At 58.7% G+C, this 225,733-nt stretch carries 216 protein-coding genes, 1 other RNA gene and 7 pseudogenes (2 of these 224 running past the window's edge); 140 read left to right on the forward strand and 84 right to left on the reverse strand.

Features of this window, described 5'->3' with window-relative positions:
• On the reverse strand, window positions 1–88 hold the 5' end (the start) of the coding sequence (locus V8689_RS00740; RefSeq protein WP_056790932.1) for a phospholipase D family protein. Its footprint begins 1,481 nt before the window's first position; only the first 88 of its 1,569 coding nucleotides appear in the window; it begins with the start codon at window positions 86–88; its stop codon lies off the left edge, out of view.
• 61 nt (window positions 89–149) lie between these two features.
• Window positions 150–1,574, reverse strand: coding sequence for a PLP-dependent aminotransferase family protein (locus V8689_RS00745; RefSeq protein ID WP_056790935.1), 1,425 nt, complete (start codon window positions 1,572–1,574; stop codon window positions 150–152).
• 166 nt (window positions 1,575–1,740) lie between these two features.
• Between V8689_RS00745 and V8689_RS00750 the strand changes: the two genes are divergently transcribed.
• The gene (locus V8689_RS00750) at window positions 1,741–1,965 is read left to right on the forward strand and encodes a DUF1127 domain-containing protein (protein WP_056790938.1); all 225 of its coding nucleotides are present in this window, start codon (window positions 1,741–1,743) and stop codon (window positions 1,963–1,965) included.
• Here the strand turns inward: V8689_RS00750 and V8689_RS00755 are convergent, their stop codons facing one another.
• Window positions 1,966–3,258, reverse strand: coding sequence for an NAD(P)/FAD-dependent oxidoreductase (locus V8689_RS00755; RefSeq protein ID WP_056790941.1), 1,293 nt, complete (start codon window positions 3,256–3,258; stop codon window positions 1,966–1,968).
• A 115-nt stretch (window positions 3,259–3,373) separates the two neighbouring features.
• On the opposite strand from V8689_RS00755, the gene V8689_RS00760 reads away from it, so the two are divergent.
• Window positions 3,374–3,727 (forward strand): YkgJ family cysteine cluster protein, encoded by a 354-nt coding sequence (locus V8689_RS00760; RefSeq protein WP_003195461.1) that lies wholly within the window; start codon window positions 3,374–3,376, stop codon window positions 3,725–3,727.
• 121 nt (window positions 3,728–3,848) lie between these two features.
• On the opposite strand, the gene V8689_RS00765 is transcribed toward V8689_RS00760, so the two are convergent.
• On the reverse strand, window positions 3,849–4,337 hold the full coding sequence (locus V8689_RS00765; protein WP_003176896.1) for an Lrp/AsnC ligand binding domain-containing protein: 489 nt from the start codon (window positions 4,335–4,337) through the stop codon (window positions 3,849–3,851).
• 156 nt (window positions 4,338–4,493) lie between these two features.
• Here V8689_RS00765 and dadA point away from each other — a divergent pair, with 156 nt between their 5' ends.
• The 6 genes from dadA (at window position 4,494) to V8689_RS00795 (ending at window position 10,593) form a co-directional block, all read left to right on the forward strand.
• Window positions 4,494–5,795, forward strand: a complete 1,302-nt coding sequence (gene dadA, locus V8689_RS00770; protein WP_056790946.1) for a D-amino acid dehydrogenase — start codon at window positions 4,494–4,496, stop codon at window positions 5,793–5,795.
• Window positions 5,767–6,120 (forward strand): RidA family protein, encoded by a 354-nt coding sequence (locus V8689_RS00775; protein WP_056790950.1) that lies wholly within the window; start codon window positions 5,767–5,769, stop codon window positions 6,118–6,120. The genes dadA and V8689_RS00775 overlap by 29 nt, the downstream gene beginning before the upstream one ends.
• A gap of 80 nt (window positions 6,121–6,200) precedes the next feature.
• Window positions 6,201–7,274: an alanine racemase gene (gene alr, locus V8689_RS00780; protein ID WP_032894547.1), complete on the forward strand. Its 1,074-nt coding sequence runs from the start codon at window positions 6,201–6,203 to the stop codon at window positions 7,272–7,274.
• A gap of 116 nt (window positions 7,275–7,390) precedes the next feature.
• Window positions 7,391–7,939 carry a cupin domain-containing protein gene (locus tag V8689_RS00785; RefSeq protein ID WP_032894548.1) on the forward strand — a complete coding sequence of 183 codons (549 nt, stop codon included), beginning with the start codon at window positions 7,391–7,393 and terminating at the stop codon, window positions 7,937–7,939.
• Window positions 7,940–8,121: 182 nt separating this feature from the next.
• Window positions 8,122–8,532 carry a c-type cytochrome gene (locus V8689_RS00790; protein ID WP_056790954.1) on the forward strand — a complete coding sequence of 137 codons (411 nt, stop codon included), beginning with the start codon at window positions 8,122–8,124 and terminating at the stop codon, window positions 8,530–8,532.
• A gap of 138 nt (window positions 8,533–8,670) precedes the next feature.
• Window positions 8,671–10,593 (forward strand): acetyl-CoA hydrolase/transferase C-terminal domain-containing protein, encoded by a 1,923-nt coding sequence (locus V8689_RS00795; protein WP_056790958.1) that lies wholly within the window; start codon window positions 8,671–8,673, stop codon window positions 10,591–10,593.
• A 122-nt stretch (window positions 10,594–10,715) separates the two neighbouring features.
• On the opposite strand, the gene V8689_RS00800 is transcribed toward V8689_RS00795, so the two are convergent.
• Window positions 10,716–11,288, reverse strand: a complete 573-nt coding sequence (locus V8689_RS00800) for a xanthine phosphoribosyltransferase (protein ID WP_003195447.1) — start codon at window positions 11,286–11,288, stop codon at window positions 10,716–10,718.
• 58 nt (window positions 11,289–11,346) lie between these two features.
• Window positions 11,347–13,356, reverse strand: coding sequence for a DNA helicase Rep (gene rep / locus V8689_RS00805; RefSeq protein ID WP_003195444.1), 2,010 nt, complete (start codon window positions 13,354–13,356; stop codon window positions 11,347–11,349).
• 266 nt (window positions 13,357–13,622) lie between these two features.
• Between rep and V8689_RS00810 the strand changes: the two genes are divergently transcribed.
• A complete protein-coding gene (locus V8689_RS00810) occupies window positions 13,623–15,287 on the forward strand; it encodes a putative bifunctional diguanylate cyclase/phosphodiesterase (RefSeq protein WP_056790961.1) in 1,665 nt (554 codons plus the stop codon).
• A 125-nt stretch (window positions 15,288–15,412) separates the two neighbouring features.
• Here the strand turns inward: V8689_RS00810 and V8689_RS00815 are convergent, their stop codons facing one another.
• The gene (locus V8689_RS00815; RefSeq protein ID WP_056790964.1) at window positions 15,413–16,816 is read right to left on the reverse strand and encodes a NorM family multidrug efflux MATE transporter; all 1,404 of its coding nucleotides are present in this window, start codon (window positions 16,814–16,816) and stop codon (window positions 15,413–15,415) included.
• Window positions 16,817–16,968: 152 nt separating this feature from the next.
• On the opposite strand from V8689_RS00815, the gene V8689_RS00820 reads away from it, so the two are divergent.
• The 3 genes and pseudogenes from V8689_RS00820 to V8689_RS00830 all read left to right on the forward strand — a co-directional run bounded on the left by V8689_RS00820 (window position 16,969) and on the right by V8689_RS00830 (window position 20,042).
• Window positions 16,969–17,889 carry a LysR substrate-binding domain-containing protein gene (locus V8689_RS00820; protein ID WP_003195439.1) on the forward strand — a complete coding sequence of 307 codons (921 nt, stop codon included), beginning with the start codon at window positions 16,969–16,971 and terminating at the stop codon, window positions 17,887–17,889.
• A gap of 176 nt (window positions 17,890–18,065) precedes the next feature.
• Window positions 18,066–19,139 (forward strand): annotated as a pseudogene (locus V8689_RS00825) (Cache 3/Cache 2 fusion domain-containing protein); the annotation flags it as partial.
• A gap of 180 nt (window positions 19,140–19,319) precedes the next feature.
• Window positions 19,320–20,042 (forward strand): methyl-accepting chemotaxis protein, encoded by a 723-nt coding sequence (locus V8689_RS00830; RefSeq protein ID WP_434520735.1) that lies wholly within the window; start codon window positions 19,320–19,322, stop codon window positions 20,040–20,042.
• Between the two features lie 58 nt (window positions 20,043–20,100).
• On the opposite strand, the pseudogene V8689_RS00835 reads toward V8689_RS00830, so the two are convergent.
• Window positions 20,101–20,649 (reverse strand): annotated as a pseudogene (locus V8689_RS00835) (ATP-binding protein); the annotation flags it as partial.
• Window positions 20,650–20,739: 90 nt separating this feature from the next.
• Here V8689_RS00835 and V8689_RS00840 point away from each other — a divergent pair.
• The 4 genes from V8689_RS00840 to V8689_RS00855 all read left to right on the forward strand — a co-directional run bounded on the left by V8689_RS00840 (window position 20,740) and on the right by V8689_RS00855 (window position 25,250).
• On the forward strand, window positions 20,740–22,299 hold the full coding sequence (locus V8689_RS00840; protein WP_103452094.1) for an SIR2 family protein: 1,560 nt from the start codon (window positions 20,740–20,742) through the stop codon (window positions 22,297–22,299).
• Between the two features lie 126 nt (window positions 22,300–22,425).
• Entirely contained in the window at window positions 22,426–22,839 is a 414-nt protein-coding gene (locus V8689_RS00845; RefSeq protein WP_146051499.1) for a hypothetical protein, read from the forward strand.
• A 47-nt stretch (window positions 22,840–22,886) separates the two neighbouring features.
• A complete protein-coding gene (locus tag V8689_RS00850) occupies window positions 22,887–23,273 on the forward strand; it encodes a hypothetical protein (protein WP_146051500.1) in 387 nt (128 codons plus the stop codon).
• Window positions 23,274–23,498: 225 nt separating this feature from the next.
• Window positions 23,499–25,250 (forward strand): replication endonuclease, encoded by a 1,752-nt coding sequence (locus V8689_RS00855; protein ID WP_103452095.1) that lies wholly within the window; start codon window positions 23,499–23,501, stop codon window positions 25,248–25,250.
• A 3-nt stretch (window positions 25,251–25,253) separates the two neighbouring features.
• Here the strand turns inward: V8689_RS00855 and V8689_RS00860 are convergent, their stop codons facing one another.
• The 6 genes and pseudogenes from V8689_RS00860 to V8689_RS00885 all read right to left on the reverse strand — a co-directional run bounded on the left by V8689_RS00860 (window position 25,254) and on the right by V8689_RS00885 (window position 31,704).
• Window positions 25,254–26,774, reverse strand: coding sequence for a relaxase/mobilization nuclease domain-containing protein (locus tag V8689_RS00860; RefSeq protein ID WP_146051501.1), 1,521 nt, complete (start codon window positions 26,772–26,774; stop codon window positions 25,254–25,256).
• Window positions 26,775–26,779: 5 nt separating this feature from the next.
• A complete protein-coding gene (locus V8689_RS00865; protein ID WP_103452097.1) occupies window positions 26,780–27,532 on the reverse strand; it encodes a hypothetical protein in 753 nt (250 codons plus the stop codon).
• Between the two features lie 214 nt (window positions 27,533–27,746).
• Complete coding sequence (locus V8689_RS00870) at window positions 27,747–27,971, reverse strand: hypothetical protein (protein WP_103452098.1); 225 nt, start codon at window positions 27,969–27,971, stop codon at window positions 27,747–27,749.
• A gap of 41 nt (window positions 27,972–28,012) precedes the next feature.
• Window positions 28,013–29,752: a recombinase family protein gene (locus V8689_RS00875; protein WP_103452099.1), complete on the reverse strand. Its 1,740-nt coding sequence runs from the start codon at window positions 29,750–29,752 to the stop codon at window positions 28,013–28,015.
• 45 nt (window positions 29,753–29,797) lie between these two features.
• Window positions 29,798–30,760, reverse strand: a pseudogene (locus V8689_RS00880) (YifB family Mg chelatase-like AAA ATPase); the annotation flags it as partial.
• Window positions 30,761–31,440: 680 nt separating this feature from the next.
• Window positions 31,441–31,704 (reverse strand): accessory factor UbiK family protein, encoded by a 264-nt coding sequence (locus V8689_RS00885; protein WP_003195432.1) that lies wholly within the window; start codon window positions 31,702–31,704, stop codon window positions 31,441–31,443.
• A 423-nt stretch (window positions 31,705–32,127) separates the two neighbouring features.
• Between V8689_RS00885 and glnK the strand changes: the two genes are divergently transcribed.
• The 4 genes from glnK to sutA all read left to right on the forward strand — a co-directional run bounded on the left by glnK (window position 32,128) and on the right by sutA (window position 34,908).
• Window positions 32,128–32,466 carry a P-II family nitrogen regulator gene (glnK, locus tag V8689_RS00890; RefSeq protein WP_002555808.1) on the forward strand — a complete coding sequence of 113 codons (339 nt, stop codon included), beginning with the start codon at window positions 32,128–32,130 and terminating at the stop codon, window positions 32,464–32,466.
• Between the two features lie 34 nt (window positions 32,467–32,500).
• Window positions 32,501–33,838: an ammonium transporter gene (locus V8689_RS00895; protein WP_020302863.1), complete on the forward strand. Its 1,338-nt coding sequence runs from the start codon at window positions 32,501–32,503 to the stop codon at window positions 33,836–33,838.
• A gap of 209 nt (window positions 33,839–34,047) precedes the next feature.
• The gene (locus tag V8689_RS00900) at window positions 34,048–34,473 is read left to right on the forward strand and encodes a secondary thiamine-phosphate synthase enzyme YjbQ (RefSeq protein WP_056790972.1); all 426 of its coding nucleotides are present in this window, start codon (window positions 34,048–34,050) and stop codon (window positions 34,471–34,473) included.
• Window positions 34,474–34,575: 102 nt separating this feature from the next.
• Window positions 34,576–34,908 carry a transcriptional regulator SutA gene (gene sutA, locus V8689_RS00905; protein ID WP_056790974.1) on the forward strand — a complete coding sequence of 111 codons (333 nt, stop codon included), beginning with the start codon at window positions 34,576–34,578 and terminating at the stop codon, window positions 34,906–34,908.
• A gap of 189 nt (window positions 34,909–35,097) precedes the next feature.
• Here the strand turns inward: sutA and V8689_RS00910 are convergent, their stop codons facing one another.
• The 6 genes from V8689_RS00910 to lptM are packed head-to-tail and all read right to left on the reverse strand — an operon-like array spanning window position 35,098 to window position 39,684.
• Window positions 35,098–35,793, reverse strand: a complete 696-nt coding sequence (locus V8689_RS00910) for an HAD family hydrolase (protein ID WP_056790977.1) — start codon at window positions 35,791–35,793, stop codon at window positions 35,098–35,100.
• Window positions 35,790–36,689 (reverse strand): tyrosine recombinase XerC, encoded by a 900-nt coding sequence (gene xerC, locus V8689_RS00915; protein ID WP_056790979.1) that lies wholly within the window; start codon window positions 36,687–36,689, stop codon window positions 35,790–35,792. The genes V8689_RS00910 and xerC overlap by 4 nt, the downstream gene beginning before the upstream one ends.
• A 2-nt stretch (window positions 36,690–36,691) precedes the next feature.
• Entirely contained in the window at window positions 36,692–37,408 is a 717-nt protein-coding gene (locus V8689_RS00920) for a DUF484 family protein (protein WP_056790982.1), read from the reverse strand.
• Between the two features lie 13 nt (window positions 37,409–37,421).
• Window positions 37,422–38,252 (reverse strand): diaminopimelate epimerase, encoded by an 831-nt coding sequence (gene dapF, locus V8689_RS00925; protein ID WP_056790985.1) that lies wholly within the window; start codon window positions 38,250–38,252, stop codon window positions 37,422–37,424.
• Between the two features lie 3 nt (window positions 38,253–38,255).
• Window positions 38,256–39,503: a diaminopimelate decarboxylase gene (gene lysA, locus V8689_RS00930; protein WP_056790987.1), complete on the reverse strand. Its 1,248-nt coding sequence runs from the start codon at window positions 39,501–39,503 to the stop codon at window positions 38,256–38,258.
• 13 nt (window positions 39,504–39,516) lie between these two features.
• Window positions 39,517–39,684 (reverse strand): LPS translocon maturation chaperone LptM, encoded by a 168-nt coding sequence (lptM, locus tag V8689_RS00935; protein WP_003195417.1) that lies wholly within the window; start codon window positions 39,682–39,684, stop codon window positions 39,517–39,519.
• A 238-nt stretch (window positions 39,685–39,922) separates the two neighbouring features.
• On the opposite strand from lptM, the gene cyaY reads away from it, so the two are divergent.
• The 3 genes from cyaY (at window position 39,923) to rnk (ending at window position 41,021) form a co-directional block, all read left to right on the forward strand.
• Window positions 39,923–40,255 (forward strand): iron donor protein CyaY, encoded by a 333-nt coding sequence (gene cyaY / locus V8689_RS00940; protein WP_056790990.1) that lies wholly within the window; start codon window positions 39,923–39,925, stop codon window positions 40,253–40,255.
• A complete protein-coding gene (locus V8689_RS00945) occupies window positions 40,255–40,476 on the forward strand; it encodes a DUF1289 domain-containing protein (RefSeq protein WP_189661136.1) in 222 nt (73 codons plus the stop codon). Before cyaY ends, V8689_RS00945 begins: the two co-directional genes overlap by 1 nt.
• A 131-nt stretch (window positions 40,477–40,607) precedes the next feature.
• Window positions 40,608–41,021: a nucleoside diphosphate kinase regulator gene (gene rnk, locus V8689_RS00950; protein ID WP_056790992.1), complete on the forward strand. Its 414-nt coding sequence runs from the start codon at window positions 40,608–40,610 to the stop codon at window positions 41,019–41,021.
• On the opposite strand, the gene V8689_RS00955 is transcribed toward rnk, so the two are convergent.
• The 3 genes from V8689_RS00955 to V8689_RS00965 all read right to left on the reverse strand — a co-directional run bounded on the left by V8689_RS00955 (window position 41,018) and on the right by V8689_RS00965 (window position 44,662).
• The gene (locus V8689_RS00955) at window positions 41,018–43,858 is read right to left on the reverse strand and encodes a class I adenylate cyclase (RefSeq protein WP_056790995.1); all 2,841 of its coding nucleotides are present in this window, start codon (window positions 43,856–43,858) and stop codon (window positions 41,018–41,020) included. The genes rnk and V8689_RS00955 overlap by 4 nt on opposite strands.
• Window positions 43,859–44,027: 169 nt before the next feature.
• Entirely contained in the window at window positions 44,028–44,282 is a 255-nt protein-coding gene (locus V8689_RS00960; RefSeq protein ID WP_056790998.1) for a TIGR02647 family protein, read from the reverse strand.
• Window positions 44,283–44,377: 95 nt separating this feature from the next.
• Window positions 44,378–44,662 carry a hypothetical protein gene (locus tag V8689_RS00965; protein WP_056791001.1) on the reverse strand — a complete coding sequence of 95 codons (285 nt, stop codon included), beginning with the start codon at window positions 44,660–44,662 and terminating at the stop codon, window positions 44,378–44,380.
• A 125-nt stretch (window positions 44,663–44,787) separates the two neighbouring features.
• On the opposite strand from V8689_RS00965, the gene V8689_RS00970 reads away from it, so the two are divergent.
• On the forward strand, window positions 44,788–45,447 hold the full coding sequence (locus V8689_RS00970; RefSeq protein WP_056791004.1) for a glutathione S-transferase family protein: 660 nt from the start codon (window positions 44,788–44,790) through the stop codon (window positions 45,445–45,447).
• A gap of 100 nt (window positions 45,448–45,547) precedes the next feature.
• Here the strand turns inward: V8689_RS00970 and argH are convergent, their stop codons facing one another.
• Window positions 45,548–46,942 carry an argininosuccinate lyase gene (gene argH / locus V8689_RS00975; protein WP_056791007.1) on the reverse strand — a complete coding sequence of 465 codons (1,395 nt, stop codon included), beginning with the start codon at window positions 46,940–46,942 and terminating at the stop codon, window positions 45,548–45,550.
• 501 nt (window positions 46,943–47,443) lie between these two features.
• On the opposite strand from argH, the gene V8689_RS00980 reads away from it, so the two are divergent.
• From V8689_RS00980 to V8689_RS01010, 7 genes are all read left to right on the forward strand, one after another.
• On the forward strand, window positions 47,444–48,190 hold the full coding sequence (locus V8689_RS00980) for a LytR/AlgR family response regulator transcription factor (protein WP_056791010.1): 747 nt from the start codon (window positions 47,444–47,446) through the stop codon (window positions 48,188–48,190).
• Between the two features lie 138 nt (window positions 48,191–48,328).
• Window positions 48,329–49,270 carry a hydroxymethylbilane synthase gene (gene hemC / locus V8689_RS00985; RefSeq protein ID WP_060766321.1) on the forward strand — a complete coding sequence of 314 codons (942 nt, stop codon included), beginning with the start codon at window positions 48,329–48,331 and terminating at the stop codon, window positions 49,268–49,270.
• A complete protein-coding gene (locus tag V8689_RS00990) occupies window positions 49,267–50,025 on the forward strand; it encodes a uroporphyrinogen-III synthase (RefSeq protein ID WP_056791014.1) in 759 nt (252 codons plus the stop codon). Before hemC ends, V8689_RS00990 begins: the two co-directional genes overlap by 4 nt.
• A gap of 18 nt (window positions 50,026–50,043) precedes the next feature.
• The gene (locus V8689_RS00995; protein ID WP_056791017.1) at window positions 50,044–51,159 is read left to right on the forward strand and encodes a uroporphyrinogen-III C-methyltransferase; all 1,116 of its coding nucleotides are present in this window, start codon (window positions 50,044–50,046) and stop codon (window positions 51,157–51,159) included.
• A gap of 5 nt (window positions 51,160–51,164) precedes the next feature.
• Window positions 51,165–52,406, forward strand: a complete 1,242-nt coding sequence (locus tag V8689_RS01000; protein WP_032894573.1) for a heme biosynthesis protein HemY — start codon at window positions 51,165–51,167, stop codon at window positions 52,404–52,406.
• 236 nt (window positions 52,407–52,642) lie between these two features.
• Window positions 52,643–53,164, forward strand: coding sequence for a disulfide bond formation protein B (locus V8689_RS01005; RefSeq protein ID WP_056791020.1), 522 nt, complete (start codon window positions 52,643–52,645; stop codon window positions 53,162–53,164).
• A 209-nt stretch (window positions 53,165–53,373) separates the two neighbouring features.
• Window positions 53,374–53,832: an Rsd/AlgQ family anti-sigma factor gene (locus V8689_RS01010; RefSeq protein ID WP_032894575.1), complete on the forward strand. Its 459-nt coding sequence runs from the start codon at window positions 53,374–53,376 to the stop codon at window positions 53,830–53,832.
• A 52-nt stretch (window positions 53,833–53,884) separates the two neighbouring features.
• On the opposite strand, the gene V8689_RS01015 is transcribed toward V8689_RS01010, so the two are convergent.
• A complete protein-coding gene (locus V8689_RS01015; RefSeq protein WP_056791023.1) occupies window positions 53,885–54,562 on the reverse strand; it encodes an FKBP-type peptidyl-prolyl cis-trans isomerase in 678 nt (225 codons plus the stop codon).
• Window positions 54,563–54,754: 192 nt separating this feature from the next.
• On the opposite strand from V8689_RS01015, the gene V8689_RS01020 reads away from it, so the two are divergent.
• A complete protein-coding gene (locus tag V8689_RS01020; protein ID WP_082587752.1) occupies window positions 54,755–55,894 on the forward strand; it encodes an AlgP family protein in 1,140 nt (379 codons plus the stop codon).
• On the opposite strand, the gene V8689_RS01025 is transcribed toward V8689_RS01020, so the two are convergent.
• Window positions 55,891–56,355: a TIGR02444 family protein gene (locus tag V8689_RS01025; RefSeq protein ID WP_056791029.1), complete on the reverse strand. Its 465-nt coding sequence runs from the start codon at window positions 56,353–56,355 to the stop codon at window positions 55,891–55,893. The two genes, V8689_RS01020 and V8689_RS01025, sit on opposite strands and share 4 nt — an antisense overlap.
• A 50-nt stretch (window positions 56,356–56,405) precedes the next feature.
• Here V8689_RS01025 and V8689_RS01030 point away from each other — a divergent pair, with 50 nt between their 5' ends.
• The 5 genes from V8689_RS01030 (at window position 56,406) to V8689_RS01050 (ending at window position 62,238) form a co-directional block, all read left to right on the forward strand.
• Complete coding sequence (locus tag V8689_RS01030; protein WP_056791032.1) at window positions 56,406–58,316, forward strand: ATP-binding cassette domain-containing protein; 1,911 nt, start codon at window positions 56,406–56,408, stop codon at window positions 58,314–58,316.
• Window positions 58,316–58,882 carry a mechanosensitive ion channel family protein gene (locus V8689_RS01035; RefSeq protein WP_003195372.1) on the forward strand — a complete coding sequence of 189 codons (567 nt, stop codon included), beginning with the start codon at window positions 58,316–58,318 and terminating at the stop codon, window positions 58,880–58,882. The genes V8689_RS01030 and V8689_RS01035 overlap by 1 nt, the downstream gene beginning before the upstream one ends.
• A gap of 168 nt (window positions 58,883–59,050) precedes the next feature.
• Window positions 59,051–59,683 carry a LysE family transporter gene (locus V8689_RS01040; RefSeq protein ID WP_003195369.1) on the forward strand — a complete coding sequence of 211 codons (633 nt, stop codon included), beginning with the start codon at window positions 59,051–59,053 and terminating at the stop codon, window positions 59,681–59,683.
• Between the two features lie 202 nt (window positions 59,684–59,885).
• Entirely contained in the window at window positions 59,886–61,781 is a 1,896-nt protein-coding gene (locus V8689_RS01045; protein ID WP_056791035.1) for an FTR1 family protein, read from the forward strand.
• A 1-nt stretch (window position 61,782) separates the two neighbouring features.
• A complete protein-coding gene (locus V8689_RS01050; protein ID WP_032894581.1) occupies window positions 61,783–62,238 on the forward strand; it encodes a YaiI/YqxD family protein in 456 nt (151 codons plus the stop codon).
• 103 nt (window positions 62,239–62,341) lie between these two features.
• Here V8689_RS01050 and elbB read toward each other — a convergent pair whose 3' ends face one another.
• Window positions 62,342–63,007: an isoprenoid biosynthesis glyoxalase ElbB gene (gene elbB, locus V8689_RS01055; RefSeq protein ID WP_044269766.1), complete on the reverse strand. Its 666-nt coding sequence runs from the start codon at window positions 63,005–63,007 to the stop codon at window positions 62,342–62,344.
• A gap of 115 nt (window positions 63,008–63,122) precedes the next feature.
• Here elbB and V8689_RS01060 point away from each other — a divergent pair, with 115 nt between their 5' ends.
• The gene (locus V8689_RS01060) at window positions 63,123–64,358 is read left to right on the forward strand and encodes a sterol desaturase family protein (protein ID WP_056791038.1); all 1,236 of its coding nucleotides are present in this window, start codon (window positions 63,123–63,125) and stop codon (window positions 64,356–64,358) included.
• On the opposite strand, the gene V8689_RS01065 is transcribed toward V8689_RS01060, so the two are convergent.
• Window positions 64,339–64,974 (reverse strand): DedA family protein, encoded by a 636-nt coding sequence (locus V8689_RS01065; protein WP_056791079.1) that lies wholly within the window; start codon window positions 64,972–64,974, stop codon window positions 64,339–64,341. The two genes, V8689_RS01060 and V8689_RS01065, sit on opposite strands and share 20 nt — an antisense overlap.
• Before the next feature lie 208 nt (window positions 64,975–65,182).
• On the opposite strand from V8689_RS01065, the gene hemB reads away from it, so the two are divergent.
• The gene (hemB, locus tag V8689_RS01070; RefSeq protein ID WP_056791040.1) at window positions 65,183–66,196 is read left to right on the forward strand and encodes a porphobilinogen synthase; all 1,014 of its coding nucleotides are present in this window, start codon (window positions 65,183–65,185) and stop codon (window positions 66,194–66,196) included.
• A gap of 18 nt (window positions 66,197–66,214) precedes the next feature.
• Window positions 66,215–68,437, forward strand: coding sequence for a polyphosphate kinase 1 (gene ppk1, locus V8689_RS01075; RefSeq protein WP_056791043.1), 2,223 nt, complete (start codon window positions 66,215–66,217; stop codon window positions 68,435–68,437).
• A gap of 137 nt (window positions 68,438–68,574) precedes the next feature.
• Here ppk1 and ppx read toward each other — a convergent pair whose 3' ends face one another.
• Window positions 68,575–70,077, reverse strand: coding sequence for an exopolyphosphatase (gene ppx, locus V8689_RS01080; RefSeq protein WP_003195352.1), 1,503 nt, complete (start codon window positions 70,075–70,077; stop codon window positions 68,575–68,577).
• 478 nt (window positions 70,078–70,555) lie between these two features.
• On the opposite strand from ppx, the gene V8689_RS01085 reads away from it, so the two are divergent.
• From V8689_RS01085 to V8689_RS01100, 4 genes are all read left to right on the forward strand, one after another.
• Window positions 70,556–71,203: a DUF1120 domain-containing protein gene (locus V8689_RS01085; protein WP_056791046.1), complete on the forward strand. Its 648-nt coding sequence runs from the start codon at window positions 70,556–70,558 to the stop codon at window positions 71,201–71,203.
• Window positions 71,204–71,380: 177 nt separating this feature from the next.
• Window positions 71,381–72,010 (forward strand): fimbria/pilus chaperone family protein, encoded by a 630-nt coding sequence (locus V8689_RS01090; RefSeq protein ID WP_056791049.1) that lies wholly within the window; start codon window positions 71,381–71,383, stop codon window positions 72,008–72,010.
• A 7-nt stretch (window positions 72,011–72,017) separates the two neighbouring features.
• A complete protein-coding gene (locus V8689_RS01095; protein WP_177343032.1) occupies window positions 72,018–74,519 on the forward strand; it encodes a fimbria/pilus outer membrane usher protein in 2,502 nt (833 codons plus the stop codon).
• 31 nt (window positions 74,520–74,550) lie between these two features.
• Window positions 74,551–75,060 (forward strand): hypothetical protein, encoded by a 510-nt coding sequence (locus V8689_RS01100; RefSeq protein ID WP_056791051.1) that lies wholly within the window; start codon window positions 74,551–74,553, stop codon window positions 75,058–75,060.
• On the opposite strand, the gene V8689_RS01105 is transcribed toward V8689_RS01100, so the two are convergent.
• The 4 genes and pseudogenes from V8689_RS01105 to V8689_RS01120 all read right to left on the reverse strand — a co-directional run bounded on the left by V8689_RS01105 (window position 75,032) and on the right by V8689_RS01120 (window position 77,871).
• Window positions 75,032–75,769, reverse strand: coding sequence for an amino acid ABC transporter ATP-binding protein (locus tag V8689_RS01105; RefSeq protein WP_034134034.1), 738 nt, complete (start codon window positions 75,767–75,769; stop codon window positions 75,032–75,034). The two genes, V8689_RS01100 and V8689_RS01105, sit on opposite strands and share 29 nt — an antisense overlap.
• Complete coding sequence (locus V8689_RS01110) at window positions 75,756–76,406, reverse strand: amino acid ABC transporter permease (protein WP_003195341.1); 651 nt, start codon at window positions 76,404–76,406, stop codon at window positions 75,756–75,758. The genes V8689_RS01105 and V8689_RS01110 overlap by 14 nt, the downstream gene beginning before the upstream one ends.
• Window positions 76,403–77,071, reverse strand: a complete 669-nt coding sequence (locus V8689_RS01115; protein ID WP_056791054.1) for an amino acid ABC transporter permease — start codon at window positions 77,069–77,071, stop codon at window positions 76,403–76,405. The genes V8689_RS01110 and V8689_RS01115 overlap by 4 nt, the downstream gene beginning before the upstream one ends.
• 14 nt (window positions 77,072–77,085) lie before the next feature.
• Window positions 77,086–77,871 (reverse strand): annotated as a pseudogene (locus tag V8689_RS01120) (transporter substrate-binding domain-containing protein).
• A 255-nt stretch (window positions 77,872–78,126) separates the two neighbouring features.
• On the opposite strand from V8689_RS01120, the gene V8689_RS01125 reads away from it, so the two are divergent.
• The 6 genes from V8689_RS01125 to V8689_RS01150 all read left to right on the forward strand — a co-directional run bounded on the left by V8689_RS01125 (window position 78,127) and on the right by V8689_RS01150 (window position 85,402).
• The gene (locus V8689_RS01125; protein ID WP_056791056.1) at window positions 78,127–78,822 is read left to right on the forward strand and encodes a FadR/GntR family transcriptional regulator; all 696 of its coding nucleotides are present in this window, start codon (window positions 78,127–78,129) and stop codon (window positions 78,820–78,822) included.
• 121 nt (window positions 78,823–78,943) lie between these two features.
• Window positions 78,944–79,273, forward strand: a complete 330-nt coding sequence (trxA, locus tag V8689_RS01130; protein ID WP_056791059.1) for a thioredoxin TrxA — start codon at window positions 78,944–78,946, stop codon at window positions 79,271–79,273.
• Window positions 79,274–79,507: 234 nt separating this feature from the next.
• Window positions 79,508–80,767: a transcription termination factor Rho gene (gene rho / locus V8689_RS01135; RefSeq protein WP_003176825.1), complete on the forward strand. Its 1,260-nt coding sequence runs from the start codon at window positions 79,508–79,510 to the stop codon at window positions 80,765–80,767.
• 158 nt (window positions 80,768–80,925) lie between these two features.
• Window positions 80,926–82,908: an acyltransferase family protein gene (locus V8689_RS01140; protein WP_056791063.1), complete on the forward strand. Its 1,983-nt coding sequence runs from the start codon at window positions 80,926–80,928 to the stop codon at window positions 82,906–82,908.
• Between the two features lie 59 nt (window positions 82,909–82,967).
• Complete coding sequence (gene ubiD, locus V8689_RS01145; RefSeq protein ID WP_003195329.1) at window positions 82,968–84,434, forward strand: 4-hydroxy-3-polyprenylbenzoate decarboxylase; 1,467 nt, start codon at window positions 82,968–82,970, stop codon at window positions 84,432–84,434.
• Complete coding sequence (locus tag V8689_RS01150; protein ID WP_056791067.1) at window positions 84,434–85,402, forward strand: CDP-6-deoxy-delta-3,4-glucoseen reductase; 969 nt, start codon at window positions 84,434–84,436, stop codon at window positions 85,400–85,402. The genes ubiD and V8689_RS01150 overlap by 1 nt, the downstream gene beginning before the upstream one ends.
• A gap of 598 nt (window positions 85,403–86,000) precedes the next feature.
• On the opposite strand, the gene V8689_RS01155 is transcribed toward V8689_RS01150, so the two are convergent.
• Window positions 86,001–86,483, reverse strand: coding sequence for a hypothetical protein (locus V8689_RS01155; RefSeq protein ID WP_056791070.1), 483 nt, complete (start codon window positions 86,481–86,483; stop codon window positions 86,001–86,003).
• A gap of 250 nt (window positions 86,484–86,733) precedes the next feature.
• On the opposite strand from V8689_RS01155, the gene V8689_RS01160 reads away from it, so the two are divergent.
• On the forward strand, window positions 86,734–87,387 hold the full coding sequence (locus V8689_RS01160; protein ID WP_003195322.1) for a gamma-glutamylcyclotransferase: 654 nt from the start codon (window positions 86,734–86,736) through the stop codon (window positions 87,385–87,387).
• Here the strand turns inward: V8689_RS01160 and glpT are convergent.
• Window positions 87,384–88,721 (reverse strand): glycerol-3-phosphate transporter, encoded by a 1,338-nt coding sequence (glpT, locus tag V8689_RS01165; protein WP_032878817.1) that lies wholly within the window; start codon window positions 88,719–88,721, stop codon window positions 87,384–87,386. The two genes, V8689_RS01160 and glpT, sit on opposite strands and share 4 nt — an antisense overlap.
• A gap of 283 nt (window positions 88,722–89,004) precedes the next feature.
• Window positions 89,005–89,982 (reverse strand): NADPH:quinone oxidoreductase family protein, encoded by a 978-nt coding sequence (locus V8689_RS01170; RefSeq protein ID WP_056783176.1) that lies wholly within the window; start codon window positions 89,980–89,982, stop codon window positions 89,005–89,007.
• Between the two features lie 150 nt (window positions 89,983–90,132).
• Between V8689_RS01170 and V8689_RS01175 the strand changes: the two genes are divergently transcribed.
• Window positions 90,133–90,540 carry a flagellar basal body-associated protein FliL gene (locus V8689_RS01175; protein WP_056783173.1) on the forward strand — a complete coding sequence of 136 codons (408 nt, stop codon included), beginning with the start codon at window positions 90,133–90,135 and terminating at the stop codon, window positions 90,538–90,540.
• Window positions 90,541–90,650: 110 nt separating this feature from the next.
• Here the strand turns inward: V8689_RS01175 and V8689_RS01180 are convergent, their stop codons facing one another.
• Complete coding sequence (locus tag V8689_RS01180) at window positions 90,651–91,100, reverse strand: EVE domain-containing protein (protein ID WP_056783170.1); 450 nt, start codon at window positions 91,098–91,100, stop codon at window positions 90,651–90,653.
• Between the two features lie 195 nt (window positions 91,101–91,295).
• On the opposite strand from V8689_RS01180, the gene V8689_RS01185 reads away from it, so the two are divergent.
• The gene (locus V8689_RS01185; protein ID WP_010207387.1) at window positions 91,296–91,445 is read left to right on the forward strand and encodes a hypothetical protein; all 150 of its coding nucleotides are present in this window, start codon (window positions 91,296–91,298) and stop codon (window positions 91,443–91,445) included.
• A gap of 12 nt (window positions 91,446–91,457) precedes the next feature.
• Here V8689_RS01185 and V8689_RS01190 read toward each other — a convergent pair whose 3' ends face one another.
• From V8689_RS01190 to V8689_RS01205, 4 genes are all read right to left on the reverse strand, one after another.
• Complete coding sequence (locus V8689_RS01190) at window positions 91,458–92,087, reverse strand: 5-formyltetrahydrofolate cyclo-ligase (RefSeq protein WP_056783169.1); 630 nt, start codon at window positions 92,085–92,087, stop codon at window positions 91,458–91,460.
• Window positions 92,088–92,145: 58 nt separating this feature from the next.
• Window positions 92,146–92,324, reverse strand: a non-coding RNA gene (gene ssrS / locus V8689_RS01195) — 6S RNA.
• A 30-nt stretch (window positions 92,325–92,354) separates the two neighbouring features.
• On the reverse strand, window positions 92,355–92,672 hold the full coding sequence (locus V8689_RS01200; protein ID WP_014720410.1) for a cell division protein ZapA: 318 nt from the start codon (window positions 92,670–92,672) through the stop codon (window positions 92,355–92,357).
• On the reverse strand, window positions 92,669–92,878 hold the full coding sequence (locus V8689_RS01205) for a TIGR02449 family protein (RefSeq protein ID WP_003177365.1): 210 nt from the start codon (window positions 92,876–92,878) through the stop codon (window positions 92,669–92,671). Before V8689_RS01205 ends, V8689_RS01200 begins: the two co-directional genes overlap by 4 nt.
• Window positions 92,879–93,016: 138 nt before the next feature.
• On the opposite strand from V8689_RS01205, the gene V8689_RS01210 reads away from it, so the two are divergent.
• The 8 genes from V8689_RS01210 (at window position 93,017) to gcvH (ending at window position 101,988) form a co-directional block, all read left to right on the forward strand.
• Window positions 93,017–93,574, forward strand: a complete 558-nt coding sequence (locus V8689_RS01210) for a YecA family protein (protein WP_056783168.1) — start codon at window positions 93,017–93,019, stop codon at window positions 93,572–93,574.
• A gap of 20 nt (window positions 93,575–93,594) precedes the next feature.
• Entirely contained in the window at window positions 93,595–94,917 is a 1,323-nt protein-coding gene (gene pepP / locus V8689_RS01215) for a Xaa-Pro aminopeptidase (protein ID WP_003195303.1), read from the forward strand.
• Complete coding sequence (gene ubiH, locus V8689_RS01220; RefSeq protein WP_056783166.1) at window positions 94,914–96,101, forward strand: 2-octaprenyl-6-methoxyphenyl hydroxylase; 1,188 nt, start codon at window positions 94,914–94,916, stop codon at window positions 96,099–96,101. Before pepP ends, ubiH begins: the two co-directional genes overlap by 4 nt.
• Before the next feature lie 60 nt (window positions 96,102–96,161).
• The gene (locus V8689_RS01225; protein ID WP_168220205.1) at window positions 96,162–97,379 is read left to right on the forward strand and encodes a 2-octaprenyl-3-methyl-6-methoxy-1,4-benzoquinol hydroxylase; all 1,218 of its coding nucleotides are present in this window, start codon (window positions 96,162–96,164) and stop codon (window positions 97,377–97,379) included.
• Between the two features lie 162 nt (window positions 97,380–97,541).
• A complete protein-coding gene (locus V8689_RS01230; protein WP_056783163.1) occupies window positions 97,542–98,546 on the forward strand; it encodes an extracellular solute-binding protein in 1,005 nt (334 codons plus the stop codon).
• A 150-nt stretch (window positions 98,547–98,696) separates the two neighbouring features.
• A complete protein-coding gene (locus V8689_RS01235; protein WP_020301817.1) occupies window positions 98,697–100,313 on the forward strand; it encodes an ABC transporter permease in 1,617 nt (538 codons plus the stop codon).
• A gap of 156 nt (window positions 100,314–100,469) precedes the next feature.
• A complete protein-coding gene (gcvT, locus tag V8689_RS01240; RefSeq protein ID WP_056783162.1) occupies window positions 100,470–101,552 on the forward strand; it encodes a glycine cleavage system aminomethyltransferase GcvT in 1,083 nt (360 codons plus the stop codon).
• Window positions 101,553–101,604: 52 nt separating this feature from the next.
• On the forward strand, window positions 101,605–101,988 hold the full coding sequence (gene gcvH, locus V8689_RS01245; protein ID WP_003195293.1) for a glycine cleavage system protein GcvH: 384 nt from the start codon (window positions 101,605–101,607) through the stop codon (window positions 101,986–101,988).
• 130 nt (window positions 101,989–102,118) lie between these two features.
• Here gcvH and V8689_RS01250 read toward each other — a convergent pair whose 3' ends face one another.
• The 6 genes from V8689_RS01250 to V8689_RS01275 all read right to left on the reverse strand — a co-directional run bounded on the left by V8689_RS01250 (window position 102,119) and on the right by V8689_RS01275 (window position 107,376).
• Complete coding sequence (locus tag V8689_RS01250) at window positions 102,119–103,261, reverse strand: DegT/DnrJ/EryC1/StrS family aminotransferase (protein ID WP_056783160.1); 1,143 nt, start codon at window positions 103,259–103,261, stop codon at window positions 102,119–102,121.
• A 163-nt stretch (window positions 103,262–103,424) separates the two neighbouring features.
• Window positions 103,425–103,739 (reverse strand): DUF2388 domain-containing protein, encoded by a 315-nt coding sequence (locus V8689_RS01255; protein ID WP_003176799.1) that lies wholly within the window; start codon window positions 103,737–103,739, stop codon window positions 103,425–103,427.
• Between the two features lie 68 nt (window positions 103,740–103,807).
• A complete protein-coding gene (locus tag V8689_RS01260; RefSeq protein ID WP_044269716.1) occupies window positions 103,808–104,254 on the reverse strand; it encodes an NfeD family protein in 447 nt (148 codons plus the stop codon).
• A gap of 10 nt (window positions 104,255–104,264) precedes the next feature.
• Entirely contained in the window at window positions 104,265–105,185 is a 921-nt protein-coding gene (locus V8689_RS01265) for an SPFH domain-containing protein (protein WP_003195285.1), read from the reverse strand.
• A 76-nt stretch (window positions 105,186–105,261) separates the two neighbouring features.
• Window positions 105,262–106,956, reverse strand: coding sequence for a GspE/PulE family protein (locus V8689_RS01270; RefSeq protein WP_056783158.1), 1,695 nt, complete (start codon window positions 106,954–106,956; stop codon window positions 105,262–105,264).
• Between the two features lie 81 nt (window positions 106,957–107,037).
• Window positions 107,038–107,376 carry a hypothetical protein gene (locus tag V8689_RS01275; protein ID WP_032894623.1) on the reverse strand — a complete coding sequence of 113 codons (339 nt, stop codon included), beginning with the start codon at window positions 107,374–107,376 and terminating at the stop codon, window positions 107,038–107,040.
• A gap of 127 nt (window positions 107,377–107,503) precedes the next feature.
• Between V8689_RS01275 and V8689_RS01280 the strand changes: the two genes are divergently transcribed.
• Entirely contained in the window at window positions 107,504–107,977 is a 474-nt protein-coding gene (locus tag V8689_RS01280) for an Lrp/AsnC family transcriptional regulator (protein WP_056783155.1), read from the forward strand.
• Between the two features lie 106 nt (window positions 107,978–108,083).
• Here V8689_RS01280 and V8689_RS01285 read toward each other — a convergent pair whose 3' ends face one another.
• Window positions 108,084–109,451, reverse strand: a complete 1,368-nt coding sequence (locus V8689_RS01285) for an inorganic triphosphatase (RefSeq protein ID WP_056783153.1) — start codon at window positions 109,449–109,451, stop codon at window positions 108,084–108,086.
• Window positions 109,452–109,609: 158 nt separating this feature from the next.
• Here V8689_RS01285 and argE point away from each other — a divergent pair, with 158 nt between their 5' ends.
• Both argE and argA read left to right on the forward strand, forming a co-directional pair.
• Window positions 109,610–110,758, forward strand: coding sequence for an acetylornithine deacetylase (gene argE / locus V8689_RS01290; protein ID WP_032894625.1), 1,149 nt, complete (start codon window positions 109,610–109,612; stop codon window positions 110,756–110,758).
• A gap of 133 nt (window positions 110,759–110,891) precedes the next feature.
• Window positions 110,892–112,190: an amino-acid N-acetyltransferase gene (gene argA / locus V8689_RS01295; RefSeq protein WP_003195273.1), complete on the forward strand. Its 1,299-nt coding sequence runs from the start codon at window positions 110,892–110,894 to the stop codon at window positions 112,188–112,190.
• A gap of 113 nt (window positions 112,191–112,303) precedes the next feature.
• Here argA and tauA read toward each other — a convergent pair whose 3' ends face one another.
• Window positions 112,304–113,290, reverse strand: a complete 987-nt coding sequence (gene tauA, locus V8689_RS01300) for a taurine ABC transporter substrate-binding protein (protein WP_056783151.1) — start codon at window positions 113,288–113,290, stop codon at window positions 112,304–112,306.
• Between the two features lie 370 nt (window positions 113,291–113,660).
• On the opposite strand from tauA, the gene V8689_RS01305 reads away from it, so the two are divergent.
• The 8 genes from V8689_RS01305 to V8689_RS01340 all read left to right on the forward strand — a co-directional run bounded on the left by V8689_RS01305 (window position 113,661) and on the right by V8689_RS01340 (window position 120,896).
• Complete coding sequence (locus V8689_RS01305; protein WP_056783149.1) at window positions 113,661–115,004, forward strand: OprD family porin; 1,344 nt, start codon at window positions 113,661–113,663, stop codon at window positions 115,002–115,004.
• A 273-nt stretch (window positions 115,005–115,277) separates the two neighbouring features.
• Window positions 115,278–115,916: a peroxiredoxin gene (locus V8689_RS01310; protein ID WP_003195267.1), complete on the forward strand. Its 639-nt coding sequence runs from the start codon at window positions 115,278–115,280 to the stop codon at window positions 115,914–115,916.
• 312 nt (window positions 115,917–116,228) lie between these two features.
• Window positions 116,229–116,822, forward strand: coding sequence for an NADPH-dependent FMN reductase (gene ssuE, locus V8689_RS01315; RefSeq protein WP_056783147.1), 594 nt, complete (start codon window positions 116,229–116,231; stop codon window positions 116,820–116,822).
• A gap of 97 nt (window positions 116,823–116,919) precedes the next feature.
• A complete protein-coding gene (locus V8689_RS01320; RefSeq protein ID WP_056783145.1) occupies window positions 116,920–117,888 on the forward strand; it encodes a sulfonate ABC transporter substrate-binding protein in 969 nt (322 codons plus the stop codon).
• A gap of 26 nt (window positions 117,889–117,914) precedes the next feature.
• Window positions 117,915–119,063 (forward strand): FMNH2-dependent alkanesulfonate monooxygenase, encoded by a 1,149-nt coding sequence (gene ssuD / locus V8689_RS01325; RefSeq protein WP_003195260.1) that lies wholly within the window; start codon window positions 117,915–117,917, stop codon window positions 119,061–119,063.
• A gap of 9 nt (window positions 119,064–119,072) precedes the next feature.
• Window positions 119,073–119,858, forward strand: coding sequence for an aliphatic sulfonate ABC transporter permease SsuC (gene ssuC / locus V8689_RS01330; RefSeq protein WP_003195258.1), 786 nt, complete (start codon window positions 119,073–119,075; stop codon window positions 119,856–119,858).
• A complete protein-coding gene (gene ssuB, locus V8689_RS01335) occupies window positions 119,855–120,661 on the forward strand; it encodes an aliphatic sulfonates ABC transporter ATP-binding protein (protein WP_003195256.1) in 807 nt (268 codons plus the stop codon). The genes ssuC and ssuB overlap by 4 nt, the downstream gene beginning before the upstream one ends.
• A gap of 19 nt (window positions 120,662–120,680) precedes the next feature.
• Complete coding sequence (locus V8689_RS01340; RefSeq protein WP_003176783.1) at window positions 120,681–120,896, forward strand: TOBE domain-containing protein; 216 nt, start codon at window positions 120,681–120,683, stop codon at window positions 120,894–120,896.
• Between the two features lie 122 nt (window positions 120,897–121,018).
• On the opposite strand, the gene V8689_RS01345 is transcribed toward V8689_RS01340, so the two are convergent.
• Together V8689_RS01345 and V8689_RS01350 are read right to left on the reverse strand one after the other, a co-directional pair.
• Window positions 121,019–121,648, reverse strand: a complete 630-nt coding sequence (locus V8689_RS01345) for a TetR/AcrR family transcriptional regulator (protein WP_056783143.1) — start codon at window positions 121,646–121,648, stop codon at window positions 121,019–121,021.
• Window positions 121,649–121,880: 232 nt separating this feature from the next.
• Window positions 121,881–123,257: a glutamine synthetase family protein gene (locus V8689_RS01350; protein WP_003195252.1), complete on the reverse strand. Its 1,377-nt coding sequence runs from the start codon at window positions 123,255–123,257 to the stop codon at window positions 121,881–121,883.
• 278 nt (window positions 123,258–123,535) lie between these two features.
• Here V8689_RS01350 and V8689_RS01355 point away from each other — a divergent pair, with 278 nt between their 5' ends.
• The 8 genes from V8689_RS01355 to V8689_RS01390 all read left to right on the forward strand — a co-directional run bounded on the left by V8689_RS01355 (window position 123,536) and on the right by V8689_RS01390 (window position 132,256).
• Entirely contained in the window at window positions 123,536–123,775 is a 240-nt protein-coding gene (locus V8689_RS01355; RefSeq protein WP_081089483.1) for a hypothetical protein, read from the forward strand.
• A gap of 79 nt (window positions 123,776–123,854) precedes the next feature.
• Window positions 123,855–125,213, forward strand: a complete 1,359-nt coding sequence (locus V8689_RS01360) for a glutamine synthetase family protein (protein WP_003195249.1) — start codon at window positions 123,855–123,857, stop codon at window positions 125,211–125,213.
• A gap of 58 nt (window positions 125,214–125,271) precedes the next feature.
• A complete protein-coding gene (locus tag V8689_RS01365; protein WP_056783141.1) occupies window positions 125,272–126,636 on the forward strand; it encodes an aspartate aminotransferase family protein in 1,365 nt (454 codons plus the stop codon).
• 183 nt (window positions 126,637–126,819) lie between these two features.
• Entirely contained in the window at window positions 126,820–127,914 is a 1,095-nt protein-coding gene (locus V8689_RS01370; protein WP_034129075.1) for a polyamine ABC transporter substrate-binding protein, read from the forward strand.
• A gap of 240 nt (window positions 127,915–128,154) precedes the next feature.
• The gene (locus tag V8689_RS01375; RefSeq protein WP_056783138.1) at window positions 128,155–129,249 is read left to right on the forward strand and encodes a polyamine ABC transporter substrate-binding protein; all 1,095 of its coding nucleotides are present in this window, start codon (window positions 128,155–128,157) and stop codon (window positions 129,247–129,249) included.
• 66 nt (window positions 129,250–129,315) lie between these two features.
• On the forward strand, window positions 129,316–130,458 hold the full coding sequence (locus V8689_RS01380; RefSeq protein ID WP_003195240.1) for an ABC transporter ATP-binding protein: 1,143 nt from the start codon (window positions 129,316–129,318) through the stop codon (window positions 130,456–130,458).
• Window positions 130,455–131,375 (forward strand): ABC transporter permease subunit, encoded by a 921-nt coding sequence (locus V8689_RS01385; RefSeq protein ID WP_003195238.1) that lies wholly within the window; start codon window positions 130,455–130,457, stop codon window positions 131,373–131,375. The genes V8689_RS01380 and V8689_RS01385 overlap by 4 nt, the downstream gene beginning before the upstream one ends.
• The gene (locus V8689_RS01390; RefSeq protein WP_003195236.1) at window positions 131,372–132,256 is read left to right on the forward strand and encodes an ABC transporter permease subunit; all 885 of its coding nucleotides are present in this window, start codon (window positions 131,372–131,374) and stop codon (window positions 132,254–132,256) included. The genes V8689_RS01385 and V8689_RS01390 overlap by 4 nt, the downstream gene beginning before the upstream one ends.
• 128 nt (window positions 132,257–132,384) lie before the next feature.
• Here V8689_RS01390 and V8689_RS01395 read toward each other — a convergent pair whose 3' ends face one another.
• Window positions 132,385–133,026: an HD domain-containing protein gene (locus tag V8689_RS01395; protein ID WP_047712031.1), complete on the reverse strand. Its 642-nt coding sequence runs from the start codon at window positions 133,024–133,026 to the stop codon at window positions 132,385–132,387.
• A gap of 248 nt (window positions 133,027–133,274) precedes the next feature.
• Here V8689_RS01395 and V8689_RS01400 point away from each other — a divergent pair, with 248 nt between their 5' ends.
• Window positions 133,275–134,240 (forward strand): GlxA family transcriptional regulator, encoded by a 966-nt coding sequence (locus tag V8689_RS01400; protein ID WP_047712030.1) that lies wholly within the window; start codon window positions 133,275–133,277, stop codon window positions 134,238–134,240.
• A 62-nt stretch (window positions 134,241–134,302) separates the two neighbouring features.
• Here V8689_RS01400 and V8689_RS01405 read toward each other — a convergent pair whose 3' ends face one another.
• Together V8689_RS01405 and V8689_RS01410 are read right to left on the reverse strand one after the other, a co-directional pair.
• Window positions 134,303–136,657, reverse strand: coding sequence for a penicillin acylase family protein (locus V8689_RS01405; protein ID WP_056783136.1), 2,355 nt, complete (start codon window positions 136,655–136,657; stop codon window positions 134,303–134,305).
• A 26-nt stretch (window positions 136,658–136,683) separates the two neighbouring features.
• Window positions 136,684–137,259, reverse strand: coding sequence for a DUF6436 domain-containing protein (locus tag V8689_RS01410; RefSeq protein WP_056783134.1), 576 nt, complete (start codon window positions 137,257–137,259; stop codon window positions 136,684–136,686).
• 98 nt (window positions 137,260–137,357) lie between these two features.
• Between V8689_RS01410 and V8689_RS01415 the strand changes: the two genes are divergently transcribed.
• Window positions 137,358–138,299 (forward strand): alpha/beta hydrolase, encoded by a 942-nt coding sequence (locus tag V8689_RS01415; protein WP_056783132.1) that lies wholly within the window; start codon window positions 137,358–137,360, stop codon window positions 138,297–138,299.
• Window positions 138,300–138,385: 86 nt separating this feature from the next.
• On the opposite strand, the gene V8689_RS01420 is transcribed toward V8689_RS01415, so the two are convergent.
• Window positions 138,386–139,138: a DUF2059 domain-containing protein gene (locus V8689_RS01420; protein ID WP_056783130.1), complete on the reverse strand. Its 753-nt coding sequence runs from the start codon at window positions 139,136–139,138 to the stop codon at window positions 138,386–138,388.
• Window positions 139,139–139,269: 131 nt separating this feature from the next.
• Here V8689_RS01420 and V8689_RS01425 point away from each other — a divergent pair, with 131 nt between their 5' ends.
• Together V8689_RS01425 and V8689_RS01430 are read left to right on the forward strand one after the other, a co-directional pair.
• Entirely contained in the window at window positions 139,270–139,902 is a 633-nt protein-coding gene (locus V8689_RS01425; RefSeq protein WP_003195222.1) for a 2OG-Fe(II) oxygenase, read from the forward strand.
• Window positions 139,903–139,904: 2 nt separating this feature from the next.
• Window positions 139,905–140,387 carry a DUF523 domain-containing protein gene (locus V8689_RS01430; RefSeq protein WP_056783128.1) on the forward strand — a complete coding sequence of 161 codons (483 nt, stop codon included), beginning with the start codon at window positions 139,905–139,907 and terminating at the stop codon, window positions 140,385–140,387.
• Window positions 140,388–140,955: 568 nt separating this feature from the next.
• Here V8689_RS01430 and V8689_RS01435 read toward each other — a convergent pair.
• Window positions 140,956–141,429: a transporter substrate-binding domain-containing protein gene (locus V8689_RS01435; RefSeq protein WP_056783126.1), complete on the reverse strand. Its 474-nt coding sequence runs from the start codon at window positions 141,427–141,429 to the stop codon at window positions 140,956–140,958.
• Window positions 141,430–141,563: 134 nt separating this feature from the next.
• Between V8689_RS01435 and V8689_RS01440 the strand changes: the two genes are divergently transcribed.
• On the forward strand, window positions 141,564–142,004 hold the full coding sequence (locus tag V8689_RS01440) for a DUF4399 domain-containing protein (protein WP_056783124.1): 441 nt from the start codon (window positions 141,564–141,566) through the stop codon (window positions 142,002–142,004).
• Between the two features lie 136 nt (window positions 142,005–142,140).
• On the opposite strand, the gene serA is transcribed toward V8689_RS01440, so the two are convergent.
• Window positions 142,141–143,370, reverse strand: coding sequence for a phosphoglycerate dehydrogenase (gene serA / locus V8689_RS01445; protein ID WP_003195214.1), 1,230 nt, complete (start codon window positions 143,368–143,370; stop codon window positions 142,141–142,143).
• Between the two features lie 366 nt (window positions 143,371–143,736).
• On the opposite strand from serA, the gene V8689_RS01450 reads away from it, so the two are divergent.
• The 4 genes from V8689_RS01450 to V8689_RS01465 all read left to right on the forward strand — a co-directional run bounded on the left by V8689_RS01450 (window position 143,737) and on the right by V8689_RS01465 (window position 148,020).
• Window positions 143,737–145,131 (forward strand): FAD-binding oxidoreductase, encoded by a 1,395-nt coding sequence (locus V8689_RS01450; protein WP_003195210.1) that lies wholly within the window; start codon window positions 143,737–143,739, stop codon window positions 145,129–145,131.
• Window positions 145,132–145,153: 22 nt separating this feature from the next.
• Entirely contained in the window at window positions 145,154–145,819 is a 666-nt protein-coding gene (locus tag V8689_RS01455) for a fumarylacetoacetate hydrolase family protein (protein ID WP_034128983.1), read from the forward strand.
• A 247-nt stretch (window positions 145,820–146,066) separates the two neighbouring features.
• The gene (locus V8689_RS01460) at window positions 146,067–146,990 is read left to right on the forward strand and encodes an SdiA-regulated domain-containing protein (protein WP_056783121.1); all 924 of its coding nucleotides are present in this window, start codon (window positions 146,067–146,069) and stop codon (window positions 146,988–146,990) included.
• 121 nt (window positions 146,991–147,111) lie between these two features.
• On the forward strand, window positions 147,112–148,020 hold the full coding sequence (locus tag V8689_RS01465; protein WP_056783119.1) for an SdiA-regulated domain-containing protein: 909 nt from the start codon (window positions 147,112–147,114) through the stop codon (window positions 148,018–148,020).
• On the opposite strand, the gene V8689_RS01470 is transcribed toward V8689_RS01465, so the two are convergent.
• On the reverse strand, window positions 148,021–149,967 hold the full coding sequence (locus tag V8689_RS01470) for an autotransporter domain-containing protein (protein ID WP_056783117.1): 1,947 nt from the start codon (window positions 149,965–149,967) through the stop codon (window positions 148,021–148,023).
• A gap of 334 nt (window positions 149,968–150,301) precedes the next feature.
• On the reverse strand, window positions 150,302–150,973 hold the full coding sequence (gene rpiA, locus V8689_RS01475; protein WP_056783115.1) for a ribose-5-phosphate isomerase RpiA: 672 nt from the start codon (window positions 150,971–150,973) through the stop codon (window positions 150,302–150,304).
• A 138-nt stretch (window positions 150,974–151,111) separates the two neighbouring features.
• Here rpiA and ilvA point away from each other — a divergent pair, with 138 nt between their 5' ends.
• Window positions 151,112–152,626, forward strand: coding sequence for a threonine ammonia-lyase, biosynthetic (ilvA, locus tag V8689_RS01480; RefSeq protein WP_032894657.1), 1,515 nt, complete (start codon window positions 151,112–151,114; stop codon window positions 152,624–152,626).
• Between the two features lie 40 nt (window positions 152,627–152,666).
• Complete coding sequence (locus V8689_RS01485) at window positions 152,667–153,080, forward strand: DUF2269 family protein (protein ID WP_014720366.1); 414 nt, start codon at window positions 152,667–152,669, stop codon at window positions 153,078–153,080.
• A gap of 105 nt (window positions 153,081–153,185) precedes the next feature.
• On the opposite strand, the gene V8689_RS01490 is transcribed toward V8689_RS01485, so the two are convergent.
• Window positions 153,186–153,842 (reverse strand): HAD family hydrolase, encoded by a 657-nt coding sequence (locus tag V8689_RS01490; RefSeq protein ID WP_056783112.1) that lies wholly within the window; start codon window positions 153,840–153,842, stop codon window positions 153,186–153,188.
• A 143-nt stretch (window positions 153,843–153,985) separates the two neighbouring features.
• Here V8689_RS01490 and V8689_RS01495 point away from each other — a divergent pair, with 143 nt between their 5' ends.
• Complete coding sequence (locus V8689_RS01495; RefSeq protein WP_003176750.1) at window positions 153,986–154,465, forward strand: RNA pyrophosphohydrolase; 480 nt, start codon at window positions 153,986–153,988, stop codon at window positions 154,463–154,465.
• A gap of 22 nt (window positions 154,466–154,487) precedes the next feature.
• Entirely contained in the window at window positions 154,488–156,767 is a 2,280-nt protein-coding gene (gene ptsP / locus V8689_RS01500; RefSeq protein ID WP_003195193.1) for a phosphoenolpyruvate--protein phosphotransferase, read from the forward strand.
• Between the two features lie 112 nt (window positions 156,768–156,879).
• On the opposite strand, the gene V8689_RS01505 is transcribed toward ptsP, so the two are convergent.
• The gene (locus V8689_RS01505; protein WP_056783109.1) at window positions 156,880–157,626 is read right to left on the reverse strand and encodes an NRDE family protein; all 747 of its coding nucleotides are present in this window, start codon (window positions 157,624–157,626) and stop codon (window positions 156,880–156,882) included.
• A gap of 216 nt (window positions 157,627–157,842) precedes the next feature.
• On the opposite strand from V8689_RS01505, the gene lgt reads away from it, so the two are divergent.
• From lgt to V8689_RS01560, 11 genes and pseudogenes are all read left to right on the forward strand, one after another.
• The gene (lgt, locus tag V8689_RS01510; protein ID WP_003195189.1) at window positions 157,843–158,655 is read left to right on the forward strand and encodes a prolipoprotein diacylglyceryl transferase; all 813 of its coding nucleotides are present in this window, start codon (window positions 157,843–157,845) and stop codon (window positions 158,653–158,655) included.
• 51 nt (window positions 158,656–158,706) lie between these two features.
• Window positions 158,707–159,300, forward strand: a pseudogene (thyA, locus tag V8689_RS01515) (thymidylate synthase); the annotation flags it as partial.
• Window positions 159,301–159,395: 95 nt separating this feature from the next.
• Window positions 159,396–160,643, forward strand: coding sequence for a tyrosine-type recombinase/integrase (locus tag V8689_RS01520; protein ID WP_054895970.1), 1,248 nt, complete (start codon window positions 159,396–159,398; stop codon window positions 160,641–160,643).
• On the forward strand, window positions 160,640–162,997 hold the full coding sequence (locus V8689_RS01525; RefSeq protein ID WP_054895969.1) for a site-specific integrase: 2,358 nt from the start codon (window positions 160,640–160,642) through the stop codon (window positions 162,995–162,997). Before V8689_RS01520 ends, V8689_RS01525 begins: the two co-directional genes overlap by 4 nt.
• The gene (locus V8689_RS01530) at window positions 162,994–165,066 is read left to right on the forward strand and encodes a tyrosine-type recombinase/integrase (protein WP_054895968.1); all 2,073 of its coding nucleotides are present in this window, start codon (window positions 162,994–162,996) and stop codon (window positions 165,064–165,066) included. Before V8689_RS01525 ends, V8689_RS01530 begins: the two co-directional genes overlap by 4 nt.
• Complete coding sequence (locus V8689_RS01535) at window positions 165,063–165,569, forward strand: hypothetical protein (protein WP_054895967.1); 507 nt, start codon at window positions 165,063–165,065, stop codon at window positions 165,567–165,569. The genes V8689_RS01530 and V8689_RS01535 overlap by 4 nt, the downstream gene beginning before the upstream one ends.
• Window positions 165,566–166,399 (forward strand): thymidylate synthase, encoded by an 834-nt coding sequence (locus V8689_RS01540; protein WP_054895966.1) that lies wholly within the window; start codon window positions 165,566–165,568, stop codon window positions 166,397–166,399. Before V8689_RS01535 ends, V8689_RS01540 begins: the two co-directional genes overlap by 4 nt.
• A 132-nt stretch (window positions 166,400–166,531) precedes the next feature.
• Window positions 166,532–167,119 (forward strand): hypothetical protein, encoded by a 588-nt coding sequence (locus V8689_RS01545; protein WP_434520675.1) that lies wholly within the window; start codon window positions 166,532–166,534, stop codon window positions 167,117–167,119.
• A gap of 103 nt (window positions 167,120–167,222) precedes the next feature.
• Window positions 167,223–168,722 (forward strand): IS21 family transposase, encoded by a 1,500-nt coding sequence (istA, locus tag V8689_RS01550; protein ID WP_236310237.1) that lies wholly within the window; start codon window positions 167,223–167,225, stop codon window positions 168,720–168,722.
• A complete protein-coding gene (gene istB / locus V8689_RS01555) occupies window positions 168,715–169,518 on the forward strand; it encodes an IS21-like element ISPsy20 family helper ATPase IstB (protein ID WP_029241171.1) in 804 nt (267 codons plus the stop codon). Before istA ends, istB begins: the two co-directional genes overlap by 8 nt.
• Before the next feature lie 80 nt (window positions 169,519–169,598).
• The gene (locus V8689_RS01560; RefSeq protein ID WP_434520676.1) at window positions 169,599–170,309 is read left to right on the forward strand and encodes a hypothetical protein; all 711 of its coding nucleotides are present in this window, start codon (window positions 169,599–169,601) and stop codon (window positions 170,307–170,309) included.
• 52 nt (window positions 170,310–170,361) lie between these two features.
• Here the strand turns inward: V8689_RS01560 and V8689_RS01565 are convergent, their stop codons facing one another.
• A complete protein-coding gene (locus V8689_RS01565) occupies window positions 170,362–170,838 on the reverse strand; it encodes a helix-turn-helix domain-containing protein (protein WP_093466079.1) in 477 nt (158 codons plus the stop codon).
• A 176-nt stretch (window positions 170,839–171,014) separates the two neighbouring features.
• On the opposite strand from V8689_RS01565, the gene V8689_RS01570 reads away from it, so the two are divergent.
• From V8689_RS01570 to V8689_RS01590, 5 genes are all read left to right on the forward strand, one after another.
• Entirely contained in the window at window positions 171,015–171,749 is a 735-nt protein-coding gene (locus tag V8689_RS01570; protein ID WP_060548093.1) for a metallophosphoesterase, read from the forward strand.
• Window positions 171,750–171,825: 76 nt separating this feature from the next.
• The gene (locus V8689_RS01575) at window positions 171,826–172,143 is read left to right on the forward strand and encodes a hypothetical protein (protein WP_033901845.1); all 318 of its coding nucleotides are present in this window, start codon (window positions 171,826–171,828) and stop codon (window positions 172,141–172,143) included.
• 98 nt (window positions 172,144–172,241) lie between these two features.
• Window positions 172,242–172,739 carry a hypothetical protein gene (locus V8689_RS01580; RefSeq protein WP_033901917.1) on the forward strand — a complete coding sequence of 166 codons (498 nt, stop codon included), beginning with the start codon at window positions 172,242–172,244 and terminating at the stop codon, window positions 172,737–172,739.
• Window positions 172,740–172,820: 81 nt separating this feature from the next.
• Window positions 172,821–173,450, forward strand: coding sequence for an HAD family hydrolase (locus tag V8689_RS01585; protein ID WP_169871359.1), 630 nt, complete (start codon window positions 172,821–172,823; stop codon window positions 173,448–173,450).
• 134 nt (window positions 173,451–173,584) lie between these two features.
• Window positions 173,585–173,851 carry an antitoxin Xre/MbcA/ParS toxin-binding domain-containing protein gene (locus tag V8689_RS01590; RefSeq protein ID WP_082445504.1) on the forward strand — a complete coding sequence of 89 codons (267 nt, stop codon included), beginning with the start codon at window positions 173,585–173,587 and terminating at the stop codon, window positions 173,849–173,851.
• Window positions 173,852–173,865: 14 nt separating this feature from the next.
• Here V8689_RS01590 and V8689_RS01595 read toward each other — a convergent pair whose 3' ends face one another.
• The 4 genes from V8689_RS01595 to arsN2 form a co-directional block, all read right to left on the reverse strand.
• Window positions 173,866–175,056: an MFS transporter gene (locus V8689_RS01595; protein WP_082445503.1), complete on the reverse strand. Its 1,191-nt coding sequence runs from the start codon at window positions 175,054–175,056 to the stop codon at window positions 173,866–173,868.
• Between the two features lie 37 nt (window positions 175,057–175,093).
• A complete protein-coding gene (locus tag V8689_RS01600; protein ID WP_032856866.1) occupies window positions 175,094–176,179 on the reverse strand; it encodes a flavin-containing monooxygenase in 1,086 nt (361 codons plus the stop codon).
• 38 nt (window positions 176,180–176,217) lie between these two features.
• On the reverse strand, window positions 176,218–176,565 hold the full coding sequence (locus V8689_RS01605; RefSeq protein WP_032856864.1) for an ArsR/SmtB family transcription factor: 348 nt from the start codon (window positions 176,563–176,565) through the stop codon (window positions 176,218–176,220).
• A gap of 180 nt (window positions 176,566–176,745) precedes the next feature.
• Window positions 176,746–177,207 carry an arsenic resistance N-acetyltransferase ArsN2 gene (gene arsN2, locus V8689_RS01610; protein ID WP_032856862.1) on the reverse strand — a complete coding sequence of 154 codons (462 nt, stop codon included), beginning with the start codon at window positions 177,205–177,207 and terminating at the stop codon, window positions 176,746–176,748.
• Between the two features lie 129 nt (window positions 177,208–177,336).
• Here arsN2 and V8689_RS01615 point away from each other — a divergent pair, with 129 nt between their 5' ends.
• The 7 genes from V8689_RS01615 to V8689_RS01645 are packed head-to-tail and all read left to right on the forward strand — an operon-like array spanning window position 177,337 to window position 182,213.
• Window positions 177,337–177,759 carry an arsenate reductase ArsC gene (locus tag V8689_RS01615; RefSeq protein WP_032856861.1) on the forward strand — a complete coding sequence of 141 codons (423 nt, stop codon included), beginning with the start codon at window positions 177,337–177,339 and terminating at the stop codon, window positions 177,757–177,759.
• Window positions 177,756–178,112, forward strand: coding sequence for a metalloregulator ArsR/SmtB family transcription factor (locus V8689_RS01620; RefSeq protein WP_032856860.1), 357 nt, complete (start codon window positions 177,756–177,758; stop codon window positions 178,110–178,112). The genes V8689_RS01615 and V8689_RS01620 overlap by 4 nt, the downstream gene beginning before the upstream one ends.
• A 24-nt stretch (window positions 178,113–178,136) precedes the next feature.
• A complete protein-coding gene (locus tag V8689_RS01625) occupies window positions 178,137–179,420 on the forward strand; it encodes an arsenic transporter (RefSeq protein ID WP_054895962.1) in 1,284 nt (427 codons plus the stop codon).
• Between the two features lie 16 nt (window positions 179,421–179,436).
• Entirely contained in the window at window positions 179,437–179,907 is a 471-nt protein-coding gene (locus V8689_RS01630) for an arsenate reductase ArsC (RefSeq protein ID WP_032856857.1), read from the forward strand.
• 46 nt (window positions 179,908–179,953) lie between these two features.
• Window positions 179,954–180,667: an arsenical resistance protein ArsH gene (arsH, locus tag V8689_RS01635; protein WP_434520677.1), complete on the forward strand. Its 714-nt coding sequence runs from the start codon at window positions 179,954–179,956 to the stop codon at window positions 180,665–180,667.
• Between the two features lie 20 nt (window positions 180,668–180,687).
• Window positions 180,688–181,110, forward strand: coding sequence for an arsenate reductase (glutaredoxin) (gene arsC, locus V8689_RS01640; RefSeq protein WP_032856855.1), 423 nt, complete (start codon window positions 180,688–180,690; stop codon window positions 181,108–181,110).
• Window positions 181,111–181,139: 29 nt separating this feature from the next.
• Window positions 181,140–182,213 (forward strand): ArsO family NAD(P)H-dependent flavin-containing monooxygenase, encoded by a 1,074-nt coding sequence (locus tag V8689_RS01645; RefSeq protein WP_054895961.1) that lies wholly within the window; start codon window positions 181,140–181,142, stop codon window positions 182,211–182,213.
• A 26-nt stretch (window positions 182,214–182,239) separates the two neighbouring features.
• On the opposite strand, the gene V8689_RS01650 is transcribed toward V8689_RS01645, so the two are convergent.
• Entirely contained in the window at window positions 182,240–182,800 is a 561-nt protein-coding gene (locus V8689_RS01650) for an arsinothricin resistance N-acetyltransferase ArsN1 family B (protein ID WP_054895960.1), read from the reverse strand.
• Window positions 182,801–183,645: 845 nt separating this feature from the next.
• On the opposite strand from V8689_RS01650, the gene V8689_RS01655 reads away from it, so the two are divergent.
• Window positions 183,646–183,993, forward strand: coding sequence for a hypothetical protein (locus V8689_RS01655; protein WP_143129414.1), 348 nt, complete (start codon window positions 183,646–183,648; stop codon window positions 183,991–183,993).
• A gap of 87 nt (window positions 183,994–184,080) precedes the next feature.
• Here V8689_RS01655 and V8689_RS01660 read toward each other — a convergent pair whose 3' ends face one another.
• The gene (locus V8689_RS01660) at window positions 184,081–185,055 is read right to left on the reverse strand and encodes a TauD/TfdA family dioxygenase (protein ID WP_235378434.1); all 975 of its coding nucleotides are present in this window, start codon (window positions 185,053–185,055) and stop codon (window positions 184,081–184,083) included.
• Between the two features lie 261 nt (window positions 185,056–185,316).
• Here V8689_RS01660 and V8689_RS01665 point away from each other — a divergent pair, with 261 nt between their 5' ends.
• The 3 genes from V8689_RS01665 to V8689_RS01675 all read left to right on the forward strand — a co-directional run bounded on the left by V8689_RS01665 (window position 185,317) and on the right by V8689_RS01675 (window position 190,421).
• Window positions 185,317–186,282: a hypothetical protein gene (locus tag V8689_RS01665; RefSeq protein ID WP_096144210.1), complete on the forward strand. Its 966-nt coding sequence runs from the start codon at window positions 185,317–185,319 to the stop codon at window positions 186,280–186,282.
• A gap of 2 nt (window positions 186,283–186,284) precedes the next feature.
• Window positions 186,285–189,590 carry a UvrD-helicase domain-containing protein gene (locus V8689_RS01670; RefSeq protein WP_042561606.1) on the forward strand — a complete coding sequence of 1,102 codons (3,306 nt, stop codon included), beginning with the start codon at window positions 186,285–186,287 and terminating at the stop codon, window positions 189,588–189,590.
• 117 nt (window positions 189,591–189,707) lie between these two features.
• Window positions 189,708–190,421, forward strand: coding sequence for a hypothetical protein (locus tag V8689_RS01675; protein ID WP_042561605.1), 714 nt, complete (start codon window positions 189,708–189,710; stop codon window positions 190,419–190,421).
• Window positions 190,422–190,764: 343 nt separating this feature from the next.
• On the opposite strand, the gene V8689_RS01680 is transcribed toward V8689_RS01675, so the two are convergent.
• The 3 genes from V8689_RS01680 to V8689_RS01690 all read right to left on the reverse strand — a co-directional run bounded on the left by V8689_RS01680 (window position 190,765) and on the right by V8689_RS01690 (window position 192,023).
• The gene (locus V8689_RS01680) at window positions 190,765–191,346 is read right to left on the reverse strand and encodes a hypothetical protein (protein ID WP_052491577.1); all 582 of its coding nucleotides are present in this window, start codon (window positions 191,344–191,346) and stop codon (window positions 190,765–190,767) included.
• 234 nt (window positions 191,347–191,580) lie between these two features.
• Window positions 191,581–191,760, reverse strand: a complete 180-nt coding sequence (locus tag V8689_RS01685) for a hypothetical protein (RefSeq protein ID WP_042561604.1) — start codon at window positions 191,758–191,760, stop codon at window positions 191,581–191,583.
• Complete coding sequence (locus V8689_RS01690) at window positions 191,757–192,023, reverse strand: hypothetical protein (RefSeq protein ID WP_042561603.1); 267 nt, start codon at window positions 192,021–192,023, stop codon at window positions 191,757–191,759. The genes V8689_RS01685 and V8689_RS01690 overlap by 4 nt, the downstream gene beginning before the upstream one ends.
• 199 nt (window positions 192,024–192,222) lie before the next feature.
• Between V8689_RS01690 and V8689_RS01695 the strand changes: the two genes are divergently transcribed.
• From V8689_RS01695 to chrA, 3 genes are all read left to right on the forward strand, one after another.
• On the forward strand, window positions 192,223–192,888 hold the full coding sequence (locus V8689_RS01695) for a hypothetical protein (RefSeq protein ID WP_052491576.1): 666 nt from the start codon (window positions 192,223–192,225) through the stop codon (window positions 192,886–192,888).
• A gap of 704 nt (window positions 192,889–193,592) precedes the next feature.
• Window positions 193,593–194,537, forward strand: a complete 945-nt coding sequence (locus V8689_RS01700) for a chromate resistance protein ChrB domain-containing protein (RefSeq protein ID WP_042561601.1) — start codon at window positions 193,593–193,595, stop codon at window positions 194,535–194,537.
• A complete protein-coding gene (chrA, locus tag V8689_RS01705) occupies window positions 194,530–195,888 on the forward strand; it encodes a chromate efflux transporter (RefSeq protein ID WP_042561600.1) in 1,359 nt (452 codons plus the stop codon). The genes V8689_RS01700 and chrA overlap by 8 nt, the downstream gene beginning before the upstream one ends.
• 104 nt (window positions 195,889–195,992) lie before the next feature.
• Here chrA and V8689_RS01710 read toward each other — a convergent pair whose 3' ends face one another.
• Window positions 195,993–196,124, reverse strand: coding sequence for a YHYH domain-containing protein (locus V8689_RS01710; protein ID WP_096144211.1), 132 nt, complete (start codon window positions 196,122–196,124; stop codon window positions 195,993–195,995).
• Window positions 196,125–196,398: 274 nt separating this feature from the next.
• Between V8689_RS01710 and V8689_RS01715 the strand changes: the two genes are divergently transcribed.
• The gene (locus V8689_RS01715) at window positions 196,399–197,709 is read left to right on the forward strand and encodes an MFS transporter (RefSeq protein WP_042561599.1); all 1,311 of its coding nucleotides are present in this window, start codon (window positions 196,399–196,401) and stop codon (window positions 197,707–197,709) included.
• Window positions 197,710–197,749: 40 nt separating this feature from the next.
• On the opposite strand, the gene V8689_RS01720 is transcribed toward V8689_RS01715, so the two are convergent.
• Genes V8689_RS01720 through V8689_RS01735 form a run of 4 tightly spaced genes read right to left on the reverse strand, consistent with a single transcriptional unit; the run spans window position 197,750 to window position 200,380 of the window.
• On the reverse strand, window positions 197,750–198,490 hold the full coding sequence (locus V8689_RS01720) for a TraX family protein (RefSeq protein ID WP_080896070.1): 741 nt from the start codon (window positions 198,488–198,490) through the stop codon (window positions 197,750–197,752).
• Window positions 198,487–198,924: a YqaA family protein gene (locus tag V8689_RS01725; protein WP_042561598.1), complete on the reverse strand. Its 438-nt coding sequence runs from the start codon at window positions 198,922–198,924 to the stop codon at window positions 198,487–198,489. Before V8689_RS01725 ends, V8689_RS01720 begins: the two co-directional genes overlap by 4 nt.
• Before the next feature lie 12 nt (window positions 198,925–198,936).
• Window positions 198,937–200,073, reverse strand: coding sequence for a nickel/cobalt efflux protein RcnA (locus V8689_RS01730; protein ID WP_042561597.1), 1,137 nt, complete (start codon window positions 200,071–200,073; stop codon window positions 198,937–198,939).
• Window positions 200,074–200,080: 7 nt separating this feature from the next.
• On the reverse strand, window positions 200,081–200,380 hold the full coding sequence (locus tag V8689_RS01735; protein WP_032894820.1) for a metal-sensing transcriptional repressor: 300 nt from the start codon (window positions 200,378–200,380) through the stop codon (window positions 200,081–200,083).
• 513 nt (window positions 200,381–200,893) lie between these two features.
• Here V8689_RS01735 and V8689_RS01740 point away from each other — a divergent pair.
• From V8689_RS01740 to V8689_RS01750, 3 genes are all read left to right on the forward strand, one after another.
• Window positions 200,894–201,631, forward strand: coding sequence for a HupE/UreJ family protein (locus tag V8689_RS01740; RefSeq protein WP_042561596.1), 738 nt, complete (start codon window positions 200,894–200,896; stop codon window positions 201,629–201,631).
• Window positions 201,632–201,643: 12 nt separating this feature from the next.
• On the forward strand, window positions 201,644–202,291 hold the full coding sequence (locus V8689_RS01745) for a hypothetical protein (RefSeq protein WP_042561595.1): 648 nt from the start codon (window positions 201,644–201,646) through the stop codon (window positions 202,289–202,291).
• An 87-nt stretch (window positions 202,292–202,378) separates the two neighbouring features.
• Complete coding sequence (locus tag V8689_RS01750) at window positions 202,379–202,507, forward strand: hypothetical protein (RefSeq protein ID WP_256244056.1); 129 nt, start codon at window positions 202,379–202,381, stop codon at window positions 202,505–202,507.
• Between the two features lie 213 nt (window positions 202,508–202,720).
• On the opposite strand, the gene V8689_RS01755 is transcribed toward V8689_RS01750, so the two are convergent.
• From V8689_RS01755 to V8689_RS01765, 3 genes are read right to left on the reverse strand one after another with little or no spacing between them, the layout of a single operon-like run.
• Window positions 202,721–203,809, reverse strand: a complete 1,089-nt coding sequence (locus V8689_RS01755) for a UvrD-helicase domain-containing protein (protein WP_042561594.1) — start codon at window positions 203,807–203,809, stop codon at window positions 202,721–202,723.
• Window positions 203,802–205,400, reverse strand: a complete 1,599-nt coding sequence (locus tag V8689_RS01760) for an ATP-dependent nuclease (protein WP_042561593.1) — start codon at window positions 205,398–205,400, stop codon at window positions 203,802–203,804. The genes V8689_RS01755 and V8689_RS01760 overlap by 8 nt, the downstream gene beginning before the upstream one ends.
• 42 nt (window positions 205,401–205,442) lie before the next feature.
• On the reverse strand, window positions 205,443–206,501 hold the full coding sequence (locus V8689_RS01765; RefSeq protein WP_042561592.1) for a hypothetical protein: 1,059 nt from the start codon (window positions 206,499–206,501) through the stop codon (window positions 205,443–205,445).
• A gap of 302 nt (window positions 206,502–206,803) precedes the next feature.
• Here V8689_RS01765 and thyA (V8689_RS01770) point away from each other — a divergent pair.
• Window positions 206,804–207,088 (forward strand): annotated as a pseudogene (thyA, locus tag V8689_RS01770) (thymidylate synthase); the annotation flags it as partial.
• A 130-nt stretch (window positions 207,089–207,218) separates the two neighbouring features.
• On the opposite strand, the gene cadR reads toward thyA (V8689_RS01770), so the two are convergent.
• Window positions 207,219–207,659: a Cd(II)/Pb(II)-responsive transcriptional regulator gene (cadR, locus tag V8689_RS01775; RefSeq protein WP_056783108.1), complete on the reverse strand. Its 441-nt coding sequence runs from the start codon at window positions 207,657–207,659 to the stop codon at window positions 207,219–207,221.
• 85 nt (window positions 207,660–207,744) lie between these two features.
• Here cadR and V8689_RS01780 point away from each other — a divergent pair, with 85 nt between their 5' ends.
• The 9 genes from V8689_RS01780 to V8689_RS01820 all read left to right on the forward strand — a co-directional run bounded on the left by V8689_RS01780 (window position 207,745) and on the right by V8689_RS01820 (window position 217,993).
• On the forward strand, window positions 207,745–210,045 hold the full coding sequence (locus V8689_RS01780; protein WP_056783105.1) for a heavy metal translocating P-type ATPase: 2,301 nt from the start codon (window positions 207,745–207,747) through the stop codon (window positions 210,043–210,045).
• Between the two features lie 16 nt (window positions 210,046–210,061).
• Complete coding sequence (locus V8689_RS01785) at window positions 210,062–210,925, forward strand: LysR family transcriptional regulator (protein WP_056783104.1); 864 nt, start codon at window positions 210,062–210,064, stop codon at window positions 210,923–210,925.
• Window positions 210,926–211,137: 212 nt separating this feature from the next.
• Window positions 211,138–212,202, forward strand: coding sequence for a putative 2-aminoethylphosphonate ABC transporter ATP-binding protein (locus V8689_RS01790; RefSeq protein ID WP_032894664.1), 1,065 nt, complete (start codon window positions 211,138–211,140; stop codon window positions 212,200–212,202).
• A gap of 1 nt (window position 212,203) precedes the next feature.
• On the forward strand, window positions 212,204–213,916 hold the full coding sequence (locus V8689_RS01795) for a putative 2-aminoethylphosphonate ABC transporter permease subunit (protein ID WP_014720359.1): 1,713 nt from the start codon (window positions 212,204–212,206) through the stop codon (window positions 213,914–213,916).
• Between the two features lie 22 nt (window positions 213,917–213,938).
• Window positions 213,939–214,952, forward strand: a complete 1,014-nt coding sequence (locus V8689_RS01800; protein ID WP_056783102.1) for a putative 2-aminoethylphosphonate ABC transporter substrate-binding protein — start codon at window positions 213,939–213,941, stop codon at window positions 214,950–214,952.
• Window positions 214,953–215,075: 123 nt separating this feature from the next.
• Window positions 215,076–216,206: a TIGR03364 family FAD-dependent oxidoreductase gene (locus tag V8689_RS01805; RefSeq protein WP_056783100.1), complete on the forward strand. Its 1,131-nt coding sequence runs from the start codon at window positions 215,076–215,078 to the stop codon at window positions 216,204–216,206.
• Complete coding sequence (locus V8689_RS01810) at window positions 216,203–216,757, forward strand: phosphonate degradation HD-domain oxygenase (protein WP_056783099.1); 555 nt, start codon at window positions 216,203–216,205, stop codon at window positions 216,755–216,757. The genes V8689_RS01805 and V8689_RS01810 overlap by 4 nt, the downstream gene beginning before the upstream one ends.
• Before the next feature lie 91 nt (window positions 216,758–216,848).
• Window positions 216,849–217,424 carry a hypothetical protein gene (locus V8689_RS01815; protein WP_056783097.1) on the forward strand — a complete coding sequence of 192 codons (576 nt, stop codon included), beginning with the start codon at window positions 216,849–216,851 and terminating at the stop codon, window positions 217,422–217,424.
• A 20-nt stretch (window positions 217,425–217,444) separates the two neighbouring features.
• Window positions 217,445–217,993 carry a hypothetical protein gene (locus V8689_RS01820; protein WP_056783096.1) on the forward strand — a complete coding sequence of 183 codons (549 nt, stop codon included), beginning with the start codon at window positions 217,445–217,447 and terminating at the stop codon, window positions 217,991–217,993.
• Window positions 217,994–218,010: 17 nt separating this feature from the next.
• On the opposite strand, the gene V8689_RS01825 is transcribed toward V8689_RS01820, so the two are convergent.
• The gene (locus V8689_RS01825; protein WP_056783093.1) at window positions 218,011–219,390 is read right to left on the reverse strand and encodes a DUF3482 domain-containing protein; all 1,380 of its coding nucleotides are present in this window, start codon (window positions 219,388–219,390) and stop codon (window positions 218,011–218,013) included.
• On the reverse strand, window positions 219,383–220,762 hold the full coding sequence (locus V8689_RS01830; RefSeq protein WP_056783091.1) for a DUF2868 domain-containing protein: 1,380 nt from the start codon (window positions 220,760–220,762) through the stop codon (window positions 219,383–219,385). Before V8689_RS01830 ends, V8689_RS01825 begins: the two co-directional genes overlap by 8 nt.
• A 69-nt stretch (window positions 220,763–220,831) precedes the next feature.
• Here V8689_RS01830 and V8689_RS01835 point away from each other — a divergent pair, with 69 nt between their 5' ends.
• Together V8689_RS01835 and V8689_RS01840 are read left to right on the forward strand one after the other, a co-directional pair.
• Window positions 220,832–221,344: a dihydrofolate reductase gene (locus V8689_RS01835; RefSeq protein ID WP_056783089.1), complete on the forward strand. Its 513-nt coding sequence runs from the start codon at window positions 220,832–220,834 to the stop codon at window positions 221,342–221,344.
• A gap of 13 nt (window positions 221,345–221,357) precedes the next feature.
• Window positions 221,358–221,444 (forward strand): annotated as a pseudogene (locus V8689_RS01840) (outer membrane lipoprotein carrier protein LolA); the annotation flags it as partial.
• A gap of 12 nt (window positions 221,445–221,456) precedes the next feature.
• Here the strand turns inward: V8689_RS01840 and V8689_RS01845 are convergent.
• A complete protein-coding gene (locus V8689_RS01845; RefSeq protein ID WP_054917031.1) occupies window positions 221,457–222,848 on the reverse strand; it encodes an L-cystine transporter in 1,392 nt (463 codons plus the stop codon).
• Between the two features lie 242 nt (window positions 222,849–223,090).
• Here V8689_RS01845 and V8689_RS01850 point away from each other — a divergent pair, with 242 nt between their 5' ends.
• Window positions 223,091–224,152: a hypothetical protein gene (locus tag V8689_RS01850; protein ID WP_056783086.1), complete on the forward strand. Its 1,062-nt coding sequence runs from the start codon at window positions 223,091–223,093 to the stop codon at window positions 224,150–224,152.
• 199 nt (window positions 224,153–224,351) lie between these two features.
• Here the strand turns inward: V8689_RS01850 and ilvD are convergent, their stop codons facing one another.
• Window positions 224,352–225,733, reverse strand: the 3' portion of a protein-coding gene (gene ilvD, locus V8689_RS01855; protein ID WP_003195159.1) for a dihydroxy-acid dehydratase. The gene runs 460 nt beyond the window's last position; only the last 1,382 of its 1,842 coding nucleotides appear in the window; its start codon lies off the right edge, out of view; the stop codon is at window positions 224,352–224,354.

Here is a 225,733-nt window from a genome sequence, read left to right on the forward strand (position 1 = left end):
CGCTGGGGAGGCGCGGGGTGTCGACCGTGGCGCAGCCGCCCAGGGCCAGGGCGCCTAGCAGGCAAAACGGTAAAAGCCGTCGAATCATCAAGGAAACTGCTTCCGGGTCAGGGCGGTTGTGGCATATGACGGCATTTGCTCGGGAAAGGTCAGTCCGCCGTCTCTTCCAGCATCTTGCCAGCGGCTGCACCCACCTTGCGCACGGCCTCTTCAATCTGCGCCGTTGGCTTGGCAGCGTAGTTCATGCGCAAGCAATTACGGTATTTGCCGGAGGCAGAAAAAATACTGCCTACCGCCACCTGTACGCCTTGTTCCACCAGCACGCGGTTGAGCTTCAAGGTATCGAACCCTTCAGGCAGTTCGATCCACAGCATAAAACTGCCCTGGGGCCGGCTGGCGCGCGTGCCAGCGGGGAAATAACGGCTGACCCAATCAAGCATCAGGTCGCGATTACGTTGGTATTGGGCGCGCATCCTGCGTAAATGCGGCTCGAAATGGCCGCCTTTGAGGAATTCGGCAATGGCGATCTGCGGCTGCGTGGCCGTAGAACCGGTGCTGATGTATTTCATGTGCAGCACCCGTTCCAGGTAGCGTCCCGGTGCGACCCAACCAATGCGCAGGCCGGGCGCCAGAGTCTTGGAGAACGAGCTGCACAGCAGCACACGGCCGTCTTCATCGAAGGATTTGATGGTGCGCGGGCGTGGGTAGCTGTAGGCCAGTTCGCCATACACGTCGTCTTCGATAATCGCCACGTCAAAGCGCTGGGCCAGGGTCAGCAAGGCGCGTTTACGCGCTTCCGGCATGATGTAGCCCAAGGGGTTGTTGCAGTTTGGGGTGAGCTGGATGACTTTGATCGGCCACTGTTCCAGCGCCAGTTCCAGGGCTTCGAGGCTGATGCCGGTGAGCGGGTCGGTGGGGATTTCCAGGGCTTTCATGCCCAGGCCCTTGAGGGTCTGCATGGCGCCGTGGAAGCTGGGCGAATCCACCGCAACGATATCGCCGGGCTCACAAATGGCGTGAATGCTGGCGGAGAGGGCTTCGTGGCAACCGGTGGTGATCACGATGTCTTCGGCGCTCAGTTGGCAGCCAGAATCTAATGACAGCCGGGCGATTTGCTCACGCAGTTCCATACAGCCGAGGATGTTGTCGTAATACAGCCCCGGCAGGTCCTGGCGCCGGCTGACACGGGCCAGGCTACGCAGCAGAGGCTTCAAGGTGGGCGACAGTACATCTGGCATGCCCCGGCCCATCTGTATGACGTCTTTGCGCGGCACCGCACGAATCAGTTCCAGCACCAGGTCCCACTGGGATATTTCCACTGGGCGTTGGGCCGGGCGGCCTATCTCGGGCAGCGCCGGCAGTTCACGGCCCACCGGCACAAAATAGCCCGACTTGGGCTTGGGCATCGCCAGACCGTTGTCTTCGAGCAACCGATACGCCTGCTGCACGGTGCTCAGGCTCACCCCGTGTTCCACACTTAAGGCCCGCACTGAAGGCAGCCGATCGCCCGGACGATAGAAGCCCTGCTCAATGCGGGTGCCGAGCAATTCGGCGAGGTTGACGTAAAGGGTCATGGTGCTCACTCCCGAGAGACCAGTACAGATAGGGGCAAAATACAGGATTCAGCCACGCAGCGGCAGTATCTGTATGGGTTTAATAAAAGTTGGCTGAATCTGTCATGGTTCTGGCCGCCCCGCGCATGCTGGTCACTCAAGGCAACAGGCCAATGAGGGCAGTCAAATGAGCGGCATGAGCGATGTACGGCTGGCGTTACGCAGTCAGGAACTGGAAGCGGGGCAGGAGCAGGTGATCACTGCCTCGGCGCCTGGCCGCTGGAGTCTGTTCTGGCGCCGTCGCCATACGCGCAAGGCTCTGCTGGACCTGAGCCGCGAGCAGTTACGCGACATCGGGCTGACCGCCGAGCAGGCGCGCCGTGAGGGTTTGAAACCCTTCTGGCGCGATTGATCAGAGCAGTTCTTTGAGGCGGTGCCAGAGCATTCCCAGGGCCAGCAACGGCGAACGCAGGTGTTTGCCGCCGGGGAAGGTGATGTGTGGCACCTGGGCGAACAGATCGAAGCGCCCCTGTTGCTCGCCGCTGATGGCCTCGGCCAGCAGCTTGCCCGCCAGGTGCGTGGCGTTGAGGCCATGGCCGGCATAGGCCTGGGCGTAATACACGTTGGGCTGATCGGCCAGGCGGCCAATCTGCGGCAGGCGGTTGGCGCCGATGCCGATCATGCCGCCCCATTGGTAGTCGATTTTCACGTCAGCCAATTGGGGGAATACCTGCAGCATTTTGGGCCGCATGTAGGCGCCGATATCCTTGGGGTCTCGACCGGAGTAGTGGCAAGCGCCGCCGAACAACAGGCGACGGTCGGCGGACAGGCGGAAGTAATCCACCGTCACCCGCTGGTCACACACGGCCATGTTCTGCGGCAACAGGCTGGTGGCTTGCGCTTGGCTCAAGGGCTCGGTGGCAATGATGTAGCTGCCGGCGGGCAGCACCTTGCCGCTCAGTTGCGGGTTGAGGCCGTTCAGGTAGGCGTTGCACGCCAGTACCAGGGTTTTGGCGCGCACAGTGCCTTGGGCGGTATGCACCTTGACCTCAGGGCCATAGTCGATGCGGGTCACTTGGGACTGCTCGTACAGCGCCACGCCCAACTGCTGGGCAACGGCGGCCTCACCCAGTGCCAGGTTCAGCGGGTGCAGGTGTCCGGAACCCATGTCGATCATGCCGCCTACATAGCGATCGGAGCCGATGACCGTGCCCATCTCGCTGGCTTGCAACAGGCGCACTTCGTGGCGGTAACCCAGGCTGTGCAGCTCTTCGGCATCTTCGGCCAGGCCTTGCAGGTCGCGGGATTTGTTGGCCAGGTCGCAGTAGCCCCAGGTCAGGTCACAGGGGATCTGGAAGCGCTCCACACGCTCGCGCACGATCTCCACGGCTTCCAGGCCCATCAGCTTCATCTGGCGCACGCCGTCGCTGCCGATCACCTGGGTGAACTGATTCAGCCCGTGGCCGACACCGCGAATCAACTGGCCGCCATTGCGCCCGCTGGCACCCCAGCCGATCTTGCGCGCTTCCAGCAACACCACGCGAAAGCCGCGCTCGGCCAATTCCAGGGCGGTGTTGAGACCGGAGAAACCCCCGCCGATCACACAGACATCGGCGTTTACCTCACCCATCAACGTCGGGTAATCCGGTTGCGGCACGCTGCTGGCAGCATAGTAGGAAGCGGTGTGCCGGGCGCTGGCGGTCATGGGGAACCTCCCTGTCTGGAAAATTTGACGCAGGATACAGTGGTCGCACGACGCTGTCTGCGCGGGGCGTTTTGCGTCAGAATCCACGTCTATTCGCCGTTCGGTATGGGTTTCGATGAGTTGCAACAGTCAGAAAATCAGCGCGCTGCGTCGCCAGATTCCTTCGTTCGAGTGCGTCCCGGGTTGCCACGACTGCTGTGGACCGGTGACCACCTCGCCCGAGGAAATGTCGCGCCTGCCGCGCAAGACCGCCGCCGAGCAAGAGGCGGCGATGGACGAGCTGAACTGCGTGCACCTGGGGCCCAAGGGTTGCACGGTGTATGACGAGCGGCCGCTGATCTGTCGCCTGTTCGGCACCACCAAGACCTTGCCGTGCCCCAATGGCCGGCGGCCGGTGGAGCTGATTCATCCGCGGGTGGAGAAGCAGATTCACGAGTACATGGCGAGCACCCGGCAGGTGCTGGTCTGACGCGATCATCCTGTAGGAGCGAGCTTGCTCGCGAAGACCGTCAACGATAACGCAGCGCATCTGGTTTAACGTGGCGCCCTCGGGTTTTTCGCGAGCAAGCTCGCTCCTACAGGGGTTGAATTCAGTCAGGAATCGGCAGGTTCAGGCTCTCTTTCACCTCTTCCATCACGATATAGCTCTTGGATTCGCGCACATGGGGAAGTTTGAGCAGGATATCGCCCAGCAATTTGCGGTACGACGCCATCTCGGAAATCCGCGCTTTCACCAGGTAGTCGAAATCCCCTGACACCAGATGACACTCCAGCACATGGGGTAGTTTCAGCACCGCACGACGAAATTCTTCAAAGGTGTCACCCGACTTGTAATCCAGGCTGATCTCGACAAATACCAGCAAACTCCCCTTCAAATGCTGGGGATTGAGCCGTGCGTTGTAGCCCATGATGATCCCTTCGCGCTCCAGGCGCCGCACGCGCTCGGTACAGGGCGTGGTGGACAGCCCGACCTTTTCCCCCAGCTCCGTGAACGAGATGCGCCCGTCGGTTTGCAGGATGCGCAGGATATTGCGGTCGATCTTGTCCAGCTCCCGCTTGGTCTGGGTGTTGGTACGCATAGGGGATACGCCTCTGTCAAAAGGGTTTTTGCCAAGAATTGTCGCCAAATATAGGCATTTATATAGTGAAATGCACTGCCGATTGTTTTTTACACTGCGCCCATCATTGCTCGAATAACACACGTCAGCGGCCAAGCCCGCGATGAGGATATAAAAATGCGTGTTCTGGTCTTGGGTAGCGGCGTCATTGGGGTGACCAGTGCCTACTATTTGGCGCGGGCCGGCTTCGACGTTGTGGTGGTTGATCGTCAGCCTGCCGCTGCCATGGAAACCAGTTTCGCCAACGCCGGCCAGGTGTCCCCTGGCTACGCCTCGCCATGGGCCGCACCGGGTGTGCCACTCAAGGCCATCAAATGGCTGCTTCAGCGCCACGCGCCGCTGGCGATCAAGGCCACCGCCGATATCGACCAATACCTGTGGATGGCGCAGATGCTGCGCAACTGCACGGCCAGCCGCTATGCCGTGAACAAGGAGCGCATGGTGCGCCTGTCCGAGTACAGCCGCGACTGCCTCGACGAATTGCGCGCCGAGACCGGCATTGCCTACGAAGGCCGCAGCCTCGGTACCACCCAGCTGTTCCGCACCCAGGCCCAGCTCGATGGCGCCGCCAAGGACATCGCCGTGCTGAAAGAGTCCGGTGTGCCGTTCGAATTGCTCGACCGTGCCGGCATTGCCCGGGTTGAGCCGGCGCTGGCCAGCGTCACCGATATCCTCGCCGGGGCCCTGCGCCTGCCCAACGACCAGACGGGCGATTGCCAGATGTTCACCACGCGCCTGGTCGACATGTGCAAACAATTGGGCGTGGAATTCCGCTTCGAACAAGACATCCAGCGCCTGGACTACGCAGGCGACCGCATCAACGGCGTGTTGATCGACGGCAAGCTGGAAACCGCCGACCGCTATGTCCTGGCCCTCGGCAGTTACTCGCCCCAGCTGCTCAAACCGTTGGGAATCAAGGCGCCGGTGTACCCGCTCAAGGGTTATTCGCTGACTGTGCCGATCACCAACCCGGCAATGGCGCCGACCTCGACCATTCTCGATGAGACCTACAAAGTCGCGATCACCCGTTTCGACAACCGCATTCGCGTCGGTGGCATGGCTGAAATAGCCGGTTTTGACCTGTCGCTGAACCCGCGGCGACGTGAAACCCTGGAGATGATCGTCAACGACCTTTATCCTCAGGGCGGCGATCTGACCCAAGCCAGTTTCTGGACCGGCCTGCGCCCGACCACCCCAGACGGCACACCGATTGTGGGTGCCACGCCGTTCAAGAACCTGTTCCTGAACACCGGCCACGGTACCCTCGGTTGGACCATGGCCTGTGGTTCGGGTCGCTTGCTGGCCGATCTGATGGCGAAAAAAACGCCACAGATCAGCGCCGCAGGTCTCGATATTTCCCGTTATGGCAACCACCAGGAGTCCGCACAACATGTCAATCCAGCGCCAGCTCACCAATGAGCGCATGAGCCAGATCGTTGTCCACAGCGGTACCGTGTACCTGGCAGGGCAAGTCGGCGACGACATGAGCGCCGGGATTGAACAGCAGACCCGTGAAACCCTGGTCAATATCGAGCGCTTGCTGGACCTGGCCGGTACCGACAAGACCAAGTTGCTGTCGGTGACGATCTATCTGAAGGATATCGACGCCGACTTCGCCCTGATGAACGCGGTATGGGACAAGTGGCTGCCCAAAGGTGTCGCCCCAGCCCGCGCCACGGTGCAAGCCAAGCTGTGCGAACCCGAGATTCTGGTAGAGCTGTCTGTCGTGGCTGCGCTGCCTTAACAAGCATCCCTCTCCCGGTGCCGAGGTTGTTGGTCGGCACCGGTTTTTTATTTACTTTTGCTGCCTAGAAGCCTGCCGCCATGCGTCCAGCCCGTGCCCTGATCGACCTCCAAGCCCTGCGCCATAACTACCAACTGGCCCGAGAAGTCACCGGGGCCAAGGCCCTTGCCGTGATCAAGGCCGATGCCTACGGCCATGGTGCGGTGCCCGTGGCCCAGGCGCTGGAAGCCGAAGCTGACGGGTTTGCCGTGGCGTGCATTGAGGAAGCGCTGGAACTGCGCGCCGCCGGCATTCGTGCGCCGGTGTTGCTGCTGGAAGGTTTTTTCGAAGCCGACGAGTTGCCGCTGATCATCGAGCAGGATTTGTGGTGCGTGGTGCATTCGTTGTGGCAGTTGGAAGCCATCGAACAGGCGCGCCTGAGCAAACCGCTGACGGTGTGGCTCAAGCTGGACTCGGGCATGCACCGTGTGGGCCTGCATCCCAAGGATTACCAGGAGGCGTATCAGCGCCTGCTGGCCAGCGGCAAAGTGGCGAAGATCGTATTGATGAGCCATTTTGCCCGCGCCGATGAGCTCGATTGCGTCAGCAGCAACGAACAAGTAACGGTCTTCGAGGCGGCGCGCCAAGGGCTGGCGGCTGAAGTCAGCCTGCGCAACTCACCCTCGGTATTGGGCTGGCCAAGCGTGTCCAGTGACTGGGTGCGCCCTGGCATCATGCTGTACGGCGCAACGCCCTTTGGCGAGGACCAGGCCCTCGCTGCGCGCTTGCAGCCGGTGATGACGCTGGAGTCCAAAGTGATCTGCGTGCGCGAATTGCCAGCCGGTGAGCCGGTGGGCTACGGCGCCAGGTTCGTTACGCCCAAGCCGATGCGCGTCGGTGTGGTTGCCATGGGCTATGCCGACGGTTACCCGCGCCATGCGCCGACCGGCACACCGGTGCTGGTGGCTGGCCAGCGCAGCCGGTTGCTGGGACGCGTGTCCATGGACATGCTGTGTGTCGACCTCACCGACTTGCCCCAAGCGGGCCTTGGTTCCACGGTGGAACTGTGGGGCAAGCACATCCTCGCCAGTGACGTTGCCGTCGCCGCCGAGACCATCCCCTATCAGATTTTTTGCAACCTGCGCCGAGTGCCAAGGCTCTATTGCGGCGCTTAGCCGCCGGCAACGAACCGAGCAGGCCGGGATTTAGGCCCAAGTGTTGTAAATACTGAACGCTGTCGCCATGATAACGCTCAATTACAACAAAGCCTGAATCCTAGGAGGCTCCTGCATTGGACGTCGGCGAACGACTGCAATCCATCCGTAAACTCAAAGGTCTTTCCCAGCGTGAGCTCGCCAAGCGTGCGGGCGTCACCAACAGCACCATTTCGATGATCGAGAAAAACAGCGTCAGCCCCTCGATCAGCTCCCTGCGCAAGGTGCTGGGCGGTATCCCCATGTCCATGGTCGAGTTCTTCTCCGAGGAAGTCCTCCAGGAAATACCGACGCAGATCGTCTATAAAGCCAATGAGCTGATCGACATCTCCGACGGTGCCGTCACCATGAAACTGGTGGGGCGGGCGCGCCCGAGCCGGGCCATCGCGTTTCTCACCGAGATCTACCCGCCAGGTGCCGACACGGGCGAAGAAATGCTCACCCACGAAGGCGAGGAAACCGGGATTCTGGTGGAAGGTCGCCTGGAGTTGGTGGTCGGTCTTGAAACTTTTGTGCTCGAGGCGGGCGATAGCTACTACTTTGAAAGTACCAGGCCCCATCGTTTTCGCAATCCGTTCGACGTGCCGGCGCGACTAATCAGCGCAGCCACCCCCGCGAACTTTTAAGAATAGAGGCGCCCTGCCAGCGTTGCAGAGGTTCCCGCAGCTGTACACCGTGAGGCCGAATCTCCCTTTATTTAATAGGGTTGTTTCGGCCAGGCGGGCTAACCGTTATACTTTCGCCGCCTGCGAAACCGTGGCCGCAGGCGTGAATAGCCACCATTGAGGGTGAACGCGTGAACCTAATTATGAAAATGCTGGCTGCACCAGCAACCGTACTGGCCCTATGGGCTGTCAGCGCTCAAGCTGCGACCAATGATGACATTGCCAAGCGCCTGGAGCCTGTGGGCCAGGTTTGCGTCCAGGGCCAGGAATGCAAGGGCATGGAAGTGGCTGTGGCAGCGAGCGGCGGCGGTGCGAGAACTGCGGACGAGATCATCGCCAAGCACTGTAACGCTTGCCACGGCAGCGGCCTTTTGGGTGCGCCGAAAATTGGCGACACCGCCGCATGGAAAGAACGCGCCGACCATCAAGGTGGCCTCGATGGCATCCTGGCCAAGGCCATCACCGGTATCAACGCCATGCCGCCCAAGGGCACCTGCGCTGATTGCTCGGACGACGACCTCAAGGGTGCGATCAAGAAGATGTCCGGGCTGTAATCGGTCGATCTTCGCCAAAAATGCCGCTTACGAGCGGCTTTTTTGTGTCCGCAATTTCTGTATTGAGGCTGTTCATTGCAGCAAAGACCCGGCAAGCTCGGTCCAACTCCAATTCATGGAATGTTCGGGAGCAGTCGGATGGTGCAGTTGTGTTCAATCGAGCAAGCAGTTGACGACGTACTGGCGCGGTTGCCGGCGCATATCCACATGGGCATGCCGCTGGGGCTGGGCAAGCCCAACCTGTTCGTCAACGCGCTGTACCGGCGCATCGCCAAGTTGCCGGAGCGGGCGCTGACTATCTACACCGCGTTGAGCCTGGGTCGCCCGACGATGGGGGATGGCTTGCAGAAACGCTTTCTCGAACCCTTTATCGAACGGGTGTTTGGCGACTACCCCGAACTAGACTTTCTCGCCAACCTGCACAAGGGCAGCCTGCCGAAGAATATCCGGGTGCAGCAGTTTTTCATGCAACCCGGTAGCCTGCTGCACAGCACGTCGGCGCAGCAGGATTACGTCAGCAGCAACTACAGCCATGCGGCCCGCGACATCAACGCCGCCGGCCTGAACCTGGTGGCGCAGTTGGTGGCCAGTAGCAGCGAGCATCCCGACCGTCTGAGCCTGAGCTGCAACCCGGATATCACCCTCGACCTGATGCCCATGATCGCCAAGCGGCGCGCGGCCGGGGAGACCATCCTGGTCGTTGGCCAGGTCCATAGCGACTTGCCCTACATGCCCGGCGATGCCGAGTTGGGCATGGATGAGTTTGACTACCTGCTGGATGAAAAAGACAGCACCACGTTGTTCTCCACGCCGAACATGCCAGTGGGCTTTCAGGACCATTTTATCGGCCTGCATGCCAGCACCCTGGTGCGTGACGGCGGTACGTTGCAGATTGGTATCGGCTCCATGGGCGATGCGCTGACCGCTGCCTTGCTGGCGCGCCAGGCCGACAACGAGGCCTATCGCCTGTTGCTCACTGACCTGGATGTGTACCAGTGGGCGCCGTTGATCAGCCGCGAAGGCGGCGTTGAGCCGTTTGCTCGTGGGCTTTACGGTTGCAGCGAGATGTTCGTCAACGGCCTGCTGGTATTGGCCGATGCCGGGATTGTGCGGCGCAAGGTCTACCCGGATGTGGCGACCCAGACGCAGGCCAACGCGGGCACCCTGGACGACGCGGCGCAACCCGACGGCGTGGCGATCCATGGCGGTTTCTTCCTGGGGCCGCGCAGTTTTTACCAGCGCTTGCAGGAAATGCCCCACGCCAAGCGCCAGGCATTCAACATGACCCGCATCAGCTACATCAACGAGCTGTACGGTCAGGAAGAACTCAAACGCCTGCAGCGCCTGGATGCGCGGTTTATCAACAGCGCGATCATGGTCACCTTGCTCGGCGCTGGCGTGGCCGATCAGCTGGAAGACGGTCGCGTGCTCAGTGGCGTGGGCGGGCAATACAATTTCGTGGCCCAGGGGCATGCGCTGGAAGGCGCACGCTCAATCCTGATTTTGCGCAGCTGGCGTGAGTCGGCGGGGGAGGTCAGTTCCAATATCGTCTGGGAATATGGCCACTGCACCATTCCCCGGCACCTGCGGGATATTGTCATTACCGAATACGGCATTGCCGACTTGCGCGGTCAGACGGATGCCAAGGTGATCGAAGCGCTGCTGAACATCACCGACTCCAGGTTCCAGCACGACTTAATTGAACAGGCGCAAAAGGCCGGCAAATTGCCCAAGGATTTCCAACTGGATCCGCGTTTCGCCGACAACACACCAGAGCGGCTCCAAGCCATTCAGGCCAAGCATCGTCGCCTGTTCCCGGAATACCCCCTGGGCAGCGACTTCACGGATGAGGAGCGGGATTTGTTGCGGGCGCTGAACTGGCTCAAGAGCAAATTCAAGCTCACCGAGATTCTGGAATTGGGTAAGGCGGCACTCGACGCGCCGGAGCCTGAGGCATTTCCCAAGCATTTGCAGCGCATGCGCTTGGATAAGCCGGAGGGCATCAAGGAGGACCTGTATCAACGCTTACTGCTGGCGGGCCTGCAGGCCACCACCCACTGACAGCGCAACGCAAAACCTAATGTGGGAGCTGGCTTGCCTGCGATGAGGGTCTTTCAGTCGACACCTCTGTCGCCTGATACACCGCTATCGCAGGCAAGCCAGCTCCCACATTTGGTTAGTGATTACTCGATAAAAGTCACGACACCACCGGCCAGCGACTTCACCCGCGCCAGCGACTCAACCCGATAACCTTGGGCGTCCAGCTCCGCCCGCCCGCCCTGGAACGACTTCTCGATCACGATCCCCAGGCCGGCCACGGTCGCGCCGGCCTGCTTGATGATCGAGATCAGCGCCTGGGACGCCTTGCCGTTGGCCAAAAAGTCGTCGATCACCAGCACGCGGTCGCTGCTGGTCAGGTGGCGCGGGGAGATCGCCACGGTGCTTTCGGTTTTCTTGGTGAAGGAATACACCGTGGCCGACAGCAGGTTTTCCGTGAGGGTCAAGGATTGCTGCTTGCGGGCGAAGATTACCGGCACGCCCAGGTTCAGCCCGGTCATGATGGCCGGGGCAATGCCCGAGGCTTCGATGGTGACGATCTTGGTGATGCCCGAATCCTTGAACAGTGCGGCGAACTCGTCGCCGATCAGTTTCATCAGCGCCGGATCGATCTGGTGGTTCAAAAAGGCGTCAACCTTGAGGACCTGATCGGAAAGCACGATGCCTTCTTCGCGAATTTTCTTGTGCAGTGCTTCCACGGAAAGCTTCCTCTAATGGCGCGTTGTGCGCCGAAAGTAGATTAAAAAGTAGTCGATTCTAGCGCTTTAGCATCGCGCGTATATCCGCCAAGGCGGTGTTGCCGCGAACGGCCTTCACCTCGGTGGGGGTGTCGTCATTGCCTTCCCAGGCCAGGTCGTCCGGCGGTAGTTCATCCAGAAACCGGCTGGGGGCACAATCGATGATTTCACCGTATTGCTTGCGCTTGGCAGCAAAGGTGAAGGCCAGGGTCTGACGTGCGCGGGTAATGCCCACGTAGGCCAGGCGGCGTTCTTCCTCGATGGTGTCGGCTTCGATGCTGGAGCGGTGCGGGAGGATTTCCTCTTCCATGCCCATGATGAATACGTAGGGAAATTCCAGGCCCTTGGACGCATGCAAGGTCATCATCTGCACGCCTTCGGCGCCGTCTTCCTCTTCTTGCTGACGCTCGAGCATGTCGCGCAACACCAGCTTGCCGATGGCGTCCTCGACGGTCATTTCGCCGTCTTCGTCTTTTTCCAGGGTGTTCTTCAGCGCTTCGATCAGGAACCAGACGTTGCCCATGCGGTAATCCGCGGCCTTGTCGCTGGAACTGTTGGTGCGCAGCCAGTTTTCATAGTCGATGTCCATGACCATGCTGCGCAGGGCGCTGATCGGGTCTTCGCCGGCGCACTGCTCGCGCACCTTGTCCATGAAGCGCTTGAAGCGTGACAGGCGATCAGTGAAGCGCGTGTCCAGGTGTTCGCCCAGGCCGATTTCGTCGGTGGCGGCGTACATCGAGATCTTGCGTTCGGTGGCGTAGTTACCGAGCTTTTCCAGGGTCGTGGAGCCGATTTCCCGGCGCGGCACGTTGATCACGCGCAGGAAGGCGTTGTCGTCGTCCGGGTTCACGATCAGCCGGAAGTAGGCCATCAGGTCTTTGACTTCCTGGCGTCCGAAAAAGCTGTTGCCGCCTGAAAGGCGATACGGCACCTGGTGGTGCTGCAATTTCAGCTCGATCAGCTTGGCCTGGTAGTTGCCGCGATACAGGATCGCAAAGTCGCTGTAGGGCCGGTCGGTGCGCAAGTGCAGGCTGAGGATTTCCACGGCCACGCGCTCAGCTTCGGCGTCTTCGTTGCGGCAGCGGATCACACGGATCTCGTCGCCATGGCCCATCTCGCTCCACAGTTGTTTTTCAAACTCGTGGGGGTTATTGGAGATCAGCACGTTGGCGCAGCGCAGGATGCGGCTGGTGGAGCGGTAGTTCTGCTCCAGCATCACCACTTTCAAGGAGGGGTAATCTTCCTTGAGCAGCATCAGGTTTTCCGGGCGGGCACCGCGCCAGGCGTAGATCGACTGGTCGTCGTCGCCTACCACGGTGAACTGGTTGCGCGTGCCGATCAGCAACTTCACCAGCAGGTATTGGCTGGCGTTGGTGTCTTGATATTCGTCCACCAACAGGTAGCGCACCTTGTTTTGCCATTTCTCCAGGATGTCCTTGTGCTCCTGGAACAGCTTGACCGGCAGCAGGATCAGGTCGTCGAAGTCCACCGCGTTGAACGCCTTGAGCGTGCGCTGGTAGTGGGTGTAGACGATGGCGGCGGTCTGTTCCTTGGGGTTGCGCGCGGCTTCCAGGGCTTCGGCGGGCAGGATCAGGTCGTTTTTCCAGGCGCCGATCATGTTCTTGATCTCGTCGACGCCGTCGTCGCCCGCGTATTCCTTCTGCATGATGTCGGTCATCAAGGCCTTGACGTCGGTCTCGTCGAAGATCGAGAAGCCCGGCTTATAGCCCAGCCGCACATGCTCCTTGCGGATGATGTTCAGGCCCAGGTTGTGGAAGGTACACACGGTGAGGCCACGGCCTTCGCCACCCTTGAGCAGGGTGCCGACGCGTTCTTTCATTTCCCGCGCCGCCTTGTTGGTAAAGGTCATGGCGACGATGTACTGGGCGCGGATGCCGCAGTTCTGGATCAAGTGCGCGATCTTGCGGGTGATCACGCTGGTCTTGCCGGAGCCTGCACCGGCGAGCACCAATAGAGGGCCGCCGACGTAGTTCACGGCTTCTTGCTGCCGGGGATTGAGTCGGGACATACGGAATTTTAGGGGTCGTTGTTCAAAAGGGCGGGCATTTTAACAGGCTGGAAAGATTCTGCTGCCATAGAACGACGGTGTGACGTACCACTCGATCTAAATTTGCCGGTTTTGCTACTTTGCCGCAGGATGTGGAGGAATATCCGAGACGATTATTTACAGTCTGCGCATTTGATAACAACTATCATTTGTCATCCTTTGTCATTGTCAGGCCGCACGTCATAATGGCACCGCTAATGAAATTTTGCAGAGTCTAGGGAGTTAGCGTGTCTACGCCTGTCGAACCCTTGCGTTTGCTGCTGCTGGCCGATGAGCCCGAGTGGGCAGCGTTGTTGCGCGAGTGCCTGGCGCCGATGGGCGAAGGGGCTGTGCTGATCAGTGCGCCCAACTGGGACTCGGTGAGCCGCCTGTTCGATGACGACCAGGGTGCTGTGTTATTGACCACGCCCAGCCTGCAGCCCGGCCCTGGCCGGTGCAGTTTGCCGTGTGTATTGCTGCTGGAGCAGGAGCCGCTGGTGTCGCCGCTGGGTGTCAGCGATTGGTTGGTGCTGGAGGCATTGGACGCCGACACATTGCGACGCTGCCTGCGCCATGTGCGCGAGCGCGGCGTGCTGGAGAACACCTTGCAGCGCCTGGCCGAGCAAGACCCGCTCACCGGTATTGCCAACCGCCAGGGTTTCCAGACCTTGCTGGCCGCGCGCTTGGCGGAAAACGACGGCCGTGGCCTGGCCCTCGGTCACCTGGACCTGGACAACTTTCGTCACGCCAACGATGCCCTCGGCCATCAGGCGGGCGACCGGTTGATCCTGCAAGTGGTGTCACGGCTCAAGAGCCAGCTCGAAGCCGGAGACCAACTGGCGCGCCTGGGCAGCGATGAGTTTGCCTTGTTGATTGATACCCGCCGGGCGCCCCAGCGCGCCGAATGGATGGCCGAGCGCATCACTGAAGTGATGGCCGAACCCTATTGGGTAGATGGCGAAAGCCTGTTGATCGGTTGCAGCCTGGGCATGGCCCATGCCCGAGCCCGTGCGGGCGCCGACCCGTTGATGTGGCACGCCCATATCGCCATGCAGCAGGCCAAAAGCACCCAGGGCTGCACCTTTCATATCTTCAATGAACGTATCAACCGCAACGCCCGCAGCCTGGCCGACCTGGAAAGTGAACTGCGCCGGGCCTTGCGCCGCGATGAGTTGGAGCTGCATTACCAACCGCGCCTGGACCTGGACGACGGCCATATCGTTGGCCTCGAAGCCCTGGTGCGCTGGCGTCACGGCGAGCGCGGCTTGTTGCCGCCCAGCGAATTCGTGCCGCTGGCCGAACAGAGTGGCCTGATCGTGCCATTGGGCTACTGGGTGATCTCCCGCGCCCTGCGCGACATGCAAGACCTGCGCGAACGCGGCCTGCCGCCGCTACACATGGCGGTCAACCTGTCGTTTCGCCAGTTTCAGGACAGCCAGTTGCTGTCCACCCTCAGCCGCCTGATTGCCGAGCGCGCCGTGGAAGCGCAATGGCTGGAATTCGAACTGACCGAAACCGCCGTGATGCGCCGCAGCGACCTGGTCAAACAGACCATGGATGCCCTTGGCCGGTTGGGTGTGCGGTTTTCCCTGGATGACTTCGGCACCGGTTTTTCATCGTTTGTGCACCTCAACAGCCTGCCGATTGCCTTGTTGAAGATCGACAAGAGCTTTGTCGGCGGCATGGAAGAGCGCGAAGAAAACCGCAAGCTGGTGCACGCCATGATCAACCTGGCCCATAACCTCAACCTGGAAGTGGTCGCCGAAGGCGTGGAAACCCCCGAGCAGCTTGAGCTTTTGCGCTTGTTTGGGTGCGATCAGGTCCAGGGTTACCTGATCAGCAAGCCGTTGCCGCTGCCAGAACTGGTGGAATACCTGATGTTCGGGCAAAGCCAGCAGGCGCTGTTGGGCTAAGCCTTCAAAGTGGTTCAAATGTGGGAGCTGGCTTGCCTGCGATAGCGGTCGTTCAGCTAAAAATGATTAGCCTGACACACTGCTATCGCAGGCAAGCCAGCTCCCACATGAACCGCGTGCACTCGCTAGTCAGGCAGTGCCGCTTTGAAACCAACAGGAGCATCCGGCTCCTGGCGAATCATCCGCTTCATCTTCGCCTCAAACGCCCAGGTCAGGCTCACCGCCGCACACGCCAGGCCCAGTGCCAGGCCCCACCAGACGCCGGTTGGCCCCCAGCCCAGGGTGAACGCCATCAACCAGGCCGACGGTGCACCAATCAGCCAATAGCAACCCAGCCCCACCAGGAAGGTGGTCTTGGCGTCCTTCAGGCCCCGGATACAACCCATGGCGATGGTCTGTACGCCGTCGAACAATTCGAACCAGGCGGCGACGGCCAGCAGGCTCACTGCCAGCACGATAACGTCATGGAATGCCGGGTCGTCATGGTCGAGGAACAGTCCTATCAGCGGGTCGGAAAACAGCCACAGCACTGCGGCGAATCCCAACATCACCATGGCGCCGAATCCTATGCCGACTCGCCCGGCCAGGCGTGCCATCAGCAACTGCCCGGCGCCGTAGTGCTGGCCGATGCGCATGGTCACCGCGTAGGACATCCCCGCCGGTACCATGAACGCCACCGACACAATCTGCAGGGCGATCTGGTGTGCCGCCAACTGCGTGCTGCCCATGGTGCCCATGCACAACGCCGCAAAGGCAAACAACCCGACCTCTACCGCATAGGTGCCGCCAATCGGCAGGCCCAGGCGCCATAGCTCGCGCAGGTAGTGGGTATTCAGGCGCAGCAGGCCGGTGCCCAGCGGGTAGGCGGCGTAGGCGCGGTTGCTGCGGATGTACCACATCAAGGCCAGCGCCATGCCATTGGCGACGATGGCGGTCACCAGGCCGATGCCCATCAGGCCCAGTTTCGGCAGGCCGAACATGCCTTCGATCAGCGCATGGTTGAGCAGGTAGTTGACCACGGTGCCGCACAGGCTGATCACCATCACCGGAGTGGCCTTGCCGATGGCGCTGGTAAAGCCGCGCAGGGCCATGAAGCTCAGGTAGCCGGGCAGGGCAAAGGGCAGGATCGTCAGGAATTGCCCGGCCGCCTGCACGTTGGTTTCGGTCTGGCCGAACATCAGCAGTACTGGCTTCAAGTTCCACAACAGCAGCGCCGCCGCCAGGGCCATCAACCACGCCAGCCACAGCCCGGCCTGGGTGAGGCGGGTGGCGCCGTCGATATCGCCCGCGCCGTGGCGAATGGCGACCAGGGTGCCCACGGCCGCGATCACGCCGATGCAGAAGATCGCCACGAACGAATAGCTCGCCGCGCCCAGGCCACCGCCGGCCAGGGCCTCGGGGCTCAAGCGCGCCATCATCAGGGTGTCGGTCAGCACCATCAGCATGTGCGCCAACTGTGAGGCAATCAACGGCCCCGACAGCCGCAGAATGGCCCAGAGTTCGGTACGTGCCGGATGTTGCATGATCATCACACTCGAATGGTCAGGAAGATGGGGAAGGGTTGATTCTCGGCGCATTCAGCGCATTGCACAAAAGGATAAAAGCGATCGTTGGCATGATTAAAACTCATGCTTGAGCGATTCTGGTAGGGTTTCCAGATTGCGCAGTCGGAGCTTTCAGCATGTCCCGTCGTCTTCCTCCTCTTTACGCCTTGCGGGCCTTTGAAGCCGCCTCCCGCCACCACTCCTTTACCCGCGCGGCTGAGGAATTGTCGATTACCCAAAGTGCTATCAGCCGGCATATCCGCACGCTCGAAGATTATTTTGCCTGCCGATTGTTCCAGCGCAGCGGTCGCACATTGCAGCTCACGGAAGCGGCGCGTTTGTTGCTGCCTGGCGTACGGGAAGGCTTCGCTGCCCTGGAGCGTGCGTGCCATACCTTGAATGCCGAAGATGACATCCTGCGTATGAAGGCGCCGTCCACCTTGACCATGCGCTGGCTGCTGGCGCGGTTGAGTCGCTTCCGCGCCTTGCAGCCAGGCAATGAGGTGCAACTCACCAGTGCGTGGATGAGCATCGATGAAGTGGACTTCAACCAAGAGCCGTTCGACTGCGCGGTGTTGCTCAGCAACGGACACTTTCCGGCGGACTGGGAGGCCAGTTATCTGTTTGCTGAAATGCTGATCCCGGTGGGAGCGCCCAATCTGCTGGACGACGGTCCCTGGGACGTGACGCGGTTGGCAACCGCCGAACTGCTGCACCCAACCCCGGACCGTCGCGACTGGCGTTACTGGCTGCAGCGCATGGGGCTGTCGTCTCAGGTTTCACTCAAGGGCGGGCAAGTGTTCGACACGCTTGAGCTGGGCATGATCGCCGCCGCCCGAGGCTATGGCGTCTCCATGGGTGATTTACTGATGGTGGCCGAAGACGTGGCACAGGGGCGCTTGAGCCTGCCATGGCCGACGGCGGTCGCCAGTGGGGAAAGTTATTACCTGGTGTGGCCGAAAACCCGCCCCGGTGGTGAGCGCTTGCGACGGCTGGCGGAATTTCTTCAGGGTGAAGTCAAGGCGATGGAATTGCCCCAGGTCGAACGCCTCGATTGAGTGGCGGCGAGTTGTTAGTGCAATCGTTTGCGGGATACCCCTGTGATTCGCTCAAGTATTGCCAAATGCCGCCGAAGAAGGGGGTTGGAACCATCGTGCATCAACGTTTCCCACTAGATAATTTGCCGAGCAGCGCTATGAGATCAGGATGATCCTGGCCTCGGCCAGGAGCTGTCATGTCTCAACCCCGTGCCCGGATTGCCTCCCAGTTAGGCCTCGCACTCGCCGTGATTCTCGCTGTCGTCATCAGCGGCAGTACGGTCTTTGCCTTGCGTACCCTCGACTCCGCCAACCTCGCCACCCGCGAGGAGCACTTGGCCAGCGAGGCGCGTTTGCTCGCCGACCAACTCAACACCTTCCACAGCACCTTGCGCGAAAGCACCCAGCGTTTGAGCGGGCTGTTTGAAAAGCGCTTCGGCGCCGGCTTGAGTGTGCGTGCGGACCAACCCGTGGCCGTGGCCGGCGTGCAGACGCCGAGCCTCTATCTGGGCAACGAGGTGCTGAACAACAACTTCGAAGAAGTGGATGAGTTCAAGCAGATGTCCGGTGGCGTGGCCACGGTGTTCGTGCGCAGCGGCGAGGACTTTATCCGCGTCAGTACCTCCCTGGCCAAGCAGGATGGCAATCGCGCCATTGGCACCGTGCTTGACCGTCAGGGCGCGGCCTACCGGCGCGTTGTGAGCGGCCAGACCTACATCGGCCGTGCCGTGTTGTTCGACCGTTCCTACATGACCCAATACAGCCCCGTACGTGACAGCAGTGGCCAGGTCATTGCCGTGCTGTTCATCGGTTTCGATTACACCGATGCCCAGAACGCCCAGTTTGAAAACCTCAAGCGCTTCCGCATCGGCCAGACCGGCTCCCTCGCGTTGCTGGATGAGCAAAAGCACTGGCTGGTGCCGCCGGCGGGCGTGCAAGCGCCGGATCAGGCGATTGCCGTGATGCTCGACCTGGCGAAAAAGCCGGGTGCAGGCCGTTTCTGGAGCGACAAGAACGAAGATTTCTATAGCGTCTCGGTGCCGTTCGAAGGCGGCCCTTGGGCGGTGGTAGCGAGCATGCCCAAGGCTGAGATTCGCGCCGTGACCTGGGAAGTCGGCATCCGCCTGGTGATCGGCAGCGTGCTGGCGATGTTGCTGGCAGTGGGCGCCACGGTGTGGCTGTTGCGCAGCAAGCTGGCGCCATTGAGCGAGCTGGTACGCCAGGCTCAGGCCCTGGGCGCGGGCGATTTGGGTGCGCGTCTCAATGTGTCCAGCCATGACGAAATCGGCCAGTTGGCGCGCAGTTTCAACCAGATGGGCGAAGCGCTGTCGACCATGGTGTCGCATATTCGTACGGCCGCTGAACAGGTCAACAGCCGCGCCCAGGCGTTGTCGGGCTTGTCTGGTGGTGCCTACGAAGGCATGGAGCAACAGTCCGGCGAGATCACCAGCATGGCCGGTGCGGTGGAAGAGTTCAGTGCTACCTCGCTGAATATCGCCGACAACATGGGCAACACCGAGCGCCTGGCTCAAGAGAATGCCCAGCAAACCCGTATTGGCCGCACATCGATGCAAGAAGCGTCATCGTCCCTGGAGCATATCGCCACCGCGCTGAACAGCACTGCTGCCGTGATCAACACCCTGGGCCAGCGGTCCCAGGAAATCGGCGGGATCGTCGGGGTGATTACCGCCATCGCTGAACAGACCAACCTGCTGGCGCTCAACGCCGCCATCGAAGCCGCCCGTGCCGGTGAGCAAGGTCGTGGTTTTGCCGTGGTCGCCGACGAAGTGCGCAACCTGGCTTCGCGCACCCGCCAGGCCACCGATGAAATCTCCGGCATGATCCAGAGCATCCAGCAGGAAACCGGTAACGCCATCAGCACCATGGAGCAAGGCAATGCGCTGATGCAGGAAGGCCTGTCGCGCAACGCCGACGTGGCCTCGGCCCTGGCGCGTATCGACGAGCAAAGCCGCTCGGCCGGCCAGCAGTTCGCGGCGATCACCACCGCCACCCAGGAACAGAGCAGCACCGCGACCTTGCTCAGCAGCAACCTGCAGAGCATTGCGCTGGCCAACAGCGAGCAGCGTGAAGTGGTGTCGAACCTGGCGGTTACCGCCAAGGAACTGGAGACCTTGGCGGCAGGCTTGCGCCATGAGGTGGATCGGTTTCGCTGAGGCACCGCCAATAAAATTGTGAGAGCGAGCAAGCCCGCACATTGATATTGCGTACGGCTCAAGTCACGGATGTGGGGCGGTACTGCAGGGCCTCCTTCAGATGGTCGCGGGTGATGGCTTCCATCTGGTCCAGGTCCGCCAAGGTGCGCGCCACCTTCAGCAGCCGATGGGCCGCCCGCAGTGACAGTGTCAGTCGCTCGCAGGCGGTCTCCAGCCAACCCTCGTCGACCTTTGGCAGCTTGCAGTGCTGGCGCAGCCCCGGCAGGTCCAGAAAAGCATTGGCACACCCCTGGCGTCGCTGCTGACGCTCGCGTGCTTGCGCTACCCGCACCGAGGCATCGGCCGTGGTATCGCCCGCCTGTTGTGTGGGGCTCAGGGCAGTGGCCTCCCGCGCGACAGTCAGGTGCAAATCAATCCGGTCCAGCAACGGCCCGGACAGTTTATTGCGATAGCGCTGGATCTGCTCCGGTGTACACCGGCAACGCCCGCTGGGCTCGCCCATGTAGCCGCAAGGGCAGGGGTTCATCGCCGCGACCAGTTGAAAGCGCGCCGGGAAACTCACACGGTCTCGGGCCCGGGAGATCACGATATGCCCCGATTCGAACGGTAGGGCTATATAACACATTTTTCTGGACTAGCTAGCGGCATCACCATGTGCTAATGATGGCGTATCGCTCAATAGTACTGGGTAAACCGTATGACTTCGCATGTTACAGACCAGCTTACGAAACTTTTGAAGGCGAACACCGCCGCCCCGTTTCTGTTCATTGGGTCTGGTTTTTCCCGTCGTTACATTGGGCTAGAGAACTGGGAGGAGTTATTAAGTAGGTTTTGCGAAAAGATTAAAAACTTTGGCTTCTATAGTTCTCAAAATAATAGGGATATGCCTAAAACTGCCAGCGATATGGCTAAAGATTTTAATCCCGTATGGTGGGAAAGTGATGAGTTTTCCGAGTCCCGTAAAAACCATCAAGGCGAAATGCACCATGTGTCATCAGCGCTGAAATTTGAAATATCCAACTATTTAACTGGTATAAGTAGTAATAAACCGACCGATGAGAAGTATGTAAAAGAGCTAGAAGTGCTCTCCCGCATAAATGTTGATGGCATTATAACTACAAATTGGGACCTCTTTCTTGAAGAGCTTTTTCCAGACTATCAAGTATATATTGGTCAAGAAGAACTGCTTTTTTCAAATCCTCAATCAATAGCCGAAATATACAAAATCCATGGCTGCTCTTCACGACCCAATAGTTTGGTTTTAACATCGGAAGATTATGAAGCTTTTGAAGCAAAAAATCCCTACCTTGCAGCAAAGCTAATAACACTGTTCATCGAGCACCCTATTATTTTTATCGGCTACTCAATAAGTGATAAAAATATTCAAAAAATCATAGAGTCAATTGTCAACTGTCTTGGGCAAGACAAATTAGATACATTTGGTAAAAATTTGGTTTTCGTGCAACGACCAAGGGGCGAAGAGGAAGCTTCGTTTCAAGAATCTATAATGTCGATTGGAGAAACGAGGTTATCTATAACAGTTATCAAAACACACGATTATTTAGATATTTACGAAGCAATTGAAAGTACGAAGCGGAAAATACCAGCGCGCATACTACGTTACTGTAAAGAACAAATGTATGATTTGGTAAGAGATAACGACCCGGAAGGCAAACTCGCTGTAATGGACTTGGACCAAATCGAAAATAAAGATGATGTCGAGTTTGTCATGGGTGTGGGCGTGGCTAAAGATGCCATCTCAAAACTGGGCTACATTGCGATTACGGTTGATGATATTTTAATTGATATGATAGTAGATGGCGCGAAATTTAACTCGGCCCATCTACTTCGTGATGTTTATCCAGCATTGCTAAAACGGTCCAATAAGTATATCCCAATTTACAAGCACTTACGGGCTATCGGAATTAATAGCTTGGCCGAGCTTCATGCTTCAGATTACGCAAATGTTGAAGGTGTATTGCGTAAAGCTTCCAGAGATGACTTCCGTACAAAGCAATATCGTAAGCAGTACGCCACACACTATAGCAATATGTCAACATCTGAAATGATTGCCTCGCTTACAAGTGAGAAAGCGGCGATTTTTATACCACATCAACAGGACACTGATATTGATATTGGGGCAGTTAAAAAACTGTTATTAGCGCATCAGGGGAGTTTGGGAGCTGGTAACTATGCCAGTTATTATAGAAGACTAGGGTGCTTGGTAGACTTAATTGAATACGGATTCCCCATTTAGGTGATTTATTAGGCCTACCTTTGACACAAGATTGCATCAGAAGCTTACAAAGTTTGACGTAAGCGGCGAGGCTACAACAATGAATGAAAGTTATATATTGAAGTTAAGATGAGGGAACCTAGAATTATGAAGCTTCCAACGGACCTTCAAGTTTTGGACGCGATATACAAAGAGTATTATGAAGCGTATAGCAACTATCGGGAAGGAGAAGAAAACGGGCGTGGTGGAAAAGCCTATATGCCAATCGATATAAAGCTCATCGCGTCACGATTAAATGTAGATGCCGGTATAGTTTTCGGGCGGCTGTATAATCATTTAAATAGACTTCACTCTTATGTGAATGATGACGAACAAAAATCGAAAGTGCCACTCTTTGCTTTACAGGTTGGCAGTGATGTTCACTGCATACACTTCCCACTAATGTCTTCGATTTTAGCAGGGCTAGAATCAGAGAAAAGTAAATTTCTTACAACTACTTGGATTTCAGGAGTTGCCATTATAGTTTCAGTAGCTGCTTTGGGTGTTAGCATATTTAAGTGAAGCTGGATAGAAGTGCTACAATTGAGAGATAATAATCTCTAATTGATATGGAAGATGTCTTTAAATTCTTTGTGGTTCTCGGTGCGCTTTGCATTGCAGTAAACACTGGTTATTTTAAAAATAACGATGTTCAGCAAGGCACTGTTATCGAAGCTAAAATCTCGGCAAAGGATAGGCTGACTGACAAAGAGAGAAAAGAGTCTGTAAGAGCTTTCCAAAAGGCCGCTAACGACTGTAAAAGCAAAGACTCACTTGATGAGCGTGGTAGTACATTATTACAGACAAGTCACTCATTTAATTTTGAGACTGGGACCTGTGAGGAAGCAAAAACATTATGGACTTTAAAGGATGAAGATTTCTGGAGAGAACCTGAATATATTAGTAAGGGTATTACTGTAAAAGGCTACTCCCTCCCAACAAATCCTTATTTCTAATAATTAGTCGAGGGGGCTGTACTTCTTGACTGGTGATAACCTAATGCAATGTATAGCTGAGCCGCCAGGCTAATGCTTTTGATTTTCTGCTGTTGATTTTGCTCTTCTTGGATAATTCTAAAACAACTCTCACAAAATAGGTAAAAGCTATATAACAAAAGGGTGGGGATGCCTAATTCAAACAATTGTTTAATTTTAGGATAGAAAAAAAGAGCCGAAGCTCTTGTGTTTTTCTTGCAAATGTTAAGATGTAGTTACTACACAAACAACTTAACAATGATTTACAATAACAGCATACCATTTTATTTCCAGCGCGCAATATCAAAAGAACAAAATAAAGAAACTTTCCTCAATAAATTGCACGCCCATATTGAGGCTAAAAAGCTAACTGACAAAATATCGACCTTCAACCAAGCTGGTTTCGATTACAAAAAAACCTTAGAAAAACTTCAGTCGGATTCAAAGCCGGTCCATGCAAGTAGCAAACTTGTATCTAACCTGCAAGAAGTGTGTACGTCTTTCTATGAAATGGAAGTGCTTGTAAGCACCCAAGAGTTAAGCACAGCAAATCAAAGAAGTCTTTTACGATACTCCGAGCGTATGCCATCATTCAGGCAATGGGATAGAGACGCAGTTTGTCTTGCCATTGTAATTAACAAGCTATTTTTGCATATAACAAAAAGCACGAAAATGACTAGCCAGGTTATTGAGCTTTCAAAGTGTAAAATCACTCGTCAAGAGCTACTAAATATTGAGTTAATCAAAGGTATTAAAATTCGAGACTTGAAAGCCAGCGGAACCATATTGGATAAGCTTGATAAATATTATGAAGATGAAGATTTGATTTATGAGTTTGATTTGAACTTGTGCAGTAACGACGAAAAAAGACGTTTCAACGGCTTTCAGAAACACAAAAGAATAATAAGAAAAATCAGAGTTAGAGAGAATGAACTCATACAGCTTTCTGAAAAAGCTATTGGTTCGCATAATAGTTATTGCAGTAGAATAGCGCTGGACTATCGTAATTATGTAGATGAATGTCAGAAAGATTATCTACTCAATTCCTACATTCAGTATGGCGATGACGTTTCGACTCAAAAGCCATTAAATGATGTTGCAATGACTCCTGAAAGACGTGTTGCAGAACTATACTCATGTGTTAAAAATATGGAGCTGGTTGCAGAACAAAGAAAATATGTATGTTTATTTTTAACTGCGACTTGCCCGGCTTCATTTCACGCAAACCCAAAGTTTGGAAAAAATACGTGGGATGGTTCAACTCCACGCCAAGCGTCAGATTATTTGAGTAAAAAGATAGACCAATTGAGTAAGGCTCGCAATCGTTACGAGCTTAATGATTTTGGGCTTTGGACGAAAGAATTACACAAAGACCAGTGTCCGCACTTGCACGCACTATTATTTGTTTGCCCCACAAAAGTCGATGATTTAATACTTCATATAAATAGAATCTTCAAGCATTCAGAAAAGTCTACGACTATCGAAATAATATCTGCCGAACAAGCTCAAAAGCACGGTAAGAAAAGAGCATCTGCATCTACTTATGTAATGAAATATCTAATCAAAGCAATACAGAACCCTGACAGCGAATCGTTGAAAGTAAAGGCTGGATGCATGGTTTGGGGGATAAGGCGCTATGGATTTTTCGGAGTCGAACGAGCAATATCAGTTTGGCGAAAATTTAATCGTTTCGTAAAAATGGAAGAGTGGCAAATAAAGCTCGAACTTAAACATCCCGTTTTTAGAAAATTAGCATCCCTGAGAAAAGATTTAAAATTTTTAGATTTTTGTAAGGTCGCAAAAGAGCGGCTGGAATGGATTACAGAGCTTAAAATTGTTGAGCGTCTATACAATTTTGAAGAAATGGTTGTTTCTAATGTTGGGTTGAGGGTCGTAGGGTCTAATATAGAATTAGCGACGAAGATAGATTGTTCAATAATTTACAAAGACAAACCCTAAAATTTAGGGTTTATGTACTTTTAATGGTTGCAGTGGGTCAAGTCCCATTTCCCCTTGCCGGGTTAATTTTTCTAATAGTTTTTTATCAGTCTCTTGATTGTCGAATATTTTTTCTGCGCTTGTTTTTTTAACCGTGTTAATTTTCTTTGTCTCGATTTCTCCATATGGTTGAGTCTTGTCGTGTTTCTTTTGGGCCACCTGTAATGTTGAATTATCGGGAAATAATTCAGAAAAAGGAACATCAGACTTTATTAATTCATCAATCTCATAACTTTCTTTTTTTAGAGCGTTAATGTGGCTCTCCAGAAGCTTGATTTTTGCTTTTGGGTATTTTTCTCGATTGGTTTTTACACGCTCGAAAAGCGCAGATAAATCCGATTGAGTTGGTTGATAATTGGACACTTCTAAACCCATCATTGCGGAGACAAGCCAAGTTTTACGTTTAAAATCTTGCGAGCCGGTTAGGTAGAATGGTCCTCTATTACCTTGTTCAAGCAACGCTTGAAGCCCAGCCTTAATGCTTATCTCGTTAGGGTTTGTAAAAGAAACACTACTGTCATTGACTGTAAAACTGGTTTTGTACTTCTCATTCTTGCTTGTGTAGTTCACTCCATCCGAAGTCTGAAATTTTGTATAAAGGCTTTCACGGCGGTTAGGTTGTGGTTTTGGGTCTGGTCCGGGACTCGAAGAAATCTCGCCTAATTCGTCGGGAGGTAAGGGGCACTCAAAGCGTAGGATTAACTCGGCAATGCCATTTTCATCAACCTTGTATTTTTCAATCAGTTTGCTCATTTGAAAACCGATTGAGCTTGGCTTTATAGATGTTGAACCTTTTGTGATGTAATAGCCTGATAGCTTGCTAGGGTCAGTTTTGCTCTTATTGGCACGAATAGTAAACCCATCGGCAATCATCGCCTTGAACAACGCCTGCGGCGTCTGGGCGCTGGAAAGGAGACCTTTCAATTCGCTCTTATATTTCTTCTCATCAGACTCTTGCCCGGTACGACTCTCGTACTGTTTAGAAGCATAATTTAGCCTCGTTGGGTTGGATGTGTTCCGGCTTTCAGATATTTGCTCATTTTTGAGCGAATATTTATTTTCGAGTTTTTTGGCTAGGTCTTCTAAACCACGATAATTATCTTTTTTGTAAAATGGCTTGTTATCGAAATCCCTATTTTCCATAACCAAATGCAAGTGAGGATTGGCTGTGTCTCTATGAACAGCAAGCAAGAAATTACGATTATCACCGAAGTGACGTTTAATTAATTCATTGCCGATGAGTAGCAATTTGTCGTCTGAAATATCTTTGTGTTGTTCCTCAAACGAAACTATATAATGCATTTCATTGCTTTTCTGTTTTGCCGTTAACCGGCTATTAAAATCGGATTCGATAAACTTCGCTGATTCATTAATATTGCCCATATTGACTGGAATATTGCCACCGATGCGTTTAGCTTTATTTAAAACATACTGGGCAAGATTTTTGGTATTAGGCCGAATGCGTGGAACTTCTTTAATTAACATTTTTTTCAACCCAATATCATTTCAATTAGGTCACTGCTACCGTCCATGAGTTTGTCATTAATCATATCAATTCTTGGGATGAAATATTCTAGCGTCTCTTTTAGTTGGGATTCTTTTTTTGAGCCTTCAAGAACATACCTGTTGATATAATCGCAGATTTTAATTAGCCCATCATTATGAGCAAACGAAATATTAGGGTTTGAAAATATGGCTTGATAAACGGAGAACTCACTCAAGAACTTATAAAGTTGACTGGAAAAGGATTTATCTTTTTCATCAAGAGTTAATAGCTTTCTTTGGTAAAGCGAAAATTCTTCTTGTGAAAAACTAATCGTATATTGCTTTTCTCGTTTTGAAAGCTGGTCAATAAATAAAGGGTGATTTATCGTTGCTTCGACGTCTGGTTTTTTTGAGGTTTGAACTGCAAATGACTCAAAAAGCAGCGGCTTTATATTTACTCTGGCTTCCATTATCTTGTTAATAGCATTGCTGATTAGCTTTTTTAACGCTGGGTCTTCTGTTTCAATCCTGTTTAAATTTGTATGAAGATTTACAATCAGCTGATTATATTTTCTAAAATCCACAGCATTTGTGTTCTTTGAAATTACGACGTAGCTGCGGTCACTTAAAAAATGCTGCTTGAATGCATTTGATAGAGAGAATTTTGTGGATGATATTTGATTGTATTCTTTTCTCAACTGCTCAATAACGATTGAGTTTATCTCGGTTAGGCGCGTGCTTAATTTATATTTACTCATAATGAATTTATTGGTTATGAATATATAATAGCATTTTATATTTCATTGCTGGTTTGTTAGATGTTGGTTTTGCTTTGCTTTTAGATACGACCCTTGTGGGAGTAGATTTGCCCCCGTAATGACCAATAGGGAATGAGTGGGGCAAGCATAAACAACCGAACGACGATAGTCGTGATGGTTTTTTATTCTGCTTGCTTCTTTTGATTACGCTCTTTCAGTACTTTGATTTTGTGATTGCGAATTTATAGCCAATAGCATTTACTGCCAGACTGACGGATTGAAAGCTATCAATAGGCGAGAGATCGATTTTTTTAAGCTTCGCAATTTCCTGAATACAGCGTATCAAAACAGACTCGTCATGGTGTTCGATGGCGCTTTCGAGCAACCCTGCAATATCAGCCTCACATGTCAGATAATCGCCTACACTGAATTCTTTCATTGAACAGTTCCCTTTGTTGAAGTCCTCAAAAAGGCAGAATTTTAATTCTGGCTTTGGGAGGGCTCGATAGCTTTACTGGTTTCCGACATTTTGTTTATGTTCTGAATTCCATACTCTTCGACAAGTGGATTATGTAGAGAAAATTTCTTCTCGACCCACTGAATAAAAACACCTTTGTGCAAAACCTTACCTACCAATGTGCGATTTTCTTTCGAATATTCGAAAATAAAACTTATTTCGTTCACAGTGAAGAAGTTGTTTAGTTCTAACCGACCTTTTTCAGTTTCGTACAAGCGCAAAATATCCTTTGTTGAGTAGATTCTTAAATCGGTCTTGTTAGTGTTTAAACTCGCTTTCAGTTTTGTGATTTCGGTTCGAAGTTCTGTTATTGATTTTTTAACTTTGATAACGCGGTTAATAAAAAGGTCGGGTATCACACCATCGCTATAGGCCTCGAATGACTTATTGAGGTTTTGCTCAATGACTAGGTTTTTTGAAAGCTCCGCTTCAAGCGTTGAAAGTTTTTGCTGATTAGCAATTGCTCCACCCTTGTCATTCATAATGTCGGCAAGCAGTTCTTTAAAATTGTTATGCCGAGCTTCCCAAATGTCAGGGTCAAGAACATCAATATAGTCAGGGTCAACGTAACCTTCTCCAATATAGTTTGGATTTTCCGTGGCATTTTTTACAAGCTCTAACAGTATGCCAAGCGCATATTCAAATCGAAACCGTGGCTGGTTGCACTTGCCTTTTATTTCTTTTCGAGTATGACAATGAAAGTAGGAGTATTGTATCCCTTTGGGGTTTTTGTTCATCTCAAATAGTAATGATGCTTTACATTCTCCGCACTTAATAACGTGTCGAAAAATGTTCAGATTGCCCAATGAATGCGACCCGTAGTTTCTACGATGTTTACGACCTTCCATTGCGTTACGAACTTCTTGCCAAAGCTCAAACGAGATTATTTGAGGGTAATAGTTTTCTATATACGATTCAAAGACTTTCTTTTTGTGCTCGTCTCTACGTTGAGCCATATAATAGCCGAGGGGGTATTTAGTGCTAAATAAATGGCTTACGTTTTTGTTAGTCCATTTTCGTTTGGACGTTGTATTTATCTCTTTTATTGTTTGGCTAACTCCAACGAACTTTAATGACTCAAAGATTTGACGAATTTCTTTGGCTTCATCTTCGTTGATTTTGAAGCTATTAGTTTTTTTGTCGAAAAATATGCCGTAAGGAGGATTGTGGGCGTTAAATATTTTCTGGTCCGTCTCTGCGTTAGCCTTTGCCCGATTCCAAGCAGATTTGCGACGAATTGACTTTGTTCGGCTTTCTTCGTGGGCACGTTTCGAAATGACTGAAAGTAGAATATCCTGTTGTAAATCATCAATGCCATTTACATCGTTAGGTTTTTCATATCTTTGACCGTCGATAGTGGTTATTAGGACAATACCCTTTTCAAGAATATTGTTTACCAGCTCTTTGGCTTGTAAAAGCCGTTGACGTGAAAGTCGGTCAATCGACTCAACGAAAACATAATCGCCTGTTCTAATTTCGAGGCTGTTAATCCTATCAATCAGTTCTTTAAGCTTGCCCGTTCGACTGTTCGAACCGTCATAGCCAGATACACCAGTATCGGAGAAAATATTTTCAGGTAATAGCTCTATGTTCTGGTGCTTGGTGATTGCTTCGATGGACGACATTTGACGGTCCACAGAGTCCCTATCAGCACCACCTTGAGCCTTGGATGAGTACCGGATGTATGCATAGGCTGTTGGCATTAGTCAGTCTCACAGACGGTTATGCGATGTGTGAGGATACCACCTACCATTCTCCAATGGCTCACGCAGTACCTCCAGCACCTTGCGATCGAACTCTGGCAGCTCATCCAGGAACAACACCCCGTGATGGGCCAAAGTGATTTCCCCCGGTTGTGGCTTTGAGCCGCCACCCACCAGCGCCGGCCCGGATGCCGAGTGGTGTGGCTGACGGAACGGGCGGTTAGGCCAATGACTCAGCGGGGCCAGGCTGACCACGGATTGGATAGCGGCCACTTCCAGTGCTTCCTGCTCGCTCAATGGCGGCAGCAAACCCGGCAGCCGGCTGGCCAATAAAGTCTTGCCGGTGCCTGGTGGCCCGCTGAACAACAGGTTATGCGCGCCCGCCGCCGCGATCAGCAATGCGCGCTTGGCCGCGAGTTGGCCCTGTACTTCACTCAGGTCCGGGTAAGGCTTGTTCAAGTACAACAAACCGTCGGACCTATAGGGCTCAATCGGCACGTGCCCATTCAAGTGCGCCACCACTTGCAGCAAGTGATCCACCGCAATCACCTTCAACCCCGACGCCAGGCACGCCTCCTCGGCATTGGCGCGCGGCACTATCACGGTGCGCCCGGCCTTGCGCGCTGCCAGCGCGGCCGGCAACACGCCCTTCACTGCGCGCACCTCGCCGGACAGTGCCAATTCCCCAAGGCATTCCACGTCATCGAGCATCAAGGCCGGCACCTGCACACTGGCCGCCAGAATGCCCAGGGCAATCGCCAGATCAAAACGCCCGCCGTCCTTGGGCAGGTCGGCGGGCGCGAGGTTGAGCGTGATGCGGCGGGCCGGGTATTGCAGCGCCGAGTTGAGGATGGCACTGCGCACGCGGTCTTTGCTTTCCTTCACTGCGGTTTCGGGCAAACCCACCAAGGTGAGCGACGGCAGGCCATTGGCCATATGCACTTCGACGGTGACGGCGGGGGCTTCTACACCGACCTGGGCGCGGCTGTGGACGATGGCGAGGGACATGCTCGTTCCTTGAATGGGAGGGCCGCTTCCTGCGGTTTTTTCAAGGGTAGACGAGGGGAGATGGAGCGGGGCGGGGGAGGTTTTACAGAACGTATCCGGGCGGCAATGCAAAACAAATGTGGGAGCTGGCTTGCCTGCGATGGCTGTGTGTCAGCAAAGAATCATCCGCTGATGCACCGCCATCGCGGCATAGGTATCTACTCAACTTTGTAGGCTGTCGCAGCAAACGGTAACCACGATGCGAAGCGAGTCGCTCTTGATCTGCTTTTGATCTTAGGCGCCCCGTTAAACCACGCTGGCGGATTACGGGCACACCGAGCCTAAGCGAGGTGCCGAGTGGTGGGGCAAGAGCGTTTTGCTTACTTTTGCGCTTTTTGTACGGACCGGACACATGGTTGACGGGTGTGCGGGGACATGGTGGACACTTTGCGGCGAACCAACTTCGCCGGGAAGTCATCATGCCTTGGACTACGAGAGACACCATGAGCCTGAAAGAAGAGTTCGTTGCCTTAGCGCGGCAAGCCAGCTCCCACATTTGGATCTCGGTGCGTCAGTTAGAACAGCGTCGGCTATCCGGTCGTCACGGGAGCAAGCTCCCTCGCCGCAGGTCCAGCGTCACACCAAAATTGTGTAGATACCTATGGCCATCGCAGGCAAGCCAGCTCTCACACACACCGTGTTTATTCAGCAGAGGGCGGCGTCAACCGTGCTTCAAGTTCCGCCACCTTCGCCTCCAGGCTCTCCAGTCGCGCACGTGTGCGGGCCAGCACTACCATCTGGCTGTCAAACTCTTCCCGGCTGACCAGGTCGAGCTTGCTGAAACCACTCTGCAGCAAAGCCTTGAACTGGCTTTCGATTTCATTGCGGGGCAGCGGGGTGTCGCCGCTGAACAGGCGAGAGGCGTGGCCGCTCAGGGCGTCGAGGAAGTCTTTGGGCGCGAGCATTGGACATATTCCGGAAAACAGTTGGCCGGCAGTGTATCACGCAGCGTCTATAGTCATTTTTACGCCCTGTTGCGCACGGTTTTCGCGCATTGGGGCGGGCGGCTGCGCACTGTTTTGATGCGCATTGCGGCCACGCAGGCGCCCCGTAGGTGGGCACAAGCGGGCAAAGGATTGATTTCGGTGGTTTTTACGGAGCTGGCAAGGTTTCTGCTTAGACGATCATGACCCATGCACTGATGCAGTCGCTGTGACGAATGCAGTGCGCCGACGGATCCGGGGTACAGGGCTCGTCACCAGTGGTTCGCTGGCGTCGCGACGGCAAATGCCGAGGCGACGATGCGTTACAAAGCCAGGCACTGCGCTTAGACTTGAGACGGGTTTGTTTTCCTGGGGCAAGTCCACCAAATTCGGGAGAGAGTTTTCATGAAGCTAGTCACTGCCATCATCAAGCCGTTCAAGTTGGACGATGTTCGCGAGTCACTGTCCGAGATCGGCGTGCAGGGCATTACCGTTACTGAGGTCAAGGGCTTCGGTCGGCAGAAGGGTCATACCGAGCTGTATCGCGGCGCGGAATACGTGGTCGATTTCCTGCCGAAGGTGAAGATCGATGTCGCCATTGACGACAAGGATCTTGACCGGGTTATCGAGGCGATAACCAAGGCGGCCAACACCGGCAAGATCGGTGACGGCAAGATCTTCGTGGTCAATCTGGAACAGGCTATTCGCATCCGTACCGGCGAAACCGATACCGACGCAATCTAAGCCGCCAAACCCCAACGCCCCAGGAGAAAACAATATGACTCTGCGTAAATTCGCAGGGCTCGGAGCCCTGCTGTCCATCGTAATGCCAAGCCTGGCCATGGCGGCAGACGAAGTGGCTGCTCCAGTCCTCAATTCCGGCGACACCGCCTGGATGCTCACTGCCACCGCGCTGGTGCTGTTCATGACCATCCCTGGCCTGGCGCTGTTCTACGGCGGCATGGTCCGCTCCAAGAACATTCTGTCGGTGATGATGCAGTGCTTTGCCATCACTGGCCTGATCAGCATCCTGTGGGTCGTCTACGGCTACAGCATCGCGTTCGATACCACCGGTATGGAACAAGGTGTGGTCAACTTCAATTCCTTCTTCGGCGGCATGGGCAAGGCGTTCCTGGCGGGTGTCACCCCGGCCAGCATCACCGGGCCGGCGGCGCTGTTTCCGGAAGCCGTGTTCATCACCTTCCAGATGACCTTCGCCATCATTACCCCGGCGCTGATCGTCGGTGCTTTCGCTGAGCGTATGAAGTTCTCCGCGATGCTGATCTTCATGGCGATCTGGTTCACCCTGGTCTATGCGCCAATTGCGCATATGGTCTGGAGCGGCAACGGCGGCCTGATGTGGGACTGGGGCGTGCTGGACTTCGCTGGCGGCACCGTGGTGCACATCAACGCGGGTGTGGCTGGCCTGGTGGCGTGCATCGTGCTCGGCAAGCGTAAAGGCTTCCCGACCACCCCGATGGCCCCGCATAACCTGGGCTATACCCTGGTGGGTGCGGCCATGCTGTGGATCGGCTGGTTCGGCTTCAACGCCGGTTCCGCTGCGGCGGCCAACGGCACCGCCGGCATGGCGATGCTGGTGACTCAGATCGCCACCGCCGCCGCGGCCTTGGGCTGGATGTTTGCCGAGTGGATCACCCACGGCAAGCCAAGCGCGTTGGGCATCGCCTCCGGCGTGGTCGCCGGCCTCGTCGCCGTAACGCCAGCCGCCGGCACCGTGGGCCCGATGGGCGCCCTGGTGATTGGCCTGGTCGCCGGTGTGGTGTGCTTCTTCTGCGCGACCAGCCTCAAGCGCAAACTGGGTTATGACGACTCCCTGGACGCTTTCGGCGTGCACGGTATCGGCGGTATCGTCGGTGCGATCCTTACCGGTGTGTTCGCAGCTCCTGCACTGGGCGGCTTCGGCACCGTGACCGACATCGCGGCCCAAGTGTGGATCCAGTGCAAAGGCGTGGGCTTCACCGTGATCTACACGGCGATCGTGACCTACGTCATCCTCAAGGTGCTCGACATGGTCATGGGCCTGCGTGTCACCGAAGAAGAAGAGGCGGTTGGCCTCGACCTGGCGCAGCACAACGAGCGCGGCTACAACTTGTAACTACATGAAAAAAACATGCCCGGCTTGCCGGGCATTTTTTTGCCTGGCGTTTGTCTGTGGCTAAAGGTGCATGGGTTTTTTATCGACTTTGTGATGGGATCCACACAGCACTTTTAAGGGTGCAAATGTCTTACAGGCATGAAGGCGTATTCGGCCCTTTGTTTTTTCTCAGAGCGCGCTAGAATGCGCGCCGATGGGCGGAGAACTGTATGTGGCAACAGACCCTGATTACCCTGCGGGCCAAGCCCCGGGGCTTTCACTTGGTAACGGACGAGTTGCTTGCCGGCTTGCCTGAATTGAAGGCGTGCCGTGTGGGCCTGTTGCATCTGTGGCTGCAGCACACCTCGGCCTCGTTGACTGTCAACGAGAATGCCGATCCGGCGGTTCGCCGTGACTTCGAACGGTTTTTCAACCTGCTGGTGCCGCAAGGCCGCACGGGGTTTGAACACAACGACGAAGGTCCGGATGATCTGCCGGCGCACTTCAAGGCCAGTCTGCTGGGCTGCCAGCTGAGTTTGCCGGTCAAGGCCGGCCGCTTGGCGATAGGGACCTGGCAAGGTGTTTATCTGGGCGAGCACCGTGATCATGGCGGTGCTCGTAAAGTCCTCGCCACCTTGCACGGTGATGGGGCATAAGCCACTGGCTATTCAGTGGATGTTGATTTTTTTCCAGCGGCCTCGACAGAGGGTGAAGCTGGGCTATAACTAATCTGCTTTTCGCAAGTCATGAGGTAGAACATGAGCGACGATGATCTGGAACAAGACGACCTCGAAGTAGGTGATGAAGACGACACCGAAGAAGGTCTTGAAGTAGCGGCCGAAGACGTTGCTGACGACGCCGATGACAGTGTGGGCGATGACGTGGCCCCCAAAGCCAAAGGCAAAGCCAAGGCAGCTGTTTCGGTAGACGAGTTGCCGAGCGTTGAAGCCAAGAACAAAGAGCGCGATGCCCTGGCCCGTGCGATGGAAGAGTTCCTCGCTAAAGGCGGCAAAGTGCAGGAAGTCGAGGCCAACGTGGTGGCTGATCCACCGAAGAAGCCGGATAACAAGTACGGCAGCCGACCTATCTGAGGTCTGCCTCCTGCTTGTAAGAAAAAGCCCGCCGTCGCTGCGGGCTTTTTCATGCCTGGAGCAATTTACCCGTTCGCTGCAATACCCTGTGGGAGCTGGCTTGCCTGCGATAGCGGTGTATCTGCGAGCCCTGTGTTGATTGGCCCACCACTATCGCAGGCAAGCCAGCTCCCACATTTTGGGTCAGTGTTAGCTCCAGCGACTCAGCAAGGGCGGCAACTCCGTCAGGCTGCGAATCTGCGCATCCGGACGCTTGTCACCCTCCCAGGCCTTGCCCGTGGGGTTGAACCACACCGCCCGCAGTCCCGCCTGCTGCGCGCCGGCAATGTCGTCCCCAGGATGATCGCCCACATGCACAGCCGCGCTGGCGTCCACACCGCCACGTTGCAGCGCCTCCTGAAACAGCCGTGCATCCGGCTTGGCGATGCCGATATCTTCAGCGCGCAGGGCGAAGTGAAAGTAGTCCGCCAAGCCCACGCGCTGCACATCGGCATTGCCATTGGTGATCACGCCGAGCAGGAAGTGCTGGCGCAGCGCCTTGAGCATTGGCTCGGCTTCCGGGAATACGGTGAGTTGGTGGCGTGCGTGGATGAACGCTTCGAAGCAGACATCCGCCATCTGTGTGGCCTCAGGCTGGGGATAACCGGCCTCCTCGAACGCATGCATCAACACGCGATGACGCAGCAGACTGATACGGTGTTTGAGTTCGGGATGACGCTGCAGCACCTGCTGGCGCAGGCTGGCGAAATGCTCAAGGGGCAGGTCGCCGACCTTGGACGCATGGACTGCCAGCCATTCGCGCATCGACGCTTCGGCGCTGATGATGACGGGTACGTTGTCCCAGAGGGTGTCGTCCAGGTCGAAGGTGATCAGCTTGATACTCATGAGTCGCCGCCCTTGATGCGTTTGGCCCGTGGATGGGCGCTGTCGTACACCGTTGCAAGGTGCTGGAAGTCGAGGTGGGTGTAGATTTGCGTGGTCTTGATATCCGAGTGCCCGAGCAGCTCCTGCACGGCGCGCAGGTCCTGGGAGGATTCGAGCAGGTGGCTGGCAAAGGAATGACGCAACATGTGCGGGTGCAGATTCTGCCCCAGCTCCCGCTCGCCAGCGGCCTTGACCCGCAGCTGGATCGCCCGTGGCCCCAGGCGCCGGCCTTGCTGGCTGACAAATACGGCATCGTCTGCCGGGTTGGTCAGCAGGCGTAGCGGCAGCCACAGCTGCAAGGCTTCGCGGGCTTTCCTGCCCACGGGCAGTACGCGGGTCTTGCTGCCTTTGCCGAGCACTTGCACCAGGCCATCGGCGAGGTCCAGTTGATCGAGGTTCAGGCCTGTGAGCTCCGACAGGCGCAGGCCCGAGGAATAGAACAGCTCAAGGATTGCCTGGTCGCGATGGGCCAGGAAATCATCCTCGACGGCACCGTCGAGCAGTTGCAGGGCGCGGTCGGTGTCCAGGGTCTTGGGCAGGCGCCGCTCGCCTTTGGGCGGCGACAGGCCATTGGCCGGGTCGTGGTCGCACAGGCCTTCGCGATTGAGGTAGTGATAGAGGCCGCGCACCGCCGACAGCAGGCGAGACAGGCTGCGGGAGGATTGGCCCTGCTGGTGCAACCGGGCGATCAGGCTGCGCAGGGCCTGGATATCCAGGGCCTTCCAACTGCTGACGTGCTGTTTTTCGCAATAGGCCAGGACCTTGTTCAAGTCCCGCCGGTAGGCTTCCAGCGTATGGGGCGACACCTGGCGCTCATTGCGCAGGTGAGCGCAGTAAGCGTCCAGTTGCCGCTCCATGATCAGCGCACCGCGCGCAGGGTGGTGGTGTGGCGTGGCAGGACGCGGCCCAGCACTTCGGCGATATAGGTGAGGAACAGCGTGCCCACCGAGCTTTTGTAGTGCGCCGGGTCGCGGCTGGCGATGGCCAGTACCCCGTGCAAGCCTTGATGGCTGAGGGCGATGACGGCCGTAGAGCCGATCTGCTTGCGCTGTTCGGCGCCAAACAGGAAGTCCAGTTCATGCTCGCGCAAGGTGCCGCTGACAGTCTTGCCTTCGGACAACAGGCCGCCGATGGCCGTCTGCGCCTCGCCACCTGTGACCCAGCGACCCACCGGCATCGGGTTGTCGCTGAACAGGATCAGGCTGACGAAGGGCACCTGGAAATCCTCACGCAGGCTGTCTTCCACGGCGATCACCGTTTCTTCCAGGCTGGTGGCATCCATCAGGGTCAGAATCAGGCGCCGGGTCTTGTCGAACAAGCGGTCGTTGTCGCGGGCCACGTCCATCAGATGAGAGAGCCGGTGGCGCATTTCAATATTGCGCTCGCGCAGGATCTTCATCTGCCGCTCCACCAGCGACACGGTATCGCCGCGTTGGTGGGGGATGCGCAGGGCTGGCAGCAGTTCTTCGTGCTCGACGAAGAAGTCCGGATTAGCCTCAAGGTACGCCGCAACAGCAGCGGCCTCCAGGCTGTCACTCGGGGTTGCGTGTGCGGGTACTTGAGGCTTATCGGTCATTAGCTTGGCTCACTCATAGACGGACCTGTCCTTCGTATACACGCGTGGCCGGCCCGGTCATCATCACCGGGTGGCCAGGGCCTGCCCATTCGATGGATAAACGTCCACCGGGCAGGTCGATCAACAGCGGCGAATCCATCCACCCCTGGCTGATCGCGGCCACGGCAGCGGCGCAAGCGCCGGTGCCGCAAGCCTGGGTTTCGCCGACGCCGCGTTCCCATACGCGCAATTGCGCACGGTTACGGTCGATCACCTGCAAAAAGCCCACATTAGCCCGTGCCGGAAAGCGCGGGTGATGTTCGATCTTCGGCCCCAGTTCGTGCACGGGGGCGTTATTGATGTCGGTGACCCGCAGCACTGCATGGGGGTTGCCCATGGACACGGCGGCGATTTCTACGGTTTTGCCATCCACGTCCAACGAGTAACTGAGGGCCTGCTCGGTGGCCTGGAACGGAATATCCGCCGGCACCAGGCGCGGCGCGCCCATGTTGACGCTGATCTGGCCGTCGTTGCGGATGTCCAGTTCGATCACGCCACCTTTGGTTTCGACGCGAATCTGGCGTTTGGCAGTCAGGCGTTTGTCGAGCACAAAGCGCGCAAAGCAGCGCGCGCCGTTGCCGCACTGTTCCACTTCGGAACCGTCGGAGTTGAAGATCCGGTAGCGGAAATCTACCTCCGGGTTGCTCGGCGCTTCGACCAGCAGCAACTGGTCGAAACCGATCCCCGTGTGGCGATCGCCCCACTGTTTGGCGTGCTTGGGCAGGATGTGCGCGTGCTGGCTGACCAGGTCGAGGACCATGAAATCATTACCCAGCCCGTGCATCTTGGTAAAACGCAGCAGCATGGCTTACTCCGGCAGCAGGCTTTCGCCAGCATACAACTCGGCTACCGTCTCGCGGCGACGCACTTCAAATGCTTGATCACCGTCCACCAGCACCTCGGCGGTACGCCCGCGGGTGTTGTAGTTGGAACTCATGACAAACCCGTAGGCACCGGCCGAATGCACGGCCAGCAGATCACCTTCCTCAAGCGTCAACTCACGATCCTTGGCCAGGAAGTCGCCGGTCTCGCAGATCGGCCCGACGATGTCATAGGCGCGGGCTTTGCTTGCGCGCGGCGTCACGGCGGTGACATCCATCCAGGCCTGGTACAGCGCCGGGCGGATCAGGTCGTTCATCGCCGCATCGACGATGGCGAAATCCTTGTGTTCGGTGTGCTTGAGGTACTCGACCTGGGTCAGCAGCACGCCAGCGTTGGCGACGATGTAGCGGCCTGGCTCGAACATCAGCGTGAGGTCGCGGCCTTCGATGCGCTCGCGCACGGCCTGGATATAGTCGGCAATCAGTGGCGGCTCTTCATCGCGATAACGCACACCCACGCCACCACCGAGGTCGATGTGGTGCAGGTAGATGCCGCACTCGCCCAGGCGGTCGATCAACCCCAGCAGGCGGTCGAGGGCATCCAGGAACGGTGGCAATGTAGTCAGCTGCGAGCCGATATGGCAGTCGACACCCAGCACTTCCAGGTTCGGCAGTTGGGCGGCGCGGATGTACACGTCCTCGGCGTCGGCGATGGCAATGCCGAACTTGTTCTCTTTGAGACCGGTGGAGATGTACGGGTGGGTGCCGGCGTCGACGTCCGGGTTGACGCGCAGGGATATCGGCGCACGCACGCCCATCTCGGCGGCGACCACTTGCAGGCGCTCCAGCTCGTCGGTGGATTCGACGTTGAAGCAATGCACGCCGACTTCCAGGGCGCGGCGCATGTCTTCGCGGCTCTTGCCGACGCCGGAGAAGACGATTTTGTCCGCCTGGCCGCCGGCGGCCAGTACGCGTTCCAGCTCGCCACGGGACACGATGTCAAAACCAGCGCCAAGACGCGCCAGGACATTGAGTACACCCAGGTTGGAGTTGGCCTTGACTGCGTAGCACACCAGGTGCGGCACGCCGTTGAGTGCGTCGGTGAACGAGCGGTATTGGGCTTCGATATGCGCACGCGAGTACACATAGGTCGGGGTGCCGAAGCGCTGGGCAATCGCGGACAAGGCCACGCCTTCCGCGAACAGCTCGCCGTCCCGGTAGTTAAAAGCGTCCATAAGATTCCCTTGCTTAGTAGGTGTCGTGCTTATGGGCTTTTGACGGCTTTTGCGACGATTGCGCCTGTTCGTTTGGATCTTTGCTGTCATCGGGCAGGTACAACGGGCCTTTCTGGCCACAGGCACTAACGAGGCAAGCGACCGCGACGAGCGCAGCAAGGGAAGAGATCAGGCGCTTCATGGCGAAATCCTTGAATATGCATTAATTGCGCCCGAGTATACCGACCACCCGCCAGCTTGCCTATGCGCCGCAACACCCGTCCGGCGGGGGTTTGCCGAGACAGTAGGGAAGCAGGCTACGATGCCTGGGGATATTTCGTACCGTCATCCGTGATGAAATCAGTATCCTTTGCAATCGGCGAAGCTCGCCCGTATCGTGCGGCGCTTGAGCAAAACCAGACACTTTTGAGGTTGCCACAATGAGTTTGACCGAAGCCCGTTTTCACGACCTGGTGGATACCACCCAGCAGGGGCTGGAAGATATTTTCGACGACAGCGGCCTGGACGTGGACCTGGAAAACTCGGCCGGTGTGCTGACCGTCAAGTTCGAGAGCGGCCAGCAACTGATCTTCAGCCGCCAGGAGCCGCTGCGTCAGCTGTGGCTGGCGGCGCGTTCCGGTGGCGTTCACTTCGATTACGACGAAGAAAGCGGCAAATGGCAGTGCGACAAGAGTGAAGAGTTGCTGGGTGAGATGCTCACCCGCCTGGTTCAGGAATACACCGGCGCGGAACTGGATTTCGACGAGATCTGATGGTGAGTGAACCCGTAGCCGTACGCCCGCCCAAGCCGCTGTTCAGCAATGTCAGCCCGGCGGTGCCGTCACCTTGTATCAGTTTGTGTCGCCTGGATGAGCAGAAAGTCTGCCTTGGCTGCTTCCGCCACGTGGAAGACATCCGGGAATGGCGCTCTGCCGACGATGCGCGGCGCCGGGTGATCTGCGCAGAGGCCGAGCAGCGCAAGGCGAGCACCTGACGGCGTCTTGTTTATTTGTGTCGCTGTGGTAGTGTCCCGATACACCTCCATTCATCGAGGTCCGTGAGAACCCCGCCTTTTCCTGGCGGGGTTTTGCTTTTTTGTGCAGAAAAAAGGAGTCTGCCTGAATCATGACCACCGCACCGTCCATCATTCTTACCCGTCTTGACGTGCAGCGTCTGGAGCAACTGATCGACCGCTTGGGCGACGACTCTCCCGGCGCCGAAGCATTGCAAGCCGAACTCGACCGCGCCGAAGACGTGGTTGGTCACGATGAAGTGCCTGCGGGTGTCGTGACCATGAACTCCAGTGTGCATTGCCGTGAGCAAAGCAGCGGCAAGGACTATCACCTGACGCTGGTCTACCCAAAGCACGCAAACGCCGACGAAGGCAAGATTTCGATCATGGCGCCGGTAGGCAGCGCGTTGCTCGGCCTGCAAGTGGGCCAGCACATCGACTGGCCGGCGCCAGGCGGCAAGACCCTGAAGCTGGAATTGCTCAGCGTCGAAGGCCAGCCCAAAGATGGCGGCGCCTTCCCGCTCTAAACCTGATTCAAGGCCGCATTGAGTGACTGTTCCAGTTCGGCTTTATAGCGCAGGTACAAATTGCTTGGGCTTTGCACATCACCGAGCAGCCCCGACAGATCCAGATCAGTGATATAGCAGCGGTAACGCTCGGTTTCCCGACGTTGCCCGACGATCTCCCGGGCGACCACCGCAAACAGCTGGTCGCCAAATTCCAGCTCGGAAAACTCCCGCTGATTGCAGTACAGGGTGATCCCCACGTGGCCTGGCGCGCCTTTGCCGATAATCGCCTGCACGTCATAAAACGCTTTGTTGGCAGGGTCTTGCGGGGCCGGCCGTGGCTCCACGCCCCGCGCACGGCCGCTGCCCGATGGCAACAGTTGGTAGTACAGGATCTGTACCTCGCCGGCGGGCTGCTGGGCGTCCAGGGACGATAGCGCTTCGCGGCGATACAGGATCGATTGCAAAAAACGCTGCAGCGGCGCCAGCAGGCTTTGCTCATCATGAAACGGCGAGCGCTGTTGCCAGAGCGCGTTGAATTCGTCGAGCACGTACACGTCGGCGAAGCCTTCATTGACCCGGTAGAACACCTGCACACACTCGGCCTGGCCCATGGGCAGCAGCAGCGCCAGGTCGTGGTCTTCCAAAGCCATGGCGTCCAGGTGCCACGGGCTGTAGCTGGCCAGCTCCTCGCTGAGGTAAGCGATCAGCGCGTCCTGGGTCGGCAGCGATACATGGGTGGCTTGGCCCGGTACCAGTTCCATGACGTGATAATGCTGCTGCACCTGAAGCAGGTAGCGATGGTTGCCCTGGCCGAGCAGCAGATGCTGCGCGGTGTCGAATACCTCTTCCACCCGCTGGGCAATGAACTGTGCCCGGTTGTGGCAGAAGCAACGCACTCGCAGGCGTGGCAGATGGTTCGATGGCAGTTGGTTGAGGTAGTCGCGCAGGCAGTCGAGCAGGGCGTGGGGGCCGTCATAGCGGCTGACCATCACCTCGTTCCAGCTGTTGAGCGTGACCTGGTCCAGGGTCAGCACCAGGTTGTCGCGCACGCCGGCATAACTCAGGGAGTCGGTGCGCTCGGTGGTCATCAGGATATTCAGGTCGCGATGATGCTTGAGCGGGTCAACCCCAACGTTGATCAGCAGCAGCACTTCTTCTGGCACTGCCGGGCGCAGCAAACGGCTCTCATCGACGCTGGCCAGGGGCAAGGCGATGGTCTGTTGCAGGCTGCCCAACAGGTTGAACAGCTCGAACTCGGTCATGTCGCTGGTGCCGGGGTGCAGCGCCAGGCGGGTGCTGCTGTCGATCACGCCGTTGCGATGGCACCAGGTGAGCATTTCCAGCAGGTCGCGGCTGCGTTTGATCGGCGCGAAGTGTTCCCATTCCAGGGCGGTAAGGTTGCCGTTATACAGGCCCCAATGGTGTTGGCCCGGCTCTTTGCGGTTGGGCGACTGCACCAGGGTCAGGGTGTCTTCGGCCAGGTCGGGGGCGATGCCGGGGTTGATGAACTCGACCTTGCCGGCCTTGCGCTCGAACGCCGCGTACAAGCGGCGGCCGAGTACATTGAGGTCGCGTTTATTGATCGGGCTGGCGGACTGTTCGCTGCGGGTGAACTGGGTGAGGAAGCGGTAGCTGTAGTTCAACTCATTGACCAGGGCGCGGCGCTCGGAGGCGACCTGGCGCACCTTCCATTGGCTGCGGCTGTCCAGCAGGGCCAGTTGCCGCGTGTCCCAACCCCATTCATGCGCCAGGCGCTCCAGCAACTGCCGTTGCCAACCGGCGGTGCGCTGGCCGGCGCTGAGCTTGCGGTTGACCTTCAGGTACAGGCTGCGGCGCACCAGTTCCAGGCGCTCCAGCTCGTTGCGGGCCTTGAGGTATTCCTCGATGCGGCGGTAGACCATGATGTACGGGTCCAGCTCATCCAGGTCTGCCTGATGGCTGAACACCGCCTGTTTGAAGCGCAGGCTCAGGCACTGCACCTTCGGGTGTTCGCTGGCGTAGACCTCGGTCAGCAGCAGCTTGAGCACCGACTTGTAGGGCGACTCGATGCCCTTGAACAGTTGCCACAGCCCGGCGCCAATAAACTCCCCCGGAGGAATATGAGCCAGATGGCCGAGGTCGAGGGTTTCATCGGCGCGGATAAAGCGCTTGGAAATCAGGGCGTGAGTAAACTCGGCGTAGCGGTTTTCTTCGTAGACCGGCACCAGCCACCAGATGGGCGTGCGCCCGGCCAGCCAGATCGCGGTGCGATAGAACTCATCCAACAGCAGGTAGTGCTGGGTGGTGCCGCAGTCGTCGGAGCTCAATTGTGTATCGCGATCACCCAACACAAAGCGCGTCGGGTCGATCAGGAAGAAATGCGCCTCGGCGCCCATGCCCAAGGCCCAGGTCTCCAGCAGTTGGCACTTTTTGCGCAGCTCGGCCAGCTCGGTCTCGCTCAAGTCGGGAGCGTGGCACACCCACACGTCCATATCGCTTTGATCGGCCTGGGCCAGCGTGCCCAGGCTGCCCATCAGGAACAAACCGTGGATCGGCGTAGGCGGATTGCCGTGGCGCGGTTTATAGGAGAACGAGCGGGTCAGACGCTGGGCATCGGCCAGGGCCTGGGCGTCCGGTTCAAAATTCGACAGCCCGGCCGGCGTGCTGCCGGAGACGTAACCTGGCAACAGCGGGTGATTGACGTGGAAAAACAGCGGCAACAAAGCCAGCACGCTTTGCTGGCGTGGCGTCAGCCCCTCGACGGCCCGGGCCATGCGGCCTTGATTGAGGCTCATGAAACGCGCGCGCAATTGGGTCAGCACCTTGCGGTCGATGCCTTCGTCCAGATCAGGGCGGATTTCATGGGTGCGGGTCATGTCGAACTCGTTGGCTCGCAGGGCCCGACGCGGGCGGCCATGCAGGAGTTTACAGACAGTAGCGTAGGAGTTTTAGAGGGAAGTGGCTTTTTGGCGTCAGAATTTTGTATGCCGCGCAGCAATGCCCGCGGAATCCGCAGGCGGCGGACTCCATGGGCGGTATCAGGTATCAGGCGGCTTCTTTGGTGTTGGCAGTGGTGAGGATGGTCAGCAGGGTTTGGGCTTGCTCGGCAGCGTCCCGGCCAAGGCTCGTCAGATAGCCCCCGTCCGGTTGGTCGATCAGCCCTTTGGCATGGAGGCGCTTTGCAGCGGCGACGGCAGTAGGGGCGGCAGTCTGATGGACTTTCAAGCCTTCCTTGGTGCTGTCCAAGGGGAAGAGTACAAGGATTTCCAGTTCGGCAACCAACTCAGGGGTATACGACATAAGGACTCCAGACTTTCTAAAATTTATTAGAGGCTAGCAGGCCATAAGGTGAACGCACTTTGCCGAACTGTCCAGCGTGTTACTACGTACCGGGGTTATTGCTTTTCCGGCGGCAGCTCGGGCAGTGCCCGCAATGCCGTTTCATACCACTCGGTATTGAAGGCGCGGTCCTCGTCCAGCATGGCGTCGATCTCGAAGGCCAGCACGTGGGCCATCAGATTCAGGATCTCTTCGCGCTCGTAACCCACCAGGGTCAGTTTATTGAACGTAGCCTTGGCCGCTGGCGGGTTATCGCTCTCGATCTGGTTCTCGATGGCTTCGATCAGCGTGTTTTCGGTGAATTCTTCTTCGTCGTTGTCGATATCGGTCGGCTCGCTCATGGCAGGCTCCTCAAGGAAAGGGCGCCAGTCTACCCCCATTCAGGTAAATGATGCTGCTGGTCAGGGTGGCCTTGAGGATCTATAACTCTTGCAGCCAACCCCGCACCCGGCCTGGAGGCTTTGCGATGCTCAAGCTTTACGGATTTTCGGTCAGCAACTACTACAACATGGTCAAGCTGGCGCTGTTGGAGAAAGGACTGCCCTTCGAAGAAGTGCCTTTTTACGCCGGGCAAACCCCCGAAGTCTTGGCGGTCAGCCCCCGCGGCAAAGTGCCGGTGCTGGGTGTGAAGCAGGGGTTCATCAACGAAACCAGCGTCATCCTCGAATACCTCGAGCAGACCCAGGAAGGCCCTGCGCTGCTGCCCGCCGACCCGTTTGCGCGGGCTCAGGTGCTGGCGCTGTGCCGTGAGATCGAGCTGTACATCGAACTGCCTGCGCGGGCGTGTTACGCCGAGGCTTTTTTCGGCATGACGGTGCCGGAGGCGATCAAGGAAAAGTCCAGGGCCGAGTTGCTGCTTGGGATCGGTACGTTAGGCCGGCACGGTCAGTTTGCGCCTTACGTGGCGGGGGAGAGCTTCACCCTCGCGGACCTGTATTTCATGTACAGCCTGAACCTGGCCTGCGGTGTGGGCGAGAAGGTGTTTGGGCTGGACCTGCTGGAGCCGATGCCGAAGGCGAAGGCGTTGTTGGCGCGCCTGAATGAGATGCCCAACGCGCAGAAGGTAGAGGCGGACAGGCAGGCGGCGATGCCGGCATTCATGGCGATGATTGCGGCCAAGAAATAAATCTTTGGCATCTGTAAGGACGCCATCGCGGGCAAGCCCGCTCCCACATTTTGATGTGTGAACCCAATCAAGTGTGGGAGCTGGCTTGCCTGCGATGCTTTTAGCGGCTGGCGAGCAATTGCTGGCCGCGCACGACCGCTGCCTTGACCTGTGCCGGCGCAGTGCCGCCCACATGGTTACGGGCGTTCACCGAGCCTTCCAGGGTCAGCACGGCAAACACATCCTGCTCGATCTGGTCGCTGAACTGGCGCAGTTCTTCCAGGCTCATTTCCGCCAGGTCCTTGCCGGTGTCCACACCGTACTTCACGGCGTGGCCAACGATTTCGTGGCAGTCGCGGAATGGCAGGCCACGGCGCACCAGGTAATCCGCGAGGTCGGTGGCGGTGGAAAAGCCACGCAGGGCCGCTTCACGCATGATCGCGTGCTTGGGCTTGATCGCCGGGATCATGTCGGCAAAGGCACGCAGCGAGTCGCGCAGGGTGTCGGCGGCGTCGAACAGCGGCTCTTTGTCTTCCTGGTTGTCCTTGTTGTAGGCCAGTGGTTGGCCTTTCATCAGGGTCAGCAGGCCCATCAGTGCGCCGAATACACGGCCACTCTTGCCACGCACCAGCTCTGGCACGTCGGGGTTTTTCTTTTGCGGCATGATCGAGCTGCCGGTGCAGAAGCGGTCCGGCAGGTCGATGAACTGGAATTGCGCGCTGGTCCAGAGCACCAGCTCTTCGGAGAAGCGCGACAGGTGCATCATCGCGATGCTGGCGGCGGCGCAGAATTCGATGGCGAAGTCACGGTCCGACACGCCGTCCAGTGAGTTGCCGCCCACGGCGTCAAAACCCAGCAGTTGTGCGGTGTACTCACGGTCGATCGGGTAGGTGGTGCCGGCCAGTGCCGCGCTGCCCAGCGGCATGCGGTTGGCGCGCTTGCGGCAATCGACCAGGCGCTCGTAGTCGCGGCTGAGCATTTCGAACCAGGCCAGCAGGTGGTGGCCGAAGGTCACGGGCTGTGCGGTCTGCAGGTGAGTGAAGCCGGGCATGATGGTGTCCGATTCGCGCTCGGCCTGCTCCAGCAAACCTTTTTGCAGGCGGGTGATTTCGCCCAGGATCAGGTCGATCTCATCGCGCAGCCACAGGCGGATATCGGTGGCGATCTGGTCGTTACGGCTACGGCCGGTGTGCAGTTTTTTGCCGGTCACGCCGATGCGATCGGTCAGGCGTGCCTCGATGTTCATGTGCACGTCTTCCAGGTCGACGCGCCAGTCGAACGTCCCTGCCTCGATCTCACCGCGGATGGTGGTCAGGCCGTCGATGATGCTGTCACGCTCGGCGTCGGTCAGCACGCCGACCTTGGCCAGCATCGTGGCGTGGGCGATGGAGCCCATGATGTCGTGGCGGTACAGGCGTTGATCGAAGGTGACGGAGGCGGTGAAGCGCGCGACGAAGGCGTCGACGGGTTCACTGAAGCGGCCGCCCCAGGACTGGTTGGTCTTGTCGGTGCTCATGGATTCGCTCGTGATCTGCTTAAAAGAGGCATGAAGGTGTGCCGGCGATCATAACAGGGTTGCCCGTGGAGGCGGTGCTGCGGGTGGTCGGCAATTTTATTTATGCGGGAGATGGCTAAGTGCCTTGCCGCCGACCGCATCCAGGACGAGACTGGAGGCAGGTACTTATTGAAACGATATTTGACGATTGAGCAATGTCGCCTCAGTGAGCGTCTACAGTTGGACTGATAGTGTGTGAATGCACCAAAGTCGGGTGATGCGGTCATAACCAGACTATCCATTAAACAGGGGGGTATTCGGATTGTTTATCAGTGAACCCTACGACGATGCCCGAAGGCAGCGGGTCTTGGGCGCTATTGAACAGGTCCGGGTAAATTTGGGTGCCACTCTCAGGGCACTTTTTGCCGCTCGCGCTAGTCTTAGCGTGGATCGCTGTGACGTCAGTCACCGCACCTGTCTACGCTATCCTTGTGCGAGACTCACGCAGGAATCCAGCGCAATATGAATGTCCTGATCGTTGATGACGAACCCCAAGCCCGCGAGCGACTGAGCCGTCTGGTCAGTGAACTCGAGGGTTATACAGTCCTTGAACCGAGTGCCACCAACGGCGAAGAGGCGTTGACGCTGATCGACAGCCACAAGCCGGATGTAGTGCTGCTCGATATCCGCATGCCGGGCTTCGACGGCCTGCAAGTCGCCGCCCGCTTGAGCGAACGCGAATCGCCGCCCGCCGTGGTGTTGTGTGCGGCGCAGGATGAGTTTTCTGCACAGACGCTGGAAGACAGCGGTGTCAGTTTTCTCGTCAAGCCGGCCACTGCCGAAGCCTTGCTCAAGGCCCTGAAAAAAGCTGAGCGCCCCAGCCGCGCCCAACTGGCAGCCTTGACGCAACCGGCTGCGCAAAGTGGTAATGGGCCACGCAGCCATATCAGCGCGCGTACCCGCAAGGGCATCGAGCTGATCCCACTTAGCCAGGTGGTCTACTTTATTGCCGATCACAAATACGTGACCTTGCGCCACGAGAGCGGTGAAGTATTGCTCGACGAGCCGCTCAAGGCCCTTGAAGACGAATTTGGCGAACGTTTCGTGCGCATTCATCGCAATGCGCTGGTCGCCCGTGAACGCATCGAGCGCCTGCAGCGCACGCCCCTGGGGCACTTTCAGCTATTCCTGAAGGGCCTCAATGGCGATGCCTTGATCGTCAGCCGACGCCATGTCGCCGGCGTGCGCAAGATGATGCAGCAGCTTTAGCCCAAGGGCTGCGGCGCGGTCTGCATTCCTTATCCCGGTGCGACGTGGCCAGGGAGGCCCCGCACTTGCTGATTCAAATCAAAGCGTATTTGCCTGAGCTGTTATTATCCGCCGTATCTATTCAGTACGGATTGATCCATGTCCTCTCGCGAAATCCGCATCGCCACCCGTAAAAGCGCCCTGGCCTTGTGGCAGGCCGAATACGTCAAAGCACGCCTTGAGCAGGCCCATCCCGGCCTCAAGGTATCCCTGGTGCCCATGGTCAGTCGCGGCGACAAGCTGCTGGACTCGCCGCTGTCGAAAATCGGCGGCAAGGGCCTGTTCGTCAAGGAGCTGGAAACCGCGCTGCTGGACAACGAAGCCGACATTGCCGTGCATTCGATGAAAGATGTGCCCATGGACTTCCCTGAAGGCCTGGGCCTTTTTTGTATCTGCGAGCGCGAAGACCCGCGCGACGCCTTTGTTTCCAACACCTTCGCATCCCTGGACGAATTGCCGCTGGGCAGTATCGTCGGCACCTCCAGCCTGCGTCGCCAGGCCCAGTTGCTGACGCGGCGTCCTGACCTGCAGATCCGCTTTTTGCGTGGCAACGTCAACACGCGCCTGGCCAAGCTGGATGCCGGCGAATACGACGCGATCATCCTCGCCGCTGCCGGCCTGATCCGCCTGGGTTTTGAAGACCGCATCACCTCGGCCATCAGCGTTGAGGACAGCTTGCCCGCTGGCGGGCAGGGCGCAGTCGGCATCGAATGTCGCACCGCCGACAGCGAAATTCACGCACTGCTAAAACCTCTCGATCACGCAGACACCGAAGTGCGTGTCACCGCCGAGCGTGCCTTGAACAAACACCTCAACGGTGGCTGCCAAGTGCCCATCGCCTGCTATGCCGTACTTGAGGGTGAGAACCTGTGGCTGCGTGGCCTGGTCGGTGATCCGGACGGCGGTAACCTGCTGACCGCCGAGGTGCGTGGGCCGCAACGTGATGCCACGGCCCTGGGGATTCAGGTCGCCGAGGAACTGTTGGAAAAAGGCGCGGGTGCCATTTTGCAGAAAGTCTATGGCGAGGCCGGCCCACAGTGACCGACTGGCGAGTGCTGCTGACGCGGCCTGCCGAGGAGTCGACGGCGCTGGCGGCAGTATTGGCCCAGGGCGGTATTCACAGCAGTTGCCTGCCTTTGCTGGAGACCGAAGCGTTGCCGGTGACCGCGGAGCAACGCGCGGTGTTCGCCGCGCTGCCACGCTATTGCGCTGTCATCGTGGTGAGCAAGCCGGCCGCGCGCTTGGCGTTGCAGCAGTTGGGGAGCAGTGTGCCGCCCATGCCCTGGTTCAGTGTCGGCGCGGCCACGGCCCAGATACTGGCTGATCATGGCCTCCAGGTTCACTATCCCCTCACGGGCGATAACAGCGAGGCCTTGCTTGAACTGCCTGCCTTGCGCGAGGCTATTGCACTGCCGGGCGCCCGGGTGTTGATCCTGCGTGGCGAAGGCGGGCGTGAGCTGCTGGCTGAGCGTTTGCGCGAGCAAGGTGCTAGTGTCGACTACTTGGAATTGTATCGGCGTTTTCTTCCGGTGTATGAGAAGGGCGCGTTGATGCAACGCATCCAGTTGGAACGCTTGAACGGCCTGGTGGTCAGCAGTGGGCAGGGTTTTTTACACTTGCACGCGTTGGCCGGCCCCGATTGGCCAGAGGTGGCACAGCTACCGTTGTTCGTGCCCAGCCCGCGTGTATATGAAGTGGCGCGGGCCGCGGGTGCAGAAAAAGTTGTGGATTGTCGCGGCGCGAGTGCCGCGGCTTTGTTAGTGGCGTTAGGGAGCTATCCCGTTCCCACTCTCTGATACGCAAAGGACGGATACGTGAGCGAAACAGCCTTGCCTAAAGATGAAGCTCAGCCCGCGCTTGATGCGCCGGTCGAGACACCGGTCAGCGCGCCACGCCGTGGCAATGGCCTGGCCATCGTCGCCTTGTTGCTGGGTGCTGCGGGCGTAGCCGCCGGCGGTTGGGGAATCTGGCAGGTCCGTGCCCTGCAAGCCAGCAGCCAGCACCAGTTGGGCCAGGTGCTGACCCTGGATGACCAGTCCCAGAGCCTCAAGCAAGGCCAGCAACAGTTGGCCGCCCGCCTGGCGCAGTTGCCGGGTGCGGATGAGCTGGAAGAACGCCGCCGCCTGGTCACTCAGTTGCAGGGTGATCAGCAGCGCCTCAACCAGCGTCTGGAAACCGTGCTGGGTGCCAGCCGCAAGGATTGGCGCCTGGCCGAAGCCGAGCATCTGATCCGTCTGGCCAGCTTGCGTTTGTCCGCCTTGCAAGATATCAACAGCGCTCAGTCGCTGGTCCAGGGTGCCGACGAAATTCTTCGCGAGCAGAGCGACCCAGGGTCTTTCGCCGCACGCGAGCAACTGGCCAAGAGCCTGGCCGCGCTGCGCAGCACCGAGCAGCCGGACCGTACCGGCCTGTACCTGCAACTGGCCGCCTTGCGTGACCAAGTGGTGCAGCTTGCAGCGATTGCCCCGGAGTATCAGCTCACCGAGCCTGCCTCCCAGGGGCGCCCCACCAGCGATACCCAGAACCAGTTGAGCCAATGGTGGGAGCAGATTTCCCGTTACTTCCGCATCGACTTCAACCCGGATGACAACATCCGCCCATTGTTGGCAGGCCAAGGTCTGAACCAAGTGCGGCTGGCCTTGAGCCTGGCGCTGGAGCAAGCCCAGTGGGCTGCGCTTAACGGCGAGGCGGCGGTGTACAGCCGCTCGCTGGGAGAAGCGCGCAGCGTGTTGCAGGACAACTTCAACCAGGACAACCCGCAGAGCAAGGCGATGCTGGCGCGTATTGCTGAGCTCGAGCCCAAGGCCGTGTCGGTGGTCACGCCTGACCTGGCCGCGAGCCTGGCCGCTGTGCAGGCGTACCTTGAACGTCGTCATCAGTCTGCCGACGAAGCCAAGGCCTCGGCTGGCAAGCCGGCGACCCAGGAGTAGAGCTGATGAAGCGTTTCTATGTGATCCTGGTGCTCGCCATTGCGGTTGCCCTGGCCTTGGGTGTGGGCATTTCGAAGCACACCGGCTACGTGCTGATTACCTATCCTCACCTGCTGCATTACGAATCAAGCCTGTGGGCGACATTGGTGGCGCTGTTCGCCATTGGCCTGGCGATTTACCTGATCCGTGTGTTGTGGAGCCTGGTCACCACATCCGGTGGCGTGGTCAACCCTTGGTCACGACGCAATCGCAGCCGTCGTGTGCAGATCGCTATCGAGCAAGGCCAGATGGACCTCGCCGAGGGCCGCTGGGCCAGCGCCGAACGCCACCTGCACCGCGCCGCTGAAGCAGAGCGTCAACCCCTGCTGTATTACATCGGTGCCGCCCGTGCGGCCAATGAACAGGGCCGTTATGAGGAATCCGACGGTTTGCTGGAGCGCGCGCTGGAGCGCCAGCCCCAGGCCGAACTGGCCATTGCACTGAGCCATGCGCAATTGCAGATGGATCGTGGCGATACGGAAGGTGCCCTGGTCACTCTTCAGGCGATGCATGAGCGTCATCCGCATAACGCGCAAGTGCTGCGACAGTTGCAACGCCTGCATCAGCAGCGTGGCGATTGGTCGTCGGTGATTCGCCTGCTGCCGGAACTGCGCAAGGACAAAGTCTTGCCCGCCAATGAGCTGGCTGAGCTGGAACGTCGCGCCTGGGGCGAGAACCTGAGCCTGGCGGCTCAGCGTGAAGAGCAAGGCGAGGCGGGGTTGCAGTCCCTGGAGCGCGCATGGGAGCAACTGACCGCTGCCCAGCGCCAACAGCCACAACTGGTATTGGCGTATGCCGACCAACTGCGTCGATTGGGTGCGGATGCCAAGGCCGAAGAAGTGCTGCGTGGTGCCCTTAAACGCGGTTATGACAGTCACCTGATTCGGTTGTATGGCCTGCTGCGCGGCAGTGATCCTGCGCGCCAATTGAAGTTTGCCGAAGGCTGGCTCAAGGACCATCCAGGCGATGCCAGCCTGTTGCTGACGCTGGGCCGTCTGTGCCTGCAAAACAGTCTGTGGGGCAAGGCGCGCGATTATCTGGAAAGCAGCCTGCAAGTACAGCGCAATCCCGAAGCCTGCGCCGAGTTGGCTCGCCTGCTGGCCCAATTGGGCGACACCGAGCGCAGCAACCAGCTGTTTCAGGAAGGCTTGGGCTTGCTCGACAATCGTCTGCTGTCCTCGCCGCTGCCGGTGCCTGCACGAGTTTGAAGTAGGAAAGGGTGAGTGGATTGGCTCGGACCGATCCTCCCCCCGATCCTTCAAACCCTGCAAACGCTCGGTTTAACTGGCCTTGTTGCTAATTCCTACTTGTTGTAACTGAATTTCCTCGGGCTCGTGGCGGGATGTCCTTATGTTTTCGAGGAAATGTCTGCTCTAGGGCGTATTGAAAGGGATCGGGCCTTTCCTCTACCGTAGCGACCTATCTCTTGCAGTGCGGATAAACAATGTCTTTGGCCCCTTTACGCTCTTTGTTTTTCCTGGCGTTCATGGCGGGTGCGCTGACGTTGGGCGCGTCTTTCTATCTTCAATACGGCGCGCTGCTACGACCCTGTTTTCTATGCCAGGTACAGCGCCTGTTCCTCGCGTCTTTTGCATTGATCAACTTGATTGCCGTGCTCCACAAGCCTGGGCGTTCCGGCCTTTGCCTTTACGGGCTGGCGAGCATGGGCTGTGCCTTGCTGGGCGCCATCACCGCAGGCCGGCAGGTGCTGTTGCAGAACAGGCCGACAAGTCAGGTGGGGGATTGCTGGCCCAGTCTGCAGCACATGCTTGAAAACCTGTCTGTCTGGCAGGCAATGCGCTCGGTGTTCAATGGCACTGTCGATTGTGTCGAAATCAACTGGACGCTGTTTGACCTGAGCCTGCCTGAGTGGAGCCTGTTGTTCTTCGTGGCGATGCTGATCCTGGGGCTCATGCAGGTGTCACGGTTGTTGTTCGGCAGGCATTTGCGCCTTGCAATGCCTTGAAAACGAGACTCAGGTTGTAGGAGCGGATTAAACACTTGTATGAACATTCTCTCCTGCGTACCTTGAAGCCATAGTCATGCGGGCATAATCTGGCCCGCACGCGTTATCCAAACCGCTTGTCAGACGCGGCCTTGTCCGTCTGCTGCTTCATCCTTGAAGTGTTGCGCAGGTACAGAGCTGCGGCGCCCCAATAGGGAAGAGAGATCATCATGTTGGAAAGTTGTCAGAATGCTCAGGAACGCTGGGGTGGGGTGCATAAGCTGATCGACAGCTGGTTGAAGGCACGTCACGAACTGGTTCGGGCCTTTGATGCTCTCGGCGCCAAGCCCGAAGCGTTGGCCGAGAATCGCGAGACATTGCAAGATTTCTGCGGTGTGCTGGTGGACTACGTGTCTGCCGGACATTTCGGCGTCTATGAGCAACTGACCAAAGAGGCGGAAGCCTTCGATGATCAGCGTGGCCTGGAGTTGGCCGAGACGATTTACCCGCGCATCGATGTGATTACTGAAAAGCTGTTGGCGTTCACCGACCTGTGTGATGCCGGGAAATGTGTTGCGGAAAAATTCAAAGAGTTGGGTGCGCTGTTGCATGAGCGTTTCGAGCTGGAAGATTGCTTGATCGAAGTGCTGCACAACGCTCACAAAGAAGAACCCGCCACCCAGGCTTGAACCTGATGGCGAGATAAAAAACGGTGCGCATGTCGCACCGTTTTTTTATGGGTCAGTGGCGAGTGCCGAGCAGTTCGATTTCGAACACCAGCGGCGTATAGGGTGGGATCAACTCACCTGCGCCGTCTGCGCCATAGGCCTGGGCTGAAGGAATCACCAGGCGCCATTTCGCACCCACCGGCATCTGTTGCAATGCACTGCTCCAACCGCTGATCACGCTGTTGAGGCGAAACCATTGCGGTTGCGTACTTTTGTCGAAGACAGTCCCATCAGGCAGTCGGCCTACGTATTTCACCTGCACTTCATCGCTGGCCAACGGCTTGTTGCCAGTGCCCGGTGCCAGCTCGGTGAGTAGGATCCCATCGGCTAACTGACGAACGCCGACGGCGGCTTTTTCCCTTGAGAGAAATTGCTGCTCGGCAGCGAGTGCTTTTTCGCTTTGCGGCAGTTGGGCGTCGGCGGCGTTCTGCGCTTCGTGCTGCGCGAGGATCTGTTCGATGCGCGCGTTATCCAGCGCCAGTGGCTTGCCTTGGTAGGCTTGTTTGAGCCCGTCGAGCAGGGCCTGTATCTGCAGGTCGGGGACTTCCTGGCGCAACCGTTCGCCAAGGCTTGCGCCCAGGCTATAGGCAAGGTCGTGCGGGGCTACGGCGGTGGTGTTTGACGAGGGCTGCTCGCTTGCATCGGCCACGCAGATCGCCAAGCCGAACACTAGAAAAAGGTAACGCGACATGGGCATTCTCCCGGCGAAAGTGCGACGGATTATGCCAGTGCGAGTGCGTAAAAAGTGGCGCGGTTTTCCGTTATATCGATAAGAATTTTCGCACGGTGCAACGCAAGGCAAAGGATACTGTCAACATGCCCTAGCGGCGGTAAGAGCAGAGGGCTAGTATGAGCCGCACCCACGTCAGCCAGGAGGTAAACCATGTCGGCCAAACAGAAGCCTGTAAATACCCCGTTGCACTTGCTCCAACAACTTTCGGGCAGCCTGCTCGAACATCTGGAAAGCGCGTGCTCCCAAGCCTTGGCTGATGCAGAAAAACTGCTCGCCAAACTGGAAAAGCAACGCGGTAAAGCGCAAGAAAAACTGCACAAGTCCCGTACCAAACTGCAAGACGCCGCCACTGCCGGCAAGTCCAAGGCACAAGCCAAAGCCAAAGGCGCGGTCAAAGAACTTGAAGAGCTGCTGGATGCTCTCAAGGATCGCCAAGCCGAAACCCGCAGCTACATTTCCCAACTCAAAAAAGACGCTCAAGAAAGCCTGAAACTGGCCCAGGGCGTTGGCCGTGTGAAGGAAGCCGTAGCTAAAGCATTGGGTGCTCGTACGCCTGCAAAAGTAGCCGCCAAGCCAACTGCTAAAACGGCTGCCGCCAAACCAGCTGCAAAGCCAGTCGCTAAAACTGCTGCTGCCAAACCAGCCGCGAAGCCAGCTGCTAAAACTGCTGCCGCCAAACCAGCCGCGAAGCCAGCTGCTAAAACTGCTGCTGCCAAACCAGCCGCGAAACCAGCTGCTAGAACTGCTGCTGCCAAACCAGCCGCGAAGCCAGCTGCTAGAACTGCTGCTGCCAAACCAGCCGCGAAGCCAGCTGCTAAAACTGCTGCTGCCAAACCAGCTGCCAAGCCAGTCGCTAAAACCGCTGCTGCCAAGCCAGCTGCCAAAACTGCTGCTGCCAAGCCAGCCGCGAAGCCAGTTGCTAAAACTGCTGCTGCCAAACCAGCTGCCAAGCCAGTCGCAAAAACTGCTGCTGCCAAACCAGCCGCGAAGCCAGCCGCTAAAACTGCTGCCGCCAAACCAGCTGCGAAGCCAGTCGCAAAAACTGCTGCTGCCAAACCAGCCGCGAAGCCAGCCGCTAAACCTGCTGCTGCCAAACCAGCCGCAAAGCCAGCCGCTAAACCTGCTGCCGCAAAACCGGCCGCGAAGCCAGCTGCCAAGCCAGCGCCCGCCAAGCCAGCCACTCCAGCAGCCGCCACTGCCACCCCGGCAGCAGCCACCGCTCCAACTGCATCGGCCAGCAGCACTCCTGCACCGGTAGCGCCAAGCACCACCCCAACCAGCGCTTCCTAAGTGTTGGTGGCCATGACGCGCAATTGCAGCAGCGCGTCGTGGTCAAGGTTGGCGACTTCGGTCGCCAGGCCTTCACGCCATTCTTGCTGACCCGGCACCTCATTGATCGGCCATGTCTGCGCCAGCGCTTCCAAGCGCGCCAGCAGCGTTCTTTCGGCCTCCAACTCCAGTGTCTTGACCTGCTCGCGTAGCGATGCCAATTGCGTATCCTGCTGGGCCAAGGCGCGCCATTGCACCCGCATTTGTCGCAACGGTTCGACAACCTGCACCCGCCACGGCTGAGCGATCTGTTGCAGCGCCTGAACCCGTTCGGGCTTGTACGCCACACCTCGTTGCTCCAGCCAAGCACCACACAACAACAGGCACACGTCTGCCCCTTGCTCCTGCAAGCGCAGGCACGCGGCCTCCACGCCCGGGCGGGCATAGGTCGAAAGGGCAAAGCTCCACAGGTCAGCGCACATATTCACACCCAAGCCAGCGGCCAACGAAGCTGGTAGACTCCGCCGCCATTATGATCCGACTTCAAAGCCTAACATTACAGCGTGGCCCGCAACGTCTTCTTGAAGACGCCGAGCTGACCCTGCACGCCGGTCACAAAGCCGGCCTGATCGGTGCCAACGGCGCCGGCAAATCCACGTTGTTCGCCTTGTTGCTGGGTGAGCTGACCCCGGACTCCGGGGACTGCCTGCTGCCGGCCGACTGGCGCATTGCCCATATGCGCCAGGAGATCGACACCCTGGACCGCATCGCCATCGACTACGTGCTCGATGGCGACCTGCGCCTGCGCCAGGTACAACACGACCTTGCCGAAGCCGAAAAAGCCCAGGACGGTGCCGCCCAGGCGCGCCTGCACTCGGAGTTGGACAGCGCCGACGGCTACACCGCCGATGCCCGCGCTCGCAAGATGCTTGCCGGCCTTGGGTTTACCAACGAGCAGATGGACCGTCCGGTCGCCGACTTCTCCGGCGGCTGGCGCATGCGCCTGAACCTGGCCCAAGCGCTGATGTGCCCCTCGGACCTGCTACTGCTCGACGAACCGACCAACCACTTGGACCTCGATGCGATCCTGTGGCTGGAAGACTTCCTCAAAAGTTACCAGGGCACCTTGCTGTTGATCTCCCACGACCGGGATTTCCTCGACGCCGTGGTCGATAACATCGCCCATGTCGAACAGAAGAAAATCACCCTTTACCGTGGCGGCTATACCGCGTTCGAACGCGCTCGCGCCGAACGCCTGGCCCAGCAGCAACAGGCCTTTGAAAAGCAACAGGCGCAACGTGCGCACATGGAAAGCTACATCGCCAGGTTCAAGGCCCAGGCCACCAAGGCCCGTCAGGCGCAGAGCCGGATCAAGGCCCTGGAACGCATGGAAGAGCTGTCGGCGGCCCACGTCGATTCGCCGTTCGACTTTGTATTCCGTGAGTCGGTGAAGATCTCCAGCCCGCTGTTGGACCTCTCGGACGCTCGACTGGGCTACGGCGAAAAAACCATCCTGGAGAAGGTCACGCTGCAGCTCACGCCGGGCGCCCGCATCGGTTTGCTCGGCCCGAACGGCGCCGGCAAGTCGACACTGATCAAGAACCTCTCGGGTGAGCTTGAGCCGCTGGCCGGCCGCCTCACCCGGGGCGAGAACACGGTGGTGGGTTACTTCGCCCAGCACCAACTGGACTCGCTGGACGCCAAGGCCAGCCCGCTGTTGCACCTGCAACGCCTGGCGCCAGCCGAGCGCGAGCAGACCCTGCGCGACTTCCTCGGCGGTTTCGACTTCCGTGGCGCGCGCATCGACGAGCCCGTGCTGAATTTCTCCGGTGGCGAAAAAGCCCGACTGGCCCTGGCTCTGATCGCGTGGGATCGCCCGAACCTGTTGCTGCTCGACGAACCGACCAACCACCTGGACCTGGAGATGCGCCTGGCGCTGACCATGGCCCTGCAGGAGTTCAGTGGTGCGGTATTGGTGGTGTCTCACGACCGTCACCTGCTCAAGAGCACCACCGACAACTTCCTGCTGGTGGCCGACGGCAAGGTCGAAGAGTTCGACGGCGACCTGGACGACTACGCGCGCTGGCTGACCGAATACCGCCTGCGCAACGCGCCGGCCAGCAACACGCCGGTCAACCCGGACAAGACCGACAAGAAAGCCCAGCGCCAGGCCGCCGCCGCGCTGCGCCAGCAGTTGGCACCGCACAAGCGCGAAGCCGACAAGCTGGAAGCCGAGCTGGGCAAGGTGCATGAGCGCCTGGCCAAGATCGAAGCCAGCCTGGGCGACAGCGCCGTCTACGAGGCGTCGCGCAAGGATGAACTGCGTGACCTGCTGGCCGAACAGGCCAAGCTCAAGGTGCGCGAGGGGCAATTGGAGGAAACCTGGATGGAGGCCCTCGAATTGCTCGAAACCCTGCAAGCGCAGCTGGAGGCGCTGTCCTGATGGAAGCGCTGCAATTACCGGTACCGGTGCAATGGATCGAACCCATCTGGATTGGCGTGCAAATCCTGCTGATCCTGCTGGCTGGCTACCTGGCCCAGCGCTTCGTCGCCAAAGGCCTTACGCGCCTGGGCGAGCGCTACCCGTTCCCGCCGCAATTGCTGATGCCCCTGCGCGGCGGCTTGCGCTGGCTGATCATGGGCAGTGCGTTGATCTTTGTGTTGGGCCGCCTGGGTGTGTCTGCCACGGTGTTGTGGACGGCCCTGTCGGGCTTTGTCGCGGTGGCGGCCGTGGCGTTCTTCGCCATGTGGTCGGTGCTGTCCAACCTGCTGTGCGCGATCCTGATCTTTACCGTCGGGCCGTTTCGCCTGGGTGATATCGTCGAGTTGGTGGACACCGTCGACAAGCCGGGCGTGAAGGGCCGCGTCGTGGCGATCAACTTGCTCTACACCACGCTGATCGAAGTCGAGGAAGCCGGGACCAACAGCGCGATGGTGCAGGTGCCCAATAGCCTGTTCTTCCAGCGTTCGGTACGCCGCTGGCCCGGCTCTGGCACCAATATCCTGTAGGAGCGAGCTTGCTCGCGAAGAACCTGAGAGCGCCGCGTTCATCCAGTTTGCCCGCGTTATCGTTGACGTTCTTCGCGAGCAAGCTCGCTCCTACAGAAATCTATAGCCAGCCTTTGGTCGCTGGAGTTAGCTTAAGGCACAACCGCTAACTCCCTTACGAGGTGTGCAATGGCTCTCGATACATGGCTGGCCTTTTTCCTCGCCAGTTGGATCATCTCCCTTTCCCCTGGCGCCGGCGCCATCGCCTCGATGTCCAGCGGCCTGCAGTATGGTTTTGTGCGTGGCTACTGGAACGCCATCGGCCTGCAACTGGGCCTGGCGATGCAGATTGCCGTGGTCGCCGGTGGTTTGGGGGCCATTCTGGCGGCGTCGTCTACCGCGTTCTATGCGATCAAATGGTTCGGCGTGGCCTACCTCGTGTACCTGGCCATCAAGCAATGGCGCGCCTTGCCCATGGACATGACCGATGACGCCGCCGTGCGCCCCATCGGCAAACCGATGGCGATGATGTTCCGCGGCTTTCTGGTCAACGCCAGCAACCCCAAGGCGCTGGTGTTCATGCTGGCGGTGCTGCCGCAGTTCGTGAACCCGCAGGCGCCGTTGTTGGTCCAGTACCTGATACTCGGTGCAACCATGATCAGCGTCGATATGATCGTGATGGCGGGCTACACAGGGTTGGCGTCGAAAGTCTTGCGCCTGTTGCGTACGCCTAAACAGCAGAAACGTGTAAACCGCACCTTTGCTGGCTTGTTTGTTGGCGCTGCCGGTTTCCTTGCCAGCCTGCATCGCGCCACGGCCTGACCAAGCGACTGGACCAAAAATGTGGGAGCGGGCTTGCTTGCGAATGCGGTGTGTCAGTCAAAGGAAATAGTGACTGAAGCACCGCATTCGCGAGCAAGCCCGCTCCCACACTCGTTTTGTAGTGATATGAAATAACACCTTGAGTCGAATCCATTAAAGCTCAACAATAGTGTTACTTCGTATTTCCACTTGAGATTCATTCATGACCGCCCCTTTCCGCTTTCTCGCCTGGCTGCTGTTGCCGGCGTTGCTGTCGTGCAGCTTCAATCTGTCGGCCGCGACCGCCGAGGGCGCGCCACAAGCCCTGCATTTGCTGGACTACATTGGCGCCGACTACCCACCCACGGTGGAGGCGGGCAAGGTGGTGGATGACTCGGAATACCGTGAACAAGTGGAATTTCTCGGGGTGTTGCAGGGGCTGGTGGCGGATTTGCCAGACAAACCCGAGCGCGCTGAGCTGATAAAGGGCGTTGATGAACTGCTGGCCGCAGTTACTGCCCACCAGGACGGCGCGAGCGTTGCCCGCCAGGCCCGTCAATTGGGCGCCAAGCTGGCCGTGGCGTATGAAGTCAGCCAGGCTCCGGCCATCACGCCGGACCCGACCCGCGGCGCGCCGCTCTACGCCCAGCATTGTTCGGTGTGCCATGGCACGGCAGGTGCCGGCGATGGCCCCGCAGGCATGGGCATGACCCCGCCACCCGCTAACCTGCGCGATGCCACGCGCCTGGATCGCCTGAGCCTCTACGCGATCTACAACACCCTCGGCCTGGGCGTCGAAGGCACCGACATGCCATCGTTCGCTGACCAACTGGACGACCGCCAGCGCTGGGACCTGGCAACCTATATCGCCGGCTTCACGGCCAACCCGGCCGCCGCCAAAGGCGAGCAGACGTTCAACCTCGCCGACCTGGCCCGCCAAACCCCCAATGAAGTGCTCGCCGCTGGCGGCCCTGGCGCTGCGGCTACGTTCCGCGCCCAGCGTGCACAGCCGCCGCAGGTTCAGCGCGGCCCCGCGCAGTTGCTCGATTACACCGCCGCCACCCTGGACAAGAGCCTCGCGGCCTTCCGCAACGGCGACCACGAGCAGGCTTACGATCTATCCGTCGCGGCCTACCTGGAAGGCTTCGAACTGGTGGAAAGCTCCCTGGATAACGTCGATGCCAATGTGCGCAAAGACACCGAGAAGGCCCTGATGGCTTATCGGCAATCGTTGCAGGACGGTTTGCCTATCGAGCAGGTGCAGCAGCGCCTGGATGTGGCCAAGGGCAAACTCACTGAATCCGCTGGCTTGCTGGGCGGCGATGGCCTGAGCTGGTCGTTGAGCTATATCTCCGGCCTGCTGATCCTGCTGCGTGAAGGCCTGGAAGCGATTCTGGTGCTGGCAGCGATCCTCGCCTTCCTGCGTAACACCGGCCAGCAATCGGCAGTGCGCAGCGTCAACCTCGGCTGGGGCCTGGCGCTGTTGGCAGGCTTGGCCACGTGGGCCTTGGCGGCCTATGTCATCGACGTCAGCGGTGCCCAGCGTGAATTGCTCGAAGGCTGCACGGCGTTGTTCGCCAGTGTGATGGTGTTGTGGCTTGGTGTGTGGATGCACGACCGGCGTCACGCGGCAGCCTGGCAGGACTACATCAAGAGCAGCCTGGTGGGCGGCGGTGGGCGTTTCGGTTTTGCCGTGCTGGCGTTCTTCTCGGTGTACCGCGAACTGTTCGAAGTGATCCTGTTCTACGAAACCCTGTGGCTGCAGGCCGGCCCTGCCGGGCACAACGCGGTGCTGGCCGGTGGTGCCACGGCGCTGGTGCTGCTGGTGGGCCTGGCGTGGGTGATCCTGCGCGGTTCGGCGAAGCTGCCCCTGGCGCTGTTCTTCGGCATCAACGCCGCGTTGCTGTGTGCGCTGTCGGTGGTGTTCGCCGGGCACGGTGTGAAGGCCTTGCAGGAAGCGGGCATCTTCGGCACGCGGCCAGTGGCGTTCTTTGACTTCGACTGGCTGGGCATCCACGCCGATGCGTATTCGCTGGGCGCGCAGGCCATGGCGATCCTGGCGATTGTGGTGTTGTATGGCCGTAGCCGCCTGACCGAAAAGCGCCGGGTGGCGGCGTAGCATGCGGGTGTGGATCGACGCCGACGCCTGCCCTCGGGCGGCCAAGGACCAAGTGGTGAAGTTCGCCCTCAAGCGCCAGTTTGAGGTGGTGCTGGTGGCAGGACAAAGCCAGATCAAGCCCAGCTTTGCCTGTGTGAAGTTGATTGTGGTGCCCAGCGGGCCGGATGCCGCCGATGATTACCTGGTGGAGCACGCCGTGCCCGGCGAACTGGTGATTTGCAGCGACGTGCCCTTGGCCGACCGCCTGGTGAAGAAGGGCGTCACGGCCCTTGACCCGCGTGGCAAGGAATTCAGCCCGGCGAACATGAGCGAGCGGTTGGCGGTGCGTAACCTGTTCACCGACCTGCGCGAGCAAGGCCAGATGGGCGGCGGCCCACCGCCCCACGGCGAAAAGGACAAGCAGGCGTTTGCCAATGCACTGGACCGAATCCTCACCCGCTTGATGAAGCCTCTGTAGCGAGCTTGCTCGCGAAAAACGTCAACGATAACGCGGGCACTCTGGATGAACGCGGCGTTTTCAGGTTCTTCGCGAGCAAGCTCGCTCCTACAGAAAGAGGGCGTCAGTCGTTCTCGTGAGTCAACTCCAATACCCGATCCACCAACTTGTTGATGCCCGACGCCACCTCGCTGATGTTCTTGCCCAGCATATAGGCCGGCGTACTCACCAGCTTGCGCGCCGGGTCCTCGACGATGTCCTCCACGGTGCATTCGACGTGGGTGGCGCCCATCTTGTCCAGGGCTGCGGCAGTGTCGGCGTCGTTGCCGATGGTGCAGGTCACGCCAGGGCCGTAGATCTTGGCGGCCAGGGCCGGCGAGATGCAGATCAACCCCACCGGCTTGCCCGCTTCGGCAAAGGCTTCAGCCAGCGCCAGCACCTGCGGGTTGATGCTGCAGCCGGCGCCTTCCACGGCAAAGTTAGACAGGTTCTTGGCCGCGCCAAAACCGCCCGGCACGATCAGCGCATCAAAGTCCGCGGCGTTGGCTTGGCCAATATCCTTCACGGCGCCACGGGCGATGCGCGCCGATTCCACCAGCACATTGCGCGACTCGGGCATTTCTTCGCCCGTGAGATGGTTGATCACGTGCAACTGCGCTACGTCGGGTGCAAAGCATTCCACTTGAGCGCCGCGCTGATCCAGGCGCAGCAGGGTGATCACGCTTTCATGGATCTCTGCGCCGTCGTACACGCCACAGCCGGAAAGGATCACTGCAATCTTTTTGCTCATGGGCATTTCTCCTGATTCATGGCGTTAAATGTCTACTAATTTGTAACCTGTTGCCAATGGGATCTCACGTCGCTGCACCTAATCTTGATGTAACAAAAATAGACCGGACTAGCCCATGGACTTTGTGCCTTACGCAGTACCGTTTTTTATTGCCCTGATTGTGGTGGAGTTGTTGGCCGACCGTTGGCGTGGCGTGCGCAACTACCGAGTGGCGGATGCCATCAACAGCCTCAGCACCGGTGTGCTGTCCACCACCACCGGCTTGCTCACCAAGGGCGTGGGCCTGCTGACCTACGCGTTCGCCCTCAAGCACCTGGCACTGTTCGAGTTGCCGGCCCAGAGTGCCTGGACCTGGGTATTCGCCTTTGTGTTCTATGACTTTTGCTACTACTGGCTGCACCGTATGGGCCATGAGCGCAACATCCTGTGGGCCGCGCATTCGGTGCATCACCAGAGCGAGGACTACAACCTCAGCACTGCCTTGCGCCAGACCAGCACTGGTTTCCTGCTGAGTTGGATCTTCTACCTGCCGCTGGCGGTGGCCGGCGTGCCGCTGGTGGTGTTTATCAGTGTGGCCTCGCTCAACCTGCTGTATCAATTCTGGGTCCATACACGTCATGTTCCCAAGCTCGGCTGGTTCGAATGGTTTTTCGTCACGCCGTCCAATCATCGGGCCCACCATGCACAGAACGCTCTCTACATGGATCGCAACTACGGCGGGGTGTTCATTATTTGGGACCGGCTGTTCGGCACCTTCCAGGAGGAAGACGATAACGAGCCGGTGATTTTCGGCGTGACCACACCCCTGGCCAGCTGGAACCCGCTGTGGGCTAACCTGCAGTTTTATGCGCAGCTCTGGAGTGACGCCCGGCGTACTGAGCGTTGGTGGGACAAGCTGCGCATCTGGTTCATGCGCACCGGCTGGCGCCCGGCGGACGTCAAGGCCCAGTACCCGATCGCCAAGCCGGACCTGAGCCAGTTCCGCAAGTTCGAGGTGCCGCTGGACGTGCGCCAACAGGTCTACATCGCCTTGCAGTTTGCGGCTTATGTGGGGTTTGGCAGCTATCTGATGAATGTCGGTGAGAGGTTGCCCACCTCGGCGCTGGTCCTCGGTTGGGGCACGATGGCGCTGGGGCTGTTTACACTGGGCGTGGCACTGGAGAATCGCCCATGGACGTTGAAGGCCGAACTGGCACGCCTGGCGTTGAATGTGCCGTTGGTATGGCTGGCGCCGCTGGTGGGGTTGTGGCCCGCCAGCAACCTGGGCTGGCTGGGCCTGGCGAGCTACAGCCTGCTCAGCATTATCGGCCTCTACTGTTGCAGAAGCCGGCTTACTCGGTTGGCGTCTTAGGCGTTTCGACCGGGGCTGGCTCGTTGGTCAGCCGAGCCTTGGCCTCGGCACAGGCTTGGCGGGCAATGCGGGCATTCTTGAAGCGGCGTCTCAGCCACAGGCCAAAGCCCAGCACCAGCAAGGCGCCCAGTACCCATAGCTCGTATTTCTTGACGCTGCCAAGCATGCCTTCCAGCACCGCGCCAAAGTGATAGGCCGCAGCCCCCAGTGCCGCGGCCCAGATCGCCGCGCCAATACCGTTGAGAACCAGGTAGCGCAACGGTGGATAGCCAGACAAGCCAATCGCCACGGGCATCACCGTGCGCAAGCCGTAGACGAAGCGGAAACTCAATACCCAGATATCCGGATGCTTGCGGATATGTTCCAGTGCCTTGTCGCCCATCAACTGCCAGCGCGGCTTGCGCGCCAGCAACTTGCGGCCGTGCTTGCGCCCCATGTAGTACCAGAGCTGGTCGCCGGCGTAGCTGCCAAAAAAGGCAACGACCACCACCAGGTTGATATCCATGTAGCCACGGAACGCCAGGAAGCCTGCGAGTACCAGGATGGTCTCGCCTTCGAAGAACGTGCCGAGAAAAAGGGCAAAGTAGCCGAAGTCATGCAGAAATTGTTGAAGCATGGTCAAGGGTGCTGGCGAAATGAACGCGCAGCCTACGCCTTCACGAAGATTCATGAAAGTATCGAGATGTGTCACGAAGTGAACAATTCCTACGCAAATGACGAATGGGACTACAGGTCGCGTCGATAAGCACAACTGTCATTCATTCGTCATAATGGCCGCTTATAACTGCAACGCTCGCCCGTAAACACGGGCTCAGGAGTCTGTCGTGAGCTTTACCCCTGCCAATCGCCTGTTCCCCGCCACCCGTCTGCGTCGCAATCGTCGTGATGATTTTTCTCGTCGCCTGGTACGTGAAAATGTACTGACCACGAATGATCTGATCCTGCCGGTTTTCGTGCTTGACGGTGAAAATCGTCGGGAAGCGGTGGCGTCGATGCCGGGTGTGGAGCGTCTGACCATTGACCTGTTGCTTGAAGAGGCGGCGAATTGGGTCGAGTTGGGCATTCCGGCGTTGGCGCTGTTTCCAGTGACTCCGGCCGAACTCAAGTCCCTGGACGCCGCCGAAGCCTGGAACCCCGAGGGGATTGCCCAGCGTGCCACCCGTGCCCTGCGCGAGCGCTTCCCGGAACTGGGTGTGATCACTGACGTGGCGCTGGACCCTTTCACCACTCACGGCCAGGATGGCATTCTTGACGAAGAAGGTTATGTTCAGAACGACATCACCGTCGATGCTCTGGTCAAGCAGGCGTTGTCCCACGCCGCGGCAGGCGCCCAGGTGGTTGCACCGTCGGACATGATGGACGGGCGCATCCAGGCGATTCGCGAAGCCCTTGAGCTGGCTGGCCACGTCAATGTACGAATCATGGCCTACTCGGCCAAATACGCCAGCGCCTACTACGGCCCATTCCGCGATGCGGTAGGCTCGGCGCTGAACCTGGGCAAGGCCAACAAGGCCTCGTACCAGATGGACCCGGCCAACAGCCAAGAGGCCCTGCACGAAGTGGCCGCCGACCTGGCCGAAGGCGCCGATATGGTGATGGTCAAGCCAGGGATGCCCTACCTGGACATTCTTTACCGGGTCAAAGAGGAATTCAAAGTGCCGACCTTTGTCTATCAGGTCAGCGGTGAATACGCCATGCACATGGCGGCAATCCAGAATGGTTGGTTGAGTGAAGGGGTGATCCTCGAATCCCTGACTGCCTTTAAACGTGCCGGCGCTGATGGCATTCTGACCTACTTCGCCGCCCGCGCCGCCCAATTGCTTAGAGAGCAACAATAGCCCTCACAGGAACACTCGATGAATACCGAAGGACTCTCAGAAGTTGCCGTAAAAGACGCTCACCCGGTGGTTGAACAAGTCGCCGAAACCCCGCCGGAGCTGGAGCCTGCACCGCCTGCGGTGGTGGCTGAAGCACCTGCGCCGGCGCCGGTGCCCTTGGTCACCAACCTGGATGACAGCAGCCTGTACATCCACCGCGAGTTGTCACAACTGCAATTCAACATCCGCGTGCTCGAGCAGGCGCTGGATGAGTCCTACCCCTTGCTGGAGCGGCTGAAATTCCTGCTGATCTTCTCCAGCAACCTGGACGAGTTCTTCGAGATCCGTGTTGCCGGCCTCAAGAAGCAGATCACCTTCGCCCGTGAACAAGCCGGTGCCGACGGTCTGCAACCGCATCAGGCCCTGGCGCGCATCAGTGAGCTGGTGCACGGCCATGTGGACCGCCAGTACGCGATCCTCAACGATATCCTGCTGCCGGAACTGGAAAAGCATCAGGTCCGCTTCATTCGTCGTCGTCACTGGACCGCCAAGATCAAGACCTGGGTGCGCCGTTACTTCCGGGACGAGATTTCGCCGATCATCACGCCTATCGGCCTCGACCCGACGCACCCGTTCCCCTTGCTGGTGAACAAGAGCCTCAACTTCATCGTCGAGCTTGAAGGTATCGACGCCTTTGGCCGCGACTCGGGCCTGGCGATCATCCCGGCGCCGCGGCTGTTGCCTCGGATCATCAAGGTACCGGAGGAGGTGGGGGGCGCTGGCGACAACTATGTATTCCTGTCGTCGATGATCCACGCGCACGCCGATGACCTGTTCCAGGGCATGAAGGTCAAGGGCTGCTACCAGTTCCGCCTGACCCGTAACGCTGACCTGGCGCTGGACTCAGAAGACGTCGAAGACTTGGCCCGTGCCCTGCGTGGCGAGCTGTTCTCGCGGCGCTACGGCGACGCGGTGCGCCTGGAAGTGGCGGACACCTGCCCCAAACACCTGTCGGACTACCTGCTCAAGCAGTTCAACCTGGCCGAATCCGAGCTGTACCAGGTCAACGGCCCCGTGAACCTGACGCGCCTGTTCAGCATCACCGGCTTGGACAGCCACCCGGAGTTGCAATACAAGCCGTTCACCCCGCAGATCCCGAAACTTTTGCAAAACAGCGAGAACATCTTCAGCGTGGTGAGCAAGCAGGACATCCTGCTGCTGCACCCCTTCGAGTCGTTCACCCCGGTGGTCGACCTGTTGCGCCAGGCCGCCAAAGACCCGCATGTGCTGGCCGTGCGCCAGACCCTGTACCGCAGCGGCGCCAACTCGGAAATCGTCGATGCGCTGGTGGATGCGGCGCGTAACGGCAAGGAAGTCACCGCGGTGATCGAGCTGCGTGCGCGTTTTGACGAGGAGTCCAACCTGCAACTGGCCAGCCGCCTGCAAGCGGCCGGTGCGGTGGTGATCTACGGCGTGGTCGGCTTCAAGACCCACGCCAAGATGATGCTGATCCTGCGCCGTGAAGCCGGTGAGATCGTGCGCTACGCCCACTTGGGTACCGGCAACTATCACGCCGGCAACGCCAAGCTCTACACCGACTACAGCTTGCTGACGTCCGACGACGCGCTGTGCGAAGACGTCGGCAAGTTGTTCAGTCAGTTGATCGGCATGGGCAAGACCCTGCGCATGAAGAAACTGCTGCACGCGCCGTTCACGCTCAAGAAGGGCATGCTCGACATGATTGCCCGCGAGACCCAGTTTGCCCTCGACGGCAAGCCTGCGCACATCATCGCCAAGTTCAACTCGCTGACCGATCCGAAGATCATCCGCGCGTTGTACAAGGCCAGCCAGTCCGGTGTGCGCATTGACCTGGTGGTACGTGGCATGTGCTGCCTGCGCCCCGGCATTGTGGGCGTGTCGCATAACATCCACGTGCGCTCGATCATTGGCCGCTTCCTGGAGCACACCCGCGTGTTCTACTTCCTCAACGGTGGCGAAGAGCAGATGTTCCTCTCCAGCGCCGACTGGATGGAGCGCAACCTCGACAAGCGCGTGGAGACCTGCTTCCCGGTGGAAGGCAAGAAGTTGATCATGCGGGTCAAGAAGGAGCTGGAAAGCTACCTGACCGACAACACCCACAGCTGGAGCCTGCAGTCGGATGGGCGCTACGTGCGTAACACCCCGACCGGCAACCAGAACCCGCGCAGCGCGCAGGCGACGTTGTTGGAGAAGTTGGGTAGCCCGATTCTTGCGGTGAACTAAAACCCAGCTCAGTCAAAAAGTGGGAGGGGGCTTGCCCGCGATAGCGGTGGGTCAGCCAAAGATGCATTGGCTGACACTCCGTCATCGCGGGCAAGCCCGCTCCCACATTTGTTTTGCAGAATGCTTTTAGATTTGCTTTAGCGCAGGTTCAGGCTGAACCCCACCCGCGTCAGCCATTCCGCTTCCTGGGCGAAGTCCGCCTGGGTCAGCTGGTTTTCATCCAGCCAGCCTTTGGGGAACATCACTTCCAGGCTGTCGCCATCGGCGTGCAGTTTGACCTGGGGCATTTCCTGGGTGCCACGGATGTGGTGGAACAGGATTGCAAAGCGCAACAGCGCACACAGACGGATCAACTTGATGCCGTCTTTACCGAATTCGGCAAACTTGTCCTTGGGAATATTGCGACGATGGCCGCGCACCAACAGCGCAAGCATCTGCTGGTCTTCCCGCGAGAAACCGGCCAGGTCCGAGTGTTCGATCAGGTAGGCGCCGTGCTTGTGGTAATGGTAGTGGGCGATGTCCAGGCCCACTTCGTGCACCTTGGCTGCCCAGCCCAACAGCTCGCGCCAGACGCCGTCTTCCAGGTCCCAGTCCTCGGCCACCTGGTCGAAGGCGTGCAAGGCTTTGCGCTCCACACGGGCGGCTTGTTCCAGGTCAACGTGATAACGCTCCATCAGCGAGCTGAGGGTGCGCTCGCGCACGTCTTCATGGTGATGACGGCCCAGCAGGTCGTAGAGCACACCTTCGCGCAGGGCGCCGTCACAGTGGTCCATGCGTTGCAGTTCAAGGGCGTCGAAGATGGCTTCGAGAATCGCCAGGCCCGCAGGGAAAATGGCGCGACGGTCGGGCTTGATGCCGTCGAAGTCGATTTTCTCTGCATCCCCCAGCTTGAACAGCTTGCGCTTGAGCCACGCCAGGCCTTCGGCGTTCACCTCGCCGGTGCCATGACCGCCGGCTTTCAAGGCCAGGCCAATGGCACGGATGGTGCCGGACGAGCCGATGGCTTCATCCCAGGTCAGGCGGTGCAGGGCATGTTCGATGCTCATGATTTCCAGGCGCGCTGCGGTGTAAGCCTGGGCGTAGCGCGCCGGGGTGATCTTGCCATCCTTGAAATAACGCTGGGTGAAACTCACGCACCCCATCTGCAGGCTTTCACGCAGCAGTGGTTCGAAACGCTGGCCGATGATGAACTCGGTGCTACCGCCGCCGATGTCGGCCACCAGGCGTTTGCCGGGCGTATCGGCCAGGGTGTGGGACACGCCGAGGTAGATCAGGCGCGCCTCTTCACGGCCCGAGATGACTTCCACCGGATGCCCGAGGATTTCCTCGGCGCGATGGATGAATTCGTTGCGGTTGCGCGCTTCGCGCAAGGCGTTGGTGCCAACGATACGTACCGCGCCAGGCGGCATACCGTTGATCAGTTGCGCGAAACGCTTGAGGCAATCGAGCCCGCGCTGCATGGATTCTTCATTGAGCTTGCGCTCGTCGTCGATCCCGGCGGCCAGTTGCACTTTCTCGCCGAGCCGCTCAAGGATGCGGATCTCGCCGTTCTGGGCCTTGGCCACGACCATATGAAAGCTGTTGGAGCCCAGGTCGATGGCGGCGATCAAGGACAGATTCTTGGCTTGGGATTGCGGCATGGTTTGGGGATCTCGGTCGATAACCTTGCCATCGTGCCACGATCGACCGCTGACGCCAACGCGTTGTGCTTCGGTAATTGGGTCGATGCTGTCTGTAGGGAAATCTCTGAGAAGTGTAGGGCAGCTTCGTAAGCTTTAAGCGAATAGGTGCTCCGATACTGTAAGACGTTTTAACTGTATATCGTCGTAAGTTGTGTATGACATTGCCTACAGTGATCGGGATCATAGATCATGCAATTTCAGCGATAGGACTACTTTGCTGATGGATTAAAGCCGTTGCCTAATTTAATAGAACCCACAGTAAATACCGCGTTGTCTGATTTTTTTGCCAAGCACCAAGGCGCCAGACTGTCATTCGGCAATTCTGCCTGGGTGTTATTTATTTATAGTTTTGTGTTACGGAAGATAAAGCGTTGAGCGACGGAGTCGCAAAAACCAAAATAAAGAGCGCCTGTTAATTCCAAATGACAGGACGAGCATGAAAAAAATTATTGGATTAACCGTCGGTATGGCGTGCCTGGCTGCGACCCTCAATGCCCAGGCAACCACCAGTGCACAGTTGGTTGTCAGGGGCACGATTACACCGGCTGCCTGCAACCTCAGCCTGGCAGGCAGTGGCATCATCGACTACGGCACGATTCGCTCGGGTGAGTTGTCCCGCACGGCATTCAATCCGCGTGAAGAGAGGACCACTTCGCTGGTGATCAATTGCGGCACCACGCCTGCCAGGTTCGGGCTCACGTTTACTGATCTGCAAGCGGGCAGCAAGGTGACGGGCATCCTCGGCGCGGGCTTCACCGAAGCACAGAACTATGGTTTGGGTATGGTGGGCGCTCGGCGTACCGGTGGCTATTCGGTCACGCTCAGGGACCTCAGGTCTTCCGGTACGACGCTGTTTCCAATCATGCGCACCGGTTTCGGGGCCTGGTACAACAGCGATGGCAAAATTGCGCAGTCGCCCAGCCAGTATTCCTGGCGTAATGGCGTGAGTATTACCCCTGCCGCTATTAGCCAGTTGACCGGCACGCTTGCGGTGAAAGCGGTGATCAACAAAGCTCAGGACCTGGATTTAAGTCGCGACATTTCCATTGATGGGCGCGCCACGCTTGTATTGAGTTACATCTAACTAACTGAAAACAGCCGATTAGGAAACTGACCCTTTCTCATTGGCTGTTTTTCTATGGGCGCGTGATTGCCAATCGTCAACGGCATGAGTTGAGGGGAATACCGAGTGCGTGGTTTTTTAATAAGTTGTGCGCTGCTGTGGCATCTTTTTTTCAGTGCTGTTGCCGCCGCCGACGGTATGTTGCCGGAAACAACAGTGGTGGTGCTTTATGAGGAAGACGGCGAAGCCACCTTGAGTATCAAGAACACCGATGCGGGGCCGGCACTGTTGCATTCCGTTGTTGAGAATGTGCCTGAAGACCTGGAGCCGCTACTGATTGTCACACCGCCTGTCACCCGTGTGGAGGCGGGGGATACGCAGCTTGTGCGCTTTATCAGCACCTTGAAACAGCCGCTCAAGACCCAGCGGCTCAAGCGCGTGTCGTTCGAGGGCATTCCCCAGGCGCGTGCTGCCGGTGGTGCGACCATCGGCATCACCCTGCGACAGAATTTGCCGCTGATCCTGCACCCCCAAGGCCTGCCGCGTCACCACACGCCCTGGGAACTGTTGACGTGGAAGCGCGTCGGCGACCGGCTCAGCGTCCACAACGACAGCGCCTATGTAGTGCGCCTGGCGCCGGATGTGCAACTGCTGCCACAAGGCACACTGGCGACATTGCCGCGCACTTACATTTTGCCAGGTGAGGCATTGGTGGCGAAGGGCGAAGATCCGTTGGGCAATGTGGCTCAAGTAGAGATCCAGCCCGCCACGGTCTACGGGTTTTCGGTAGACAACTACCGAGCGCCGGTCATCACCGATGAGGGTTGATCGGTTCATGATGATTCGCTCTAGGCGTGGCATTGCGGGTAATTCCTGGCCCGGTCGATCCACGTTGTTCATCAGTTTTGCGGCGCTCTGGAGTTTGCCTGGTATCGCGACCGCGCTGGAACTCGGTGAAGGGTTTGAGCTGGCGGCCCTCACCACCCACGGCATAGACCCCAAGGTTGCCGATTACTTTCGCAGTGCGGCGCGCTTTCGCGAAGGTGTCCAGGTGGTGGGGTTACGGGTCAATGGCAATCCGCTTGGGCTGGTGGATGCTCAGTTTGGTCCACAGGGGGAATTATGTTTCACCCCTGGTTTACTGGAGAAAGCCGGGCTGGTTAAACCCGGCGCAATCTTGCAGCCAGGCGCCGGGCCAGGCCAGGCCTGTCATGATTTTCTCGGCGCATTTCCCGCCACGATGGTGCGCCTGCGTCCCGGTACCGACGAAGTGGTGCTGGTGGTGCCGACCCAGGCCTTGCGCGAACCCGAGTGGGAAAGCGGAAATTTTTCCCAGGGCGGCGCGGCAGCGTTGTTCAACTATGACGTGCTGGGTTACGACAGCCATTCGCGCAGCGGACCCAGCCGGTTCGTGTCGGCCCACACTGAAGCGGGTTTCAACCTCGACGATTGGATTGTCCGCAGCCGCCAGTTCTATGTGTCGGACAACGGCCAGGCCCGTACCGAACACTTGCACGCTTATGCCCAGCGGGATATCGCCGCGTTGCGTTCGACGTTCCAGGCAGGCCAGCTCTCCAGTAATAACCCGCTGTTTGGCGGGATCCAACTGTCTGGCGTGCAGTTTTCCCCCGATGGGCAGTCCAGGACACCCGCAGGCGGCAATATCGCAGTGGTCGAGGGGTTGGCCCAAAGCCAATCGCGGGTCGAGATACGCCAGTCCGGTGTGTTGGTCCACAGTACGTTGGTACCTGAAGGACCGTTCCGGCTGACGGGCTTGCCCCTGCTCAACGCCACCAGCGACCTTGAGGTCAGCGTGATTGATGTGCGGGGCGCCAAGCGCAGTTTCGTGGTACCGGCGGCATCATTCGCGGGGGCTGCCCCGGCGGCGCCTGGTTACTATTTATCGGTGGGCGAACTGCGCAGAACGGCGGGTGAGGAAGGGCCATCCCCGGTGATCGCCATGGGCAGTGGCACTTGGGGCCTGGGGAGTCATTCGTCTGCGGGTTTTGGCTTGTTGAATACCGATGACTATTGGGCGGCAGGGGGCACCCTGAGCAGCGTGTTTTTCCAGCGGGTTTCTGTCAACGCACGCCATAACCTGTCCCGAGATAGCCAGAAGGCCGTGTCCGGCTCACGCAGCAGCCTGTCACTGAGCACACGGGTCGGGGCCAATATCGACGTCAACCTCAGCGCCACCACCCAGACGCGTGGTTATCGCGAAGTCACGGAGGTGGGCCAGTCGCTCAGAGCCGATGATCTCAATTCGCACTTCAAAAACCAGTACACCGCAGGCGTGAGCTGGGCCGAACCCACGCTGGGCGTATTTTCTTTGAATTACACCCGCAGCGCGCAATTGGGCGGGCAAACCAGCGAGCATGTGTTTGCCTCATGGAACAAGTCGTTCGGCCGGGCCGATGTGGCGCTGATCGCTGACTCCCAAGTGGGCGGCTCACGGGCTCGCCGTGACGCCAACTATGCCGGTAGCCGGCGTGATCGTGCGATAGATAACGACGTGTCCCTGCGGTTGCAGGTCAGCGTGCCGCTGGGCGGCGATCGCCGTGTGAGCAGCTACACCAGCCGCCGTGGGGAGCAATTTACCGCCGGTACTGCACTGAGCGAACGGGTCAACGAGTATGTGAACTACGAAGTGGCGGTGGAGCGAGACATGCGGGCCCGCGAGCAATCGTTGCGTGGGCAAGTGGACGTGTTGCCACGCTATGCACGAGTGGGCCTGGGCGTCAGCCGCGACCCGTTGGGTAGCAGCTACACAGGTCAGTTGCAGGGCGGCGTGGTGGCTCACGAAGGCGGGCTGACCTTTTCGCCGTACGGCGTGCAGGACACGTTCGGCATCGTCTCGGTCGGCGATATCGGCTCGGCGAAAGTCGAGACGCCACAAGGCCCGGTATGGACCGACTTCAACGGCCAGGCGGTGATCGCCGGCTTGCCGGCCTACACCAACAGCCGCGTCCAGGTACAGACCCCTTCGTTGCCCAAGCAGGTAGACCTGAAAAACGGCACCCAGGTCATTGCGGCGGGCCGAGGCTCATTCAATCACGTGGATTTTGACGTGGTGAAAGTGCGCCGGATGCTGGTGACCGCCAACGATCAGCACGGCCGGCCATTGCCTCAGGGCGCCTCGGTGTTCGGCAAGGGCAACCGCTTTGTCACCAGCGTGGTGGGCGAGGGCATGATTTTTCTCAACGACGTCTCCGAGTCGCAAAACCTGAGGGTTTCATTGCCGGACTCTTCCACTTGCCTGTTGCACATCGACCCCGAGGCCAAGCCTGACAATGACAAATTCTATGAAGCTGCATCGGCGGTATGCCAGGGTGGTTAAGCGTACCAGCCTGCCCTTGGCGCTCTCATGCATGCTGCTGGCAACGCTCGATGCGCAAGCTGAAAATTGTCGGCTATCGCTGAGCCCGCCGCGCATCGACTATGGCGCAATACGCCGGGATGCAGTGGTCGAAAACGCCACTGTGGTGCTGGCCACTCGCACGTTCAACCTGACTGTGCTCTGCGTTGAGCCGGCGGTAATGGCCCTGCGTTTTGTCGCAGCGCCTGCCGATGGGCAAGGATTTCGGTTTGGTCGTGAGGGGCGTTTTCGCTTGCGTCTCAAGCATGCCCAGGTCGACGGGCGAGCTGTCGGCTGGGTGTCTGCTCAAGCGCCTGACGAGTCGGCCAATGGCCAGCTATTACCTGGCCAGGCCTTGGTTGCGCGCGGCGCAGGTGTGCCGGTGGCAGGGCGGCGATTCACCGCCCAGGTCGATCTCGACACCGAACTGCCCTTCGAGGCGTTGATGGTACGCGGGGAGGCCCACCTCGAAGGGATGGGCAGTTTCGAACTGATCAGCCAGGCTGTTCCACCGAGCCAATGAAGTTGGCGAGCTCAACTGTTTGCGGGTTGGCGAACAACACCTTCGGGTCACCGGTTTCATGCACCTTACCCTGGTGCATGAACACCAGCTTGTCGCCGACCTCACGGGCAAAACGCATTTCGTGAGTCACCATGATCAGCGTCATGCCGTCCTGGGCCAGTTGGCGCACCACGCTCAGCACTTCATTGACCAGTTCGGGGTCCAGGGCCGAGGTAATCTCATCGCACAGCAACACCTTGGGCGACATGGCCAGGGCGCGGGCAATAGCGACGCGCTGTTGCTGGCCGCCGGACAAACGATCGGGAAAGGCGTCGAACTTCTCGCCCAGCCCCACCCGGTCCAGCATCTGCCGGGCCAGTTCGGCAGCCTTGGCTTTGGGCACTTTCTGCACCACTTGCGGCGCCAGCATCACGTTCTCGCCCACGGTCAGGTGCGGGAACAGGTTGAATTGCTGGAAGACCATGCCGACCTTCTGCCGCAGGCTGCGCAGGTCGGCGCGGGCGGCGTCGAGGTATTCGCCATCGACTTCGATGACGCCGTCGTTGATCGACTCCAGGCCATTGAGGGTGCGCAGCAAGGTGGACTTACCCGAGCCGCTGCGGCCGATGATCGCCACCACCTGGCCTTCGTCCACCGTCAGGTCGATGCCCTTGAGTACGTGGTGATCGCCGTAATACTTATGTAGGGCAGAAATTCTAAGCAGAGGCATGCAGTCTCCTTTCCAGGTAGCGCGCACTGAGGGACAAGGGATAACAGAGCAAAAAGTAACCGAGGGCCACCAGGCCATAGACCATGAAGGGCTCAAAGGTGGCGTTGGCGAGCATGCCGCCCGTCTTGGTCAGTTCGGTGAAGCCGATGATCGAGGTCACGGCGGTGCCTTTGACCACCTGCACCGAAAAGCCCACCGTCGGCGCGACAGCAATACGTAATGCCTGGGGCAAGATCACATAGCGCAGTTGTTCAAACGGGTTGAGGGCCAGGCTGGCCGAGGCTTCCCACTGGCCGTGGGCAATGGAGTCGACGCAGCCGCGCCATATTTCAGCCAGGTAGGCGCTGGTAAACAGGGTCAAGGCAATCGCCGCTGCCAGCCAGGGCGATATGTCCACGCCAAGCAGGGCAACGCCGAAAAACACCAGGAACAGCTGCATCAGCAGGGGTGTGCCCTGGAACAGTTCGATATAGGTGCGGGCCATATTGCGTGGGAACGCTTTGCGGCTGATGCGCAGGGTCATCACCAGTAAGCCGATCAGGCCGCCGCCCACAAACGCCACCAATGACAGCAGCAGCGTCCATTGCAGGCCGGTAAGCAGGTTGCGCACGATGTCCCAGAACGAAAAATCACTCATCGACTGTTCCTCATCACGAACCTTCGGCCGATCCAGTTGAGCAATTGGCGAATCATCAGCGCCATGCACAGGTACACCAGGGTGGTCAGGGCATAGGTTTCAAAGGCACGGAAATTACGCGACTGGATAAAGTTGGCTGCAAAGCTCAGCTCTTCAGTCGCGATCTGCGAACACACCGCCGAACCGAGCATCACGATGATGATCTGGCTGCTCAGGGCCGGCCACACCTTGCCCAGGGCCGGTAGCAGCACCACATGGCGGAACGCCTCGAAGCGCGTCATTGCCAGCGCCGCGGCCGCCTCCAGTTGCCCGCGTGGGATGGCCTGGATACCGGCACGGATGATCTCGGTGGAGTAGGCCCCCAGGTTGATCACCATCGCCAGCACGGCGGCTTGCCATTCGGTGATTTTCAATCCCAGGGACGGTAGGCCGAAGAAGATAAAAAACAGTTGCACCAGGAACGGCGTGTTGCGGATCAACTCGACATACACCCCAAAGAACCACGCAAACGGCTGGATCTTCCACGCCCGTACCACCGCGCCGACAGTGCCCACGGCCACGCCGAGGATGGCGCCAATGGCCGTCAGCTCAAGGGTGAACAGCGCGCCGCGCATGAGCAGGTCGGTATTGGCCAGCACTGGCACAAAGTCGAATTGATAGGCCATCGTTGAGCTCCGCGTCAGAGGTCGGCAGGCAGCGGTTCTTTGAGCCACTGCATCGCGTTTTTTTCCAGGCTGCCGTCAGCCTTGGCTGCCACCAGGATCTGGTTGACCTTTTCCAGCAGCGCCGGCTCGTTCTTGTTCACGCCCACCTACACCGGCGAGTCCTTGAGTTTCACCTTCAGTGCCGGTACGCGTTTGGGGTTGCGTTCGCTGATGGCCACCATGACCACGTTGCCGCTGGCGATCAGGTCCACCTGGCCGGCAAGGTAGGCGGCGATGGTGGAGTTGTTGTCTTCAAAGCGCTTGATCGTGGCTTCCTTGGGCGCCACCGCGGTCAGTTCGATGTCCTCGATGGCGCCACGGGTTACGCTGATGGTCTTGCCCTTGAGGTCGTCGAGGCTGGCGATGGCGGCGTCAGGCGGCCCAAACACGGCAAGGTAGAACGGTGCGTAGGCGTTGGAAAAGTCGATGACCTTTGCGCGCTCGGGGTTCTTGCCCAGGCTGGAAATCACCAGGTCGACCTTGCCGGTGGTGAGGAACGGGATGCGGTTGGTGCTGTTCACCGGGGTGAGTTCCAGCTTGACCTTGAGTTGGTCGGCCAGCAGCTTGGCGGTGTCGATGTCCAGGCCGCGTGGCTTCATGTCCGGGCCCACCGAACCAAACGGCGGGAAGTCCTGGGGCACGGCAACCTTCAGGGTGCCACGGGCGACGATGTCATCCAGACCATTCGCCTGGGCGGGTGCCTGGCTCAGCATCAGGCTGGCAAACAGGGCAGTGAGCAGGGCGCTGTAGCGCTTGGTCATGGCAACTCTCCGAAAAAGGCGAAGGAATTTTCTGAGTTTGCCCAGTGCACAGCCCATGCCAGCACTGCTCGGATCGTCTGCAAGGCTGATGGTTGTTGAGGTGTACAGGTCTTACTGGTCTGAACAGTGGCCAGGGATTTCGCACCCTTTTCGAGCGTCGGCAAAAAACGGCGAGCCCCTTTGGGGCGTGGCTTGCAGCCAACCCTGAATAGTTTTACAACGGGTCACACCGCTATCGAGAACCCAGAGCTTTTTATGAATTCCATTGCCCAAGCCGTACCGGAAGCGGCCTTGCAGGCCATCCGCAAACTCATCAAGGAGCAAGGCTTCGGGCCGGGCGACGCGTTGCCGTCCCAGCGCGAACTGGCGCTGCAATTGGGGGTGAGCCGGGCGTCGTTGCGTGAGGCGCTGTCGTCCCTCAGCGCCTTGGGCGTGGTCAGCGTGCAGCCGGGCAAGGGCGTGTTCGTGCAGGACGTGCAAGAGGCGCCGGGGTTCGCCTGGCCCTTTGCGGCGCAGGCCACGCCGCCGGATATCTTCCAATTGCGCTACGCCTTGGAGGGGTTTGCGGCGGGCTTGGCAGCGGTGACACTAACCCTCGATGCACTGGACAGCCTGCAAGACAATGTTCAAGCCATGCGCAAAGTACTCAAGGCGGGTGACTTCGAAGCGGCTGCCCGCCTGGACTTCGAGTTTCACCAGCGCATTCTGCTGGCCAGCGGTAACCAGGCCATGGTGAGCATCCTCAGCGCCAGCGCCGAGGTGTTTCTGGAAAGTCAGAAGCTACCGTTCATCCGGCCGGAACGGGCCATGGAAACCTGGCAGGAACATCGCAGAATCCTGCGCGCCCTGGCCCGCCGCAGCAGTACGGCGGCGCAGAAAACCATGCAGGAACATATACGTAATGCAGCGTTGCGCACGGGCATTGCGTTCGTGACGCCCGCTACGCCGTGACGGGGTCATACCCACACTCATTCAAGTTCATAGCAAGACTCAATCAGACGCGGCTTCCTGAACAGGGGAAGGGCGGCTATGATGGGCAACGTTTTTTTTTGCTTACAATCCGGAGACATCCATGAGCAGCGATCTTATCAAACACGTTAGCGACGCTAGCTTCGAAGCTGACGTACTCAAGGCCGACGGTGCTGTACTGGTCGACTACTGGGCTGAGTGGTGTGGGCCATGCAAAATGATCGCTCCGGTTCTAGACGAAATCGCAGAGACTTACAAAGGCAAGCTGACCGTTGCCAAGCTGAATATCGACGAAAACCAGGAAACCCCGGCCAAGCATGGTGTGCGTGGTATCCCGACCCTCATGCTGTTCAAGAACGGCAATGTCGAAGCGACTAAAGTAGGCGCGCTGTCGAAGTCTCAGCTGCAAGCTTTCCTCGACGCGAACATCTAAGCGTCGTCAAAAAAGCCCCGCAATTTGCGGGGCTTTTTCGTAAAACAGGGCTAGACGCTCCGAAATCCAGGTGGTACATTCGGCCCCGCAGTGGTTTCTCCACTGCCCCCTGCAAGCCGTCGCCGACGCATTCCTTTTCGATTAGTACGCGATCCTGTCGCCTTCTCTGCGGCGCGGCCTCATTAAGCCAAAAGCTTAATTTCCCCCCTCCATAAATGATTACGTCATTCCTATATGAATCTGACTGAACTCAAGCAAAAGCCGATTACCGACCTGCTCCAACTGGCCGAAGAAATGGGCATAGAAAATATGGCCCGTTCGCGCAAGCAGGACGTGATTTTCTCCCTGCTCAAGAAGCACGCGAAAAGCGGCGAGGAAATCTCCGGTGATGGCGTGCTGGAGATTCTCCAGGACGGCTTCGGCTTCCTCCGCTCTGCAGACGCGTCCTATCTCGCCGGCCCAGACGATATCTACGTCTCGCCGAGCCAGATCCGTCGCTTCAACTTGCGCACCGGTGACACCATCGTTGGCAAGATCCGTCCTCCGAAGGAAGGTGAGCGTTACTTCGCCCTGCTCAAGGTCGACACGATCAACTTCGATCGCCCCGAGAACGCGAAAAACAAGATTCTCTTCGAGAACCTGACTCCGCTGTTCCCGACCGTGCGCATGAAGATGGAAGCCGGTAACGGCTCCACCGAAGACTTGACCGGCCGTGTGATCGACCTCTGCGCTCCAATCGGCAAAGGCCAGCGTGGCCTGATCGTCGCACCGCCGAAAGCCGGTAAGACCATCATGCTGCAGAACATCGCCGCGAACATTGCACGTAACAACCCTGAAGTTCATCTGATCGTGCTGTTGATCGATGAGCGTCCGGAAGAAGTGACCGAAATGCAGCGCACCGTGCGCGGCGAAGTGGTTGCCTCGACGTTCGATGAGCCGCCAACCCGTCACGTGCAGGTTGCCGAAATGGTGATCGAAAAGGCCAAGCGCCTGGTCGAGCACAAGAAAGACGTGGTGATCCTGCTCGACTCCATCACCCGTCTGGCTCGCGCCTACAACACCGTGATCCCGAGCTCCGGCAAGGTGCTGACCGGTGGTGTCGATGCCCACGCCCTGGAGAAACCAAAGCGTTTCTTCGGCGCTGCGCGCAACATCGAAGAAGGCGGCTCGCTGACCATTATCGCCACCGCGCTGGTTGAAACCGGCTCGAAGATGGACGAAGTGATCTACGAAGAGTTCAAGGGTACCGGCAACATGGAACTGCCTCTGGACCGTCGCATCGCTGAAAAGCGTGTGTTCCCTGCGATCAACATCAACCGCTCCGGCACCCGCCGCGAAGAGTTGCTGACCGCAGACGACGAACTGCAGCGTATGTGGATCCTGCGCAAGCTGCTGCACCCGATGGACGAAGTCGCTGCCATCGAGTTTCTGATCGACAAGCTGAAAACTACCAAGACCAACGACGAGTTCTTCTTGTCGATGAAACGTAAGTAAATACAGCGTTTCTGGTCCAAAAAAATGGCGCCCCCTCAGGGGGCGCCATTTTTTTTGCGTCGAGTTTGTGTGGTTTTTATGGCATAAGTATCAGTTAAGTAACAAAAATTGACGCGTGACTACGCTCATTCCTTTCGTCACAGACTGACCACATTCATATGACCACTCTTGCTTACCGCAGAGACATCGACGGCCTGCGTGCCATCGCTGTCCTTGCAGTCGTGTTGTTTCACTTTGGCGTACCAGGCATCACTGGCGGTTTTGTTGGCGTTGACGTGTTTTTCGTCATTTCCGGTTTTCTAATCACGTCAATTATTTGGCGTGAGCGTCAAGCCGAACGCTTCAGCTTCATCGACTTCTGGGCTCGCCGCGCCCGGCGTATCTTGCCGGCCCTGTTTGTGATGATCGCGGCGACGCTGGCAGTGGGTTGGTTTCTGTTGGCGCCCAAGGACTATGAAGAGTTGGGGCGGTCTGCGCACTATCAGGTGACCTTTACCTCGAACCTGCTGTTTTCACGCCAGCACGGCTACTTCGATGCCTCATCCGACATCAAGCCATTGCTGCATACCTGGTCGCTCGCAGTAGAAGAGCAGTTCTATATTTTCTTCCCGTTGCTGCTGGCTTTGCTTTCCAGTCGTTTGAAGCACTGGCGCCTGGCATTGTTCGCGGTGCTGCTGGTGTCGTTTGGCATGAGCGTCTGGGCGGTTCAGCATGAGCCGCAGAAAGCTTTCTTCCTGTTGCACCTGCGGGCCTGGGAACTGCTGGCCGGTGCGATGCTGGCGGTGCAGCCCAAGCGTGAATGGCGCGCCTCGCCGGCCTTGGCCCAAGGCGTCAGCCTGGCTTCGCTGGGATTGATCCTCATCGCTGTGCTGGGCTACGACGCTAAAACCCCATTCCCAGGTGCGACTGCCTTGTTGCCCGTGCTGGGGGTGGTCGGGTTGATCTGGGCCAACGGCCAACAACAGACCTGGGTCGCTCGCCTGTTGGGCACGCGGATCATGGTGGGCATCGGGCTGATCTCTTATTCCTGGTACCTCTGGCACTGGCCGGTGTTCGTGTATGCCAACTATGCGGCCGTGGATGGCTTGAGCGCACTGGAACTGGCGGGGCTGATGCTGCTTTCGCTGGTGCTGGGCTACCTGTCCTGGCGCTTCGTGGAAACACCGTTCCGGGAAAAACGTTTGCTGGCCTCGCGTAAGGCGATTCTGGCTTCGGCCATGGTCGGCATTCTGGGGCTGGGTTTCACTGGCCTGGCGATCCGTGAGTTCGACGGCGTGCCTTCGCGCTTGTCCGAACAGGCGTTGCGTTTTGCCCAAGCCAAGAAGTGGAGCCCGGACTTGTTGGCGTGCATGGCCGACAAAGATACTCCCGATGAACGCTTGTTCTGCCATTTCGGCCCCAAAGGCCAATCGGTTTCAGCGTTGGTATGGGGCGACAGTCACGCCACCGCGCTGATACCGGCACTCAAAGACGGCGCTGATCGCCACGATATCAGCCTGGTCGAAGCCAGTTTTGCCGGCTGTATTCCCCTCGATGGCCTGGAAAATATTGCCCGCTGCGCGCATTTCAACCGTCGCGTCGAGAAGGCCATGGCCGAGCAGACATTCAGCGATGTGGTGTTGGCCGCCCGTTGGAGCCTGTATGTATATGGGCAAATGTCGGGTGACAAGGAGCATGCGCTCAAAGACCCCGGCACCGGCCAGTATGTGCGTGCTGTCGCCGAACAACGCTTTGCCCAGGGCTTGCGCGAGCGCATCCAGGGCTTGCGCGCTGCCGGGCACAAGGTCTGGCTGGTCAAGGAAGTGCCGCTGCAGGAAATCATCGTGCCTTACCGTCTCAGCCGTCTGGCCATGATGAACCGCCCCGTGGACGGTGAAGGGCTCGCATTGGCTGAGCATGTGAAACGCCAGGCCTTTATCACGCAATTGTTTGATGAGTTGGCCGCTGCCGACAGTGGTGTCGCGGTGCTGGACCCCGCGCCATTGCTGTGCGGCGCCGATGGGTTGTGCCGGGTCGAACTCAATGGCCGCGCGCTGTATACCGACGATAACCATCTTTCGGACGTCGGCGCGCGACATATCGAAGCCTTCCTGGAGCCGTTGTTCAGTTCTTTGCAATCACGTGGATTGACGGCCAATTAAGCTGCCAGCCGCCCTCAGAGCAGGTAGGATGTACGCCTATTTTACGGGTGGCATGGTTAATGAAATTCAAGGATCTTCGGGATTTCGTGCAGCAACTTGAGCAGCGCGGAGAGTTGAAACGTATCCAGATGCCGATTTCTCCGGTGCTGGAAATGACTGAGATTTGCGACCGTACCTTGCGCAACAAGGGCCCGGCGCTGTTGTTCGAAAACCCGACCGGCTTTGATATCCCGGTGCTGGGCAACCTGTTCGGCACTCCCGAGCGCGTGGCCTTTGGCATGGGCGCCGAGTCTGTCAGCGAACTGCGCGAGATCGGCAAGCTGCTGGCCTTTCTCAAGGAGCCCGAGCCGCCCAAGGGCTTGAAGGACGCTTGGTCCAAGCTGCCGATCTTCCGCAAGATCATCGCCATGGCCCCCAAGGTGGTCAAGGACGCGGTGTGCCAGGAAGTGGTCATTGAGGGCGATGATGTCGACCTGGCCATGCTCCCGGTGCAAACCTGCTGGCCCGGCGACGTCGGCCCGTTGATCACCTGGGGCCTGACCGTCACCAAGGGCCCGAACAAGGACCGCCAGAACCTCGGTATCTACCGTCAGCAAGTCATTGGTCGTAATAAAGTGATCATGCGCTGGCTGAGCCACCGTGGCGGCGCCCTCGACTTCCGTGAGTGGTGCGAGAAGCATCCCGGCAAGCCATTCCCGGTTTCCGTGGCCCTGGGTGCTGACCCTGCGACCATCCTCGGCGCAGTGACACCCGTGCCCGACAGCCTCTCCGAGTACGCCTTCGCCGGGTTGTTGCGCGGTAATCGCACGGAGCTGGTGAAGTGCCGCGGTAATGACCTGCAGGTGCCGGCCACCGCCGAGATCATTCTTGAAGGCGTGATTCACCCAGGTGAAATGGCCGATGAAGGCCCCTACGGCGACCACACCGGTTACTACAACGAAGTCGACAGCTTCCCGGTGTTCACCGTCGAGCGCATCACCCATCGGGTCAAGCCGATCTATCACAGTACCTACACGGGCCGTCCGCCCGATGAGCCGGCCATCCTCGGCGTGGCGCTCAACGAAGTGTTCGTGCCGATCCTGCAAAAGCAATTCCCGGAAATCACCGACTTCTATCTGCCGCCCGAGGGCTGTTCGTACCGCATGGCCATCGTGACCATGAAGAAGTCGTATCCGGGGCATGCCAAGCGGGTAATGCTCGGTGTGTGGTCGTTTTTGCGACAGTTCATGTACACCAAGTTCGTTATTGTCACCGACGACGACATCAATGCCCGGGACTGGAACGACGTGATCTGGGCTATCACCACGCGCATGGACCCCAAGCGCGACACGGTGATGATCGACAACACGCCCATCGACTACCTCGACTTCGCGTCGCCGGTATCGGGGCTGGGCTCAAAGATGGGCCTTGATGCCACGCACAAATGGCCGGGCGAAACCACGCGTGAGTGGGGTCGGGTGATCGTCAAGGATGAAGCCGTGACGGCGCGGGTCGATGCGATCTGGAAAGAATTGGGAATAGATTGATGCGTGTAACCCTGCAACCTTCCGGTGCTGTGCTGGAGCTGGCCCCTGGCGAGCGAATCCTCGAGGGCGCACGCCGCCTGGGCTATGAGTGCCCCCAAGCCTGCCGTAATGGCGTGTGCCATGTCTGCGCGGCGTTGTTGGTTGAAGGCCGCGTAAGGCAGGCCGGGGAGGTGCGCGATCATGGTGAGTTCTACACCTGTATCGCCGAGCCGCTGGAGGACTGCGTGGTGTTGTGGGATGGCGTTCTGGCGCCGGGAGAGTTGCCGTTGCGCCAATTGTCGTGCCAATTGACCGAGTGTGTGCAAGTGGGTGGCGATGTGTGGCGTGTGCGCCTGCGCGCCCCGGCAGGCAAGGCGGTGCGTTACCACGCCGGGCAATACCTGATGATCGAGCGGGACAGCGGCGAGAAGTCGGCGTTCTCCCTGGCCTCGGCGCCCCATGCCGGACGTGAGTTGGAGTTGCATGTGCTGGCACGGGAAGCCAGTGCGCGCAGCCTGATCGAGCAGTTGCAGCGTAACCAGATGGCCCGCGTCGAGCTGCCGTTTGGTGACACTCACCTGGCCGAACTGCCGGATGGGCCACTGGTACTGATGGCTGCCGGCACCGGCATGGCGCAGATGCACAGCCTGATCGAGCATTGCCGCGCTTCAGGCTTCAAGCACCCGGTGCATCTGTACTGGGGCGTGCGCCTGCCGGAAGATTTCTACGAGATTGAGCACTGGGATCAATGGCTGCAATTACCCAACCTGTTCCTGCACAAAGTGGTCAGCGACCTGTGTGGTTGGGAAGGGCGCTGTGGTTTGCTGCATGAAGCGGTGTGCGAAGACATTGCCGACCTCAATAGCGTGTACGTCTACGCCAGCGGTTCGCCGGCGATGATCTACGGCACCCTGGACGCACTGGTCAACGCGGGCATGGATGCGCACCGGATGCGCGCCGACGTCTTCGCTTATGCCCCAAGGCCCTAATACCTTGCGCTGAATAATGTGGGAGCTGGCTTGCCTGCGATGACGGCCTGCTAGCCGAAGCCTATCTACCTGACACCCCTCGATCCAACTGTGGGCTTGCTCGCGAAGGCGGCCTGGCAGTCAACACCGTTGGATTTTGTGCATATCCATTGCTGCGGTAACGGCTACTTAGGGTTCCGCCCTGACGGCGGGTCACTTTGGAAAAGCCCCAAAGTAACCAAAGGGCTCTTGCCCCACCACTCGGCACCTCGCCTGGGCTCGGTGTGCCCGTAATCCGCCAGTGATTTGGGGGGCCGCCGCCACGCGCCATCCATGGCGCGGGGCGGCTAAACCGGCATCCCTGCCGGTTTACCCCCCAAATCACTGGCGAATTCCGGCCAGCGTGGTTTAACGGGGCGCCTGAGATCAAGATCAAAAGCAGATCAAAAGCAGATCAAGAGCAAGAGCGGCTCGCTTCGCATCGTGGTTACCGTCTGCTGTTACAACCCACAAAGTTGTGTAGATACCTATGCTGCGATAGCGGTGGGTCAGCGCCTTATTTGATGGCTGGCACACCGCTATCGCAGGCAAGCCAGCTCCCACCGGGGACCGTGCTTTGTCAGAAGCGCACTCCAGTCGTCACCATGGCCGCGTTGAACCCGAGTAACACCAACTCAGCCGCCACCGGCCCGTAATGCGTGCCCACCGATGGAATGATCACCGGCGCCACGCCGAATCGGTTCAACGGGATCTTGTCGCGGTACTCGCCGCGATAGCCCTGGAGCAGCCCGCCGGTCAACTTTGCATACACCGGGTACTCGGCCATGTCATAGCGCTTGCCCACATAGGCGTAGTACGAGCGCTGGCGAAACGAGTTGCGAAAAGTCACCCCGCCGTACAGCAGGCCCGATGCCTCGTTGCGTTCCAGGCCGATCAAGTCCTGCTTGTTGTTGTGCTCTGGGTCTGGCGCGAAGTGCCGGGTGTAGACGCTGGTCTGGGCGTACCAGAAGCCTTTGTCGTCGTTGGCGGGTGGGGTTTCGCTCGCCAGAGCGGTGGTGGCTTGGGCCAGGAACAACAGCCCAGGCAATCGAAATTTTTTCATGGGGCGACCTCGATAGTCGATGTGATGAACGGCTAAGTGGGTCGTTGTGTGCGCGCTATTTTGACGGCTTGGCACCCGCCCAGGCTGAACCGGGGCTGACAGTAGCGGGATTAACCGTGCAGATCCTGACGAGTGGCGGGCGTTGATTACGCTCAATGGGACTTTTTCGCCGTACGGTTACAGCGCTGCGTTTTATTACGGTAAAGTCGCTTACAACTGGTAACACACAGGAGGCGCACCGCATTTCGCCATGACCGCCATTGAAACCGATCTTCTGCAATTGGCTTACCCTCCGCGACTCGATCTTGGGCCGCAACTCACCCACGAACAGTTAATGAGCTCGATGCAAGCCACCATGGCTCGGCATAAGGGTGGGCCGGTGTGGCTATTTGCTTATGGTTCGCTGATCTGGCGCCCTGAATGTTCCTCCACCGAACGCGTTCGGGCACGGGTCCACGGTTATCACCGGGGCTTGTACCTGTGGTCCCACGAGCATCGGGGTACGCCGGAGTTGCCGGGGTTGGTGTTCGGGCTGGATCGCGGTGGTTCCTGCAGCGGGTTCGCCTACCGTTTGCCGGAAGATCAGTTGGAGGCCTCGCTGTATGCCCTGTGGCAACGCGAGATGCCTTACCCCTCTTACCGGCCGCACTGGCTCAGCTGCCGATTGCAAGATGGCAGTACCGTGCAGGCGTTGGGGTTTGTGTTGGAGCGGCATTTGCCCAGCTATGCCGGCAACTTGCCCGATATCGTGCTTAACCATGTGCTGCAAAGCGCTTGCGGGCGTTACGGCACCACTCGCGATTATGTCGAGCAGACCGTGAACGCCCTGCGTAGCCACGCCATGCCAGATAAAAACCTGGAGGCGCGGCTCAAGCGTTGTGCCAAGGATTGCCCGGGCGGTTAGCGCGCCGAGCTGACACTGTTGGTGTGCCACAGCGTAGGGATCAGGAACGCGATCGCCAGTACGCAGGCGCCAATCAGCAGTACGAAACCACCGTCCCAGCCGAAATGGTCAACTGTGTAGCCCATGGCCGCACTGGCCGCTACCGAACCGCCCAGGTAACCGAACAAACCGGTGAAGCCTGCTGCGGTGCCCGCGGCTTTCTTCGGAGCCAGTTCCAGCGCCTGCAGGCCGATCAGCATTACCGGGCCGTAGATCAGGAAGCCGATGGAGAACAGCGCAATCATGTCGATCATCGGGTTGCCCGGCGGGTTGAGCCAGTAAACCAGGGTTGCCACGGTCACTAAGGCCATGAACACGATGCCGGTCAGGCCGCGGTTGCCACGGAAGATCTTGTCCGACATCCAGCCGCACAGCAGCGTGCCCGGAATGCCTGCCCACTCGTAGAAGAAGTACGCCCAGGACGACTTATCGACCGTGAAGTGCTTGGCTTCTTTCAAATAGGTCGGCGCCCAGTCCAGTACGCCGTAGCGCAGCAGATAGACAAACACGTTGGCAAAGGCGATGTACCAGAGCATTTTGTTGCGCAGCACGTATTTGACGAAAATTTCCTTGGCGCTGAATTCGTCTTCGTGGCTGGCGTCGTAGCCTTCTGGGTAGTCGTTCTTGTATTTCTCGATAGGCGGCAGGCCCACCGATTGCGGGGTGTCGCGCATGGTGATGAAGGCAAACGCCGCGACCGCCAGGGCCACGGTGGCCGGCACATAGAACGCCGCATGCCAGTCGTTGAACCACGCCATGCCCAGCAGGAACAGCGGGCCGATCAGGCCGCCGCCGACGTTATGCGCCACGTTCCACACGGACACCACGCCGCCGCGTTCTTTCTGCGACCACCAGTGCACCATGGTGCGCCCACTTGGCGGCCAGCCCATGCCCTGGGCCCAGCCGTTGATGAACAGCAAAATGAACATCATGGTCACGCTGGACGTTGCCCAAGGCGCGAAACCGAAAATGAACATCACCCCCGCCGAAACCAGTAGGCCAAAGGGCAGGAAATAGCGCGGGTTGGAGCGGTCGGACACCAGGCCCATCAGGAATTTGGACAAGCCGTAGGCAATCGCAATCGCCGACATCGCCAGGCCCAGTTCACCACGGGTGTAACCCTCGTCGATCAGGTAAGGCATGGCCAGGGAGAAGTTTTTGCGCAGCAGATAGTAGCCGGCGTAGCCAAAGAAAATACCTGCGAAGATCTGCCAGCGCAGTCGTCGGTAGGTACTGTCTATTTTTTCTTCAGGCAGGGGCGCCTGGTGTGCGGCAGGACGAAAGAAAGCAAACATTCAAGAGCTCCAAATTTCTTGTTTTGACTGCGGATGCGAATGTTACAGTTTCGTTACCGAAAATAGCATCGCCTCTTATCCGCAAACACAGGAAACGCGAGCAATTGCATGTTCTTTTACGAACATGTCGCTAATAGATAAGTTGTGGTCGTGAGTGGGTTTTGGATAGATCGGTGAACCCAATGTGGGAGCGGGCTTGCTCGCGAATGCGCAGTGTCAGTCGACCTGACTTTGACTGACAGTGCGCATTCGCGAGCAAGCCCGCTCCCACACGGACCCCATTTCAGCGGGTCTGGACGACGACCTTACCCACCGCCTTGCGCTGTCCCAGGTCATTGATCGCCTGTGCCGCCTGTTCCAGCGGATACACCTGCGACACCAGCGGCTTGAGCTTGCCCTCGCCATACCAAGTGAACAATTGCTGGAAATTCGCCGCATTGTCCTGTGGCTGGCGTTGGGCAAACGAGCCCCAGAACACCCCGACCACCGCTGCGCCCTTGAGCAACGCCAGGTTCACCGGCAGTTCAGGAATACGCCCGCTGGCGAAACCCACCACCAACAGGCGCCCATTCCAGGCGATCGAACGAATGGCCTGGTCAAACAGGTCACCACCCACTGGGTCGTAGACAACATCGGCGCCGTTGCCATCGGTCAGGCGCTTGACCTCATCCTTGAGGCTGGCTTCGCTGTAGTTGATCAGCTCATCGGCGCCGGCGGCCTTGGCGACTGCGAGTTTGTCGGCGCTGCTGGCGGCGGCAATCACCCGGGCGCCCATGGCCTTGCCAATCTCTACCGCAGCCAGGCCCACGCCGCCGGACGCGCCAAGCACCAGCAAAGTCTCGCCGGGTTGCAGGTTGGCGCGTTGTTTCAGCGCATGCATGGAAGTGCCGTAGGTCATGCTGAAGGCGGCGGCGGTGTTGAAATCCATGCTCGGCGGGATCGGCAGCACGTTATAGCCGGGCACCGCGACCTGCTCGGCAAAGCTGCCCCAGCCGGTCAACGCCATCACGCGGTCACCGACTTTCAGGTGGCTGACTTTCTCACCCACCTCGCTGACTACGCCCGCCGCTTCGCCACCGGGTGAGAACGGAAAGGGTGGCTTGAACTGGTATTTGCCTTCGATGATCAGCGTGTCCGGGAAATTCACCCCGGCCGCATGCACGTCCAACAGGATTTCATTCTTCTTGATCGCCGGGCTGGCGATCTCTTCCAGCACCAGGGTTTCGGCGGGGCCGAAGGCTTTGCACAGCACAGCTTTCATCGGACTATTCCTTTTGGCGTCGTGGCCGATAAGTGTAGGAGGGTACGCCCGTGGGTCAACGAGCATGCCCACGCCTGATAAGCCCCCATAAGCTTGTGCTCAGCCTTGCTAGCGTTATGCTACCCGGCAACCGAATTCGAGGAATGAACTGTGAAAGCGTGGATCCTGTTGATGCTGGCCCTGACCTTGCCGATGGCAGCCCAGGCCGAAGAGGCCAAAGAGGGCGAGGCGCCGAAGGTCAGCTATATCAGCCTGAGCCCGCCGTTCGTGGGCAATTACGGCCTGGATGGCACCGCGAAACTCAAGGTATTCAAGGCCGACATCGCGCTGCGCGTGACTGGTGATGAGGCGGCAAAGTTGGTCAAGGCCAACGATCCGTTGATTCGTAACCAATTGGTGGCGCTGTTTACCCAGCAGACCAACGAGACCATGAGCAGTGTGGAAGGCAAGGAAAAGCTGCGCCAAGAGGCGTTGAAGCAAACGCAGCAAGTGATGAACGATGAAACCGGCAAGCCGGTGGTGGAAGACCTGCTGTTCAACAACCTGATCATCCAGTAGGAGCGAGCTTGCTCGCGAAAAACGTCAACGATAACGCGTGCTTCCTGGATAAACGCGGCGCCTGTGAGTTTTTCGCGAGCAAGCTCGCTCCTACAAGAAACCAGGGTTAGTTAAAGCAACTGAAGGACCACCGCCCACTGCTCCGGTGTGACCGCCATGACAGAAAGCCGGCTGCCCTTCTGCACCAGCGGCATTTCAGCCAGTGCAGTTTGCTGCTTTAGGTAGCCGAGCCCCAGCACCTTGGGAAAGGTCTGCACGTGCGCGACGTCGATTGCGCTCCACGGGTTTTTCTCCGTTGTAGCCTTGGCGTCGAAATAGTGGCTTTCTGGTTCCAGTGCGGTGGGGTCCGGATAGGCGGCTCGAGTGATTTTGCCGATGCCGGCAATCCCAGGCTCCGGGCAACTGGAGTGGTAAAAGAAAAACTCGTCGCCCACGGCCATGGCGCGCAAAAAGTTGCGTGCCTGATAGTTGCGAACCCCGTCCCAGCGCGCTTCGCCGAGCTTTTCCAGGCCGTTGATAGAGAGTTCGTCGGGCTCGGATTTCATCAGCCAGTAGGCCATTTTTGGGCTCCTGAAAAAGGCATTGGGCAAGTTGTCGGGCAATTGCATGACAAACCGACAGTCGGTTGGCGTCAAGGTTTGCGTGTTGGTTCACGTTACCGCAGAATGCGCGCTTTTAAGCTTGACGCAGCTGCAACGGACTACTTTGGAACGTTGTTGTCATCGTGTACGAGGTGCCTGAAAGGGGGGCAATCGATGCAACGTAAGCCGGATTTACTATGGATTTTGGTTATTTTGTTTGGTCTGGGCGTCGTGACCACCGGTTATGCCCAAAGCCTGTGGTCGAACAAGACCGATGCACCGGTTGAACTGGCTCAGCAGCAGCCACAACCGTTCAAGCGTTAACTCAAGCATTCACTAAGGCGCCGCTGTTTCCAGCGGCGTTTGTGCGACATACCACTGCTTATCGGTCACCGTCCCCGCCAACGGCACATCCCAGCTTGCCTGCGCCAGGCGTTCGACTTTCTGGCATTCATGGGCCAAACCCAGCAACGTTGGCTTGCGCCAGCTCTGGCGGCGGGCAAGATAGGCCAGGCTGCGGTCGTAAAACCCGCCGCCCATGCCCAGGCGCCCACCTACATCATCGAACCCCACCAACGGTAACAACACCAGGTCCAGCGCCCAGACCTTGCGTTGACGACGGGCATTGACCCGTGGCTCAAGGATGCGAAAGCGGTTGGGCAGCAACTTATCCCCAGGCCGTACGCGCTGGAACACCATCTTGGTGCGCGGCCAGGCGCTGAGCACCGGCAGGTAAGTGGCTTTGCCGCGGCGCTGGGCTGCACGCAGCAGCAGGCGCGGATCGATTTCACCGTCCGTGGGCAGATATAAAGAGATATGTTTGGCCCGGCGAAACAGCGGGTGCTGTGCCAGTTGCCGGTAAAGACCGTGAGCGGCCTGGCGCTGCTCGCTTGGCGTGAGGGCGCGGCGGGCCTTGCGCAACATGCGTCGAAGGTGCGGACGAGATAGCGGCGCAGGTTCGGTCATGATTTTCGGCTCATAAAACAATGCCAGTCCGGGGACTGGCATTGAGTTTGGGAAATTCAGGCTCCCCGACAGAGCCGCTGTCGACTTAGCCCTTGAACCCGAAAGTTCAAGGTGGAAGAAGCAGTAGGCTTTAAGGCTTTCCGTCTAGCGGACATGCACACCAGCCCAACGTGCAACTTCCAGGGTAGTGCGAATCGGCTCAGGGACATCGCCGACTGGCAAACACGCCAGGGAGTGGGGCGAGTATACCTTAAACCTGCTCGGCAATCAGCCCTTGGGTGTGTCTGAATCGGTGGAAAGCACCAGATCCACGCGATCGAGCAGGTCACGCACCTGCTCGCGCGTCGAGCCGCTTGCCTGTACGTCAGGGCGCTCCTGCTTATGCAGCAGGTCGTGGGTGATATTCAGCGCGGCCATCACGGCGATGCGGTCGGCGCCGATCACTTTGCCGCTGCTGCGGATTTCGCGCATCTTGCCGTCCAGGTAGCGGGCAGCGCTCACCAGGTTGCTGCGTTCTTCCTGGGGGCAGATGATCGAATATTCTTTGTCGAGGATCTGCACGGTAACGCTATTGCTTGAACTCATGAGTCTTGCTCCAGGGCCTTCAGGCGCGAAATCATCGATTCGACCTTACGCCGGGCGATTTCGTTTTTTTCAATGAGGTGAGCGCGTTCCTCGCGCCAGGTCTTTTCCTGAGCTAATAGGAGTCCGTTTTGACTCTTAAGTTGCTCGACCCGATCAATTAGCAGTTCGAGTCTGGCCATCAGCGCTTGCAGGTCGGTGTCTTCCATTGGGTTCCACTGGATTTGTCTGATGAATGGCAACTGCAGGATAAACGATCTGACGCCCTCGATAGTCTTGGTGCGTCTGCCGGTGCTAGGATACAGCGCTCCATTCTAGACATTGCGCCGTCTGGCGCCTAGCTCACCATGCCCATTCAGAATTCCCCGTACGACGCTTTTTCCAAACTGCTGAGCACCAGCGGCCATCCATGCTCGCCTGCTGAACTGCACGGCGTGCTGTTGGGCCGCAGTTGCACCGGCGTGGGCTTTGATGCCGACAACTGGCTGGCCGATGTGGCCGAGCTGCTGGAAACCGAACCCACCGACAATGTGCGCAACGCATTGATCGGCCTGCAAGAAATGGTCAAGGGCGAGCTGACCGGTGATGACGTCACCGTGGTCCTGCTGCTGCCTACCGACGACGCCCCGCTGGCTGATCGCGCCGCTGCGCTGGGCCAATGGTGCCAGGGTTTCCTCCACGGTTTCGGCGTGAATGCCGGCGGCCTGGAGCTGAGCACCGACGCCAAGGAAGTGCTGCAGGACCTGGCGGCCATCTCCCAGGTGCAAGACGCCCTGGAAGAATCCGAAGACGGCGAAGGCGACTACATGGAAGTCATGGAATACCTGCGCGTCGCGCCGCTGCTGCTGTTCACCGAGACCCGCAAGTCCGCTGAGCCCGCCGCGCCCAAGCCGTCGCTGCACTGAGAAAGGAAGCCCATCTGCCCATGATCCATATCCCCAAAGCGGAATACACCCGGCGCCGCAAGGCGCTCATGGCGCAGATGGAACCCAACAGCATCGCGATCCTGCCGGCCGCCGCAGTGGCCATCCGCAACCGCGATGTCGAGCATGTCTACCGCCAGGACAGCGACTTCCAGTACCTGAGCGGTTTCCCCGAACCCGAAGCGGTGATCGTGCTAATGCCCGGTCGCCAGCACGGCGAGTACGTGCTGTTCTGCCGCGAGCGCAATGCCGAGCGCGAATTGTGGGACGGCCTGCGTGCCGGCACCGAGGGCGCGATCCGCGACTTTGGCGCTGACGACGCATTCCCCATTACCGATATTGACGACATCCTGCCCGGCCTGATCGAAGGTCGCGACCGCGTGTACTCGGCCATGGGCAGCAATGCAGAGTTCGACCGGCATGTGATGGAGTGGATCAACGTGATCCGCTCCAAAGCGCACCTGGGCGCCCAGCCGCCGAACGAATTCGTTGCCCTGGATCATTTGCTTCACGATATGCGCCTGTATAAATCGGCGGCAGAGGTGAGGGTGATGCGCGAGGCGGCGCGAATTTCCTGTGCGGCCCATGTGCGGGCGATGCAGGCCAGCCGTGCCGGTTTGCATGAGTTCAGCCTGGAAGCCGAGCTGGATTACGAGTTTCGCAAAGGCGGCGCGAAGATGCCGGCCTATGGCTCCATCGTCGCCGCCGGGCGCAACAGCTGCATCCTGCATTACCAGCAGAATGACGCGGTGCTCAAGGATGGCGACCTGGTGCTAATCGATGCCGGCTGTGAGATCGATTGCTACGCCAGCGACATCACCCGTACCTGGCCGGTCAACGGCAAGTTTTCGCCCGAGCAAAAGGCGATCTACGAGATTGTGCTGGCCTCCCAGGAAGCCGCCTTCAAGCAGATCGCGCCGAACAAACATTGGAACCAGGCCCACGAGGCGACCGTGCAGGTCATCACCGCCGGCCTGGTGAAGTTGGGGTTGTTGCAAGGTGATGTTGACGAGCTGATCGCCAGCGAAGCCTACCGCGCCTTCTACATGCACCGTGCTGGCCACTGGCTGGGCATGGATGTGCATGATGTGGGCGAGTACAAAGTGGGCGGTGAATGGCGCGTGCTGGAAGTGGGCATGGCCTTGACCGTTGAGCCGGGCATCTATATTTCCCCGGACAACCAGAACGTGGCAAAGAAATGGCGTGGCATTGGCGTGCGCATCGAGGACGACGTGGTAGTGACCAAGCAAGGCTGTGAAATCCTGACCGGCGGTGTGCCCAAGACCGTTGCCGAGATCGAAGCGTTGATGGCGGCTGCCCGATGAGCCGGGTCAACCTGGCGATTATCGGCGGCGGCCTGGTGGGCGCCAGCCTGGCTCTGGCATTGCAAGCGGGGGCGAAGGAGCGGGGCTGGAAGATCGTGCTGATCGAACCCTTTGCGCCGGGCGACAGCTACCAGCCGAGCTACGATGCGCGCTCTTCTGCGCTGTCGTTTGGCGCACGCCAGATTTACCAGCGGCTGGGCCTGTGGCAAGCCATTTCCCGGCGCGCCGAGCCGATCAAGCAGATCCATGTATCGGACCGTGGGCGTTTCTCCACCGCGCGCTTGTCCGCGATGGAGGAGGGCGTGCCGGCCCTGGGTTATGTGGTGGAAAACGCCTGGCTCGGCCAATGCCTGTGGCAAGGCTTGGACAAGGACGTGGTGAGCTGGCGCTGCCCGGCAGAAGTCACGCGCATGGAGCCGCTGCCCGATGGCTATCGCCTGACCCTCAACGATGAAACCGTGCTGGAATGCGACCTTGCGGTACTGGCCGATGGCGGCCGCTCCGGCTTGCGTGAGCAACTGGGCATTGGCGTGAAAACCCGGCCCTACAACCAGAGCGCCCTGATCGCCAACATCACCCCGAGCGAAGCCCACAATGGCGAGGCGTTCGAGCGCTTTACCGATGAAGGCCCCATGGCCTTGCTGCCGCTGCCGGACAACCGTTGCGCGCTGGTCTGGACCCGCATCGGCATGGACGCTCAGCGCCTGGCCAGCCTTGACGAGCGTAGCTTCCTGAGCGAACTGCAGGGTGTGTTCGGGTATCGCCTGGGCACTCTCAAACAAGTGGGCGCCCGTCACCTGTACCCGTTGACCCTGGTGGAAGCCGAAGAGCAAGTGCGCTCGCACCTGGCCGTTCTCGGCAATGCCGCCCACAGCCTGCACCCGATTGCCGGACAGGGGTTCAACCTGTCCCTGCGCGATGCCAGTGCCTTGGCCGAAGCGCTGTTGGCCGGGCCGGCGGTGCCGGGTGACCTGGCGACGTTGCAAGGCTATCGCGAGCGCCAGCGCCTGGACCAGCAACTCACCGTAGGCTTCTCCGACCAGGTCACGCGCCTGTTCGGCAGTGCTCAGCCATTGGTGGCGCTGGGCCGCAATATGGGCTTGCTCGGCCTCGACCTGTTGCCACCGGCCAAACGCTGGTTCGCCCGTCAGGCCATGGGCCTGGGCACGCGTTCCGATGTTTGAAGCGGACCACACCTTTACTTGCGGCCTGTGCCGCACACGAGACAAGGCTTGAATATGGACATGCGCGCAGATGTGCTGATTGTCGGGGCCGGAATGGTCGGAAGCGCCCTGGCGCTGGCGTTGCAGGGCAGTGGCCTGCAGGTGCTGCTGCTCGACGGCAGCCCATTGAGCGTCAAGCCGTTTGAGCCGGCTGCGGCGTTTGAACCGCGGGTGAGCGCGTTGTCGGCGGCCAGCCAGCGCATTCTTGAACGCCTGGGCGTATGGGACGGCATCGTAGAGCGGCGTGCCAGCCCCTATGGCGAAATGCAGGTATGGGACGGCAGCGGCACCGGGCAGATCCACTTCTCGGCGGCCAGTGTGCATGCCGAGGTGCTTGGGCATATCGTCGAAAACCGCGTGGTGCAGGATGCCTTGCTCGATCGCCTGCATGACTGCGACCTAGGCCTGCTGGCCAATGCACGCCTGGAACAGATGCGCCGCTCTGGCGATGACTGGTTGCTGACCCTGGCCGACGGCCGCAAGCTGCGCGCGCCGCTGGTGGTGGCCGCCGACGGGGCCAACTCCGCCGTACGCCGCCTGACCGGTACACCTACCCGCGAATGGGATTACCTGCATAACGCCATCGTCACCAGCGTGCGCAGCAGCCAGCCGCACCAGCGCACCGCGTGGCAACGCTTCACCGACACCGGCCCGCTGGCGTTCCTGCCGCTGGTGCGCGATGGGCAGGAAGACTGGTGCTCGATTGTCTGGTCGACCACGCCTGCTGAGTCCGAGCGCTTGATGGCGCTGGATGATGAACGCTTCTGCCGCGAACTGGAACGTGCCTTCGAAGGGCGCCTGGGCACCGTGGTCAGTGCTGACCCGCGTGTGTGCGTACCGTTGCGCCAGCGCCATGCCAAACGCTATGTGGCCGAAGGCCTGGCATTGATCGGCGACGCCGCCCACGTCATCCACCCGTTGGCAGGGCAGGGCGTGAACCTGGGCTTCCTCGATGCGGCCGTGCTGGCCGAAGTGCTGCTGGCGGCGACCGAGCGCGGCGAGCGCCTGGCCGATGTGAAAGTGCTGAGCCGTTACGAGCGACGCCGCATGCCCCACAATCTGGCGCTGATGGCGGCAATGGAAGGCTTCGAGCGCTTGTTCCAGGCCGATCAACTGCCGCTGCGCTGGCTGCGCAACGCGGGTTTGAAAATCGTCGACCAGATGCCCGAAGCCAAGGCAGTGTTCGTGCGCCAGGCGCTGGGGCTGACTGGCGATCTCCCCGAACTCGCCAAACCCTGACCTGACAATACAACCCTCTGTGGGAGCCGGGCTTGCCCGCGATGAGGCCGTCAGCTCCAGCGCATATTCTGGCTGTGCAACATCTGGTAACGCCTCCACCAAGCGTTACCAAATGTGAGTCCTTATCATTTGCCCTCCATTTGCAAATGAGAGACCGCACCCATGTTGGCACCCAAGCGCCTCCTGACTGCCCTGGCACTCACCCTGATCGGCAGCACCACCGCGCAGGCGGCCGACGAAGTCGTGGTCTACTCCTCGCGTATCGACGAGCTGATCAAGCCCGTATTCGACGCCTACACCAAAAAGACCGGCGTGCAGGTCAAGTTCATCACCGACAAGGAAGCCCCGTTGATGCAGCGCATCAAGGCCGAGGGCGAGAACGCCACCGCCGACCTGCTGCTCACCGTTGACGCCGGCAACCTCTGGCAGGCCGAGCAGATGGGCATCCTGCAACCGTTCACCTCGCCTGTCATCGACAAGAACATTCCTCTGCAATATCGCTCATCGGCCCACGCCTGGACCGGTTTGAGCCTGCGTGCGCGAACGATCGCCTACTCCACCGACCGGGTAAAACCGGGCGACCTGACCACCTACGAAGCCCTGGCCGACAAGCAGTGGGAAGGCCGCCTGTGCCTGCGCACGGCGAAAAAAGTCTATAACCAGTCGCTGACCGCCACGTTGATCGAAACCCATGGCGCGACCAAGACCGAAGAAATCATCAAGGGTTGGGTGAATAACCTCTCCACCGACGTGTTCTCCGATGACATCGCCGTGCTGGAGGCCATCAACGCCGGGCAATGCGACGTGGGTATCGTCAACACCTATTACTACGGTCGCCTGCACAAACAGAAGCCAGACCTGGCGGTGAAATTGTTCTGGCCGAACCAGGGCGATCGCGGTGTGCACGTGAACCTCTCCGGCATCGGTCTGACCAAGCACGCGCCGCACCCGGAAGCAGCCAAGGCGCTGGTGGAGTGGATGACCACGCCTGAGGCACAGAAGATCTTCGCCGACGTCAACCAAGAGTTCCCGGCCAACCCGGCGGTACCGCCATCGGCGGAAGTGGCGACCTGGGGCAAGTTTGTGGCCGATACCTTGCCGGTGGAAGTGGCAGGCAAGCGCCAGGCCGAGGCGATTCGCCTTATGGATCGCGCTGGCTGGAACTGAAGCCGCGCCGCTCAACTGTGGGAGCTGGCTTGCCTGCGATTGCATCACTTCGGTATCACTGATACACCGAGGTGCTTGTATCGCAGGCAAGCCAGCTCCCACATTGGTTAGCGGCAGCTTCAACATCTTTATTTTTCTGAGAGCTTTTCCTTGGCCCACCCCGCCCAACGTCGCTGGTACCTGCCGGTCTTCAGCGTCGCCGCCCTGGTGCTGTTGCCGCTGAGCGTGCTGCTGCTGTCCTGGCAAAGCATTGACCCGCAGATCTGGTCGCACCTCTGGGACACTCAGATGCCCCGCTTGCTGGGCAACACCTTGACCCTGGTGCTTGGGGTCGGCCTGGGCGTGACGCTGCTGGGCGTCAGCCTGGCCTGGCTGACCAGCCTGTGCGAATTCCCCGGGCGGCGATGGCTCGATTGGGCATTGATGTTGCCCTTTGCAATCCCTGCCTATGTGTTGGCCTTCGTGTTCGTGGGCCTGCTGGATTTTGCCGGGCCGGTGCAAACCCTGCTGCGCGAGTGGTTCGGCACCGGGCTGCGTTTGCCACGGGTGCGCTCCACCAGCGGCGTGGTTATCGTATTGGTGTTGGTGTTCTATCCCTATGTCTACCTGCTGGCGCGTAGCGCGTTCCTGGCCCAGGGCAAAGGCTTGATGGAAGCGGCGCGGGTACTGGGGCAATCGCCATGGCAAGCGTTCTGGCGCGTGGCATTGCCAATGGCGCGGCCAGCGATTGGTGCCGGTGTGGCCCTGGCGTTGATGGAGACACTCGCGGATTTTGGCGCGGTCTCGGTGTTCAACTTCGACACCTTCACCACCGCTATCTATAAAACCTGGTACGGCTTTTTCAGCCTGTCCAGCGCCGCGCAACTGGCCAGCCTGCTGCTGCTGGTGGTGATGCTGGTGCTGTATGGCGAACGGCGCGCGCGCGGGGCCAGCCGACCGAGCAATGAGCGCCCGCGGGGCAAGGCGTTGTACCACTTGCGCGGGTTCAAGGCCGTGGCGGCCAGCGCCTGGTGCAGTCTGGTTTTCGCCTGTGCGTTCGTGATTCCGATGCTGCAACTGGTGGCGTGGTTCTGGCAGCGTGGCCGTTTCGACCTGGATGAGCGGTACACCGGGCTGATCGTGCATACCCTCTACCTGGGCGGGATCGCAGCCCTGATCACGGTCAGCGTGGCGCTGATACTGGCCTTTGCCAATCGTCTGGCGCCGACCCGCGCGATTCGCTCCGGTATCAGCCTGGCCAATGTCGGCTATGCCTTGCCGGGCTCGGTGCTGGCGGTGTCGATCATGCTGGCGTTCAGTTACCTGGACCGCGAGTTGGTGGTGCCGCTCTCCGGATGGCTGGGCGGGGCGGGCAAGCCTTTGCTGCTGGGCAGCCTGTCGGCACTGGTGCTGGCGTATCTGGTGCGGTTCCTGGCGGTGGCCTACGGGCCGCTGGAAAACAGCCTGGCGCGCATCCGGCCGTCTTTGCCCGAAGCGGCACGCAGCCTTGGGGTGAGCGGCCCACGACTGTTTTGCAAAGTGTATCTGCCGTTATTGCTGCCGGGCACGTTGAGCGCAGCGCTGCTGGTGTTTGTGGATGTGCTCAAGGAAATGCCGGCCACCTTGCTGATGCGCCCGTTTGGCTGGGATACCCTGGCGGTGCGGATCTTTGAAATGACCAGTGAAGGCGAATGGGCGCGGGCGTCTTTGCCGGCGCTGACCCTTGTGCTGGTCGGCTTGTTGCCGGTCATCGGGCTGATCCGTCGCTCGGCTCGGCAAATCGGTTAGGTGCCAGTCCTACGGCTTGAGGCTACAATGCGCGGCATTCGGTGCGCTCCGTCTTTCGGATCGACCTGCTGTATGTGGCTGCGGGCCTTGTAGTACAAGGTGTTCGGCGCAAGTGGCAGCTCTGCGCGCCTTCGCCAAGCCCGGAAGGAGAAACCCATGGGACAGCGTACGCCTCTGTATGACCTGCATCTCGCCCTCGGCGCGAAAATGGTCGATTTTGGCGGTTGGGATATGCCTTTGCATTACGGCTCGCAAGTTGAAGAACACCACCAGGTGCGGCGCGACTGCGGGGTCTTCGATGTATCTCATATGACCGTAATCGATGTCACCGGCCCCCAGGCCAAGGAATGGCTCCAGTACCTGCTGGCCAATGATGTCGACCGACTGCACGGCTGTGGCCGTGCGTTATACAGCGCCATGCTCAACGAGCAGGGCGGGGTGGTGGATGACATGATCGTCTACCGCACCGAAACTGGTTACCGCCTGGTGGTCAACGCCGCCACGCGCGATCAGGACATGGCCTGGATGCAGGCGCAACTGGGCAGCTACGCAGTGCAACTGCATGAGCGCTCCGAGTTGGCCATGCTCGCCATCCAAGGCCCCCACGCCCGGCAAAAAATTGCCGAACTGGTGACCCAGTCCCGTGGCATCCTGATCCATCAGCTCAAACCGTTCGAAGGCCGGGCCGACGGCGACTGGTATATCGCCCGCACCGGCTATACCGGCGAAGACGGCCTCGAAATCGTGCTGCCGGCCGATCAGGCTCCGGGCTTTTTCAACGACCTGGTAGGCGCTGGCATTTCCCCCATCGGCCTCGGTGCGCGCGACACCTTGCGCCTGGAGGCCGGCATGAATCTGTATGGCCAGGATATTCACCAGGCCGTCTCGCCCCTGGCGGCCAACATGGCCTGGAGCATCGCCTGGGAACCTGTCGAGCGTAACTTCATTGGCCGCGCCGCGCTGGAAGCAGAAAAGGCGGCCGGCGTGCAGTTCAAACTGGTGGGGCTCGTCCTCGAAGAACGGGGTGTGCTGCGTGCTCATCAGGTGGTTCGTATCGCCAATGTTGGCGAAGGAGAGATCACCAGTGGTAGTTTCTCGCCTACGCTAAGCAAATCCATTGCGCTGGCGCGTGTGCCGACGGCGACTGCCGACCGGGCCGAAGTGGAAATCCGCGGCAAGTGGTATCCGGTTCGAGTGGTCAAACCGACCTTCGTGCGCCATGGCAAAACCTTGATCTAACCAATTCCGGCAGGCCAAAGGCCGCTGACATTTCATCTTGAGGACACAGACTATGAGCAATATCCCTGCCGACCTGCGTTTTGCCGAAAGTCACGAATGGGCTCGTCTGGAAGCTGACGGCACCGTGACCGTCGGGATCTCCGACCATGCACAGGAAGCTTTGGGTGATGTGGTGTTTGTTGAGTTGGCGGAAGTAGGTGCCAATTTTGAAGCGCAAGGCCAGGCGGGTGTGGTTGAGTCGGTGAAAGCCGCCTCGGATATCTACTCGCCGGTTGCCGGCGAAGTGATTGCTGTCAACGAAGAGCTGAGTGGCAGCCCTGAGCTGCTGAACTCTGACCCGTATGGCGCGTGGATCTTCAAGCTCAAGCCAAGCGACAAGGCCGAGCTGGACAAGCTGCTGGATGCCGCCGGCTACAAAGCCGCCATCGGCGAATAAACCCCATAGTTGCAACGACACAAATCAATGTGGGAGCTGGCTTGCCTGCGATTGAATCACCCGGGTATCACCGATACACCGAGGTGCCAGCATCGCAGGCAAGCCAGCTCCCACAGTTGATTTGTTGTGATCAGTCTCTTTTCAATACAGTTTTAACCGCCGCTACAGCCCGCTCCACATCCGCCTCTGTCATCGCCGTGAACATCGGCAACGACACGATCAAACGCCCAACACGCTCTGCCACCGGGAACATGCCTTCCTTGAAACCCTGTGCCCGATACAGGCTCAGCAGGTGGATCGGTGGGTAGTGATAGCCGATACCCACGCCGTGGGCCTGCATCTGTTCCATGAACGTCGCACGGGCCGGCAGGCCATCCTGGCGCTCCGGCAACACCAGTTGGAACAGGTGCCAGTTGCTGTTTTCGAAGTCTGCCGGCGGCAGTTGCGCGCCGTACTGCGTTTCGAAATCGCTGCCCAAGCACTTGAAATAGTGCCGTGCCAGGTTCTGACGATGGGCGGTGATCTTCTCGATGTGCGCAAATTGCCCCAGGCCGATGGCGGCGGCAATGTCGGTCATGTTGAACTTGCCACCCAGCACATCCACATCCAGGCCATCGAAGCCGCTGCGGGTGACGCCTTGCAGGCGATACTTCTCAGCCAGACGGGCCTCCTCGGCATTGTTCAACACCAGGCAGCCGCCTTCGGACGACGTGATGTTCTTGTTCGCCTGGAAGCTGAAAGACACGAAGTCGCCGGTTGCGCCGATACGCTCCCCATCCCAGCTGGAACCCAGGGCCTGGGCAGCATCTTCGACAATGCGCAGGTTGTACTTGTTGGCCAGCGCGTAGAGCATCGGCATATCCAGGGGCAAGCCGGCCAGGTAGACCGGGATGATCGCCTTGGTGCGCGGGGTAATGGCAGCTTCCACCTGGGCCAGGTCGATATTGCGCGTCACCGGGTCGATATCGGCAAAAACCGGAGTGGCGCCGACTTCGAGAATCACGTTGGCCGTGGCAACCCAGGAGATTGGGGTGGTGATGACTTCATCCCCAGGCCCGATTCCAGCGATGCGCAAGGCGATCTCCATGGTGCAGGTGCCCGAGTTGAAGGTGCGCACCGGACGGCCGCCAAAATACTCCGACAACTGTGCTTCGAACGCCTGCACCTTTGGCCCGCTGGTGATCCAGCCAGAACGCAGAACATCGCCGACCGCCGCGATGGTGGCTTCATCAATGGTCGGTTTGGAAAACGGCAGGAAAGGCTGTTGGCTCATGACGAAGAAGGCATCCGTTTCAGGTAGGCAATGAAAAATACACGTGTCAGTGGGGCATGGTTGCACGCTGAGACTGAATATAGCCTGTCATCCATGAACGATTCGTCATGCAGCAGGCAAAAAAATGCCGCTTGAAAAAGCGGCATTTTTTATGAGGGCAGTGTTACTCGGTGACAGCATTCTTAGCCAGGATGGCGTTAGCCAGTTCCATGTCCGTGGCCTGGAGGCCAGGGTTATCGGCGCGGACCTTCTGCATGGCCGCTTCCAGGTACGGGCCGCGAATGCCGCCGTCGCTGGCGACGAAGCTGCCTGCGTCGTCTTGGGCGGCGACCACCAGCTTGTGGTCCTTGAACGTCAGGTAAGTCGAGCCAGTGGTGGCGCCCGACGAGATGACATTACGCCAGAAGCTATCGGCCATGGCTGAGCCGACAGGTAGGGAAAGCACAGCGAGGGTTGCGACAGCATATTTGAGACGCATGATGGGTGACTCCGGTGGGTTATCTGTACGTTTTGATTGTAGTTAACCCGATCCAGTTCCATCACTGACTAAACAGTTTCAACCTTTAAAATCACCCCATCCTGCCCTACCACGCGGACTTGAGCGCCCACGGGGGCGTCGGCACCGGTGACCATCCACACGCCATCGCCGACTTTGACCTTGCCGCGGCCATCCACAATGGCTTGATGCACCACGAACGTGCGCCCTACCAACTCCGAACCGCGCTCGTTCAACCCCGGTTGATCGCTGGCCTTGGCGCTGCTGCGTTGGCGTTTCCACCAGTACACGGCGGTCAGTATCGACAACATCGCAAACAGCAGCAGTTGCCATTCCAGCCCCAGCGGTGGGAACAGGAACTTGATCACGCCCACGGCAGCGGCGGCGATGCCCATCCACAGCAGGTAGCCTCCGGCACCGAACACCTCGAGAATCAACAGCACGGTGCCCAGTGCCAACCAGTCCCAGAACGACAAATGCAGCAAAAAGTCCCACATGGTGTTGGCCTCAGCCTTTCTGGTTGCCGAAGGTTGCCTTGACGATTTCGCCGATACCGCCCACGGCGCCAATCACCTGGCTGGCTTCCAGCGGCATCAGGATGACCTTGCTGTTGTTGGCCGATGCAAGCTTGCCCAGGGCGTCGATGTATTTTTGCGCGACGAAGTAGTTCACCGCCTGCACGTTACCCGACGCAATGGCTTCGGACACCACTTGCGTCGCCCGCGCTTCGGCTTCGGCCTGGCGCTCGCGCGCCTCGGATTCCAGGAACGCGGCCTGGCGGCTGCCTTCGGCTTCAAGGATCTGCGCCTGCTTCTTGCCTTCGGCTGTCAGGATCGCCGACGCCCGCAGGCCCTCTGCTTCTAGGATCTGTGCACGCTTGATTCGCTCGGCTTTCATCTGGCCGGACATGGCGGCCATCAGGTCGGCGGGCGGGCTGATGTCTTTGATCTCGATACGGGTGATCTTGATGCCCCATGGCGCAGTGGCTTCATCCACGGTGCGCAGGAGTTTCTCGTTGATGCCGTCACGCTGGCTCAGCATGGCGTCCAGCTCCATGGAGCCGAGTACGGTACGGATATTGGTCTGCAGCAGGTTGCGGATAGCATGTTCGAGGTTGTTGACCTCATAGGCGGCCTGGGCGGTGTTGACCACCTGGAAGAAGCACACGGCATCGATCTGCACTGTGGCATTGTCGGCGGTGATGACTTCTTGAGGCGGGATATCCAGCACGCTTTCCATCACGTTGATCTTGCGACCGATGCGGTCCATGACCGGGATGATGATATTCAGGCCAGGCTTGAGGGTGTTGGTGTAGCGGCCGAAACGCTCGACGGTCCATTGGTAGCCCTGGGGCACCACTTTGAACCCCATGAACAGGATGGCGATGGCCAAGCCCACGAAAAGAAGCAGTACGGTTCCGATCTGCATAGCGATTCCCTATCTGAAGGTGTCAGTGAATGACATTAGGCCGATTGTAACGGTCTGGTCACGGATAAAGACGGTTTCATGGCCCAACAAACAAAGGATTTGTTTCTGAATCCCCAGGCGTGACCCGCAACACCTCCGTCATCGTGGTCAGCCCGGCCTTCACTTTCTCGATGCCGGCCATGCGCAGGCTGCTCATGCCCTGCGTCAGTGCCCCACGGCGCAGGGCTTGCACGTCCGCGCCCGGGGTGACCAGCGCCTGGAGCGCCGGATCCATGAGCATGATTTCATACAGCCCGGCCCGGCCTCGATAACCGCTGTCACGGCATTGCGCACAGCCGACAGCCTGGTAGCCGCCAGCGTCCTCCTGGCCCGCGGGGCGCTTGCAGTGGCTGCACAGAACCCGCACCAGGCGCTGCGCCATCACGCCTATGAGCGTGGCTTTGATCAAATAGTGAGCAATACCCAGCTCCTGCAGGCGGCTGATGGCGCTGGGCGCGTCGTTGGTGTGCAAGGTCGATAGCACCAGATGCCCGGTCAGCGCGGCCTGGATAGCCATCTCTGCGGTTTCCTGGTCGCGGATTTCGCCGATCATGATGATGTCCGGGTCCTGGCGCAGCAGGGCGCGAATACCGCTGGCGAACGTCAGGTCGATGTTGTGCTGGACCTGCATCTGGTTGAAGGCCGGCTCGAACATTTCAATCGGGTCTTCCACCGTGCACAGGTTGACCTCGCGGGTCGCCAGTTGCCTGAGGGTGGTGTAGAGGGTGCTGGTCTTGCCCGAGCCGGTTGGGCCGGTGACGAGGATGATGCCGTCGGTGCGTCGCGTCATGGCGTGCCAGCGTTGCTGGTCGGCGTTGGACAAACCCAGCTGGTCAAAATCCTTGAGCAGCACCTGAGGGTCAAAAATTCGCATCACCAGCTTTTCGCCGAATGTCGTGGGCAGGGTCGAAAGCCGCAATTCCACCTCGATACCCGCAGGGTTCCGGGTCTTGACGCGGCCATCCTGGGGTTTGCGTTTCTCGGCCACGTTCATCCGCCCCAGGCTTTTCAGGCGGCTGACCACGGCCATGGTGACCTGCGGGGGAAATTGATAGACGTCATGCAGCAGCCCATCAATGCGAAAGCGCACCCGACCCTGGTCGCGGCCGGGCTCGATATGGATATCGCTGGCCCGTTGGCCAAAGGCGTATTGCAGCAGCCAGTCAACAATGTTGACGATATGCGCGTCGTTGGCATCCGGCTCCTTGTCGCTGGCGCCGAGGCTGAGCAAGTCGACATTGCCAGGCGCCGTCATCTTTTGATCCGCGCCGCTGACGGACTTGGCCAAGCGGTAAAACTCGTTGATACAGCGTTGGATATCCCGGGGGTTGGCAACCACCCGCTTGATTGTGCGTTTGAGCACCTGGGACAGCCCGGCTTCCCAAGTGGTGATATGGGGTTGGGCACTGGCGACCGTTACGCTGCGGGCATCCACGGCGACTGCAAGAATGCCGTGGCGCTGGGCAAAGGCGTGGGACATCAAGGGCACCACGGCCGCCACGTCGATCTTCAACGGGTCGATGCGCAGGTAAGGCTGGCCGACCTGCCGGGCCAGCCATTGGGTCAAGGTCTCCAGGCAAGGGCCCTGGGCTGCGATGCATTCCAGGGGATGCTGGCTGCCGGGCGCTGGCGCAACCTTTTGCGCTGCCTGCGCCGTGATCAGCCCTTGCTCGACCAACGCCGGCAACAATTGCTGCAGTTCCAAGGGGTGATCGTGAGCGGTGACGGACATGCAGGTTTTCCTGGCGGCTTGGGGTGTAATCCCAGGCTAGCCAGCCGCTGAAGATCCTGCTTGCGCGTGTATTTCAGGTTTTTACTGCGCCATCGCCGCCAGCGCTTGGGGCCGCTCGGAATCAGCCGACCACAGCTCCAGGGTGCAGACGCTGATCAGGTTTCGAATCTTTTCACCGATCACTTGGGCGCGGTGCCAGCTCAGGCCGGTCATCACGATATCGATGCTCAGCAGGTCGGCTTCCCGGTTCACGCTGACCTGGGTGGGCGTGAGCAATTGCAGCGCGAAGTAGTTCAGCACCCGGCACAGCACGTCCGGTTCGGCCTCGGCGACGATGTGATAGTGCGCCTGGCAGTGGCTGCTATTGGCCGCCCACGCATCGACGCGGGTAGCAGGGTAGGCGGTTTCGACGGCGTGCATGCTGACTCTCCAAATTCGACTGGGGGAATTTTTACATTCGCCTCGGGAGATTTCTTATCTAAGATGAGTCTGTTTGGCGATAAATCGACTCAATCAATTCAATATCAGCCTATTAACGGGTACGTTTATGCACAGTGAGTTGGACGCCTACGACCGCCGCATCCTGGCCTTGCTGCAAGAGGACGCCTCGCTCTCCAGCGCACAGATTGCCGAGCAGGTCGGCCTGTCGCAGTCGCCGTGCTGGCGGCGCATTCAGCGGCTCAAGGAAGAGGGCGTGATCCGCGGCCAGGTCACCCTGCTGGACCGCAAGAAAATCGGGCTCAACACGCAGATTTTCGCCGAGGTCAAACTCAACGCTCACGGTCGCTCCAATTTCACCGAGTTCACCGAGGCGATTCGCGGGTTTCCGGAAGTGTTGGAGTGCTATGTGCTGATGGGGGCGGTGGATTTTCTGCTGCGTATCGTCACCTCGGATATCGAGGCGTATGAGCGGTTTTTCTTCGAGAAGCTTTCGATGGTGCCGGGGATTCAGGAGGTCAACTCGATTGTGGCGCTGTCGGAGATCAAGTCCACCACCAGCCTGCCAGTATTGCGCTTGTAGGAGCGAGCTTGCTCGCGAAGATCGTTAACGATAACGCGGGAAGCCTGGCTCCCCACATCGCTCTCGGGTTTTTCGCGAGCAAGCTCGCTCCTACAGGTAGAGGGACTTACAGGCGCAGAAGGGTCTTCCAAGCACGATTCTGATACACCGCAATCGCCTGGTGCATACGCGCATCCAGGGATTCATCGGTAATCGGCCCGTTGGCCAGGTGCGCCAGCTTGTTCAGCTCGCCGTACAAGCGGTCCAGCTCAGGAATGTCCACCACGTGGCGCGCATGGTGCAGCCAGGCCTGGATGCGTTCGATACGCGGCAGTTGCTCGGCGAGGTCTTCCGGCTGTTGCTGGTAGCGCTGCAGTTGCAGGGCGACGGCGTCGTCGGCCAACAGGCGTGGCAGCCAGTTGGTGATTTGCGCAGCGCCCTGGCGGTTGCCACGCACGTTACGTTCGGCCGTCCAGGTGCGAGCCAGCAACCAGCGCGAGAGGTTGAGTGAGAACAGGCCCCAGCGCACGTCTTGCAGCTCTTCGATGAACTGCTCTGGCGCGGCTTTGCGAATGTCTTCATCGTCGTCACCGGCCTGGACCAGCGGGCGCCAGTCTTCCAGCAACGCATCCAGGGCGCTGCGCAGTTCGCTGGTGGATTGGCGCGGCGCGGCCTGGCCGAGGCTGCCGATCAGGGCGCGCAATTCACCAAGGTTCTCGACCCAGTCCTGCAGCAGGCGCCAGTGGCCATTGAAGCGGTATTGCTCGGCCAGGCGCTGGCTGCTGCCCAGCAGGTGCCACAGGATCGCGGCGAACGCATCGTCCAATGGCATTTCGGCGTGGATCTGTGGCGCCGGCAGGCTCAGGGAGTAGCTGCTGGCGTCATACAGGCGATAGCCGCGTTCGGCCTTGCTGATGTCGCACGGCATCAGGGCCAGGGTCGCGGCCAGTTCGGCGGCCAACTCCAGCAGGGCTGCCGGTTCGCCTTCGCGCAATTCCAGTTCCAGCTCGCAGATTTCTTCCTTCTGCTTGCCGACCACCACGTGGCCCAAGTCCAGGGCGGCTTCGATCACCACCTTGGCTTTGCCACGGCCCCAAGCGATCTCGGCGCGTTCACGCACGAAGTCGGTGGTGAAGATCGGCTTGAGGGTCTTTTTGTCCAACTCGGCCAGTTGCTCGGGCCAGCACTCGCCATCGAGTTTCTTCACGTCGAGCTTGGCTTTGGGCAGGTCCCAGTTGTATTCGTTGCGTTCCGACAAGCCGGCGACGCTTTGGCCGCGGGTCTTGAGGGTCTGGATGATGTCGTCACCGTCCTTGCGCAGGCGCAGGGCAACCTTGGCCTGGGCCAGGTCGCGCTCGGGGGTGTCGAAGTACTGGTTCATCAACTCACGGCGTTCCCAGCCACTTTTGTTGCGTTTTTTCAGTAACGGGTGCTCACGCAGCGCGGCGAGTGTTTCGCGGCTGACGCGTAGCTTGATTTCGGTTTCTTTCTGCATGGCCGGAAAATCCAGGATCGGGAGCGCAGCCGGGGAAAAGTGTGGCTGCCAAGGTCGTGCAGTGTACAGGACTGAGCCCGGCAACGCGCCGCAACGGTTTATTGTGTTGCGCAGATGCCTCTATAGTGAGGTTCATCCGGGAAGTTGGGAGACCGCGCATGCCGTTACCGTCCATGAAAGAGCAGTTCGCCGCCTTGATCGCCGCGCCGTCGGTGAGTTGCACCCAGGCGTCTCTCGACCAGAGCAACCGCCCGGTGATCGACCTGCTCGCCGCTTGGCTGGGCGACCTGGGCTTTGCCATCGATATCCAACACGTCAGCCCCGGCAAATTCAACCTGTTGGCCAGTTTTGGCAGCGGCCCTGGTGGCCTGGTGCTGGCGGGGCATAGCGATACGGTGCCGTATGACGCGGCGCTGTGGAAAACCGACCCGCTCAAGCTGACGGAAGTCGATGGCCGCTGGGTAGGGCTGGGCAGTTGTGACATGAAGGGTTTCTTCGCCTTGGTCATCGAAGCGGTGTTGCCGCTGCTCGACCAACCCTTCAAGCAGCCGCTGTTGATTCTTGCCACCTGTGACGAGGAAAGCTCCATGTCCGGTGCCCGTGCGCTGGCCGAGGCGGGGCGCCCGCTGGGTCGCGCAGCGGTGATCGGCGAGCCGACCGGGCTCAAGCCGATCCGCCTGCACAAAGGCGTGATGATGGAGCGCATCGACATCCTCGGGCGCAGCGGCCACTCGTCGGACCCAAGCCTAGGCCACAGCGCCCTGGAAGCCATGCATGACGCCATCGGCGAATTGCGCGGCCTGCGCCTGGCGTGGCAGCGCGAGTACCGCAACGCGCAATTCAGCGTGCCGCAGCCGACCATGAACTTCGGCTGCATTCACGGCGGCGACAACCCCAACCGCATCTGTGGCCAGTGCTCCCTGGAGTTCGACCTGCGCCCTCTGCCGGGCATGGACCCCGAGGTGTTGCGCGCCGCGATCCGCCAGAAGCTCGAACCCGTGGCCGAGCGGCATAAGGTCAAGATCGACTACGCGCCGTTGTTCCCCGCAGTGCCACCCTTTGAGCAGCCCGAAGACGCCGAGCTGGTGCGGGTGGCGGAACGTTTGACCGGTCATCGTGCCGAAGCAGTAGCGTTCGGCACCGAAGCGCCTTATCTTCAGCGCCTCGGTTGCGAAACCCTGGTGCTCGGCCCTGGCGACATTGCCTGCGCCCACCAGCCGGGCGAATACCTTGAAATGTCACGCTTGACGCCTACAGTGCGTCTATTGCGGGAACTGATCGAACACTACTGCCTGAAACCTGCATAAATTTACCCCTGCCCATTCGTACATAAGGAGAGTGAGCGTGTCGCCAAGCCTGTTCCGACGATAACCATCAGCCGCTGTGCGCTTTCACGATTGATCCTTTATTTGGCTGCTTTTTATTACAGGCCCAGGTGTTATGCCCGAATACGTCAACTGGCTTCGTCACGCTTCGCCCTACATCAACGCCCACCGCGACTGCACCTTTGTGGTCATGCTGCCCGGCGATGGTGTGGACCACCCCAACTTCGGCAATATCGTCCACGACCTGGTGCTGCTTCACAGCCTGGGTGTGCGCCTGGTGCTGGTGCACGGCTCGCGCCCGCAAATCGAAACCCGCCTTGAAGCACGCGGCCTTACCCCGGCTTACCACGAAGGCTTGCGCATCACCGATGCCGCGACGCTGGAGTGTGTGATCGACGCGGTGGGCCATCTGCGTATTGCCATCGAGGCGCGCCTGTCCATGGACATGGCGTCCTCGCCGATGCAGGGCTCGCGCCTGCGTGTGGCCAGCGGCAACCTGGTCACCGCACGGCCAATCGGCGTGCTTGAAGGCGTGGACTACCACCACACCGGCGAGGTGCGCCGGGTCGACCGCAAGGGTATCAACCGCCTGCTGGACGAACGCTCCATCGTGCTGCTGTCGCCCCTGGGGTATTCGCCTACCGGTGAGATCTTCAACCTGGCCTGCGAAGACGTCGCCACCCGCGCCGCCATCGACTTGGGCGCCGACAAATTGCTGCTGTTCGGCGCCGATCCCGGTCTGATCGATGAGAACGGCCGCCTGGTGCGTGAATTGCGCCCACAACAAGTGCCCGCGCACTTGCAACGCTTGGGCAGCAACTATCAAGCCGAGTTGCTCGATGCCGCTGCCGAAGCCTGCCGGGGTGGGGTAGGGCGCAGCCATATCGTCAGCTACGCCGAAGATGGCGCCTTGCTCACCGAGCTGTTTACCCGCGACGGCGGCGGTACGCTGGTGGCCCAGGAGCAATTCGAACTGGTGCGCGAAGCGGCGATTGAAGACGTCGGCGGTTTGCTGGATCTGATCAGCCCGCTGGAAGAGCAGGGCATTCTGGTGCGCCGCTCGCGGGAAGTGCTGGAGCGTGAGATCGAACAGTTCAGCGTGGTCGAGCGCGAAGGCATGATCATCGCGTGCGCAGCGCTGTATCAGATCGCGGATTCGGATGCGGGCGAGCTGGCGTGCCTGGCAGTGAACCCGGAATACCGCCACGGCGCGCGCGGCGATGTGTTACTCGAACGTATCCAGACCCGTGCACGAGCGCAGGGCTTGAAAACCCTCTTTGTACTCACCACCCGTACGGCCCACTGGTTCCGCGAACGCGGCTTTGTGCCCAGCAGCGTGGATCGCCTACCGTCGGCGCGTGCGTCGCTGTACAACTATCAGCGCAACTCCAAGATCTTCGAAAAGGCCCTATAAAAGATTACTGCTCTGTGTGGGAGCTGGTTTGCCTGCGATAGCGGCGCCTCGGTTTATCTGAAGGACCGAGTTGCTGGCATCGCAGGCAAGCCAGCTCCCACCGAAGACTGTATTTATTCTGGGATGAATTTGTCGGTCACATAGGCCGAATAATCCGGCAGCACCGTCTCCACCTTCCCCTGTTCCTTCAAGAACTTCGCCGTCTCCCCAATCGCCTTTGCCGTGCCGCCCTTGAGCAGCGCAGCGGTTTGCTGTGCCTGTGCATCCGGAAACGTCGTGCCCGCCAGTAGCTCCGGAATGTCGTCGGCATTCGAACCTGTCAATTTGGCGATTTTCTGCACCGGCTCCGAATCGACCGTCCAGCTGTCTTTGTGGGCGGCATAGTCGGCAAAGGCATCCAGGGTGACCTTGGCGAACTTGGCCACGACGTCAGGATGTTTTTGCGCGAAATCCTTGCGCGCCACCCACACTTCAAATGTGGGGGCGCCCCATTGGCCCACCTGCGCCGCGTCTGTGAGGGTTTTGCCGGTCTTGCGGATTTCGCCCAGGGCCGGCGACCACACGAAAGCCCCATCAATATCGCCGCGTTTCCAGGCAGCGGCAATTTCGGCCGGTTGCAGGTTCACCACTTTGACTTGCTGGGTGTTCAGCCCCCAGTGTTTCAGCGCGCCGAGCAGGCTGTAATGGGAGGTCGAGACGAACGGGGTGGCGATGGTTTTGCCGATCAGGTCTTGGGGTTTGTCGATGCCACTGCCGTTGCGCACCACCAGGGCTTCAGAAGCGTTGATCTGTGCCGATACGATAAACGCCACAATCGGCAGGTTGCGCGACGCCGCCGCCGCAAGCGGGCTGGAGCCGAGGTTGCCGATTTGTACATCACCCGACGCGATGGCCGTGACCACCTCTGGCCCGCTGTTGAAGCGGCGCCAGGCGATTTTTTCGCCAATGGCTTTTTCGTAGAGGCCGTCGGCCTGGGGAACCTTGCTGGGATCGATGCCGGTCTGGTAGCCCACCGTCAGGTCGGCGGCGTTGACTCCAAAAGAAAGTAATAGCGATACAAAAACTGTAACAAATTGACGGGAGGATGTGCGTTTGGCCATGATGGCGTCGCCTTTTTGATCGTGAGTGACGTATGCAACCGTACGGCCACACTAATCGATCTAAAAAAGCACCAGTAAATACCCTTTAGGAATTAGCTTATGGAGCGGCGCGTCTATCCTGACCGGCCAGCTTCACGGAAAGTCTTATTCCTGGATCGTATGAAAAAGAATGAAATAATTCTTTTTGGGTGTATGAAAAACTCATTACCCTGCAGGGACCAAATCAACTGCGATTAGACGAAGGTAGTAGACACACAAGGTTACGATTGACTTGGTGGTCACTATCTGGCGCTAATCGCGCATCTGTGGATCGAGGGCGTCAGACCCGAGACCAAAGAAATACAAAAATTAGAAATGAGAGGAGCGGTACATGAAGAAGTCCACCTTGGCTGTGGCTGTAACGTTGGGCGCAATCGCCCAGCAAGCAGGCGCTGCCGGTTTCATCGAAGACAGCAAGGCCACACTGGGCCTGCGTAACTTCTATATCAACACCGATAACCGCGAAGGCACGGCCAACCCGAGCCGCAACGAAGAATGGGGCCAAGGCTTCGATCTGCGTTTCATCTCCGGTTACACCCAAGGCACCGTTGGCTTCGGTCTTGATGCTATCGGCCTGTTGGGTATTCGCCTGGATTCGGGCGGCGGTACCAACGGCGCGACTGCCAGCTCCTACGGCGGCACCATCTTCCCGAGCAAGTCCAATGGCGAAGCCGTTGATAACTACTCGAGCCTGGGCCTGACCGCCAAGGCCAAGATCTCCCAGACCGAACTGAAGCTGGGTACCTTGCAGCCTAAGCTGCCGGTCATCGTCACCAACGATGGTCGTATGCTGCCGCAGACCTTCCAGGGTGGCCAGATCACCTCCAGCGACATCAAGGACCTGACCCTGGTCGCCGGCCAGATCGAAAAGGCCAAGGGCCGTAACTCCAGCAACAACGAAAGCCTGTCCATCTCCGGCGCCAACAGCCGTGGCGTGAACTGGCGTTCGAGCAACAAGTTCTACTACGCCGGTGGCGACTACAAGATCACCAAGGATCTGACCGCCCAGTACTACTACGGCAACCTGGAAGATTTCTACAAGCAACACTTCCTGGGCCTGACCCACAACTGGGCTATCGGCCCTGGCGTGTTGAAGTCTGACCTGCGTTACTTCAACAGCTCCGACGATGGTAACAACGGTAACCAGTCCGCTTACTTCTCGACGGGCAACTACGGCGGCGTGAACTCCGGCCGTGGCAAAGTCGACAACAACCTGTACAGCGGCCTGTTCCTGTACTCGGTGGCCGGTCACACCTTCGGTGGCGGTTACCAGGTCAGCAACGGCAGCAGCGACTTCCCTTGGCTGAACCAGGGTGACGGCTCGTCGGCTTACATCACCACCGACATGCAGATCCAGAAGTTCGCCCGTGCCGGCGAGCGTACCTGGCAAGCGCGCTACTCCTACGACTTCGCCAAAGTCGGCGTACCTGGCCTGACCGCGGGTGTGGTTTACCTCAAGGGTGACCATATCGACACCGTCTCCAGCAACCGTACCGAGTTCACCGGCCAGTCCGAGTGGGAACGTGATATCACTGTTGCCTACGTTGTACCGGAAGGTCCGCTGAAGAACGTTGGCGTGGCGTGGAAAAACGCTATGTGGCGCAGCGACATCGCCAGCGCGCGTAACCAGGACGAAAACCGCTTGATCGTCAGCTACTCGATCCCGCTGTTGTAAGACTGTAAAACCTTGCCCGGCGCAATGCCGGGCAAGGTGTCTTGCTGTTCAAGTCGGGCTCAACCCCCGCAAGCCCTTCCTGAACCCCTCTTTTTGCAGCATCTCAAGGCCTTCTCGAACCTTGAAAGCGATGTTGGCCTCAGGCCGTTCCCAAGTCCAATGAACTGATTTTTAATATTCCTTTATCGTCTAGATAAATCGATATTTATTCTTTTTAAATCAGCAAAAATCCATGCACAGTGGGCTCCATAAGCACTCACCAGGAGCCATACCATGAGCCTAAGACTGGGCGACATCGCCCCCGACTTCGAACAGGATTCCAGCGCCGGCAAGATTCGTTTCCATGAATGGCTGGGCGACAGCTGGGGAGTGTTGTTTTCCCACCCGGCGGACTTCACGCCGGTGTGCACCACCGAACTGGGTTTCACCGCCAAGCTCAAGGATGAATTCGCCAAGCGTGGGGTCAAGGCCATCGCCCTGTCGGTAGACCCGGTGGACTCGCACCACAAGTGGATCGAAGACATCAACGAGACCCAGAACACCGTGGTCAACTTCCCGATCCTGGCCGACGCCGACCGTAAGGTCTCGGACCTCTACGACCTGATCCACCCGAACGCCAGCGATACCCTCACCGTGCGCTCCTTGTTCGTGATCGACCCGAACAAGAAGATCCGCCTGACCATCACTTACCCGGCCAGCACCGGGCGAAACTTTCATGAAATCCTGCGGGTGATCGACTCCCTGCAACTGACCGACAACCACAAGGTGGCGACGCCGGCCAACTGGCAGGATGGGGATGAAGTGGTGATCGTGCCGTCGCTCAAGGACGAGGAAGAGATCAAGAAACGCTTTCCCAAGGGCTACCGCGCGGTGAAGCCGTACCTGCGCCTTACCCCACAACCCAATCGTTAAGGCTGATATCGCCATCGCGGGCAAGCCCGGCTCCCACAGTTGACCGCATTCCCCTGTGGGAGCCGGGCTTGCCCGCGATAGCGGCCTTATCAACAACACATGTTTCCAAACCGTCTCACACAGCAGGGGTTTTCAGGCCGTTTCGACGGCCTTTTTTTTCGCCTGGCGATTGATTAAACGCTTATGTATTTATGGAATAAACAAATGAATAAATAAGATTTATAGATATATAAATCTGCTGATAAGGTCTATCCCATCTTGGCGCCATCGCCGTACAGCGAACCGCCGACACTTGCTCAAGGAATCTCCTGCATGCTGGTCGTAACACTTGGAGGCAGTCCCAGCCAGCGTTCCCGCTCTGGGGTCTTGCTGGATAAAACCCGTCAGTGGCTGCAACAGCAAGGCGTGGAAGTGGTGAGTTACCAGGTACGGGACTTCCCGGCTGAAGACTTGCTGCATGCGCGCTTCGACAGCCCCAAGGTCATTGACCTGCTGCAACAAGTCGCCAATGCCGACGGCCTGGTGATCGCCACGCCGGTGTACAAGGCCTCATTTTCCGGTGCGTTGAAGACCGTACTGGACCTGCTGCCAGAACGCGCCCTGGCCCATAAGGTGGTGCTGCCGATGGCGACCGGCGGCAGCATCGCCCACATGCTGGCGGTGGACTACGTCCTGAAGCCGGTGCTGTCAGCCCTCAAGGCCCAGGAATTGCTCCACGGTATTTTTGCCGAAGACAGCCAGATCGCCTATGGCGAAGGCAGCGTGCAGGCGCAACTGGTGCCGGTACTCGAACAGCGTCTGCACGAAGCGCTGGAGCAGCTCTACAGCGCCATGGCGCGCCGGCCAAAACCGCTGGACCCTGACGTATTGAATGAACGTTTGTTGAGTGCTCGCTGGAGCATCTGAGCCTCACCCCGAAAAGCTGGAAACCCTCACCTTACTCAGCCGACAACGGCCAAGCAGGTGCAGCCAAAACCCTAATCGCACAGTTGGAGAGAGCGCCATGCGCACTGTCATCTTGCGTCGTGGTCTGGTCGCACTCTTTGCTGCGGCTGTGTCCTTCGGCGCCATTGTTCAAGCCCAAGCCGCCGAGACCTTGCGGATCGGTTATCAGAAGTACGGCACCCTGGTGCTGCTCAAGGCCAAGGGCACCCTGGAAAAACGCCTGGCCGCCCAAGGTGTGCAGGTGCAGTGGACCGAGTTCCCTGGTGGCCCGCAATTGCTCGAAGGCCTGAACGTCGGCTCCATCGACTTCGGCGTTACCGGCGAAACCCCACCGGTGTTTGCCCAGGCGGCTGGCGCCGATCTGCTCTATGTCGCCTACGAGCCACCCGCGCCTACCAGCGAAGCGATTCTGGTGCCCAAGGACTCGCCGATCAAATCGGTGGCCGAGCTCAAGGGTAAAAAGGTCGTGCTCAACAAAGGCTCCAACGTGCACTACCTGCTGGTGCGTGCCCTGGAAGACGCCGGCCTCAAGTACACCGACGTGAAGACCGTATTCCTGCCGCCCGCCGATGCCCGTGCCGCGTTCGAGCGTGGCAGCGTGGACGCCTGGGTGATCTGGGACCCGTACCAGGCCGCCGCCGAGAAGCAACTGCAAGCGCGCACCCTGCGAGACGGCACCGGGATTGCCGACAACCATCAGTTTTACCTCGCCACCAAGCCCTACGCCGAACAACACCCACAAGTGATCAAGGCGTTGGTGGAAGAAGTGCGTGCGGTAGGCGAGTGGTCTAAGGCCAACCCGCAGGAAGTGACGGATCAGGTCGCCCCACTGCTCGGCCTGCCGGCGGAAATCACCCTTACGTCGGTGAAACGCCAGGGCTATGGCGCGCTGTTCCTTACCCCGGAAGTGGTCGCCGCCCAGCAGAAAATCGCCGACAGCTTCTACCAACTCAAATTGATCCCCAAGCCCTTGAGCATCAAGGACGTGATCTGGACGCCACCCGCCGCGGTTGCCAAAGCGCCGTAATCCGACTTCATTCAGGAGACAACTCCATGAGCCTCAATATTTTCTGGTTCCTGCCCACCCACGGCGACGGTCATTACCTTGGCACCGCCGAAGGCGCCCGCGCTGTCGACCACGGCTACCTGCAACAAGTGGCCCAGGCTGCTGACCGCCTGGGTTTTGGTGGGGTATTGATCCCTACGGGTCGCTCCTGCGAAGACTCGTGGTTGGTGGCCGCTTCGCTGATCCCCGTGACCCAGCGCTTGAAATTTTTGGTTGCCCTGCGCCCCGGGATCATCTCCCCGACCGTGGCCGCGCGTCAGGCTGCGACCCTGGATCGCCTGTCTGGTGGCCGTGCGCTGTTCAATCTGGTCACCGGTGGCGATCCGGAAGAACTGGCTGGCGACGGTTTGTTCTTGAGCCATGAAGAACGCTACCAGGCGTCGGTGGAATTCACCCGCATCTGGCGCCGTGTGCTGGAAGGCGAGACCGTGGACTACGACGGCGAACACATCAGCGTCAAAGGCGCCAAATTGCTCTACCCACCGATCCAGCAGCCACGCCCGCCGCTGTATTTCGGTGGTTCCTCCGAAGCCGCCCAGGACCTGGCGGCCGAACAGGTGGAGATGGTGCTGACCTGGGGCGAGCCGCCGGCAGCTGTCGCGGAAAAGATCGCGCAGGTACGCGCCAAGGCCGCAAAACTGGGGCGCACGGTGCGCTTTGGTATTCGTTTGCATGTGATCGTGCGTGAGACCAACGACGAAGCCTGGAAAGCCGCCGACAAACTGATCTCCCACCTGGACGACGAGACCATCGCCCGCGCACAGGCGTCCCTGGCGCGTTTCGATTCGGTGGGCCAGCAACGCATGGCAGCCTTGCATGGCGGTAGCCGTGACAACCTGGAAGTCAGCCCCAACCTGTGGGCCGGCGTCGGCCTGGTACGTGGCGGCGCAGGGACGGCGCTGGTAGGCGATGGCCCGACGGTTGCGGCGCGGGTCAAGGAGTACGCGGACCTGGGTATCGATACCTTTATCTTCTCCGGTTATCCACACCTGGAAGAGTCGTATCGGGTTGCCGAATTGTTGTTCCCGCACCTGGATATCGAACGTCCCGAGTTGCCCAAAAGCGCCGGCTACGTCAGCCCGTTCGGCGAGATGGTTGCCAACGACATCCTTCCCAAAGCTGCGTCACAGAGCTGAGGTGCCGTTATGGACTTAGAAAAAATCAGCCATCGCGTGGCGCCCTGGGTGCTGCCGATCTTATTGCTGGCGGTGTGGCAGTTGTCAGTGTCGGCGGGTTGGCTGTCGACGCGCATTCTGCCAGCGCCGAGTGCAGTGATCGAAGCCGGGGTTAACCTGGTGGTCAGCGGCGAAATCTGGACGCACCTGGCCATCAGCGGCTGGCGCGCCGGCCTGGGTTTTGTGATCGGTGGCAGCATCGGCTTGGCCCTGGGCTTTATCACCGGGCTGTCGAAGTGGGGCGAACGCTTGCTCGACAGCTCCGTGCAGATGATCCGCAACGTGCCGCACCTGGCGCTGATTCCGCTGGTGATCCTGTGGTTCGGCATCGATGAGACCGCGAAGATTTTCCTGGTGGCCCTGGGGACCTTGTTCCCGATCTACCTGAACACTTACCACGGCATCCGCAATGTCGACCCGGCGCTGGTAGAGATGTCGCGCAGCTATGGCTTGTCCGGTTTCAGCCTGTTCTGGCAAGTGATCCTGCCGGGCGCGCTGCCGTCGATCCTGGTGGGGGTGCGCTTTGCCCTGGGCTTCATGTGGCTGACGCTGATCGTGGCGGAAACCATCTCGGCAAGTTCCGGCATCGGTTACTTGGCGATGAATGCCCGTGAATTCCTGCAAACCGACGTGGTGGTGCTGGCCATCGTCATGTACGCCATCCTCGGCAAACTGGCCGACCTGGCAGCCCGTGGGCTGGAACGTGTGTGGCTGCGCTGGCACCCGGCGTATCAAGTCAAAGGAGGTGCAGCATGACCGCTCAACAACCTCCGCGCTTGTTGAAGGGTATTCCGCTGGCGGTGCGCAAATTGCGCAAGGCCTTTGGTACCCGCGAAGTACTCAAAGAGATCGACCTGCATATTCCCGCAGGGCAGTTCGTGGCCGTGGTCGGCCGCAGTGGTTGCGGCAAAAGTACCTTGCTGCGTCTGTTGGCGGGGCTGGACAAAGCCAGTGGCGGCGAGCTGCTGGCCGGCTCCGCGCCGCTGCACGAGGCGATTGAAGATACGCGGTTGATGTTTCAGGAGGCTCGCTTGCTGCCCTGGAAAAAGATCATCGACAACGTCGGCCTGGGCCTCAAGGGCGACTGGCGCCCCAAAGCGCTGGAGGCCCTGGAAGCGGTCGGCCTGGCCGAGCGCGCCAATGAGTGGCCGGCGGCGTTGTCCGGCGGCCAGAAACAGCGTGTGGCACTCGCCCGGGCGTTGATCCACCAACCGCGGCTGTTGCTGCTCGATGAGCCGCTGGGCGCACTGGATGCCTTGACCCGCATCGAGATGCAGCAACTGATCGAGAACCTGTGGCGCAAGCACGGCTTCACGGTGTTGCTGGTGACCCACGACGTCAGCGAAGCCGTGGCGATTGCCGACCGCGTGATACTGATCGAAAACGGCGAAATCGGCCTGGACCTGACCATCGACCTGCCACGCCCACGGGCCCGTGGCTCACACCGCCTGGCCGCACTGGAAGCCGAAGTGCTCAACCGCGTGCTGTCGCTACCCGGTTCCCCACCGGAACCCGAACCTGTTTCACCGCTGCCGACGCAATTGCGTTGGGCTCAATAACCCACACAGGAAAAACACCATGACGATTAAAGCCATCAACGTGCGTAACCAGTTCAAAGGCACCATCAAGGAAATCGTGGTTGGCGACGTGCTGTCGGAAATTGACGTGCAGACCGCGTCCGGCATTGTCACCTCGGTGATCACCACCCGTTCGGTCAAGGAGTTGGAGCTGGTGATCGGCAGTGAAGTGATTGCCTTTGTGAAGTCCACTGAGGTGTCGATTGCCAAGTTGTGATAACCCCACTGATCGTTCCCACGCTCTGCGTGGGAATGCCGCCTGGGGCGCTCCGCGTCCCGCTGTGCCGAAGGTGACGCAGAGCGTCACGGGATGTATTCCCACGCAGAGCGTGGGAACGATCAGCGCTTGGGCAGGTAGGCCGGCAAATAAAGCCCCACATACGCATCAAACACCCGCATCCCTTCCTCCGCCATGCGCGGGGTAATCAGCCCATGCTGATGCACCGAGCGCGCGTACACGCGGTCGCTCAACTCCAGCGCCAAGGCAAACACATCCACGTCGCTCGGTAGCGTTGGTACTTCAAAGTGGCGATTGAATACCGCCTGCATCAAGTCGCCCAATTCCAGATCATGCTGGCGATCAGCCTGGGTCACTTCGGTCAACCCATGCTGGGCCAGGATCAACTGGCGCGCCGCGGCATCGTTGCTGTAGATGCTGAGCATGCGTTGTTCGACGATGTAGGACAGGTCGCGCCAATGCTTGAGCGATTCATGCTCGATGGGCGCCTGGATGGCAGCGCGAAAGGCCGCGTGAATGTCAGCGGTCAACGCCTCAAGCAATGCCGGCACACTGGCGAAAAAGTGGTACACCGACGACGGCGGAATCTGTGCCCGTTCGGCCACGCTGTAGATCGACAAGCTCGCCACGCCTTCGGCGGCCAGCAAGGTGCGGGCGGCGTCGAGGATCGCATCGATCCGGGCCTGGCTGCGGGCGCGGGGTTTGCGAACAGTGGCGGGGCGGGTGGTCATGGATGTCTCCTACAAGGCAGCGGGCATTGTATGAGCAGGAAGGTTGTGTTGTCTGCCAGGCCGCTATCGCAGGCAAGCCAGCTCCCACAGTGGAACGCATTTCAAGGTTGGAACTCGGTCAAAGGTGGGAGCTGGCTTGCCTGCGATGAGGCCAACCCGATCTCCCAAAATAAACCCATAAAAAAACGCCACTGACCAAAGCCAGCGGCGTTCTTTCAACTGCAGCAACCGCTTACACGGTATGCAGGTACCAGTTGTACTCAAGGTCGGAGATGGAGTGTTCAAACTCCTCCAGCTCACTCTCCTTACAGGCGACGAAGATATCGATGTATTTAGGATCGATGTACTTGGCCATCACCTCGCTGTCGTCCAACTCGCGCAGGGCATCGCGCAGGTTGTTCGGCAGGCTCTGCTCGTTCTGCTCGTAGCTGTTGCCTTCCACCGGAGCGTTCGGCTCGATCTTGTTGGTCAGGCCGTGGTGCACGCCCGCCAATACCGAGGCCATCAGCAGGTAAGGGTTGGCATCGGCGCCGGCCACGCGGTGTTCGATACGCACGGCATCGGACGAGCCGGTGGGTACGCGAATCGCCACGGTGCGGTTATCCAGGCCCCAGCACGGCGAGTTCGGCACGTAGAACTGTGCGCCGAAACGACGGTAGGAGTTGACGTTAGGGCACAGGAACGCCATTTGGGCGGGTAGGGTCTCCAGCACACCGCCGATCGCGTGACGCAATGCGGCGTTCTGCTCGGGATCCTCGCTGGCAAAGATGTTCTTGCCGTCCTTGTCCAGAATGGAGATGTGTACGTGCAAACCGTTGCCTGCCTGGCCTGGGTAAGGCTTGGCCATGAAGGTGGTGTCCATCTCATGGTCGTAGGCGATGTTCTTGATCAGGCGCTTGAGCAGTACCGCGTAATCGCAGGCCTTGATCGGGTCGGCGACGTGGTGCAAGTTCACTTCGAACTGCGCCGGGGCGCTTTCCTTGACGATGGCGTCCGCCGGGATACCTTGCTCCTTGGCACCTTCCAGAATGTCCTGGAGGCAGTCGACATATTCGTCGAGGTCGTCGATCAGGTAGACCTGTGTCGAGTGCGGGCGTTTGCCGGAGATCGGCGAGCGGGGCGGTTGTGGGCGGCCGTTCACGTTCTCCTGGTCGATCAGGTAGAACTCAAGCTCGAAGGCAGCGCAGATGGTCAGACCGAGGTCGTCAAACTTGGTAACAACTTGGCGGAGCACTTCGCGCGGATCGGCGAAGAAAGGTTCACCTTCAAGTTCGTGCATGGTCATCAGCAGTTGCGCGGTAGGGCGCTTTTGCCAGGGTTCATTGCACAGGGTGTCGGGGATTGGATAACAGATTCGGTCAGCATCACCGATGTCCAGGCCCAGGCCGGTGCTTTCCACCGTCGAGCCGTTGATATCCAGGGCAAATAAAGAGGCAGGCAGGTTAATGCCCTTCTCGTAAACCTTGTGGAGGCTGGTGCGTTCGATGCGCTTACCGCGCACCACACCATTCATATCCGCAATTAGAAGGTCTACGTACAGAACCTCAGGATGATCCTTAAGGAACGCGTTCGCTTCGTTAAGCTGAACGGCACGCGGGGGTACCGACATGATGCAACACCTTTGTTGTTAAAAATATCAATCATTGATCTTTTCTGGTTTCAGTCAACCCGAACGGCTAGCCGAAGTCAAGCGAGGCATTTTTTGCCCTAAAAAAGCGCCATGAAGGCTTTTTTGCGGCGTTTTGGGGCGGTTTTTTGGGTTTGGGGGTCTTGGGACCTGCAGGCTTGAGCGGGCCGTGTAGGATTTTTTACGGGGGTGTTGTGTAAAAAAATGAACAAGGCTAAGCTCGATTCAAACCCATAACAGCAATAATACCGGGGTGCTTCATGTTTCACCTGCCGCCAATCGGCGTCTGCGCCTGCTCCAGCCAGGCTTTGTCCGCAGCTCGTTCGCCCCGTGTGAATGCCCAGGCACCGGCCAATATTCTTGACGGCCCGGCCGATCTCCTTTTTGCCATCTCCTACGCCACTGACCTGCCCTCATCCGCTGTGCCGATCATGATTCTGCACAACTTTGGCCTGAGGAATGCAACCCATGGGCAAATGGCAGGTAAGCTCCTACCCTGAATGAAAAAACGACGCGGATGCTGCGTCAACCAACGCCTGGCCTTTAATGGATGCCAGGAAACCCAGCCCAGAGGCATTTATGAGTAACAACCTCGACCAGCTCACCGATTGGTTGAAAGACCACAAGATCACAGAAGTCGAATGCATGATTGGCGACCTCACCGGTATTACCCGGGGCAAGATCTCGCCGACCAACAAGTTCATTGCCGAAAAAGGCATGCGCCTGCCCGAGAGCGTTCTGTTGCAGACCGTGACCGGCGACTATGTCGAAGACGACATCTATTACGAATTGCTCGACCCGGCCGACATCGACATGATCTGCCGCCCCGACCAGAACGCGGTATTTCTGGTGCCGTGGGCCATCGAGCCGACCGCCCAGGTGATCCACGACACCTACGACAAGCAAGGCAACCCGATCGAGCTGTCGCCGCGCAACGTGCTCAAGAAAGTCCTCAAGCTCTACTCCGACCGCGGCTGGCAGCCCATCGTGGCGCCGGAGATGGAGTTCTACCTGACCAAGCGCTGCGAAGACCCGGACTTCCCGCTGCAACCGCCGATTGGCCGCTCCGGCCGCCCGGAAACCGGTCGCCAGTCCTTCTCTATAGAAGCGGCCAACGAATTCGACCCGCTGTTCGAAGACGTCTACGACTGGTGCGAACTGCAGGAGCTGGACCTCGACACCCTGATCCACGAGGACGGCACCGCGCAGATGGAAATCAACTTCCGTCACGGCGATGCCCTGTCCCTGGCCGACCAGATCCTGGTGTTCAAGCGCACCATGCGTGAAGCCGCGCTCAAGCACGACGTGGCCGCCACCTTCATGGCCAAGCCCATGACCGGCGAGCCCGGCAGCGCGATGCACCTGCACCAGAGCATTATCGACATCGCCACCGGCAAGAACGTCTTCTCCAATGAAGACGGGACCATGAGCCAACTGTTCCTCAACCACATTGGCGGCCTGCAGAAATTCATCCCTGAATTGCTGCCTTTATTCGCCCCCAACGTGAACTCGTTCCGCCGCTTCCTGCCCGACACCTCGGCGCCGGTAAACGTGGAATGGGGCGAAGAAAACCGCACCGTCGGCCTGCGCGTACCGGATGCCGGCCCGCAGAACCGCCGCGTGGAAAACCGCCTGCCGGGCGCTGACGCCAACCCGTACCTGGCGATTGCCGCCAGCCTGTTGTGCGGCTACATCGGCATGGTCGAAGGCCATAACCCGAGTGCGCCGGTGGTGGGCCGTGGTTACGAGCGACGCAACCTGCGCCTGCCGTTGACCATCGAAGACGCCCTGGAACGCATGGAAAACAGCAAGACCATCGAGAAATACCTGGGGCAAAAATTCATCACAGGCTACGTCGCGGTCAAGCGGGCCGAGCATGAAAACTTCAAGCGCGTGATCAGTTCGTGGGAGCGGGAATTCCTGCTCTTCGCCGTCTGATGCGCCGGGCGCGTCCTTCAAACGGCGCGCCCTTCACTGAAAAGTCTAGGAGATTGGTATGTCCAGCAACAACCCGCAAACCCGTGAATGGCAAGCCTTGAGCAATGATCACCACCTGGCGCCGTTCAGCGACTTCAAGCAATTGAAAGAGAAAGGCCCAAGGATCATCACCAAAGCCCACGGCGTTTACCTGTGGGACAGCGAAGGCAACAAGATCCTCGACGGTATGGCCGGCCTGTGGTGCGTGGCGATCGGTTACGGTCGCGATGAACTGGCCGATGCCGCCGCCAAGCAAATGAAAGAACTGCCGTACTACAACCTGTTCTTCCAGACCGCACACCCGCCGGTATTGGAGTTGGCCAAGGTCATTTCCGATGTCGCGCCGGCCGGCATGAACCATGTGTTTTTCACCGGCTCTGGCTCCGAAGGTAACGACACCATGTTGCGCATGGTCCGCCACTACTGGGCGATCAAGGGCCAGCCCAACAAGAAAACCATCATTGCCCGCAAGAATGGCTACCACGGCTCTACCGTGGCCGGCGCCAGCCTGGGCGGCATGACCTATATGCACGAGCAGGGCGACTTGCCGATCCCGGGCATTACCCACATCGCCCAGCCGTACTGGTTTGGCGAAGGCGGCGACATGAGCCCCGAGGAATTCGGTGTGTGGGCGGCCAACCAGTTGGAAGAGAAAATCCTGGAGCTGGGCGTGGACAACGTCGGCGCCTTTATTGCCGAGCCGATCCAGGGCGCCGGTGGCGTGATCGTGCCGCCTGCCACGTACTGGCCGCGCATCAAGGAAATCCTCGCCAAGTACGACATCTTGTTTGTCGCCGACGAAGTGATCTGCGGTTTCGGCCGTACCGGTGAGTGGTTCGGTAGCGATTTCTACGACCTCAAGCCACACATGATGACCATCGCCAAGGGCCTGACTTCGGGCTACGTGCCCATGGGCGGCCTGATCGTGCGCGACGAAGTGGTGGCGGTGCTCAACGAAGGGGGCGATTTCAACCACGGCTTTACCTATTCCGGTCACCCGGTCGCTGCGGCTGTGGCCCTGGAAAACATCCGCATCCTGCGCGATGAAAAAATCGTTAACCGTGTGCACGAAGAAACGGCACCGTATTTGCAGAAACGTCTGAGGGAACTGGGCGATCATCCGCTGGTGGGTGAAGTACGCGGCGTCGGTATGCTCGGTGCGATCGAACTGGTGCAGGACAAGGCGACGCGCAAGCGTCATGAAGGCAAAGGCGCCGGTATGATCTGCCGAACCTTCTGCTTTGAAAATGGCCTGATCATGCGCGCTGTGGGCGACACCATGATCATTTCGCCGCCACTGGTTATCAGCAAGGCTGAAATCGACGAGCTGGTGACCAAAGCCCGTCATTGCCTGGACCTGACATTGCAGGTGTTGCAGGGCTAAGCGTCAGGCTCAGTGCGCGGTGCGCTGGGCAGTTAAAAATGCAGGGGCTTTGGTTGAAAGCCGGCCCCTGAACTTGCCAGACTGTCGCCCTGTTTTGTTGCCCTTCGGTTGGGCCGTAAAACATACAACGCTTGTGGCCCAAAAAAGAAAAAATTGGAGCATCACCAAATGAAGGCATTAGGTTTGAAGAACGCTGGCAAGACCCTCCTCGCCTTGTCCCTGATGGGCGCAATGGCGGGCGCGGCCCAGGCAGACAATAAAGTGCTGCACGTCTACAACTGGTCCGACTACATTGCACCGGACACCATCGCCAACTTTGAAAAAGAGTCGGGCATCAAAGTGGTGTACGACGTTTTTGACAGCAACGAAACCCTGGAAGCCAAGTTGCTGGCAGGCAAGTCCGGCTACGACATCGTCGTGCCGTCGAACAGCTTCCTCGCCAAGCAGATCAAGGCCGGTGTCTACCAGGAGCTGGACAAGTCCAAGCTGTCCAACTACGACAACCTGAACAAATCCCTGCTCAAGGCCGTATCGGTCAGCGACCCGGACAACAAGCACGCCTTCCCGTACATGTGGGGCTCGATGGGCATCGGCTACAACCCGGAGAAGGTCAAGGCCGCACTGGGCGTGGACAAGATCGACTCGTGGGACGTACTGATGAAGCCGGAAAACATCGCCAAGCTGAAAAGCTGCGGCGTGAGCTTCCTCGATTCGCCAACCGAAATGCTGCCGGTAGCGCTGCATTACCTGGGCCTGCCGACCGACACTACGAAGAAGGCTGATCTGAAACAGGCCGAAGACCTGTTCATGAAAATCCGTCCTTCGATCGGCTACTTCCACTCGTCCAAGTACATCTCCGACCTGGCCAACGGCAACATCTGCGTGGCTGTGGGTTACTCGGGTGACATCGAACAGGCCAAAACCCGCGCGGCTGAAGCCGGTGGCAAGGTCAAGATCGCCTATGACATTCCCAAGGAAGGTGCTGGCAGTTTCTTCGACATGGTCGCCATTCCCAAGGATGCCGAAAACGTCGAGGCTGCCTACGCATTCATGAACTACCTGCTCAAGCCAGACGTCATGGCCGCGATCACCAACAGTGTGCGTTTCCCGAACGGTAACGAGAAAGCCACCGCCCTGGTCGATAAAGACATCACCAGCGACCCGGGTATTTATCCGTCGGCCGAAGTGCAATCCAAACTCTACGCCATTGCCGACATGCCGGCGGCAACTCAGCGTGAAATGACCCGTAGCTGGACCAAAATCAAATCCGGTAAATAACGCACAAACCTGTAGGAGCGAGCTCGCTCGCGAAAATCGTCAACGATAACGCGGGGCCTCTGATAGCCCGCGTTGCCTGTGAGTTCTTCGCGAGCAAGCTCGCTCCTACAAACAGCGGCAGCAGTACAGAAAATAAATGACAGAAAGTTTTGCCGGATCGGTTTATCGACGGTAAGTTGCGCGCCGGTTTTGTTGCCGGGCAACAACTTCAAGGCCCCAACTATTTAAGAGGACCTCCACTTGCCAATTTCTTTATTTCGCAAAGCCATGCTGGTGGGTGCAGGTATCACGCTGGCCGCCAGCGTGCAGGCCGCACCGACGGTGCATATTTATAACTGGTCGGATTACATCGGCCCCGACACCCTGGTCAACTTCGAAAAGGCCAGCGGTATCAAGCCCGTGTATGACGTGTTTGACTCCAACGAAACACTGGAAGGCAAGTTGCTCGCCGGGCGCACCGGCTACGACGTAGTGGTGCCGTCCAACCATTTCCTGGGCAAGCAGATCAAGGCCGGGGCGTTCCAGAAGCTCGACAAGTCATTGCTGACCCACTACGCCAACCTCGACCCGGTACTGCTCAAGCGCCTGGAAAAGAACGACCCGGGCAACCAGTACGCGGTGCCGTACCTGTGGGGCACCAACGGCATTGGTTACAACGTCGACAAGGTCAAAGAAGTACTGGGTGTCGACAAAATCGACTCCTGGGCTGTGTTGTTCGAACCGGAAAACATGAAGAAGCTGGCCACTTGCGGCGTGTCGTTCATGGATTCGGCCGATGAAATGCTGCCGGCGGTACTCAACTACATGGGCCTGGACCCCAACAGCACCAACCCGGCCGACTACAAGAAAGCCGAGGAAAAACTGCTGAAAGTGCGGCCCTACGTGACCTACTTCCATTCCTCCAAATACATCTCGGACCTGGCCAACGGCAACATCTGCGTGGCGGCCGGTTTCTCCGGCGATGTGTTCCAGGCCAAGGCTCGCGCAGCAGAGGCGGGCAAAGGCGTGAACATCGCCTACACGATTCCCAAAGAAGGCGGCAACCTGTGGTTCGACGTGCTGGCGATTCCCAAGGATGCCAGCAACGTCAAGGAAGCCCACGCCTTCATCAACTATTTGCTGCAGCCTGAGGTGATCGCTCAGGTCAGCGATCAAGTCGGTTACGCCAACCCTAACCCAGGGGCGGACAAACTGATGGAGCAATCGATACGCACTGACGCAGCGGTTTACCCACCGCAGGCGGTTCTCGAGCGGACATTCGTCAACTTTGAGCTACCCCCGAAAGTGCAGCGTTTAATGACCCGTAGCTGGACCAAGGTCAAGACGGGCAAGTAAGGCTCAAACTATCCAAGGCTGGCTCGCATTGGGCTGGCTGCACAGTTTTTTTTGGGAGTTTCGTAAATGGCAGTTGCCTCCGGCGCCTATAAGAAAGCCCTCGAGGGCGACCAGACACCGAAGAAGGTGCTGGTCAAAATCGACCGGGTCACGAAGAAGTTCGACGAGACGATTGCCGTGGACGATGTGTCCCTGGAAATCAAGAAAGGCGAGATCTTCGCCTTGCTCGGCGGTTCGGGTTCGGGCAAATCCACCTTGCTGCGCATGCTTGCAGGTTTCGAGCGCCCAACCGAAGGTCGCATCTACCTCGACGGTGTGGACATCACCGACATGCCGCCCTACGAGCGGCCGATCAACATGATGTTCCAGTCCTACGCCTTGTTCCCGCACATGACCGTGGCGCAGAACATCGCCTTCGGCCTGCAACAGGACAAGATCCCCAAGGCTGAAGTCGACGCACGCGTGGCCGAGATGCTCAAGCTGGTGCAGATGAGCCAGTACGCCAAGCGCAAGCCGCACCAGTTGTCTGGCGGCCAGCGCCAGCGTGTAGCCTTGGCCCGCTCCTTGGCCAAGCGCCCGAAACTGCTGCTGCTCGATGAGCCGATGGGCGCACTGGACAAGAAGCTGCGCTCGCAGATGCAACTGGAGCTGGTGGAGATCATCGAGCGCGTCGGCGTGACCTGCGTGATGGTGACCCACGACCAGGAAGAGGCCATGACCATGGCCGAACGCATCGCGATCATGCACCTGGGCTGGATCGCCCAGATCGGCAGCCCCATCGATATCTACGAAACCCCCACCAGCCGCCTGGTGTGCGAGTTCATTGGCAACGTCAACATCTTCGACACCCAAGTGGTGGACGACGCTGAAGGCCACGCGGTGCTCAAGTGCCCGGACCTGGACCGCGACATCTACGTGGGCTACGGCATCGCCACCTCGGTGGAAGACAAGTCGGTGACCTACGCCATCCGCCCGGAAAAGCTGCTGGTGACCACCGAAATGCCGACCTGCGAGCACAACTGGTCCAGCGGCAAGGTGCACGACATCGCCTACCTGGGCGGCCACTCGGTGTTCTACGTGGAACTGCCGAGCGGCAAGCTGGTGCAGTCCTTCGTCGCCAACGCCGAACGCCGTGGCCAGCGCCCAACCTGGGGTGATCAGGTGTATGTGTGGTGGGAAGATGACAGCGGCGTGGTACTTCGCTCATGAACATGAAGAAATTCAAGCGGCGCTTGGATCGCATCGTGCCCAATGGCAAGCAGGTGGTCATCGGGATTCCCTTCCTCTGGCTGTTCCTGTTTTTTGCACTGCCGTTTTTCATCGTGCTGAAAATCAGCTTTGCCGAAGCCGATGTGGCGATCCCGCCCTATACCGAGATCTATACCTACGTTGAGCAAAAGCTGGAGGTGGTGCTGAACCTGGCCAACTACAGCTTGCTGGCGGGCGACGAGTTGTATATTGCCGCCTACCTGGGCTCGCTGAAGATGGCGTTTTTCAGCACGCTGCTGTGCCTGCTGATCGGCTACCCGATGGCCTACGCCATTGCCACCGCGCGCAAAGAGATGCAGACCGTGCTGGTGCTGCTGATCATGATGCCGACCTGGACTGCGATTCTGATCCGCGTCTATGCGTGGATGGGCATTCTCAGCAACAACGGTTTGCTCAACGGCTTTTTGATGTCCATGGGCTTGATCAACGAGCCGCTGCAGATCCTCAACACCAACATCGCGGTGTACATCGGCGTGGTCTATTCGTACCTGCCGTTCATGATTCTGCCGCTCTACGCCAACCTGGTGAAGCACGATCAGAGCCTGCTGGAAGCCGCTTCCGACCTGGGGTCGAGCACTTTCAACAGCTTCTGGAAAATCACCGTGCCGCTGTCCAAAAACGGCATCATCGCCGGTTGCATGCTGGTGTTTATCCCGGTGGTGGGCGAGTTCGTGATTCCTGAACTGCTCGGCGGCCCGGAAACCCTGATGATCGGTAAGGTGTTGTGGCAAGAGTTCTTCAACAACCGTGACTGGCCGGTGGCGTCTGCCCTGGCGGTGGTGATGCTGGCGATCCTGATCGTGCCGATCATCCTGTTCAACCGCAGCCAAGCCAAAGAGTTGGAGGGCAAGATATGAAGCGCTTTCGTTTCTCCAGCTTCATGCTGGTCGCAGGTTTGTTGTTCATCTACCTGCCGATGTTGATCCTGGTGATCTACTCGTTCAACGAATCCAAACTGGTGACAGTGTGGGGCGGTTGGTCGATCAAGTGGTACGTGGGCCTGTTGGACAACACCCAGTTGATGGGCTCGGTAGCCCGCTCCCTGGAAATCGCCTGCTACACGGCGGTGGCGGCGGTGGCGTTGGGTACCCTGGCGGCCTTCGTGCTGACGCGTATCAGCCAGTTCAAGGGCCGCACGCTGTTCGGCGGCCTGGTGACGGCGCCGTTGGTAATGCCAGAGGTGATCACCGGTCTGTCGCTATTGCTGCTGTTCGTGGCCATGGCGCAGATGATCGGCTGGCCCCAGGAGCGTGGCATCGTCACCATCTGGATCGCCCACACCACCTTCTGTGCGGCGTATGTGGCGGTGGTGGTGTCGGCGCGTTTGCGTGAGCTGGACCTGTCGATTGAAGAAGCAGCGATGGACTTGGGCGCACGGCCGTGGAAGGTGTTCTTTCTGATCACCATCCCGATGATCGCGCCGTCGCTGGCGGCGGGCGGCATGATGTCGTTCGCGCTATCGCTGGACGACCTGGTACTGGCCAGCTTCGTGTCGGGCCCCGGTTCCACCACCTTGCCGATGGAAGTGTTCTCGGCGGTGCGCCTTGGGGTTAAACCCGAGATCAACGCCGTGGCGAGCCTGATTCTGTTGGCGGTGTCGCTGGTGACCTTCCTGGTGTGGTTCTTCAGCCGTCGGGCCGAAGAGCATCGCAAGAAGGCCATTCAGCAAGCGATTGAAGAAGCGGCGGCGGATGGCTGGCAACAGCCGGACAAGCGCCGGGCGCCAGCCCCGGTCTAACTGCCGACGCGTTCCACTGTAGGAGCGAGCTTGCTCGCGAAGAACGTTAACGATGACGCTGGGTACCTGACACCCAGCGGCGCTCTCAGGTTTTTCGCGAGCAAGCTCGCTCCTACAGTGGGGCTTAGCTAGGCAGCCCACGGCGACGTGCGAATCACCTGCACAAAATTCATCGGCTTGAACCCAGGCTCCTGGTCCACCAGCACATCGGTCTTCACGTTGCCAAACGTGGTCTGCGGGCGATGGCGCAAGCCGTCGGCGAACGCGCAGATGATGCACTCCTTGAACCCTTCACCCCGTGGATGCGCATGCACCACCGCTTCGCGCTGCACGCTGCTGAACGCGGCGTAGTCCATGCCCAGTACGTCCATCTCCACACCAGCGGTCACCAGCGCTACGGTGGGGCGCAGGTGTTTCGGCACGCCCGGCGTGGTGTGCAGGGCGATGGACAACCACACTTGTTCAATATCGTCATCGCTCAACCCATAAGGCTTGAGGAACGCAGCGGCGGCGTTGGCGCCGTCCACTTCGAAACGCTCGTCGTCACTGCGGTGGCCTTCCACCAGGCCTAGGTCATGGAACATCGCGCCGACGTAGAGCAACTCCGGGTTGTAGGCCAACTGCTTGCGCTCACCGCTCAAGGCGCCGAACAGGAAGACCCGACGCGAATGGTGGTAGAGCAGGTCGGACTCGACGTCGCGAATGTATTCGGTGGTGGCCCGGGCCAAGGCGCTGTCAGGAATCTGGATACCGGCTATGGTGGTGCTCATGGTGGATCTCCTCTGGAAAGATTCCAGTCTGGTCCCATGACCCTGGAGCGGCTATCGCCACAGGGAGGCGATCCCGGCCAATGTGATGCCACATCGTGCCAAGCCTATAGGCGATCCCCTGTGGGAGCTGGCTTGCCTGCGATAGCATCACCTCGGTGTACCTGAGGTACCGAGGCGTCTGCATCGCAGGCAAGCCAGCTCCCACAAGGGGTTTGTGTTTATTCAGTTGGAAAAAGGTGTTTGTGAGTATGGGCAAAACCGTCGCCATTCTGATCTTCCCCGGTGTCCAGTCGCTGGACGTGACCGGGCCGATGGACGTGTTCTGCGAGGCCAACCGCTTCCTGGCGCCCGAGGACCACTATCGGCTGGAAGTACTCGGCTTCGGCCACGGCGCCATGGCGGCCTCCAACGGTTTGTCATTGCAGGCGCACAAGCACTACAGCGAAGCTCGGCAACCCTACGACCTGCTGCTGGTCGCCGGTGGCCCGCAGTTACCGTTCGACGATTTCGGCCCCGAGTTTGACGCCTGGCTGCGCACGGCCGCCGCTAAGGCGCAGCGCTTTGGCTCGATCTGCAACGGTGCCTTCATGCTGGCCCGTGCGGGCCTGCTGGACGGCAAGACCGTCACTACCCATTGGAACGATGCCGCCAGCCTGGCGCGCCTGTGTCCCTCGGCTCAGGTCGAAGCCGACCGTCTCTATGTGCAAGACGGTAAGCTCTACACCTCCGCCGGGGTCACGGCAGGTATCGACCTGTCGTTGTACCTGCTGGCCCAGGATCACGGCCCGGAAGTGGCCCTGAGCGTGGCCAAGCGCCTGGTGGTGTTCACCCAGCGCTCGGGCGGGCAGTCGCAGTTCAGCCCGTTCCTCACGCCCCATGCCGAAACCACCTCGGCGGTGGCGCTGGTGCAGCTGTACGTGCTGGCCAACCTGACGGGAGACCTGACCATTGCTGACCTGGCCAAGGCGGCCAATATGAGTGCGCGCAATTTCTCCCGGGTGTTTGCCCGTGAAGCGCGGATTACGCCAGCGGAATTTGTCGAGAGGGCGCGTGTAGATGCGGCGCGGGTGATGCTTGAAAGCAGCCACGCACCGCTTAAAACCGTGGCCTATCAATGCGGCTTTCGCGACGCCCAGCACATGCGCAGTGTGTTCAACCGCCGGCTGGGCGTCACGCCGCAACAGTTCAGGCTCAACTTTGCGGCGCCGGTTTGAGCGTGTGTGATCGTTCCCACGCTCTGCGTGGTAACGCCTCTTGGGACGCTCTGCGTCCCGTTTCATCGGGCGGGCAGCAGTTTCAAGGTGCCGCGGGTATTGGCCGTCACTTCCTCGTCACTGAAGTGCGCCTGCTCGTACCTTCCCTCGATATAGCTCTGCGCCTGGTCGCCATAGTGCGTATCAAACGGCACGCCGCTTTGCCCCACCGGGTTGATGGTGAGGGCGTGGGTCGGGTCGGCAAAGTCGATCAGGCGTCGTGTCGACGGGCCGTAGGTCACCGGCCATGGCGCCGGGCCAATCGGGGCGGTCTGGTTGTTCGGCACTTCGTGGCTGCCCGGCGCCGGGAACGGGCCGACGTTGAAGATCTTATCCAGAGGCTTTTGCAGGCCCAGCGGGTGGCCGTGGGTCAGGGTGTGCGCCTTGCCCCACTGCCACTGCGCCGGGTCATCGCCGAACGTCGCCTTGAGGTGGGCCAGGCTGTTGTCCCAGGCGAGCTTGACGGTATCGGCGCGGTTGCCGTTCCACCAGGGCGAGTCCGGCGAAGCGGCCAGGCGGGGCAATGCGGCGTCGATCACGCGGGTGCCGAGCAAGGTCTTGAACAAGGCATCGCCCAGTTTGGGGTGAAAGGTCGCGTCGCTGAGGTTGAACAGCAACTGGTTGAACAGCGTGGCGCCGGTGGACTCCAGCGGGTAGTCACCCTTCCAGTTGGCAAGCTGTTCCACCAGTTTGAGTTGCGCCGGGTCCTTGACCACCTCGCGCAGCACCGGCAACAGCGGCGCCAGCAGGCGCGGGCCATAGGCGGTGGTGGTGCCCAGTTGCAGGGCCTGGCTGTTGGTGACATCCCACTTAACGCTTGTGTCGCTCAACTGCGCGTTCAACTGCTGGCCACGGTCAGCCAGGTTGTAATAGCCGGGGATCGGCATGCCGGTGGGCGATGCCGGCTGGGCATTGGCGGACACCACGTAGCCGCGCGGCGGGTTTTCTTCCTGGGGGTTGGCACTGAAGGGGTAGAAACCCAGCTTGTCGGCCTGGGCGGTACTGCCGTCGAGGACGAACGCCGGGTTGACGCCAGCCGGGCGGATCGGCAACTGCGCCGCCGCCCACCAGCCGATATCGCCCTTGGCATTGGCCCACACGATGTTCAGGCCCGGCGCCGAAACCTTGGCGGCCGCGGCACGCGCCTTGGCCAGGGTGTCGGCACGGTTGAGTTGGTAGAAGCCATCGAGGATCGGGTTTTCACTGTCCAGGAACGCCCACCACATGGCAATCGGTGTGCTGCCGGCGTTCTCACCGAGCACATCGTTGATGATCGGGCCGTGGGGCGAGCGGCGCAGGGTGAGGGTCACCGGCGCCTGGCCCTTGACCTGGATCTGCTGCTCGCTACTGCTCATGTCCACCCATTGGTCGTGATACCAGACCTGGTTGGGGTTGTCTGGGTTGACCTTCTCGGCGACCAGGTCGAGGTCGTCGTTCTGGAACATGGTCAGGCTCCAGCCGAAGTCCAGGTTGTGTCCCAGAAACGCCACCGGTACCAGCGCGTTGTGGTAGCCGTACAACTCAAAGCCTGGCGCCGACAACTGCGCTTCGTACCACACCGAAGGCACCGAAAAACGGATATGCGGATCACCCGCCAGCAACGGCTTGCCGCTTTGGGTATGGCTGCCGCTGACGGCCCAGGCATTGCTGCCTTCGAACTGCGGCAGGCCGTTGTCGGCCAAGGCCTGTTCGCTAAGGGCGGCGATGGCGCCAAGGGTCTGCCAATCGCTGGCCGCCAGGTTGAGGGCGCCCTTGGGTTGCCAGTCCAGATCGAAGACCTTCAAGTAGTCGCTGCCCAGCCGGTCGCGCACATAGGTGAGCACCGGCTCGGTGCGAAAGGCCGCGGCAAAGCTGTAGGCCATGTACCCGGCGACGCTGATGCTGTCTTCGGCGGTAAACGGTCGCTTGGCGATGCCCAGCACATCGAACTCCATGGGGCTGGCGTGGCTGTCCTGATACTGGTTGATCCCGTCCAGGTAGGCTTGCAGGGCCTTGGACGAGGCTGAGTCAGGGTCCATGTGCTCCACGTAGCTCAAGGCGCGCTCGCGAATGCGCAGGCTGCGAAACAGCTTATCGGTTTCCAGCAGCTTGGGCCCCAGTACCTCTGCCAGTTCGCCACGGGCCAGGCGCCGCATGATCTCCATCTGGAACAGGCGGTCCTGGGCATGCACATAGCCCAGGGCGCGATACAGGTCGGCTTCGTTTTCGGCGCGGATATGCGGTACGCCACGGTCGTCGTAGCGCACCGTGACCGAGCCTTGCAGGTGCGCCAGCGTCACCGTGCCCTGGCGCGTGGGTTGTTTGCTGTAGACGTACCAACCGGCGCCCAGGGCGACCAGCACAATCAGCACCGCAAAAACCTGCAGGGCGCGTTTCATGAACATTCCTTACCAGAGTGGACGGACTACAGATCCTTAGGCCACGAACAATAGCAGCCTACCGCGAGGGTGTGAGTGGCATTCACGTCGCGTCCGGTTCCAAGGGCCTTGAGAATCGGCTCGATAAAACTGTTGCTGGCGTTGCACGTGAGGCCTTCGCTGTAGGGGCCGAAATACGCCAGCTTGCCGGTGCGATCCCAAATGCCCACGGCCGGACTGGCGGGTATTTTGTCGGCGCCGGGCAGAGCATCAAGAATTTTCAGATGGCGCAGGTTCTCGGGTAACTGGCCGTGGCTGCCGGGTTTTTGCAGGGCATAGAACTCCACCCCCTGGGGCGCGTACTGCTCGATCAACTCGCCCAGGTGTTGCTGGTTACCCACATTGCACGGGCAGGCCGGGTCCCAGAAGTGCACCAGACGAATCGGGCCAGGGCCGCTGAGGGCGGCGGGCAGTTGCAGCGCATCGCCGGAAAATACCGCCGTGTGTTCGCTGAAGGCGCGCAGGTAGCGGCCCTGGAACCAGTCATAGGCCGCCCACAGCACCCCGGCGCAGATAACCAGAATCAGGCTGGCGAACAGGGCGTTACGGTAGGGCGGTCGCATTGGATGTATCCTCGCAGGTCGCGTAGCTTGCCATGCTTGTCCTGACAGATGAATATCGCAGCTCGATATTCATCTTCACCGCAAGTCTGGAAGCCTTTATGCCCGTCACCTTTGACCCTGATCATCTGCGCGAAAGCTTGCGCCCGCTGGTGGATGCGCAGCCGCTGTCAGCCGAGGCGAGGGTTTACCAGCGTTTCTACGGGCTCGACCTGGCCGCACGCCAGGTGCCGGCGCTGAGCCGCCTGGGGCGTTTTCAGGTGGAGGGATTCGAGGTGGTGGCCCAGGTCTGGTGGCCGCTGGCACCGGTGGCGACGATGTTCCTGTTTCACGGGTTCTACGATCACATGGGGCTGTATCGCCACGTGGTGGATTGGGCGCTGGACCAGGGCTTCGTGGTGATCGCTTGCGACCTGCCAGGCCATGGCTTGTCCAGCGGCGCACGCGCCAGCATTGATGACTTTGCGGTGTACCAGAGCGTGGTGCAGGCGTTGTTCGTCGAAGCCAAGGCGCTGCAATTGCCGCAACCTTGGCACCTGTTCGGGCAAAGCACCGGCGGCGCCATTGTGGTCGATCATCTGCTCAACCACGGCGCCCACAGCCCGGCCCAGGGCAAGACCTTCCTGCTGTCGCCGTTGGTGCGGCCACGTGCCTGGGGTTGGTCGCAGGTGAGCTATTACCTGCTGCGCCCGTTCGTCAAAGGCATCGCCCGGCGTTTCAGCGATAACTCCAACGACCCGGCGTTCAAGCCGTTCCTGGAAGCCGACCCGCTACAGCCTCGCCAATTGCCTACCGCCTGGGTGGGGGCGCTGGCGCGCTGGATCAAACGCATCGAAGCCGCACCACGCAGCCCCCGGCGCCCGGTGATTGTGCAGGGCGAGGAAGATATGACGGTGGACTGGCAGCATAATTTGCAGGTGTTGCGGGGTAAGTTCGACCGGCCTGAGGTGTTGATGCTCAAGCGGGGTCGGCATCATCTGGCCAATGAAATTGCGCAGATTCGCAATGAGTACTTCAGTTTTCTCACCCGCCACCTGAAATAACGCAATCCAAATGTGGGAGCTGGCTTGCCTGCGATAGCGGTGTAACTGATAGATCGCAATCGCAGGCAAGCCAGCTCCCACAGGGTTTACTGCGCCAGGCTTGAGGTGCTTTGGCCGACCGCAAGCCCTGCGCGAATGGCGGCAAGGGCGGCCTGGTAATACGCCTTGCCCTGCGGCGACTCGGCAAAGGTGGCGAATTCTTCCAGCTCCGGGTCGGACAAATCCCGGTAGACATACAGCAAGGTGTTGTTCAAATCCTTGTCGATCTGCTGCATCAGCCGCTCGCGCTGGCCATTCAACATGCCTTGCGCCTGACCGCCGCCGAGCAGGCCGGGGATCATCTGGCTCAAGCTGTCGGCCGCTACGCCCGCAATCGCCAGGCTGACCTCGGCACCGGCCTCGCGGGCGGGCAGGGCCTGGGCCAGGTGGCCGATGATCAGGCTGCGGGTGGCATCGGCTTCGAGTTTGGGCAGGCCCTGGGCATTTTTAGCCAGTTGGTCGCGGCGCGTGGCCAGCAACTCGGCGGCGACGATCTTGCGGCCCAGGGGCGATTGGAAAAACGCCAGGGCAGGTTTCGGGTCGGGCAAGTGCTTGCGCAGTTGCGCCTCCGCACGCTGGTCCATGGCCTGGGCGGCAAAGCGTTTATTGCTGTTGTCCACCAGCGCCTGGTACACCACTGGCGGCAGGCTATTGCGGTAGCGCTGCTGGGCGGCACTGAGGGCGTCATTGAAGTGCGCACGTTGTTCGGCCCAGCCGGCGACCTTGTACAACTGGTCATGGCCGTCTGCCCAGGCGGGCAAAACGCAGAACATCAACACAGAAAAAAACAAACGACGCATAAGGACTCCTGTCAGTCGGCCACTATTGTCCGTGTCGGGCGTAGGATTTGTCGAGAAGTCCTATCAGTCACCTGACTAAAGTGTATTCGGACGCTCAACGGCGCTGTCGGATTTCCAGGCGTATGGATACTATGCGCGCCATGCAAATACCCCTCGATCACCCGCTGCTGCAACGCATCGTCGACGACCTGGCCGAAAAAGGCTGGTCGCAGCAAAATGGCTTCCTGCCCCAGGCTCTGACCCTGGAGCTGGCGGCTGAGTGCCGTAAACGTGCGGCGCAGGGTGAACTGGCACCGGCGGCGGTAGGGCGTGGGCCGGCCCAGGAGATTCGCGAGGGCATTCGCGGTGACCATATCCAGTGGTTGGAGGAGGGTGACGCGCCTATCTGCGACACCTACATGGGCGTGATGGACGGCCTGCGCCTGGCGATGAATCGCAGCCTGTTCCTGGGCCTGGAAGATTTCGAAAGCCACTTTGCGATGTATCCGCCGGGGGCGTTTTACCTCAAGCATGTGGACCGTTTTCGCGACGACGACCGGCGCATGGTCTCGGCGGTGATCTACTTGAACGATGCCTGGCTGCCCGAGCATGGCGGCCAACTGCGCATGTACCTCAAGGGCGGCGTCGAATACGACGTGGTGCCCACCGGGGGTTGCCTGGTGGTATTCCTGTCGGGCGAGGTGCCCCACGAAGTCCTGCCCGCTACGCGCGAACGCCTGTCCCTGACGGGCTGGTTTCGCCGGCGGGGCAACGAGCCGTTTTGAGCATGGAAAAGATTCTGGTCAGCCGCTGCCTGCTCGGGCACAAGGTGCGCTATGACGGCGGGGCCAGCGGCCCATTCGATCAACTGGCGGCGTGGCAAGCTGAAGGTCGCGTGGTTGCCATCTGCCCGGAAGTGGCGGGCGGCTTGCCCACACCGCGCCCGCCGGCCGAAATCCCAGGCGGGCAGGGTATCGACGTGTGGGAAGGCCGCGCCCAGGTGCTGACCGCCGAGGGCGAAGACTTCACCAGCGCCTTCCTCGACGGCGCCCGCCAAGCCTTGGCGTTGGTGCAACGCCACCGCATCCGCATCGCCATTCTCAAGGCCAACAGCCCGTCCTGCGGCAACCTGTTGACCTATGATGGCACCTTCAGTGGGGTGAAGGTCAGTGGCGAAGGCGTCACGGCAGCGCTGCTCAAACGCCATGGTGTGCAGGTGTTCAGTGAGCTGCAGTTGCCTGAGGCGGCGGTGGCTCTCACGCAGCTTTAGAAACAGATCAAATGTGGGAGCTGGCTTGCCTGCGATGACGGCCTGCCAGCCGACGCTAATCTAGCTGATACCGCACGATCCAACTGTGGGAGCGGGCTTGCTCGCGAAGGCGGCCTGGCAGTCAACACAGTTGGATTGTGTACATATCCATTGCTGCGGTAACGGCCACTTAAGGTTCCGCCCTGACGGCGGCTCACTTTTGAAAAGCGCAAAAGTAAGCAAAACGCTCTTGCCCCACCACTCGGCACCTCGCTTAGGCTCGGTGTGCCCGTAATTCGCCAGTGATTTGGGGGGCCGCCGCCACGCGCCATCCATGGCGCGGGGCGGCTAAACCGGCATCCCTGCCGGTTTACCCCCCAAATCCCTGTCGAATTCCGGCCAGCGTGGTTTAACGGGGCGCCTGAGATCAAAAGCAGATCAAGATCAAGAGCGGCTCGCTTCGCATCGTGGTTACCGTCTGCTGCTATAGCCCAGAAAGTTGTGTAGAAACCTATGCTGCGATAGCGGTCGTGCAGTAACAGATGCAGTGACTTTCACACCGCTATCGCAGGCAAGCCAGCTCCCACACTTATTGCGCCTTGAGCCATTTCTGCGACAGCGCCTTCAACCGGCCATCGTCCGTCACCCGCTTCAACGCCCCATTCAAACTGCTTTTGAATGCCGGGTTGCCCTTTTGGAAGGGGATCGCCAATGCCGGCTTCTGGTGATAAGCCTCACTGAAATCGAAACGATCCTCAAGCTCGGCAGTCATAGCGATATGGTTAATGGCCACGTCGTACTTGCCGGTTTCCACGCCGGATAGAAGGTCGGCGTTATCGGTGGTGATAAACGAGGAGCGCACCTCCATTTCCTTGGCCAGCAGTTCACCCAGCTCCACTTCAAAGCCGGCGAGTTTGTCGCCCTCTTTGAAATTGTACGGCGGGGTGTTGGCTTCCAGGGCGATGCGCAGTTCACCGCGATCGTTGACGTCGTCAATCAGTTCGGCATGGGCCAAGGGGCTCAGAAGAGTAAGCAACAGCAACAGGCCAGGCGAAAAACGCATGGTCACTCCTAAAGAATTCGTACAGGCGAGGCGCCGTTCAGCAACGTTTTGTTATGGTGTCGGGTGCCTTGGACCGCAATTTATCGCGAAGTTGTCATAACCCTACAGATTTCACCGAAAAACTGGAGAAGCGAATGAAAGCCCTTTTGTCCCGTGCAACGATTGCCAGCCTTTTGCTGGGTACCTCGCTGTTGGCCAGCGCCGCAGACCTTCCTCGTACGCCTGCACCTGAAGGCGCCGAAGTGTTCATCGTCTCGCCGAAAGATGGTGCCACCGTCGATAAAACCTTCACCGTCAAATTCGGCGTCAAGAAGCTGGACCTGGAGCCGATCGACAAGCAAGTGCCTAACGCCGGTCACCACCACCTGCTGGTAGACCAGGAAGTGGGGGCGCTCAACGCCGACGAGGCGATCCCGGCCACGGCTACCTCGATTCACTTCGGCAAGGCGCAAACCGAAACCGAGCTGACCCTGACGCCAGGCAAGCACACCCTGCAACTGGTGGCCGGCGACAACGTGCATCGCCAGTTCGAACCCACAGTTGCCTCGAAAGTGATCACTGTTAACGTCAAATAAAAAAACGGGAGCCCTTTGCGGGGCTCCCGTTTTTTATTGGTAGGAGCGAGCTTGCTCGCGAAAATCCTAAGGGCGCCGCGTTTAATCAGGTTAAACGCGTCATCGTTGACGTTCTTCGCGAGCAAGCTCGCTCCTACTAGAACAACACGCGGCTACGAATAGTGCCGTTGATGTGCTGCAGCTTCTCTTGCGCCAGGTCCGAGTACTCGGCGTCGACGTCGATTACCACGTAGCCGACCTTTTCGTTGGTCTGCAGGAACTGACCGGAGATGTTGATGCCGTTTTCCGCGAAGACCTTGTTGATCTCCATCATCACGCCAGGGATGTTCTGGTGGATGTGCAGCAGACGGTGCTTGCCCGGGTGAGCCGGCAGGGCTACTTCCGGGAAGTTGACCGACGATACCGAGGTACCGTTGTCGCTGTACTTGACCAGTTTTTCCGAGACTTCCAGGCCAATGTTGGCTTGGGCTTCAGCGGTAGAGCCGCCGATGTGCGGGGTCAGGATCACGTTGTCCAGGCCACGCAGCGGGCTTTCGAAGATGTCATCGTTGGAGCGTGGCTCCACCGGGAACACGTCGATGGCAGCGCCGATCAGGTGCTTGTCCTTGATCGCGTCGGCCAGGGCGTCCAGCTCGACCACGGTGCCGCGCGCGGCGTTGATCAGGATCCCGCCTTTCTTGATCGCGCGGATTTCCTTCTCACCGATCATCCACTGAGTCTCGGCGGTTTCCGGAACGTGCAGTGTGACGATGTCGGACATGCCCAACAGCTCGGTCAGGCTGGCCACTTGGGTGGCGTTGCCCAATGGCAGCTTGGTCAGGGTGTCGTAGAAGAACACCTGCATGCCCAGGCCTTCAGCCAATACCGACAGTTGTGTGCCGATCGAGCCGTAGCCGACGATACCCAGCTTCTTGCCGCGGATTTCGAAGGAGTTGGCCGCGCTCTTGATCCAGCCGCCACGGTGGCAGGAAGCGTTCTTCTCAGGGATACCGCGCAGCAGCAGGATGGCCTCGGCCAGCACCAGCTCCGCAACGGAACGGGTGTTGGAGTACGGTGCGTTGAACACCGCGATGCCACGCTCGCGCGCTGCATTGAGGTCGACCTGGTTGGTGCCGATGCAGAAACAGCCGACAGCCACGAGTTTCTTGGCGTGGTCGAAGATCTCTTCGGTCAGCTGAGTGCGGGAGCGAATGCCGATAAAGTGCGCGTCGGCGATCTTTTCCTTGAGCTGGGCTTCCGGCAGAGAACTGGTGATGTACTCAATGCTGGTGTACCCGGCGGCTTTCAGAACGTCGACAGCCGATGGGTGGACGCCTTCCAGAAGAAGGAACTTGATCTTGCTCTTATCGAGAGAAGTCTTGCTCATCTGCGTAAACCTGTATCCCGGAGAAAATTGGCAGGGAGTCGAGCAGCCGGATGTGCCCTGATTCACCAATACTGTTTCTGTTTGACGGCGTCTGTTGCCGTCATGCTGCGTTGCCGCTCCTCCCCATAGCCAGCTATGAGTCGTCGCGGCGCCTTGCCTGACAACAACAGCCACTCGTCAAACAGAAACGTATTGGCAAATCAGGGCACAGAGCTGACCCGGACGGCAGGAAAGCCGTCACCGCAGAAACGCCCTTTGGGTCTGTCCTGCGGGGGCGGTATGCTAGCATACGCACCCCGCTAAACACCTATTCCTGCGACGTGAAGCGTTCTCAGGATGACCATGAATTGTTCGAGAGTTCTGTCGATGACCCATCCTGCCCTGATTGATGAGCTAAAGACCCTGGTTGAGCCCGGCAAAGTGCTGACCGACGCCGACTCCCTGGAGGCTTACGGCAAGGATTGGACCAAGCATTTCGCCCCTGCACCCACCGCCATCGTGTTTCCCAAGACCACTGAGCAGGTGCAGGCCATCGTACGCTGGGCCAATGAGCACAAGGTGGCGCTGGTGCCATCGGGTGGGCGCACCGGCCTGTCTGCGGCTGCCGTGGCCGCCAATGGCGAAGTGGTGGTGTCGTTCGACTATATGAACCAGATCCTCGACGTGAACCTCACCGACCGCACCGCCGTGTGCCAGCCGGGTGTGGTCACCAAGCAGTTGCAGAACGTCGCTGAAGAAAACGGCCTGTATTACCCGGTGGACTTCGCCTCGTCCGGTTCCAGCCAGATTGGCGGCAATATCGGCACCAATGCCGGCGGGATCAAAGTAATTCGCTATGGTATGACCCGCAACTGGGTGGCCGGCATGAAAGTCGTCACCGGCAAAGGTGATGTGCTGGAGCTGAACCGCGACCTGATCAAGAACGCCACCGGCTACGACATGCGCCAGCTGTTTATCGGCGCCGAGGGCACCCTGGGCTTTGTGGTCGAAGCCACCATGCGCCTGGACCGTGCGCCAAAGAACCTCACGGCCATGGTGCTCGGCACGACTGATTTCGACTCGATCATGCCGGTGCTGCATGCCTTCCAGAGCAAGCTGGACCTGACCGCCTTCGAATTCTTCTCCGACAAGGCCCTGGCCAAAGTCCTCGGCCGTGGCGACGTGCCGGCACCGTTCGAAACCGAGTGCCCGTTCTACGCCCTGCTGGAATTCGAAGCCACCACCGAAGAAGTCGCCAACCACGCCCTGGAAACCTTCGAGCATTGCGTGGAGCAGGGCTGGGTGTTGGATGGCGTGATGAGCCAGAGCGAAACCCAGCTGCACAACCTGTGGAAGCTGCGCGAGTACATCTCCGAAACCATTTCCCACTGGACGCCGTACAAGAACGACATCTCGGTGACCGTGTCGAAAGTGCCGGCCTTTCTGAGCGAAATTGACGCGATCGTCGGAGAACACTACCCGGACTTCGAAATCGTCTGGTTCGGCCATATCGGCGACGGCAACCTGCACCTGAACATCCTCAAGCCGGAAAACCTGAGCAAAGACGAGTTCTTTGCCAAGTGCGCCACCGTGAACAAATGGGTATTCGAGACCGTCGCCAAGTACAACGGCTCGATCTCCGCCGAGCACGGCGTGGGCATGACCAAGCGCGATTACCTGACCTACAGCCGTTCACCGGTTGAAATCGAATACATGAAAGCCGTCAAAGCCGTGTTCGACCCTAACGGGATCATGAACCCCGGCAAGATCTTCGCTGTTTAACCGCACCTGAAGGAGTCGTTCCATGAGCTACCAGCACAAGTATGTCGACGGCACCAACATCCACTTCCCGGTGGGTAAAGTGGTGTGCATCGGGCGTAACTACGCCGAACACGCCAAGGAACTGGACAACCCGGTGCCTACCGAGCCGCTGCTGTTCATCAAGCCGGGCAGCTGCGTGGTGCCGTTGGAAGGCGGTTTTGCCATACCGACCGAACGCGGTTCGGTGCACTACGAAGCGGAAATCGCCGTGTTGATCGGCAAGCCTTTGTCCGCCAAGCCGAGCCGGGAAGAAGTGCTGGACGCCATCTCCGGCTTCGCCCCGGCCCTGGACCTGACCCTGCGCGACAAACAGGCCGAGCTCAAAGCCAAGGGCCTGCCGTGGGAAATCGCCAAGTCGTTCGATGGCGCGGCGGTGATTGCCCCCTTCGTGGTCAGCAGTACCTTTGCGGACGTGACCGATATCGGCATTCGCCTGAGCATCAACGGCGAAGTGCGCCAGGACGGCAACAGCGCGCAGATGCTCAACCCGATTGTGCCGATGATCCAGTACATGGCGGGTTGCTTCTCCCTGCAAGCGGGCGACGTGATCCTGACCGGCACCCCGGCGGGTGTAGGCCCGTTGAATGTGGGGGATGAAGTGGTGCTTGAGCTGGCGGGTGTGAACCGTTTCGAAAGCGTCGTGCGCTAAGTAGCCGGCACGCTGCGATCAAACTGTGGGAGCGGGCTTGCCCGCGATGGCGGTGTGACAGTCACTGAATAGTTGACTGAACGCCCTCAATCGCGGGCAAGCCCGCTCCCACAGTTGTTTGTGTACATCTGCAGGATCCGGCGTTTTGCATTTTTTTCACACGCCATCCGGATAATTCCCTGCTCTTGCGCGCGGGTCCTTGAATCCTGTGCTATCCCCTACAGCTGACTTTCCGGAAAAGCGCTCAATGGTCGTGCCTCTGCCCACTTCGAAAACCTCGCTTCGCTCTCGCTTGTCCATGCGCTGGTATTCCTGGGTATTTTTGGCTGGTGCCATTTTGTATGGCATCGCCTGGGCCATGCACTGGGACGATCGCGGTGTGCTGTGGGTGCTGGAGCGTTTCGAGAGTTCGGCTGAGCGCCGCGAAAGTGTGTGGCTACCGGACTATCACGCGGTGATCGACGCCAAGTTGTTGCCCGGTATGGAGAAGGATGAGGCTTCGGACCTGTCCTACAACCCCCAGACTAAAACCCTGTTTTCGGTGATGGGCAAGAACCCCTTCCTGGTCGAACTGAGCCTGCAAGGCGATGTGCTGCGCAAGATGCCGCTCAACGGCTGGAACAACCCGGAAGGCGTGGCGGTGATGGAAAACGGCTTGATGGCCGTGGTCGATGAACGCGATCACAGCCTCACCGTGGTCAAGGTGGACGCCAGCACCACCGCGCTGAACAAGGCCGATTTCCCCAGCCATGACCTGGGCCCGTCCAAGGACCAGAACAAAGCCTTTGAAGCCGTCACCTGGGACAAGCGCAACCAGCAGCTGGTGCTGGGCGAAGAGCGCCCGCCGGCGTTGTTCACCTGGAAAAGCGATGGCAACACGCTGACCGGCGACAAGCAGAAACTGGCCAGCACCGAACTGGATGTGCGCAATCTCTCGGCTTTGGCCATCGACCCACGTACCGGGCATCTGCTGGTCATGTCGGCCGATTCCCACCTGCTGCTGGAACTCGATGAAACCGGCGAGCAGGTCAGCTTCATGACCTTGCTCGGCGGCTTCAACGGCCTAAAGGACACGATCCCCCGTGCCGAAGGCGTGACCATGGACGAGAACGGTACGCTGTATATTGTCAGTGAGCCAAACCTGTTCTATCGTTTTGAGAAGCAGAAGTAATCGACGAATTACGTCAGACTTTTCTTAATAAACGGCATTCGCCAGACAGCCCGGTGCGTTTAAGTTTAAATTCAGGTGACCTTGATATCTATTCGCCAGTTTTTTCTCTGAGCCCGCCCCGATGCGTCGATTTGCCCGCCCCAAACCTGCTGTTTTTATCCTGCTGTTGCTCGCCCTGGTCGCTGCCGGGCTGGTTGCACAGCAGTTCCGTCTGTTCGAACGTGCCTGGTTCAACTGGCGGGTGTGGTACCAGCCGGCTGATGAGCGTGCCATTGGCTTGGCGGATTACCGCGTCACCCTCGAAGGCCAGGTGATCGAAGGGCTCGACGACGATGTCTCAGCTCTGACCTACGACCCCGTGCGCAAGAGCCTGTTTACCGTCACCAATAAAAACGCCGAACTGGTCGAATTGTCCCTGGAGGGCAAGATCCTGCGGCGCATTCCCCTGGTGGGCTTTGGCGATGCCGAGGCGGTGGAGTTTATCAGCGACAACATCTATGTCATCAGTGATGAGCGCCAGCAGCGCTTGATCAAAGTGCATGTGGATGACGACACCACGTTCCTCGACGCCGCTGATGCGGAGCAAATGACCCTGGGCGTGCACGTGGGTGGCAACAAGGGCTTTGAAGGGTTGGCCTACGACTCGGTGGGCAAGCGCCTGTTCGTGGCCAAGGAGCGCGACCCCATGCTGATCTACGAGGTGCATGGGTTTCCCCATTTCAAGCCAGAAAAAACCTATTCGGTGCATGTGATCAACAACCCCAAGCGCGATGCCGGGCTGTTTGTGCGCGACCTGTCGAGCCTTCAATACGACGAGCGCAGCGGCCATCTGTTGGCGCTGTCGGATGAGTCGTTCCTGGTTTTGGAGCTGGATATCGATGGTCGCCCTCTAAGCAGTTTGTCATTGCTTAAAGGGCGCCATGGCCTGAGCAAGCGTGTGCCCCAGGCCGAAGGGATCGCCATGGATGACGACGGCACGCTGTACATGGTCAGCGAGCCCAACCTGTTTTACGTGTTCAAGAAACCCTGATCAGAACATCCATTGCACGCCCAGCGAATAACCGGTCTGGCTGCCTTCGGCATGCCCGAGACGGCCGTTGACCTCGGCGAACACGCCCAGCTGTGGGGTGATCGCCAGTTGGCTACCGAGTTGTGCACGAGCAAAGCGCTTATCCACTGAGCCCAGCCTGGCGGTGCGGGCCTGGCCATCGGCGCGTGCGGTGAGTTGCAGGTCGTCCAGGCGGCCATCGGCCAATTCCTTGACCCAGGCGATGTCGCCGTAGGGCATCAGGCTCAGCCCATAGGGCAGGGCAACCGCGCCGCGCACGCGCCAGCCGAGGCTGGCTTCCAGGGAGTCGAAAGACTGCTCTTCATATTCCAGGGCTGTGCGCAGGTTCTGCTTTTCGTGGAACTTGTCGATGCGGTAATGGCTGTAGTCCAGGCCGGCGAACGGCCCGCTCTTGATCGCGCCGAACTCAAAATCATAGCCACCCAACACCCGTGCGCCCAGCGCCAGAGCATCGGTGTCGCCGGTCAGTTGCTGGTTGAGCAGGATCGGCCCGCCATTGGCCTGGATGACCAGGTTGCGCTTGGAATCGAAGCGCGTGTGGCCCGCGCTCAGGTCACCGGCCAGCCAGCTTGGCCCGCCATCGTTGAGCAGCGCATAGACAGCTGCCTGCCAGGTGTCGCTGTCGAGCTTGCCGCGATGTTCCAGTTTGTCGCGCCCATTGAGGTAGCTGAGGCTGGCGCCGATATTCAGGCTTGAAGTCAGTTGGTAGTCGCCGAGGGCATGCAGGCCCAGGCGCCGGGCTTCGGGGTTGGGGGCCGTGTCGAAGCCGCTGTCCGGGTTGTATTCGCCATCCACACCGATCTCGCCATCAAAGCTTGCGACTTCGCGGCTGGCCGCTTGCAGGGTCAGCCAGCGGCGATCATGCAGGCGCACCAGGGCCTGATGCTGGCGCTGCAGGTTGTCTTGCATATTGCGCGCAACCGCACCGCCAGAAGCCGTCGAGGCCATCAGGTCGGCGTTGGTCAGTTCCAGCACCAGGCGGCTGAGCAGGCGTGAATAGTCACGCAGGCGTTGGTCGATGCGTGCCTGGCCGAATGCATCGGTCAGCACGGCTTTGTTGTCTTCGGTGGGGTCGTGCCAGGTCGAGCCGCCGGGAATTTTCGGGTTGTCGGTCTGGGTGTAGCCATCCAGGTCGCCCAGTTCCCAGTTGGTAGCCTCTATATAAAGGATCGGGATATTCAGCGGTTCGAACGCCTCACCATCGCTGCAGCAGCCGGTGCCCTTTGGGTACTGCGGGTCCAGGCCGGGGTTGCTGAACAAGGGGATGTTCAATTCCCTGGCGATCTGGAAGGTGTGCTCGCGCAAGGAGGCCAAGGCCGGGTTGGCGGTGCTGTTCTGGCCGGCGTGGGCGTACATCATGTCGCCGGTGATCAGGCTGTCGAGGTTGATCATCGCGAGCATATTGGCGCGCTGGCTGGCGCTGAGTGAGTCGACAAAGGCCCGCGAGCCGCGCAGGCCTTCTTCTTCGGCGCCGAAGCCAACGATTTGCAGGCCATTTTCCAGTGACAGGCCGCCGAGGTTCTTCGCCACCTCAGTCAACACGCTGGCGCCGGAACCGTTGTCATCCAGGCCTTGCAGGGTCGGGCGGCCGAAGTACGTATCGAAATGCGCGCCAATCACCACGTACTGGGGCTTGGTGCCAGCGGCATAGGCCACCACGTTTTGCGAAGCCCGGCTGCCGTTGTTCCAAGTGAAGTCCTGGCGGCTGAGGCTATAGGCGGTGCCCATCTGGCTCTGCATCCAGTCGGCGGCCCCGGCAAAATTGGCCGTACCGCGATAACGGCCAGGGTAATCGTTGATCAGCTTTTCCAAGGTGGTGTTGGCGTGCTGGCCGTAATCGTAGGCCTGGGTATGGGTAGACAGCAGGGCACTGGCAACGCTGATGGCGAGGGCTAGAGGCTTTATCACAGGGTCTTCCTTGAGGTGAGGGGAACGTTCAAGCCCAGACCCTTTGCACAATGCGCGCCTCATTCCATGGGCGGCTGCGAATTGGCGCATTGTTAAACGCGTGGGTCGCGTGGCTGTAATTTGTATCCGATTGGATACCAGGCGGGGCAGGGGATGCCGTGACAGAGCGCACGGTTTTGGCGAGGAGTGCTGCGAAAAGTAGCGTTTTTGTTACATCGCTCTAAAGCCGAGCGCCTAACAAATGTGGGAGCTGGCTTGCCTGCGATGGCATCGCCTCGGTATCCATTGATACACCGAGTCGTCTGCATCGCGGGCAAGCCCGACTCCCACAGGGTCAGGCCTTGAGGGTTTTCACGCCTTCCGAGGTGCCCAGTAGCAATACATCCGCCGGGCGCGCGGCAAACAGGCCGTTGGTGACCACGCCCACAATGGCGTTGATCTGCGTCTCCAGCTCCACCGGGTTGGTGATCTGCATATTGAACACGTCGAGGATGATGTTGCCGTTGTCGGTCAACACGCCTTCGCGGTACACCGGGTCGCCGCCCAGTTTCACCAGCTCGCGGGCCACGTGGCTGCGGGCCATGGGGATGACTTCCACCGGCAGCGGGAACGTGCCCAGCACCGGCACCAGCTTGCTCGCGTCGGCGATGCAGATGAAGGTCTTGGCCACGGCCGCGACGATCTTCTCGCGGGTCAGGGCCGCGCCGCCGCCTTTGATCAGGTTCAGGTGCTCGTCGCTTTCATCGGCGCCGTCGACGTAGAACTCCAGGTCGCTCACGGTGTTGAGCTCGTACACCGGAATGCCATGGCCCTTGAGGCGGGCAGCGGTGGCTTCGGAACTGGCCACGGCGCCGTCGAACGCGCCCTTGTGCTGGGCCAGTGCGTCGATAAAGCAGTTGGCGGTGGAGCCGGTGCCGACACCGACGATGCTCTTGTCGTCGAGTTTAGGAAGGATTAAATCGACAGCGGCCTGGGCCACTGCCTGTTTGAGTTGATCCTGGGTCATGCGGGCTCCGGAACGGGCGGGGAATTAACGAGGGCGGCGAGTATAACCCAACAAAACCTCGGGATTCGTGTGGTCGCCCGGCCAAACGCTGGGTTAGACTCCTTGGCCCTGCCCAACCCGTGAAGTAGATGCCTGCCGATGCTTGAACACTACGTCAAAAAAATCCTCACCTCGCGCGTTTACGACATCGCCGTGGAAACCCCCTTGCAGACTGCCCGCCAGCTCTCCGAGCGGCTGGGTAACAAGATTTGGCTCAAACGCGAAGACTTGCAGCCGGTGTTCTCGTTCAAGATTCGCGGCGCCTACAACAAGCTCACCCAGCTCAGCGCCGAAGAACGTGCGCGCGGTGTCGTCACCGCGTCGGCCGGCAACCATGCCCAGGGCCTGGCCCTGGCGGCCAAGGTGCTGGGGGTGAAAGCCACCATCGTGATGCCCAAGACCACCCCGGAGATCAAGGTCGAAGGCGTGCGCTCCCGTGGCGGCAAAGTGGTGCTGCACGGTGATTCCTTCCCGGAAGCCCTGGCCTACTCGCTCAAGCTGGTCGACGAAAAAGGCTACGTCTACATCCACCCCTACGATGATCCGCACACCATTGCCGGGCAGGGCACCGTGGCGATGGAGATCCTGCGCCAGCACCCAGGGCCGCTGGACGCGATTTTCGTACCGGTGGGCGGCGGCGGCCTGATCGCCGGGATTGCGGCGTACGTGAAATACCTGCGCCCGGAGATCAAGATCATCGGCGTGGAGCCGGACGACTCCAACTGCCTGCAAGCTGCCATGGCGGCGGGCGAGCGCGTGGTATTGCCCACCGTTGGCATCTTTGCCGACGGCGTGGCGGTGGCGCAGATCGGCCAGCACACCTTCGACATCTGCAAAGACTACGTGGATGAAGTGATCACCGTCAGCACCGATGAAATCTGTGCGGCGATCAAGGACATCTACGACGACACTCGCTCCATCACCGAGCCGGCGGGTGCGCTGGGCGTGGCCGGGATCAAAAAGTACGTCGAGACCCGTGGCGTCAGCGGCCAGGCCTTTGTCGCCATCGACTCGGGCGCCAACGTCAACTTCGACCGTTTGCGCCATGTGGCCGAGCGCGCCGAACTCGGTGAAGGCCGTGAGGCCATCATCGCGGTGACCATCCCCGAGCGGCCGGGCAGCTTCAAGGCCTTCTGCGAAGCGGTGGGCAAACGCCAGATCACTGAATTCAATTACCGCTACCACTCCGGCAGCGAAGCGCACATTTTCGTCGGCGTGCAGACCCACCCGGAGAACGACCCGCGCAGCGCGTTGGTGGCCAGCCTGACCAGCCAGGGTTTCCCGGTGCTGGACCTCACCGAGAACGAACTGGCCAAGTTGCACATCCGCCATATGGTCGGTGGGCATGCGGCCAAAGTCAGCGACGAGTTGGTGTTTCGCTTCGAATTTCCGGAGCGGCCGGGGGCGTTGTTCAACTTCCTCCACAAGCTCGGCGGGCGCTGGAACATCTCGATGTTTCACTACCGCAACCACGGCGCGGCTGACGGCCGAGTGGTGGCGGGCTTGCAAGTGCCGGCGGACGAGCGCCACCTGGTGCCTGCCGCGTTGGCGCAAATCGGTTACCCGTACTGGGATGAAAGCGAAAACCCGGCTTACCAGCTGTTCCTCGGTTGAGCGACTACGCTGACTGAGCGGCCTATAAGGAATAGAGACCATGGAAACGCTGACCACCCTCAAGGTGATCCACATCACTGCCACCGTATTGCTGCTGCTCAGCGGCCTGGGCCTGGCGGTATTGGCGTGGCGTAAACGCAGCGCCGGCCCGGCCGCGACCGTGCAGCGCCCCTGGGCATTTGTATGGCTGCTGATGGGCATTTGCCTGGTGAGCATGCCATTCACCGGTTGGTGGCTGGTGCACCTGCTCGGCTGGCCATTGGGGCAAACCTGGATCTTGGGCTCCAGCATCCTCTACACCGTGGCGGCGCTGGCGTGGTTCTGGCTGGTCGCGCGGCTCAATCGGCTGCGCAAGGGCGAGGGCGGGAGCCTGAACTTCACCTTGGTGCTGGCGGTGGTCAGTCTGGTGGGGTTTGTGGCGATTGCAGGGCTCATGGGCGCCAAGCCTGTTTGAAACCGCGTCGCCTTCATCGCAGGCAAGCCAGCTCCCACACTTGACCGGATTCCAACATGAGAACAGGGTCAAAATGTGGGAGCTGGCTTGCCTGCGATAGCGTTGTCAGCTGCGCAGTGTAATCACCAGCCAGCCACGCTTTTGAGCCTCAGCGCGCAAATTCGGATCCGGATCCACTGCCACCGGATGCGTCACCTGCTCCAACAACGGCAAATCATTCATCGAATCGCTGTAGAAGTAGCTGTCTTCCAGGTTGTGCCCGGTTTCTTCCAACCAACGGTTCAAACGCGTCACCTTGCCTTCACGAAAGCACGGCACGTCGGTGCTGCGCCCGGTATAGCGGCCGTCCACCATTTCGCACTCGGTGGCGATGAGGGTCTCGACGCCCAGGCGTGCGGCAATCGGCGCGGTGACGAAGCGGTTGGTGGCGGTGATGATCACCAGCTTGTCGCCGGCGGCGCGGTGCTTGGCCAGCAGCTCGACGGCCTTGGGGAGCATGATGGGCTCGATGCAGTCGCGCATATAGTCGTTGTGCCACGCGTCCAGCTGAGCCATCTCGGTGCGGCCGAGGATTTCCAGGCAGAAGTTCAAGTAGGCGGCGTTATCCAGCGTGCCGGCCAGGTAGTCCTGGTAGAACGCGTCGTTGCGGGCCTTGTAGGCCACCGGGTCGAGAAAACCGCGTTCACACAGGTAATCGCCCCAGGCGTGATCGCTGTCACCGCCCAGAAGGGTATTGTCCAAGTCGAATAAAGCCAGGCGCATTGCAGTTACTCGCTGAAAAGTCTGTAAAAAGGCGTCCAGAATACGGTCTTTTCACAAGAGTGCACATAAGGTAAGAAGCCTCGTTGCCGCTGGAACAACCTTTGTGGAACAATGCGGCGACATGCGTTTGCGAGGTTGTTGCCGTGATCGACCCCGATGGTTTCCGTCCTAATGTCGGCATTATTCTGACGAATGATGCCGGACAGGTGCTATGGGCTCGCCGAATCAACCAAGATGCCTGGCAGTTTCCTCAAGGTGGAATCAACCCCGACGAAACCCCTGAAGACGCCTTGTACCGTGAGTTGAACGAAGAAGTCGGCCTTGAGCGCGAAGATGTACAAATTCTGGCCTGTACCCGTGGCTGGTTGCGCTATCGTTTGCCGCAACGCCTGGTGCGTACCCACAGCCAACCGCTGTGCATCGGCCAGAAGCAGAAATGGTTTCTTTTGCGCCTGATCTCCAACGAGCAGCGGGTGCGGATGGATTTGACCGGTAAACCGGAGTTCGATGGCTGGCGCTGGGTCAGCTATTGGTATCCGTTGGGCCAGGTGGTGACATTCAAGCGCGAGGTTTATCGTCGCGCTCTCAAAGAGCTTGCCCCGCGCCTTTTAGCGCGCGACTGACGACGGAGTTCGACCCCGAGCCATGCTCAATACGCTGCGCAAGATCGTCCAGGAAGTTAACTCCGCCAAGGATCTCAAGGCGGCGTTGGGGATTATTGTGTTGCGCGTCAAGGAAGCCATGGGCAGCCAGGTCTGCTCGGTTTACCTGCTGGACCCCGAGACCAACCGTTTTGTGCTGATGGCCACGGAGGGCTTGAACAAGCGCTCCATCGGCAAGGTCAGCATGGCGCCCAATGAAGGTCTGGTGGGCCTGGTGGGGACGCGTGAAGAACCCCTGAACCTCGAGAACGCGGCCGATCACCCGCGTTATCGCTACTTTGCCGAAACCGGCGAAGAGCGCTACGCCTCGTTCCTGGGTGCACCGATCATTCACCACCGCCGCGTTGTCGGCGTGTTGGTTATCCAGCAAAAAGAGCGTCGCCAGTTCGACGAAGGCGAAGAAGCCTTCCTGGTGACCATGAGCGCCCAACTGGCCGGGGTTATCGCCCACGCCGAAGCGACCGGCTCGATTCGCGGCCTGGGGCGCCAGGGCAAGGGTATCCAGGAAGCCAAGTTCGTCGGTGTACCGGGTTCGCCAGGCGCTGCGGTGGGTACTGCGGTGGTCATGCTGCCGCCCGCCGACCTCGATGTGGTGCCGGACAAGAGCGTCAGTGACATCGACGCCGAGATCAAACTGTTCAAGACCGCCCTCGAAGGCGTGCGCGCCGACATGCGCAACCTGTCGACCAAGCTGGCCACCCAGCTGCGCCCCGAAGAGCGTGCGCTGTTCGACGTGTACCAGATGATGCTCGACGACGCGTCCCTGGGTAACGAAGTCAAGACCGTGATCAAGACCGGCCAGTGGGCCCAGGGCGCGTTGCGCCAGGTGGTCACCGATCACGTCAACCGTTTCGAAATGATGGACGACGCCTACCTGCGCGAGCGGGCATCGGATGTGCGCGACCTGGGCCGCCGCCTGTTGGCGTACCTGCAGGAAGACCGCAGCACCAACATGGTCTTCCCCGATAACACCATTTTGGTCAGTGAAGAATTGACCGCCACCCAGCTTGGCGAAGTGCCTGAAGGCAAGCTGGTGGGCCTGGTGTCGGTATTGGGTTCGGGTAACTCCCACGTGGCGATCCTGGCCCGGGCCATGGGTATCCCGACGGTGATGGGCCTGGTGGACCTGCCGTATTCCAAGGTCGATGGCATCGACATGATCGTCGACGGGCATCGCGGCGAAGTATTCACCAACCCCAGCGACGTGCTGCGCAAGCAATACGCCGAGGTGGTGGAAGAAGAGAAGCAACTGGCCCAGGGCCTGGATTCGCTGCGCGAGCTGCCGTGTGTCACCCCCGATGGCCACCGGGTACCGCTGTTGGTCAACACCGGCCTGCTGGCGGATGTCGCCCGTGCGCAACAGCGCGGCGCCGAAGGGGTGGGGCTGTACCGCACCGAAGTGCCGTTCATGATCAACCAGCGTTTCCCGAGCGAGAAGGAGCAGCTGGCGATTTATCGCGAGCAACTGCAAGCCTTCCACCCGTTACCGGTGACCATGCGCAGCCTCGACATCGGCGGCGACAAGTCACTGTCTTATTTCCCGATCAAGGAAGACAACCCCTTCCTTGGCTGGCGCGGTATTCGCGTTACCCTCGACCATCCCGAAATCTTCCTCGTCCAGACCCGCGCCATGCTCAAGGCCAGCGAGGGCTTGAACAACCTGCGCATCCTGCTGCCGATGATCTCCGGCACCCATGAACTGGAAGAAGCCCTGCACCTGATCCACCGTGCCTGGGGCGAAGTGCGCGACGAAGGCGCCGATGTGCCGATGCCGCCGATTGGGGTGATGATCGAAATCCCGGCGGCGGTGTACCAGGCCAAGGAACTGGCGCGGCAGGTGGACTTCCTGTCGGTGGGCTCCAACGACCTGACCCAGTACCTGCTGGCCGTGGACCGTAACAACCCACGGGTGGCCGACCTTTACGACTACCTGCACCCGGCGGTGCTGCAAGCGCTGCAACACGTGGTGCGCGACGCCCATGCCGAAGGTAAACCGGTGAGTATCTGCGGCGAAATGGCCGGCGACCCGGCGGCGGCGGTGCTGTTGATGGCGATGGGTTTTGACAGCCTGTCGATGAACGCCACCAACTTGCCGAAAGTGAAGTGGATGCTGCGCCAGGTGGAATTGAGCAGGGCCAAGGATTTGCTCGCCGAGTTGATGACCATCGACAACCCGCAAGTTATCCACAGCTCGCTGCAACTGGCGTTGAAGAACCTGGGGTTGACCCGGATGATCAACCCGGCCTCGGCCAAAACCCTTTAACAGATCGTTCCCGCGCTCTGCGTGGGAATGCAGCCCTGGACGCTCCGCGTCGGCTTTTAGAGCGTGACGCAGAGCGTCACAAGAGGCGTTCCCACGCAGAGCGTGGGAACGATCAGATTTCCAGTTCGACCTCACCCAGCCGCCCACCGTGCGGGCCAAAGCTACGCTCCAGCATCCGCCGCGTCCCATCGGCATTCACAATCAGCGCCGTGCTCGCCCGTGTCCCATAGCTGGGGCTGGCGATAAACACGCTCGACAGCAGGCTTTCAGTCGCCAGGCCTACGCCGGTGTCCGGCAGCTCAGCAAACGGCGCGGTCTGCGGGTCGCTCAGAATCCGCAGCAGGGCCTCCGGCTCGGGGTTCTCCAGCACTGCGCTGAACGCCGCCTTGGCCTTTAGCAACTTCGGCCAGGGCGTATCCAGCCCGGCATTGGATAACCCATACACCCCAGCCTTCAGCAGCGTCGGTTCGGTGTCCTTGGCGTTGTAGTGCCACAGCTCATCCCGCGTGCCCACCAGCAGGTTGAACCCGGCGTATTCAATCGAGCGGCCATTCACATCGGCCAAATAATCGTCAATCGGCAGCGAACCACTGAGAAACCGCGCAACCAATTCGCCGCGAGACTTGCGTGCTGGTGGCTGGTGCGGGTCGCGAATATTGGTCAAGGCGGCAAAGCGCCCATCCGCGTTCACCCCCAGCCAGGTGCCCCCGGCCTCCTGATCGCGACCGGCATAGACCTGGGGCGCATCCGCCCACTGAGCCAGTGGCAGGCTGGGGCGGGCGTAGAACTCATCGCGGTTGGCCGCGACGATCAGCGGTTGGGCATGGCCCGGTCGCCAGGCGAAAACAATCAGGCACATCGGGTGACCCCTTTTGTGTTTTTGCCACTCTACCCACAGACGCGCAGGTGTTCCATCGTCTCGAAGTTGGGCCGCGCACCTCTGATCCGTTAACATGCCGGGCTGTTTGGTGTGTATGTGAACTTCTTAATTTGATCTCGCAGCTGTAACGCAGGCTTAATCGCACATCGGCATGGTCCGGTGCGTCATGACTAAATGTTTTAACGAGGAGTCGCAATGCTGCCTTACCCGCAGATCGACCCGGTGGCCCTGGCCATCGGTCCGCTGAAAATCCATTGGTACGGGTTGATGTACCTGATCGGCATCGGCGGTGCCTGGCTGCTGGCTTCCCGGCGCCTGAACCGTTTCGACCCGACCTGGACCAAGGAGAAGCTCTCCGACATGGTGTTCTGGATGTCGATGGGCGTGATCGTCGGCGGGCGCCTGGGGTATGTGCTGTTCTACGACCTGTCTGCATATCTCGCCAACCCGACCCTGATCTTCGAAGTGTGGAAGGGCGGCATGGCGTTCCACGGCGGGTTTATCGGCGTGATGATCGCCGCCTGGTGGTTTGGCCGGCGCAATGGCAAGTCGTTCTTCCAGCTGATGGACTTCGTCGCTCCCTTCGTACCGATTGGCCTGGGTGCCGGGCGCATTGGTAACTTTATCAACGCCGAGCTGTGGGGCAAGCCGACCGACGTGCCGTGGGCGATGGTGTTCCCGCCGTTCAGCGACCCGGCGCAACTGCCGCGCCACCCGTCGCAGCTGTACCAGTTCGCGTTGGAAGGTGTGGCACTGTTCCTTATCCTCTACATCTTCTCGCGCAAGCCACGCCCAACCATGGCCGTGTCGGGCATGTTCGCGCTGTTCTACGGGATTTTCCGCTTTATCGTCGAATTCGTACGGGTACCGGATGCGCAGTTGGGCTACCTGGCATGGGGCTGGCTGACCATGGGTCAGGTGCTTAGCCTGCCGATGATCCTGGCGGGCCTGGGCATGCTGTGGTGGGCGTACAATCGCCCGCAGCCGCTGAAGAACGCCGCGCTTTAAATTCGAATGCCAAGACCAGGAGGTCTTGGCTTCAACGATACGGGTAAAAACATGAAGCAATATCTCGAACTGCTGCAGGACGTCGTGACCAATGGCCTGACCAAGGGCGACCGCACGGGCACCGGCACCAAGGCTGTGTTTGCGCGTCAGTATCGGCATAACCTGGCCGACGGCTTCCCGCTGCTGACCACCAAGAAGCTGCACTTCAAAAGCATCGCCAACGAACTGATCTGGATGTTGAGCGGCAACACCAACATCAAATGGCTCAACGAAAATGGCGTGAAGATCTGGGACGAATGGGCCACCGAAGACGGCGACCTGGGCCCGGTGTACGGCGAGCAGTGGACCGCTTGGCCGACCAAGGACGGCGGCACGATCAACCAGATCGACTACATGGTGCACACGCTCAAGACCAACCCCAACAGCCGTCGCATCCTGTTCCATGGCTGGAACGTCGAATACCTGCCGGACGAAACCCAGAGCCCGCAGGAAAACGCGCGTAACGGTAAGCAAGCCCTGCCGCCGTGCCATTTGCTGTACCAGGCGTTCGTGCATGACGGCCATCTGTCGATGCAGCTGTATATCCGCAGCTCCGACGTGTTCCTTTTATGCCCCCGAGAAGAAACTGCACAGTACGTAATGACTGCGTAACCCAGTAAGCCTTCCAAGCCTGTTTATTGTGCCCCATATCAAAATGCACATTGTGTATAGTACGGGCCGCTTTGAAAAGGAAGGAAGAAGTGAAGGTAATCGCGGTACGGGGCAACCCCCTAGATCTCAGTGAGTCCCCGACCAGGCGGGACGACACCCTTGATGAGCATCAAGCTCAAGAAACCTTGAAGGTCACAGGAGCAGCCGTCTTTGATGACGATGAGCGCCTGATGCCTCTAATGTCCGGCTTCCTCTCCCAGCAACTCCAAGCTGCGCTGATAGCTGAGCAGACCGCCATGACCTTTGGCCGGAACCTTGGTTATGTCCATGAGTACCTGAGCAGCCGCCGTGAGTTCGCTAGCTGTGAGCGGGATTCCGCTTACCTGGAGATCCGTACCCACGTTATCCAAGAATACTTTGCGCACCTGCGCGAGGTTGAGGGGATCTCGAAGAAGACTGTCCGCAATCGAGATTCATCGCTCATGGCCTTCTTCAACAAGTCGCTTTGTAATTGGGTGGACGATGTCCCTCCTCCTCGAAAAGAAGCTAACCCGTATGCGGGTGGGCTGCTGTCTCCGCGTCCAAACAAGAATCTGGTGGTGGCCTGTTCCCTGGACGACCTCTTACAGCTAATCCTTGCCACCGAGAGCGAGCGTGAGCGGTGCCTCCTTCAGTTCATGTATGACGCAGGCATTCGCCGCTCGGAAGTCCCTCGCGTGACCCTGAGGGCGATTGATGACGCTCTTCGCTTCCAAGACACCATGTTCATTTCACCCGGTGCCTCTGTCGCGGTGAATGCCGACTATTGTCCCCTTCGTATCGATGGGAGTAAGGGGCCCGCTGATTCCTTCAAGCCTCGCGATACCTTGGTGAGCAGGGCAACGTTGCTTCGCATAAAGAAGTACCACGCCTCTCCGCTGTACAAGATGCACAAGCGCCAGTTCGGCAGCTCCGAGACCACTCCTGCATTCCTGAATGCTGAGGGTGGCGAGTTCACAGCGCGCTCCGTCTCCAAGCTCCTTGAGCGCACCTCGAAGCGTGCCTTGAATCTTATGAAGATCAACAGAATGATCTCCCCGCATAAGCTGCGTCATGGGAATGCTTATGCCCTGCTCCGCACGCCGGATATTGGCACGAGCTACCTTGACCGGCTGGTAGCCGTACAAAAAACGTTGGGGCATTCCCGGCTCAAGACAGCCGAAACTTACACACAGATTCCTCACGACATCTATCAGAAGCTTGTTCGCCCTGGGACTGAGACCAAAACAAAGGCCGGCGAGATGGCTGAGCTCGCCGACCGGACGCGCCTGAGAATTGATGCGGGAGATATGAAATGAGTAGTCGGTTAACGGGCTCGCAGGTAGACGCGACCATTGAGTCCTTTGTTGCCCTAGCTACTGATGATCGAGAGTCGTTGCTTCAGATCTGCTTGAGCAAAAATGCCGAATTGGCGGTGTCTGCTGGGTATGTGATCGAACAAACCGGCTTGAGTGCCTCGACGGTCAAGAATAAAGCTTCGCTTTTTCAGCCCATCCTGGATGCGATGGCAGATGAGGGGATCATTGTCTCAGGTCATCCTTCGGGCGCTTGCGAATGGCGCCGCAGGCTTCTTGCCTGGTATGAGGGCATGCCTAAAGAACAGAAGCTAGCGATTCCGGTGGCGGCGAACACCATTCGATATCGAGGTTATTTGAGTGATGTTCCTGAATTGGTAGGCTTCCCCTCTGCCAGGGCGAAATATGAGTTGGTGCGGTCTACGTTCGAGGAGATCCTTGAAGACCTCAGAGCGCTGGGAGTTCTAGATAGGGAGTATCAAACAGTCGTCGAGCGCGTCGCGTCGAAAAAGCCCGTCGAGCTAACGGAAGCGGGGAAGTTGAAGGCAGCCTTCAAGTCACTTCGTTCGGTCTCCATTTATGGGCTATCTGATGTCATGTCAGTAGAGCCGGAGCGTCCATTTATTCACCTGCTCCATGTGTTCAGCGCTGCGTCGATGAACGCCAGCAGTGAATCGGGTCAGGCAAACTTTATCGAAGCGTTTAAGTACTTTCGAGACTATCTGAAGGTGGCGGAATTCACAGGGCTGGAAGATCTTCGTGAGCTGGTAAGCGTCTATGCTTTGCCCAAGTTTCGGGTATATCTTCAAGAAAAAATTATTGAGCGCGTGTTGTCGACAAACCATTGCAACACGCTGATGAGCTCGGCCCGGAAAATGATGGAGCGTGCACTTCAGATTAATGGGCTAGGGCTGACGACCTTCATGGCTGCCCAAGGCTTCGACCCAGAGCGAGAAACTGATCAATACAAGCCTTACTCTGCTCCAGTACGTGCTCGCATTGCCGAAGCCATCCTTGAAGAGATTGCGGAGACTAACCGTCTGGCACAGCCGTATGTTCTGAGCCATGTAGGGGAGGATCCCGTTGCGCCTAATGGCAAGATTCGGCGTGGGTGTGCCACTATTGAAAACGCCCGCTGGATCTTTGAGAACAAACTCAATTGCAAGCCTTTGGGTTTCAAGTCGGCCAATCGTGAAGATGCTTATGAAAAGGCTTTCATTACAATTATCCAAAGTTCCGAATTGTCGATCTTTGATATCTATAAAGAATGGGGTGTTCTCTATCAGATTGACAGCCGGGTGCTAGCACCCTATGTGATCCGGCTCGCCCAGGTTACTGGCATGAACGCTGATTCGTTGTTGGGTCTCGATCTCGATGACTTTATCGAACGTCACGATCTAACCGATCGGCCTTGCTTGCTGTATTGGAAAGAGCGATCAGATGGCGAGAAGATGTACCATCTTGATTTGTTTCATGCCGAGATTTCGTGGCTTACAACTTCTCAGGGGCGCGCAGTAAAACAGGTGTTTGATGACATTAAATTCTTGACCCGTAATCTTCGCGCTGAAGCTCAGCCTGAAGTTGAGAATAAGTTATTCATCTATCGCTCAAGCTCTCCCAGAAAGTTCGGGGTGGTTGACTCCATTGAGAATTCTTCCGGCAATATGATTAATAAGATCATGAAGGGTTTCTCTGAAGATCGGGGGTTGCTTGATGAAGAGGGCAACCCATTGCCATTGTCGGCCTCTCGGTTTCGACCAAGTTTTGTGAGTGAGTTGATTGAGCGCGGTGTGTCTCCTCGGGAGATTCAAGTGATGTTAGGGCATAAGAACATTAGCACCACTATGGCGTACCTTGATCAAATGGATTTTAACCCGATGGCGCGGAAGATGTTGAATAAAGTGCTCCGTGAGATGCACCAAGAAACGATGGACGAGTCGGTGACGATCATCCCAACGAAAACCATCGAGTCGACCCCAAAAGGCATGCCCATGGAAACTGGTACGGTCACATGCATGAACGTGTACGACCCGCCAGACTTCATCAAAAATCTGAAGGACTACGACCCCAGCAAGCCGTGCACGCTGTTCAACAAGTGCCTCTCGTGCAGTAACAGCATAATCACGGTTTCGCACCTGCCGGAGCTCTTTGCTCGCCGTCGCGATTACCAGCGGATGATTGAGGTAAACCGGGTGCTCGATACGCCCTACGGCACCGTCATCCTGGATAACCTTGACGTGCTCAACAGCATCCTTGACCCGGAGACATCTGATTTTTCAGCAAATGAGCTGGCTAAAGCCGAGCGCCTTTCTGAAAACCTGCAGGTCGATATCCTGACAGAGGGGGTAACTCTGTGAGCGAATCCATCATTCCTGAATTTGCAGCCTTCAAAAAATGGCGTATGGCCGCTCATGGTCTGCTGCTGGGCCTGCAGAAAGATGTTGGCGAGTCTAGCGCTGTGCCAGTTGAGGCGCTGTCTTGGTACAACGCGCTCTTGGCGCTACCGGTCAGCAAAACGTCAGATTTGGGTGATCCCATTTGGGACTTCAACGAGGACTACCCGAACGCAGCCAGGAACATCCAGGGTGCCAAGCTGAGGCTTGATTTCGGGAGTTTCCCATTGGTCAACCAGTCAGCAGTCCTTGAGGTAAAGGTGGCGATGTACTGCTGGCTGAAGATGCCGGCCAGCCTGCAATCGCTGACAAGCTCCGCAAGGAACATCAAGGCCAATACTGCCATCTCCTGCTTCAAGGCGGGGCTCAGCTTTGTTAACACAATGTCAGGACAGGCGCGGGAAATCCTGACGGGTGAGTTTTTCGAGGTCGGTTACCATGGCCTCTCGTACTTTGATGCAGGGATGTATCGTACCGCCGCTCTCGTACACCCCCACGCTTTCGGCCCTGAGCTTCAGAGATTTTTCACAGCGATTAGGTCGCCATTCCTCTTGGAACAGATTTTTGATAAGCCTCTGCCCTACGTTGAGCTTGACTCGTTGCCTTGGGCGAAGGTGCTTAAGCGGGTAGACGAGTCTCAAAAAACGTATCGGATTCTTCCCAACGATGTATTCGAGAAGGCCTCTCGCGAAGCCTCATTTGCCGTCGTCGACTTCCTGAGCGTACTGGGCGAGCCGGTGAACGACCTGATCGCTCTAACGCGTCAGAACGCTAAAGGTTACTCATCGGCCAAGAGCCAGAGATTGACGCCTTACAATTACGACCTTTACGTGGCCCTACGGCTTCGACGCAAGGGTTATGACTCCAGCGCCATGGGGGCGGCGATTGGTGCTGTTCGCCCAGACTTTCTATCGGGAAACAGGCAGCACGACTTCAAAGCGCCAGAGACCTTGCTTAAGCTTACCAAAGTGCCCCTGGATGATGAGTTTCGTCGGTACATCAACTTTATTTCTTACAGTGCGTGCTATCTCGTGGCGCAGTACACGGGAATGCGACCCTCCGAGCTCTCTGAGATCTTGGTGGAGTCCTGCATGGAAAAAGAGAATGACTACTGGCTGCTCATCAGCAACGTGGTGAAACACCGTCAAGGACTTGCCAAGTTGTTTGATGACAAATGGGTCGCAATTCCTATCGTGCGCGACGCCATTCGTGCGGCCTGCCTGATCGCCAAGGTCAAACAGAACCCGTATCTGTTTTCAAATGTGGACACGGTCGCTCAGGGAGCGGAGCCGGCCTCTATGAGCTCAGTTGGGATCTCAGTTCAGTTCAGTTCCTTCTTTAAGGAGATCCTGACGGACGAAGAGTTTGAGTCTCTTGAGTTTTCGCCCTACACCTTACGGCACACATTGGCTTACCAAATGGCAAGGGCTGAGCTTGGCCTCCCGTTCATTTCACACCAGTTGAAGCATTTTGGTGACCTTATCGGTGGAGCAGGACAAAACCAATCGTTCAGCGCCGTTTCGCTCGGGTACGGCGCAATTGCGGAGATCCTTTCAAAGGGTGGCCGATCTGGTGGCAAGACGCCTAGTCAGGTAGCTGAGGAAGAGTACATCACAAGCTACTGCGATCCTGATGGCAACTACGCCGGGCCTAATGCCGAGAGCCATAAAGCTCGGATGAAAAAGGTATTCGACGGCTACATGGCCGCTGGGTACACGAAAGAACAGGTCATTGCTCAGATGGCAAAGAAACGCTTGGCGATCATCAACGTTGGGCAAGGGTTTTGCTATGGCGGTCAGCGGGAGGCTCACGACGACTCCCTGCCTTGCATCGGGACTTTGCGCTGCAACCCTAATCGCTGTAAGAACGCTGTCGTCACCAAAGTGCATGCGCCTAAGTGGCGAGAAATTTATGTCTCGAACAGCCTTGCGTTGAGCTCCCCGTCGTCCGCAAGCACGGAAGAGGAGCTTCGTGCTGCGATGGAGGAAGCTAGAGGAGTCCTGGAGTATCTGGGAGAAGAGGTTGAGCTATGACCACCCAAGCTTTTGATTCTCGGAATAAGCTCGACTTCGAGAAAAATACCGAGCAGCTAGCCGAAGGCATCCTCCAGATTGCCTCCGATAAATCGCTGAAGCCTACGGTTGCTGAGCTCAGTCGCATCACAGGGATCCATCGCAATACCATCAGGATGCGGGGGTGGCCGATGGAGAAGCTTGAGGCCATCAAGGAAAGCCGCATCGTTGAGGCGATGGTTCAGAAGGTCAAAGCTGAGAAGAAGCAAGATCCCAAGACCATTCTGATGCAACGGCTTGAAAAGAGCCGACTGGAAGTGCTTTATTGGTTCAATAGGTATCAGGATGTTGAGAGCTCGTATGCGACTCTTGATAAGCGGCTGACCGGTGTCATTGAGTCCAGGGCCTACTACGTGGATCAAAATGCCGAGCTCACGGCCAAGCTCAAGCAGCGGGATACTGAAATTCAGAAATTGCGTGATGCGCTGCATATGGTCAGCGTAAATCTAGAGGATCCGAAATGAAGATGTACCACGATTTGCTGGCCGACGTGCTGGGGAACGGCGTCGAGAAAGGCGATCGCACAGGGACAGGCACGCTGAGCGTGTTTGGTCGTCAATTCCGCCACAACCTGGAAGATGGCTTCCCACTGCTGACCACGAAGAAACTGCATTTCAAGAGCATCATCAATGAGATGATCTGGTTCTTGAATGGTGATACCAACACCAAATGGCTCAAGGAGAATGGTGTCAAAATCTGGGATGAGTGGGCAACCGAGGATGGCGATCTTGGGCCGGTTTATGGTAAGCAGTGGACTGCGTGGCCGACTAAGGATGGCAAAACCATCAACCAGATCGACTACGTTGTTAACACGCTTAAAACGAACCCGAACAGCCGTCGCATTCTGTTCCATGGATGGAATGTCGAGTACCTGCCAGATGAGTCTGTCAGCCCTCAAGAAAATGCGCGTAACGGAAAGATGGCATTACCGCCGTGCCATCTGCTTTATCAGTTTTATGTGGCTAACAATAAGTTGTCGACACACCTCTATATCCGGTCGAGTGATCTGCTGCTTGGGAATCCGTACAACTTAGCCGGGGCGAGTTTTCTAACTCATATGCTTGCTCAACAGTGTGATATGGGTGTTGGCGAAATTGTCGTTACTATGGGTGATGCGCATATTTACTTGAATCACATTGAGCAAGTAAAGTTGCAGCTAACTCGCGAGCCTCGCCCTCTGCCTAAGTTGCAGTTCAATCGTAAGCCAGACAGAATCTACGACTACAAGTTTGAAGACTTTGAGATTGTGGGTTATGACCCACATCCTCATATCCCCGCTCCTGTATCGATCTAACTGAGTCGATGCCTGGTTAGCCAATCTTGGTTGGCCAGGATGCGGGTGTTGAATGGCAAGTCTAGGCCTAGCCTCATCGCTTTAGGCTTCAGGTTATGCAGGACGCACTCAGGCAACCGCCAAGGAGTTCACATGTACCTCACGATCATGAAGCCACAAGCGCTTCAGCAAATCGCTGTATTAGCCCGTGGGTTATGGATCGTTGAAGGCCCTGAGGGCTCCGTGCTGGTAATCAAGGCAGGGAAAGAGCTGATCCTGGCCGCTCAGCAAAGGCGTGAACTGAAGCTTTACCTCGCGCCATACAAGGCAGACGAAACGATGGGACTTACGCTTCTCACTGCCTGCTTTGATGACCCACAAAGCCCGCTATTGATCAAAACCCCACTCATCCCTGGTGACCCTCTCACCGAGGCACTGCAGAGCCTCCCTGACGAGTTCAGTGTGTGCTTTTTCGACGAGCACAATCGTGAGCTGTTCAGTTGTAAGGCCCAGGCGAAGCTTGGTCAGCTCCGCAAGGAGCTCGGTACACTCAGCCCGATTGGTGCAGATCACTGGCCCAAGATGTATGAGCGGGCGGACAGATGGTTCAGCCTCACGACCTATGAGGACGACGCTCGTGCCACAACGGTGTTCCTAGAGGAGGATCTGTTCCCTTCGGACTATTTGATCACCGACCTTACCCGCCAGGACTTTCGAGGTTCCAAAGGCTGTTGCCGCTGACCGAAAACTGACCCAGTAGAGGCTGTTCTGCCGACTGAAAACTGACCCAGGTGTTCAACTGCTTCTGCTCACTTTTTGAGCAGGAGAACACAGGGTGATCAGCATGGAAATGTTGGGAAAAATCCGGCGGATGTACTTCCGCGACAAGCTCTCGCTGCATCAGATAGCCAAGCGTACCGGGCTGTCGAGAAACACCATCCGAAAATGGGTCAGAGCGCCCGAAGCCACTCAGCCAGCGTACCAACGGTGCGCAACCTTCAATAAGCTCAGCCCTTTTCACGAGACCCTGGAGCAGGCGCTCAAGGCCGATTCGTTCCGGCCAAGACACAACCGCAGGAGCGCCAAAGCGCTTTTCGAGCAGATCAAGGCCGAGGGTTACGACGGCGGCTACAGCCAGCTCACGGCGTTTGTCCGCTCTTGGCGAGGGGAGCAAGGCAAGTCTTTACGCGCTTTTGTACCGCTGACGTTTGCTCTCGGTGAGGCCTTTCAATTTGACTGGAGCGAAGAAGGTCTGCTGATCGGTGGTCTTTTTCGACGTGTCCAGGTCTCCCACATGAAGCTGTGCGTCAGCCGCGCATTCTGGTTGGTTGCGTACCCCAGCCAAGGCCACGAGATGCTATTTGATGCCCATACGCGCTCGTTTGGAGCGTTGGGTGGCGTGCCACGTCGCGGCATCTACGACAACATGAAAACGGCTGTCGACAAGGTCAACAAAGGTAAAGGCCGCACGGTCAACGCCCGGTTTTCCGTGATGTGCGCGCACTATCTGTTCGATCCGGACTTCTGCAACGTGGCCTCTGGCTGGGAGAAAGGCATCGTCGAAAAGAACGTACAGGACAGCCGGAGGCGAATCTGGCTCGATGCTCAAAATTGCATGTTCCATACCTTTGAGGAGCTGAATGTCTGGCTCGGCCAACGTTGCCGGTCGCTCTGGAGCGAACTGGTGCATCCGCAGTACAACGGGCTGACGGTGGCCGAGGTCTTGGAGCTGGAGCAGGTCGAAATGATGCCAATGCCGACGGTATTTGATGGCTACGTCGAGCGTACCGTGCGGGTCTCCAGCACCTGTCTGATCAGCGTGGCGCGAAATCGCTATTCAGTGCCATGTGAGAGAGTCGGCCAGTGGGTCAGCAGCCGTTTGTACCCTTCGCGGATCGTGGTCATTGCCGACGAAACGGTGATCGCCAGTCACGAGCGCCTCTTTGATCGAGATCAGGTCAGTTTTGACTGGCAGCACTACATCCCACTCATCGAACGCAAGCCTGGTGCATTGCGCAACGGCGCGCCATTTGCTGATTTGCCAAAACCGTTACGGCTTCTCAAACGAGGACTGAGGCGTCACACCAACGGTGATCGAATCATGATGCAGGTACTGGCTGCTGTGCCAATTGCGGGTCTCGAACCAGTGCTGGTGGCGGTGGAGCTGGTACTTGAATCGGGAAGTCTGAGCGCCGATCACATCCTCAATGTCGTTGCCCGCCTGACCTCCACCACACCACCTCCCTGTGTAGAAACCAGCCTGCAACTCAAGGTCGCGCCTGTTGCCAATACGGCACGCTACGACCGGCTCCGTGCGACCGATGAGGAGAATCGCAATGCGTGACCTAATGACTGAACTCAAAGAACTTCGCCTGCACGGCATGGCCAGTGCTTGGGAAGAACTGGTCTCTCAAGGAACAGCGTCGACGGCTTCATCGAAATGGCTGCTGGAACATCTGCTTCAGCAGGAACATGCGGATCGCGCGGTACGCTCGGTGAATCATCAGATGAACATGGCAAAACTCCCCATGCACCGTGACTTAGCTGGCTTTGACTTCAGCGCTTCCAGCGCTGATGCCCGGCTGGTCAGCGATCTATCCAGCTTAGCGTTCACTGAAACCGCGCAGAATGTCGTGTTCATCGGCGGCCCTGGAACCGGGAAAACACACCTGGCCAGTGCCTTGGCTGTATCCGGAATCACGGCCCACAACAAACGCGTGCGCTTCTTTTCCACGGTGGATCTGGTGAATCTGCTGGAGCGTGAGAAGTACGATGGCAAGGCAGGGCGAATCGCCCAGGGACTGCTACGAACAGACCTGGTGATACTGGATGAGCTGGGGTATTTGCCCTTCAGTCAAAGCGGCGGTGCCCTGTTATTTCACCTGCTGTCCAAACTGTACGAACACACCAGCGTGGTCATCACCACCAACCTGAGCTTCTCGGAATGGTCGAGTGTGTTTGGCGACGCCAAGATGACCACCGCGTTGCTGGATCGGCTGACACACCACTGCCACATCGTCGAAACGGGCAACGAGTCCTACCGACTACAACACAGCACCTTGGCCGCGCAGACAAAGATCAAGTCACGGGAACGAAAGCGCAAGGACGGAGATGATGTCGAGGACGATGAGCCATTTTGATCCGCACCATAAATGCCCTGCCGCTTGCGGTGGGGCTTGATGGTCTTGAATCGGAACACTGCTGCTAAGCTTATCCACAATTGCTGGGGCAAAAATCAGCAATCCGTCCTGGGTCAATTTTCAATCGGCAGGGTGGGTCAGTTTTAAATCAGCGCCAACATTCCAAAGGCTTCTCCAATACACAGTTGGAGCGCACTGAGCCGGGTACGTTTCAGGAACTGGATATCATCTATCTGCTCCAGCGGGCATATACCTCCGAGCGGATCATCCATGGCCCGCTGAAGGTCTCCGATGGCGAGGAGCTGGCTGACGTAGTGGTAATGGGCGATGAAGTGACTTTACTGCTGCAGGCGAAGGACAGTCCCAATACCCCAGCGACGTTGAACACAACGCTTGAGAGAAAGCGAAAGAAGGCCATAGGTCAGTTGAAGAACGGCCTTCAGCAACTACGTGGCGCTATTTCAACGATCAAACGAGAAGGCAATCCAGCCTTGGCGCTTGTGGACGGCACGCCCTTGGACATTGATCTTGCTGCACGCCCCCTAGTGGGAGTTGTCGTGGTCAGAGAGTTTTTTATCGACAACTACGATGAATACAGCACCATGATTTTGAAGTTCATGGATGAGGTCGGTGTCCGCGTCCTAGCGTTCGATTACAACGAGTTCGAGGTCATGACCCGCCACTGCCCTTCGGAAGATGCACTGCTGTCAGCGTTCTTCCAGATTTCCAAATGCGCTGAGGAAAGGCGGATCTATCCCAGGCTGCGCTTCACGGATCTGCCGCCGCGCTAAATCGAATCGGACAAGTGGAGAGCTTCTCTGCTCGTACCCCACAACTCCCTTTCTACCCAGGCAGTTCTTTGAGCCAGTAACGCCTGACAGTCGCTTCAGGCAAACCCAGCGCTCGACTCACCTCCGCCTTCGACATGCCACTGGCCTTGAGCTCTAGCACAGCTCGGATTCGGTCTGGACTGCTGGGTTTGCCTCGCGTGCGCTTTACCAGCCCTTCACCAGCGTCCCAGTGCTTCTTCAGGCCCTGCAAGCCTCCCAGGGCTATGAAGCCCTCCAAATCCTGCGAAGCCTTCGCCATGACATCGATAGGTGACGACCCATCCTGGAGGGCCTGACACAGTGCGACCAGAGCCACGAGGTCGAAATCTAGGGTCAGCGCGATCTTGCTCAGCTTGACCAAAGAGACCTGCGTTTTCCCTTGCTCCAATCGCGACAGATTGGCTTGGGAACTGATCTCGGCGAGCTCCTCCTGGGCCGATCCTCTAAGGTCGCGCAGAGCTCGGACTATTGCTGCTATCTCGTTCTGCATGCTGAGCGCTCAAAACGAAGAATAGGGCCACAGCGTCATGCGTCGATAAATATCGAAAGTTGGCAATAATGGCGCCAATCGTTTATCGTGGGCCTACAGATGACAGCCTCGCCGCGTCCGGGCGACCGGCCAGGGAGTGATCAATTTATTAGAAAGTCGACGTCAGCAGGCTAGGGATGAAGCTTCACATACTGTCTGATTTACATTGTGAGTTCGCCGATTTCGTCCCCCCTGTGGTGGACTGTGACGTGGTCGTATTAGCCGGCGACATCCACGTGAAGTCCAGGGGGGCCAGATGGGCCAGCCTGGCCTTCAGCACGCCTGTCGTCTACGCCATGGGCAATCATGAGCACTACAGCGGGAATATAGATCGAACTCACAGCAAGCTGCTTGACGCTGCTGAGGCGCACGTCCACGTCTTGGAAAATCAGGTTTTAGAGTACGGTGATGTGCAGTTTCTCTGTGCTACGGCTTGGACAAGCCTGGCCGCGACCGGAGACCCAGTAGCTGCTTCTTGGTGTGCTCGTGACTCACTGAATGACTTTCGCGCTATCCGTGTCGGTGAACAGTATCGGCGTTTGCGCCCTGACGACCTGATCGCGAGAAATCGAGAGACGAAGGAGTGGTTAGAGGCTCAGCTGTCTCTGCCATTCAACGGTAAACGTGTAGTTGTGACTCACCATCCGCCTCTTATGAAGTTCGTGAGTGACCAAGGAGCCGATCCTCACTTGCGAGCAGCCTATGGAAACAATTGGGATGGCCTGATGGATTTCAAGATCGATCTATGGATCTTTGGCCATACCCACGAAGCTGTGGATGAGGTTGTTAATGGCGTCCGGTTTGTGAGTAATCCTCGTGGTTATCCCACCGAAGAAACTGGCTTTCGGCCAGACCTAGTTGTCAGTGTATGAAGCCTGACAGGGCTGCCGGCGTTTAGCTTTTTTCAGTAAGTGAGTAGGTTTCAAATTCGAACGTGATGGAGAATCCATGAGTTGTCTGAATTCCCAGGACTGGACGGCTGAGGGCGGAATACGACTGCCCAGTCTGGTGTCAGCTAAGTTGGCGATTGCGCAGGCCCATGATTGGGGTGCACTAGTGGACGCGTATCTGGTAGATGCAGCTGAAGTTGGCGATCGTTTCGTTGCGTATGTGTATGGCGATCTTTCAGGGCAACTGGTTGATGGGATGACAATTGTCACACCCCCTAGTGAGGTGATAGCGGAGGTCGAAGGCATGGCGTTATTGCGGACAGTGTCAGGCAACGATCATTACGTCATGGTCAGCCGATTGCCTGCCGCCGCTTGAGTGCCCCCGCGTCGTCGAGGCCGCTGTCTCAGCCTGCTTCAGTAGGCCCCACCGTCATCTAATCCATTAATAGTTAATGTGTGTTTAAGGGAAGAAGCATGTCCGAGTTAAAGAAATTGACATTGACTGTTAAGAACTATGATGCTCAAGCGAGCGGTGATCTAGACGCTCTCTATCGACGTGTTAGATATGAAGATGAACACGGCGCTACGCTCTATTTCAAGGAGGTTGTGATGCTGAAGTATCTTGCGAAGCATGGTGCTTTGGCGACTGATGTTCCGCGAACTTGGTACTATAAACATGCCTCAAAGAAATCGATAATTGTTGTCGCTTTTGAGAAGGCTGGTGGGAAAGTTGAGTGCGACTTGGATGATCTGCGAATTATTGCAAGGTCGACTTTGGTAAAGGGTGTGGTTATTTCGCTAGCAGCGGTTCCAGCTGGGATTATTGCTGCAACGGCCACCTTTGGAGTTGGGCTTGTCATTATTCCTATGTTTTTGTGGTATGGGTACAGGAACGTCTTCAAGCTTCCGAAAATGCTGGGTCGAAAAACGCTGGTGGATGATTTTTCAAAATTTGGCGTTACTCTTCGGTAGATTGGTTATTTGGTTGTTGAGCTTGATTCTCGTTAGAGTGGCTGGCTGTCTTGCGGACGGTGACCAGCGAAGGAAACTCAGATGAAGACCAGTGCCGTAATCTTTGACGCCTTCGGAACGCTGGTAGAGATACAGCAGCCGACACATCCGTTTCGACAGTTGCTTCGAGAGGGGCGACGCCAAGGCCGCTTGCCTCGCGCTGATGACATTCGAGCGATCATGACCCGTCGCCTTTCTCTAAGCGAGGCTGCGCTGGCCTTTGGTATCAAGATCTCGCCCTCCCAGCTTGCATTTCTCGACCAATGCTTGGAGGAAGAGCTGGCAAGCATTCAGCCTTATCCAGACGCGGTTGAGGCCGTTGGGCTACTGCAAGCTGCAGGGGTGAGACTGGCCGTATGTTCAAACCTGGCAATGGCCTACGGCCCCGTAGTGGAAAGGATTTTCCCGCACCTTGGGGCCTATGGTTTCAGCTATCGCATTGGTGTTATGAAACCGCAAGCCGGCATCTACCAGCACACCTGCGATCTGCTTAATGTCCGGCCAGAAAATGAGCTCAGTGGTAAGAGACGGATCGTCATGATTGGCGACTCAGAAAGGTGTGATCGGGATGGGCCTGCCCTGGTCGGTATCAAGGGTTACCTGTTGCGCAGGAATGGAGGCGGGGCTTCCAATCTTTCCCATTTTGCACAATCAGTGCTGAGTGATACGTAGCTGCTAGCAGATCCTCAATTCGATGGTAAGCGTTGCGTCTGAGCTAAAGGGCCGCGCCACGAGGTGGCCCTGCCAGGATGCCCCCTGCACAGAGTACGAGGGGCGACCAGACCAGTATCACCAGAGGGTGAAGCATGAATGAGCTTAGGATTGTCGGGCGATGCGTTCGCTCCCCGATCGGCTGCTGGAGTGCTAGGCATCGCTGTTTTCAGGCGCGTTACGAGCAGGTCTTCTCAATCGCACTTGAAGTGTTTGGAAGCCGAAAGAAGGCGCAGCGATGGCTTGTAAGATCTGTAGTAGGTGTAGGCCGTCAGACACCCTGCAGGGTGCTGTGCACACCTATGGGATTCACAATTATCCATGACGAGATTATGCGGCTTGATCACGGCATACGTGACTAATCCCATTTAGCCAGTCATTTGGCAGGGAGAGCAAGGCTCGTAATAAAGCTTATTGCTACTAGAATGCACATTCCAACTAACAGCGGAATTGATCCAAATCTTTCTAGAGCAAGTGCTGCTGCTACGGGGCCTACAGCCTGGGCAATCAGCATCGGGCGAGCCAGCAGCCCCATACGTGCTCCGTAGCCATCCGCGCCGAATAGAGCCAAGGGTAATGTTCCGCGAGCAATGGTCAGAATTCCATTACCTGCTCCGTAAAGCGCCAAGGCTACGAAGGCCAGCCACGGGATGGCCGGTAACAGCAGCGCAATACCCACCCCGCATAGCAGGATGGCGATACGAGCCGACCAGGTAGGGTGTAGGTTTCGCCCAATCGAAAACTCTGCAAGGCGTGCCATGACTTGAGATGGCCCAATCATCATTCCTATGGCCAGTGCTGTTGAAGTTGCGATGCCAAGCAGTTTTAGCACATCAAGTAGGTGGACTGAGACGGAAGAAATAACCAGCGACTGGAATGTCAGCAGCGCTGCCAGCAGGATGAATATGCGATTGGTTAATTTGCTGGAACTAGGAATGGACGGGGGACTTGTAAGAGGTGCAGATTCGGCTGGGGGGCCTTTCTCGCTGGGAATTGTCAGAAGATGGATTGGTAGTCCAACTACCAGGTGCATTGCGGCTAAGGCAAAGCAACTGTACCTCCACCCGATCTGGTGCTCTAGGCCTGCGATCAGTGGCCAGCCTAAGGTGCTGGCAAACCCACCTAGCAAGGTTAGACCAGTCATCGAGGCACGTGCGTGGTCGCCAAGTAGTCGTCCGAGTGTCGAAAAAGCTGCGTCATAAAGGCCAGCAGCCATGCCCGCACCGATCAGCGTCCATGCTAGGTAATAAACGGCCAAGTTACTGGCCAAGCCCATCAACAGCATACCCATCGCCAACAATAACGAGCTAGCTGCCAACACGGGGCGTCCCCCATTTCGGTCGATCCATCGTCCCACCATGGGCGAGCAAGCTCCTGCGACCAGCAGTCCCCATGACAATCCAATTACTACGCTCGTAACTGACCATCCTGTTTCTTTGGTGATTGGTGTCGCAAGAACTGCTGGCAGGTAATAGGTCGAACTCCAAGCGAGGATTTGTGCGATTCCTAATGCCCACACAAGCCTGAATCTATTGATAGGTTGCTGGCTGCTTTCTAGGTTTTTCACTAGCTACGGACTCTTGTGTTTTTCAGACGTAGGCTGCTCAGTTTTGCGTTACGAGCGTGGGGGCGGCTTCCAAATTACGAACTCGCTTTAGCAAATACCGAAGTATTTGTTCGGCATCAGGCCCCACGCCTCGTAGGGTTGCAGAGGCGAAGTTGCGTAGTTTGGGCAAGCCTACAAAGTACAAGCCTGGAACATGAACGGCTCGCCCGTCGCGCTGCGCCACTCGTCCCTGCTCATCCATTACTGGAAGGCCTTGGAGAAATGGCAGGTTCGGACGATAGCCAGTGGCAAAAATCAGGCTATCAACGGTTTCATGCTGCCCTTCGGCCCAAATAACGCCTGTTGAAGTGACCTCGGAGAACATTGCTGCTTGATTGAAGTATCCGGATTTCAGAGCCTTTCTGTACGTTCCGTCGTCCAGTACAGGCGTGCTTTGATCGTTTAGCCACTTAGTTTTCTCCAGGCCTGTCCATTTCAGCCAAGTATGAAAATCTGCTCCTAATATCCGTTGTGGCGCGAATCGAATCGCCTCTCGCGTGGCCAGAGTCACGGTTGCAACTTTGGATAGATCGTAAGCGATTTGTACAGCGGAGTTAGCGGCGCCAACTACGACAATGCGTTGTCCACTAAATGCTTCTGCATTCCGATAATGAGCACTGTGAAGCTGAGTGCCGCTGAAGTTTTTGAGCCCAGGGATATCGGGCACGTAGGGACGGCTGAAGGCTCCTGAGGCCACGACCACCGCTCTCGCCCAAAAGCGTTGTCCGTTCGTTGCAGTGATCCGAAATCCTTCGCCTTCCTGACCTACGTTCGCGACCCTAATCCCTTGGAGAATAGGTAGCCGGAAGAAGTCGGCATACCGTTCGAGGTAACGCACGACTTCATCTCTAGTAGGGTAGTGGCCTGCTGCTCCAGGGAAAGGAAGCCCCGGAAGAGAGGAATATGCTGCTGGTGAGAACAATTCAAGGCTGTCGTAGTAATTACGCCAGTTCCCCCCAGGCTGCGATTGCTCATCAAAAATGCGGAAATTGAGGCCGTGCTGCTTCAGGTGCCAACCGGTAGCCAACCCTGCTTGGCCAGCACCAATGACAATAACATCCAACATCTGACTGCTTATGTTCATGTATGCGCACTCATGCACGTATTTATGCAAAAAAAGGCTCAGACCTTTTCGCCTGGACAGCACAGTGGAACGATGCTTTTGGTGTGGATGAGGATGGCCTCTAGACGCTTGATAATGGCTGGGCCGTCCACTTCATAGAACATCTGGCGCCCTACCTTAGTGGCTCTAACGATCCCCGCCTCTAGTAGCACCTGAAGGTGGCGAGACACAACCGAACGCTCTTGAGGTAAGTCAGCCGCAATTTCAGTGACATCAGCACGGCCTAGTAGCATTACGCGCTTCAGCACTGCGATTCGCGGTGGCTCACAGAGGGCTTTGAAGAATGCACCGTCCAGCGACTCTATGGCGGCCTCGATTGCCTGGGTTCGGTTCAGTAATAAGGTCATGTAGCGACTATATGTGTATGTACGTGCACATGTAAAGGTCGGGTCGACAAAGCACGACCTGCCAGCACTCCGGAGGGCCGTGCCTATCTACTGACGAGCAACACCTCAATCCAGGTGCCAAACGTCTCAATGGGATGATCGGCCAACCTTCTGCTGCTAGGTTATCGGTAGCGTCTACAATCAGCCATCGTCCAGCGGTAACGCCTTGCACATGTAGCAAGCCGAGCCAGGGCAAAGCCCCCTGAACTGCTCCGTCTGAGAAATCAGAGGCGGCGCAGAGCCTCGCTGGTTCAGTGCGTAGCCCTGCCGTTCAAAAAAGCCTGATGCAGTTGTTGTCAGCAAATGAAATCGAGCGATTCCCTGCCCGGCGGCTATCGCTTCAATGACTCGAAGCATTTCAGCTCCAACCCCTTTCGATCTGTATGCGGGCTCCACGACCAGAGAACGCAGCAACCCGTCCGTACCATGCGTTTCGAATCCTCCCCATGCGACCGTCTCACTGTCCAGCGTGAACTCAAAAAAGGTTCGGCCAGGAAGATCAATATCGTCTGATGGAAGGTCAGCAGATTTCAGTGCATCGCGAAAGCGCTGCCATTGCCCTGCGGCTATTTCCGTTGCCTGGATCATCATCACCGTCTCCATCCTTTCATCTCCTTTGTGCCGCTTTGCATGGACTGTTACGGCTCAAGCCGAAGCCGAAGCCATCATATTCGCTTTACCGAATATCTGCCAAAGCGTATATTCGATTTTCCATATGCATCGAGTCTAGTCATGACCCCTGCTATCAAAGTGCTTTTCGTGTGCGTTGCCAACTCAGCCCGCTCCCAGCTCGCAGAGGCTTTGCTGCGTCACACCGACCCGCGCTTCGAGGCCTTCAGCGGAGGATCCCAACCCTCTGAGGTTGATCCGCGCACGATTCAGGCGTTGGAAGTGGTTGGAGTCGATGCAACGGGCCTGCGAAGCAAGTCCATCAGCGAGTTTCAAGCTGATCGATTCGATTACGTAATCACTCTTTGCGATAAATCCGCCAGCGAGTGCCTACCAATGCCCAGTGCAGGTGAAGTCATTGCCTGGGACTTTCCTGACCCAGTAACGAGCGATGATCCCGGTGCATTTCGCCACACGCTCCACGACATCCACGAGCGCATCAAGCTCTTCGTTTTGGTCAAGACCAAACACCTGGAGGATCTATGACAGAACCCATGAACCCCACCACGTTATTCAAGTGCTTGGCGGATGACACCCGAGCCAAAATTTCCCTGCTTGTCGTGAGCGAAGGCGAGCTGTGTGTCTGCGAGCTGACGGCGGCACTCGACCTGAACCAGCCGAAAATTTCTCGTCATTTGGCCCTGCTGCGTTCTGCTGGTTTGTTGATGGATCGCCGGCAAGGTCAGTGGGTGTACTACCGCCTGAACCCCGATTTGCCTGCGTGGGTAACTGCGGTTTTGAAAGAAGTCGTAGACGCCAATCAGCAATGGCTGGAAACCGAGACTAAACGCCTGTGCGGTATGAACGACCGTCCGATCAACCAGGCCGTGTGCAGCTGATTCACGCCCAACCGGATTAACGAAATGCTGATTGCCGTATTGATATTTATCGCCACCATCGTGCTCGTCATCTGGCAGCCCAAAGGGCTCGGAGTTGGTTGGAGTGCCACGTTGGGTGCCATCGTGGCGTTGCTGGCAGGCGTCGTTACTCTTGCAGACATACCCGAGGTCTGGCGCATCGTCTGGAATGCTACCGGAACTTTCATCGCGGTCATCATCATCAGTTTGCTGCTTGATGAGGCAGGCTTTTTTAAATGGGCTGCGCTGCATGTGGCCCGATGGGGAGGCGGAAGCACCCGCAAGCTGTTCGCATTTATCGTCCTGCTTGGCGCAGCGGTGTCGGCCCTGTTCGCCAATGACGGAGCAGCATTGATCCTCACACCCATTGTGATCGCGATGTTGCTGGCGTTGCGTTTTTCTCCTGCGGCTACTTTGGCATTCGTCATGGCAGCCGGTTTTATCGCCGACACGGCGAGCTTACCGCTGGTGGTTTCCAACCTGGTCAACATCGTTTCTGCTGACTACTTCGATATCGGCTTCAACGAATATGCTTCGATCATGGTGCCGGTAAACATCGTCAGCGTGGCAGCGACATTAGCCATGCTGCTGTGGTTTTTCCGCAAAGATTTACCAAAGACCTATGACCTCAACCAACTGAACAATCCGGACGAGGCAATCCACGACCGGGCCACGTTTGTAGCCGGCTGGTGGGTGCTGGCACTACTCCTGATCGGCTTCTTTGTCATTGAGCCATTGGGGGTGCCAATCAGCGCCATTGCAGCGGTCTGTGCGTTCATTCTCTATGTCATCGCGGCTCGTGGTCACGCCATCAACACAAGCAAGGTGCTCAAAGAGGCCCCATGGCAAGTGGTGATTTTTTCCTTGGGTATGTATCTGGTCGTCTATGGCCTGAAGAACGCGGGCCTGACCGACCACATCGCGCAGATCCTGAACGTGTTCGCCGGTTATGGCGTTTGGGGCGCGTCCCTGGGTACAGGGCTGCTAACAGCATTGCTGTCTTCGATCATGAACAACATGCCTACGGTTCTGGTTGGCGCCTTATCCATTCATGCCGCCGAAGTCGATGGTGTTGTCCAGCAAGCGATGGTTTACGCCAACATCATCGGCTGCGACCTGGGCCCGAAGATCACCCCAATTGGGAGCTTGGCAACTCTGTTGTGGCTGCACGTGCTCGCCCGGAAAAATATAACGATCAGCTGGGGTTACTACTTCAAGACTGGGATCGTGCTGACCTTGCCTATCCTCGTCGCCACCTTGTCTGCCCTGGCATTGCGCCTCAGTTTTTGAATCAAGGAATCGTCTGATGAAAGTCTTGTTCATGTGCACCCACAACAGCTGCCGAAGCATTCTGTCCGAGGCGCTGTTCAATCACCTTGCGCCTGGAAGCGTAGAAGCGGTCAGCTCAGGAAGCTTTCCCAGTGGCCGAGTGAATCAAAGGGCACTGCAGACGCTTGAGGCAGCGGGTATCTCTACGGCGGGCCTAAGCAGCAAGGCTTCGGATGCTTTTGAAGGCTCGCCTCCCGACATCGTGATTACTGTCTGTGATCGGGCTGCAGGAGAAGCATGCCCCATCTTTTTCGGCCCAGCTTTGAAGGCGCATTGGGGGCTGGCCGACCCGTCTGAGGCTAGCGGGTCGGAAGCCGAGATCACAGCAGCGTTTGAAACCACACTGGCCAAAATTCACGAACGCGTGAGCGCATTTCTTGCGCTGCCACTGAAGACCATCAGCACTGACCAGTTGAAAGCTGAATTGAATCGCATCGGTTCGCTTTAAAGATCAACCGAGGCGGCCCCAATCAGGCGCCGCCGTAGGAGTTTGTATGCAAGACGCATTGCCGAACGTACACGCCGACCTGATCGACATTCCTTCGCTGGAGCAACTGTCGCCTCGTACTCCATCGCTCCATAAACCTCGTATTCTTCTGCTGTATGGATCAACGCGAGAACGCTCATTCAGCCGGTTAGTCACGCAAGAGGCGGCACGCCTGCTGAATGAGTTTGGCGCTGAAACCAAGATCTTTGACCCATCAGGTCTCCCGCTGCCGGATGACGCTCCCGATACACATCCCAAGGTCTCTGAGCTGCGCGAGCTGATGCAATGGTCTGAGGGGCAGGTGTGGTGCTCCCCTGAGCGTCACGGCTCCATGAGCGCAGTATTCAAAGCCCAAATTGACTGGGTACCGCTGGCGATGGGCGCTGTACGGCCTACGCAAGGCAAAACCCTTGCAGTGATGCAGGTCTGCGGCGGCTCGCAATCTTTCAACGTGGTCAATCAGCTGCGGGTACTGGGCCGATGGATGCGGATGTTCACCATCCCAAACCAATCTTCGGTGGCCAAGGCATTTACCGAGTTCGACGAGGCAGGTCGTATGAAGCCGTCCTCGTACTACGACCGACTCGTGGACGTGATGGAAGAGCTGATGAAGTTCACCCTGCTGTTGCGGGATCGCCAGGATTATTTGGTTGATCGGTACTCCGAGCGCAAAGAGTCCGCCGAAGAGCTTTCCAAACGCGTCAACCAGCGCTCCATCTAACGTCAGTGCGAGGAAACTGTATGAGCCAGATCACGATCTATCACAACCCGCAATGTGGCACCTCTCGCAACACCTTGGAGCTGATCCGCAACAGCGGAGAAGAGCCGACTGTTATCGAGTACCTACAGACCCCACCTGACCGCACCACGCTTGTCAGGTTGATCAAGGATATGGGTATTGAGGTGCGGGCCCTGCTTCGCATCAAAGGCACTCCTTACGAGGAGTTGGGACTGGTCGATACGTCACTTACTGATGATCAGCTCATCGATGCCATGATGGCTCACCCCATCCTGATCAATCGCCCCATCGTCGTGACGCCCTTGGGCACACGCTTGTGTCGTCCGTCAGAGGCAGTCCTCGACCTTCTGCCGCAAGAGCAGCGCGGCAGCTTCGTCAAAGAAGACGGACAAGTCGTCATTGATGAGAATGGCCGCAGGGTTTAAACCGATGTAAAGCAGATGGGCCTGGGGGGATGCTGGTGAATCAAAACTCGAAATTTGATGTAGTGGTCATTGGCGGTGGCCAATCCGCGCTCACCGTAGCCTATTTCTTGAGGCGTACAGGCCTTTCCTATGTATTACTCGACGCCGAGTCAGCACCGGGAGGGGCCTGGCGGCATGGGTGGGATTCTCTCCGACTATTCTCGCCGTCTGCTTGGAGCTCAATTGCCGGCTGGCCCATGCCAGCAGTATCCGAGGGGACTCCTGGGCGGGACGATGTTATTGACTATCTAACTCTGTACGAGCGTCGATATGACTTTCCCATCATCCGATCCACGCGGGTAAACCGTGTCGAGAAAATCGAAGACGGATTACGGGTTGTCTCCGAGGACAGAGCCTGGGAGGCCAAAGCGGTTATCAGTGCAACAGGCACCTGGAGCCGCCCATTTATCCCAAGCTATCCCGGACAGGAGTTGTTTTTAGGGCAGCAGCTTCATTCCGCTCATTACGTTGGGCCGGATGAGTTTGAGGGGAAAACTGTCCTTGTCGTCGGTGGTGGCAACTCGGGAGCCCAGATTTACGCCGAGGTTTCCAAAGTGGCTCAGGCAACCTGGGTAACTCAAGAAGTCCCAAAGTTTCTACCTGATGAGGTTGATGGGCGCGTCCTGTTCGAACGAGCTACTGCTCGATTGAAGGCGCAACAGGATGGTGTGGAGCCTGAGCAGCCCGCTGGAGGGTTGGGCGACATCGTAATGGTGTCATCGGTGAAAGACGCTCGTGAACGCGGTGTATTGAGCGCAGTACGGCCATTCACGCACTTCACTTCGACAGGCGTTGTGTGGTCATCAGGAGACGAAACAAAGGTGGACGTTGTCATCTGGTGCACGGGATTTTCTCCCGCGCTCGACCACCTGAGCAGCCTGGGCGTTGTAGGCCTGGACGGTAAAGTGGCTGTGGACGAAAATCGAAGTGTTGCGTCACCCAATTTGTGGCTGATGGGTTACGGCGATTGGACGGGGCTCGCCTCTGCGACATTGATCGGAGTAACCCGCACCGCTCGGGATGTAGTCAACCAAGTCCAAAGCTATCTCACTAGCGAACCCTGATGTCTCGCGACGCAAATCGAGTGTGCCTACTGTGATGCGACTTCAAGCTCAGGAAAGAGAATAGGCTCCAGTGGAGGAGTTGCCGGACACAGCCCGAGTCGCCAGTAGCCGACGTCGTGCCATTTCCCAAGCTTGAAGCCTACCTCCGGATATGTGCCGATGTGGACGAACCCCAGCGACTCGTGCAGGCCCACACTGCCTTCGTTTGGCTGCGCAATTCCGGCGTACGCTGCGCGAAATCTCTGCTTATCAAGAATCGGAAGCAAGGTCTCATAGAGCTCACGGCCAACTCCCTGCCGGCGAGCCGATTCAGCTACATAAACCGTCACGTCAACAGCCCATCGGTACGCCGGACGAGCCCTGTGCTGGCTTGCGTAGGCGTAGCCCTTGATCTCGCCATCATCTTCAGCCACTAGGTAGGGATATGTCTGAAGTGTCGTCGCTATCCGCTGAGCAATTTCCTCAACGCTTGGCGGGGTCTCTTCGAATGAGATCGCTGTATTTAGAACAATGGGAGCATAAATGCGCTGGATGGCTTCTGCGTCGGTGATTACTGCCGTACGAATTTTCAAACCCTTTACAGCCATCGTGAATGATCTCTCGTTGAATAGCCGTCGTTCGGCACTCGGATTCTAACTACGCTCGCCGCAGCGATGCATTTCTGACTGAAGCCGGTGACTGGTATGACTTAGAGGCAGAAACGACCGGCATGGCCAATGTACCTGCTGGGCGCGCTCGTAGGCGATCAAAATTCGCATTTGGTGAATCGAAACTCATAAATGTTAGCGTTTTCGCTTGCTTTAAAGCATTTTTTATAGGTTTTCGAGGATTTTTGAGTGAAAACTCAGATTGACAAATAGGCAATTTATTTACCGTTCGTCGGCAATGTCCATTTTATTTTCACCCCCCCCTCTTGAAAATTTTTAAGCGAGACGGAGTTCTTATATTTGAGAGCAAGATAAAAGCGGCAGTGGCCCAGGCACCGCTTTTCTCACAGGATTTCGCCGGCTTTTACATCTGATATTTACGGCTTCTAGATCACACGGTTTTGAGGACTGAAGGTGAATTTGAGGTTGGAATGGGTGGGCCGGGGGCCAAGGAGAAATCGCTTTACTTTGCAGCCGCAGGCTGCTGCTTACGCTTTGACGTCAAACCAATAGGGCTTTTTTGCTGGGATCAGTCCGTCTGAAATTCCACCCGTCTCGTACAACAGGCGTCTGCAAACGTCCGCCCCCGTCATATTTCTAACGAAATGCATTTGCTGACCCTTGTACGCACTTTGAAAATTCGAGCCTGTAAACCAAATTTTTACACTGTAAACTCCTGTGATTAACACGTTAAAAAATTGGTTTACAGGGTGCACCTGAATTCTGGCCGCGCTTGGGTGCTATGTTGCCAATTTATGGATAATGCGAGCCCGACATCGGATCCTATGACCCCACTGTCTGATGGTCAGCTCTGGTCTCTTGCCTGCGAAGCCTATGGGGATGATCTCCCTGTAATCCTTCGATCGCTTTTAAGCGCCTACGAGCGTCGTCCTGGGCTGAATAATCCTATCCGTGTTCACAGGTCGGTCATCGGCGTTGATGGCTTTACTGCGCTTCGAGAGGCCCTTGTTACACAGCGCTCCAATGGTTTCCATCAGCTCGACGGTTGCTTGGAAATCCGTGAACCTTTGGCTTGGCATCTCGTACGCCATCTGCAGCAGAAGCTGATCATCGATGGGCATGCCCCTGCTTCAATCCGCGACCAGCGTTTTGCGGCAGACCTGGGGCTTTGACCTTGTCCAGTTGAGACACCTACGGATTCCGGACTTGCAGAGGCTTGCAGCGGACGAGCTCATTTGTGATAGCCCAAGCGCTGAGGTTTACGGGTATAGCTTGAAGTCGCTGCCCTCATGCCACTGGCTAGGATCGATATCAGTGATTTCTAGCCCGTAGGTGCGCAGGAGCCAGCGTGTTTGCTCGCCGTATTCACTTCCAGGCTCACTGCGGCCATGCAGCGCAATGCGATTGTTTACCAAGGCGATATCACCTGGCTGCAGAGGAACAGCGATTGCGCAGTCAGCACATGCGTGTTTCAGAGCGTCCATTGCCTCCTGCGCGGACTTGTGGCCGATGTCAGCAATCTGCGTGGTGCTGTGGCTGAATCGGATCCACCAGCTTCCATTCATTTGGAAGAGAAGCTGCGCATCATCGACATCAAGTTCGTCGCCCAGGATGTCTACCATCCCATCCTGGAAGGTCAGTTGCGAACCAATGATGTACTGGGGCTTCTGGAGTTCGTCGATATGCTCTTGGCTCAAGTGCGCCATGAGGTGGTCAAGAGGCATAACCGTAGTCGGAACTTGCTTCGGGTTGCGCAGTGCCGACAAGCACACAAAGTCTGGAGAGGGTGCAATGCGTTCATTCAGGGGGTCGCGGTATCCCCGCAACGGGAAGGTCACTCCATCGGTGTGCCCACTCATCTTGTCCGCCGATTTGACTGTGAATTTACCTCGGCCAGGCGGGAACACCACCAGGTTCACGAACAGATCGCCTCCGTTCTCGGAGCCATAGGAAACCGTGGCGGAATTGATAGCCGCAAGGCACGCGATCGCAGTGACTCGGGCAATGACCGTGCCTTCTGCTTCAGGCACCGGGCAAAAATCAATAGGGGTATCGGGTAGGTCATCTGGCCGGAAGATACCCTCCAGCGTCAGGCAAGGCTGTGCCCATGCAAAGGCTTGCACCTCTGCACAGCTGCTCCCCCGGCTATTGAGCTCGCGTTCGATCGCAGGCTGCAGCTCACGCCCCAGATCGCCGGGGCGCGCCAGGTACTCAAGCACTTGCTCGTAGGTCACGTTCGCTCGCCATTCGCTGACTGCGACACGCACTGCTTCTGTAAAGATTGCCTGGATCAATTGTGTCCCTACACGCGCGAGTGATATAAAAGTGATGTATGTCAGCGTGATTATCACGCACGATCTCACCAGCGACCAAATCCGTCTATGAAAATGCCCAAGCTTCAGCCTGCCGATTATCTCCAAGGGTGCGCTAGTTTCCTAGCCTGCCTTAAGCCATTCATGCACTTGCGGGAGACCTCCCAGGGCATTGAGTGTGAGATGACACTGGCTAATGGCCAGCCTGTAGTGGTCACCGGCAAGGACGAACCGCACCTGCTGCTTGGCTTGATGTCCGTACTCGTCGAACTGATTCCTCAAGTTCCAGCCGACGAACGGTTAGCGATGCCACCTGTCTCACGCACAGTGCCTGCGGATAAGCAGACTTTGGAGGCGACCATGCAACCTACCGCTACTACCAAAATCACCGATGAACGAACACAAGCTGCCCGCTTGCAAATTGGTTTAACTACCAAGGTCTCGCTTCATGAGTTGGTAAGACGCGTAGCAAAACGCCGTGGGGTATCGCTGTCGATCGCTGCGCGAGATCTGGTGCAGGACGGGCTGACCCGGTTCGATAAAGAATCAAGGACAGTAGACCCTTCGGAGCTGCTGACTGATTACGAGCGCACTGCCAATGATTACGCAGGTGCCGATTCGGAGAGTTGGATCATCCGGGCTGACAGGCGTCTGGTGATGAGAACGCGCTTACGCGCAGGTGAATATGAGCGCTCGTTGTCATCATTCACCAACTTCCTTCTCGCCAACGCTTTGAGCCATTGCCCTCACGCTGCTGCTGTGCGTGAGGCAACGACTAATTCGATTACCCGTGATGAGGTTGTCGTAGAGGCTATCAAGGCGATCGAGCAGGTCAGTGGGGTAAAAGCCCGTGCTCTCGCTCCTCAGATCGATCTAGGTGAGCAACGCGGCCTGACCAACATGATCCTTGGTGGTTCTGTACTGGCGCCTGCGCGAGTCCTGGCGAAGCTGGCTGTCGTTTTGAAGAAGCCTTTGGATGTTGTGTCGGTAGCCTTGGAGCGTCGGTTCGCCACCCAATGCGTTCCAGCTTTCAAAGCGACTGATGGAAAACCCACCGTGCAAGCGGAACGCAAGGCGTGGAGTGTCGCAGTCAAAGAGCTTCAGCTGCCGGCTGAGGAACAAGAGCGTCTCCTGAACCTAGAGGGCTAAGTGTGAATCCATTCGACCGGGCACGTCGGCAAGCATTCGAAACCCGAGAAGCCCTGGTCGGATTGGCCGCTTCTCTAGGTGGCGTCAGCTCCTCTGGGCTCTTGGCTCATGTTGAGGACACGCTCGAAATCGCGATTGAGCGCTTACCTTTCGGGCACCCAGAGTTGGGTGGCGGCAGCGGGGTGCTCAAGCGAGAAATTCAAACCATCTACATCCGCAACGATGTGTCTCCAGGAGAAACGGCCTATCTCATCGCCCATGAGTTGGGTCACTGGTACCTCGACGGCGATCGCCCTGCACAGACGGTCGCTCATCTGACCAGCATGACGGATTCCTATGGGAGTCAGGCTACGGTGGCGGTGGAAGCATACGGTGCTCGTGAGCGCTTGGAGCTTCAAGCAAACGTGTTTGCTCGTGAGCTTCTGCTACCCCGTGGTGTCGCAAGCCAACTGTTCCATAGCGGTACTGGTGCCACGGTCATCGCGGCCACTCTGGAGGTACCGCTGGAGATCGTTCGTCTTCAGCTATTCGACGGCATTTTGCTCCCCATATTGCCTCCTGCTCCACCTCCTCCTCTGCCGCTTATGACGCAGGGGCAGCACGATGCTGCTACCGCGTCCGAAACCTTCGTCAACGTTGTTGCCGGGCCGGGTACTGGTAAAACGACGACACTGATCCATCGCATCAAGCACCTGGTCGAGCGCGGTATCCCTCCCAGCCAAATCTTGGTGCTGACCTTCACGAACAAGGCGGCTCATGAATTGGTTGAACGCCTGAAGGTGTCTGGCATCGCCGGAGCCGCCGACGTGTGGGCCGGGACTTTTCATGCATTCGGGCTCGAATTCCTTCGCAAATACCATCAGATTTTCGGCCTGGAGTCCGACGTTCGGCTCGCAGATCCGCTGATGCAAGTTCGCCTGATGGTGAGCACGCTGCCCAAGGTGCGGCTCAAGTATTATCTGAGGCTACAGAACCCGTACGATTGGCTACCTGGCGTTCTGGGCCATATCAAACGACTCAAGGAAGAATGCCTCACAGTTGCCGACTACCGCACGCGCTTGGCTGCACTTCCGCCCTGCGAGCCGGATGTAGCCAATGAGCGCGAAGACATCGCCACCCTGTTTGAAGCGTACGAAACAGCAATGCGAGCTGAGCATTTGGTCGACTACGTTGACCTCATTGCCCTCCCTGCATCCCAGGCCAAGCGGGATAGAACAAGCGTTGCTCAGTACATCGACCATTTCTCGCACGTACTAGTGGACGAGTATCAGGATGTCACCGAGGTGATGGTCGACCTCCTTCGTCAATTGGCGCTGAATGCTCAATCATTCTGGGTCGTCGGTGATGTGCGTCAGGCCATTCACCATTGGCGAGGCGCGTCGATCCGTAGCTTGATGCACTTCGACACCACGTTCTTGAGCACCATTCCAGGAGCAACGGTGCGCCGCTACGCTCTCGACCTGAATCGGCGAAGCACGCCTGAGATCTTGGAGCTATTTTCCTGCGCAGGCATCCATCATGCACTGAATGACCGGATGCCTCTGGAACCAGTCACGGCGTATCGTCCCTCGATCGGGGTCATACCTACCCTGTATGAGTGCGACTCCAAGCCCTCCCAAGCCGTCACCATCGCTCAGCGCATTGATGGGCTGGTGCAGAGGGGTGTCCCGTACAGGGATCAAGTCGTGATCAGCCGCAAATCGGCAAACGTTGAGCAAATTGTTGAAGCGCTTGAAAATCTGAATGTGCCAGTGCTGCACATCGGCGATGTCTGCCAGCGCCCTGAGATAAAGAAGCTGCTGTGCCTGATGGAACTGCTGTGTATGCGACAGCCGCGTTCACTGGTCGGGCTGATCTCTGAGCCAGCGTTTCGAATGCCGCCCCAAGACATTGAGCACCTCATATTCCTGACCCGCAAAGGCGCGGGATTGAGCATGCAGCGAGGCCGTTGGCTATGGCTGCCTACGCCAGGCCTCTCGCCCGCTGGCCAGCAAGCCAAGTCAAATTTGGCGTTGCTGTTGAGAGGGCTCAAGCGGAATTCAAGGCCTTGGGATTTTGTCGCCAAAGTACTGCTCGATCAGCGCTACGGTCTTCCAAACCCTGCTGATCAGACCATTCAGGCCCATACTCAGCGCTTGGCAACATGGCTGTTCGTCTATGCCGTACGCAATGGTGACGGAGATATCCGCCAGGCACGGCTTTCCCAGTTCCTGCTTCGCGAGGAGCTTCGCCGTAGGATTGGAGAAAAACTAGGGGATCGCGGTTTACCGCCTGAAGCGCGAGTCCTGGATGCGGTGAGCGTTATGACCGTGCATTCCAGCAAGGGGCTTGAGTACCCAGCAGTTCACGTCACCGATGTTGACGACGCGTCATACGGCGCCAATCGACCCTATGCATACGATGTGCGGGGGTTGGATCTCATCCCTCCCGAAGTTTTGAACAGCACTGGGTCAGAGTTCATGTTCGAAGAGCGGGTAGAGCGCAATAACCTGCTCTATGTCGCCCTGTCTCGGGCCCGTGATTACCTGTATCTCTATGAGATCAGTGGGTGGCCACGTCCAGTTCCGCTCAATCGCGCTGCTCCCACTAGTCTGGTTAAGCGCTTGGGGGTGAAGGTACCGCCCGCACCCATCATACCGCTGCCGTTGGCTAGCAGCACCGTGGTACCCACTGTGAGCTATGAGGCGTTCCAGGCCTACATGAGCTGTCCCCTCCAGTACCACTATCGCTATGAGCTAGCGCTCACTGCCGAGCAGGAAATCGACGTCTCGATCCGTGCTCGCTGGGCGATTATGGACATGCTGTTGGCCGTGGCGAGGGACGGCACTGACCCCAACACGGCATTCCAAGCTGCATGGGCGTTACGCGGACTTCCAGATAGGGCAGAAGACCCTGGCTTGATGGATGATGCGATTGCCGCCGCCAAGCGTGGGCTGGTGGTGGTTAACAGCGTCGGCGGTGCCGTCGAAGAAGGGATGGTTTCTGAAGTCAACGGTGTGCGCATTGAGCTCCCTTGGATGCTCGTCGATAAAGGGCAGCTGCACTGGATTCGAGCTCAGACGGGGATCCCATACACCCTGAGTCACCTACGGCCCATGATGCTCGATATCAATGGCTCTCGAAGGCCGAGTGCGAAGATCTACTCCATTATCACTGACCAGTACGTGATGGATGGCCCTTCCAAGCAGGCCGCGAGCACGTCCGTATACAAGATGGCTCAACGTTTTGCCGCAGGTGATCGATCCGCCTCCAGAGGTCGGCATTGTGGGCGCTGCGCCTATCTGAGCATCTGTGCCAGTATCCCCTGATCAACCTCAAGGGCTTCTGTGTTTCATCGCCATGGGGCTATCTCTCAGAGACGCGGAAAGCTGTGCGCTGAGATGAGACGGTAGCTTGGCCACCATTACACAAGGATAGTTTTGGGTATGACCTACATTAACTTGCCGAGTAATCAGCAAGCTGCAATCAGCGACGTAGACGAGACAGCGCTTCGGACAGCTGTGCGCAAGTGCCTGGATGAAGAGCGTATGGGGCCGATTCATGGCCTTGGGCTCAGTGACTGTGGCCCTTACGTGGGTACCAAGCTTCACGCATTCCAACAAGCGATCGCTGAGTACGGCAAGGCCAAGGCCCATGCCAAGCGCGAACGCACTCGACAGGATGCGCTGCATGCCGGCAATGACCTCATTCACGCTGTGCAGCAGATGAAGGGTCGGCTTGAAACTGAGCACAAAGAGGGGGAGCTGTTTTTCATTGATGATCAGATCAGGCCGCCTTTCCATCTCAGCAAGCGACTGTCAGTGCAAGTGTCATTCCGCTGGCGAGCGTCACCGTCTTCGGACTGGAAGCACGGGCACCTGACGTTCGTCTACGAATTCTCCCCTCAGCCCAGCTATACCTTGCCGATGCCCAAGCGCAAGCCCAGCGCGGCGGAGGCAGCCAGGGATCTAGAAGACAGTCTTAACCGAGAATGGGAGCGTTTGAAGGCTCAGGCGCTTTTCTCTATGAGAGAGTTCTTCCGCGATGGCGGCGATGGGGATGCGGTGCCAGAGGTGTTCGCGGTGAGGCCTAGTGCCTACGGCGGGGGCCTGAATAACTTCAGCTGTAATTTTTGGCAGCCCGAGAGGCCGGTACCCTGAATTCGAGCAAGCATCAGCCTAGGTTGCTATGGCTGATGTGAGCAATCGCTCGCGTACCAAGTCTGCGTGGGCCGGGGAGCATTAGGAGATTCAAGCCTCAACTGAAGTGGTTTTGCCCCTATTTTGTTGGCATCCGCTTCATCTGAAATAGCCAGCCCTCACTTCCCATCATGGGATTTCACCTTGTATAACGCAGGTCGTGACGCTATAGTGGGTGTGCGGGAAATAAGAGCAGGGCTCCGAGATCATCAGGCGAAATTGGATCTGGAGTGTGGATTGCACGGAGACGCCATCCGTGTGGTAGCGGCATCAGACTTCGGTCTGTTGGCATGTGACCCAACCCCTAGGGGTTAGCTAAGCAAGCGCTGCGACTACCATCCCGCATATCTTCTTCAGTCAAGGGCGCCAAATCTGGCGCCTTTGGCGTTTCTGGGATTTGAAAACCCTCAATCATCCCGACAGCTTTCCCGTTCGGCGTACGGTTGCGATAAGCCGTCACCACGCTGTAATAGAGCTGGTCATCGCCGATAGGCCAAGCTGCTAATACTGCACACCCTTTGCGACCCCGGAGCACGATCAGTCGCTCGTTCCCCTTCATCGAGTCAAACTCACAAACGATGTTTGAGCCATGCACGATGATGTCGGACACAAAACGCGGTACGTCATAGACCGTTGGGTAGCCCCACTTTACTAGGTCATGGCCACGCTCTTGCCAGATGTGGCGTACACCGAAGCCTTTGTGGGGCCCGATGTGCTTGCCCGCCCTGAGGTAGATATCCCCGCCAGGCTGTTGCAATAACTGGCTGGTGACCTTCACCAATCCCCAGGATTCCAGGCCTGTGGAGGGGTGAGCAATATTGAAATCTTCGTGATGGTCGAACTCGACCGGTATCGCCTGAGGCGGCGGCGCCTTGAAACGTGACATGCCAGCAATCCTTAACTACTTGATGGCTCCATTCTCACGTCACGACTGGCCGTGTCAGAACCGCACTTTCCCATTTTACAGAATTTAGTGATGCCGATGGTCATTGGGTTTCTGCGGCGAGTACTCTGGATGGAGAAGCTGAGTCGGGGTGATCCCTAGAATCGTGCAGGTGGCTCGATGACTCAAGGTGTGGGATACCTCAGAGGCCGCCGAGCACTGCTAACACGATAGCCATTAAGGCTTAGGTACTTTGCCGGCTGATTCGCAGGCCTCCATCGTCGAGTCGAGTATGAATTGGCGTGGAGACTTGTTCAGCATGTTGGCCGCTTTGTTGACTTTGTCGGTCTGGTTGACCCCAAAGGTAACCAAAATGGGTTTGCCAGCGATGGCGGGTGGAGCGGATTTGCGGCTCATTTATTTTTCCCCTGTTCCAAAACCTGTTCCGCTTTCTGCAAAGTCGCCTGCTTAATGAGCTTGTTCACGGAAATACGTTTGCCGGTGCATCGCTCCATCAAATCAAGTTGGCGGTTTACCGAATCGGCTTCCTCCTGGGTGAGTGACAGGCGTTGCTGGCGCTTCATCGTGTATTGCTCTGAGTATTCACCGGCAGCGGGGGTAGGCGCTGCTGCCTGTTGTGCTGCAGGATCTGCAGCGATGTGGGGGTTGAATGTCGTCATTCGTGAAGTCCTGTATGTGGGCTTGGCCCAGTTTTTTGCTGAATGGGTGAGCCAGTCCATGGGAGCCTGGCTCATTTGCCCTGCCAGTGCTGCGACACGTTTGCGGCGTAGGCTCGACATCGGCGGGTGAAGCAACCATAATCGTTGCTCATGGGTTTGTCACCTGTTTTGAAAAGTAAACGTTACGAGGCGTGTAAACGTGTCTGAGAGCAAAGTCAAAAAGGCAATCAGCGTCCGATTCGATCCAGTGGAGTACGCGAATTACTCGGCTATGGTCGAAAATGCGGGGGTAGCCGTGAGCGACGGCCTTCGCTACCTGGTGACGGAAAAGCTGCAGCAAGCGGAAGAGGCCGACATGAAGAAATTTCATATCAGCTTCGATTTTCGATGGAAGGAGCGTGACGTTGCTTTTCCTGAGCACGTCGGGAATATGCTGGTGACGGTAACCCCTCCCCGCGAGCTATCGGACGATTTCTTGCAGCGGCTCATTTTTGTCATCCCAGAGTTTTGGGATGACTCAGGGTCGGGATTGAAGGAGATGTTCCGTATCGACTCAGCCTATTTCCACAGAGTCACGGCAGAGCCCCACCATAGAACGAGTGCCAAGGCCTCAAGAAATGTCCTGAGCTTCCATCTCCTCAAAAGCCGATGGAGATCTGCCATATTCGACTATGGCAGCGGGTACAAAGCAGAGGAGCTAGAAGATCGAATTCGCTCAGCGGTTACGTCTCACTTTACCCAGACTATCCGGCTTTACCTTATCGATCATCTTCCAGCGTCTCGGGTACTGCCAGAGGAGCTGTTCAACGAGATGATGAGTTTTCGCGACGAAAACACTCTCGATCAGATGATGGCTTTAGGGTAGATGTCGCTTGGTGTCGCGAGAAGACGTCCCTGGCCAGCTGTGGGTGTGTACCCGTGCCAAGGATGCATCAAGTCTCTCTGGTGTATTGAGCGCCCCTGCAGGAGGCTGCGTGTGGCCGCCACTGATCATAGGACGCCGGCTCCAGCTAATTTCAGCTGTTACGCAGCCAGGTATCAATCTTGTGGTGTAGCGACTGGAGAATTGCATTCCACTTGGCCGCCCGTTTGCAAGAGACTTGACCGGCGAACTGCATGCCCTCGACCGGCTGGAGTCGACCAATAGCTGCCCTCGGCTGGGGGCAGCTAACGGCCGATTCTGTTGAAAAAGTCGGTCTGCCCAAACTGCCTGATCATTGACTGGTGAGAACGCCTTTTTTGCACGCAGCTACGTGAAATCCGAGTCCGGAAGCCCCTGCCAAAAGTAAAGATTTCAATCTCGGACGCGTACTTTTCTGATGCGCAAACCATGGCCGACTTTTTCAACAGAATCGGCCAAAAGCGGCCCTCCAGCTTTAGAAATCTAAAGCGCATGAAAGAAGCATTTCTGTCGCTGACAACATTGTGCAGCTCCTAAAGCCCTTATTTGCGCACGACCACTCCTCCTACAGTCGGACTCACCAATATCCGTGTTTCGATGCGCGGCTTCCCAAGCGCCAAGATCTTGATTAATGTAATCGTCATTACAAACTATATAGCTAACTCTACATGAATAATTGGCTGGCTCTGATTCTTGGCTTACCCACTGCCAATGCCACCGAACGCATGCGCGCCTGGCGTGCATTGAAAGCTTCTGGTGCTGCGGTTCTGCGCGATGGCGCGTATCTGCTGCCAGACACTGGCGTCTGCCGTGAAGCACTGACGTCTGTCGAGCGCGATATCCTCGCCATCAATGGCACGGCCTACGTTCTGCCGATCGTCGACCCTAGAGGTGAGCGCTTCGTCGAGTTGTTCGACCGTAGCGATGACTACGGTAGGCTTGGTGCGGAGATAGAAGAGTGCCGTGGACAGCTGAATTCTGAAAATGCCCTGGCGACGACCAAACAAATTCGTAAGCTGCGCAAAGCCCACGATCAACTGGTCAGCATCGATTACTTTCCAGGCAAGCCCAAGCAGCAAGTTGATTCGGCGTTGCAGGAGCTAGAGACGGCGGTCAGTAGAGCCCTGTCGCCGGATGAGCCACACAGCAGCAACCAACCAATAACGGCACTCAATCTCAGCGATTATCAGGGCCGTATCTGGGCGACCCGTAACCGTCCCTGGGTCGACCGGCTCGCCTGTGCCTGGTTAATCCGCCGCTTCATCGACCCGCAAGCTCAGATCGTCTGGCTGAAGACTCCACAGGACTGCCCAGTCGACGCCTTAGGGTTTGATTTTGATGATGCAACCTTCAGCCATGTTGGTAACCGCGTCACCTTTGAAACCCTACAGGCCAGTTTTCAAATCCAGATACAAGGTCTAGGTCGCATTGCTGCACTTGTGCATTACCTCGATATCGGGGGCATTCAACCCGTGGAGGCTGCCGGCATCGAACGTGTACTGGCAGGGCTGCGAGAAACCATTACCGACGACGACCAACTGCTGGCTGCCGCGTGTGCCATTTTCGACGGTCTGCTCGCCGGTTTTGTGAAAGAGGAGCAGCCCAATGAGTAAAGTTATTGCACCAGAGATTGAAGCGGATCCGTCGAGGCCTGAAGAAATTAGTCTGCGTGAGGCGTTCTGGTTCTGGTTGAAGCTCGGTTTCATTAGCTTCGGCGGGCCTGCGGGCCAGATCTCGATCATGCATCAGGAGTTGGTGGAGCGGCGACGCTGGATTTCAGAACGCAGATTTCTGCATGCCCTCAATTACTGCATGTTGTTGCCAGGGCCCGAGGCTCAGCAACTGGCGACTTACATTGGTTGGCTGATGCATCGAACGTGGGGAGGCGTGATCGCCGGCACGCTGTTTGTGCTGCCCTCACTATTCATCCTGATCGCGCTGTCGTGGATGTACATCGCGTTCGGCGAAGTACCCGTGGTAGCCGGACTCTTCTACGGCATCAAGCCCGCCGTGACGGCCATCGTGGTGCAGGCGGCACATAGGATCGGCTCTCGGGCATTGAAGAATAATTGGCTGTGGGCGATAGCGGCGGCTTCATTTACTGCGATCTTTGCATTCAATGTTCCGTTCCCGCTGATCGTCTTAGGGGCAGCATTGATTGGCTATTTCGGCGGGCGACTGGCACCTGAGAAGTTCAGAGCCGGTGGCCATAGCGCCGCCAAAAAATCCTTCGGCCCGGCCTTAATCGATGACGACACGCCGTCCCCGGAACATGCCCGCTTCAGCTGGTTGAAATTGGCCTCACTCGCACTGATTGGTGCCGTGCTATGGGCTTTGCCGATGGGTGTTTTGACCGCGCTCTTTGGGTGGGAAGGAACCCTGACCCAGATGAGCTGGTTCTTTACCAAAGCTGCATTGCTGACCTTTGGCGGTGCTTATGCCGTACTGCCGTATGTCTATCAAGGCGCAGTCGGTCACTATGGCTGGTTAACCCCGACACAGATGATCGACGGCCTTGCGCTGGGGGAAACCACGCCTGGGCCGCTGATCATGGTGGTGGCTTTCGTCGGCTTCGTCGGGGCCTATGTCTCGCAAGTGTTCGGGGCTGATCAGCTGTTTCTGGCCGGAGCTGTCGCAGCTGCCCTGGTGACCTGGTTCACCTTTTTGCCCTCGTTCCTGTTCATCCTTGCGGGTGGCCCTCTGGTTGAGTCGACCCACAACGAACTCAAGTTCACTGCACCGCTTACCGCCATCACCGCCGCCGTAGTTGGGGTGATCCTCAATCTGGCGTGCTTCTTCGGGTATCACGTGCTTTGGCCGAAAGGCTTCAGCGGCAACCTCGACTGGCCCTCTGCAGTAATCGCCATCGCAGCGGCAATAGCATTGTTCCGCTTCAAGCGCGGCGTCATTCAGGTACTGATGGCCTGTGCGCTCGCTGGTCTGGCAGTACATCTGCTGCGCTAGCTATCACGAGCGGATTAAACAGCGTCCGTCAGACACCCAGGCCCCTTCAGATCTGAAGTGACCAGCTCACACCAATGCCCAGCCTGACGCTGGGCTTTTGCCATTTAATGGCAGTGGTAGTCGTTGGTTTTATGGTTGCGATGGCAACCTTTTGAATCAGTACCGCCGCTGTGCGCGAAGGCAGCAACGGACGTAATCGAAAGTAAAGCGGCGATCAAAATGGCGGACAGTTTCATCAGGGCTTGCTCCTTGCTCATATTTTATATCCGTGAGAGGTCTCACGCCCGGCAGCGTATGGCTAAGTGCCTTCACTGAGCAAGCTACTTCTCCGGGGACTCGATCAAAGGTCGAATGCTTATTTCTTGAGCTACTTCTGGCTCTGGTTTAGGATGAATTCATATCCCCCTAGGGGGGATACAAAATCATCTGAAAACGAGAACTCGTAGTTCTTCTATCTTCGGGAAATCTCAGTGACTAGATAGGCGCACGCGTTTCCTTTTGAGATTTCTCATGCTGAAAATCCTAGCCAACCGAACCTATCGCCATCTTTTCCTGGCTCAAGTGATTGCACTCGTAGGGACTGGCCTTGCCACCGTCGCGCTCGGTTTACTGGCGTTCGATCTAGCAGGCGCCCAAGCAGGTGCCGTTCTCGGCACGGCGTTGGCGATCAAAATGACCGCCTACATTGGCGTTGCGCCCATTGCAGCGGCTTTTGCAGAGCGCCTGCCTCGCCGAGCCATGCTGGTCTCTCTGGATCTGGTGCGGGCCGTGGTCGCGCTGGCTCTCCCGTTTGTGACTGAGGTTTGGCAAATCTACGTACTGATTTTCGTCCTTCAGTCCGCATCGGCAGCGTTCACTCCAACGTTCCAAGCGACCATTCCAGACATCCTGCCGGATGAAGACGACTACACGCGTGCGCTGTCGTTATCGCGCCTGGCCTACGATCTCGAAAGCGTCGCGAGCCCGATGCTCGCTGCCGCGCTCCTGACGGTGATCAGCTTCCACAACCTTTTCGCCGGCACGGTCATCGGCTTCCTCGCTTCTGCCGCCCTAGTCGCCACGGTGTTGTTGCCAAAGGCGAAGCAAGTACCACGACGCAGCATCTATGAACGAACCACCCGTGGCATGCGCATATTCCTAGCGACGCCCCGCCTGCGAGGGCTGCTGGCTCTCAACCTGACGGTAGCGGCTGCCAGTGCAATGGTCATCGTCAACACCGTGGTTCTGGTTCAGTCGCGCTTCGCTCTGCCCCAAAGCTCAACGGCATTGGCGCTGGCTGCGTTTGGTGGTGGTTCCATGATCTCGGCCCTGGTCTTGCCTCGCCTGCTGAAAAACATCAAAGACCGAACGGCCATGTTGTTTGGCGGAGGAATACTGGTCGTAGGCTTGGCCGTCGGCATCAACCTGACCACCTACAACTTCCTGCTGCCGTTGTGGATGGTGCTCGGGGTGGGCTATTCGCTGGCCCAGACTCCGAGCGGTCGCCTGTTGCGTCGCTCGGCACATGCCGAAGATCGCCCGGCGTTGTTTGCCGCCCAATTTGCGCTGTCCCATGCTTGCTGGTTGATTACTTATCCACTGGCGGGATGGCTGGGAGCCAACATCAGCCTCACGGCGTCGTTTGTTGGCCTCGCCGTGGTGGCAGGCAGTGCACTACTGGTCAGCATCGTGATCTGGCGCCCAGCTCATGATCAGGAGTCGATCAAACACACCCATGAGAATCTGCCGGGCGATCACGCGCACATCGACGGCCAGGACGGTGTGGATCACGAACACCCATACGTGATCGATGATCAGCATCGCCGATGGCCCAATAGGTGATCGCGAATTCCTAAGATTTGCTAAAGCTGGTGACCGGTATTCAGCCAAGCAACCGTAGCGCTTGCAAAGCGGCAAGGTGGCCCGGATAGAACCAATATCCCCATTGCCGCACCGGCCAGACCTTGAAGGTGAAGGTCTGACGCAGTAGCCAGAGTCCGATCAGCGGCGCCGCGAACGCGGTGCTCAAAGCCACCAATGAATAGACCTCCAAGTCCAGCGCCTTGGTTACGATGCTACTTCGCGTATTGCTCATCAAGCATAGAGCCGCAGGCAGCAGCCAAAGAACACCAGGGCCTTTGATTGCTATTAAGACAGCCGCTGGAACAAGCGCACCGTAGAAGCCGTACATCAGTGGATCATCCAGCACGTAGGCAATCGCGGCGGCCAATAACGCCATAGCACTGCTCAACAGGGTGCGATGCTGCCATCCCCAGGCAATCACCAGTCCCAATGCCAGCGTCACCAACACGTTGAATGACCCCGAAGAACTGATGTAGCGATACGGCACTTCTGAAATGGCGGCGAACACCAGCATCAAGGCAAGGTATCGACCATTCGCCGCCGTCAACAACTCGCCCCGTTTGGAGCGCGCCACGTTGGCCGCAATGGCGACACAGAACAACGGAAAGGAAAGTCTCCCCGGAATGAACAGGTTGCTCAACTCCGGCCACACCAACCGCAAGTGATCGATAACCATGGTCAACATCGCTAGCCACTTGATCAGATCCAGGCTATTGCTTCGGCTCTTGAGTGGGGAAAGCGGGACAGTAGGCATCGTCATGCCCACCCCAGCGTGACGGCGGTCAGCACGAGATAACGCAGGCCCTTGGCCAGGGTGACAATCAGCAGGAAACTCCAGAGTGGCTCGCGCATGACTCCGGCGACGACTGTCAGCGGGTCGCCAATGATGGGCACCCAGCTCAACAACAGTGACCAGCGCCCGTAGCGCAGATACGACTGCTGGGCCTTTTCTAACTTGCTCTCGCTCACGGGGAACCAGCGCTTGTGGCGGAATCGCTCAACGGAACGGCCCAGAAGCCAGTTCAGAGCGGAGCCAAGCACGTTGCCAACAGTGGCGACTGCCAATAGCGAAGAAACAACGTACCGGTCGGAGAGCAACATCCCGACCAGCACGGCTTCAGACTGCATCGGCAATAACGTCGCGGCACCGAATGCCGCCACGAACAGACCAATGTAGCTCGTGAGTTCAAACACGAAAGACTTGCCTCAAGCGTTCAGGCCGATCCAGCCATGGAAGCCCACGTACAGACCAACACCAATGATCAGCACGCTGGACAGGTACGGAGCACGACGAGCCACGGTGCCCAGCCAAGGCCAACGGTTGGAGGCCTGCTTAGCACCAATTGCCGCAGCAGCACCGACAGTGACCAAGGTGAGCGCCAATCCTATGCTGAAACACAGGACAAGCATGCCTCCCAGCGCGACTTCTTTAACCTGAAGACATAGCAACAGAACGGTAATGGCTGCCGGACAAGGAATCAGACCCCCAGTCAGGCCGAACATAACGATCTGGCCCGTGGTGACCTCGCGATTGGTGAAGCGCTTGCGGATATCGTTGGCATGCGCACGTTCATGCGCATCCTGGTAGCCATCAATCGACAACTCTAAGCCTTCCAATTCGGAATGAGCATGCCCGTGATCGTGTTCCTGATACTGGAGATCGTAATCATGGGAGTGACCTGCATGCCCAAGACTCAAGCGAGCACTGAACTCATGTGGTTCCGGAATATCGACCTTCGACTCCAGGAAGCCGTCGCGCTCAACGAAAGAGAACGATTGGCTGCTACCGTCCGGACGAGTAGTCATCAGGCGAACATCTGAGGCAGCCCAAGCGTGCCCGGTCAGTGTCTTCAGGCGCCAGTGCGGTGGCATGCCTTCCTCGAAGATCGACAGCTCAATGCGGCCATGGCCGGTATCGATTCGATGGGTCTCATCATGATGACCATGGTCGTGCTCGCCGTGGTGATGATCATCACCTTGCTCGAACTTGAACATCTGCTCGCCGCGCCAAGTACGCCAGAGCATCCATAGCGCAATCACGATAATCAGTGCAGAAGAGGCAAGCTGGAAGTACGGCTCAGTGGTTTGCGCATCCAGGCCTTTGCCCAGGTACATGCCGCCGATGGCGACCAACCACACCACTGCGGTATGCGACAACGTCGCGGCCAAACCTAACAAAACAGCCTGTTTGACCGAGCCTCGGATGGCCACGATGAAGGCCGCCATCATGGTTTTGGAATGTCCCGGCTCCAGGCCATGCAAGGCGCCGAGCAGGATCGCGCTCGGGAAATACAGCCAGGCGTGAGCCCCGCCTTGTTGCAGCAGTTCAGCAAAATTGGGCATGACAGACCTAGAGGTACTTGGTGATTTGCTTGAAAGCTTCCAGTGGTGCGCGTTCGCCATTGCCTAGCGCCGAAACGGTGTCCTCCAGGCAGTGATCAATGTGATCCTGGATGAGCGTACGTTTGGCCTGGCACACTGCTTTTTCAACCGCATGCAGCTGCTGGGCGATGTCCACGCACTCACGACCCTCTTCGATCATGGTGATGATGCCGCGTAAATGCCCATCCGCCCGTTTGAGACGTTTGATGATCGCCTCATGACTTTGGTGGGTGTGGGGATGGCTGTGTTCGTGTTCGTGCTCACTCATGACTTGAGCCTCAGGCCTCAATGAATTACGCTGGCATCCTATCCCCCCTAGGGGGATGTGGTCAAACGCGTAAAAGCCCTATAAACCGAGTTGAAACCCTAACGCCATGTTCAGCAGAACACTGACAACTACGGTGGTAATCGCGCTGGCTCTCGCCATGTTAGTGGCTTGGGCCGGGCATACCTATTCGTTATCAGTGGCGTCGAAACAGCCAGCCTGGGAGATCACGCAAGACGCCCATCACTCCCACGGCGAAGAGGCTTCATCCAGCTATTCGAGTCTTTCAGATCACTACCATTCGCCATTGACCCCTGATCACCAGCACGAAACACCGCAACTCACAGCGGCGTTGATGCTGGCGACATCCCCAATGCTATCCATCCGGGTCGATGCGCTTCGACACTCTGTTCCCCTGCCGCCGATATTCTTGATCGAGCGTCCACCCCGTCCTTCGTTCGCATCTTGACCTTGGCCGCACTGCGGCCTTCGATCTCTGCAACGTAGGATTGATCTATGCATCCGTACTCGATGAGCGGCGCCGGCGCGTTTACTACGCCTTTGCACCGCCCCGTATTGCTGTTGTTTTTACTTGTCGCTGCACTTTTCCTGGGAATGCCCGAGGCGATGGCTCACGCCGTAGCGGAAGGTGACAAAGGCTTCATCCAGGAAAGCTCCGGCGTCATGTTGCTGCCCTTCATCTACATGGGCGCCAAGCACATGATGACCGGATACGACCACCTGCTGTTTTTGTTCGGGGTGATCTTCTTCCTCTATCGCCTGAAAGACGTGGGGCTGTATGTCACGCTGTTCGCTGTAGGCCATTCGGTCACGCTGCTGCTTGGCGTACTTACAGAGGTCAGCATCAGCTCGTACATCATCGACGCCATCATCGGCTTCTCGGTGGTGTACAAGGCGCTCGACAACTTGGGCGCATTCCAGCGCTGGCTCGGTTTCCAACCCAACACCAAGGTGGCCACGCTGATCTTCGGCTTGCTCCACGGTTTTGGTCTGGCGACGAAGATCCAGGAGTACGAGATCTCGCCTGATGGCCTGATTCCGAACCTCATCGCCTTCAACGTCGGTGTTGAGATTGGCCAGTTGCTGGCCCTCAGCGCGATTCTCATTTTGATGGGTTATTGGCGGCGCACCGGCAGTTTCTGGCGCCACGCCTATACCGCCAACGTCGCCATGATGAGTGCCGGTTTCCTGCTGATGGGTTACCAGATCACCGGCCTGTTTGTCTCCGTGTAAGGAATTCTGACCATGTTTAATACTCCGCTTCCGACTGTTAATGAATTGCCAAGCACTCGCAAACTGGTGCGCTCCACTGTTATTGCCCTGCTGACTGCGGTCGGCCTGCTGGTGACAGTGGTTATGCCTTCGGAATATGCCGTCGATCCAACGGGTGTGGGCCGAGCACTGGGACTGACCCAAATGGGCGAATTGAAGATCATCCTTGCTCAGGAAGCTTTGGCGGATGCCGCGCCACCGCAAGCTGCTACTCCAGCTCCAGCTCCAGCTCCGCAGGTTGCGCAAGTCCAGCCTATTGCGAAACCTGTTACTCAGCCGGCGCCCACACCCACTTCAGCTTTGAAGACTAATCAAATGAGCGTCACGCTCAAGCCAGGTGAAGGGACGGAAATAAAGCTCGAAGTCTTGAATGGCAAGTCTGTTAGCTACGAATGGACTGCGGTTGGCGGGCCTGTGAACTTCGATACCCATGGCGAACCTTACAACGGTGAGAAGGGTTACTTCCACAGCTACAGCAAGGGCAAGCAGGTCAAAAGTGACAAGGGTGAATTTACCGCCATTTTTGACGGCACCCATGGTTGGTTTTGGCGTAATCGCAGCAACAGCGACGTGACCATCGCACTGAAAACAACCGGCGATTACTTGAGCGTCAAACAGTAATTCGAAACAGCGATGGCTGTCCTACTGCCGAAAATTCACCGTTCAGCCTGCCCCCAGACCATTTATCAACTTTTGAAGAGTCCTTCCATGAAAACCCCAACCACTCTGGTTCGTTCTATGCTCCTGATCTGCTTCTTCGGCCTGATGACGGCATGCGGTGGTGGTGAGAAAGTAGAAACCTCCGACAAAGCTGAGCACGGACATTCCCACGAATAACCCCATAAAAACAAGGCCGCAAATGCGGCCTTGTTTTTTCTGCGTGACGAAAAATTTTTGCCTGACATCCTGCAAAAAAATGACTGTTTTGGGTCGATTGCTGGTAGTCACGTATGGCAGCTAATGGCCGATCAGGGTCGGCCAGCGGGCTGGTCAAATCCGACGCAAGCGACTGGTCAAGTCGAATGCAAATGGGTGGTCAAGTCCATGCAATTACTCAGCGGCGACAGTTGGATGCCAATAGGGGATCTGTGAGGCCCCTGGCTTATCCAAGACAATCGCCACGCTTTGCTCGGCCCGTGTGACCGCCACATAGAAATCGGCTGCGGAGAGGGGCAGGAGATACTCCCCTTTGCTGATGAACTTGCCGATAGGTTCGGTTGGATAAATCAGCACGCGGTTGAAGGTCTGCCCTTTGGATACCCCAAAGTTCATGTAGTTGAGGTCGAACTCCGTCCCCGAGCGAATGCTGTTGCGCAGGCACTGGGGTTGGAATGTCTCAACGTACTGACGGACGTGAGTCTTTCTCACGAGGAAAACGCCGTCGTGGGGTGTGATCGCGTGATTCTGTGAGGTCGTTTCCGGAAACTCCCAGATTGCCTCGAAGATGGTGTCGGAAAAGGTAGCTATTGTCTGGCAGCACCTCCATGTGACAGAGCTGTAGTTGATTTCCAGGCGGCCTGCTTTCTGCTGTTTTTTGAACCATGCAATGGATTTCGAGTAGGCAAAGGCCTTCTTCATTTGACCACGAGGATTGGTGGACAAGACTGCCTGCCGGACGTCCCCGACGAGCCGTATCTCAATGCGTGTGCCGAACAGCGCCTCCAGGATGTCCCAGTCGTAACCTGAAAGATCCTGAACCTCGTCGATGAGTATTTCGTCGTAAAGGCATTCGAGGCGTTGAATCAAGGCCCCGCCGCTTTGGCCAATCAGTTGGTGGGCCAAGCGTGCTAATTCCTTCGCATACACACTGTCCGACGAATCGAAAAATCGATTCTCACCGCTGGCATATCGTCCTGGATCACCTTCGAAATTGAAGCCCCTGCAGCGCTTGCCGGGGAAGGCGAATGGGACGAAGGGTTTGACGAAATGACGCAGCAAAAAGCTGAACCAGCCAGAGACTTCCAAGCCGGGTCGGTCTCCGGCATACCGCCTTACGCGCTCGCGCAACTCGATCTGATTGGCCTGGGCGAAGGTGATGAGCAGAACTTTGCGATCGGCTGCTAATGCTTTGCAATGCTCCACCAGGCCTTGAGTCTTGCGAGCACCCGCAACTGCCAGGGTCAGGTAGTTTTTAGCCATGAATGAACGCCGCAGCCGCAGCCATATATGGTGGCGGTGTGACCGTCTCCTTGGATTTGGCGATGAGAAGTGCTGCTTCCGTTTTTTCTCTCGACATCCATTTCTCAAGGCTGGCCCTATCAGTGGCCCCAAGAATATTGCGCAGAGACTCTTCGCTGTTGCACGCCCTCAATTGTGGTTCCAATGTCCTGCCCGCTTCCTTTGCACCAATAAAGAGTTCGCGCTTTCCTGTTTCGAGCAGTTCGCTGACAGTTTCCTTAAGGGTTTCTGGGTCTTCCCCGTCGTTGTCTCGAAGCACTGCAACTGGGCGATCGATGGCAGTACACAGTTCCAGGCAGCGCTTCAATGTCAGTCCGTGCATGCTCATCACATCAATCCCCAGCTCCATCGGGTGCTTACCGTAGAGGTCTTTGAAGAAGCGCTCAAACAAGATCTCGTCCGAGGGGCCTTCCACCAGGACGAGCTTGTGAGCCAGTACCATACGCAACGTGTCGAAGCCTGGCAGCTTTTGGAAATAGCCGACGGTGTCCGGATCAAGCGTCTCGATGTGAGATGCCTTGCCGCGATGCAGGAGGAGCAAGGAGCTCAGGCCGAGCCGATTTAGCACATAGGCACTGTGAGTCGAGATGAACAGCTGACGCTCGCCTGCAGCTTCCTCGATGCGCGACAGCAGCGTGGTCAAACTCGTATGCGACAGATGGTTTTCTGGCTCTTCGATCATCACGATGCTGGTGTGCTCGGACAGGCGCTGCATGGCCAGCGAAATCTTGATTGAGGCTTGCTGCCCTTGGCCTGCCAGCGCGAAAGGCACATGATCCACATGTGGTGTGACCGACCCCTCCCAGGAGGATTGAGCGCTTTGATCCATGGCCAGGGCCATCACCTGGTTATCCAGTGGCGCTCGAATATCCTTGAGGCGATCATTCACGCCACCCAGGGAGTTAGAGGTCATGGACTCTTTGATCTCGCGGTAATGCTGGGATATCTTGGCTTTCTCGCCCGGCTCCAAGTGGTCACTTAGGATTTGGCGCAGGTGGTAGTCGACGCCCGAGGTCGAGCGGACGGTACGGGAATCGATAGTCGCTACGGCTAGCTGCCGGGGGCGCCTAGTCAGTACTTCATCCCCAAAGGTACGCCATTCAATCTTGTAGTACTCGACGGGGATCAGCGCGCTGGGGTTGATACGCCACTGGGTAAGTTCCTCGTCATATTCAGGGTTGGGAATGACCTTGAATGAGATGCCAGGGCAGGCATTTGTCTTCCTGTCGCTATTGATCGCGCCACAGAGGAATTGCAGCTCTGGCCGATTTTCGAGGAAAAGCTCAATCAGAATTTCTGGTAGAGCTGGGTTTTCATCCCAATCGCAATTATCTAGAAATTGATTAACCAGCTCTTTGTTGAACCAATAGGGGTTCAACTCCTCCTGAGCGGAGCGACCACCGATACGCCCGTTGAGCGCGAGACCAATTGCCTCCATCAGGGTCGACTTCCCCGCGTCATTACCGCCCACAAGGATGTTGAGATCCCTGTTGGGCAGCAGCGTGAAGTCGCCGTAGATCCGATAGCCCTGGATTTTGATCTTCGTGATCATCTGCTGTCCTTACATGGAAGGGATGTCCGATTAGTCGGTGCATTACTCATAGTGGAGCTCACCAAATAGTCCGATCATGAGGTCGCCGTCCAGGATCTCAAAAGGTAGGGTGACGTACTGATCTCGATGGCGAGGTAGCGCCTTTCCATCGTGCGGTGCGTTCTTCGTGTGCCCTTGAACCTTTTCCCCGTTCTCCTTGATATAGGGAAGCACGACGATCCGGCCATGGTTCTTGGATAAGATCGTTCCCTCGTACCACAAGGTGTTTCCTTCATCGCTGCTGGACTCGCCACCCGTGTTTTTCAGCACCCACCGTGGCACCCCGTCGTCCTCATACCAGAACACGAAGCCACCGCAGACCACTACTCTCTGGCCGCGCATCCTCGCCTCGGCAAGCATTTGCTTGACGCTCGCTAACTGCAGCAGCTGATTGGCCCTGGGAAGAAGCAGTGCCCGAATCTGTGCTTTCGTTCTCCCCCAGTGATCTGCTCCCGAAAGACCGAATCCTTTGGCTGTCACCTCTCGCAGGCAAATCTGCGAGCGTTTGGGAGACAAGGCTCCGATCTGTTCCCACGTCTGGTCTTCGGTACGACGAAGGCACATGTTGAATCTCGGGATGGCAACTATCTCCAGGTAAGGAGCGCGCTCAAGCTCCTGGTAGAGGGGTTGTCGCAAGCTTTCCATCGTATTGTGCAGTTCCAGCTCCTGCATGTTGGGACGGGGCAAATGGGCGTTTCGCTTGATTGCTTCGCGCTCCATGAGCTCTTCTTCTGCGTGGATGCGACGCGCTGCTGTCAGGGCCTTCTCGACTTTTAGGGCGGTCGAGCTCTGAAGCACAGGATCCGGTACCGCCTGAGCTACCAGTTCACTGGTTCGGCTGTTGAATTCGTCCGCAGCTTCTATGGCCTCCTCGTAGGAGGTGAAAACAGCCGCCCTCGCATGGCCACTGCCGTTATCGTAGGAGTAGCGCTTCCAGGACAGCTGAGACTCGGGGAAGAGCTTGAGTGCCCGCAACTGCCATGTCCATCCGATGCTGAATTGCCGGAACGGAAGGACGGCCAGGGTGGGCATTGAGTGGTATGGCATCTGATCTAGGCGCATCGACTCTCCCTGCTTTATTGCGCCTTAGCGTCTGCGGAAGCGCTGGAGCTTAGTCTGGGGAGATAGATTCCCCCGACATTATGGATAGCACATTGCCAGGGTGAGTCAACTTCTTGGCTGCAGGCCCCGTATTTCGGGGGCTTCAGGAGAAAGGGAACTGCGGGCGGGACTTAAAAAAACTGGTGGTTTATCCAGCATTAGGGGTTGCGCAGGTAATGTGCAAAAGCTATAATGCACATATACCAAGTTGCTTGGAAGGCATTACAAGTCAGCGTAATGTGCAGTAAAGGTGGGGGGTGAAGTTCCTGGGCCTGCCGTACAACACCGCCGCGTTGGCGTTGCTGACCCACATGCTGGCCCAGCAGTGCGACCTGATCCCCCACGAGATCATCGTCACCACCGGCGACACCCATGCCTATAGCAACCACATGGAACAGATCCAGACCCAGTTGGCGCGTACGCCGAAAAAACTGCCGGAACTGGTGATCAAGCGTAAGCCTGCCTCGATCTACGACTACAAGTTCGAAGACTTTGAAATCGTGGGCTACGACGCCGACCCAAGCATCAAGGCCGACGTGGCTATCTAAAGCCTGTTGCGGTCAGAAACTGTGGGAGCTGGCTTGCCTGCGATAGCGCAGTGTCAGGCGACATCAATGTTGCTGGCACACCGCTATCGCAGGCAAGCCAGCTCCCACATGGGTTCGGTGTTCGCTTGAGTTAGTGGCCGTGGCTTCTGCCCACATGCGAAGGCTCGGCCTCGCTGGCCGCAATCCCTCCGCTGACTTCCAACTGCTGCAAGATCCCGCACTGGGTCCCACCGCCGCAACGTTGGCGCAGGTCCAGCAGTTGCTCCTGCAAGGCCAACAACCCGTCGATCCGCGCTTTCACATGGTGGATATGTTCGTCGATCAAGGCATTCACGCTTTCGCACTGGTCCTGGGGGCTGTCGCGCAGCCCCAGCAGGCTGCGGATCTCTTCGAGGGTCATGTCCAGGCTGCGGCAGTTGCGGATAAAGGTCAGCCGCTCGGTGTGCGCCTGGGTGTACACCCGGTAGTTGCCGTCGGTGCGGGCCGGGGGTGGCAGCAGGTTTTCCTTCTCGTAATAACGGATGGTTTCCACCGGGCAATCGGTGAGTTTGGCCAGTTCGCCGATCTTCATCGCAGCAATCTCCAAATGGGTGCTTGACCCTATAGTGGCTACAGGGTCTTTACTTGGCAACAGGCACCTTTACGGACGCGACCTGATGAGCCACTCCATTCATACCCCGCACAAGCACGACCACAAGCATGATCACGATCACGATCACGCTCATGACCACGGCCATGATCATAAACATGACCATGGGCCCGCCAAACTCACGCCTGTGGATAACCACGGCCATTCCGGTTCCTGCTGCTCCGGCGCTGCCGGGCCTGCCATCGTGACCTTGAGTGAAGCGCCCACCGCCGGCTCGCGCCTGAGCACCTTCCGCATCGAAGCCATGGACTGCCCTACCGAGCAGACGCTGATCCAGAACAAGCTGGGCAAGCTTGCTGGCGTGCAGCAACTGGAATTCAACCTGATCAACCGCATCCTCGGCGTCACCCATGACCTGCCGAACACCGCGCCGATCATCGAGGCAATCAAGTCCATCGGCATGCAGGCCGACCCTATCGAAGAAGGCAGCCCCGCCGCCGCGCCGCCCGCCAAGAAGCATTGGTGGCCGTTGGCGGTGTCGGGCGTGGGCGCCCTGGGTGCCGAGGTGCTGCACTTCACCGGCGTGGCGCCCACCTGGGTAATCGCACTGGTGGCGCTGGTGTCGATCCTCAGCGGCGGCCTTACCACCTACAAGAAGGGCTGGATTGCCCTGAAGAACCTCAACCTCAATATCAACGCGTTGATGAGCATCGCGGTGACGGGGGCGATCCTGATTGGCCAGTGGCCGGAAGCGGCGATGGTGATGTTCCTGTTCACCGTGGCCGAGTTGATCGAGGCCAAGTCCCTGGACCGCGCGCGCAACGCCATCAGCGGCCTGATGCAGATGACCCCGGAACAGGCCACGGTGCGCCAGGCCGACGGTTCCTGGCTGGAACAGGAGGTCAAAAGCATTGATCTTGGCGCGATTGTGCGGGTAAAGCCTGGCGAGCGCATCGGCCTCGACGGTGAAGTTACGGCCGGCCAGTCCACCATCGACCAGGCTCCGATCACCGGGGAAAGCCTGCCGATTGAGAAAGCCCTAGGCGATAAAGTCTTCGCCGGCACCATCAACCAGGCCGGTTCCCTGGAGTACAAGGTCACCGCAGCGGCGAACAATTCGACCCTGGCGCGAATCATCCACGCCGTGGAACAGGCTCAAGGCGCACGGGCACCGACCCAGCGGTTTGTCGACAGTTTCTCCAAGGTCTACACCCCGGCAGTCTTTCTGTTTGCCCTCGGTGTGGCGGTGATTCCGCCGCTGTTCATGGCGGGCGTGTGGTTTGACTGGATCTACCGCGCCCTCGTGCTGCTGGTGGTGGCCTGCCCTTGTGCCTTGGTGATCTCCACCCCGGTGACCATTGTCAGCGGCCTGGCAGCGGCGGCGCGCAAAGGCATCCTGATCAAAGGCGGCGTGTACCTGGAGGGCGGCTACAAGCTCGACTACCTGGCCCTCGACAAAACCGGCACCATCACCCACGGCAAACCTGTGCAAACCGACTACCTGCCGCTGTTCCCGAACATCGAAGACAGCGCGCCGGCCCTGGCCGCCAGCTTGGCATCGCGTTCCGATCACCCGGTGTCCCTGGCAATTGCCAACGCGGCTGTGGATAAAAACCTGTCGACTCACGCTGTGGATAACTTCGAAGCCCTGGCCGGGCGCGGTGTGCGGGGTGATATCAACGGCCAGACCTATCACCTGGGTAACCACCGCCTGGTGGAAGACCTCGGCCTGTGTTCCGAGGCCCTGGAAGAAAAACTCTTCGCCCTGGAAAAACAAGGCAAGTCCGTGGTGTTGCTGCTGGACAAGTCCGGCCCGCTGGCGCTGTTTGCCGTGGCCGACACGGTCAAAGAAAGCAGCCGCGAAGCCATCCAGCAATTGCACGACCTGGGCATCAAGACCCTGATGCTCACCGGCGACAACACCCACACCGCCCAGGCCATTGCGGCCCAGGTCGGTATCGACCAGGCCCAGGGCGACCTGTTGCCCACCGACAAATTGCAAGCCATCGAAACCCTCTATGGCCAGGGCCACCGGGTGGGCATGGTCGGTGACGGCATCAACGACGCCCCGGCCCTGGCCCGTGCCGAGATCGGCTTTGCCATGGCCGCGGCGGGCACTGATACCGCCATCGAGACCGCCGACGTGGCGCTGATGGACGATGATTTGCGCAAGATTCCGGCTTTCATTCGGTTGTCGCGGCAAACGTCGAGTATCCTCAAGCAGAACATCGCCCTGGCGCTGGTGATCAAGGCGATCTTCCTGGCCGTCACGTTCATGGGCATGGCGACCATGTGGATGGCAGTCTTCGCCGACATGGGCGTGAGCCTGCTGGTGGTGTTCAATGGCCTGCGCCTGGTGCGCAAATAGCGGATGAGAGGGTGGTGTGCTGAGTGCTGAGTTAAAGGCGTTTTTCATGGTCGCCCGCCTGGGCAGCATTACCCAGGCGGCGAAGAAACTCGGCCTGAGCCAGCCCACGGTGACCACCCAGATTCGCAATTTGGAAAGCCAGTATGGCGTCGAGTTGTTCTACCGTGGCGGCCGCCGCCTCACCGTCAGCGACGAAGGCGCGCGGCTGTTACCGATGGTCAAGGCGTTGTTGCAGCAGGAAGCGGATATCGAGTTTTTCCTGCGCAACAACGGCCAGGTCCAGGGCGCGCTGAGGATTGCCGCAACGGCACCGTATTACATCCTCGATCTGGTCAAAGCCTTTCGCGAGCGCCTGCCCCAGGTGGAAGTGTCGGTGGAAATCGGCAACTCCCAGCAGGTGCTTGAGGCGCTGGACGATTACCGCGTCGATGTCGCGGCCTCGTCGCAATTGCTGGAAGACGCCCGTCTGATCCGCCGCGTGCTGGGCACGGACCCGCTGGTGCTGGCGGTGCACCGCAACCACCCGTTGGCCAAGCTTGATCACGTACCGTTGAACGCGCTAATCGGGCATACCTTGCTGATGCGTGAAGCGGGCTCAACCACCCGCCGGCTGACGGAGGAGATGTTGAAGAACGCCGGCGTGGGGTACGGGCCGTTGCTGGAGATTGGCAGCCGTGAGTCGATTCGCGAGGCGGTACTGCGCAATATCGGCATCAGCATCATTGCCCGCCAGGAAGTGCCCCATGACCCGCAGTTGCGCGTGCTGACCATCGAGAATGCGCCGCAGATTCCGGAGTATCTGTATTGCCTCAAAGAGCGCAAAGGTGCGCGCCTGCCGGCGGCTTTCCTTGGCCTGGCCCAGGAAATGTCACCCCTCTGATCGTTCCCACGCTCCGCGTGGTAACGCCGCCCAGGACGCTCCGCGTCCGTGACGCGGAGCGTCACTAGAGACGTTCCCACGCGGAGCGTGGGAACGATCATGAGTCCTACACAAATCCACCAATACCACTATCACCTCCTTTTGCCTTTCTGCCACACCAGCTACGCATTCCCTCCCTAGCATGGCCTTCATCCGTTCGATGAGGTGCCACCATGCACACAGCCCTGACCCAACCCGGCGCACCGATGAAAGTGCGCGGGATCCAGAAACGCTTTGGCGCCTTCACCGCGCTGGACAACGTGTCCCTGGACGTCGCCGCTGGCGAGCTGGTGTGCCTGCTGGGCCCTTCCGGTTGTGGCAAGACCACACTGCTGCGCTGCATCGCCGGCCTGGAGCGCCAGGACAGCGGTGAGCTTTACCTGGGCGAGCGGGACGTGTCCCTGCTGCCACCCCAGGCGCGGGACTACGGCATCTTGTTCCAGTCCTACGCGTTGTTTCCCAACCTCAGCGTTGAAGCGAACATCGGCTATGGCCTCACCGGCAGCGGCCGCGATGAAGTGCGCAAGCGGGTCGCGCAGATGCTCGAACTGGTCGGCCTGGTGGGCAGCGAAAAGAAGTACCCCGGCCAACTCTCCGGCGGCCAGCAACAGCGCGTCGCCCTGGCCCGCGCACTGGCGCCGGCGCCGTCGTTATTGCTGTTGGATGAGCCGATGTCGGCCCTCGATGCCCGGGTGCGCGAGCACCTGTGCACTGAACTGCGCCAACTGCAGCGGCGCCTGGGCATCACCACCTTGATGGTGACCCACAACCAGGACGAAGCCATGTTGATGGCCGACCGCATTGCCGTGATGAACAACGGTAAGGTCGAGCAGTACGCCACGCCCCAGGAAATTTACGACCGCCCGGCCACGCCGTTCGTGGCGGAGTTTGTCGGCCAGGGCAACTGGTTGCCGTTCAGCCGTAACAGCGCCAGCCATGCCCAGGTGGGCGGGTTGAACATGCGCCTGGCTGAGGACGCCGGTGTCGCCCAGTCCGGCCGCTTGTTCTGCCGCCCGGAAGCGATCTGCGTCAACCCGCCGGTGCACGAAGAAAACCTGTTCCCGGCCAAGGTTCGCGAGATCACCTTCCTCGGCAACCGCTGCCGCATGAGCTTTGAGCTGGAGCAGTTGCCAGGCCATCCGTTGCTGGCTGAACTGGCGCCGGAAGCCATGCCGCGCTTGGGCGCCCAGGACATCTGGGTGGCGTTGCCGCCGCGCAGCCTGCAGGTGTTTGCCTGAGATGGGGGCTGTGATGACATTGCCGGTACCGCGTCAGGTGTCCCGCGCCGAGTGGGGCGACCGCCTCTTTGTGGTCGGCGGCAAATGGCTCTGGCTGGGCCTGTTGGTGGTGGCGGTGCTGTTGCCGCTGTTGGCGATCTTCTGGCGCGGCTTCAGCAGCGAAGCCGGGCAGGGCGGTGGCCTGGTGGCCGCACGCGAACTGCTGAGCAGCGCCAACTTCCACTGGTTGCTGGGCAATAGCCTGAAAGTTTCTCTCAGCGTGGCGGCCATCGTCGTGCCGCTGGCCTACTTGTTTGCCTATGCCCTGCAACGCACGCTCATCCCCGGCAAGTCCATCTGGCGCGGCCTGTCATTGCTGCCGTTGATGGCACCGTCGATGCTGCCGGGCATTGCCCTGGTCTATCTGTTCGGCAACCAGGGCCTGCTGCGGGGTTTGTTCTCGGAGAATATCTACGGGTTCTGGGGCATTGTGCTCGGTGAGGTGATCTACACCTTTCCCCATGCCTTGATGATTTTGCTGTCGGCGTTGTCCCTGGCGGATGCGCGCTTGTTCGACGCCGCTTCGAGCATGGGCGCCAGCCCGGCACGGGCGTTTCGCAGCATTACCTGGCCAGCCACGCGCCAGGCAGTGTTCGCCGCATTCTGCCTGGTGTTCACCCTGACCATCACCGACTTCGGAGTACCGGTGGTGGTGGGCGGCGATTACCAAGTGCTGGCGCTGGAGGCCTACAAGGCTGTGGTGGGCCAGCAACAGTTCGGTCGCGGCGCGTTGATCGGCATGGTGTTGCTGCTGCCGGCGCTGTTCAGCTTTGGCGTAGATGCGTGGTTGCGCCGTCGGCATGGCGACGCGATGAGCGGCCGCGCCCAGGTGTTCCAGCCGGCGCCATCGCGGCTGCGCGACGGGTGCTACCTGGCCATCGTGCTGCTGATCTGCGCGGCGTTGCTGCTGGTGTTCGGCATGGCGGTGTACTCCTCGCTGGTGAAATTCTGGCCGTACAACCTGTCGCTGTCGCTCAACCACTACCAGTTCGAAGACACCGCCGGCGGCGGCTGGCTGGCCTATCGCAACAGCCTCACCATGGCGCTGTGCACGGCGTTGATCGGCAGCGTGCTGATTTTTACCGGCGCCTACCTGATGGAAAAGACCAAGGGCCAGAAAAACCTCAACCTGGCGCTGCGCATGCTCAGCTTTGTGCCGATGGCCGTGCCGGGCCTGGTCCTGGGGCTGGGCTACGTGTTCTTCTTCAACCTCAACGGCAACCCGCTGCATGTGTTGTACGGCAGCATGGCGTTGCTGGTGGTGTGCACCATTGCCCACTACCTGACCACCGCGCAGATGACCGCGACCACCGCCTTGCGCCAACTGGACGCCGAGTTCGAAGCCGCCGCGCTGTCCCTCAAGGCGCCGTTGTACCGCCACTATCTACGCGTCACGGTGCCGATCTGCCTGCCGGCGCTGCTGGACATCCTGCGCTACCTGTTTGTCTCGGCGATGACCACCGTGTCGGCCGCGATTTTCCTCTACAGCCCCGACACCATCCTCGCCGCCGTCGCCGTGCTGAATATGGACGATGCCGGCAATGTGGGCGGTGCGGCGGCCATGTCGACCCTGATCCTGTTCACCTCGGCCAGCGTCTCGCTGCTGCTGGCGTGGGCCTCACGTGGCGCGCTGCGCCGCTCCCAAGCCTGGCGCCAGCGCGCACCCGGCCAATAAACATCCCTGAAGGAGGTGCTCCATGTTCAAGCCCCTGGCGCTGGTCGCTGCAGTCCTCACGGCATTCAGCCTGAATGCTTTGGCCAAGACCGAGTTGACCGTGTACACGGCCCTTGAAGCCGAGCAATTGAAGACCTACAAAAAAGCCTTCGAACAGGCCAACCCCGACGTCGAGATCAAGTGGGTGCGCGACTCCACCGGCATCATCACCGCCAAGCTGCTGGCCGAGAAAGACCGCCCCCAGGCTGACGTGGTATGGGGCCTGGCCGCCTCCAGCCTGGCGATCCTCGATCAGCAAGGCATGCTCGACAACTACGCGCCCAAGGACCTGGACAAGATCGGCAAAAACTACCGCGACGCTGCCAACCCTCCGGCCTGGGTCGGCATGGACGTGTGGGCTGCCACCATCTGCTTCAACACCGTCGAAGCCGAGAAGCAGGGCCTCACCAAACCAATAAGCTGGCAGGACCTGACCAAGCCTGAGTACAAGGGCAAGATCGTGATGCCCAACCCGGCGTCATCGGGCACAGGCTTCCTGGATGTCAGCGCCTGGCTCCAGACGTTCGGCGAGAAGCAAGGCTGGCAGTACATGGACGACTTGCACCAGAACATCGGCCAGTACGTTCACTCCGGCTCCAAGCCGTGCAAGTTGGCCGCGTCCGGTGAGTTTCCGATCGGTATTTCCTTTGAATACCCGGCGGTTCAGCTCAAGCGCCAGGGCGCGCCGCTGGACATTATCCTGCCCAAGGAAGGCCTGGGCTGGGACATCGAAGCCACCGCCGTGATCAAAGGCACGGCCCATGCCGACGCGGCGAAAAAACTCGCTGACTTCTCCGCCAGCACCGCGGCGATGGATCTGTACAAGGACAACTTCGCCGTGCTCGCCCAACCGGGGATCGCCAAGCCACAGACCGAATTGCCGGCGGACTACGAGCAACGGTTGATCAAGAACGACTTTGTCTGGGCTTCCAAAAACCGTGACAGCATCCTGGCCGAATGGCGTAAGCGTTATGACGGCAAGTCGGAAAAACAGTAACCGATCGTTCCCACGCTCCGCGTGGTAACGCCGCTCTGGACGCTCCGCGTCCGCTTTTTAAGGTCGTGACGCGGAGCGTCACCGGATGAATTCCCACGCGGAGCGCGGGAACCAGAGGACAGTATGAGTAGTGATCTGTTAGTCGTCGGCGCCGGCATCCTCGGCCTCTCCCACGCCTATGCCGCCGCCAGGCGCGGCCTCAAGGTCAAGGTGTTCGAGCGCAGCGCCACGCCATTGGGCGCCTCGGTACGCAACTTCGGCCAGGCCTTGGTCACCGGTCAGCCGCCCGGGCCTATGCTGGACCTGGCGCGGGAAAGCCGCGAAATCTGGGGCCAGTGGGCGCAAGCGGCAGGCCTGGCGCTCAAGCGCAATGGCGCCTACCTGTTCGCCCGTACCGAAGCCGAAGAACATCTACTCGAAGCCTTCTGCGCCGGGCGCGCGCGGGAGCACGGCTACAACGTCGAGCTGCTGCAAGGCGCGGCCATGAACGACCTGTACGCTGGCCAGTTCCGTCATCACCGCGCCGCGCTGCATGGCAAGGACGACCAGCAACTGTATTCCCGCGAGGCCATCCCGGCGCTGATCCATTACCTGAGCCAGGCGCTGAACGTGGAGTTTCATTTCTCCACCCTGGTGCGCGAGGTGGAACCGGGCCAGTTGCACAGCACGGCGGGCAGCTTTCGCGGCGAGCAGATCATCGTCTGCTCCGGCCACGATTATCAGACCCTGCTGGCCGACGCCATCGCCGCGCTCAACCCGCAAACCTGTCGCCTGCAAATGCTGCGCGCCCGGCCGGTGCTCAATCTGAACCTGCAACATGCCTTGCTCACCGGCTTAAGCTGCGTGCACTACGGCGCCTTTGCCGACCTGCCGGAAGCGGCCGCGGTGCAGGCGCAGATCCTGCGGGAAACGCCGTACCTGCACGAGCACGGCATTCACCTGTTGATCAGCCCTACGCCCCATGGTGAGTTGATCATCGGTGACTCCCACCATTACGACAGCGATCCGTCGCCCTTCAACGCCGAGCAGGTGGATGACTGGCTGATCGAACTGGCGCAACAGACCCTGGGTTGCAAGGTCCAGGTAGTCGAGCGCTGGCAGGGCGTCTACGGATCTCGTGGGCCTGGGCCGTTTTCGTTTGTGCAGGCGGCACCCGGCGTCAGCGCTGCCTTGATGCACACCGGCGTAGGGATGAGCGTAGGGCCGGCGATGGCCGAGCGTAATATCAGCACGCTGTGGGGCGCGACGCGATGAACCCGGAACAGGCGATTGTCCAGGTGTTTGGTTTGTACGAGCAGCATGGCACGGCTGACTACATCGGCGAGCCGGTGTCGCAAATCGAGCACATGTCCCAGGCCGCGCAATTGGCCATGGCCGAAGGGTTTGACGAGGAGGTGGTGTTGGCGGCGTTCTTCCACGACATCGGCCACCTCTGCGGCCAGGGCGGCGCGAACATGGGCGGTTATGGCGTGGTCAGCCACGAGCGGCTGGGCGCCGATTACCTGCGCCGCGCAGGCTTCAGCGAACGCCTGGCCAGGCTGGTGGAATACCACGTCCAGGCCAAGCGTTACCTGACCTTCAGCCAGCCGGACTATCTCGCCCGCTTGAGCCAAGCCAGCCGTCGCACCCTGGGTTACCAGGGCGGCGTGATGAGCGCCGAAGAGGCCCGGACCTTTGAGCAAGACCCGTTGTACGCCGTGAGTTTGCGTATGCGCCACTGGGACGAGCAGGCCAAGCAAACGCAGGTGCCGGTGTTGGATCTGCAACTGCTCAAAGCCATGGCCGCCCGACTACTGGCCGCGTAGACAGGCCTTACACACATCGCAGATACGCCGCCTGGAGCCTCGATAGCCCCCGCACTAAGGTGCTTGCTTCTTAGCCAAGGGAGCAACGCAGATGCGCTATTTGAAGGTTGTTGCACAGGATCAAACGGGAGATGGCCGGGCGAATACGGTGCGGCTTCAGTTCTACCAAGGTACGCCACGCAATCAGGACGAGTTGCTCAATGAGGCCGTGGCCTATGACTTCACCTCAGACGCAAAGGTCGATTACAGCAGGGGAGACGTTACCAATGACGGTCAGGAAAACAGTCTTGATCGAGCGTTGTTGGATCAATTTGCCAATGCCTATTTGAAGATCAATTGGATGAATCGCGGCGCCAGTACCCGGCTTTACATGAAGATATTTTCCGAAGACTTCTATAAAGACGGCACCCCCGACACCGTGCGCCTGCACTTGCATAAAGGCCCAGGGCTGCTGAGTTCGGACGCTCAGGTGTCTTGGAGCGCCGCCTATGATTTTGATAACAACGGTGAACTTGAGTGGAACATTCACGCCGACATCAACTGCGATGGCGTCATCGATGACGTTGATAAGCACTTGGTCCAGCAATTGGCTGAGCTTTATTTGAAGTTCAATTGGCACACACCTGAGCCCTTCGACGCCAAGGTTGTGGATATCAAGGCACATTGATCCAAGGAAGGGAGCACGTGATGCGCTATTTAAAAGCCGCTGCCCAAGACAGAAGCGGCAATGGAAAGGCGGATACCGTCTTTTTGCATTTCTATGAACGCGGCGCCGGCGGCTTCGATGAGCTGGTGCATGAGGCGTTTGCCGTTGATATGAACGGCGATGCAGACGTAGATCTTCAAACCGTTGTCGATATTGACGTTGAGGGCAAAAATATTGTCATCGATCGCCAACGGCTCAAGGTGTTCGCCAACACTTTTCTGAAGCTGAAGTGGTTTAACAGCGGCGAGAGCTGGAAGCGCAGCTTGGTGGTGGTCGCCGTCCATGAATACGAAAAAAGCCCGCCCAATGGGGTGAAACTCAATTTTCTGGAACGGCGTAGCGCTGTGCGTAAACCGACGCTGGCTTATCAGGCGTCAGCCTATGACGGCTACGGGAATGGTGAGCTGGAATGGTTCAGCCATACCGATATGGATAAGAACGGCGTGGTTGATCAGGCCGATAAAGAACTGATCCGCTCCCTGTGCAGCAGTTTCCTCGCATTCGCCTGGTACACAGACAGCACCGTTTGACGCTGCTTACTGAGCGCTCAAGGCACGAGCCCCGGTTCATTCAGTTGCACCGACAATGCCTCGACCTGTTCCTGGCGCTCGGCCTGGCTCAGTTTGGCGTGTGGGTTGAGGGACGACCATTGCGGGTAGGCGCGGGCCTTGTTCAGGGCGTCCGGCAGCTTGCCTTCGCGCCAGGTTTTGTCCTGGGGCGTATCGACCTTGATGCTGTGCATCGCCGCATGGCCGCGCAGGTTCAGGGCCTTGAGCAGTTGGCGTTGGCGCAGGGCGAGCAGGCGCAGCACGCTGTCATCGACGGTGAGTTCGCGTTGGCCCTTGATCTTGCCCATCAGGCGGCTGCCATAGCTGCGCGCGGTTTGCAGCGCACCGCCGGCAATCGCGCCTGCCAGGGCCGCAGCGCCGAGTGTCAGGCCGCCGACCAGGAGATCCACGCCCGCACCGGCCGCCGCGCCGGCGGCGATCCCGCCACCCACGCGCACGCCCAGTTGCTTGAGGGTTTCGGGGTTGAACAGGTCGTCGCCCCAGCGCCCGTCCAGCAACGGTAAGTCGCTGGCGGCGGCGTCCTGTGGGCGAAAGCCGAACAGTTTGAGCAGGGCTTCGACGCACTTTTGTTCGCGCTGGCGCACGGCCTTGCGTAAATCACTGATGGCCTGGGGCTCATCTTCGGTGGTCACGCTGCGGCGGCAGGCGGCGCAGTCGATCAGCAATTCGGCGATCAGCCGTGCCGCGCTTTGCTGGCGAGCCTGGCGCTGGGCTTCTTGGTCGAGGATCAGGCGTTCCAGCTGGGGGCGGGCGTTTTCCAGCAGCAGGGCCAGGCTTTCATACAGGCGGCGCTCGCCGTCTTCGGGCGGTGCCACGCTGTCGAAACGCACCAGCGCATGCAGGCCGAGGCGGGCCAGGGCTTCGCGCCAGTCTGGTTCGCGGTGGTCGCTGCTGCTGACAAAGTTGAGCACCGGCAGCAACGGCTTGCCGCAACTGGCCAGCACTTGCAGCTCGTCGCGGTACTTGGCCAGCACCGGCTCGCGGGCGTCGATCACGTACAGGCCGGCATCCGAGGCGAGCAATTGGCGCAGCACCTTGGCTTCCTGTTCGAAACGCTGGCGCGCTTCGCTACCTTCCAGAAAACGCGCCAGCCGCGCCGGGCCATCCAGGCGTTCGCCGGGGCGGTCGAGGCGTTCCAGGTAATCGAGCAGGGCGATGGCGTCTTCCAGACCGGGGGTGTCGTACAGCTCCAGCAAGGCTTCGCCATCTACCGATAGGCGCGCACCTTCCACGTGCCGCGTGGTACTGGGGCGATGGGACACTTCGCCGAAGCCGACATCGCGGGTGAGGGTGCGCAGCAGTGAGGTTTTGCCCACGTTGGTGTGGCCGACCACGGCGAGTTTCAGCGGTTTAGTCATGACCGGCCTCCAGCCAGCTTAGCGGCGCGCAATCGGCAAACGACACCTCAAGTTGTTGCAGCGCGGCATGCCAGTCGCCCAGGCGCTCGGCGTCCAGCGCCTGGCCTGGCGGCGCCTGCAACAGCCATACGCGGGTGTCGGTGGCGCTGCGTGCCAGCTCGGCGATCAGCGCCAGGCTGCCACGGTCGGGCGAGCGGCGCGGGTCACAGGCGATGGCCAGGCGCGCGGGCGGGAAGCGACTGAGTTGTTCCAGCAATTTGTTGCGTGATTCGCGGCTGTCGAGGATGCCGGCATTCTTGACGTTGGCGGGCAGTTTGGGCGGCCAAGGGTGTTGGTCGTCGAGTTCGATGGCGACCAGCAACGCACCGTCGCTCTCCAGCTCGCTCACGCCGCCGCTGACCTGGTGCAGGTGTTCGGGTGCCACATCGTTGACCCCAAGGCGCTCGCTGCTGGGCATCAGGCGTTCGCGCAGTTGGGCGTAGCCGGGCAGGTTGAGGTCCAGGCGCAACGCTGCACGCCCGCGTTTCCAGCGCCACAGGCACAACAGGGCGAGGATCAATCGCGGCAACAGGCCGTAGACCAGCAACACGCCCACCAGCCAGGCGGCCCAGGCCTGGCGGGCGCTTTCGATATTCAGCGCGGAGTCGCCGCTGGCGCGGATCATCTCCACGGTGGGCACATTGAAACCGAGCAGAGCCGGGAGTGTGCCAAGGGCCTGGGTCACGGCGACAAAGGTATCGGCGCCGAGAATGGTGGTTTCCCACACAAACCCGTAGCGGCGGGTGGCGAGCAGCGTCAGCAGGATCACCAGGGCGCTGAGCAAGGCCAGCAACCACAAGCTGTTGACCAGCACACCCACCGCCCAGCGATTGAGTTTTTGCCGTTGCAGCAACAGCAACAACGCCGGGGCCAGTTGTGCGGCCTTGGCATCACGCGCCAGTTTCTCGCTGAGCCACAACCACAGCCGCCCGAGGCTGGCGCTGTGTTCGCCGGCAAACAGCAGGCCCAGGGCCCAACTGACCAGCAAGATAAGATTCAGGCCGAGCAGGCTGCCCAAGGCCCAGAACACATTCACCGGGGCCAGGCCATTGCCCAGCGCGGCGAACGCCAGACCGGCGCCGCTGATGACGGCGACCACCGCCAGTAACACCAGCGCCAGGCGTGCGCCTTGCAGCCAGCGGCTGAGCGCGGCGGCCAAACCATCGCGCTCGGCCAGATGCAGCGCACGCTGCTGGATGCGCGTGGGCAGGTCGCCCCCGGCGGTGCGGGCCAGGCGGTTGGCTTCCAGGTCTTCCAGGGGGCCGGCGTGTTCTTCACGCAGGCGCACGGTTTCGGTCAGCCAAAGTCTGTGCAGCGGGTTCAGTGCAGTCACGCGCCGTCCTGTCGTGTTGATGAGGTTGGAGCATAACCGCTGGCTCGCCGCTCTGGTATTCTCGTCGCCATGAAAAAAACTCTCCCTTTAAGCCTGATCGCAGCCCTCGGTGAAAACCGTGTGATCGGCGTCGACAACAGCATGCCCTGGCATTTGCCGGGGGATTTCAAATATTTCAAGGCCACCACGCTCGGCAAGCCGATCATCATGGGGCGCAAGACCTGGGACTCCCTGGGCCGACCGCTGCCGGGGCGCTTGAACCTAGTGGTCAGCCGTCAGACCGATCTTGTGCTGGAAGGTGCGCAAGTGTTTCCGTCATTGGAGGCTGCGGTAGAGCGCGCTGAGGAATGGGCCAGGGAGCAAGGCGTGGACGAGTTGATGCTGATCGGCGGCGCGCAGTTGTATGCGCAGGGGCTGGAACAGGCCGATCGCTTGTACCTGACCCGCGTGGCGCTGAGCCCGGAAGGGGATGCGTGGTTTCCAGAGTTTGATAGTAACCAGTGGAAGCTGGTGTCGAATGTCGAGAATCCAGCCGAAGGTGATAAACCGGCCTACAACTTCGAAGTGTGGGAGCGCAACTAGTGTAGGAGCGAGCTTGCTCGCGAAGATCGTCAACGATGACGCGGGCGTTCTGAATGAACGCGGCGCCCTCAGGTTCTTCGCGAGCAAGCTCGCTCCTACAGGTTATAAGCCTTTATGCCTGCGCTAGTTCGGCATGCTCATCGGCATCCAGCAACGCCTTATCCGTCTGCCCCATGATCTGGCTGGTAATCGCCCCCGCCGTCATCGAACCATTGACGTTCAACGCCGTGCGGCCCATGTCGATCAGCGGCTCCACGGAAATCAACAGCGCCACCAGTGACACCGGCAAGCCCATGGCCGGCAGCACGATCAGCGCGGCAAAGGTCGCACCGCCGCCGACGCCGGCAACGCCCGCCGAACTCAAGGTCACAATCGCCACCAGGGTCGCGATCCACAGCGGGTCCAGCGGGTTGATGCCCACGGTCGGCGCGACCATCACCGCCAACATGGCTGGATAAAGACCGGCGCAACCGTTCTGGCCGATGGTCGCGCCAAACGAGGCAGCGAAGCCGGCGATGGATTGCGGAATGCCCAGGCGACGGGTCTGCGCTTCAATGCTCAGCGGGATGCTTGCAGCGCTGGAGCGGCTGGTGAAGGCGAAGGTCAGCACCGGCCACACCTTGCGGAAGAAGCGCAGCGGGTTGATCCCGGCCAGGGACAGCAGCAGGCCATGCACCACGAACATCAGGCCCAGGGCCAGGTACGACACCACGACGAAACTGCCCAGCTTGATGATGTCTTGCAGGTTGGAACCGGCGACCACTTTGGTCATCAGCGCCAGCACACCATAAGGGGTCAGCTTCATCACCAGGCGCACCAGGCGCATCACCCAGGCTTGCAGGGTGTCGATGGCGTTAAGGACTTTCTGGCCTTTTTCCACGTCGTCCTTGAGCAGTTGCAGCGCGGCAACCCCAAGGAACGCGGCGAAAATCACCACACTGATGATCGACGTCGGCTTGGCCCGGGCCAGGTCGGCGAACGGGTTGGCCGGTACGAACGACAGCAGCAACTGCGGGATATTCAGGTCGGCGACCTTGCCTGCGTAATCACTCTGGATCACTTGCAGGCGCGCCATTTCCTGGGTGCCGGCCACCAGGCCTTCGGCGGTGAGGCCGAACAGGTTGGTCAGGCCAATACCGATCAGCGCCGCGATGGCCGTGGTGAACAGCAGCGTGCCGATGGTCAGAAAGCTGATCTTGCCCAGGGACGAGGCGTTATGCAGGCGCGCCACGGCACTGAGGATCGAGGCGAACACCAGCGGGATCACGATCATTTGCAGCAGTTGCACATAGCCGTTGCCGACAAGGTCAAACCAGCCGATGGAGGCTTTGAGCACCGGGTTACCGTCGCCATAGATCGTGTGCAACGCCGCGCCGAACAGCACGCCCAGCACCAGGGCGAACAGCACCTTCTTGGCCAGGCTCCAGTTAGTACGGCGAGTTTGTGCCAGGCCCAGCAACAGGGCCACGAACACCAATAAATTGAGAATCAGGGGCAGATTCATTGAAGCTCCGTTGAGAAGGCAGCCAATCGCGTGAGCCTGCGATTGCGAACCGGGAAGCCTAACAGCTTGAAATATATTGATTTAATACCGATATGGAATGGCGACTGTCGTTTTTGGAATAAGCGTTTGACGCTCAGGCGTATGCCCTTGGCGTGATCACGACGTCCTTGGTCGTGCTCGGGCGATAACTGTCATACGGATTTGTTAGCGTCGATGTCTTTCACTTGAGGGAGACAACGCCTATGAAGCTCGCGCCGAAACTATTGGTATCCGCCGCCTTTTGCCTCGGGCTTGCCAGCCAGGCGTTTGCCGCCACCGAGTTGAAACACTGGCCGGCACCTGCCGCCAAACAACTCAACGAAATGATCGCCGCCAACGCCAACAAGGGTAACTACGCGGTGTTCGACATGGACAACACCAGCTACCGTTACGACCTTGAAGAGTCCTTGCTGCCGTTTATGGAAAACAAGGGCCTGATCACCCGCGACAGCCTCGACCCGTCGCTCAAGCTGATGCCGTTCAAAGACACCGCCGAGCATAAAGAGAGCCTGTTCAGTTACTACTATCGCCTGTGCGAAGTCGATGACATGGTTTGCTACCCGTGGGTGGCCCAGGTGTTTTCCGGCTTTACCCTCAAGGAACTCAAGGTCCAGGTGGATGAACTGATGGCCTCCGGCAAGCCGGTGCCGGTCAGTTATTTTGAAGGCGACGCGGTGAAGACATCCGAGGTGCAGCCGCCAAAAGTCTTCACCGGCCAGGCCGAGCTGTACAACAAGCTGATGGAAAACGGCATCGAGGTGTATGTGATGACGGCCGCTTCAGAGGAGCTGGTGCGCATGGTCGCCGCCGATCCGAAGTACGGCTACAACGTAAAACCCGAAAACGTCATCGGCGTGACCACCCTGCTCAAGGACCGCAAGACTGGCGAGCTGACCACCGCCCGCAAGCAGATCGCCGCCGGAAAGTATGACGAGAAGGCCAACCTCGGCCTGGAACTCACCCCCTACCTGTGGACCCCGGCGACCTGGATGGCCGGCAAGCACGCGGCGATCCTCACCTACATCGACGAGTGGAAAAAACCAGTGATCGTCGGCGGGGACACACCGACCAGCGATGGCTACATGCTGTTCCACGATGTGGACGTGGCCAAGGGCGGCATCCACCTGTGGATCAACCGCAAAGACAAATACATGACCCAGCTCAACGGCATGATCGCCAAGCACGCGGCGGCGCAAGCCAAGGAAGGGTTGCCGGTGACGGCGGATAAAAACTGGGTGATCGTCAAGCCCGACGAAATCCAGTGACCCTGCCACTGATCGTTCCCACGCTCTGCGTGGGAATGCATCCTGTGACGCTCCGCGTCATGCTTTCTTAAGGGCCGACGCAGAGCGTCCAGGGCGGCATTCCCACGCAGAGCGTGGGAACGATCGGTCTTCAGCGTCTGGAGGTTTTCTCCAGGCAAAAAAAGCCCCGCACCTGGCGGGGCTTTTTTATGCGCGGGGCTTACAGGCCGTCGAGCATGGCTTTGTTGCGTACCGCACCTTTGTCGGCACTGGTGGCCAACAACGCGTAGGCCTTCAACGCGGTAGTGACTTTACGCGGACGCTTCTCCACCGGCTTCCAGCCCTTCTTGTCCTGCTCAACCCGGCGTGCCGCCAGTTCTTCATCGCTGATCAACAGGTTGATCGAGCGGTTCGGAATGTCGATCAACACCTTGTCGCCATCCTGCACCAGGCCAATTGCGCCACCGGCAGCGGCTTCCGGCGAAGCGTGGCCGATGGACAGGCCCGAGGTGCCGCCCGAGAAACGCCCGTCGGTCAGCAGCGCGCAGGCTTTGCCCAGGCCTTTGGATTTAAGGTAGGACGTGGGGTACAGCATTTCCTGCATACCCGGGCCACCTTTGGGGCCTTCGTAGCGGATGATCACGATATCGCCTTCCTTGACTTCGTCCGCGAGGATGCCGCGTACCGAGCTGTCCTGGCTTTCGTAGATCTTGGCGCGGCCTTCGAAGACGTGGATGGACTCATCCACGCCCGCTGTTTTGACCACACAGCCGTCGAGGGCGATGTTGCCGTACAGCACGGCCAGGCCGCCTTCTTGCGAGTAGGCGTGCTCGACACTGCGGATGCAGCCGTTTTCACGGTCGTCGTCCAGGGTGTCCCAACGGGTCGACTGGCTGAACGCCGTCTGTGTCGGAATGCCCGCAGGGCCAGCCTTGAAGAAGGTGTGCACGGCTTCGTCGTCAGTCTGGGTGATGTCCCATTTGGCGATGCCTTCGGCGATGGACTTGCTGTGCACGGTCGGCAGGTCGGTGTGCAGCAGGCCGCCACGCGCCAGGGAGCCGAGGATCGAGAAGATCCCGCCGGCACGGTGCACGTCTTCCATGTGGTACTTCTGGATATTCGGCGCGACCTTGCACAGTTGCGGCACGTGACGGGACAGGCGGTCGATGTCGCGCAGGTCGAAATCGATCTCGGCTTCCTGGGCCGCGGCCAGCAGGTGCAGGATGGTGTTGGTGGAACCGCCCATGGCGATGTCCAGGGTCATGGCGTTTTCGAACGCCTTGAAGTTGGCGATATTGCGTGGCAACACCGACTCATCGTTCTCGCCGTAGTAGCGCTTGCACAGTTCGACGATGGTGCGGCCGGCCTGCAGGAACAACTGCTCGCGGTCGCTGTGAGTGGCCAATGTGGAACCGTTGCCCGGCAAGGCCAGGCCCAAGGCTTCCACCAGGCAGTTCATCGAGTTGGCGGTGAACATGCCGGAGCACGAACCGCAGGTCGGGCAGGCGCTGCGCTCATATTCCGCGACCTTCTCGTCAGAAGCGCTGGAATCGGCGGCGATCACCATGGCGTCAACCAGGTCGAGGCCGTGGGAGGCGAGTT

The organism is Pseudomonas sp. AK181 (genome assembly GCF_051122975.1).
Taxonomy (GTDB): Bacteria; Pseudomonadota; Gammaproteobacteria; order Pseudomonadales; family Pseudomonadaceae; genus Aquipseudomonas; species Aquipseudomonas lactis.

Coding starts and splice junctions, on each gene's coding strand:
- V8689_RS00745 (WP_056790935.1), bottom strand. CDS start 1,574: ATGACCCTTTACGTCAACCTCGCCGAATTGCTCGGCACCCGCATTGAG.
- V8689_RS00750 (WP_056790938.1), top strand. CDS start 1,741: ATGAGCGGCATGAGCGATGTACGGCTGGCGTTACGCAGTCAGGAACTG.
- V8689_RS00755 (WP_056790941.1), bottom strand. CDS start 3,258: ATGACCGCCAGCGCCCGGCACACCGCTTCCTACTATGCTGCCAGCAGC.
- V8689_RS00760 (WP_003195461.1), top strand. CDS start 3,374: ATGAGTTGCAACAGTCAGAAAATCAGCGCGCTGCGTCGCCAGATTCCT.
- V8689_RS00765 (WP_003176896.1), bottom strand. CDS start 4,337: ATGCGTACCAACACCCAGACCAAGCGGGAGCTGGACAAGATCGACCGC.
- dadA (WP_056790946.1), top strand. CDS start 4,494: ATGCGTGTTCTGGTCTTGGGTAGCGGCGTCATTGGGGTGACCAGTGCC.
- V8689_RS00775 (WP_056790950.1), top strand. CDS start 5,767: ATGTCAATCCAGCGCCAGCTCACCAATGAGCGCATGAGCCAGATCGTT.
- alr (WP_032894547.1), top strand. CDS start 6,201: ATGCGTCCAGCCCGTGCCCTGATCGACCTCCAAGCCCTGCGCCATAAC.
- V8689_RS00790 (WP_056790954.1), top strand. CDS start 8,122: ATGAAAATGCTGGCTGCACCAGCAACCGTACTGGCCCTATGGGCTGTC.
- V8689_RS00795 (WP_056790958.1), top strand. CDS start 8,671: ATGGTGCAGTTGTGTTCAATCGAGCAAGCAGTTGACGACGTACTGGCG.
- rep (WP_003195444.1), bottom strand. CDS start 13,356: ATGTCCCGACTCAATCCCCGGCAGCAAGAAGCCGTGAACTACGTCGGC.
- V8689_RS00815 (WP_056790964.1), bottom strand. CDS start 16,816: ATGATCATGCAACATCCGGCACGTACCGAACTCTGGGCCATTCTGCGG.
- V8689_RS00820 (WP_003195439.1), top strand. CDS start 16,969: ATGTCCCGTCGTCTTCCTCCTCTTTACGCCTTGCGGGCCTTTGAAGCC.
- V8689_RS00830 (WP_434520735.1), top strand. CDS start 19,320: ATGGCCGGTGCGGTGGAAGAGTTCAGTGCTACCTCGCTGAATATCGCC.
- V8689_RS00840 (WP_103452094.1), top strand. CDS start 20,740: ATGACTTCGCATGTTACAGACCAGCTTACGAAACTTTTGAAGGCGAAC.
- V8689_RS00845 (WP_146051499.1), top strand. CDS start 22,426: ATGAAGCTTCCAACGGACCTTCAAGTTTTGGACGCGATATACAAAGAG.
- V8689_RS00850 (WP_146051500.1), top strand. CDS start 22,887: ATGGAAGATGTCTTTAAATTCTTTGTGGTTCTCGGTGCGCTTTGCATT.
- V8689_RS00860 (WP_146051501.1), bottom strand. CDS start 26,774: ATGTTAATTAAAGAAGTTCCACGCATTCGGCCTAATACCAAAAATCTT.
- V8689_RS00865 (WP_103452097.1), bottom strand. CDS start 27,532: ATGAGTAAATATAAATTAAGCACGCGCCTAACCGAGATAAACTCAATC.
- V8689_RS00870 (WP_103452098.1), bottom strand. CDS start 27,971: ATGAAAGAATTCAGTGTAGGCGATTATCTGACATGTGAGGCTGATATT.
- V8689_RS00875 (WP_103452099.1), bottom strand. CDS start 29,752: ATGCCAACAGCCTATGCATACATCCGGTACTCATCCAAGGCTCAAGGT.
- V8689_RS00885 (WP_003195432.1), bottom strand. CDS start 31,704: ATGCTCGCGCCCAAAGACTTCCTCGACGCCCTGAGCGGCCACGCCTCT.
- glnK (WP_002555808.1), top strand. CDS start 32,128: ATGAAGCTAGTCACTGCCATCATCAAGCCGTTCAAGTTGGACGATGTT.
- V8689_RS00895 (WP_020302863.1), top strand. CDS start 32,501: ATGACTCTGCGTAAATTCGCAGGGCTCGGAGCCCTGCTGTCCATCGTA.
- V8689_RS00900 (WP_056790972.1), top strand. CDS start 34,048: ATGTGGCAACAGACCCTGATTACCCTGCGGGCCAAGCCCCGGGGCTTT.
- sutA (WP_056790974.1), top strand. CDS start 34,576: ATGAGCGACGATGATCTGGAACAAGACGACCTCGAAGTAGGTGATGAA.
- V8689_RS00910 (WP_056790977.1), bottom strand. CDS start 35,793: ATGAGTATCAAGCTGATCACCTTCGACCTGGACGACACCCTCTGGGAC.
- xerC (WP_056790979.1), bottom strand. CDS start 36,689: ATGGAGCGGCAACTGGACGCTTACTGCGCTCACCTGCGCAATGAGCGC.
- V8689_RS00920 (WP_056790982.1), bottom strand. CDS start 37,408: ATGACCGATAAGCCTCAAGTACCCGCACACGCAACCCCGAGTGACAGC.
- dapF (WP_056790985.1), bottom strand. CDS start 38,252: ATGCTGCTGCGTTTTACCAAGATGCACGGGCTGGGTAATGATTTCATG.
- lysA (WP_056790987.1), bottom strand. CDS start 39,503: ATGGACGCTTTTAACTACCGGGACGGCGAGCTGTTCGCGGAAGGCGTG.
- lptM (WP_003195417.1), bottom strand. CDS start 39,684: ATGAAGCGCCTGATCTCTTCCCTTGCTGCGCTCGTCGCGGTCGCTTGC.
- cyaY (WP_056790990.1), top strand. CDS start 39,923: ATGAGTTTGACCGAAGCCCGTTTTCACGACCTGGTGGATACCACCCAG.
- V8689_RS00945 (WP_189661136.1), top strand. CDS start 40,255: ATGGTGAGTGAACCCGTAGCCGTACGCCCGCCCAAGCCGCTGTTCAGC.
- rnk (WP_056790992.1), top strand. CDS start 40,608: ATGACCACCGCACCGTCCATCATTCTTACCCGTCTTGACGTGCAGCGT.
- V8689_RS00955 (WP_056790995.1), bottom strand. CDS start 43,858: ATGACCCGCACCCATGAAATCCGCCCTGATCTGGACGAAGGCATCGAC.
- V8689_RS00960 (WP_056790998.1), bottom strand. CDS start 44,282: ATGTCGTATACCCCTGAGTTGGTTGCCGAACTGGAAATCCTTGTACTC.
- V8689_RS00965 (WP_056791001.1), bottom strand. CDS start 44,662: ATGAGCGAGCCGACCGATATCGACAACGACGAAGAAGAATTCACCGAA.
- V8689_RS00970 (WP_056791004.1), top strand. CDS start 44,788: ATGCTCAAGCTTTACGGATTTTCGGTCAGCAACTACTACAACATGGTC.
- argH (WP_056791007.1), bottom strand. CDS start 46,942: ATGAGCACCGACAAGACCAACCAGTCCTGGGGCGGCCGCTTCAGTGAA.
- V8689_RS00980 (WP_056791010.1), top strand. CDS start 47,444: ATGAATGTCCTGATCGTTGATGACGAACCCCAAGCCCGCGAGCGACTG.
- hemC (WP_060766321.1), top strand. CDS start 48,329: ATGTCCTCTCGCGAAATCCGCATCGCCACCCGTAAAAGCGCCCTGGCC.
- V8689_RS01000 (WP_032894573.1), top strand. CDS start 51,165: ATGAAGCGTTTCTATGTGATCCTGGTGCTCGCCATTGCGGTTGCCCTG.
- V8689_RS01005 (WP_056791020.1), top strand. CDS start 52,643: ATGTCTTTGGCCCCTTTACGCTCTTTGTTTTTCCTGGCGTTCATGGCG.
- V8689_RS01010 (WP_032894575.1), top strand. CDS start 53,374: ATGTTGGAAAGTTGTCAGAATGCTCAGGAACGCTGGGGTGGGGTGCAT.
- V8689_RS01015 (WP_056791023.1), bottom strand. CDS start 54,562: ATGTCGCGTTACCTTTTTCTAGTGTTCGGCTTGGCGATCTGCGTGGCC.
- V8689_RS01020 (WP_082587752.1), top strand. CDS start 54,755: ATGTCGGCCAAACAGAAGCCTGTAAATACCCCGTTGCACTTGCTCCAA.
- V8689_RS01025 (WP_056791029.1), bottom strand. CDS start 56,355: ATGTGCGCTGACCTGTGGAGCTTTGCCCTTTCGACCTATGCCCGCCCG.
- V8689_RS01030 (WP_056791032.1), top strand. CDS start 56,406: ATGATCCGACTTCAAAGCCTAACATTACAGCGTGGCCCGCAACGTCTT.
- V8689_RS01035 (WP_003195372.1), top strand. CDS start 58,316: ATGGAAGCGCTGCAATTACCGGTACCGGTGCAATGGATCGAACCCATC.
- V8689_RS01040 (WP_003195369.1), top strand. CDS start 59,051: ATGGCTCTCGATACATGGCTGGCCTTTTTCCTCGCCAGTTGGATCATC.
- V8689_RS01045 (WP_056791035.1), top strand. CDS start 59,886: ATGACCGCCCCTTTCCGCTTTCTCGCCTGGCTGCTGTTGCCGGCGTTG.
- V8689_RS01050 (WP_032894581.1), top strand. CDS start 61,783: ATGCGGGTGTGGATCGACGCCGACGCCTGCCCTCGGGCGGCCAAGGAC.
- elbB (WP_044269766.1), bottom strand. CDS start 63,007: ATGAGCAAAAAGATTGCAGTGATCCTTTCCGGCTGTGGCGTGTACGAC.
- V8689_RS01060 (WP_056791038.1), top strand. CDS start 63,123: ATGGACTTTGTGCCTTACGCAGTACCGTTTTTTATTGCCCTGATTGTG.
- V8689_RS01065 (WP_056791079.1), bottom strand. CDS start 64,974: ATGCTTCAACAATTTCTGCATGACTTCGGCTACTTTGCCCTTTTTCTC.
- ppk1 (WP_056791043.1), top strand. CDS start 66,215: ATGAATACCGAAGGACTCTCAGAAGTTGCCGTAAAAGACGCTCACCCG.
- ppx (WP_003195352.1), bottom strand. CDS start 70,077: ATGCCGCAATCCCAAGCCAAGAATCTGTCCTTGATCGCCGCCATCGAC.
- V8689_RS01085 (WP_056791046.1), top strand. CDS start 70,556: ATGAAAAAAATTATTGGATTAACCGTCGGTATGGCGTGCCTGGCTGCG.
- V8689_RS01090 (WP_056791049.1), top strand. CDS start 71,381: ATGTTGCCGGAAACAACAGTGGTGGTGCTTTATGAGGAAGACGGCGAA.
- V8689_RS01095 (WP_177343032.1), top strand. CDS start 72,018: ATGATGATTCGCTCTAGGCGTGGCATTGCGGGTAATTCCTGGCCCGGT.
- V8689_RS01100 (WP_056791051.1), top strand. CDS start 74,551: ATGCTGCTGGCAACGCTCGATGCGCAAGCTGAAAATTGTCGGCTATCG.
- V8689_RS01105 (WP_034134034.1), bottom strand. CDS start 75,769: ATGCCTCTGCTTAGAATTTCTGCCCTACATAAGTATTACGGCGATCAC.
- V8689_RS01110 (WP_003195341.1), bottom strand. CDS start 76,406: ATGAGTGATTTTTCGTTCTGGGACATCGTGCGCAACCTGCTTACCGGC.
- V8689_RS01115 (WP_056791054.1), bottom strand. CDS start 77,071: ATGGCCTATCAATTCGACTTTGTGCCAGTGCTGGCCAATACCGACCTG.
- V8689_RS01125 (WP_056791056.1), top strand. CDS start 78,127: ATGAATTCCATTGCCCAAGCCGTACCGGAAGCGGCCTTGCAGGCCATC.
- trxA (WP_056791059.1), top strand. CDS start 78,944: ATGAGCAGCGATCTTATCAAACACGTTAGCGACGCTAGCTTCGAAGCT.
- rho (WP_003176825.1), top strand. CDS start 79,508: ATGAATCTGACTGAACTCAAGCAAAAGCCGATTACCGACCTGCTCCAA.
- V8689_RS01140 (WP_056791063.1), top strand. CDS start 80,926: ATGACCACTCTTGCTTACCGCAGAGACATCGACGGCCTGCGTGCCATC.
- ubiD (WP_003195329.1), top strand. CDS start 82,968: ATGAAATTCAAGGATCTTCGGGATTTCGTGCAGCAACTTGAGCAGCGC.
- V8689_RS01150 (WP_056791067.1), top strand. CDS start 84,434: ATGCGTGTAACCCTGCAACCTTCCGGTGCTGTGCTGGAGCTGGCCCCT.
- V8689_RS01155 (WP_056791070.1), bottom strand. CDS start 86,483: ATGAAAAAATTTCGATTGCCTGGGCTGTTGTTCCTGGCCCAAGCCACC.
- V8689_RS01160 (WP_003195322.1), top strand. CDS start 86,734: ATGACCGCCATTGAAACCGATCTTCTGCAATTGGCTTACCCTCCGCGA.
- glpT (WP_032878817.1), bottom strand. CDS start 88,721: ATGTTTGCTTTCTTTCGTCCTGCCGCACACCAGGCGCCCCTGCCTGAA.
- V8689_RS01170 (WP_056783176.1), bottom strand. CDS start 89,982: ATGAAAGCTGTGCTGTGCAAAGCCTTCGGCCCCGCCGAAACCCTGGTG.
- V8689_RS01180 (WP_056783170.1), bottom strand. CDS start 91,100: ATGGCCTACTGGCTGATGAAATCCGAGCCCGACGAACTCTCTATCAAC.
- V8689_RS01185 (WP_010207387.1), top strand. CDS start 91,296: ATGCAACGTAAGCCGGATTTACTATGGATTTTGGTTATTTTGTTTGGT.
- V8689_RS01190 (WP_056783169.1), bottom strand. CDS start 92,087: ATGACCGAACCTGCGCCGCTATCTCGTCCGCACCTTCGACGCATGTTG.
- V8689_RS01200 (WP_014720410.1), bottom strand. CDS start 92,672: ATGAGTTCAAGCAATAGCGTTACCGTGCAGATCCTCGACAAAGAATAT.
- V8689_RS01205 (WP_003177365.1), bottom strand. CDS start 92,878: ATGGAAGACACCGACCTGCAAGCGCTGATGGCCAGACTCGAACTGCTA.
- V8689_RS01210 (WP_056783168.1), top strand. CDS start 93,017: ATGCCCATTCAGAATTCCCCGTACGACGCTTTTTCCAAACTGCTGAGC.
- pepP (WP_003195303.1), top strand. CDS start 93,595: ATGATCCATATCCCCAAAGCGGAATACACCCGGCGCCGCAAGGCGCTC.
- ubiH (WP_056783166.1), top strand. CDS start 94,914: ATGAGCCGGGTCAACCTGGCGATTATCGGCGGCGGCCTGGTGGGCGCC.
- V8689_RS01225 (WP_168220205.1), top strand. CDS start 96,162: ATGCGCGCAGATGTGCTGATTGTCGGGGCCGGAATGGTCGGAAGCGCC.
- V8689_RS01230 (WP_056783163.1), top strand. CDS start 97,542: ATGTTGGCACCCAAGCGCCTCCTGACTGCCCTGGCACTCACCCTGATC.
- gcvT (WP_056783162.1), top strand. CDS start 100,470: ATGGGACAGCGTACGCCTCTGTATGACCTGCATCTCGCCCTCGGCGCG.
- gcvH (WP_003195293.1), top strand. CDS start 101,605: ATGAGCAATATCCCTGCCGACCTGCGTTTTGCCGAAAGTCACGAATGG.
- V8689_RS01250 (WP_056783160.1), bottom strand. CDS start 103,261: ATGAGCCAACAGCCTTTCCTGCCGTTTTCCAAACCGACCATTGATGAA.
- V8689_RS01255 (WP_003176799.1), bottom strand. CDS start 103,739: ATGCGTCTCAAATATGCTGTCGCAACCCTCGCTGTGCTTTCCCTACCT.
- V8689_RS01260 (WP_044269716.1), bottom strand. CDS start 104,254: ATGTGGGACTTTTTGCTGCATTTGTCGTTCTGGGACTGGTTGGCACTG.
- V8689_RS01265 (WP_003195285.1), bottom strand. CDS start 105,185: ATGCAGATCGGAACCGTACTGCTTCTTTTCGTGGGCTTGGCCATCGCC.
- V8689_RS01270 (WP_056783158.1), bottom strand. CDS start 106,956: ATGTCCGTCACCGCTCACGATCACCCCTTGGAACTGCAGCAATTGTTG.
- V8689_RS01275 (WP_032894623.1), bottom strand. CDS start 107,376: ATGCACGCCGTCGAAACCGCCTACCCTGCTACCCGCGTCGATGCGTGG.
- V8689_RS01280 (WP_056783155.1), top strand. CDS start 107,504: ATGCACAGTGAGTTGGACGCCTACGACCGCCGCATCCTGGCCTTGCTG.
- V8689_RS01285 (WP_056783153.1), bottom strand. CDS start 109,451: ATGCAGAAAGAAACCGAAATCAAGCTACGCGTCAGCCGCGAAACACTC.
- argE (WP_032894625.1), top strand. CDS start 109,610: ATGCCGTTACCGTCCATGAAAGAGCAGTTCGCCGCCTTGATCGCCGCG.
- argA (WP_003195273.1), top strand. CDS start 110,892: ATGCCCGAATACGTCAACTGGCTTCGTCACGCTTCGCCCTACATCAAC.
- tauA (WP_056783151.1), bottom strand. CDS start 113,290: ATGGCCAAACGCACATCCTCCCGTCAATTTGTTACAGTTTTTGTATCG.
- V8689_RS01305 (WP_056783149.1), top strand. CDS start 113,661: ATGAAGAAGTCCACCTTGGCTGTGGCTGTAACGTTGGGCGCAATCGCC.
- V8689_RS01310 (WP_003195267.1), top strand. CDS start 115,278: ATGAGCCTAAGACTGGGCGACATCGCCCCCGACTTCGAACAGGATTCC.
- ssuE (WP_056783147.1), top strand. CDS start 116,229: ATGCTGGTCGTAACACTTGGAGGCAGTCCCAGCCAGCGTTCCCGCTCT.
- V8689_RS01320 (WP_056783145.1), top strand. CDS start 116,920: ATGCGCACTGTCATCTTGCGTCGTGGTCTGGTCGCACTCTTTGCTGCG.
- ssuD (WP_003195260.1), top strand. CDS start 117,915: ATGAGCCTCAATATTTTCTGGTTCCTGCCCACCCACGGCGACGGTCAT.
- ssuC (WP_003195258.1), top strand. CDS start 119,073: ATGGACTTAGAAAAAATCAGCCATCGCGTGGCGCCCTGGGTGCTGCCG.
- ssuB (WP_003195256.1), top strand. CDS start 119,855: ATGACCGCTCAACAACCTCCGCGCTTGTTGAAGGGTATTCCGCTGGCG.
- V8689_RS01340 (WP_003176783.1), top strand. CDS start 120,681: ATGACGATTAAAGCCATCAACGTGCGTAACCAGTTCAAAGGCACCATC.
- V8689_RS01345 (WP_056783143.1), bottom strand. CDS start 121,648: ATGACCACCCGCCCCGCCACTGTTCGCAAACCCCGCGCCCGCAGCCAG.
- V8689_RS01350 (WP_003195252.1), bottom strand. CDS start 123,257: ATGTCGGTACCCCCGCGTGCCGTTCAGCTTAACGAAGCGAACGCGTTC.
- V8689_RS01355 (WP_081089483.1), top strand. CDS start 123,536: ATGTTTCACCTGCCGCCAATCGGCGTCTGCGCCTGCTCCAGCCAGGCT.
- V8689_RS01360 (WP_003195249.1), top strand. CDS start 123,855: ATGAGTAACAACCTCGACCAGCTCACCGATTGGTTGAAAGACCACAAG.
- V8689_RS01365 (WP_056783141.1), top strand. CDS start 125,272: ATGTCCAGCAACAACCCGCAAACCCGTGAATGGCAAGCCTTGAGCAAT.
- V8689_RS01380 (WP_003195240.1), top strand. CDS start 129,316: ATGGCAGTTGCCTCCGGCGCCTATAAGAAAGCCCTCGAGGGCGACCAG.
- V8689_RS01385 (WP_003195238.1), top strand. CDS start 130,455: ATGAACATGAAGAAATTCAAGCGGCGCTTGGATCGCATCGTGCCCAAT.
- V8689_RS01390 (WP_003195236.1), top strand. CDS start 131,372: ATGAAGCGCTTTCGTTTCTCCAGCTTCATGCTGGTCGCAGGTTTGTTG.
- V8689_RS01395 (WP_047712031.1), bottom strand. CDS start 133,026: ATGAGCACCACCATAGCCGGTATCCAGATTCCTGACAGCGCCTTGGCC.
- V8689_RS01400 (WP_047712030.1), top strand. CDS start 133,275: ATGGGCAAAACCGTCGCCATTCTGATCTTCCCCGGTGTCCAGTCGCTG.
- V8689_RS01405 (WP_056783136.1), bottom strand. CDS start 136,657: ATGAAACGCGCCCTGCAGGTTTTTGCGGTGCTGATTGTGCTGGTCGCC.
- V8689_RS01410 (WP_056783134.1), bottom strand. CDS start 137,259: ATGCGACCGCCCTACCGTAACGCCCTGTTCGCCAGCCTGATTCTGGTT.
- V8689_RS01415 (WP_056783132.1), top strand. CDS start 137,358: ATGCCCGTCACCTTTGACCCTGATCATCTGCGCGAAAGCTTGCGCCCG.
- V8689_RS01420 (WP_056783130.1), bottom strand. CDS start 139,138: ATGCGTCGTTTGTTTTTTTCTGTGTTGATGTTCTGCGTTTTGCCCGCC.
- V8689_RS01425 (WP_003195222.1), top strand. CDS start 139,270: ATGCGCGCCATGCAAATACCCCTCGATCACCCGCTGCTGCAACGCATC.
- V8689_RS01430 (WP_056783128.1), top strand. CDS start 139,905: ATGGAAAAGATTCTGGTCAGCCGCTGCCTGCTCGGGCACAAGGTGCGC.
- V8689_RS01435 (WP_056783126.1), bottom strand. CDS start 141,429: ATGCGTTTTTCGCCTGGCCTGTTGCTGTTGCTTACTCTTCTGAGCCCC.
- V8689_RS01440 (WP_056783124.1), top strand. CDS start 141,564: ATGAAAGCCCTTTTGTCCCGTGCAACGATTGCCAGCCTTTTGCTGGGT.
- serA (WP_003195214.1), bottom strand. CDS start 143,370: ATGAGCAAGACTTCTCTCGATAAGAGCAAGATCAAGTTCCTTCTTCTG.
- V8689_RS01450 (WP_003195210.1), top strand. CDS start 143,737: ATGACCCATCCTGCCCTGATTGATGAGCTAAAGACCCTGGTTGAGCCC.
- V8689_RS01455 (WP_034128983.1), top strand. CDS start 145,154: ATGAGCTACCAGCACAAGTATGTCGACGGCACCAACATCCACTTCCCG.
- V8689_RS01460 (WP_056783121.1), top strand. CDS start 146,067: ATGGTCGTGCCTCTGCCCACTTCGAAAACCTCGCTTCGCTCTCGCTTG.
- V8689_RS01465 (WP_056783119.1), top strand. CDS start 147,112: ATGCGTCGATTTGCCCGCCCCAAACCTGCTGTTTTTATCCTGCTGTTG.
- rpiA (WP_056783115.1), bottom strand. CDS start 150,973: ATGACCCAGGATCAACTCAAACAGGCAGTGGCCCAGGCCGCTGTCGAT.
- ilvA (WP_032894657.1), top strand. CDS start 151,112: ATGCTTGAACACTACGTCAAAAAAATCCTCACCTCGCGCGTTTACGAC.
- V8689_RS01485 (WP_014720366.1), top strand. CDS start 152,667: ATGGAAACGCTGACCACCCTCAAGGTGATCCACATCACTGCCACCGTA.
- V8689_RS01490 (WP_056783112.1), bottom strand. CDS start 153,842: ATGCGCCTGGCTTTATTCGACTTGGACAATACCCTTCTGGGCGGTGAC.
- ptsP (WP_003195193.1), top strand. CDS start 154,488: ATGCTCAATACGCTGCGCAAGATCGTCCAGGAAGTTAACTCCGCCAAG.
- V8689_RS01505 (WP_056783109.1), bottom strand. CDS start 157,626: ATGTGCCTGATTGTTTTCGCCTGGCGACCGGGCCATGCCCAACCGCTG.
- lgt (WP_003195189.1), top strand. CDS start 157,843: ATGCTGCCTTACCCGCAGATCGACCCGGTGGCCCTGGCCATCGGTCCG.
- V8689_RS01525 (WP_054895969.1), top strand. CDS start 160,640: ATGAGTAGTCGGTTAACGGGCTCGCAGGTAGACGCGACCATTGAGTCC.
- V8689_RS01535 (WP_054895967.1), top strand. CDS start 165,063: ATGACCACCCAAGCTTTTGATTCTCGGAATAAGCTCGACTTCGAGAAA.
- V8689_RS01540 (WP_054895966.1), top strand. CDS start 165,566: ATGAAGATGTACCACGATTTGCTGGCCGACGTGCTGGGGAACGGCGTC.
- V8689_RS01545 (WP_434520675.1), top strand. CDS start 166,532: ATGTACCTCACGATCATGAAGCCACAAGCGCTTCAGCAAATCGCTGTA.
- istA (WP_236310237.1), top strand. CDS start 167,223: ATGGAAATGTTGGGAAAAATCCGGCGGATGTACTTCCGCGACAAGCTC.
- istB (WP_029241171.1), top strand. CDS start 168,715: ATGCGTGACCTAATGACTGAACTCAAAGAACTTCGCCTGCACGGCATG.
- V8689_RS01565 (WP_093466079.1), bottom strand. CDS start 170,838: ATGCAGAACGAGATAGCAGCAATAGTCCGAGCTCTGCGCGACCTTAGA.
- V8689_RS01570 (WP_060548093.1), top strand. CDS start 171,015: ATGAAGCTTCACATACTGTCTGATTTACATTGTGAGTTCGCCGATTTC.
- V8689_RS01575 (WP_033901845.1), top strand. CDS start 171,826: ATGAGTTGTCTGAATTCCCAGGACTGGACGGCTGAGGGCGGAATACGA.
- V8689_RS01580 (WP_033901917.1), top strand. CDS start 172,242: ATGTCCGAGTTAAAGAAATTGACATTGACTGTTAAGAACTATGATGCT.
- V8689_RS01585 (WP_169871359.1), top strand. CDS start 172,821: ATGAAGACCAGTGCCGTAATCTTTGACGCCTTCGGAACGCTGGTAGAG.
- V8689_RS01590 (WP_082445504.1), top strand. CDS start 173,585: ATGAATGAGCTTAGGATTGTCGGGCGATGCGTTCGCTCCCCGATCGGC.
- V8689_RS01600 (WP_032856866.1), bottom strand. CDS start 176,179: ATGAACATAAGCAGTCAGATGTTGGATGTTATTGTCATTGGTGCTGGC.
- V8689_RS01605 (WP_032856864.1), bottom strand. CDS start 176,565: ATGACCTTATTACTGAACCGAACCCAGGCAATCGAGGCCGCCATAGAG.
- arsN2 (WP_032856862.1), bottom strand. CDS start 177,207: ATGGAGACGGTGATGATGATCCAGGCAACGGAAATAGCCGCAGGGCAA.
- V8689_RS01615 (WP_032856861.1), top strand. CDS start 177,337: ATGACCCCTGCTATCAAAGTGCTTTTCGTGTGCGTTGCCAACTCAGCC.
- V8689_RS01620 (WP_032856860.1), top strand. CDS start 177,756: ATGACAGAACCCATGAACCCCACCACGTTATTCAAGTGCTTGGCGGAT.
- V8689_RS01625 (WP_054895962.1), top strand. CDS start 178,137: ATGCTGATTGCCGTATTGATATTTATCGCCACCATCGTGCTCGTCATC.
- V8689_RS01630 (WP_032856857.1), top strand. CDS start 179,437: ATGAAAGTCTTGTTCATGTGCACCCACAACAGCTGCCGAAGCATTCTG.
- arsH (WP_434520677.1), top strand. CDS start 179,954: ATGCAAGACGCATTGCCGAACGTACACGCCGACCTGATCGACATTCCT.
- arsC (WP_032856855.1), top strand. CDS start 180,688: ATGAGCCAGATCACGATCTATCACAACCCGCAATGTGGCACCTCTCGC.
- V8689_RS01645 (WP_054895961.1), top strand. CDS start 181,140: ATGCTGGTGAATCAAAACTCGAAATTTGATGTAGTGGTCATTGGCGGT.
- V8689_RS01650 (WP_054895960.1), bottom strand. CDS start 182,800: ATGGCTGTAAAGGGTTTGAAAATTCGTACGGCAGTAATCACCGACGCA.
- V8689_RS01655 (WP_143129414.1), top strand. CDS start 183,646: ATGACCCCACTGTCTGATGGTCAGCTCTGGTCTCTTGCCTGCGAAGCC.
- V8689_RS01665 (WP_096144210.1), top strand. CDS start 185,317: ATGACACTGGCTAATGGCCAGCCTGTAGTGGTCACCGGCAAGGACGAA.
- V8689_RS01675 (WP_042561605.1), top strand. CDS start 189,708: ATGACCTACATTAACTTGCCGAGTAATCAGCAAGCTGCAATCAGCGAC.
- V8689_RS01680 (WP_052491577.1), bottom strand. CDS start 191,346: ATGTCACGTTTCAAGGCGCCGCCGCCTCAGGCGATACCGGTCGAGTTC.
- V8689_RS01685 (WP_042561604.1), bottom strand. CDS start 191,760: ATGAGCCGCAAATCCGCTCCACCCGCCATCGCTGGCAAACCCATTTTG.
- V8689_RS01690 (WP_042561603.1), bottom strand. CDS start 192,023: ATGACGACATTCAACCCCCACATCGCTGCAGATCCTGCAGCACAACAG.
- V8689_RS01700 (WP_042561601.1), top strand. CDS start 193,593: ATGAATAATTGGCTGGCTCTGATTCTTGGCTTACCCACTGCCAATGCC.
- chrA (WP_042561600.1), top strand. CDS start 194,530: ATGAGTAAAGTTATTGCACCAGAGATTGAAGCGGATCCGTCGAGGCCT.
- V8689_RS01710 (WP_096144211.1), bottom strand. CDS start 196,124: ATGAAACTGTCCGCCATTTTGATCGCCGCTTTACTTTCGATTACGTCC.
- V8689_RS01715 (WP_042561599.1), top strand. CDS start 196,399: ATGCTGAAAATCCTAGCCAACCGAACCTATCGCCATCTTTTCCTGGCT.
- V8689_RS01720 (WP_080896070.1), bottom strand. CDS start 198,490: ATGACGATGCCTACTGTCCCGCTTTCCCCACTCAAGAGCCGAAGCAAT.
- V8689_RS01730 (WP_042561597.1), bottom strand. CDS start 200,073: ATGCCCAATTTTGCTGAACTGCTGCAACAAGGCGGGGCTCACGCCTGG.
- V8689_RS01735 (WP_032894820.1), bottom strand. CDS start 200,380: ATGAGTGAGCACGAACACGAACACAGCCATCCCCACACCCACCAAAGT.
- V8689_RS01740 (WP_042561596.1), top strand. CDS start 200,894: ATGCATCCGTACTCGATGAGCGGCGCCGGCGCGTTTACTACGCCTTTG.
- V8689_RS01745 (WP_042561595.1), top strand. CDS start 201,644: ATGTTTAATACTCCGCTTCCGACTGTTAATGAATTGCCAAGCACTCGC.
- V8689_RS01750 (WP_256244056.1), top strand. CDS start 202,379: ATGAAAACCCCAACCACTCTGGTTCGTTCTATGCTCCTGATCTGCTTC.
- V8689_RS01755 (WP_042561594.1), bottom strand. CDS start 203,809: ATGGCTAAAAACTACCTGACCCTGGCAGTTGCGGGTGCTCGCAAGACT.
- V8689_RS01760 (WP_042561593.1), bottom strand. CDS start 205,400: ATGATCACGAAGATCAAAATCCAGGGCTATCGGATCTACGGCGACTTC.
- V8689_RS01765 (WP_042561592.1), bottom strand. CDS start 206,501: ATGCGCCTAGATCAGATGCCATACCACTCAATGCCCACCCTGGCCGTC.
- cadR (WP_056783108.1), bottom strand. CDS start 207,659: ATGAAGATCGGCGAACTGGCCAAACTCACCGATTGCCCGGTGGAAACC.
- V8689_RS01780 (WP_056783105.1), top strand. CDS start 207,745: ATGAGCCACTCCATTCATACCCCGCACAAGCACGACCACAAGCATGAT.
- V8689_RS01790 (WP_032894664.1), top strand. CDS start 211,138: ATGCACACAGCCCTGACCCAACCCGGCGCACCGATGAAAGTGCGCGGG.
- V8689_RS01795 (WP_014720359.1), top strand. CDS start 212,204: ATGGGGGCTGTGATGACATTGCCGGTACCGCGTCAGGTGTCCCGCGCC.
- V8689_RS01800 (WP_056783102.1), top strand. CDS start 213,939: ATGTTCAAGCCCCTGGCGCTGGTCGCTGCAGTCCTCACGGCATTCAGC.
- V8689_RS01805 (WP_056783100.1), top strand. CDS start 215,076: ATGAGTAGTGATCTGTTAGTCGTCGGCGCCGGCATCCTCGGCCTCTCC.
- V8689_RS01810 (WP_056783099.1), top strand. CDS start 216,203: ATGAACCCGGAACAGGCGATTGTCCAGGTGTTTGGTTTGTACGAGCAG.
- V8689_RS01815 (WP_056783097.1), top strand. CDS start 216,849: ATGCGCTATTTGAAGGTTGTTGCACAGGATCAAACGGGAGATGGCCGG.
- V8689_RS01820 (WP_056783096.1), top strand. CDS start 217,445: ATGCGCTATTTAAAAGCCGCTGCCCAAGACAGAAGCGGCAATGGAAAG.
- V8689_RS01825 (WP_056783093.1), bottom strand. CDS start 219,390: ATGACTAAACCGCTGAAACTCGCCGTGGTCGGCCACACCAACGTGGGC.
- V8689_RS01835 (WP_056783089.1), top strand. CDS start 220,832: ATGAAAAAAACTCTCCCTTTAAGCCTGATCGCAGCCCTCGGTGAAAAC.
- V8689_RS01845 (WP_054917031.1), bottom strand. CDS start 222,848: ATGAATCTGCCCCTGATTCTCAATTTATTGGTGTTCGTGGCCCTGTTG.
- V8689_RS01850 (WP_056783086.1), top strand. CDS start 223,091: ATGAAGCTCGCGCCGAAACTATTGGTATCCGCCGCCTTTTGCCTCGGG.